Source organism: Streptomyces sp. NPDC047853, assembly GCF_043204535.1.
In the GTDB taxonomy this organism is placed as follows: Bacteria; Actinomycetota; Actinomycetes; order Streptomycetales; family Streptomycetaceae; genus Streptomyces.
Window position 1 is genome coordinate 74,359 of the sequence record NZ_JBIDCI010000002.1, and the last position, 224,325, is coordinate 298,683.

211 protein-coding genes and 3 tRNA genes (1 of these 214 only partly in view) are annotated in these 224,325 nt (G+C 72.7%); 84 read left to right on the forward strand and 130 right to left on the reverse strand.

Annotated features, from left to right (window positions below; translation table 11 throughout):
* Positions 1-122 precede the first annotated feature (122 nt).
* Positions 123-884 (reverse strand): MerR family transcriptional regulator, encoded by a 762-nt coding sequence (locus ACGF5T_RS04280; protein WP_356602138.1) that lies wholly within the window; start codon positions 882-884, stop codon positions 123-125.
* A gap of 99 nt (positions 885-983) precedes the next feature.
* Here ACGF5T_RS04280 and ACGF5T_RS04285 point away from each other — a divergent pair, with 99 nt between their 5' ends.
* Positions 984-2,411 (forward strand): glutamate decarboxylase, encoded by a 1,428-nt coding sequence (locus tag ACGF5T_RS04285; protein WP_366766436.1) that lies wholly within the window; start codon positions 984-986, stop codon positions 2,409-2,411.
* A 7-nt stretch (positions 2,412-2,418) separates the two neighbouring features.
* On the opposite strand, the gene ACGF5T_RS04290 is transcribed toward ACGF5T_RS04285, so the two are convergent.
* The 6 genes from ACGF5T_RS04290 to ACGF5T_RS04315 all read right to left on the reverse strand — a co-directional run bounded on the left by ACGF5T_RS04290 (position 2,419) and on the right by ACGF5T_RS04315 (position 7,955).
* Positions 2,419-3,147: an ABC transporter permease gene (locus ACGF5T_RS04290; RefSeq protein WP_361012141.1), complete on the reverse strand. Its 729-nt coding sequence runs from the start codon at positions 3,145-3,147 to the stop codon at positions 2,419-2,421.
* A 65-nt stretch (positions 3,148-3,212) separates the two neighbouring features.
* The gene (locus tag ACGF5T_RS04295) at positions 3,213-4,184 is read right to left on the reverse strand and encodes an ATP-binding cassette domain-containing protein (RefSeq protein WP_361011800.1); all 972 of its coding nucleotides are present in this window, start codon (positions 4,182-4,184) and stop codon (positions 3,213-3,215) included.
* A 76-nt stretch (positions 4,185-4,260) separates the two neighbouring features.
* A complete protein-coding gene (locus ACGF5T_RS04300; protein WP_356602144.1) occupies positions 4,261-4,902 on the reverse strand; it encodes a PadR family transcriptional regulator in 642 nt (213 codons plus the stop codon).
* A 10-nt stretch (positions 4,903-4,912) separates the two neighbouring features.
* Entirely contained in the window at positions 4,913-5,458 is a 546-nt protein-coding gene (locus ACGF5T_RS04305) for a DinB family protein (RefSeq protein ID WP_356602146.1), read from the reverse strand.
* 105 nt (positions 5,459-5,563) lie between these two features.
* The gene (locus ACGF5T_RS04310; protein ID WP_361011805.1) at positions 5,564-7,024 is read right to left on the reverse strand and encodes an aldehyde dehydrogenase family protein; all 1,461 of its coding nucleotides are present in this window, start codon (positions 7,022-7,024) and stop codon (positions 5,564-5,566) included.
* Between the two features lie 106 nt (positions 7,025-7,130).
* Entirely contained in the window at positions 7,131-7,955 is an 825-nt protein-coding gene (locus ACGF5T_RS04315; RefSeq protein ID WP_356602977.1) for a helix-turn-helix transcriptional regulator, read from the reverse strand.
* Positions 7,956-8,311: 356 nt separating this feature from the next.
* Between ACGF5T_RS04315 and ACGF5T_RS04320 the strand changes: the two genes are divergently transcribed.
* Positions 8,312-8,833: an ATP-binding protein gene (locus ACGF5T_RS04320; protein WP_392886832.1), complete on the forward strand. Its 522-nt coding sequence runs from the start codon at positions 8,312-8,314 to the stop codon at positions 8,831-8,833.
* 116 nt (positions 8,834-8,949) lie between these two features.
* On the opposite strand, the gene ACGF5T_RS04325 is transcribed toward ACGF5T_RS04320, so the two are convergent.
* The 5 genes from ACGF5T_RS04325 to rpmG form a co-directional block, all read right to left on the reverse strand.
* A complete protein-coding gene (locus tag ACGF5T_RS04325) occupies positions 8,950-9,219 on the reverse strand; it encodes a DUF397 domain-containing protein (RefSeq protein WP_356602151.1) in 270 nt (89 codons plus the stop codon).
* 303 nt (positions 9,220-9,522) lie between these two features.
* Positions 9,523-9,756 (reverse strand): 30S ribosomal protein S18, encoded by a 234-nt coding sequence (gene rpsR / locus ACGF5T_RS04330; RefSeq protein ID WP_356602153.1) that lies wholly within the window; start codon positions 9,754-9,756, stop codon positions 9,523-9,525.
* A gap of 4 nt (positions 9,757-9,760) precedes the next feature.
* A complete protein-coding gene (locus tag ACGF5T_RS04335) occupies positions 9,761-10,966 on the reverse strand; it encodes a GTP-binding protein (protein WP_366766438.1) in 1,206 nt (401 codons plus the stop codon).
* A complete protein-coding gene (locus tag ACGF5T_RS04340) occupies positions 10,963-11,217 on the reverse strand; it encodes a type B 50S ribosomal protein L31 (protein ID WP_366766439.1) in 255 nt (84 codons plus the stop codon). The genes ACGF5T_RS04335 and ACGF5T_RS04340 overlap by 4 nt, the downstream gene beginning before the upstream one ends.
* Before the next feature lie 6 nt (positions 11,218-11,223).
* Positions 11,224-11,388, reverse strand: a complete 165-nt coding sequence (rpmG, locus tag ACGF5T_RS04345) for a 50S ribosomal protein L33 (protein ID WP_063482661.1) — start codon at positions 11,386-11,388, stop codon at positions 11,224-11,226.
* A gap of 72 nt (positions 11,389-11,460) precedes the next feature.
* Here rpmG and rpmB point away from each other — a divergent pair, with 72 nt between their 5' ends.
* From rpmB to ACGF5T_RS04365, 4 genes are all read left to right on the forward strand, one after another.
* The gene (rpmB, locus tag ACGF5T_RS04350) at positions 11,461-11,697 is read left to right on the forward strand and encodes a 50S ribosomal protein L28 (protein ID WP_356602159.1); all 237 of its coding nucleotides are present in this window, start codon (positions 11,461-11,463) and stop codon (positions 11,695-11,697) included.
* Positions 11,697-12,002, forward strand: a complete 306-nt coding sequence (gene rpsN, locus ACGF5T_RS04355) for a 30S ribosomal protein S14 (RefSeq protein WP_356602161.1) — start codon at positions 11,697-11,699, stop codon at positions 12,000-12,002. Before rpmB ends, rpsN begins: the two co-directional genes overlap by 1 nt.
* Positions 12,003-12,187: 185 nt before the next feature.
* Complete coding sequence (locus tag ACGF5T_RS04360) at positions 12,188-12,718, forward strand: hypothetical protein (RefSeq protein WP_366766523.1); 531 nt, start codon at positions 12,188-12,190, stop codon at positions 12,716-12,718.
* 34 nt (positions 12,719-12,752) lie between these two features.
* Positions 12,753-13,343, forward strand: coding sequence for a DUF4232 domain-containing protein (locus ACGF5T_RS04365; RefSeq protein ID WP_366766440.1), 591 nt, complete (start codon positions 12,753-12,755; stop codon positions 13,341-13,343).
* 150 nt (positions 13,344-13,493) lie between these two features.
* On the opposite strand, the gene ACGF5T_RS04370 is transcribed toward ACGF5T_RS04365, so the two are convergent.
* Positions 13,494-14,633, reverse strand: a complete 1,140-nt coding sequence (locus ACGF5T_RS04370; protein WP_366766441.1) for a DUF2786 domain-containing protein — start codon at positions 14,631-14,633, stop codon at positions 13,494-13,496.
* Positions 14,634-14,730: 97 nt separating this feature from the next.
* Between ACGF5T_RS04370 and ACGF5T_RS04375 the strand changes: the two genes are divergently transcribed.
* Positions 14,731-15,483: a Clp protease N-terminal domain-containing protein gene (locus ACGF5T_RS04375; RefSeq protein ID WP_366766442.1), complete on the forward strand. Its 753-nt coding sequence runs from the start codon at positions 14,731-14,733 to the stop codon at positions 15,481-15,483.
* Positions 15,484-15,644: 161 nt separating this feature from the next.
* Positions 15,645-17,336, forward strand: a complete 1,692-nt coding sequence (locus tag ACGF5T_RS04380) for a bifunctional 3'-5' exonuclease/DNA polymerase (protein WP_366766443.1) — start codon at positions 15,645-15,647, stop codon at positions 17,334-17,336.
* A 57-nt stretch (positions 17,337-17,393) separates the two neighbouring features.
* Here ACGF5T_RS04380 and ACGF5T_RS04385 read toward each other — a convergent pair whose 3' ends face one another.
* Positions 17,394-18,299, reverse strand: a complete 906-nt coding sequence (locus ACGF5T_RS04385) for a glycosyltransferase (protein ID WP_361011828.1) — start codon at positions 18,297-18,299, stop codon at positions 17,394-17,396.
* Positions 18,300-18,562: 263 nt separating this feature from the next.
* Here ACGF5T_RS04385 and ACGF5T_RS04390 point away from each other — a divergent pair, with 263 nt between their 5' ends.
* Positions 18,563-19,153 carry a hypothetical protein gene (locus ACGF5T_RS04390; RefSeq protein WP_366766444.1) on the forward strand — a complete coding sequence of 197 codons (591 nt, stop codon included), beginning with the start codon at positions 18,563-18,565 and terminating at the stop codon, positions 19,151-19,153.
* 16 nt (positions 19,154-19,169) lie between these two features.
* Here the strand turns inward: ACGF5T_RS04390 and ACGF5T_RS04395 are convergent.
* The 11 genes from ACGF5T_RS04395 to bldG form a co-directional block, all read right to left on the reverse strand.
* Positions 19,170-19,243: transfer RNA gene (locus tag ACGF5T_RS04395), tRNA-Thr, on the reverse strand.
* 105 nt (positions 19,244-19,348) lie between these two features.
* Positions 19,349-20,968: an alpha/beta hydrolase gene (locus ACGF5T_RS04400; protein ID WP_366766445.1), complete on the reverse strand. Its 1,620-nt coding sequence runs from the start codon at positions 20,966-20,968 to the stop codon at positions 19,349-19,351.
* Between the two features lie 106 nt (positions 20,969-21,074).
* Positions 21,075-22,280, reverse strand: a complete 1,206-nt coding sequence (locus ACGF5T_RS04405; RefSeq protein ID WP_366766446.1) for a DNA polymerase III subunit delta' — start codon at positions 22,278-22,280, stop codon at positions 21,075-21,077.
* Between the two features lie 210 nt (positions 22,281-22,490).
* The gene (gene tmk, locus ACGF5T_RS04410) at positions 22,491-25,802 is read right to left on the reverse strand and encodes a dTMP kinase (protein ID WP_366766447.1); all 3,312 of its coding nucleotides are present in this window, start codon (positions 25,800-25,802) and stop codon (positions 22,491-22,493) included.
* Positions 25,803-25,914: 112 nt separating this feature from the next.
* Entirely contained in the window at positions 25,915-28,764 is a 2,850-nt protein-coding gene (gene topA, locus ACGF5T_RS04415) for a type I DNA topoisomerase (RefSeq protein ID WP_356602181.1), read from the reverse strand.
* Positions 28,765-29,034: 270 nt separating this feature from the next.
* Positions 29,035-29,232, reverse strand: a complete 198-nt coding sequence (locus tag ACGF5T_RS04420; RefSeq protein WP_356602183.1) for a hypothetical protein — start codon at positions 29,230-29,232, stop codon at positions 29,035-29,037.
* Between the two features lie 361 nt (positions 29,233-29,593).
* On the reverse strand, positions 29,594-31,111 hold the full coding sequence (locus ACGF5T_RS04425) for a methyltransferase (protein WP_366766448.1): 1,518 nt from the start codon (positions 31,109-31,111) through the stop codon (positions 29,594-29,596).
* 49 nt (positions 31,112-31,160) lie between these two features.
* Entirely contained in the window at positions 31,161-31,772 is a 612-nt protein-coding gene (locus ACGF5T_RS04430) for a small secreted protein (protein WP_366766449.1), read from the reverse strand.
* Between the two features lie 184 nt (positions 31,773-31,956).
* Positions 31,957-34,362 carry a sodium-translocating pyrophosphatase gene (locus ACGF5T_RS04435; RefSeq protein ID WP_361011843.1) on the reverse strand — a complete coding sequence of 802 codons (2,406 nt, stop codon included), beginning with the start codon at positions 34,360-34,362 and terminating at the stop codon, positions 31,957-31,959.
* A gap of 338 nt (positions 34,363-34,700) precedes the next feature.
* The gene (locus ACGF5T_RS04440; RefSeq protein ID WP_356602191.1) at positions 34,701-35,132 is read right to left on the reverse strand and encodes an ATP-binding protein; all 432 of its coding nucleotides are present in this window, start codon (positions 35,130-35,132) and stop codon (positions 34,701-34,703) included.
* Positions 35,133-35,237: 105 nt separating this feature from the next.
* Positions 35,238-35,579, reverse strand: coding sequence for an anti-sigma factor antagonist BldG (gene bldG, locus ACGF5T_RS04445; protein ID WP_003975386.1), 342 nt, complete (start codon positions 35,577-35,579; stop codon positions 35,238-35,240).
* 81 nt (positions 35,580-35,660) lie between these two features.
* On the opposite strand from bldG, the gene ACGF5T_RS04450 reads away from it, so the two are divergent.
* Together ACGF5T_RS04450 and ACGF5T_RS04455 are read left to right on the forward strand one after the other, a co-directional pair.
* The gene (locus ACGF5T_RS04450; RefSeq protein WP_366766450.1) at positions 35,661-38,135 is read left to right on the forward strand and encodes a DEAD/DEAH box helicase; all 2,475 of its coding nucleotides are present in this window, start codon (positions 35,661-35,663) and stop codon (positions 38,133-38,135) included.
* 91 nt (positions 38,136-38,226) lie between these two features.
* A complete protein-coding gene (locus ACGF5T_RS04455) occupies positions 38,227-38,406 on the forward strand; it encodes a hypothetical protein (RefSeq protein WP_366766451.1) in 180 nt (59 codons plus the stop codon).
* A gap of 15 nt (positions 38,407-38,421) precedes the next feature.
* On the opposite strand, the gene ACGF5T_RS04460 is transcribed toward ACGF5T_RS04455, so the two are convergent.
* From ACGF5T_RS04460 to ssd, 7 genes are all read right to left on the reverse strand, one after another.
* A complete protein-coding gene (locus tag ACGF5T_RS04460) occupies positions 38,422-38,988 on the reverse strand; it encodes an Rv3654c family TadE-like protein (protein WP_392887100.1) in 567 nt (188 codons plus the stop codon).
* Positions 38,989-39,011: 23 nt separating this feature from the next.
* Positions 39,012-39,449 carry a TadE family type IV pilus minor pilin gene (locus tag ACGF5T_RS04465; protein WP_392886850.1) on the reverse strand — a complete coding sequence of 146 codons (438 nt, stop codon included), beginning with the start codon at positions 39,447-39,449 and terminating at the stop codon, positions 39,012-39,014.
* Entirely contained in the window at positions 39,436-39,663 is a 228-nt protein-coding gene (locus ACGF5T_RS04470) for a DUF4244 domain-containing protein (RefSeq protein WP_356602199.1), read from the reverse strand. The genes ACGF5T_RS04465 and ACGF5T_RS04470 overlap by 14 nt, the downstream gene beginning before the upstream one ends.
* Before the next feature lie 157 nt (positions 39,664-39,820).
* Positions 39,821-40,621: a type II secretion system F family protein gene (locus ACGF5T_RS04475; RefSeq protein WP_366766453.1), complete on the reverse strand. Its 801-nt coding sequence runs from the start codon at positions 40,619-40,621 to the stop codon at positions 39,821-39,823.
* Positions 40,618-41,508 (reverse strand): type II secretion system F family protein, encoded by an 891-nt coding sequence (locus ACGF5T_RS04480; RefSeq protein ID WP_356602203.1) that lies wholly within the window; start codon positions 41,506-41,508, stop codon positions 40,618-40,620. Before ACGF5T_RS04480 ends, ACGF5T_RS04475 begins: the two co-directional genes overlap by 4 nt.
* On the reverse strand, positions 41,505-42,674 hold the full coding sequence (locus ACGF5T_RS04485) for a TadA family conjugal transfer-associated ATPase (RefSeq protein ID WP_366766454.1): 1,170 nt from the start codon (positions 42,672-42,674) through the stop codon (positions 41,505-41,507). The genes ACGF5T_RS04480 and ACGF5T_RS04485 overlap by 4 nt, the downstream gene beginning before the upstream one ends.
* 656 nt (positions 42,675-43,330) lie before the next feature.
* Positions 43,331-44,467, reverse strand: a complete 1,137-nt coding sequence (ssd, locus tag ACGF5T_RS04490) for a septum site-determining protein Ssd (RefSeq protein WP_366766455.1) — start codon at positions 44,465-44,467, stop codon at positions 43,331-43,333.
* 707 nt (positions 44,468-45,174) lie between these two features.
* On the opposite strand from ssd, the gene ACGF5T_RS04495 reads away from it, so the two are divergent.
* Positions 45,175-46,020 (forward strand): HAD-IB family hydrolase, encoded by an 846-nt coding sequence (locus ACGF5T_RS04495; RefSeq protein ID WP_356602209.1) that lies wholly within the window; start codon positions 45,175-45,177, stop codon positions 46,018-46,020.
* 429 nt (positions 46,021-46,449) lie between these two features.
* Here the strand turns inward: ACGF5T_RS04495 and ACGF5T_RS04500 are convergent, their stop codons facing one another.
* Positions 46,450-47,274, reverse strand: a complete 825-nt coding sequence (locus tag ACGF5T_RS04500; RefSeq protein ID WP_361011860.1) for an oxidoreductase — start codon at positions 47,272-47,274, stop codon at positions 46,450-46,452.
* A gap of 111 nt (positions 47,275-47,385) precedes the next feature.
* On the opposite strand from ACGF5T_RS04500, the gene ACGF5T_RS04505 reads away from it, so the two are divergent.
* Positions 47,386-48,366 carry an ATP-binding protein gene (locus ACGF5T_RS04505; protein ID WP_356602213.1) on the forward strand — a complete coding sequence of 327 codons (981 nt, stop codon included), beginning with the start codon at positions 47,386-47,388 and terminating at the stop codon, positions 48,364-48,366.
* Positions 48,367-48,466: 100 nt separating this feature from the next.
* Here the strand turns inward: ACGF5T_RS04505 and ACGF5T_RS04510 are convergent, their stop codons facing one another.
* Positions 48,467-49,750: a hypothetical protein gene (locus tag ACGF5T_RS04510; protein ID WP_366766456.1), complete on the reverse strand. Its 1,284-nt coding sequence runs from the start codon at positions 49,748-49,750 to the stop codon at positions 48,467-48,469.
* Between the two features lie 377 nt (positions 49,751-50,127).
* On the opposite strand from ACGF5T_RS04510, the gene ACGF5T_RS04515 reads away from it, so the two are divergent.
* The 6 genes from ACGF5T_RS04515 (at position 50,128) to ACGF5T_RS04540 (ending at position 58,468) form a co-directional block, all read left to right on the forward strand.
* Positions 50,128-52,692 carry a SulP family inorganic anion transporter gene (locus ACGF5T_RS04515; protein WP_366766457.1) on the forward strand — a complete coding sequence of 855 codons (2,565 nt, stop codon included), beginning with the start codon at positions 50,128-50,130 and terminating at the stop codon, positions 52,690-52,692.
* Between the two features lie 263 nt (positions 52,693-52,955).
* Positions 52,956-54,911: an acetate--CoA ligase gene (acs, locus tag ACGF5T_RS04520; RefSeq protein WP_356602219.1), complete on the forward strand. Its 1,956-nt coding sequence runs from the start codon at positions 52,956-52,958 to the stop codon at positions 54,909-54,911.
* 244 nt (positions 54,912-55,155) lie between these two features.
* The gene (gene nhaA, locus ACGF5T_RS04525) at positions 55,156-56,580 is read left to right on the forward strand and encodes a Na+/H+ antiporter NhaA (RefSeq protein ID WP_366766458.1); all 1,425 of its coding nucleotides are present in this window, start codon (positions 55,156-55,158) and stop codon (positions 56,578-56,580) included.
* A 136-nt stretch (positions 56,581-56,716) separates the two neighbouring features.
* Positions 56,717-57,205, forward strand: coding sequence for a phage holin family protein (locus ACGF5T_RS04530; protein ID WP_356602981.1), 489 nt, complete (start codon positions 56,717-56,719; stop codon positions 57,203-57,205).
* Entirely contained in the window at positions 57,202-58,155 is a 954-nt protein-coding gene (locus ACGF5T_RS04535) for an alpha/beta hydrolase (protein WP_356602223.1), read from the forward strand. Before ACGF5T_RS04530 ends, ACGF5T_RS04535 begins: the two co-directional genes overlap by 4 nt.
* A gap of 127 nt (positions 58,156-58,282) precedes the next feature.
* Entirely contained in the window at positions 58,283-58,468 is a 186-nt protein-coding gene (locus ACGF5T_RS04540; RefSeq protein ID WP_356602224.1) for a hypothetical protein, read from the forward strand.
* Positions 58,469-58,544: 76 nt separating this feature from the next.
* On the opposite strand, the gene ACGF5T_RS04545 is transcribed toward ACGF5T_RS04540, so the two are convergent.
* The 3 genes from ACGF5T_RS04545 to nth are packed head-to-tail and all read right to left on the reverse strand — an operon-like array spanning position 58,545 to position 61,772.
* A complete protein-coding gene (locus ACGF5T_RS04545) occupies positions 58,545-59,744 on the reverse strand; it encodes a MarP family serine protease (RefSeq protein WP_361011872.1) in 1,200 nt (399 codons plus the stop codon).
* A gap of 47 nt (positions 59,745-59,791) precedes the next feature.
* A complete protein-coding gene (locus ACGF5T_RS04550) occupies positions 59,792-60,550 on the reverse strand; it encodes a CoA pyrophosphatase (RefSeq protein WP_361012146.1) in 759 nt (252 codons plus the stop codon).
* A gap of 58 nt (positions 60,551-60,608) precedes the next feature.
* On the reverse strand, positions 60,609-61,772 hold the full coding sequence (nth, locus tag ACGF5T_RS04555) for an endonuclease III (RefSeq protein ID WP_366766459.1): 1,164 nt from the start codon (positions 61,770-61,772) through the stop codon (positions 60,609-60,611).
* Between the two features lie 369 nt (positions 61,773-62,141).
* On the opposite strand from nth, the gene ACGF5T_RS04560 reads away from it, so the two are divergent.
* Positions 62,142-62,816 carry a Crp/Fnr family transcriptional regulator gene (locus tag ACGF5T_RS04560; RefSeq protein WP_003975365.1) on the forward strand — a complete coding sequence of 225 codons (675 nt, stop codon included), beginning with the start codon at positions 62,142-62,144 and terminating at the stop codon, positions 62,814-62,816.
* A gap of 9 nt (positions 62,817-62,825) precedes the next feature.
* On the opposite strand, the gene ACGF5T_RS04565 is transcribed toward ACGF5T_RS04560, so the two are convergent.
* The 5 genes from ACGF5T_RS04565 to ACGF5T_RS04585 all read right to left on the reverse strand — a co-directional run bounded on the left by ACGF5T_RS04565 (position 62,826) and on the right by ACGF5T_RS04585 (position 66,600).
* Positions 62,826-63,668 carry an MBL fold metallo-hydrolase gene (locus ACGF5T_RS04565; RefSeq protein WP_356602228.1) on the reverse strand — a complete coding sequence of 281 codons (843 nt, stop codon included), beginning with the start codon at positions 63,666-63,668 and terminating at the stop codon, positions 62,826-62,828.
* Positions 63,665-64,627 carry an NUDIX hydrolase gene (locus ACGF5T_RS04570; protein WP_356602230.1) on the reverse strand — a complete coding sequence of 321 codons (963 nt, stop codon included), beginning with the start codon at positions 64,625-64,627 and terminating at the stop codon, positions 63,665-63,667. The genes ACGF5T_RS04565 and ACGF5T_RS04570 overlap by 4 nt, the downstream gene beginning before the upstream one ends.
* A gap of 69 nt (positions 64,628-64,696) precedes the next feature.
* Positions 64,697-65,725, reverse strand: coding sequence for an alpha/beta hydrolase (locus ACGF5T_RS04575; protein ID WP_366766460.1), 1,029 nt, complete (start codon positions 65,723-65,725; stop codon positions 64,697-64,699).
* A 249-nt stretch (positions 65,726-65,974) separates the two neighbouring features.
* Complete coding sequence (locus ACGF5T_RS04580; protein WP_356602234.1) at positions 65,975-66,442, reverse strand: RidA family protein; 468 nt, start codon at positions 66,440-66,442, stop codon at positions 65,975-65,977.
* A complete protein-coding gene (locus ACGF5T_RS04585; protein ID WP_003975360.1) occupies positions 66,439-66,600 on the reverse strand; it encodes a DUF4177 domain-containing protein in 162 nt (53 codons plus the stop codon). The genes ACGF5T_RS04580 and ACGF5T_RS04585 overlap by 4 nt, the downstream gene beginning before the upstream one ends.
* A gap of 106 nt (positions 66,601-66,706) precedes the next feature.
* Between ACGF5T_RS04585 and ACGF5T_RS04590 the strand changes: the two genes are divergently transcribed.
* Both ACGF5T_RS04590 and ACGF5T_RS04595 read left to right on the forward strand, forming a co-directional pair.
* A complete protein-coding gene (locus tag ACGF5T_RS04590; protein ID WP_356602236.1) occupies positions 66,707-67,684 on the forward strand; it encodes an ArsA-related P-loop ATPase in 978 nt (325 codons plus the stop codon).
* Complete coding sequence (locus ACGF5T_RS04595) at positions 67,681-69,105, forward strand: ArsA family ATPase (RefSeq protein ID WP_366766461.1); 1,425 nt, start codon at positions 67,681-67,683, stop codon at positions 69,103-69,105. Before ACGF5T_RS04590 ends, ACGF5T_RS04595 begins: the two co-directional genes overlap by 4 nt.
* 181 nt (positions 69,106-69,286) lie before the next feature.
* On the opposite strand, the gene wblA is transcribed toward ACGF5T_RS04595, so the two are convergent.
* On the reverse strand, positions 69,287-69,625 hold the full coding sequence (gene wblA / locus ACGF5T_RS04600; protein WP_356602240.1) for a transcriptional regulator WblA: 339 nt from the start codon (positions 69,623-69,625) through the stop codon (positions 69,287-69,289).
* A gap of 460 nt (positions 69,626-70,085) precedes the next feature.
* Between wblA and ACGF5T_RS04605 the strand changes: the two genes are divergently transcribed.
* Positions 70,086-72,386: a transglycosylase domain-containing protein gene (locus ACGF5T_RS04605; RefSeq protein WP_366766462.1), complete on the forward strand. Its 2,301-nt coding sequence runs from the start codon at positions 70,086-70,088 to the stop codon at positions 72,384-72,386.
* A gap of 102 nt (positions 72,387-72,488) precedes the next feature.
* On the opposite strand, the gene ACGF5T_RS04610 is transcribed toward ACGF5T_RS04605, so the two are convergent.
* Entirely contained in the window at positions 72,489-72,953 is a 465-nt protein-coding gene (locus ACGF5T_RS04610) for a GatB/YqeY domain-containing protein (RefSeq protein ID WP_356602244.1), read from the reverse strand.
* Between the two features lie 342 nt (positions 72,954-73,295).
* Between ACGF5T_RS04610 and ACGF5T_RS04615 the strand changes: the two genes are divergently transcribed.
* The 3 genes from ACGF5T_RS04615 to ACGF5T_RS04625 all read left to right on the forward strand — a co-directional run bounded on the left by ACGF5T_RS04615 (position 73,296) and on the right by ACGF5T_RS04625 (position 75,251).
* Positions 73,296-74,225, forward strand: a complete 930-nt coding sequence (locus ACGF5T_RS04615) for a metallophosphoesterase (RefSeq protein ID WP_356602246.1) — start codon at positions 73,296-73,298, stop codon at positions 74,223-74,225.
* A 132-nt stretch (positions 74,226-74,357) separates the two neighbouring features.
* Positions 74,358-75,110, forward strand: coding sequence for a Pr6Pr family membrane protein (locus ACGF5T_RS04620; RefSeq protein ID WP_366766463.1), 753 nt, complete (start codon positions 74,358-74,360; stop codon positions 75,108-75,110).
* Between the two features lie 67 nt (positions 75,111-75,177).
* Positions 75,178-75,251, forward strand: a tRNA-Pro gene (locus tag ACGF5T_RS04625).
* A gap of 180 nt (positions 75,252-75,431) precedes the next feature.
* On the opposite strand, the gene arsM is transcribed toward ACGF5T_RS04625, so the two are convergent.
* Positions 75,432-76,256 carry an arsenite methyltransferase gene (arsM, locus tag ACGF5T_RS04630; RefSeq protein ID WP_366766464.1) on the reverse strand — a complete coding sequence of 275 codons (825 nt, stop codon included), beginning with the start codon at positions 76,254-76,256 and terminating at the stop codon, positions 75,432-75,434.
* 96 nt (positions 76,257-76,352) lie between these two features.
* Between arsM and ACGF5T_RS04635 the strand changes: the two genes are divergently transcribed.
* The 7 genes from ACGF5T_RS04635 to ACGF5T_RS04665 all read left to right on the forward strand — a co-directional run bounded on the left by ACGF5T_RS04635 (position 76,353) and on the right by ACGF5T_RS04665 (position 80,748).
* Complete coding sequence (locus ACGF5T_RS04635) at positions 76,353-76,742, forward strand: metalloregulator ArsR/SmtB family transcription factor (protein WP_356602252.1); 390 nt, start codon at positions 76,353-76,355, stop codon at positions 76,740-76,742.
* Complete coding sequence (gene arsB / locus ACGF5T_RS04640) at positions 76,739-77,848, forward strand: ACR3 family arsenite efflux transporter (protein WP_361011899.1); 1,110 nt, start codon at positions 76,739-76,741, stop codon at positions 77,846-77,848. The genes ACGF5T_RS04635 and arsB overlap by 4 nt, the downstream gene beginning before the upstream one ends.
* Positions 77,841-78,251, forward strand: coding sequence for an arsenate reductase ArsC (locus ACGF5T_RS04645; protein ID WP_356602256.1), 411 nt, complete (start codon positions 77,841-77,843; stop codon positions 78,249-78,251). The genes arsB and ACGF5T_RS04645 overlap by 8 nt, the downstream gene beginning before the upstream one ends.
* A gap of 219 nt (positions 78,252-78,470) precedes the next feature.
* On the forward strand, positions 78,471-78,968 hold the full coding sequence (locus ACGF5T_RS04650; protein ID WP_366766465.1) for a DUF2975 domain-containing protein: 498 nt from the start codon (positions 78,471-78,473) through the stop codon (positions 78,966-78,968).
* Positions 78,968-79,189 carry a helix-turn-helix transcriptional regulator gene (locus ACGF5T_RS04655; protein WP_063482628.1) on the forward strand — a complete coding sequence of 74 codons (222 nt, stop codon included), beginning with the start codon at positions 78,968-78,970 and terminating at the stop codon, positions 79,187-79,189. The genes ACGF5T_RS04650 and ACGF5T_RS04655 overlap by 1 nt, the downstream gene beginning before the upstream one ends.
* A gap of 112 nt (positions 79,190-79,301) precedes the next feature.
* Positions 79,302-79,595 (forward strand): zinc-ribbon domain-containing protein, encoded by a 294-nt coding sequence (locus ACGF5T_RS04660; RefSeq protein WP_356602261.1) that lies wholly within the window; start codon positions 79,302-79,304, stop codon positions 79,593-79,595.
* A 31-nt stretch (positions 79,596-79,626) separates the two neighbouring features.
* Positions 79,627-80,748, forward strand: a complete 1,122-nt coding sequence (locus tag ACGF5T_RS04665) for a helix-turn-helix domain-containing protein (protein WP_366766466.1) — start codon at positions 79,627-79,629, stop codon at positions 80,746-80,748.
* Positions 80,749-80,776: 28 nt separating this feature from the next.
* Here ACGF5T_RS04665 and ACGF5T_RS04670 read toward each other — a convergent pair whose 3' ends face one another.
* Together ACGF5T_RS04670 and ACGF5T_RS04675 are read right to left on the reverse strand one after the other, a co-directional pair.
* Positions 80,777-82,354 carry an SPFH domain-containing protein gene (locus ACGF5T_RS04670; RefSeq protein ID WP_356602265.1) on the reverse strand — a complete coding sequence of 526 codons (1,578 nt, stop codon included), beginning with the start codon at positions 82,352-82,354 and terminating at the stop codon, positions 80,777-80,779.
* Positions 82,355-82,449: 95 nt separating this feature from the next.
* Positions 82,450-82,959 carry an NfeD family protein gene (locus tag ACGF5T_RS04675; protein WP_356602267.1) on the reverse strand — a complete coding sequence of 170 codons (510 nt, stop codon included), beginning with the start codon at positions 82,957-82,959 and terminating at the stop codon, positions 82,450-82,452.
* Positions 82,960-83,203: 244 nt separating this feature from the next.
* Between ACGF5T_RS04675 and ACGF5T_RS04680 the strand changes: the two genes are divergently transcribed.
* A complete protein-coding gene (locus ACGF5T_RS04680; RefSeq protein ID WP_366766524.1) occupies positions 83,204-85,108 on the forward strand; it encodes an NAD-binding protein in 1,905 nt (634 codons plus the stop codon).
* A 104-nt stretch (positions 85,109-85,212) separates the two neighbouring features.
* Here the strand turns inward: ACGF5T_RS04680 and ACGF5T_RS04685 are convergent, their stop codons facing one another.
* On the reverse strand, positions 85,213-87,060 hold the full coding sequence (locus tag ACGF5T_RS04685) for a prolyl oligopeptidase family serine peptidase (RefSeq protein WP_356602269.1): 1,848 nt from the start codon (positions 87,058-87,060) through the stop codon (positions 85,213-85,215).
* 142 nt (positions 87,061-87,202) lie between these two features.
* Here ACGF5T_RS04685 and ACGF5T_RS04690 point away from each other — a divergent pair, with 142 nt between their 5' ends.
* Complete coding sequence (locus ACGF5T_RS04690) at positions 87,203-87,997, forward strand: SURF1 family protein (RefSeq protein ID WP_366766467.1); 795 nt, start codon at positions 87,203-87,205, stop codon at positions 87,995-87,997.
* 107 nt (positions 87,998-88,104) lie between these two features.
* Here the strand turns inward: ACGF5T_RS04690 and ACGF5T_RS04695 are convergent, their stop codons facing one another.
* The 7 genes from ACGF5T_RS04695 to ACGF5T_RS04725 all read right to left on the reverse strand — a co-directional run bounded on the left by ACGF5T_RS04695 (position 88,105) and on the right by ACGF5T_RS04725 (position 95,442).
* Positions 88,105-89,532: a hypothetical protein gene (locus ACGF5T_RS04695; protein ID WP_366766468.1), complete on the reverse strand. Its 1,428-nt coding sequence runs from the start codon at positions 89,530-89,532 to the stop codon at positions 88,105-88,107.
* Positions 89,529-90,104, reverse strand: a complete 576-nt coding sequence (locus tag ACGF5T_RS04700; RefSeq protein WP_053142636.1) for a SigE family RNA polymerase sigma factor — start codon at positions 90,102-90,104, stop codon at positions 89,529-89,531. The genes ACGF5T_RS04695 and ACGF5T_RS04700 overlap by 4 nt, the downstream gene beginning before the upstream one ends.
* A 486-nt stretch (positions 90,105-90,590) precedes the next feature.
* Positions 90,591-91,667 (reverse strand): aspartate-semialdehyde dehydrogenase, encoded by a 1,077-nt coding sequence (locus ACGF5T_RS04705; RefSeq protein WP_356602275.1) that lies wholly within the window; start codon positions 91,665-91,667, stop codon positions 90,591-90,593.
* Positions 91,667-92,959 (reverse strand): aspartate kinase, encoded by a 1,293-nt coding sequence (locus ACGF5T_RS04710; RefSeq protein ID WP_356602277.1) that lies wholly within the window; start codon positions 92,957-92,959, stop codon positions 91,667-91,669. Before ACGF5T_RS04710 ends, ACGF5T_RS04705 begins: the two co-directional genes overlap by 1 nt.
* Positions 92,960-93,213: 254 nt before the next feature.
* A complete protein-coding gene (locus ACGF5T_RS04715; RefSeq protein WP_366766469.1) occupies positions 93,214-94,221 on the reverse strand; it encodes a hypothetical protein in 1,008 nt (335 codons plus the stop codon).
* A gap of 287 nt (positions 94,222-94,508) precedes the next feature.
* Positions 94,509-94,694, reverse strand: coding sequence for a DUF397 domain-containing protein (locus ACGF5T_RS04720; protein WP_366766470.1), 186 nt, complete (start codon positions 94,692-94,694; stop codon positions 94,509-94,511).
* Positions 94,687-95,442: a helix-turn-helix transcriptional regulator gene (locus ACGF5T_RS04725; RefSeq protein WP_366766525.1), complete on the reverse strand. Its 756-nt coding sequence runs from the start codon at positions 95,440-95,442 to the stop codon at positions 94,687-94,689. The genes ACGF5T_RS04720 and ACGF5T_RS04725 overlap by 8 nt, the downstream gene beginning before the upstream one ends.
* A 126-nt stretch (positions 95,443-95,568) precedes the next feature.
* Here ACGF5T_RS04725 and ACGF5T_RS04730 point away from each other — a divergent pair, with 126 nt between their 5' ends.
* Both ACGF5T_RS04730 and ACGF5T_RS04735 read left to right on the forward strand, forming a co-directional pair.
* Positions 95,569-95,970: a hypothetical protein gene (locus tag ACGF5T_RS04730; protein WP_392886880.1), complete on the forward strand. Its 402-nt coding sequence runs from the start codon at positions 95,569-95,571 to the stop codon at positions 95,968-95,970.
* A 7-nt stretch (positions 95,971-95,977) separates the two neighbouring features.
* Positions 95,978-96,610 (forward strand): ankyrin repeat domain-containing protein, encoded by a 633-nt coding sequence (locus ACGF5T_RS04735; RefSeq protein WP_361011928.1) that lies wholly within the window; start codon positions 95,978-95,980, stop codon positions 96,608-96,610.
* Positions 96,611-96,750: 140 nt separating this feature from the next.
* On the opposite strand, the gene ACGF5T_RS04740 is transcribed toward ACGF5T_RS04735, so the two are convergent.
* From ACGF5T_RS04740 to ACGF5T_RS04750, 3 genes are all read right to left on the reverse strand, one after another.
* Complete coding sequence (locus tag ACGF5T_RS04740; RefSeq protein ID WP_356602291.1) at positions 96,751-97,410, reverse strand: DUF5063 domain-containing protein; 660 nt, start codon at positions 97,408-97,410, stop codon at positions 96,751-96,753.
* Positions 97,403-98,002, reverse strand: a complete 600-nt coding sequence (gene recR / locus ACGF5T_RS04745; protein WP_087808111.1) for a recombination mediator RecR — start codon at positions 98,000-98,002, stop codon at positions 97,403-97,405. The genes ACGF5T_RS04740 and recR overlap by 8 nt, the downstream gene beginning before the upstream one ends.
* A 98-nt stretch (positions 98,003-98,100) precedes the next feature.
* Complete coding sequence (locus ACGF5T_RS04750; protein ID WP_356602293.1) at positions 98,101-98,445, reverse strand: YbaB/EbfC family nucleoid-associated protein; 345 nt, start codon at positions 98,443-98,445, stop codon at positions 98,101-98,103.
* Positions 98,446-98,698: 253 nt separating this feature from the next.
* Between ACGF5T_RS04750 and ACGF5T_RS04755 the strand changes: the two genes are divergently transcribed.
* Complete coding sequence (locus tag ACGF5T_RS04755) at positions 98,699-99,457, forward strand: SLATT domain-containing protein (RefSeq protein ID WP_356602295.1); 759 nt, start codon at positions 98,699-98,701, stop codon at positions 99,455-99,457.
* A gap of 164 nt (positions 99,458-99,621) precedes the next feature.
* Here ACGF5T_RS04755 and ACGF5T_RS04760 read toward each other — a convergent pair whose 3' ends face one another.
* The 3 genes from ACGF5T_RS04760 to ACGF5T_RS04770 form a co-directional block, all read right to left on the reverse strand.
* On the reverse strand, positions 99,622-101,541 hold the full coding sequence (locus ACGF5T_RS04760) for a serine/threonine-protein kinase (RefSeq protein WP_356602297.1): 1,920 nt from the start codon (positions 101,539-101,541) through the stop codon (positions 99,622-99,624).
* A gap of 89 nt (positions 101,542-101,630) precedes the next feature.
* Positions 101,631-102,098, reverse strand: coding sequence for a helix-turn-helix domain-containing protein (locus ACGF5T_RS04765; RefSeq protein ID WP_356602299.1), 468 nt, complete (start codon positions 102,096-102,098; stop codon positions 101,631-101,633).
* The gene (locus ACGF5T_RS04770; RefSeq protein ID WP_361011937.1) at positions 102,095-102,706 is read right to left on the reverse strand and encodes a DJ-1/PfpI family protein; all 612 of its coding nucleotides are present in this window, start codon (positions 102,704-102,706) and stop codon (positions 102,095-102,097) included. Before ACGF5T_RS04770 ends, ACGF5T_RS04765 begins: the two co-directional genes overlap by 4 nt.
* Before the next feature lie 166 nt (positions 102,707-102,872).
* Here ACGF5T_RS04770 and ACGF5T_RS04775 point away from each other — a divergent pair, with 166 nt between their 5' ends.
* The 3 genes from ACGF5T_RS04775 to ACGF5T_RS04785 all read left to right on the forward strand — a co-directional run bounded on the left by ACGF5T_RS04775 (position 102,873) and on the right by ACGF5T_RS04785 (position 106,002).
* Positions 102,873-104,228: an aspartate aminotransferase family protein gene (locus ACGF5T_RS04775; protein ID WP_356602303.1), complete on the forward strand. Its 1,356-nt coding sequence runs from the start codon at positions 102,873-102,875 to the stop codon at positions 104,226-104,228.
* Positions 104,229-104,432: 204 nt separating this feature from the next.
* On the forward strand, positions 104,433-105,134 hold the full coding sequence (locus ACGF5T_RS04780; RefSeq protein WP_356602305.1) for a GntR family transcriptional regulator: 702 nt from the start codon (positions 104,433-104,435) through the stop codon (positions 105,132-105,134).
* A gap of 217 nt (positions 105,135-105,351) precedes the next feature.
* On the forward strand, positions 105,352-106,002 hold the full coding sequence (locus ACGF5T_RS04785) for a hypothetical protein (protein ID WP_356602307.1): 651 nt from the start codon (positions 105,352-105,354) through the stop codon (positions 106,000-106,002).
* A gap of 14 nt (positions 106,003-106,016) precedes the next feature.
* On the opposite strand, the gene ACGF5T_RS04790 is transcribed toward ACGF5T_RS04785, so the two are convergent.
* The 5 genes from ACGF5T_RS04790 to ACGF5T_RS04810 form a co-directional block, all read right to left on the reverse strand.
* Positions 106,017-106,307 (reverse strand): hypothetical protein, encoded by a 291-nt coding sequence (locus tag ACGF5T_RS04790; RefSeq protein ID WP_356602309.1) that lies wholly within the window; start codon positions 106,305-106,307, stop codon positions 106,017-106,019.
* Positions 106,308-106,345: 38 nt separating this feature from the next.
* On the reverse strand, positions 106,346-107,218 hold the full coding sequence (locus tag ACGF5T_RS04795) for a sigma-70 family RNA polymerase sigma factor (protein WP_366766472.1): 873 nt from the start codon (positions 107,216-107,218) through the stop codon (positions 106,346-106,348).
* Between the two features lie 195 nt (positions 107,219-107,413).
* Complete coding sequence (locus ACGF5T_RS04800; RefSeq protein ID WP_356602313.1) at positions 107,414-107,614, reverse strand: hypothetical protein; 201 nt, start codon at positions 107,612-107,614, stop codon at positions 107,414-107,416.
* Between the two features lie 78 nt (positions 107,615-107,692).
* On the reverse strand, positions 107,693-108,214 hold the full coding sequence (locus ACGF5T_RS04805) for a DUF3515 family protein (RefSeq protein WP_356602315.1): 522 nt from the start codon (positions 108,212-108,214) through the stop codon (positions 107,693-107,695).
* A 139-nt stretch (positions 108,215-108,353) separates the two neighbouring features.
* Positions 108,354-109,637: an adenylosuccinate synthase gene (locus tag ACGF5T_RS04810; protein WP_356602317.1), complete on the reverse strand. Its 1,284-nt coding sequence runs from the start codon at positions 109,635-109,637 to the stop codon at positions 108,354-108,356.
* Between the two features lie 185 nt (positions 109,638-109,822).
* On the opposite strand from ACGF5T_RS04810, the gene ACGF5T_RS04815 reads away from it, so the two are divergent.
* Positions 109,823-110,743: a diacylglycerol kinase gene (locus ACGF5T_RS04815; RefSeq protein ID WP_356602319.1), complete on the forward strand. Its 921-nt coding sequence runs from the start codon at positions 109,823-109,825 to the stop codon at positions 110,741-110,743.
* A gap of 105 nt (positions 110,744-110,848) precedes the next feature.
* Here the strand turns inward: ACGF5T_RS04815 and ACGF5T_RS04820 are convergent, their stop codons facing one another.
* Entirely contained in the window at positions 110,849-111,400 is a 552-nt protein-coding gene (locus ACGF5T_RS04820; RefSeq protein WP_361011955.1) for a MarR family transcriptional regulator, read from the reverse strand.
* Positions 111,401-111,473: 73 nt separating this feature from the next.
* Between ACGF5T_RS04820 and ACGF5T_RS04825 the strand changes: the two genes are divergently transcribed.
* Together ACGF5T_RS04825 and ACGF5T_RS04830 are read left to right on the forward strand one after the other, a co-directional pair.
* Positions 111,474-112,376: an ABC transporter ATP-binding protein gene (locus ACGF5T_RS04825; protein WP_361011958.1), complete on the forward strand. Its 903-nt coding sequence runs from the start codon at positions 111,474-111,476 to the stop codon at positions 112,374-112,376.
* Complete coding sequence (locus ACGF5T_RS04830) at positions 112,373-114,040, forward strand: ABC transporter permease (protein WP_366766473.1); 1,668 nt, start codon at positions 112,373-112,375, stop codon at positions 114,038-114,040. The genes ACGF5T_RS04825 and ACGF5T_RS04830 overlap by 4 nt, the downstream gene beginning before the upstream one ends.
* Before the next feature lie 40 nt (positions 114,041-114,080).
* Here ACGF5T_RS04830 and ACGF5T_RS04835 read toward each other — a convergent pair whose 3' ends face one another.
* From ACGF5T_RS04835 to ACGF5T_RS04920, 18 genes are all read right to left on the reverse strand, one after another.
* On the reverse strand, positions 114,081-115,298 hold the full coding sequence (locus ACGF5T_RS04835) for a cytochrome P450 (RefSeq protein ID WP_366766474.1): 1,218 nt from the start codon (positions 115,296-115,298) through the stop codon (positions 114,081-114,083).
* Positions 115,299-115,408: 110 nt separating this feature from the next.
* Positions 115,409-116,083: a response regulator transcription factor gene (locus ACGF5T_RS04840; RefSeq protein WP_361011967.1), complete on the reverse strand. Its 675-nt coding sequence runs from the start codon at positions 116,081-116,083 to the stop codon at positions 115,409-115,411.
* On the reverse strand, positions 116,080-117,468 hold the full coding sequence (locus ACGF5T_RS04845; protein ID WP_392887106.1) for a sensor histidine kinase: 1,389 nt from the start codon (positions 117,466-117,468) through the stop codon (positions 116,080-116,082). The genes ACGF5T_RS04840 and ACGF5T_RS04845 overlap by 4 nt, the downstream gene beginning before the upstream one ends.
* A gap of 72 nt (positions 117,469-117,540) precedes the next feature.
* Positions 117,541-118,227 carry a response regulator transcription factor gene (locus tag ACGF5T_RS04850; protein ID WP_356602333.1) on the reverse strand — a complete coding sequence of 229 codons (687 nt, stop codon included), beginning with the start codon at positions 118,225-118,227 and terminating at the stop codon, positions 117,541-117,543.
* Complete coding sequence (locus ACGF5T_RS04855; RefSeq protein WP_356602335.1) at positions 118,224-119,648, reverse strand: sensor histidine kinase; 1,425 nt, start codon at positions 119,646-119,648, stop codon at positions 118,224-118,226. Before ACGF5T_RS04855 ends, ACGF5T_RS04850 begins: the two co-directional genes overlap by 4 nt.
* Positions 119,641-121,080, reverse strand: coding sequence for an acyltransferase (locus ACGF5T_RS04860; protein WP_392886894.1), 1,440 nt, complete (start codon positions 121,078-121,080; stop codon positions 119,641-119,643). The genes ACGF5T_RS04855 and ACGF5T_RS04860 overlap by 8 nt, the downstream gene beginning before the upstream one ends.
* Complete coding sequence (locus tag ACGF5T_RS04865) at positions 121,077-122,063, reverse strand: alpha/beta hydrolase (protein WP_366766475.1); 987 nt, start codon at positions 122,061-122,063, stop codon at positions 121,077-121,079. Before ACGF5T_RS04865 ends, ACGF5T_RS04860 begins: the two co-directional genes overlap by 4 nt.
* Before the next feature lie 253 nt (positions 122,064-122,316).
* Positions 122,317-123,237, reverse strand: coding sequence for an alpha/beta hydrolase (locus ACGF5T_RS04870; RefSeq protein ID WP_361011978.1), 921 nt, complete (start codon positions 123,235-123,237; stop codon positions 122,317-122,319).
* 251 nt (positions 123,238-123,488) lie between these two features.
* Positions 123,489-124,682: a kynureninase gene (gene kynU, locus ACGF5T_RS04875; protein WP_366766476.1), complete on the reverse strand. Its 1,194-nt coding sequence runs from the start codon at positions 124,680-124,682 to the stop codon at positions 123,489-123,491.
* Positions 124,683-124,779: 97 nt separating this feature from the next.
* Entirely contained in the window at positions 124,780-125,595 is an 816-nt protein-coding gene (locus tag ACGF5T_RS04880; RefSeq protein WP_356602343.1) for a tryptophan 2,3-dioxygenase family protein, read from the reverse strand.
* A gap of 166 nt (positions 125,596-125,761) precedes the next feature.
* Positions 125,762-126,175 carry a DUF3151 domain-containing protein gene (locus ACGF5T_RS04885; protein WP_356602345.1) on the reverse strand — a complete coding sequence of 138 codons (414 nt, stop codon included), beginning with the start codon at positions 126,173-126,175 and terminating at the stop codon, positions 125,762-125,764.
* Positions 126,176-126,378: 203 nt separating this feature from the next.
* The gene (locus ACGF5T_RS04890) at positions 126,379-127,842 is read right to left on the reverse strand and encodes an MFS transporter (RefSeq protein ID WP_356602347.1); all 1,464 of its coding nucleotides are present in this window, start codon (positions 127,840-127,842) and stop codon (positions 126,379-126,381) included.
* 73 nt (positions 127,843-127,915) lie between these two features.
* Positions 127,916-128,947, reverse strand: coding sequence for a class II fructose-bisphosphate aldolase (gene fbaA / locus ACGF5T_RS04895; protein WP_366766477.1), 1,032 nt, complete (start codon positions 128,945-128,947; stop codon positions 127,916-127,918).
* Positions 128,948-129,101: 154 nt separating this feature from the next.
* Positions 129,102-129,650 carry an orotate phosphoribosyltransferase gene (gene pyrE, locus ACGF5T_RS04900; RefSeq protein WP_356602351.1) on the reverse strand — a complete coding sequence of 183 codons (549 nt, stop codon included), beginning with the start codon at positions 129,648-129,650 and terminating at the stop codon, positions 129,102-129,104.
* 10 nt (positions 129,651-129,660) lie between these two features.
* The gene (locus ACGF5T_RS04905) at positions 129,661-130,449 is read right to left on the reverse strand and encodes an aldose 1-epimerase (protein ID WP_361011985.1); all 789 of its coding nucleotides are present in this window, start codon (positions 130,447-130,449) and stop codon (positions 129,661-129,663) included.
* Between the two features lie 65 nt (positions 130,450-130,514).
* Positions 130,515-131,600 (reverse strand): SRPBCC family protein, encoded by a 1,086-nt coding sequence (locus ACGF5T_RS04910; RefSeq protein ID WP_366766478.1) that lies wholly within the window; start codon positions 131,598-131,600, stop codon positions 130,515-130,517.
* A 104-nt stretch (positions 131,601-131,704) separates the two neighbouring features.
* Positions 131,705-133,447: a polyamine aminopropyltransferase gene (locus ACGF5T_RS04915; RefSeq protein WP_366766479.1), complete on the reverse strand. Its 1,743-nt coding sequence runs from the start codon at positions 133,445-133,447 to the stop codon at positions 131,705-131,707.
* A 155-nt stretch (positions 133,448-133,602) separates the two neighbouring features.
* Positions 133,603-134,139, reverse strand: a complete 537-nt coding sequence (locus ACGF5T_RS04920; RefSeq protein WP_356602359.1) for a DUF2617 family protein — start codon at positions 134,137-134,139, stop codon at positions 133,603-133,605.
* Between the two features lie 898 nt (positions 134,140-135,037).
* On the opposite strand from ACGF5T_RS04920, the gene ACGF5T_RS04925 reads away from it, so the two are divergent.
* Positions 135,038-136,243 carry a pyridoxal phosphate-dependent aminotransferase gene (locus ACGF5T_RS04925; RefSeq protein ID WP_366766480.1) on the forward strand — a complete coding sequence of 402 codons (1,206 nt, stop codon included), beginning with the start codon at positions 135,038-135,040 and terminating at the stop codon, positions 136,241-136,243.
* 63 nt (positions 136,244-136,306) lie between these two features.
* Here the strand turns inward: ACGF5T_RS04925 and ACGF5T_RS04930 are convergent, their stop codons facing one another.
* The gene (locus tag ACGF5T_RS04930) at positions 136,307-136,840 is read right to left on the reverse strand and encodes a YbjN domain-containing protein (RefSeq protein WP_356602363.1); all 534 of its coding nucleotides are present in this window, start codon (positions 136,838-136,840) and stop codon (positions 136,307-136,309) included.
* 185 nt (positions 136,841-137,025) lie between these two features.
* Between ACGF5T_RS04930 and ACGF5T_RS04935 the strand changes: the two genes are divergently transcribed.
* A complete protein-coding gene (locus ACGF5T_RS04935) occupies positions 137,026-137,502 on the forward strand; it encodes a hypothetical protein (protein WP_356602365.1) in 477 nt (158 codons plus the stop codon).
* A 62-nt stretch (positions 137,503-137,564) separates the two neighbouring features.
* Here the strand turns inward: ACGF5T_RS04935 and clpB are convergent, their stop codons facing one another.
* Together clpB and ACGF5T_RS04945 are read right to left on the reverse strand one after the other, a co-directional pair.
* Complete coding sequence (gene clpB, locus ACGF5T_RS04940; RefSeq protein ID WP_356602367.1) at positions 137,565-140,162, reverse strand: ATP-dependent chaperone ClpB; 2,598 nt, start codon at positions 140,160-140,162, stop codon at positions 137,565-137,567.
* A 312-nt stretch (positions 140,163-140,474) separates the two neighbouring features.
* Positions 140,475-140,810 (reverse strand): hypothetical protein, encoded by a 336-nt coding sequence (locus ACGF5T_RS04945; protein ID WP_356602369.1) that lies wholly within the window; start codon positions 140,808-140,810, stop codon positions 140,475-140,477.
* Between the two features lie 322 nt (positions 140,811-141,132).
* On the opposite strand from ACGF5T_RS04945, the gene ACGF5T_RS04950 reads away from it, so the two are divergent.
* Both ACGF5T_RS04950 and ACGF5T_RS04955 read left to right on the forward strand, forming a co-directional pair.
* Complete coding sequence (locus ACGF5T_RS04950) at positions 141,133-142,146, forward strand: helix-turn-helix transcriptional regulator (RefSeq protein WP_356602371.1); 1,014 nt, start codon at positions 141,133-141,135, stop codon at positions 142,144-142,146.
* The gene (locus tag ACGF5T_RS04955) at positions 142,143-143,138 is read left to right on the forward strand and encodes a LuxR C-terminal-related transcriptional regulator (protein WP_356602373.1); all 996 of its coding nucleotides are present in this window, start codon (positions 142,143-142,145) and stop codon (positions 143,136-143,138) included. The genes ACGF5T_RS04950 and ACGF5T_RS04955 overlap by 4 nt, the downstream gene beginning before the upstream one ends.
* On the opposite strand, the gene ACGF5T_RS04960 is transcribed toward ACGF5T_RS04955, so the two are convergent.
* Positions 143,089-144,135: a helix-turn-helix transcriptional regulator gene (locus tag ACGF5T_RS04960; protein WP_356602375.1), complete on the reverse strand. Its 1,047-nt coding sequence runs from the start codon at positions 144,133-144,135 to the stop codon at positions 143,089-143,091. The genes ACGF5T_RS04955 and ACGF5T_RS04960 overlap by 50 nt on opposite strands.
* A 339-nt stretch (positions 144,136-144,474) precedes the next feature.
* Here ACGF5T_RS04960 and ACGF5T_RS04965 point away from each other — a divergent pair, with 339 nt between their 5' ends.
* Entirely contained in the window at positions 144,475-145,128 is a 654-nt protein-coding gene (locus ACGF5T_RS04965) for a response regulator transcription factor (RefSeq protein WP_392886908.1), read from the forward strand.
* Positions 145,129-145,270: 142 nt separating this feature from the next.
* Here the strand turns inward: ACGF5T_RS04965 and ACGF5T_RS04970 are convergent, their stop codons facing one another.
* The 9 genes from ACGF5T_RS04970 to ACGF5T_RS05010 form a co-directional block, all read right to left on the reverse strand.
* Positions 145,271-147,436 carry a hypothetical protein gene (locus ACGF5T_RS04970; protein WP_366766482.1) on the reverse strand — a complete coding sequence of 722 codons (2,166 nt, stop codon included), beginning with the start codon at positions 147,434-147,436 and terminating at the stop codon, positions 145,271-145,273.
* Positions 147,433-148,119 carry an ABC transporter ATP-binding protein gene (locus ACGF5T_RS04975; RefSeq protein WP_366766483.1) on the reverse strand — a complete coding sequence of 229 codons (687 nt, stop codon included), beginning with the start codon at positions 148,117-148,119 and terminating at the stop codon, positions 147,433-147,435. The genes ACGF5T_RS04970 and ACGF5T_RS04975 overlap by 4 nt, the downstream gene beginning before the upstream one ends.
* 118 nt (positions 148,120-148,237) lie before the next feature.
* Positions 148,238-148,618, reverse strand: coding sequence for a hypothetical protein (locus ACGF5T_RS04980; protein ID WP_356602383.1), 381 nt, complete (start codon positions 148,616-148,618; stop codon positions 148,238-148,240).
* A gap of 178 nt (positions 148,619-148,796) precedes the next feature.
* Positions 148,797-149,915: a substrate-binding domain-containing protein gene (locus ACGF5T_RS04985; RefSeq protein WP_366766484.1), complete on the reverse strand. Its 1,119-nt coding sequence runs from the start codon at positions 149,913-149,915 to the stop codon at positions 148,797-148,799.
* Positions 149,916-150,078: 163 nt separating this feature from the next.
* On the reverse strand, positions 150,079-150,534 hold the full coding sequence (locus ACGF5T_RS04990) for a heat shock protein transcriptional repressor HspR (protein WP_356602387.1): 456 nt from the start codon (positions 150,532-150,534) through the stop codon (positions 150,079-150,081).
* Between the two features lie 5 nt (positions 150,535-150,539).
* Entirely contained in the window at positions 150,540-151,736 is a 1,197-nt protein-coding gene (dnaJ, locus tag ACGF5T_RS04995; protein WP_356602389.1) for a molecular chaperone DnaJ, read from the reverse strand.
* 33 nt (positions 151,737-151,769) lie between these two features.
* Positions 151,770-152,447 carry a nucleotide exchange factor GrpE gene (grpE, locus tag ACGF5T_RS05000; RefSeq protein WP_356602391.1) on the reverse strand — a complete coding sequence of 226 codons (678 nt, stop codon included), beginning with the start codon at positions 152,445-152,447 and terminating at the stop codon, positions 151,770-151,772.
* Positions 152,444-154,300 (reverse strand): molecular chaperone DnaK, encoded by a 1,857-nt coding sequence (gene dnaK / locus ACGF5T_RS05005; RefSeq protein ID WP_356602393.1) that lies wholly within the window; start codon positions 154,298-154,300, stop codon positions 152,444-152,446. The genes grpE and dnaK overlap by 4 nt, the downstream gene beginning before the upstream one ends.
* A 94-nt stretch (positions 154,301-154,394) precedes the next feature.
* A complete protein-coding gene (locus tag ACGF5T_RS05010) occupies positions 154,395-155,645 on the reverse strand; it encodes an MraY family glycosyltransferase (RefSeq protein ID WP_356602395.1) in 1,251 nt (416 codons plus the stop codon).
* 255 nt (positions 155,646-155,900) lie between these two features.
* On the opposite strand from ACGF5T_RS05010, the gene ACGF5T_RS05015 reads away from it, so the two are divergent.
* The 3 genes from ACGF5T_RS05015 (at position 155,901) to ACGF5T_RS05025 (ending at position 160,819) form a co-directional block, all read left to right on the forward strand.
* Entirely contained in the window at positions 155,901-158,183 is a 2,283-nt protein-coding gene (locus ACGF5T_RS05015) for a heterodisulfide reductase-related iron-sulfur binding cluster (RefSeq protein ID WP_356602397.1), read from the forward strand.
* Between the two features lie 185 nt (positions 158,184-158,368).
* A complete protein-coding gene (locus ACGF5T_RS05020; RefSeq protein ID WP_366766527.1) occupies positions 158,369-159,703 on the forward strand; it encodes a VCBS repeat-containing protein in 1,335 nt (444 codons plus the stop codon).
* Positions 159,704-159,808: 105 nt separating this feature from the next.
* Entirely contained in the window at positions 159,809-160,819 is a 1,011-nt protein-coding gene (locus ACGF5T_RS05025; protein ID WP_356602399.1) for a Yip1 family protein, read from the forward strand.
* An 83-nt stretch (positions 160,820-160,902) separates the two neighbouring features.
* Here ACGF5T_RS05025 and ACGF5T_RS05030 read toward each other — a convergent pair whose 3' ends face one another.
* A complete protein-coding gene (locus ACGF5T_RS05030) occupies positions 160,903-161,400 on the reverse strand; it encodes a phosphoribosyltransferase (protein WP_356602401.1) in 498 nt (165 codons plus the stop codon).
* Between the two features lie 13 nt (positions 161,401-161,413).
* Complete coding sequence (gene dcd / locus ACGF5T_RS05035; RefSeq protein ID WP_356602403.1) at positions 161,414-161,989, reverse strand: dCTP deaminase; 576 nt, start codon at positions 161,987-161,989, stop codon at positions 161,414-161,416.
* 513 nt (positions 161,990-162,502) lie between these two features.
* Here dcd and ACGF5T_RS05040 point away from each other — a divergent pair.
* From ACGF5T_RS05040 to ACGF5T_RS05050, 3 genes are all read left to right on the forward strand, one after another.
* Positions 162,503-162,576, forward strand: a tRNA-Gly gene (locus tag ACGF5T_RS05040).
* Positions 162,577-162,810: 234 nt separating this feature from the next.
* Positions 162,811-163,026 (forward strand): type II toxin-antitoxin system VapB family antitoxin, encoded by a 216-nt coding sequence (locus tag ACGF5T_RS05045; protein WP_046249112.1) that lies wholly within the window; start codon positions 162,811-162,813, stop codon positions 163,024-163,026.
* A complete protein-coding gene (locus ACGF5T_RS05050; protein WP_366766485.1) occupies positions 163,023-163,445 on the forward strand; it encodes a PIN domain nuclease in 423 nt (140 codons plus the stop codon). The genes ACGF5T_RS05045 and ACGF5T_RS05050 overlap by 4 nt, the downstream gene beginning before the upstream one ends.
* Before the next feature lie 157 nt (positions 163,446-163,602).
* Here the strand turns inward: ACGF5T_RS05050 and ACGF5T_RS05055 are convergent, their stop codons facing one another.
* Together ACGF5T_RS05055 and ACGF5T_RS05060 are read right to left on the reverse strand one after the other, a co-directional pair.
* A complete protein-coding gene (locus ACGF5T_RS05055) occupies positions 163,603-164,340 on the reverse strand; it encodes an SUMF1/EgtB/PvdO family nonheme iron enzyme (RefSeq protein WP_366766486.1) in 738 nt (245 codons plus the stop codon).
* A gap of 109 nt (positions 164,341-164,449) precedes the next feature.
* Positions 164,450-165,097 (reverse strand): DUF5994 family protein, encoded by a 648-nt coding sequence (locus ACGF5T_RS05060; protein ID WP_366766487.1) that lies wholly within the window; start codon positions 165,095-165,097, stop codon positions 164,450-164,452.
* A gap of 287 nt (positions 165,098-165,384) precedes the next feature.
* Here ACGF5T_RS05060 and ACGF5T_RS05065 point away from each other — a divergent pair, with 287 nt between their 5' ends.
* From ACGF5T_RS05065 to ACGF5T_RS05080, 4 genes are all read left to right on the forward strand, one after another.
* The gene (locus ACGF5T_RS05065) at positions 165,385-165,891 is read left to right on the forward strand and encodes a DUF5994 family protein (protein WP_366766488.1); all 507 of its coding nucleotides are present in this window, start codon (positions 165,385-165,387) and stop codon (positions 165,889-165,891) included.
* Between the two features lie 145 nt (positions 165,892-166,036).
* Entirely contained in the window at positions 166,037-167,074 is a 1,038-nt protein-coding gene (locus ACGF5T_RS05070) for an acyl-CoA desaturase (RefSeq protein WP_366766489.1), read from the forward strand.
* 348 nt (positions 167,075-167,422) lie between these two features.
* Positions 167,423-167,686 (forward strand): hypothetical protein, encoded by a 264-nt coding sequence (locus tag ACGF5T_RS05075; protein WP_356602993.1) that lies wholly within the window; start codon positions 167,423-167,425, stop codon positions 167,684-167,686.
* A 570-nt stretch (positions 167,687-168,256) separates the two neighbouring features.
* Positions 168,257-169,090, forward strand: a complete 834-nt coding sequence (locus ACGF5T_RS05080; RefSeq protein WP_361012095.1) for a PIG-L family deacetylase — start codon at positions 168,257-168,259, stop codon at positions 169,088-169,090.
* Positions 169,091-169,097: 7 nt separating this feature from the next.
* On the opposite strand, the gene ACGF5T_RS05085 is transcribed toward ACGF5T_RS05080, so the two are convergent.
* The gene (locus ACGF5T_RS05085; RefSeq protein WP_366766490.1) at positions 169,098-169,682 is read right to left on the reverse strand and encodes a hypothetical protein; all 585 of its coding nucleotides are present in this window, start codon (positions 169,680-169,682) and stop codon (positions 169,098-169,100) included.
* Between the two features lie 184 nt (positions 169,683-169,866).
* On the opposite strand from ACGF5T_RS05085, the gene ACGF5T_RS05090 reads away from it, so the two are divergent.
* Positions 169,867-170,640 (forward strand): polysaccharide deacetylase family protein, encoded by a 774-nt coding sequence (locus ACGF5T_RS05090; protein ID WP_366766491.1) that lies wholly within the window; start codon positions 169,867-169,869, stop codon positions 170,638-170,640.
* Between the two features lie 46 nt (positions 170,641-170,686).
* Here the strand turns inward: ACGF5T_RS05090 and ACGF5T_RS05095 are convergent, their stop codons facing one another.
* Both ACGF5T_RS05095 and ACGF5T_RS05100 read right to left on the reverse strand, forming a co-directional pair.
* Positions 170,687-172,021, reverse strand: a complete 1,335-nt coding sequence (locus ACGF5T_RS05095) for a phosphatase PAP2 family protein (protein ID WP_356602415.1) — start codon at positions 172,019-172,021, stop codon at positions 170,687-170,689.
* 237 nt (positions 172,022-172,258) lie between these two features.
* A complete protein-coding gene (locus tag ACGF5T_RS05100) occupies positions 172,259-172,891 on the reverse strand; it encodes a glyoxalase (RefSeq protein ID WP_356602417.1) in 633 nt (210 codons plus the stop codon).
* Between the two features lie 453 nt (positions 172,892-173,344).
* On the opposite strand from ACGF5T_RS05100, the gene ACGF5T_RS05105 reads away from it, so the two are divergent.
* From ACGF5T_RS05105 to ACGF5T_RS05115, 3 genes are all read left to right on the forward strand, one after another.
* The gene (locus ACGF5T_RS05105; protein WP_003975209.1) at positions 173,345-173,548 is read left to right on the forward strand and encodes a cold-shock protein; all 204 of its coding nucleotides are present in this window, start codon (positions 173,345-173,347) and stop codon (positions 173,546-173,548) included.
* A 277-nt stretch (positions 173,549-173,825) separates the two neighbouring features.
* Positions 173,826-175,358: a DEAD/DEAH box helicase gene (locus ACGF5T_RS05110; protein WP_356602420.1), complete on the forward strand. Its 1,533-nt coding sequence runs from the start codon at positions 173,826-173,828 to the stop codon at positions 175,356-175,358.
* A gap of 47 nt (positions 175,359-175,405) precedes the next feature.
* Positions 175,406-175,720 carry an SCO5918 family protein gene (locus ACGF5T_RS05115; RefSeq protein ID WP_356602422.1) on the forward strand — a complete coding sequence of 105 codons (315 nt, stop codon included), beginning with the start codon at positions 175,406-175,408 and terminating at the stop codon, positions 175,718-175,720.
* A gap of 119 nt (positions 175,721-175,839) precedes the next feature.
* Here ACGF5T_RS05115 and ACGF5T_RS05120 read toward each other — a convergent pair whose 3' ends face one another.
* From ACGF5T_RS05120 to ACGF5T_RS05165, 10 genes are all read right to left on the reverse strand, one after another.
* Positions 175,840-176,193: a DUF952 domain-containing protein gene (locus ACGF5T_RS05120; RefSeq protein ID WP_366766492.1), complete on the reverse strand. Its 354-nt coding sequence runs from the start codon at positions 176,191-176,193 to the stop codon at positions 175,840-175,842.
* Positions 176,190-176,678 (reverse strand): hypothetical protein, encoded by a 489-nt coding sequence (locus tag ACGF5T_RS05125; protein WP_361012112.1) that lies wholly within the window; start codon positions 176,676-176,678, stop codon positions 176,190-176,192. Before ACGF5T_RS05125 ends, ACGF5T_RS05120 begins: the two co-directional genes overlap by 4 nt.
* Positions 176,662-177,153, reverse strand: coding sequence for an RNA polymerase sigma factor (locus ACGF5T_RS05130; protein WP_053134308.1), 492 nt, complete (start codon positions 177,151-177,153; stop codon positions 176,662-176,664). The genes ACGF5T_RS05125 and ACGF5T_RS05130 overlap by 17 nt, the downstream gene beginning before the upstream one ends.
* A 41-nt stretch (positions 177,154-177,194) precedes the next feature.
* The gene (locus ACGF5T_RS05135; protein WP_361012115.1) at positions 177,195-177,818 is read right to left on the reverse strand and encodes a class F sortase; all 624 of its coding nucleotides are present in this window, start codon (positions 177,816-177,818) and stop codon (positions 177,195-177,197) included.
* Positions 177,815-178,189, reverse strand: coding sequence for a sortase-dependent protein (locus ACGF5T_RS05140; protein ID WP_361012117.1), 375 nt, complete (start codon positions 178,187-178,189; stop codon positions 177,815-177,817). Before ACGF5T_RS05140 ends, ACGF5T_RS05135 begins: the two co-directional genes overlap by 4 nt.
* A gap of 290 nt (positions 178,190-178,479) precedes the next feature.
* On the reverse strand, positions 178,480-178,683 hold the full coding sequence (locus ACGF5T_RS05145; RefSeq protein WP_003975194.1) for a cold-shock protein: 204 nt from the start codon (positions 178,681-178,683) through the stop codon (positions 178,480-178,482).
* Between the two features lie 226 nt (positions 178,684-178,909).
* Positions 178,910-179,263, reverse strand: coding sequence for a MerR family transcriptional regulator (locus ACGF5T_RS05150; RefSeq protein WP_356602432.1), 354 nt, complete (start codon positions 179,261-179,263; stop codon positions 178,910-178,912).
* 151 nt (positions 179,264-179,414) lie between these two features.
* Positions 179,415-179,927, reverse strand: a complete 513-nt coding sequence (locus ACGF5T_RS05155) for a hypothetical protein (RefSeq protein WP_366766493.1) — start codon at positions 179,925-179,927, stop codon at positions 179,415-179,417.
* 89 nt (positions 179,928-180,016) lie between these two features.
* Entirely contained in the window at positions 180,017-181,039 is a 1,023-nt protein-coding gene (locus ACGF5T_RS05160) for a hemolysin family protein (protein ID WP_356602436.1), read from the reverse strand.
* A complete protein-coding gene (locus tag ACGF5T_RS05165; protein WP_361012124.1) occupies positions 181,036-182,376 on the reverse strand; it encodes a hemolysin family protein in 1,341 nt (446 codons plus the stop codon). The genes ACGF5T_RS05160 and ACGF5T_RS05165 overlap by 4 nt, the downstream gene beginning before the upstream one ends.
* Positions 182,377-182,661: 285 nt before the next feature.
* Here ACGF5T_RS05165 and ACGF5T_RS05170 point away from each other — a divergent pair, with 285 nt between their 5' ends.
* The 3 genes from ACGF5T_RS05170 to ACGF5T_RS05180 all read left to right on the forward strand — a co-directional run bounded on the left by ACGF5T_RS05170 (position 182,662) and on the right by ACGF5T_RS05180 (position 184,429).
* A complete protein-coding gene (locus tag ACGF5T_RS05170) occupies positions 182,662-183,522 on the forward strand; it encodes a sporulation protein (RefSeq protein WP_361012127.1) in 861 nt (286 codons plus the stop codon).
* An 88-nt stretch (positions 183,523-183,610) separates the two neighbouring features.
* Positions 183,611-184,066, forward strand: a complete 456-nt coding sequence (locus ACGF5T_RS05175; RefSeq protein ID WP_356602442.1) for a tellurite resistance TerB family protein — start codon at positions 183,611-183,613, stop codon at positions 184,064-184,066.
* 75 nt (positions 184,067-184,141) lie between these two features.
* Complete coding sequence (locus tag ACGF5T_RS05180) at positions 184,142-184,429, forward strand: twin-arginine translocase TatA/TatE family subunit (RefSeq protein WP_356602444.1); 288 nt, start codon at positions 184,142-184,144, stop codon at positions 184,427-184,429.
* A 65-nt stretch (positions 184,430-184,494) separates the two neighbouring features.
* On the opposite strand, the gene ACGF5T_RS05185 is transcribed toward ACGF5T_RS05180, so the two are convergent.
* Complete coding sequence (locus ACGF5T_RS05185; RefSeq protein WP_356602446.1) at positions 184,495-185,190, reverse strand: helix-turn-helix domain-containing protein; 696 nt, start codon at positions 185,188-185,190, stop codon at positions 184,495-184,497.
* Positions 185,191-185,313: 123 nt separating this feature from the next.
* Between ACGF5T_RS05185 and ACGF5T_RS05190 the strand changes: the two genes are divergently transcribed.
* On the forward strand, positions 185,314-186,498 hold the full coding sequence (locus ACGF5T_RS05190) for a cytochrome P450 (protein ID WP_356602448.1): 1,185 nt from the start codon (positions 185,314-185,316) through the stop codon (positions 186,496-186,498).
* 18 nt (positions 186,499-186,516) lie between these two features.
* On the opposite strand, the gene ACGF5T_RS05195 is transcribed toward ACGF5T_RS05190, so the two are convergent.
* A complete protein-coding gene (locus ACGF5T_RS05195; protein ID WP_356602450.1) occupies positions 186,517-188,151 on the reverse strand; it encodes a penicillin-binding transpeptidase domain-containing protein in 1,635 nt (544 codons plus the stop codon).
* 364 nt (positions 188,152-188,515) lie between these two features.
* Positions 188,516-189,523 (reverse strand): dienelactone hydrolase family protein, encoded by a 1,008-nt coding sequence (locus ACGF5T_RS05200; RefSeq protein WP_361016079.1) that lies wholly within the window; start codon positions 189,521-189,523, stop codon positions 188,516-188,518.
* A gap of 115 nt (positions 189,524-189,638) precedes the next feature.
* Here ACGF5T_RS05200 and ACGF5T_RS05205 point away from each other — a divergent pair, with 115 nt between their 5' ends.
* From ACGF5T_RS05205 to ACGF5T_RS05230, 6 genes are all read left to right on the forward strand, one after another.
* Positions 189,639-190,571 (forward strand): LysR family transcriptional regulator, encoded by a 933-nt coding sequence (locus ACGF5T_RS05205; RefSeq protein WP_366766494.1) that lies wholly within the window; start codon positions 189,639-189,641, stop codon positions 190,569-190,571.
* A 61-nt stretch (positions 190,572-190,632) separates the two neighbouring features.
* Positions 190,633-191,511, forward strand: coding sequence for a serine hydrolase (locus tag ACGF5T_RS05210; protein WP_356602456.1), 879 nt, complete (start codon positions 190,633-190,635; stop codon positions 191,509-191,511).
* Between the two features lie 117 nt (positions 191,512-191,628).
* Positions 191,629-192,000 (forward strand): DUF6479 family protein, encoded by a 372-nt coding sequence (locus ACGF5T_RS05215; RefSeq protein WP_356602458.1) that lies wholly within the window; start codon positions 191,629-191,631, stop codon positions 191,998-192,000.
* A 98-nt stretch (positions 192,001-192,098) separates the two neighbouring features.
* Complete coding sequence (locus tag ACGF5T_RS05220) at positions 192,099-193,076, forward strand: nucleoside hydrolase (protein WP_366766495.1); 978 nt, start codon at positions 192,099-192,101, stop codon at positions 193,074-193,076.
* Positions 193,077-193,191: 115 nt separating this feature from the next.
* Entirely contained in the window at positions 193,192-194,862 is a 1,671-nt protein-coding gene (locus ACGF5T_RS05225) for a glycoside hydrolase family 13 protein (protein WP_366766496.1), read from the forward strand.
* Positions 194,863-194,998: 136 nt separating this feature from the next.
* Positions 194,999-195,799, forward strand: coding sequence for a hypothetical protein (locus ACGF5T_RS05230; RefSeq protein WP_366766497.1), 801 nt, complete (start codon positions 194,999-195,001; stop codon positions 195,797-195,799).
* A gap of 83 nt (positions 195,800-195,882) precedes the next feature.
* Here the strand turns inward: ACGF5T_RS05230 and ACGF5T_RS05235 are convergent, their stop codons facing one another.
* Both ACGF5T_RS05235 and ACGF5T_RS05240 read right to left on the reverse strand, forming a co-directional pair.
* A complete protein-coding gene (locus ACGF5T_RS05235) occupies positions 195,883-196,608 on the reverse strand; it encodes a GAF and ANTAR domain-containing protein (protein ID WP_392886939.1) in 726 nt (241 codons plus the stop codon).
* Between the two features lie 75 nt (positions 196,609-196,683).
* A complete protein-coding gene (locus ACGF5T_RS05240; RefSeq protein ID WP_356602468.1) occupies positions 196,684-198,033 on the reverse strand; it encodes a helix-turn-helix transcriptional regulator in 1,350 nt (449 codons plus the stop codon).
* A gap of 114 nt (positions 198,034-198,147) precedes the next feature.
* Between ACGF5T_RS05240 and ACGF5T_RS05245 the strand changes: the two genes are divergently transcribed.
* Complete coding sequence (locus ACGF5T_RS05245) at positions 198,148-198,330, forward strand: hypothetical protein (RefSeq protein WP_366766498.1); 183 nt, start codon at positions 198,148-198,150, stop codon at positions 198,328-198,330.
* 65 nt (positions 198,331-198,395) lie between these two features.
* On the opposite strand, the gene ACGF5T_RS05250 is transcribed toward ACGF5T_RS05245, so the two are convergent.
* The 5 genes from ACGF5T_RS05250 to ACGF5T_RS05270 form a co-directional block, all read right to left on the reverse strand.
* Positions 198,396-199,808, reverse strand: a complete 1,413-nt coding sequence (locus tag ACGF5T_RS05250) for an extracellular solute-binding protein (RefSeq protein WP_366766499.1) — start codon at positions 199,806-199,808, stop codon at positions 198,396-198,398.
* Entirely contained in the window at positions 199,808-202,606 is a 2,799-nt protein-coding gene (locus ACGF5T_RS05255; protein WP_366766500.1) for a substrate-binding domain-containing protein, read from the reverse strand. Before ACGF5T_RS05255 ends, ACGF5T_RS05250 begins: the two co-directional genes overlap by 1 nt.
* A gap of 7 nt (positions 202,607-202,613) precedes the next feature.
* Positions 202,614-202,976 carry a hypothetical protein gene (locus ACGF5T_RS05260; RefSeq protein WP_356602476.1) on the reverse strand — a complete coding sequence of 121 codons (363 nt, stop codon included), beginning with the start codon at positions 202,974-202,976 and terminating at the stop codon, positions 202,614-202,616.
* 140 nt (positions 202,977-203,116) lie between these two features.
* Complete coding sequence (locus ACGF5T_RS05265; protein ID WP_356602478.1) at positions 203,117-204,196, reverse strand: hypothetical protein; 1,080 nt, start codon at positions 204,194-204,196, stop codon at positions 203,117-203,119.
* Between the two features lie 63 nt (positions 204,197-204,259).
* The gene (locus ACGF5T_RS05270; protein WP_356602480.1) at positions 204,260-205,501 is read right to left on the reverse strand and encodes a PP2C family protein-serine/threonine phosphatase; all 1,242 of its coding nucleotides are present in this window, start codon (positions 205,499-205,501) and stop codon (positions 204,260-204,262) included.
* A 68-nt stretch (positions 205,502-205,569) separates the two neighbouring features.
* On the opposite strand from ACGF5T_RS05270, the gene ACGF5T_RS05275 reads away from it, so the two are divergent.
* The 4 genes from ACGF5T_RS05275 to ACGF5T_RS05290 all read left to right on the forward strand — a co-directional run bounded on the left by ACGF5T_RS05275 (position 205,570) and on the right by ACGF5T_RS05290 (position 208,814).
* Complete coding sequence (locus ACGF5T_RS05275) at positions 205,570-206,061, forward strand: hypothetical protein (protein WP_356602482.1); 492 nt, start codon at positions 205,570-205,572, stop codon at positions 206,059-206,061.
* A gap of 273 nt (positions 206,062-206,334) precedes the next feature.
* The gene (locus ACGF5T_RS05280) at positions 206,335-207,246 is read left to right on the forward strand and encodes a hypothetical protein (RefSeq protein WP_366766501.1); all 912 of its coding nucleotides are present in this window, start codon (positions 206,335-206,337) and stop codon (positions 207,244-207,246) included.
* A 98-nt stretch (positions 207,247-207,344) separates the two neighbouring features.
* The gene (locus ACGF5T_RS05285; RefSeq protein ID WP_366766502.1) at positions 207,345-207,698 is read left to right on the forward strand and encodes an ADP-ribosylation/crystallin J1; all 354 of its coding nucleotides are present in this window, start codon (positions 207,345-207,347) and stop codon (positions 207,696-207,698) included.
* Between the two features lie 108 nt (positions 207,699-207,806).
* Entirely contained in the window at positions 207,807-208,814 is a 1,008-nt protein-coding gene (locus ACGF5T_RS05290; RefSeq protein ID WP_366766503.1) for an endonuclease/exonuclease/phosphatase family protein, read from the forward strand.
* A gap of 29 nt (positions 208,815-208,843) precedes the next feature.
* Here ACGF5T_RS05290 and ACGF5T_RS05295 read toward each other — a convergent pair whose 3' ends face one another.
* On the reverse strand, positions 208,844-210,916 hold the full coding sequence (locus ACGF5T_RS05295) for a PhoX family protein (RefSeq protein ID WP_356602490.1): 2,073 nt from the start codon (positions 210,914-210,916) through the stop codon (positions 208,844-208,846).
* 265 nt (positions 210,917-211,181) lie between these two features.
* Here ACGF5T_RS05295 and ACGF5T_RS05300 point away from each other — a divergent pair, with 265 nt between their 5' ends.
* From ACGF5T_RS05300 to ACGF5T_RS05310, 3 genes are all read left to right on the forward strand, one after another.
* The gene (locus ACGF5T_RS05300) at positions 211,182-212,858 is read left to right on the forward strand and encodes a VWA domain-containing protein (RefSeq protein WP_366766504.1); all 1,677 of its coding nucleotides are present in this window, start codon (positions 211,182-211,184) and stop codon (positions 212,856-212,858) included.
* Positions 212,859-212,968: 110 nt separating this feature from the next.
* Complete coding sequence (gene metG / locus ACGF5T_RS05305) at positions 212,969-214,585, forward strand: methionine--tRNA ligase (RefSeq protein ID WP_356602494.1); 1,617 nt, start codon at positions 212,969-212,971, stop codon at positions 214,583-214,585.
* Positions 214,586-214,685: 100 nt separating this feature from the next.
* On the forward strand, positions 214,686-215,051 hold the full coding sequence (locus ACGF5T_RS05310) for a PH domain-containing protein (protein WP_356602496.1): 366 nt from the start codon (positions 214,686-214,688) through the stop codon (positions 215,049-215,051).
* Between the two features lie 67 nt (positions 215,052-215,118).
* Here the strand turns inward: ACGF5T_RS05310 and aspS are convergent, their stop codons facing one another.
* Positions 215,119-216,882 carry an aspartate--tRNA ligase gene (gene aspS / locus ACGF5T_RS05315; protein ID WP_356602498.1) on the reverse strand — a complete coding sequence of 588 codons (1,764 nt, stop codon included), beginning with the start codon at positions 216,880-216,882 and terminating at the stop codon, positions 215,119-215,121.
* Between the two features lie 177 nt (positions 216,883-217,059).
* Here aspS and ACGF5T_RS05320 point away from each other — a divergent pair, with 177 nt between their 5' ends.
* Positions 217,060-219,243 (forward strand): SpoIIE family protein phosphatase, encoded by a 2,184-nt coding sequence (locus ACGF5T_RS05320; protein WP_356602500.1) that lies wholly within the window; start codon positions 217,060-217,062, stop codon positions 219,241-219,243.
* Here the strand turns inward: ACGF5T_RS05320 and ACGF5T_RS05325 are convergent.
* The 3 genes from ACGF5T_RS05325 to ACGF5T_RS05335 all read right to left on the reverse strand — a co-directional run bounded on the left by ACGF5T_RS05325 (position 219,153) and on the right by ACGF5T_RS05335 (position 221,945).
* Positions 219,153-220,259, reverse strand: coding sequence for an AI-2E family transporter (locus ACGF5T_RS05325; RefSeq protein WP_356602502.1), 1,107 nt, complete (start codon positions 220,257-220,259; stop codon positions 219,153-219,155). The two genes, ACGF5T_RS05320 and ACGF5T_RS05325, sit on opposite strands and share 91 nt — an antisense overlap.
* 98 nt (positions 220,260-220,357) lie before the next feature.
* Positions 220,358-221,335 (reverse strand): pirin family protein, encoded by a 978-nt coding sequence (locus ACGF5T_RS05330; protein ID WP_356602504.1) that lies wholly within the window; start codon positions 221,333-221,335, stop codon positions 220,358-220,360.
* Positions 221,336-221,477: 142 nt separating this feature from the next.
* A complete protein-coding gene (locus tag ACGF5T_RS05335) occupies positions 221,478-221,945 on the reverse strand; it encodes an SseB family protein (protein WP_053134171.1) in 468 nt (155 codons plus the stop codon).
* A gap of 162 nt (positions 221,946-222,107) precedes the next feature.
* Here ACGF5T_RS05335 and ACGF5T_RS05340 point away from each other — a divergent pair, with 162 nt between their 5' ends.
* Both ACGF5T_RS05340 and ACGF5T_RS05345 read left to right on the forward strand, forming a co-directional pair.
* Positions 222,108-223,934 (forward strand): acyl-CoA dehydrogenase, encoded by a 1,827-nt coding sequence (locus tag ACGF5T_RS05340; RefSeq protein ID WP_361016048.1) that lies wholly within the window; start codon positions 222,108-222,110, stop codon positions 223,932-223,934.
* A gap of 97 nt (positions 223,935-224,031) precedes the next feature.
* Positions 224,032-224,325: the 5' portion of a M18 family aminopeptidase gene (locus ACGF5T_RS05345; RefSeq protein ID WP_361016046.1), read on the forward strand. The gene runs 1,005 nt beyond the window's last position; 294 of the gene's 1,299 nt are visible here — the first part of the coding sequence; the start codon lies at positions 224,032-224,034; its stop codon lies beyond the right edge, outside the window.

Consider the following 224,325-nt stretch of genomic DNA (forward strand, 5'->3'; position numbering starts at 1 on the left):
GTACGGGGGGGGGGGGGGGGGGGGGGGGGGGGGGGGGGGGGGGGGGGGGGGCGGGGGGGGCGGGGGGGGGGGGGGGGGGGGGGGGGGGGCGGGGGCCCCCCCCCCCCCCCCCCCCCCACCGCTCAGGAGGTGTGCCGGACGGCGTTGGCCAGGATCGCGTCGCGCATGTAGGCGGCGAGGCCCTGCTTGGCGGCGTCGATGTTTCGCGTGAAACGTTCGTCCGAGACGTACATGTCGCCCAGGCAGGTGTGCATCTCGTACCCGCAGTCGTAGTGGTTGCGGGCGATTCCCAGCCGGTGGTCCTCGGCGGCGTCCATCGCCCCCTCGGAGTCGGCGGGCTCACCGGCGTCCATCAGGGCGACGAAGCGCCGGGTGAGTTCGTCGGCCTCGTCCTGGATGCGCTGCCAGTCCTCCTTGGTGTACGAGGCGGTCTTCTGCTGCGACTGGCGGTAGGCGTCGGTGTCGCCCCAGCGCTCGCGCACCTCCTCCTGGTGCTCGTCGGGATCGAAGTCGCCGAAGACCTCGAACTTCTCCTCGGGCGTGAGGTTGATGCCCATGCTGCGTGCCTCCAAGGCGTGCTCCACGGCCGCCGCCATCTTCTGCAGCTTCTCGATCCGGGCGGACAGCAGCTCGTGCTGGCGGCGCAGGTGTGCGCGCGGGTCCGCGGCCGGGTCGTCCAGCAGGGCGGCGACCTCGTCGAGCGGGAAGCCCAGCTCCCGGTAGAACAGGATCTGCTGCAGCCGGTCGAGGTCGCCGTCGCCGTAGCGCCGGTGGCCCGCGTGGCTGCGCTCGCTGGGTACGAGCAGGCCGATGTCGTCGTAGTGGTGCAGGGTGCGCACCGTCACTCCGGCGAAGCCGGCGACCTGTCCCACGGAGTAGCTCACTTCCGCTCCTTTCTCTGACGCCCTCCACGCTGCCTCCTCACGTGACGTGAGGTGCAAGCCCGCATGCGGGGGCCGGGCCCCGGACCTACCGTCGACTGCATGCCATTGCACCAGGTGCCCCCCACGCCCCACGACGGCGACCGTGACCGGCGCCGGCTCGCCGTCAACCCGTTCCACGGGGCGACGAACCCGCTCGGCGGCATGACCGAGGCCCCGCCGGCCCACCGGCTGCCCGACTCCCCGCTGCCCCCGGAGACGGCGTACCGGCTCGTCCACGACGAGCTGATGCTGGACGGCAACGCACGCCTCAACCTGGCCACCTTCGTCACCACCTGGATGGAGCCGCAGGCCGGGGTGCTGATGGGCGAGTGCCGGGACAAGAACATGATCGACAAGGACGAGTACCCGCGCACCGCCGAGCTGGAGCGGCGCTGCGTGGCGATGCTCGCCGACCTGTGGCACGCGCCCGACCCCGCGGCGGTGGTGGGCTGCTCCACGACCGGGTCGAGCGAGGCCTGCATGCTGGCCGGGATGGCCCTGAAGCGGCGGTGGGCGCTGCGCAACGCCGACCGGTACCCGGCGAGGGACGTGCGGCCCAACCTGGTCATGGGCGTGAACGTCCAGGTCTGCTGGGAGAAGTTCTGCACCTTCTGGGAGGTGGAGGCCCGGCAGGTCCCCATGGAGGGCGACCGCTTCCACCTGGACCCGCAGGCCGCCGCCGCACTCTGCGACGAGAACACCATCGGGGTCGTCGGCATCCTCGGCTCCACCTTCGACGGCTCCTACGAGCCGGTCGCCGATCTCTGCGCGGCCCTGGACGCCCTCCAGGAGCGCACCGGGCTCGACATCCCGGTGCACGTCGACGGCGCGTCCGGGGCCATGGTCGCGCCCTTCCTGGACGAGGACCTGGTGTGGGACTTCCGGCTGCCGCGGGTCGCCTCCATCAACACCTCGGGGCACAAGTACGGCCTGGTCTACCCCGGTGTCGGCTGGGCGCTGTGGCGGGACGCGAACGCGCTGCCCGAGGAGCTGGTCTTCCGGGTCAACTACCTGGGCGGCGACATGCCGACCTTCGCGCTGAACTTCTCCCGGCCCGGCGCGCAGGTGGTCGCGCAGTACTACACGTTCCTGCGGCTGGGCCGGGAGGGCTACCGGGCGGTGCAGCAGGCCTCGCGCGACATCGCGCGCGGGATCGCCGAGCGCGTGGAGGCGCTCGGCGACTTCCGGCTGCTGACGCGCGGCGACGAGTTGCCGGTGTTCGCCTTCACGACGGCCGACGACGTGACGGCGTACGACGTGTTCGACGTCTCGCGGCGGCTGCGGGAGGGCGGCTGGCTGGTGCCGGCGTACACCTTCCCGCCGCACCGCGAGGACCTGTCGGTGCTGCGCGTGGTGTGCCGCAACGGCTTCTCGGCCGACATGGCCGACCTGCTGGTGGAGGAGCTGGAGCGGCTGCTGCCGGAGCTGCGGCGGCAGCCGCACCCGCTGACCCGGGACAAGGGGGCGGCGACCGGGTTCCACCACTGAGCCCTGCCTAGCGGCTGAGTCGCGCGAACCTCCGTACCGCCAGGGGGAAGAAGACCGCGAGCAGGGCCAGCGGCCAGGCGAGGGCCGCCCACACGTGGCCGGGCTCCCCGCCGGGGCCACCGAACAGGTCGCGTACGGCGGTGGCGGTCTGGGACATCGGGTTCCACTGGACGACCGTGCCCAGCCAGCCCGGCATGGACTGAGGGGTGGCGAAGGCGTTGGAGAGGAAGCCGACCGGCCAGACCAGGATCTGCACCGCCGTCACCAGCTCCGGTTTCCCGGCCACCAGGGCCAGGAAGATGCCGATCCACAGCATCGCGAACCGGAAGAGGAGCAGCAGGCCGACCGCGCCCAGGAAGGCGCCGGGGCCGCCGTGGGTCCGCCAGCCGAGCGCGTGGCCGACCCCGACGAGCACCGTGAGCCCGAGCGCCGACTGGAGCATGTCGGCGGCCGACCGGCCCACCAGGACCGCGCCGTTGGTCATGGGGAGGGAGCGGAAGCGGTCGACGACCCCCTTGTTGAGGTCCTGGGTGACGGCGATCATCGTGCCCTCCAGGCCGAAGGCCATGGTGAGCGCCAGCATCCCGGGGACCAGGTAGTCGACGTAGTCGCCGCTCACCCCGCGGCCGCCGCCGACGAGGTAGCCGAACATCAGCAGCAGCATGACCGGGAAGACCAGGTTGACGACGACGGCGACCGGCTGCCGTCCCCAGCGGGCCAGCTCGCGCCGCGTCATGGTCCACGAGTCGGTGAGGGCGTACGCCAGGGGGCCGGCGCCGGTGGTCGTGACGGTGCCCGTGCTCACGCTGTCTCCTTCGTGCGGTCGGTGAGGTGCAGGAACACCTCGTCCAGGGTCGGGCGGCGCAGGGCGATGTCCTCCGCCTCGATGCCGGCCTCCTCCAACGCCCGTACGACGCCGGAGAGCGCCGCCATGCGGTCGGTGACCGGGGCGCTGACCAGCCGGCGGTCGGTGTCGACGCGGACACCGGTGAGCGGCAGCAGGGCGACGGCCGCGCCCAGGTGTCCGGCGTCGCGCAGGACCACGTCGACGCGGTCGCCGCCGGTGGCCGCCTTCAGTTCGTCCGCCGTGCCGTCGGCGACGACCCGGCCGGCGTCGACGACCGAGATGCGGTCGGCGAGCTGGTCGGCCTCCTCCAGGTACTGGGTGGTGAGCAGGACCGTCGTGCCGCCCCCGACCAGGGAGCGGACGGAGGCCCACACCTCGGCGCGGCCCCGCGGGTCGAGGCCCGTGGTGGGTTCGTCCAGGAAGAGGACCTCCGGTTCGGTGATGAGGGACGCGGCGAGGTCCAGGCGGCGCCGCATGCCGCCGCTGTAGGCGCTGACCGGTTTGCGTCCGGTGTCGCCGAGGTCGAAACGGGCGAGCAGTTCGTCGGCACGCGCGCGTGCCCGCCGGGCGCCCAGGTGGTGGAGGCGGCCGAACATCTCCAGGTTCTGCCGGCCGCCCAGCTCCTCGTCCAGCGCCGCGTGCTGCCCGAGCAGGCCGATGCGCAGCCGTACGGCGTACGCGTCGGTGACCACGTCGTGTCCGGCCACCTCGACCCGGCCGGCATCGGGGCGCAGCAGGGTGGAGAGGATCCGGACCAGCGTCGTCTTGCCCGCGCCGTTGGGCCCCAGCACCCCGTGCACCGTGCCGCGGGCGACCGTCAGGTCGAGCCCGTCCAGCGCCTTCTTGCCGCCGTCCTTCTTGCCGCCGTCCTTGGTGCCGCCGTACTTCTTGCGTGCCCCTTCGACGGTGATCGCCGCGTCGGCCACTGACACTCCTCGTTTAGTCAAACTTGACTACTGACCCGCGGAGCGTATGCCCGCCTCCCGGCTTAGTCAAACTTGATTAGTCGCGGTCTCCCGGATGCGGTTCCGGCGTCGCGAACGGGTTCTCCTCGCCCTCGCCGAGGACGCCGACGAACGGCTCGCCCTCACCGGCGAACGTGTACGCACCGCCTCGGATGCGCTCGATCAGCGCGCGGGTCCACTCGGCGCCGGTGTCGGCGGAGTGCACCCACAGGTTCATGATCTCGCCGATGTGGCCGAGCTGCCCGGGGCCGTCCTCGGGGGTGTAGTACTCGGTGACGGACGTGCGCCAGGTCTGGATGGCCCGGACCCGTTCCTCCAGCAGCTCCAACACCTCCTCGCGTGCCAGGTCGACCATCAGGCCGAGTCCGGCGGCGAGCACGTCCGGCTTCTGGTCGTAGGCGGTGAGGGACGCGCGCAGGAGGCCGAAGAACTCCTCGGTGCCCTTCTCCGTGATCTCGTACTCCGTGCGGGGCGGCCCGCCGGCGGTCGACGGGGCGATCTCGTGCGCGTGCAGCAGGCCCTGCTTGGCCATCTGCTTCAGCGCGTGGTAGATCGAGCCGGGCTTGGCGTTGGACCACTCGTGCGCGCCCCAGAACTCCAGGTCGTTGCGGACCTGGTAGCCGTGGGCCCGCCCGTGCTGGCGGACCGCGCCCAGCACCAGGAGACGGATCACTGACATACGGTCCAGGTTAGGCGGGCGCGTCCTGCTCCCTCGCCACCAGGTCCCAGGCCGAGGCGCCGTCCAACGACTCGCGGACGATGTCGGCGTGGCCGGCGTGCCGGGCCGTCTCGCGGATCAGCGTCAGGCACAGCCACCGCATGGAGACGCGCTCGTCCGGCGGGAACCAGGGAGCCTTCGGCAGCGGGAAGGTGTCGTCGAGGCTGGGCACCTCCCGGATGAAGGCCTCCGTCTCGGCGGCGACCCTCTCCCAGTACGCCAGCTGCGAGGCCACCGTCTCGTCCCCCACCAGGACGAAGCACTCGTGCCAGTTCGACTCGTCCCGCTCGACGGCCGGCGGCACCTGCCGGGCGCGGGCGACCCACCCCTGCTCGACCTCGGCGACGTGCTTGATCAGCCCGGCCAGGGACAGTTCACTGGCGCTCGGCCGGGACGACGCCTGCTCGTCGGTCAGCCCCAGCACCGACCGGCGGATACCGCCGCGCTGCTCCGCCAGGAAGGACAGCAGCGCTCCGCGCTCGTCGCCCTGCGCTTCGGGTCGCACGTGAGTGACCATGACCGGCCGCCTTTCGTCGGACGGGGGCTTCCCCCCTGACACCGAGAAAGCTACGGGCCCTTGCGGTCAGCCTCTGTCCGCAAGGGCCCGACACGGGTGCCGGAACTAGAACGGGAAGCCGCTCCGCCCGTGCTGCACCGAGATCCACTTCTGGGTGGTGAAGGCGTCCAGCATGGTGTCGCCGTTCAGGCGGCCGAGACCGGAGTGCTTCTCCCCGCCGAAGGGCACGATCGGCTCGTCGTGCACGGTCCCGTCGTTCACGTGGAACATGCCGGCGTCGATCCGCCTGGCGAAGGCGACGCCGCGCTCGATGTCACCGGTGTGCACGGCGCCGCTCAGCCCGTACGGCGTGTCGTTGACGAGGCGGACGGCCTCCTCCTCGCCGTCGAACGGGACGAGGAAGGCGACCGGGCCGAAGACCTCCTGCCGCAGGAGCGCCGAGTCGGCGGGCAGGTCGGTGAGGACCGACGGGGTGACGAGGTTGTCGGTGGTGGTGCCGCGCAGCAGGGCGGTGGCGCCCTCGGCGAGGGCCTGCTCGACGATGCCCGACAGGGCGTCCGCCTGCGAGGAGTTGATCACGGGGCCGATGACGGTCGACGGATCGCGCGGGTCACCGGCCTTGAGGGTCTGGACCTTGGCGACGAACTTCTCGGTGAACTCCTCGGCCACCGACCGGTCGACCAGGACGCGGTTCGCGGCCATGCAGACCTGGCCCTGGTGCACGTAGCGGCTGAAGACGGCGGCGTCGACGGCGTAGTCGAGGTCGGCGTCGTCGAGGACGACGAGGGCGCTGTTGCCGCCGAGTTCCAGGATGGAGCGCTTGAAGTGCGCGGCGCAGACGGTCGCGACGTGGCGGCCGACCTTGTCCGAGCCGGTGAAGGAGATCACCTTCGGGACCGGGTGCTCCAGGAAGGCGTCGCCGATCTCCGCGATGTCGGTGACCACGACGTTGAGCAGCCCGCCCGGCAGGCCGGCCTCCTCGAAGAGCTTCGCGACCAGCGTGCCGCCGACGATCGGCGTGTTCTGGTGCGGCTTGAGGACGACGGCGTTGCCGAGGGCGAGGGCCGGGGCGACCGATTTCAGGGAGAGGAGGAAGGGGAAGTTGAAGGGGCTGATGACGCCCACGACGCCCACCGGCACCCGGTAGACGCGGTTCTCCTTGCCGTCGACCGGCGAGGGGATGATCCGGCCCTCGGGGCGCAGCGCCAGGTGGATCGCCTCGCGCAGGAACTCCTTGGCGAGGTGCAGCTCGAAGGCGGCCTTCAGGCGGGTGCCGCCCAGCTCGGCGATGATCGCCTCGCTGATCTCCGCCTCGTGGTCCTCGACGAGCCGCAGCACCTTCTCGAACACCGCGCGGCGCGCGTACGGGTTCGTCGCGGCCCACTGCTTCTGCGCCCGCTCGGCCGCCCGGTACGCCGTGTCGACCTCGTCGACCGTGGCTATGGTGATCGAGGCCAGCTTCTCGTTGTCGTACGGGTTGAAGTCGATGATGTCCCAGGAGCCGGTGCCCGGGCGCCACTCGCCGTCGATGTACTGCTGGGCGAGGTCGGTGAAGTACGACGACATGTGTACCCTCAATCCCCTAGCTGCCGCAGCCTCCGCGGCCTCGCGACCACCGCGGGCCGGCCGCCTCTGATGAGGCGTCATCGTACTTGTGTTTCAGGGGAGTTGTTCAGATGAGCTGAAGCAGTCCCCGGAGAAGGTCACGGCTCTCGTCGGGCCCCGGACTGTCCTGCTGGAGCTCCTTCAGCGCCGTCTCGTACTGGGTGACGTCCTCGCGCTTGTCGAGGTACAGCGCGCTGGTGAGCTGCTCCAGGTAGACGACGTCCGAGAGGTCGGACTCGGGGAAGCTGAGGATCGTGAACGCGCCACTTTCACCGGAGTGGCCGCCGAAGCCGAACGGCATGACCTGAAGCCGCACATTCGGGCGTTCGGACATCTCGATCAGGTGCTGGAGCTGCCCGCGCATCACCCCGCGGTCCCCGTACGGACGGCGCAGCGCGGCCTCGTCGAGGACGATGTGGAACTCGGGCGCGCTCTCGGCGACGAGGTGCTTCTGCCGCTCCAGGCGCAGCGCGACGCGCCGCTCGACGTCCGCCTCGCTCGCGCCCTTCATCCCGCGCCGGACGACCGCGCGGGCGTACTCCTCGGTCTGCAGCAGACCGTGCACGAACTGCACCTCGTAGACCCGGATCAGCGAGGCGGCGCCCTCCAGGCCGACATAGGTGGGGAACCAGCTGGGCAGCACGTCGGAGTAACTGTGCCACCAGCCCGCGACGTTGGCCTCCTTGGCCAGGGAGAGCAGGGAGGCGCGCTCGTGCTCGTCCGTGATGCCGTACAACGTCAGCAGGTCCTCGACGTCCCTCGTCTTGAAGCTCACCCGGCCCAACTCCATCCGGCTGATCTTCGACTCCGAGGCGCGGATCGAGTAGCCCGCCGCCTCTCGCGTGATCCCCCGCGTCTCACGCAGTCGCCTGAGTTGTGATCCGAGCAGCATGCGCCGCACCACCGATCCGGGCTCTCCCGCGCTCACGTTCGCCAGCCTCCCCAACCGTCTTCAGGGGCCGAAGTCTGCCACTAAAACACTTCGAGCAGTACTCGTCCGGTTACGGAAACGGAATCGAGCCGAAGGAAAAGATCAGGATCATGCAGGGAGTGGTCCGAAAGCAGCCACCGAACGCGGTGAAGGAGAGGCGAAGATGACGGAAAATTTGACCAACAAGCGGTACGGGCAGGTCCATTTCGGTCACGTGCACGTGCATCTGCCCTTGCATCTGCGGTACGCATCCGAAACCATGGTCCCGCACCACCGCGCCGCATCGCTATGACCGCGAACTCCCGGGAGTGCCTCGCATGGGGACGAATGGATCGACCATGCTCGAGCCGTTACGGCAGGGCCTTCCGCCACTCGACCCCGCAGCCGTCTCCAACGCCGCCTCCTGTTCCCTGCCGCCCCGCTACGACGCGGTGCGCGAGGCACGGGGATTCACCCGCAGGACGCTCGACGGCTGGGACACGGGCGACCGCTTCGACGACGTCTGCCTGGTGGTCTCCGAACTCGTCACCAACGCCCTGCGCCATGCGCTGCCGGCCGACACCCCGCGACACGGGGAGCAGAACGGACCCGTCCGGCTGCACCTGATGCGCTGGTCCGACCGGCTCGTGTGCGCGGTGCGCGACCCCAGTCACGACAGCCCGGTGGCCCGTGCGACGGACGACTTCTCGGCGGAGTCGGGCCGCGGCCTGTTCCTCGTCGACTCCTTCAGCGACAGCTGGGGCTGGCACCCGCTCGCGGGGACGCTCAACGGCAAGGTGGTGTGGGCCCTGTTCCGGCTCCAGCGCCCGGGCGACCACACGGACCGGTGCTACGGGTGACGCGTGCCCCAAGGGTTTGACGTGCCACGGGTCTACGCGCGTCGGTGGCGCCGGGGCGGGTGCCGCGCCCGCCGCGGGCGCACCCCGTGGTCGCGCGTGCGCCGGTACCGCGCGGGTCAGCTCACGACGAGGTGGTCGAACTCGCCGTCCTTGACGCCCAGCAGCATGGCCTCGATCTCGGCGCGCGTGTAGACCAGCGCGGGCCCGTCGGGGAAGCGGCTGTTGCGCATGGCCACGCCACCGTCGGGCAGCCGCGCGAACTCCACGCAGGAGCCCTGCGAGTTGCTGTGGCGACTCTTCTGCCAGGCCACGTCGTGCAGCTGCGTGGCGGCCATGCCGTTGTACACGCCGGACGCGTCGTCAACGTCGTACACGTCGTGGTCCACAGGTCGCTCCCCGGTGGTGCACTGGCTGATGTGGCCATAGATGCAGTGGTAACTGATCCGGATCATAACCCCGTTCACGTGCAGATGCATGAGCAAATGCACGTGCACGCGCGGTGTTCCTGCGGTTACAGCTTTGACGGGTGCTTTACCGAAAGCCCTTGCCCTCTTGGACGCCTGCCCCGGCAAAGACGTTCCCGCGTATGCCCACGGATTCGAAGAAAATGCACCTACATGCAACAACACCGGGGGCCGCTCGGCGGAGCGACCCCCCGGTACGAGGTGGGTGAGCGGCGTGCGGGACGGTCAGCGCGCGGCGTACGGCAGCAGGGCCATCTCGCGCGCGTTCCTGATCGCCCTGGCCAGCTGCCGCTGCTGCCGGGCCGTCACGCGGGTGACGCGCCGGCCGCGGATCCTGCCGCGGTCGGAGACGAACTTCCGCAGCAGGTCGGTGTCCTTGTAGTCGATGTACGTCACTCCTGCCTGGTCGAGCGGGTTGGGCCGCTGCGCGGCGGGCTTCCGGTCGCTCTTGCGGGGCACGGGGTCAGACCTCCAGGAGGGTGTCGAAGGCCGACGGCAGGCGCCGCCAGGCGGCCTGGCCGGCCGCGTACTCGGCGTCGGTCAGCAGACAGCTCTCCAGAAGCCGTTCCAGGCCGTCGCGGTCGAGGCCGGGGGACGTGAAGACCAGGTGCTGGCAGCGGTCCCCGTGCTCGGGGTGCCAGTCGATCGCGGCGGCCGCGCGACGCACGGGCGGGACCAGGTCCCAGGCGGCGTCCGGGAGCGACGCGAGCCAGGGTCCCGCGCCCTCCACGCACAGGGCACCGCCGGCGGCGTCCCAGTGCAGCAGCGTGTCCGCCTTGTCGGCGAGCCAGAACCGGCCCCGGCTGCGGGCGGCGGCGCACGTCAGGTCCTCCAGCGCCGCGTACAGCCGTTCCGGGTGGAAGGGGCGGCGCCGGTCCCACACGAGAGTGGTGACGCCGTGCGCGTCGGCCTCGGCGGGCAGCAGGGCACAGGCCGGGTGCTGGGCGGCCGCCGCGGCCTCCACGTCGAAGCCGGCGAGCGCCGCTCGGGCCAGCGGGGAGGAGGCGGGGGGTGCCGGGTGCGGGGACCGCGCCGGGGCGGCAGGGGGCGTACGCGCCGGGTCGTCGGGGCCGATGGGCACGCGGTGGGCCGTCGGGTGCAGTTGGGCCAGCAGCTCACGGTCCTCGTCGTCGGCCTCCGGGGAGTCGGCGAGGGCCAGGACGGGCGCGTACTCCAGCTGCCGCGCGAAGGTGTCCGCGACGGTGCGCCGGTCGGTGGCCGCGGCGGCGAGGCCACCCCCGGCCAGGTCGTCGCCGTTGCCCAGGTACGGCAGCACCAGGGCCGGGTCGACAGCGGTGATCACGCCGGTGACGGTGAAGCCGCCGGCCGTCACCACCTCCGCCATCGCCTTGGGCTCGACGGAGTCCCACAGCTCGACGACCGCCAGCGGGGTACCTCCGGCGTCCGCGAGTCGCTCCAGCTCGGGGACGAGGTCCTCGCGCAGGGCGCAGCAGGCGCAGTCGTTGACCAGGGGCGCCTCGCCGGCGGAGCGGACGCCGGTGGCGTCCCGCACGGTCCGTACGACCGTTCCCGCGGTGGCCGTCGCCAGGTCGTGGTGGAGGGCGAGGCTGCCGGGCACGTCGGCCAGCAGCCGGGCCACGGCCGCCCTGCGCGCGTCGGCGTGCAGGCCGCCGACGACGACCACCGGCAGCCGCACCGACGGGCTCATGCCCCGCCCCGCTTCCCGTACCGCCGCTCGAAGCGCTCCACGCGGCCCGCGGTGTCCAGCACGCGTGCGGTGCCGGTGTAGAAGGGGTGGCTGACGTCGGAGATCTCGACGTCGACCACGGGGTGGGTGTGGCCGTCCTCCCACTCGACGGTGCGCTCACTCGTCATGGTGGACCGGGTGAGGAAGGCGTGGCCGGCGGCGCGGTCGCGGAAGACGACCGGGCGGTACTCGGGGTGGATTCCCTTGCGCACGGCGGATCAGCGCTCCTCTCGGAAGTCGACGTGGCGACCGGCGACCGGGTCGTACTTGCGCAGGGTCAGCCGGTCCGGGTCGTTGCGGCGGTTCTTGCGGGTGACGTAGGTGAAACCGGTCCCGGCGGTGGACCGGAGTCTGATGACCGGACGGAGTTCGTTGCGTGCCATGCTGCTACCTTACTGAAAATGACTTCCATTAGCATCTAGGACCGTCCCGGTCCGAAGGAGAGGTACGTCACCGTGTCCGCCCACTGCATGCTGACCGGCACCCGGCCGGGTTTCGGCAACCGCATCTCCCACTCCCACCGGCGGACCTCCCGCCGTTTCGACCCCAACATCCAGACCAAGCGCTACTGGCTGGAGAGCGAGAGCCGGCACGTGCGGCTGCGGCTGAGCACGAAGGCGATCAGGACCGTCGACGCGATCGGCGTCGAGGCGGCCGTGGCACGTATCCGCGCGCGGGGGGTCAGGGTCTGATGGCGAAGAAGAGCAAGATCGTGAAGAACCGGCAGCGGCAGGAGACCGTCGAGCGGTACGCCGCGCGCCGGGCCGAGCTGAAGGAGATCGTCCGCCGGCCGTCCACCACGGAGGCCGAACGGCTGGCCGCCCAACGGGAACTGCGCGGCCAACCCCGCGACGCCGGCCGCACGCGCGTGCGCAACCGCGACCAGGTCGACGGGCGCCCGCGCGGGTACTTCCGCGTCTTCGGGCTGTCCCGGGTGAACCTGCGCGAGCAGGCACACGCCGGGCATCTCCCGGGAGTGCGCAAGTCGTCCTGGTAGCTTGCGGCTGTCTTGGGCCGAACCGGCCGTCCGGCTACAGCTTGGAGCTTCCGGTGACACTGGCTACTGCGGAGAGCACGGCGAACGCGAGGGACGCGGCGAACACGGCCGGCGCGGCCGTGAGTCCGGCCGTGAGTCCATCGGAGGGGCACGGGTGGGGGCCGCGGGCGCGGCGCCGGGGGTCCGTGCGGGCCGCGGTCGTGGCCCTCGGCCTGGTGGGCACGCTGGCGCTGACGGCGTGCACCGGCGGTGGCGAGGACGGCGACGGTGGCAGCTCGGCCACCGGTGGCCCGGGGGGCGGCGGTGGCGGCGAGGGCGGCGACAAGTCCTCTTCCGCGGCCAGCGGTTCCGCGAGTGCGGACCCGGGCGGCGGCACCGGTGGCGGGTCGCCGTCCGCCGCCGGTGAACTGGAGGGCAGTTGGCTCGCCACCACCGACGGTCAGGCGGTCGCGCTGATGGTCACCGGTGACAAGGCCGCCCTCTTCGCCACCGGCGGGACCGTGTGCAGCGGCACCACCGGTGAGGACGCCGGGACCCGGACGATCCGCCTCAAGTGCGCCCCCGGCGGCGACGACCGGGCGACCGGCACGGTCGAGTCGGTCGACGGGACCTCGCTCAAGGTCGTCTGGCAGGGCGGGGTCGGCGCGGAGACGTACACCAAATCCGAGGGCGGAACAGTGCCTCCGGGGCTGCCGACGGCCGCTCTCGGCTCCTGAACGCCCGCCCAACTCCAGCGAAGGAACGTCACCCGTGCGCACCACCCGGCCCGTCGAGTCCACCGGCCCCGCCCAGCCCATCAGGTCCACCACCACCGCCGCCGCCGTCCTCGCCGCGGCGCTCCTCCTGACCGCCTGCGACGACGGCGGGAGCGGTGGTGACGCCGGCGGCAGCGGCAGCGGTACGGACGACCGCGCCGGCGCCGCCTGCCGCATCGCCGAGGTGGGTGTGGGGATCGAACCGAGCCCCGCGCCGGCCGCGGGGGACACGGGCACCGTCGCGGTGACCCTCACCAACCGCGGCCCGGCCTGCGTCCTGCACGGCTTCCCCACCGTGCGCCTGGACGCGGGCGACACGTCGGTGCCGGTCCCGCGGGACGAGGCGGCCACCCCCCAGCGGCTGACCCTCGACGAGCAGGGCACGGCGTCCTTCACGGTCTCCTACGTACGGGGAGGGACCGACGGCACCGACGGTACCGATGGCCTCACCGTGCGCGCGGCGGAGTTCGCCCTGCCGGACGACGCCTCCCCCCACCGTTTCCCCTGGTCGTACGGCACCGTCGCGACGAGGGGCGAGGGTCAGCCGAACGCCACGGTGGGGGCGTTCCAGCGCGCCGGCGACTGAGCAGGACCGCGCACGCGGCCCCCGCCGGGCGGCGCAGCTCGCCGGCCTGCCTGAGCAGGGCCGCGCCCCCGCCCGCCGGGCGACGACACCACGGCCCGACCCGCCAGGACCCGCCCGGACCCGCCAGGACCCGCCCGGGCCCGGCGACGCCTAGGACAGCGGGCGTCGGCGGTCGACCCGGGCGTGGTCGGCCGCGCGGGTGCCCTCCGTCCAGCCCGCCGCGTCGGCGGCGCCGCGCAGACGGGTCGTGGTCGTCTCCGGGAACATGCGCTCCAGACGGTCGGTGACCGCGACCTCGCGGGAGGCGAGGACCGGCAGGAGGTCCACGTCCGTCGCCGTACCGGCCCCTGCGGTGGCCGCCTCCGCCGCGGCCCGCAGCCGGGTGCCCGCGCGGTGGGCGTAGGCGGCGAGGAACGACTGCCGGAAGGTCTTGGTCCGCTTGCGCCCGCCCGCACGCTGGGCAGCCTCCGCCTTCGCCATCGCGCCCTCGGCCTGTACGAGCAGCGAGGTGTAGAGGAGTTCGACCACCTCCAGGTCGGCCTCGAAGCCGACGACGGTGGAGAAGCCGAGGGGTTCGTTCCACACCGCCCGGCAGTGGTTGGCGTCGGCCACCGCGTCCAGCAGCACCGCCTTGGCCTGCTCGTACGGAGGCTCCACCCCGATCCGGCAGGCGCCCGGCGCGTCGGGTGCCTGCGCGTGGGCCGCCAGCAGGGCCTCGTCGACGCTGTGCCGGGCCATCAGCTCCTGCGCCTTGGCGCTGAGCGCCTCCGCCTCCTCCGGGTACCCGGTCGCCTCCGCCTTGGCGAGCAGTGCCCGGATGCGGGCGAGGGCACGGGACTCCGGCCGGTGCTCCCTGTGGGGCGCCTTCCCCGGCAGCCCGGCCTCCAGCGGCTCCAGCGCGGGCAGCCGCAGCAGCAGGCGGTACAGCTCCAGTACGGCGGTGGCGTGCGCGAAGCGGTCGGTGCGGGCCGGCACCTCCTCAGGCAGGGCGGCGAGCTGCGCCGCCCAGCGGGGGCCGCGTGCGCGGTCGTGCGGCGCCTGGGCGCGGATCAGGGCGGCGACCAGGCGTACGTGGACGTCCTCCCGTTCGCGCCGCACGATGCGTACGAGGTCGGCGGGCTGCCAGCCGCGCCGCCAGGCCGTGGCCACGAACTCCGCACCGCGCCGGCCCAGTTCCGCGTCGGCTCCCGGGTCGGCCGCGAGCAGCGAGGCGGCGGCGTCGAGGGTGTCGGCGGTGTCGTCGTACAGGGCGGTCTCGAAGGCACGGTCGACGGTGCTGGGCGTACTCACCCGGCGATGGTGCCATGGGCAGACACCCGGGAGGGCACCCGGGAACCACTGTCAACCGCGGGTTGACACCCTTAGGTGCGCAACCTACGGTTGACACATGGCGACGAACCCGAGCATCACGTCATCCGTACGTCTCGACGAACTCATCACCGCGATCAAGAAGGCGCACGCGGAGCCCTTGGAACAGCTCCAGGACGCCGTCATCGCCGGAGACCACCTCGGCGAGGTGGCCGATCACCTCATCGGCCACTTCGTGGACCAGGCCCGGCGTTCGGGCGCGTCCTGGACGGAGATCGGCAAGAGCATGGGCGTGACCCGGCAGGCGGCGCAGAAGCGCTTCGTGCCGAAGGAGTCGGCCGACCTGGACCCGAGCCAGGGCTTCGAGCGCTACACCCCCCGCGCCCGCAACGCGGTCATGGCCGCCCACACCGCGGCCAAGGCGGCCGGCGCCACCGAGGGCCTGCCGGAGCACCTCGTCCTCGGCCTGATCACCGAGCGGGAGAGCCTCTCCGCCAAGGCGATCGCCGCGCAGGGCGTGACCCTCGACGCGGTCCGCGAGGCGGCGTCCGCGGCGCTGCCGCCCGCCTCCGCCGAGGTCCCGGAGCTGGTGCCCTACGGCCCCGCGGCGAAGAAGGTCCTCGAACTCACCTTCCGCGAGGCCCTGCGCCTCGGCCACAACTACGTCGGCACCGAGCACATCCTGCTGGCCCTGCTGGAGCACGAGCACGGCGAGGGGGTGCTCAGCGGCCTCGGCCTCGACAAGGAGGCCGCGGAACGGTACATCACCGAGGTGCTGGCGCAGTTCCTGGCCGCGAACGAGGAGCAGGAGCCCGACGGGGACCGGGCCTGACCCACCTCGGGGCCCGACCCACCTCGACCCCGGCACCCGTGCCGGTCCCCTCACGCAGGCCACGACACCGGCACGGGCGGGGCACCGGCACCCAAGCTGGGACAACCGGGTCGCCCGCCGCACCCGGGGCCGATGTCAGTCCCTGCTGCGACACTCGCGACATGGCCGACCGGTGGGCACTCGCCGTGGCCGAGGACGGCGGCGTGGACGTCGCCCCCCTCGGCCCCGACGGGCTGCCCGCCGGACCGGCGCGGCGCGAGCCCGGCCCGGCGCAGGCCGTCCGAGCCCGGCCGGACGTCAGTCGCTGGGTGTGGCGTGCCACCGCCGAGGTCTACCCGCACCTGCTCGCCGCGGGAGTGCGGGCCGAGCGGTGCTACGACGTGGAGGCCGCCGAGAACCTCCTGCTCGGCCACGAGGGGCGGTACGGGGAGCCGCGTTCGGCCGCGGCGGCCCTGGCCCGGCTGCGCGGCGGCCCGGTACCGCCCGATCCGCCGCAGCGGTCCGCCGAGCCGGGCGCCCAGTCCCCGCTCTTCGAACCGCGGGGCGCCCACCTCCCCCTCGACGACCTGCTGGCGGTCTACGCCGAGCAGCAGCACCGCCACGACCGGTCCGCCCACCCCGACCGCCTCCGGCTGCTGACCGCGGCCGAGTCCGCGGGAATGCTGGTGGCCGCCGAGATGAACCGCGCGGGGCTGCCCTGGCGGACCGACGTGCACCGCGAGGTCCTGCACGACCTCCTCGGCGAGCGGTACGCGGGCGGGGGCGAGCCGCGCCGCCTGGCCGAGCTGGCCGACGAGGTGTCCGCGGCGTTCGGCCGCCGGGTTCGGCCGGACCTGCCCGCGGACGTCGTCAAGGCGTTCGCGCAGGCCGGGATCAAGGTCGGTTCCACCCGCCGGTGGGAGATCGAGTCGGTCGACCATCCGGCCGTGAAGCCACTGGTCGAGTACAAGAAGCTGTACCGCATCTGGGTCGCCCACGGCTGGTCCTGGCTGCAGGACTGGGTGCGCGACGGACGGTTCCGCCCCGAGTTCCTGGCCGGCGGCACCGTCACCGGACGCTGGGTGACCAACGGCGGCGGCGGTCTGCAGATCCCCAAGGTCATCCGGCGGGCCGTCGTCGCCGACCCGGGCTGGCGGCTGGTCGTCGCCGACGCCGACCAGATGGAACCGCGCGTACTGGCGGCGATCTCCCGGGACCCCGGCCTGATGGAGGTGGCCGGCCGCGAGAGCGACCTCTACCAGTCGGTGTCCGACCGCGCCTTCTCCGGCGACCGTGCCCAGGCCAAACTCGCCGTGCTCGGCGCGGTCTACGGCCAGACCTCCGGCGACGGCCTGAAGAACCTCGCCGCGCTCAGACGCCGCTTCCCCCGAGCCGTGGCGTACGTCGACGACGCGGCCCGTGCGGGCGAGGAGGGGCGCCTCGTACGGACCTGGCTGGGCCGCACCTGCCCGCCGGCCGCCGGAGCGGCCGACGGCACCGAGGAGGGGGGCATGCCGCAGGACGACCCCTCCGACACCCCGGTCCCCGCGCGGGAGTGGGCGCCCGGCTACGCCTCGACCGACGCCCGCGCGCGGGGCCGCTTCGCCCGCAACTTCGTCGTCCAGGGCAGCGCCGCCGACTGGGCCCTCCTCCTGCTCGCCGCGCTGCGGCAGGCCTGCGCCGACAAGGCCGCGGAGCTGGTGTTCTTCCAGCACGACGAGGTGATCGTGCACTGTCCGCGGGAAGAGGCCGACGACATCGTCGCGGCGATCCGTGACGCGGCGGAGCTGGCGGGCCGCCTGACCTTCGGTCCGACGCCGGTACGGTTCCCGTTCACCACGGCGGTGGTGGAGTGCTACGCGGACGCGAAGTGAGCGGGGCCGCCGCAGAAGGAGTGTGCAGGACCACCGGCGCGCGTCCTTCCGGGCCGCTCAGAGGACGGGCGGCCGCCCCAGCCGGGTGAGCCGCACCACGGTGCGCCAGCTCATCGGCCGCCGCTCCCCCGCCGGTTTGCGCAGCCCCTCCACGAACCCGCCGAACCAGGCCCGCAGCCCGCCGAGCGACCGGTTCCGCGCCAACGTCAGCAGCATCCACACGCCGAGATGGACCGGGATGAGCGGCAGCGGCAGCCGACGCCGGGCCAGCCACACCCGGTTGCGGGCGTTGACCCGGAAGTAGATGGCGTGCCGCGCGGGCGAGGTCTTCGGGTGCTGGAGCAGCAGCTCGGGGGCGTACAGGATCCGCCAGCCGGCGTCGGCAGCCCGCCAGGCCAGGTCGGTCTCCTCGTGCGCGAAGAAGAACTCGGCGGGCCAGTCCCCGACCTCGTCGAGCATCGCCGTCCGCAGCGCGTGCCCGCCGCCCAGGAAACCGGTGACGTACCCGCCCCGCAGGGGGTCGGAGGCGCCGACCCGGGGGACGTGCCGCTGCTGGGTCTCCCCGTTCTCGTCGGCGATCCGGAAACCGACGATGCCGAGCCGGTCGTCGGCGGCGAACAACTCCCCGACCCGGCGCAGCACATCGGCGTCGACGAGCAGACCGTCGTCGTCCAGCTCCACGACCACGTCGATGTCACCGAACTCCCGCAGCCGTGCCAGCGCCACGTTCCGCCCGCCGGGGCAGCCGAGGTTCTCGTCCACCTCGATCGACGTGACCTCACCGGGCAGCGACAGCCTCGCGGCGAACTCGGGCAGGGGGCAGCCGTTGCCGACGATCACGATCCGCGCGGGCGGGGCGTCCTGCTTGGCGACGGACTCCAACAGCGCGTCGACCTCGGCGGGCCGATTCCCCATGGTCACCACGGCAACGGCGACCCTCGGTGCTCCCGCGTCCTCGCCCATGCCCTCACCTCGTCCCGGCCGACAACCGTGTCCGCGATGCTAGCCGTACACCACGCCGATCCACGGCGTACGACCATCGGCGCTCCGGCGGTTTCGCCGCACTGGCCGTGTCCGACGACGCGGTGGCCGCCTGGATGCCGGCCGGGCCCAGGGGTAGAAGAAATACCCCAAGAGGCGGACCACAGGGGGTAGTTCGGGTGGCAAAAGCGCCAGAGCACGGACCTCACGGCAGTCACGGGCACGGGCACGGGCACGGGATGATCATGCGCACGTCCGGACTGCTCCTCCTGACGGCGGGCGTGGGCTTCGCCATCGGCGTCCTCACCGTCGGCGGTGAGCGCCGGTGGTGGTCCGGGACCGCCGTCGCGGTGATCGCATCCGTCGTCGTGGCGGTCGCGATCGCCGTGATGTGGCGAGGCGAGGGCAACCGGACTCGCCGCTTCGGCCTGAGCGCCGGTCAGCTCCTCCACCTCGCCCGACAGGTACGACGTGGGACACCCCCCACCGACCCCGCCGCACGGCCGGCGGTACTGGAGATCCTCGGACGGCAGCGCCGGGCCCTGACCTTCCAGCGACGGAAGGGCTACCGCCACTTGCGAGGATGCCTGCTCGTCCTGTTCTCACTGCTGGCCGTCGTCCAGCTCACGTCCGGCTCGTACGGCTCCGGAGCCCTGACACTGCTCTGGCTCCTGCTCGTCCTCCTGGGCCCCCTCATGCTCCGCAGGCAGGAGCGCCGACTCGACGCCGCGGAACGGTCACTCGGTCTCACCCCGGACGCACCCACGCACCGACCGACGCTCCCGCGCCCCCGAGGACCCCGAACATCAGAAAACCCCGAGTCAGCGGAGAACTGACCCGGGGTCCAAGAAGAGCCGCCTTCGGGATTCGAACCCGAGACCTACGCATTACGAGTGCGTTGCTCTGGCCATCTGAGCTAAGGCGGCGCGCTGTGCACCCATGGTGCGATCAGCAACGTCGGTAAGTCTACACAGTTTCCCGGGGTGCTTCGTACCCGCCCCGGAGGCGCCGGGGATCCGGGGCGGGTGGGGTCAGGAGCAGCGTCGGCCGTCCTTGGGCGGGGTGCCGCGCAGGAGGTAGGTGTTGATCGCGGAGTCGATGCAGGTGCTGCCTCGGCCGTAGGCGGTGTGGCCGTCGCCCTCGTAGGTGAGGAGGCGGCCGGAGGAGAGCTGGTCGGCCAGGGCCTCGGCCCAGCGGTAGGGGGTGGCGGGGTCGCGGGTGGTGCCGACCACGACGATCGGGGTGGCGCCGGCGGCCTCGATGCGGTGCGGTTCGCCGGTGGGCTGCACCGGCCAGTACGCGCAGTTCAGGGAGGACCAGGCAAGGCCCTCGCCGAAGACCGGGGACGCCTTCTCGAAGTCGGGGAGCGCCGCGCGCACCTCGTCCGGGGAGGAGAAGGCCGCGGGGAGGTCCAGGCAGTTCACGCTGGCGTTGGCGAACATCAGGTTGCTGTAGCTGCCGTCGGCTTCGCGTTCGTAGTAGCTGTCGGCGAGGACCAGGAGGCCGGCGCCGTCCTTCTCCTTCATCGCCGAGGACAGCGACTCGCGCAGCTGCTGCCAGGCGCCCTCGTCGTACATCGCCGCGATCACACCGGTGGTGGCCAGGGACTCGGTGAGCTTGCGGCCGTCGGCGTCACCTGCGGGGACCGGCTCGGCGTCCAGGTCGTCGAAGAAGGCCTTGAGGTTCTTGCCGACCTGGGCGGGAGGGGTCCCCTTGCCGCCCAGAGGGCAGTCCGGCTGCGTCACGCAGTCCTTCGCGAAGGACTGGAAGGCCGTCTCGAAGCCCGCGGTCTGCTCCAGGTTCAGACGGCGCGCGGGCAGCGACGGGTCCATCGCGCCGTCCAGGACGAGGCGGCCCGCCCGGTCGGGGAACAGGCCGGCGTAGGTCGCCCCGAGGAACGTGCCGTACGAGGCGCCGACGTAGGTCAGCTTCTCGTCGCCCAGCACCGCCCGCAGCACGTCCATGTCCCGGGCCGCCTCGACCGTCGAGACGTGGCGCAGCAGTTTCGGCGCGTCCGCTCCGCAGCCCTCGGCGAACTTCTGGTAGGCGTCGACCAGCCCGTCCGTCTCCGCCTGGTCGTCGGGCGTGACGTCCGTCTGCGTGTACGTGTCCATCTCGCGGCCGTCGAGGCACTCGACGGGCTCACTGCGGGCCACGCCCCTCGGGTCCACCGCCACCATGTCGTACCGGGCGCGGACCTCGGCCGGGTAGCCGATGCCCGCGTACTGCTGGAGGTAGCCGATCGCCGAGCCGCCCGGCCCGCCCGGGTTCACCAGCAGGGAACCGAGGCGTTCGCCCGGACCGGTGGCCTTCTTGCGGGACACCGCGAGCCGGACGTCCCCCTGGGTCGGTTTCGCGTAGTCGAGCGGGGCCTTCATGGTGGCGCACTGGAATCCCGGGACACCGCAGTCGCGCCAGCTCAGCTTCTGCCCGTAGTACGGCGCCAGCGCGGAGGGCGTGGCCCGGGGCAGTGCGGCCAGCACCGCCTTAGCCGCCTCCGTCGATCCGGCGGCCTCCGCCGCCGACGAGCCGGCGGAGGTCGACGCGCCCCCGGCCGAGCAGGCGGTGGCGAGCAGCGCCGCGGCCAGGATCGTGGCTCCGGTGCGGGTCCTGCCGTTGCTGGTCCTGCGGTGAGTGCGCCTTGTGTGCATTCAGCGAGCGTAACTCTCCGCGACGACAGTGATGCTGTGCGTACCCGGCATGCCTCGTACGAGTTACCCCGTCAACCGTCGGCGCGGCGGCCGGCCTCGCGGTGGGTCAGCCCGCTCTCAGCGCCATCGTCATCGCCTCCACCGCGAGCAGCGGCGGCACATTGCGGTCCAGGGCGTCACCGCAGGCGGCGATCGCCTCGATACGGCGGAGCGTGGACTCGGGGGAGCTGTCGCCGGCGACGCGCTCCAGGGCGTCCTCGGCGTCGGCGCTGGCGATCGCCACACGGGAGCCCAGCTGGAGGGCGAGCACATCGCGGTAGAAGGCGGTGAGGTCGGACAGGGCGAGGTCGAGGGTGTTGCGCTGGGTGCGGGTGCGGCGGCGCTTCTGGTTGTCCTCCAGGTCCTTCATCACGCCGGCCGTGCCGCGCGGCATCCGGCCGCCCTGGGCCGCGCCCAGGGCCGTCTTCAGTTCCTCGGTCTCCTTGGCGTCCGTCTCCTCGGCGAGCTGCTTGGCGTCCGCCGCCGCCGCGTCGACCAGCTCCTGGGCCGCCCTGAGCGCGCCGCCGACGTCCCCGATGCGCAGCGGCAGCTTCAGTACGGCGGCGCGGCGCTCGCGAGCCGCCGGGTCGGTGGCCAGGCGACGGGCCCGGTCGACGTGGCCCTGCGTGGCGCGGGCCGCCGCGGCCGCGACGGCCGGGTCGATGCCCTCGCGGCGCACGAGCATGTCGGCGACCGCCTCCACCGAGGGCGTGCGCAGGTTCAGGTGGCGGCAGCGGGAGCGGATGGTGGGCAGGACGTCCTCGACGGACGGGGCGCACAGCATCCAGACCGTCCGGGGAGCGGGCTCCTCGACCGCCTTGAGGACGGCGTTGGCGGACTTCTCGTTCAATCGCTCGGCGTCCTCGACGAGGATGATCTGCCAGCGGCCGTTGGCCGGCGAGGTGAAGGACTTGCGGACCGTGTCCCGCATGTCGCCGACGCGGATCTCCGCGCCGACGGCGGTCACCGTGCTGACGTCCGCGTGGGTGCCGATGAGCGCCGTGTGGCATCCGTCGCAGAACCCGCACCCGGGGATGCCGCCCAGGGCCCGGTCCGGGCTCACGCACTGCAGGGCGGCGGCGAAGGCCCGCGCCGTCTGCGTCACTCCCGCGCCGGGCGGGCCGGTGAACAGCCAGGCGTGCGTCATGCTCGACGCCTCGGGGAGGGGGCCGTCGGCCGCGGCGGCGGTGACGAAGGCGTCGGCGTCCCGGGCAGCCGCGGCGAGCTGCTCGCTCACCTTCTCCTGCCCGACGAGGTCGTCCCACACGGTCATGGGTCACGCCGTCCTTCCGTCACACTCCGCCGCACCGCTCCGCGACGCGCTCCGCACCCCGCGTCGCGCCTCCCATTGTGCGGGGCGGCACTGACAACGCGGCGAGACGCCTGGCGCCGGGGCCGTACCCCACCCGTCACGGACGTCGTCGGCCCCGCCGCCGTCCTCCCTGCCGCCCGCCTCCGGTCGTGCCCCGGGGGCTCCGGCGGGTCAGCGCCGGCCCCGCCCCTTGCCCCGGCGGCCCTCGTCGCCGTCACTGCCGTCGGCGCGGCCGTCTCCGTCCCGGTCGCCGTCGTGTGGTCCGAGCAGCTCGTCCGCCAGGGTCGGCAGGTCGTCCAGCGGGGTCTCCTCCGCCCAGTCGGAGCGTCGCCTGCGGGGCGGCGCCTGGTCGGGGTCGATCCGGGGCAGCTCGCGGGTGCGGTCCGGCGCCTCCTCGGGCCGGTCGGCACGGGCGGCCGGGTCCTCCTCCCGGAAGTAGCCCTGCGGAACCCGGTCGGCCGGGTCCCCCCCGCCCGCCGGTGGCAGCACCGCCGTCTCGTCCGCCGCACCCGGCATCACGGGCGGCAGGACCGCCGTCTCGTCCGCCGCACCCGGCTTCACCGCGGGGTGAACCGCCGTCTCGTCCGCCGCGCCCGGTGTCACGGGCGGTACCGGCGGCATGGGCAGCTCGGTCGTCACCTCGGACTCCGAGACAGCGGACGCCCCGGCGTCCTCCTCGCCGTCCCCGCGGGCGTCGTCCCGCGGGTCCCGCACCGGCCGCAGCACCGCCGTGTCCTCCACCGGCCCGCCGGAGGCGTTCGTCGGGGTGACGACCGGCGTCGCCACGGTCGCCGCGTCCGGGGCAGCCGGACCGGCCGGCGCCGGACGGGGCTCGTCCGCCGCGGGAGGCGCCGTCGGCTTCGGGCCCGCCGCGGCCGCAGCCGCCGCCTGCTCCGCCGCCCTACGCGCCTCCTCGGCCCGCATCAGGGCCTCCTCGGCCTTGCGCTGCTTCTCCAGGCGCCGGGCCTCGGCCTCGGCCCGCAGCCGCTCCTCCTCCTCGGCCTGCTTGCGCCGCCGCTCCTCCTCTGCCCGGCGGCGCGCCTCCTCCTCGGCCCGTGCCTTCTCCTCGGCGAGGAGCCGTGCCCGCTCCTCCTCGGCCTTGCGGCGTGCCTCCTCGGCACGCTGCCTGGCCTCCTCCGCCTGCCGCTCGGCCTCGCGGCGCTGCGCCTCCTCCAGCTCGCGCCGCTTACGCTCCTCCTCCTCGGCGCGCAGCCGCTCCAGCTGCTCGAGGCGTTCGCGCTCCAGGCGCTCCTCCTCGGCCTTGCGCGCGGCCTCCTCCTCGGCCTTGCGGCGCGCTTCCTCCTCGGCCTTGCGACGAGCCTCTTCCCGGGCCTGGATCTCGGCCTCGGACAGCGGCAGCACCTGGTCGAGCCGGTGGCGTACGACGGTGGTGACGGCCTCGGGCTCCTGGGCGGCGTCGACGACGAGGTAGCGGCCGGGGTCGGCCGCGGCCAGGGTCAGGAAGCCGGAGCGTACGCGCGCGTGGAACTCGGCGGGCTCCGACTCCAGCCGGTCCGGCGCCTCGGTGAACCGCTCGCGCGCGGCCTCCGGCGAGACGTCCAGCAGGACGGTCAGGTGCGGTACGAGCCCGTTGGTCGCCCAGCGGTTGATGCGGGCGATCTCGGTCGGTGACAGGTCGCGGCCGGCGCCCTGATACGCCACCGAGGAGTCGATGTACCGGTCGGAGATGACCACGGCGCCCCGCTCCAGGGCGGGCCGCACCACGGTGTCCACGTGCTCCGCGCGGTCGGCGGCGTACAGCAGCGCCTCCGCGCGGTGCGACAGGCCGGCGCTCGACACGTCGAGCAGGATGGACCGCAGGCGCTTGCCCACCGGGGTCGCCCCCGGCTCGCGCGTCAGCACGACCTCGTGTCCCTTGTTCCTGATCCACTCGGCGAGCGCCTCGGCCTGGGTGGACTTCCCGGCGCCGTCGCCGCCCTCCAGGGCGATGAAGAAGCCGCCCGTCGCGGGCGCGGGCACCGGGTCGTCGCCGCCGAGCAGCGCGTCCCGCAGGTCCTGCCGCAGCGGCACCCCGGAGCGGTCGTCGACCTTGGCCAGCACCAGCGCGGCCACCGGCAGCAGCAGCGCGCCGGCCAGCATCAGCGTGAACGCGGCGCCGCCGTGCGCGAAGACGAACTTGCCGTTCTCCAGGCGGTGCGGGCCGATCGCCGCGGCCACCACGGGCGCGACGACCGCGCCGAGCGCCACGTAGACCCGGACGACCGCGTGCAGGTGCTCGGTCGTGCGCGCCCGGCGGTGGTCCTCGGTCTCCTGGTCGAGCAGCGCGTGCCCGGTGTTGGCGGCCACGCCCGCGCCGATGCCGGCCAGGGCGAGGAGCAGGAGCACGGTGGTGGCGTCCGGGACGAGTCCCGCGGCCAGCAGGGCGACGCCGACGAAGGCGATCGCCAGGGCCAGCAGGCGTCGGCGCGACAGGGAGGGGAGCAGGGCGGGGGCCGTGCGGATGCCGACGACGACGCCGCCGGTCAGCGCGCCCACCGTCAGCCCGTACAGCACGGGCCCGCCGCCGAGGTCCTTGGCGTGCAGCACCGCGACGGCGACGGTCGCGGCCACCACGGCGGCGACCGCCGCGCAGGCGAACACCAGCAGGGGAAGGACCCCGGTGCGGCCCTTGTCGACGCCGGTGCCGCTCTTGGGGCGGCGCAGGCCCTCCAGCGGCGACCGCGCGCGGGGGGTGCGCGCTCCGGGCAGCTCCAGGAAGGTCACCACGGACAGGGACGCGGCGAACAGTCCCGCCGCGACGTAGGAACCGAGCGCCGCCTGGTGCTCGGCGAACCAGTCGATGCCGGCGCCCAGCAGGTTGTTCAGCAGCCCCGCGACGACGAGCGCGGCAGCGGCCAGCGGGATCGCCACGAAACCCGTGCGCAGCGAGAGGCGGCGCAGCGCGTCCATGTGGTCGGGCAGCGGTCGTACCGTCGCGCCCTCCGGGGGCGGCGCGGGCAGCAGCGCGGGGGCCGCGCTCTCCCGGCAGACCGTCCAGAAGCGCTCGGCGACGCCGGTGACGAAGACGGTCACCAGGAGGACGGCCAGCGCGTCGTCGGGCGTCCAGTCGATCCACAGCGGCGCGACGATCAGCAGGGCGGCCCGCAGCCCGTCCGCGCCGACCATGGTCCAGCGCCGGTCCAGCGGACCGTCCGGTGAGGTGAGCGAGGTGAGCGGGCCGAGCAGGACCGCGCCGAAGAGCAGCGTCGCCAGGATGCGTACGCCGAAGACGGTCGCCACTGCGAACGCCACGCCCCGGTAGCCCCCGCCGAAGGAGCCCGCGCCGATCGCGGCCTGGACGGCGAGGAGGACCAGCACCAGCAGGGCGAGAAGATCGCCGACACCCCCCACGAGCTGTGCGCTCCACAACCGCCTCAGCTGCGGTCGCCGCAGCAGGGCGCGGACGGCGCGCTCGCGGGAGTCCGCGACCAGGGCGTCGTCCGGGGCGGGGTGAGGGGCCGTTGGCTGCTCGGCTCGCGTCATGCGTTCAGCCTATCGGTCGCCGCCGACACTCCGGCGTACCCGGCCGAACGTACGCACGCCCCGACACCGAAATGATGCCGGGGCGTTCGATCCGCGCAGGGCGCGGGGAGGTTCAGTCCTCGGTCGAAGTGGAGGCGGTGGCCGTCCTGGTTGCCGTCTTCTTCGCCGTGGTCTTCGCCGCGGTCTTGGCCGTGGTCTTCTTCGCGGCCGTCGTCTTGGCCGCCGCCGTCTTCTTGGTGGCCGCCGCCTTCTTGGCCGGGGCCTTCTTGGCGGGCGCCTTCTTGGTGGCCTTCTTCGCCGTCTTCTTGGCGGGCCCCTTGGCACGCTTCTCGGCGAGCAGCTCGTAGCCGCGCTCCGGCGTGATCTCCTCGACGCTGTCGCCGGAGCGCAGGGTCGCGTTGGTCTCGCCGTCGGTGACGTACGGGCCGAAGCGGCCGTCCTTGACCACGACCGGCTTCTCGCTGACCGGGTCGGTGCCCAGCTCCTTCAGCGGCGGCTTGGCCGCGGCCCGGCCGCGCTGCTTCGGCTGGGCGTAGATCGCCAGCGCCTCGTCCAGCGTGATGGTGAAGAGCTGGTCCTCGGACGTCAGTGACCGCGAGTCCGTGCCCTTCTTCAGGTACGGGCCGTAGCGGCCGTTCTGCGCGGTGATCTCGACGCCCTCGGCGTCGGTGCCTACGACGCGCGGCAGCGACATGAGCTTGAGGGCGTCGTCCAGGGTGACCGTGTCCAGCGCCATCGTCTTGAACAGCGAGGCGGTACGCGGCTTCACGGCGTTCTTGCCGGTCTTCGGGGTGCCCTCGGGGAGCACCTCGGTGACGTAGGGGCCGTAGCGGCCGTCCTTGGCGACGATGGTGTGGCCGGTGGCCGGGTCGGTGCCCAGTTCGAAGTCGCCGCTCGGCTTGGCGAGCAGTTCCTCCGCCAGCTCGACGGAGAGCTCGTCCGGCGCGAGGTCCTCGGGGACGTCGGCGCGCTGGTGGTTCTCGGAGTCCTTCTCGCCGCGCTCGATGTACGGGCCGTAGCGCCCGACGCGCAGCACGATGTCGTTGCCGACGGGGAAGGAGGACACCTCGCGCGCGTCGATCGCGCCGAGGTCGGTGACGAGTTCCTTGAGGCCGCCGAGGTGGTCCCCGTCGCCGTTGCCGGCGTCGGCGGCGCCGCCGCCCGCGCCCTCGCCGAAGTAGAAGCGGCGCAGCCACGGCACCGCCTGGGCCTCGCCGCGCGCGATGGCGTCGAGGTCGTCCTCCATCTTGGCGGTGAAGTCGTAGTCGACGAGCCGCCCGAAGTGCTTCTCCAGGAGGTTGACCACGGCGAAGGAGAGGAAGGACGGGACGAGGGCCGTGCCCTTCTTGAAGACGTAGCCGCGGTCCAGGATGGTGCCGATGATCGACGCGTAGGTCGACGGGCGGCCGATCTCGCGCTCTTCCAGCTCCTTGACCAGCGACGCCTCGGTGTAGCGGGCCGGGGGCTTGGTGGCGTGGCCGTCGACCGTGATCTCCTCGGCCGTCAGCGCGTCGCCCTGGGAGACCTGCGGCAGCCTGCGCTCGCGGTCGTCCAGCTCGGCGTTCGGGTCGTCGGCGCCCTCGACGTAGGCCTTGAGGAAGCCGTGGAAGGTGATCGTCTTGCCGGACGCGCTGAACTCGACGTCCCGGCCGTCGGAGGCGGCACCGCCGATCTTCACGGTGACGCTGTTGCCGGTCGCGTCCTTCATCTGGGAGGCGACGGTCCGCTTCCAGATCAGCTCGTAGAGCTTGAACTGGTCGCCGGTGAGACCGGTCTCGGCGGGCGTGCGGAAACGGTCGCCCGAGGGGCGGATCGCCTCGTGCGCCTCCTGCGCGTTCTTCACCTTGCCGGCGTACGTCCGCGGCTGCGCGGGCAGGTAGTCGGCGCCGTACAGCTGCGTGACCTGGGCGCGGGCGGCCTTGACCGCCGTGTCGCTCAGGGTCGTCGAGTCCGTACGCATGTAGGTGATGTAGCCGTTCTCGTACAGCTTCTGGGCGATCTGCATCGTCGGCTTGGCGCCGAAGCCGAGCTTGCGGCTCGCCTCCTGCTGGAGCGTCGTCGTACGGAACGGGGCGTACGGCGAGCGGCGGTACGGCTTGGACTCGACCGAGCGGACGGCGAAGCGCGTGTTCTCCAGAGCGGCGGCGAGCGCGCGGGCGTTCGCCTCGTCGAGGTGGAGGGTGTTCGCGCTCTTGATCTGCCCCAGGGAGTCGAAGTCGCGGCCCTGGGCGACCCGCCTGCCATCGACCGTCTGGAGGCGGGCGACCAGCGACGACGGGTCGGAGGCGTCTCCCGCGCGGCCGGTGGCGAAGGTGCCCGTGAGGTCCCAGTACTCGGCGGAGCGGAAGGCGATGCGCTCGCGCTCCCGCTCGACGACCAGGCGCGTGGCGACGGACTGGACGCGGCCCGCCGACAGCTTCGGCATGACCTTCTTCCACAGGACCGGCGAGACCTCGTAGCCGTAGAGGCGGTCGAGGATGCGGCGGGTCTCCTGGGCGTCGACGAGCTTCTGGTTGAGCTCGCGCGGGTTGGCGACGGCCGCCCGGATCGCGTCCTTGGTGATCTCGTGGAACACCATGCGCTTGACCGGGATCTTCGGCTTGAGGACTTCCTGGAGGTGCCACGCGATGGCCTCGCCCTCGCGGTCCTCATCGGTGGCGAGGAAGAGTTCGTCGGAGTCCTTCAGCAGGTCCTTGAGCTTCTTGACCTGCGCCTTCTTATCCGCGTTGACCACATAGACGGGCTGGAAATCGTGTTCCACGTCCACACCGAGGCGGCGGACCTCGCCGGTGTACTTCTCCGGCACCTCCGCGGCGCCGCTGGGAAGGTCGCGGATGTGCCCGACGCTCGCCTCGACGACGTAACCAGGGCCGAGATAGCCCTTGATCGTCTTCGCCTTGGCAGGCGACTCGACGATGACGAGTCGGCGGCCGCCGTTCGCGGTCTCGCTGGTCGGGGACAACTTCGCTCTTCTCTCCGGTCGACTCTGGGGCCTCCCCAGGCAGTGCTCCCGGGGTCGGGTCGTGCTGCGTTTCGGTCGTGACGCTGCGGAGTGTGACGGTACCTCCCGCCCCCGTGTCAAACGGGAAAAGCCCGCAACGGCCACTCGAACGGTAACCCGACGAACCCTGTTCCTGCCGCCCGGAGTGAGTACCGGCCCTGACGCGTGTATCCGGAGCGCGACCCGCCGATTACCTGGGCGGGGGTGCGGCCGGGGTCCGGAACCGGCCTCTCAGGCGCGTGTCAGGCACCATGCCCCGAGGGCCAGCGCGACGACTCCGGCGACGCTCGCGAGGGCCGCCGATGCGACGGGGCTCACACCGTGCGCGACGGGCCGGCCGTGCCGTACCCGGGTCGCCGTCCACGTCAGCAGAGCTGCTCCGAACAGGGCGAACACCATTCCCGCGAAGATCGCCGGCCCGCTCTCCATGGTCCCCGTGCCTCTTTTCTCCAGCCCGCGCGTGTCCAGCCTCGTGGAGGCTGTCACGCGCGGGCGGCGCAGAGGCGAACCCGAGGTGAACGAGGAGCCGACGGGTCGGCGGTGCGACCGCCCGTGGCTCGTTTCTCCCGTACGACGCCGAAGACGGCCGGTGGCCCGTTACCGCCGCCCGCCCGGACCGGTTCCGCTGGACGCGGAGCCCGCTCGACGCCGGTTTCCCGCGACCGCGAGGCCCACAGGACCTGGATTCCGGCGGCCGAGAGGCCCACTGGACGCCGGTTCCGGCGACCGCCGCCCACCGCCCGGCGCCCGTCGCCCACCGTCGGCGAGGTCCGCCGGGCGCCCGTCCCGCCTACGCCGGCTCGAGGAAGCCCTGCTCCACCAGCAGGCGGATCTGGGCGGGCGTGCGGTCGCGCAGCGCCACCGGGTCCTCGCCGACCAGCTGGGCGATGGCGTCCAGGATGCGGCCGGCGCTCATGGAGCCGTCGCAGACGCCCGCGAAACCGGCGCCGACGGTGTCGACGCGGGTGGCGCGGCGCATGCCGCGGTTCTGGCGCAGGACGACGTGCTCCGGGTCCTCGGCGCCGGGCAGCCCGACCTGCTCCTGCACCACCTCGCCGGCCAGCGTGAAGTGCGCCTCCAGCAGGGCGGCGTCGTCGTGGGCGCGCAGGTAGTCGACGCGGTCGAAGTGCGCGCGCACCGTCTCGCCGAGCGGCTGCTCGATCGGGTGCGGCCATTCCTCGACGGTGATCGAGGGCTCCGCGGATCCGGACCGGCGCAGCGAGATCCACCCGAAGCCGACCGCCTTGACCTTGCGCGCCTCGAACTCGTCCAGCCACGCGTCGTAGCGCGCCTGGTACTCGGCCGCGTCGGCACGGTGATCCCCCGCGTCCCTGAGCCACAGTTCGGCGTACTGCGTGACGTCCTGCACCTCGCGCTGCACGATCCACGCGTCGCAGCCGCGCGGCACCCAGGAGCGCAGCCGGTCCGTCCAGTCCTCCCCCTCCTCGTGCTGCCAGTTGGCGAGGAAGTGCGCGAACCCGTTCTCGTTCAGACGCTCCCCGGTCTGCTGAACGAGCGAGCGGCACAGATCGTCCCCGCCCATCCCGCCGTCGCGGTAGGTGAGCCGGGCGCCCGGTGAGATCACAAAGGGCGGGTTGGAGACGATCAGGTCGTACGTGTCGCCGTCGTCGACCGGCTCGTAGAGCGAGCCCTCCCGCAGGTCGGCGGCCGGGGCCCCGGACAGGGCGAGCGTGAGCGCGGTGATGTGCAGCGCACGCGGGTTGACGTCGGTCGCCGTCACGCGCGTGGCGTGCCGGGAGGCGTGCAGCGCCTGGATGCCGGAGCCGGTACCGAGGTCCAGGGCGGCGGAGACGGGCGTGCGGACCGTCAGGCCGGCCAGCGTCATCGACGCGCCGCCGACGCCGAGGACGACGCCCTCCGCGCGGTTGCCGATGCCGCCGGCGCCGCCGACCGCGCAGCCGAGGTCGGAGACGATGAACCAGTCCTCGCCGCCGGGCCCTCCGTACGGGCGTACGTCCACGGTGGCCGCCACCTCGTCGTCGCCCACGCGGACGAGCCACCCGCTCTCCAGGCAGTCGTCCACGGGCAGCACGTCCGCCACGCGCGCGTAGGGCACGGGTTGCTGGAGCAGGAACAGCCGTACGAGGCGTTCCAGCGGCGTGTCGCCGCGGGTGGCCCGGAGCGCGGGCACGGTCTCGCTGCGCGACAGCGCGGCGTAGGCCGGGGCACCGAGCAGCTCCAGCAGTCCGTCGGCGGTGAAGGAGGCGCCGAGCAGGGCGTCCCGCAGCCGGGCGGTGACGTCGGGGCGGTCGGCGGAGGGCAGGGGGGACAGGCTGGCGTTACTCACACCCCCATTGTGGCCCTGCGGCCCCCGCCCCGCGCCCGTGCGGCGGAGGTCAGCCGGCGGCGGCCGACGGCGTCACCGAGGCCGACTTGCAGCTCTCCTGCTTGGCCATCGCCTGGCCGACCTCACCCTCCTCCAGGGTCTTGAGCGCGTTGCTGCCGCTCTTGCTGAGCTTGTTCAGCTCGGTGGCGATGTCCTTGAGGCCGTCGGCGAAGTTCGCCTGGTCCTTGGTGTCGAGTTCCTCCACCTGCTTGCGCAGGGAGGCGTACGAGGAGGAGAGGCCGTTCAGCTCGGTGACGGCGTCCTTCTGCTTCTTCTCGCCGTCCTCGACGTCGGGCGCCCCGGCCTTCTGGACGGCGCCACCCATCGCCTTGTAGGCGTCGGACATGTCCTGGAACGCCTTGGCGTCGGTCTTCTGGACCTCCGCCGGCGTGCTGTTGTCCGAGGTCTCCTTCTGGATCGCGGCGTTGGCCGACTCGATCTTCTTGGCCTGCGGTTGCACGGCGTCGCAGACGTCCTTCGCCCAGGCGTCCAGCTTGTCGTTGTCGTCGCCGCCGCCGCATCCCGTCAACGCCACTACCAGTACCGCACCGCCGGACAGTGCGGCCGCGAGCTTCTTGTTCACCGGATTGGTCCCTTCCCATGGCTCTCGGCCCCGGAACATACACGCCGGATGGGGGACATCCGCAGGACGAACATCCGTTATGACGGTATTGCAGCCATTTGCACCAAGAGAGATAAGGCTCACGGTTACAGGGGCGCGGAGCACGTCACGGGCGGACGACGCGTCACCACGCGCCGTCCGCCCGTCTCTTGACCTGCGCCCCCTGCGGGGCTCCGCGCCGGGACTACGAAACCACCGCCGGATCGGCCGACTTGGGATCCGGGTCGGGGTCGTCCTCGTCCCCCATGGCGATGCCGCGCCGTTTGGAGACGTAGACCGCCGTCGCGATCACGGCGAAGGCGACGACCGCGATCAGCACCCTCACGGTCATGTTCTCGTCGGCGCCGTAGGAGAACTTGATGACCGCCGGCGCGATGAGCAGCGCCACCAGGTTCATGACCTTGAGCAGCGGGTTGATGGCGGGTCCCGCGGTGTCCTTGAAGGGGTCGCCGACCGTGTCGCCGATGACGGTGGCGGCGTGGGCCTCGCTGCCCTTGCCGCCGTGGTGGCCGTCCTCGACGAGCTTCTTGGCGTTGTCCCAGGCGCCACCGGAGTTGGCGAGGAACACCGCCATCAGCGTGCCGGCGCCGATCGCGCCCGCCAGGAACGCGCCGAGCGGGCCCACGCCGAGGGTGAACCCGATGAAGATGGGCGCCATCACGGCGAGCAACCCGGGCGTGGCGAGTTCCCGCAGGGCGTCCCTGGTGCAAATGTCGACGACCTTGCCGTACTCGGGTTTCTCGCTGTAGTCCATGATCCCGGGCCGCTCCCGGAACTGCCGCCGCACCTCGTGGACCACGGCGCCCGCCGACCGCGACACCGCGTTGATCGCCAGCCCGGAGAAGAGGAAGACGACCGCCGCGCCCGCAATGAGCCCGACGAGGTTGTTGGGCTGCGAGATGTCCATCATCAGGCTCATCGGCGCGCCCTCGCCGCTGAGTTTCTCGCCCACGTCCGCGGCGCCGGTGGTGATGGCGTCGCGGTACGACCCGAAGAGGGCCGCCGCCGCGAGGACCGCGGTGGCGATGGCGATGCCCTTGGTGATGGCCTTGGTGGTGTTGCCGACCGCGTCCAGGTCGGTGAGCACCTGGGCGCCGGCACCCTCGACGTCACCGGACATCTCGGCGATGCCCTGCGCGTTGTCGGAGACCGGCCCGAAGGTGTCCATGGCGACGATCACACCGACCGTGGTGAGCAGACCGGTGCCGGCCAGCGCCACCGCGAACAGCGCCAGCATGATCGAGGCACCGCCGAGCAGGAACGCCCCGTACACCCCGAGGCCGATCAGCAGGGCCGTGTAGACGGCGGATTCGAGACCGAGCGAGATACCGGCGAGGACGACGGTGGCGGGCCCCGTGAGCGAGGTCTTGCCGATGTCCCTGACGGGGCGTCGGGTGGTCTCGGTGAAGTAGCCGGTCAGCTGCTGGATCAGGGCGGCGAGCACGATGCCGATCGCCACCGCGACGAGCGCGAGGATCCGCGGGTCGCCGCCCCGGCTCGCGATCGCGGCGTCCGTGACACCGTCCAGTTCCGAGTACGTCCCGGGCAGGTAGACGAAGACGGCCACCGCCACCAGTACCAGCGAGATCACCGCGGAGATGAAGAAGCCCCGGTTGATCGCGCTCATGCCGCTGCGGTCGGACCGCCGGGGCGCCACCGCGAAGATGCCGATCATGGCGGTGAGCACGCCGATCGCCGGCACCAGCAGTGGGAAGGCCAGCCCCGCGTCGCCGAAGGCCACCTTGCCGAGGATCAGCGCGGCCACCAGGGTCACGGCGTACGACTCGAAGAGGTCGGCCGCCATGCCCGCGCAGTCGCCGACGTTGTCGCCCACGTTGTCGGCGATGGTCGCGGCGTTGCGCGGATCGTCCTCCGGAATGCCCTGCTCGACCTTGCCGACCAGGTCGGCGCCGACGTCGGCGGCCTTGGTGAAGATGCCGCCGCCGACCCGCATGAACATCGCGATCAGGGCCGCGCCGAGGCCGAACCCTTCCAGGACCTTCGGCGCGTCGCCCGCGTACACCAGCACCACGCAGCAGGCACCCAGAAGACCGAGTCCCACCGTGAACATGCCGACCACACCACCCGTGCGAAACGCGATCTTCGTCGCCTTGTGCGAGACGAGAGTGAGATCTTTTTCCGGTTCGCCCGGGGCCGGCGTCGCTTCCCGTGCCGCCGCCGCGACACGCACATTGCTGCGTACGGCGAGCCACATGCCGATATAGCCGGTGGCGGCGGAGAACGCCGCGCCGATCAGGAAGAAGATCGACCGTCCGGCACGTTGATTCCAGTCGTCCGCGGGCAGCAGCATGAGCAGAAAGAACACGACGACGGCGAATACGCCGAGCGTGCGCAGCTGTCGTGCCAGGTAGGCGTTCGCGCCTTCCTGGACGGCCGCCGCGATCTTCTTCATGCTGTCGGTGCCCTCGCCCGCCGCGAGCACCTGGCGCACCAGGACCGCCGCGAGGACCAGCGCCGCCAGTGCCACGACCGCGATCACCGCGACCAGCACGCGGTTCCCGTCGGTCAGTACGGCGGCGGCGAGGGTCGAGGTTTCGCCCAACTGATGAGAGGTGGAAAGCTCCGCCATTCGTCCTCCTTGACGCTTGGGCTGAGCTCAAGATGTGGACGGGATTGTAGGTACCGGAACCTGATCAAAACAGTGCACGACAAAAGGAAATATCTTGTCAACCACAAGGACCACGGAAGTAGTAATGCCCTTCCGGCATTAAATCCGTGATCCTTTCCCGTGGGATTGATCGCGCGGGATTGATCGCGGATTGCCGTGCTATTGATCGTGAACGAATTCACTCAGCGCGCGCTCGGCACCACTGTAAGCGCGGACATCTGCGCCCGCACATGACGAAGGGCCCTACGGGGTAGGGCCCTTCGGGTGAACTCACCGGGCCACGGGGGGCCGCGGCGGGGTCAGACCGGCGGCAGCACCGCGGGCGCGGTCGGCCAGGTCATGCGGATCAGGCCGCCGTCCTCGCCTGCCGTCACCTCGACGTCGTCGACGAGCCCGCTGATCACCGCGAGCCCCATCTCGTCCTCCTCGGCCTCCGGGTCGCCCCCGGCGGCGCCCGGCTTTCCGGCCCCGGACACGGCGTGCGGCGCCTCGTCGCCGACCTCGATGGAGAACTGCTTCTCCTCCTCGATCAACGACACCTTGACCGGCGCCGTGATGCCGACGTGCTGATGCAGGCCCACGGCCCGGGTGCACGCCTCGCCGACGGCGAGCCTGACCTCGTCGAGGACGGCCTCGTCCACTCCGGCCCTGCGTGCCACCGCGGCCGCCACCAGACGGGCGGTGCGGACATGCTCGGGCAGCGCGCTGAAACGGAGTTCAACGGTGGCCATGCATCCCCCTCGGAACTACGGGCGTGCTGTCGAGGGCCCGGACCGTTGCCGGCCCGGACCCCCTTGTACTCAGTCGCCCCGGGCCGACCGGCCCGGGACAGGTCGTCAGTCGGTGGCCGCCACCGCTTCCTCGACCGAGGTGTGAATGGGGAACACCTTGGTGAGGCCGGTGATACGGAAGATCTTGAGAATGCGCTCCTGGTTGCAGACCAGGCGCAGCGAGCCCTCATGGGCGCGCACCCGCTTCAGTCCGCCGACCAGCACGCCGAGCCCGGTGGAGTCGAGGAAGTCCACGCCCTCCATGTCGACGACGAGGTGGAAACTCCCGTCGTTCACGAGCTCGACCAGCTGCTCACGCAGCTTGGGCGCGGTGTATACGTCAATTTCGCCACCGACCTCGACGACCGTACGATCGCCGACGGTACGAGTCGACAGGGACAGGTCCACGGATCCTCCAGCACCTTGCTATCGAGCGGTCGCCCTTCGGGACACCTCGGCTTGAAGCCCCCAGGACATTCGCCAGCCGCGATGGCATTCAATCACTTACCGGCAGGCGTGCACGACGCCTTGGTCCCATTGTCCGTCACGCCAGTGACAGACTCGGTGCCGATGGCCAAGAATCTCCGATCCGATCGATCCCCGGCCGGGCCCGGCTCCCGGCCCGAACCAGGCACGATCCTGGCCCGGCTCGCCGCGGGACCGAGCCGGGCTGCGCGCATCACTCATACGGAGCACTTGCCCCCGCGTGCGGGGCGTCATGCAGTCTGGCCGGACCGGATTCGGCCCGAGGTCGTCGCCGCGGTGCAGGCCGCGGGCATCGAACACCCCTGGGCCCACCAGGCGACGGCGGCCGAGCACGCCCTGGACGGCGACTCGGTGGTCGTGGCCACCGGTACCGCCTCCGGCAAGTCCCTGGCGTATCTGGTGCCGGTGCTGTCCGCGCTGCTGGACGGATCGGAAGCCCCGAACGGGCGTGGCGCCACCGCCCTGTACCTGGCCCCGACCAAGGCGCTGGCCGCCGACCAGTGCCGGTCCGTGAAGGAACTTTCACAACCTCTGGGCACATCCGTTCGAGCCGCCGTGTACGACGGCGACACCCCGTTCGAGGAACGCGAGTGGATCCGGCAGTACGGCACGTACGTGCTGACCAACCCGGACATGCTGCACCGCGGCATCCTGCCGTCCCACCCACGCTGGTCCTCCTTCCTGAAGTCGCTGAAGTACGTCGTCATCGACGAGTGCCACACCTATCGCGGTGTCTTCGGCTCGCATGTCGCCCAGGTGCTGCGCAGACTGCGCCGACTGTGCGCCCGGTACGGCGCGTCGCCGGTGTTCCTGCTCGCCTCCGCCACCGCGGCGGAGCCCTCGGTGGCGGCCCGCCGGCTCACCGGGCTCCCGGTGGTCGAGGTCGCCGACGACGCCTCACCGCGCGGTGAACTGGTGTTCGCCCTGTGGGAGCCGCCGCTCACCGAGATGGAGGGCGAGAAGGGCGCGCCGGTCCGCCGCACCGCCACCGCCGAGGCCGCCGACCTGCTCACCGACCTCACCGTGCAGGGCCTGCGGTCGATCACCTTCGTACGTTCCCGGCGCGGCGCCGAGCTGATCTCGGTGATCGCCCAGGAACGCCTCGCCGAGGTCGACCGCTCACTGACCCATCGGGTGGCCGCGTACCGCGGTGGCTATCTCCCGGAGGAGCGCCGCGCCCTGGAACGCGCCCTGCACTCGGGTGACCTCCTCGGCCTCGCGGCGACGAACGCCCTCGAACTGGGCCTGGACATCTCCGGACTGGACGCGGTGGTGATCGCCGGCTACCCGGGCACCCGGGCGTCGCTGTGGCAGCAGGCGGGCCGCGCGGGCCGTTCCGGGCAGGGAGCCCTCGCGGTGCTGGTCGCCCGCGACGACCCGCTGGACACCTTCCTCGTCCACCACCCGGAAGCCCTGTTCGACCAGCCCGTGGAGTCCACGGTCCTCGACCCCGACAACCCGTACGTCCTCGCCCCCCATCTGTGCGCGGCGGCGGCCGAGCTCCCCCTGACCGAGGAGGACCTGCCCCTTTTCGGCCCCGCCTGCGAGGAGCTGCTCCCCCAGCTGGAGGAGGCCAGGCTGCTGCGCCGCCGGACCCGGGCCTGGCACTGGACGCGCCGGGAACGCGCCGCCGACCTCACCGACATCCGCGGAGAGGGCGGCCGCCCGGTCCAGGTCGTCGAGGCCGGGACGGGCCGCCTGCTGGGCACGGTCGACGCCGGCGCCGCCCACACGACGGTCCACGAGGGCGCCGTCCACCTCCATCAGGGCCGCACGTACCTCGTCCGCACCCTCGACCTGGAGGACTCCGTCGCCCTGGTCGAACAGGCCACGCCGACGTACTCCACGGTCGCCCGCGACACGACGGCGATCTCCGTCCTGGAGACCGACACCGAGGTCCCGTGGGGTGACGGTCGCCTGTGCTACGGCTCCGTCGAGGTCACCAACCAAGTGGTCTCCTTCCTGCGCCGGCGCCTGATCACCGGCGAAGTGCTGGGCGAGACGAAGCTCGACCTCCCTCCCCGGACCCTGCGCACGCGCGCGGTGTGGTGGACGGTCACCGAGGACCAGCTGGACGCTGCCCGGATCAACCCGGAGATCCTCGGCGGGGCGCTGCACGCCGCCGAGCACGCCTCGATCGGCATGCTGCCCCTGTTCGCGACCTGCGACCGCTGGGACATCGGCGGCGTGTCGGTCCCCCTGCACCCGGACACCCTGCTTCCCACGGTCTTCGTGTACGACGGTCATCCCGGCGGCGCGGGCTTCGCCGAGCGCGCCTTCCACACGGCTCGCGAGTGGCTCACGGCCACCCGGGAGGCCATCGCCTCCTGCGAGTGCGACGCCGGCTGCCCCTCCTGCATCCAGTCCCCCAAGTGCGGCAACGGCAACGATCCACTGCACAAGCGCGGGGCCGTACGGCTGCTCACGGTGCTGCTGCGGGGTGCGGAGCGGGCGGAGACGGCGGAGGCGGGGCCCTGAGAACCTGCCGGTGGGGGCCGCGGGGCCCCACCGTCGCCCCGCCGAAGCCGACGCCCTCGCTGCCGCCCTCGCCCTCGCCACGGTCGTCACCATGGCTACCGCCACCGCCACCGCCACCACCCTCGCCCTCGCCCTCGCCCTCGCCCTCGCCCTCGCCCTCGCCACGGTCGTCACCATGGCTACCGCCGCCGCCACCGCCCTCGCCACGGCCATCGCTGTCTCCTTGGCGTTCGAGCTCAGGCGGTACCGTCGCCGGGCTACACGCCTCTGACCTCCCTGCCCGTAGTCACTCCGTAGGCGAATCCTCCTTAGGCGAATCCCCCGACGCCGGGTCATCCGTCGGCGCGTCCTTCGTCGGCGGGTTGTCCACCGCAGGGTCATCCGTCAGCAGGTCATCCGTCGCCGGGGCTCTCGAAACGGGGGCAGCCGGCTCTGACGCCGGGCCGGCCCTGGCCCGGACCTCCGCCGTGAACGGTCCCCGGCCCGACGCCGCCGTCACGTCCGAGACCTGACCGGTGAGCACGCACCGCACCAGCCGCGTGGCCTGGGCCCGTGCGACCCGTTCCGCCCGGGCACAGGCCGCGGCTCCGCCCTGAGCCCAGTGGTCCGCCGCCGCGAGCGCGGCCATGTCGGCGCCGCCGGCCGCGCGATGCCGGGCCACGACGGCTTGCCCCAGGGCCAGCACGATGCCGAACACCAGGCACAGAACGGCGATGGCGCCGACGCTCCACACCGTGGCGGACCCCCGGTCGGTCCCGGTGGCCCCGGCCCAGGACCCACCGGAACCCCGAGCTGAGCCGAGGCGGAGGCCGGCATCAGGGGCCCGGTCCGAGCATGGCCTCCGGGTCGTCATCCGCCGGAACGCGGCGGTGGTCCTCACCGCTCCGCTCCCACCGTCTGCTCCACCGATGCCACCGCTTCCTCCCGCACTTCGAAGGGCAGGCCGTGCAAGGCCGGCGGTTCGGCGACGACGGTCACGCGCACCCGGCCCGCCTCCCGGCTGACGGTGACCCGCGCCCCGCGCGGAGCCGCCTCTCTGGTGACCTCCACGACAGCGTCGGCCGAGTCCTGACGAGCGGCCGCGCGGGCGCCCGTGCGGGCGGCGTCCACGCACTGGATCTGCGCGGCCACCACGAGCAGCCCCCACACCAGCGCCATCGCGAACACCACCAGCACTGGAAGCACCACTGCCGTCTCGGCCGTGACGAACCCCCTGTCGGAACCCGGGACCGGACCGCTCCCCCACCGGCTGCCGGGATCGCCGCGCGTGCCGCCGTGTGATTCCGTTCTCACCGCCCGGTCACATCCGCGCATCGAGAGCCTGCTTCACGATGCCCTGCAGCTCCGCGCTGACCGCACCGCTCGTGACCACCTTGTAGAGCACCACGGCGAAGGCGACCGCCGCGACGATCCCCATGGCGTACTCGGAGGTGACCATCCCGGCGTCCCTTCGCCCGGCCCGCCGAAGCCACGTCGTCCGTACCGCGCACATCAGGACACTCAGCCGTGCCCGTACCACCTGATACATCGCAACCCCCGTAAGGTTCTGATCCGTTGTTTCTCTTCGCCGGTCAGTTGTTCTCTTCGTCGATCCGGTCGTTCCGTAGGTGTCTTCGCGAGTTCGCCCGTCCCGAGGGCCGACTCCTCACCGACGGCCCCGCCGCGGCCCGTCCCGTCCCGCTCCGTCAGCCACCACCCCCTCCCCCGTCGCCCAGCGCCCCGCCCGCGAGCCCGATCACCACCGGCAGTACACCCACCGCGATGAAGGCGGGCAGGAAGCACAGCCCCACCGGCGCGGTCACCAGGACGGCCGCGCGGCGGGCCCGGGTCGTCATGGCACGGGCCTGGTCGGCGCGTGCCTGGGCGGCGAGCCGGGCGACCGGGCGGGCCGCGGGCAGACCGGACACGTCGGCCCGTTCGAGCAACCGCGCCAGGGCACCGGAGCCCGGCAGCGCGGCCAACGCACGCCAGGCGAATTCCGGTTCACCGCCCAGCCGCACCTCAGCGGCGCCGCGCCCCAAGGCTTCTCCGACGGGCCCACCGAGGGCGTCGCCCACCGCCTGGGCCGCGGCCACCGGTCCGGCACCCGCCGCGATGCAGGCGGCCAGGAGGTCGGCCGCCAGAGGCAGTTGCCCGGCGGCCTCAGCGGCAACGGTCTCCGCCTCGGCCCTACCGCCGGCCGACCGTCGGATACGCCAGCGCCACAGCCCCGCCGCACCGGCCACGCCCACCGCGACGCCGGCGACGCCCCCGACCAGGGCCCAACCGGCGCCCACCGTGCCCATCATCGGGAGCCAGTCGCGAACGGCGCCCAGTACCGCGGCGCCTCGTGGGGCGGCGCGGGCCGGCTGGGTGGCCGACAGCCCGGCCAGTCGCCTGCGTACCGCTCGCTCCCGTCGGCCGGTCGCGCACCCGCGCGCGAGCCACCCGGCGGCCAGCACCGTCCCCGCCACTGCCCCCAGCCCGTGGACGACGTCCCCGTTCACGACGTCGCCTCCGCACCCCGTACGATCCGCGCCACCCACCAGACGCCCACGCACTCCAGGACTCCGCCGGCCAGCAGGCAGCCCAGCCCGGGTCCCGTGTGCAGCAGGACGTGCAGCGGGTCGGAACCGAGGGCCACACCGAGCAGCAGACCGAGGACCGGCAGGCCCGCGAGCATCACCGCCGTGGCGCGGGCACCGGCCAACTGGGCGCGCAGGTCGGAGCGCTGGTCCCGTTCGGCGCGCAGGGCGCCTTCCAGCCGGTCGAGGCCGGCCGCGAGTCCGGCGCCCTGGTCGACCGCGACCCGCCAGCACGCCGCGAGCCCTCGCAGACCTTCGGCGCCCGGTTGCCGCGCCGCCGCCGCGAGCGCCCCCGGGACGTCCCCGCCGAAGCGGGCCGCCGCCAGCACCGCCGGCCGGGCCTCACCGAGTCCTCCGGAGTCGTGTGCGGCGCACAGCAGCGCCTCACCCGGCTGCCGCCCCGTACGGACCTCCCCGGCGAGCGCTCCGCACAGCGCGATCACCGCGTCCTGGCGGTCCTCCCTGGCCCGCCTCGCCCTTGCCGCCCGCCGTGTCCGCCGCAGTACCGGCACTCCGGCCGCCCCCGCGACGACCGGCAGCACGGAGTCGCCCAGCGCCGCCAGCACCAACCCGGCCGCCAGCGACCACCACTCGGGCCTCAACCGGCCGCGAAGGCGCCACAACCCGTCCGTCATCCGCCGCAGCGGCGGTGGTCCGGCCCCGACCGCCCCGCCGTCGGCGGCGAGCACCAGCCGCGCCCGCCGCGCCCCGGCGTGCCATCGGCTGCCCGCCAGCGCGGCCGCCGCGGCCAGACAGACCAGGGCCACGCCGGTCGACAGTCCACCCGTTCCCATCCCCGTGCCCGTCATCCTCGGGCCTCCTCACCCTGAGCTCGCGTCTCGAGTCCGCCACCCCGCAGCAGCTCCCGCAGCCGCTCCCAGCCGCGCTCGGCCACGAAGGCCTCCGCGCCCCACCGCAGCGCCGGAACCGTCCGCACCAACCCCGAGGGGTCGCGCTCCAGTACGTGGACCTCGGCGATCCGGCGCCGTCCCGTCCGGTCCCGTACCAGGTGCAGGACCACCGACAGGGCGGCCGCGAGCTGGCTGTGCAGGGCCGCCCGGTCGAGGCCCACGGCGGTGCCGAGCGCCTCCAGCCGGGCGGGTACGTCGGCGGCGGCGTTGGCGTGCACCGTCCCGCAACCGCTGTGACCTGTGTTCAGCGCCGCCAGCAGATGGACCACCTCGGGGCCGCGGACCTCGCCGACCACCAGCCGGTCCGGCCGCATGCGCAGCGCCTGCCGCACCAGGTCCTCCAGGGTGACCAGGCCCGCGGCCTCCTGGTTGGCGGGTCTGGTCTCCAGACCGACGACGTGTGGATGGTCGGGCCTCAGCTCCGCCGAGTCCTCGGCGAGCACGATGCGTTCGTCCGGGCCGACGAGGCCGAGCAGCGCGCTCAGCAGCGTCGTCTTGCCGCTGCCGGTGCCGCCGCTGACCAGGAAGGACAGCCGGGCCCGCAGCAGCGCGCGCAGGACGCGGTCACCGTCGGGCGGTACGGTGCCCGCCGCCGCCAGTTCGTCGAGCGTGAACGCGCGCGGCCGTACGACGCGCAGCGACAGGCACGTGCAGCCGACGGCGACCGGGGGCAGCACCGCGTGCAGCCGGGTGCCGTCGGGCAGCCGGGCGTCCACCCAGGGGCGGGCGTCGTCGAGCCGGCGACCGGCGACCGTGGCGAGGCGCTGCGCGAGCCGTCGCACCGCACCGGCGTCCGGGAAGGCGACCGTTGTCAGTTGGAGTCCGCCGCCCCGGTCCACCCACACCCGGTCCGGTGCGGAGACGAGGACGTCGGTCACCGACGGGTCGGCGAGCAGCGGCTCCAGCGGCCCGCTGCCGACGAGTTCCGACCTCAGTCGTTCGGCGGCACCCAGGATCTCCGCGTCCCCGAGCACCCGCCCCTGTTCACGCAGGGCCTGCGCCACCCGTGCGGGCGTCGGGTCCGCCCCGCTCTCGGCCAGCCACCGCCGCACGCCGTCGAGCATCCCCGGGGCAGGCCCGGGGCCGCTCGCGAAGGCCTCCGCCGCGGACCGCCCGGACGCCGACGTCCGAGCCCGCGGGAAGACCGATCCCACCGCCCGCCCGCCGTCCGTCCCCGCGCCAGCGCCCGCGTCCGCACCTGCACCTACACCCGCACCCGCACCCGCACCCGCACCCGGCCCGACAACCGATACAAGGCCTCGATCCGCGCCCCGCCCAGCATCCGCTCCCGAGCCGCCCCGCCGGACAACCGACCCGGACACCGCCCCCGCGGCCCGCCCGGGCCCCGTTCCGGCGGACACCGCCCCCACAGCCCGCACAGGCCCCGTTCCGGCGGACGCCGGCCCTGAGACCCACCGCGGGACCGCGCGCGCCGTCGGCCGGTCCTCGGGCGGTTCGGCAGCCGGACCGCCCGGGCCTCCGCCCGCCGTCCGGTCCCCGGAGCTCGCCGGACCCCCGCCCGACGGCCGCAAGCCACCAGGCCCCAGCTCCGTCACCCCGCGCGCCCCTGGGCCGATCCCGCCAGCCTCCCGCCCGAAGCCGCACTTCCCTGGGCCGATCCCGCCGGCCTCCCGCCCGACCCCGCACTCCCCTCCACCGCTCCCGCCGGCCTTCCGCCCAACCCCGCGCTGCCCTCCACCGTGCATCTCCGCCGACCCCCTCATGCCGTCCCACCACCCGTCTCCACCAGCGCCCGCTCCCAGAACTCCCGGCAGAAACGCGCCAGCGGTCCGCGCGCGGACGCGCCCGGAGGACGCCTGTGGTCGGTGGCGCGCAGGAGACCGGGTTCGACCGGGACCTCGCCGGCCAGGGGCAGTCCGAGCAGGTCGGCCACCTCGCGGTCGTCCAGTCCGGAGTCGTACGGTCCGCGCACCGCGACGCGGAGGTCGGGCAGGACCATCCCGACCGTGGCGGCCACCCGGCCGGCCGCGGCCACGGCCCGCAGTTCGGCCGGGACGACCAGGAGCCCGACGTCGAGCTGGGCGAGGACCTCGGCGACCGTGTCGTCGACGCGACGCGGCAGGTCGACGACGACGGTGCCGCCCCTGCGCCGGGCAGCGGCCAGCACCGCCCGTACGGCCTGGGGAGGCACCGTCACGCAGTCCCCCCGGTCCCAGCTCAGCACCCGCAGCGAGTGCAGCTCGGGCAGCGACTCCTCCAGGGCGCCACCGCCGACCCGCCCGCGTGAGGACGCGAACGCGGGCCACCTCAGCCCCTCGGCCGTCTCGCCGCCGAGAAGGACGTCCAGGCCGCCGCCCAGCGGATCGGCGTCCACCAGGAGGCTGCGCAGCCCCTCCCTGGCCGCGGTGACGGCGAGCGCGCAGGCCAGCGTGGACGCCCCGGCGCCGCCCCGGCCGCCGATGACGCCGATGGTGAGAGCGGGCCGTCCGACGCCCTCGGCGACGTCGGCGATGCGGTCGACCAGCCACTGCTCACCGTCGGGCAGCATCAGGACGTGGTCGGCGCCGATCTCGACGGCCCGCTGCCAGACTCCCGAGTCGTCCTGGTCGCGGCCCACGAGGACCACTCCCCGCCTCCGCACCGCTCCGCGTACGCGCCGTGCGGCGTCGTCGCCGACGAGGACCAGTGGCGCGGCCTCCCAGCTGCCCCACGGTCCGGACGCCGAGGGGGTCGCGGGCGTCGTCGGCACCGAGTGGTGCACCTCCGGCGTGGCGCCCGCCGCCGCGCACAGGCGCAGCAGGTCGTCGAGGAGCGCGGTGTCCTCGGTGACGATCAGTGGCCCGCTCTGCCGCCCTCCGGCGGGGTGCGGCGGGTCGTGGGTGATGGTTCCGGTCATGGTGTGCGTCCCCCGTCGTCGCGACTTCCGCGGTCGCGTCCGACATCTCGTGGTCTCTCGTGCGGCCCCTGCGGCCCCGCGGTCCCAGCCGGGTGGAAACCGGTGATCGGCCCCTCCCGAACGGCCGATGCGACGCCCGACTTCAACGCCCCACTTGAACGCCCGACTTGAACAATCCACTCGAACGTCGACATGGACGTCGACTTGAACGTCGGTCGAACCCGGCCATACACGTCCGGCAAACGGAACCGGCCGTGGAACTCGGCGCGGCCCGGACGCATGGGAATCACGGTGCAGTGATCCGGGAAATCGTGTGGATCTTGGTCAAAAACTGTGGACAACCCGACTGTTGTGAATATCGCCATCACTCAAACCAGTGAGCCCGACCACTCCCACTCGACCCCCTGCGCGACTTCCGCAGAGCAGTCCATCGACTACCCAGCGTCACCCTTCATGCTCATGACAACACACCTGATGATCTCGTCATCACGTGGCGCCAGAAGCAGAAGGAGGACGGGAAAACGCGTCCGGACATGCGACGACCCCCGCCGGGGGGGAGAGCGGGGGTCGTCTCCACGGCCGACTCGGGGGGGGAGGAGTCGGGCCGGGTTAGCACGGTCGCGAACGATCCGTGACTTCCATGGTATACCCGAGAGGCTTCTCAGGCAAACCCACGCGCCCCACCTTACGCCGAATGGGCTGCGCCTATGCTCAGGGTCGTGGAAAACCACTCCTTGCCCCACTCCATGCCTCGCACAGCGGCCTTCTTTGACCTGGACAAGACGGTCATTGCGAAGTCGAGCGCACTCACGTTCAGCAAGTCCTTCTACCAAGGCGGGCTGATCAACCGCAGGGCCGTCCTGCGTACCGCATATGCCCAGTTCGTCTTCCTCGCCGGCGGAGCCGACCACGACCAGATGGAGCGGATGCGCGAGTACCTCTCCGCACTGTGCCGCGGCTGGAACGTCCAACTGGTCAAGGAACTCGTCGCCGAGACCCTGCACGACCTGATCGACCCGATCATCTACGACGAGGCCGCCTCGCTGATCGAGGAGCACCACGCCGCCGGCCGCGACGTCGTGATCGTCTCCACCTCGGGTGCCGAGGTGGTCGAGCCGATCGGTGAGCTGCTCGGCGCGGACCGCGTGGTGGCGACCCGCATGATCGTGGGGCACGACGGTTGTTTCACCGGCGAGGTGGAGTACTACGCGTACGGCCCCACCAAGGCGGAGGCGATCCGGGAGCTGGCCGAGTCCGAGGGCTACGACCTGAAGCGCTGCTACGCGTACAGCGACTCGGCGACGGACCTGCCGATGCTGGAGTCCGTCGGCCACCCCCACGCGGTGAACCCGGACCGGACGCTGCGCCGTGAGGCTCTCGCGCGCGAGTGGCCGATTCTCGACTTCCATCGTCCGGTACGGCTCAAGCAGCGGGTCCGGGGCTTCTCCGTGCCGCCGCGTCCGGCGCTCGTCGTCGCCGCCGCGATCGGGGCAGCGGCGGCCACCGCGGGGCTCGTCTGGTACGCGAGCCGACGGCGGTCCCCTGCGGCCTGACCTGTTCCCGGCAGCCCGTCCCGTGACCTGACCCACCCCCGGCGGACCACCCCGCCCCTGGCGGCCTCACCCGTGGGCCACTTCCCCGCGCACGAGCAGTCCCGCCTCTTTCACCCGCGTATGAGCGCAAAAGTAAAGAAGTGCGGGCACCACTTCCGCCTGCTCCCGCTCAGGAGTAGAAAGGACTCAACGGCCCGCGAGACCAAGGACATCCGAAAGGATCACCTTAAGAACGCATTTGGCCCCACGGACCGAGCATGGACATTGGGCACCCACGCGACGTCGACCCGTCGATTACGGGCCAGCCGCACCAGGGCACGGGCGAAGTACCCGACCTGATGGGCACATATCGAGGACGCTTGGTAACCCGGTGGACATGCCAGCGGCGGTACGAATCCTCGTACCGCCGCATTTCTGTGCCTCCCGAGGTCACGCCGCCCCGCGCTGGAGCGCCTCGCAGACCGCCGTCGACTCACGCGCCCCCAGTTCGACCGCCCGGCCGCAGTGGGCGATCCAGGCGGCCATACCGTCCGGGGCGCCGGAGACGTAGCCGTCCAGCGCCGCCAGGTAGGCCGCGCGGCCCAGTTCCGCATGACCGACCTCGGCCGGGCAGACCGATTTCGGGTCCAGCCCGCTGTTGATCAGCACGATGCGCTCGGCCGCGCGCGCGACCAGGCCGTTGTTGGTCGTGAAGGGACGCAGCGCCATCAGCTCACCGTGCACGACGGCGGCCGTCACCAGCGCCGGCGCGGAACCGCCCGCCCTGACCAGCCCGGCGAGCCCCTCCAGACGGCCGTGCGTCTCCTCGGCGTCCGGCAGCGGCAGCTCGACGAGCGGCTCGTCCACCGGCTCGCCCGCCTGCCGGGGCCGCCCCACCTGGTCGCCGTGGTCCGCGGACGCCACCAGGTGCAGCCGGGCCAGCACCCGCAGCGGCGACTGACGCCAGATGGACAGCAACTGCCCGGCCTCGGCGGTCAGCCGTAGGGCCGCACCCACCGCGCGCGCCTCCTCGTCGCCGCTGAAGTCGGAGCGCCTGCGGACCTCCTCCAGGGCCCAGTCCGCCCCCGACAGCGCCGCCGAGCCCCGGGCACCGCGCAGGGCCGCTTCGGAGGTGACGGCATGGCTGCGGCGCCGCATGATCCGGTGACCGTAGACCCGGTCCACGGCCTTGCGCACGGACTCCACGGACTCGGCCACGCCGGGCAGTGCGCCCAGGGCCGCGAGCGGATCGGCGGTCGCGCCTGTCGTACTCATGGGTACGACCCTACGCACCCCGGCGCCGCGCCCCACGAATGAGTGGTCTTCTTCACGCGGGGGCAGGCTCTCGTGCCACGTACAGCTATCGCTCCACTACCCTTGGTGAACATGAAAATTGCTTTCGTCGGGAAGGGCGGCAGCGGCAAGACGACCCTGTCCTCCCTGTTCATCCGCCACCTCGCCGCCACCGGTGCGCCCGTCGTCGCGATCGACGCCGACATCAACCAGCACCTGGGCGCCGCGCTGGGCCTCGACGAGTCGGCCGCGGCCGGACTGCCCACGATGGGCGAGCACCTGCCGCTGATCAAGGACTACCTGCGCGGCACGAACCCGCGCATCGCCTCGTCCGAGAAGATGATCAAGACGACGCCCCCCGGAGAGGGCTCGCGCCTGCTGCGGGTGCGCGAGGACAACCCGGTCTACGACACCTGCGCCCGGCCGGTGGAACTCGACGGCGGGGCCGTCCGTCTGATGGTCACCGGGTCCTTCACGGACGCCGACCTGGGAGTTGCCTGCTACCACTCCAAGACCGGAGCGGTGGAGCTGTGCCTGAACCACCTGATCGACGGACCCGACGAGTTCGTCGTGGTCGACATGACCGCCGGCTCGGACTCCTTCGCCTCCGGCATGTTCACCCGCTTCGACATCACGTTCCTGGTCGCCGAGCCGACCCGGAAGGGGGTCTCCGTCCATCGCCAGTACAAGGAGTACGCCCGCGACTTCGGCGTCGCCCTGAAGGTCGTCGGCAACAAGGTCCAGGGGCCCGACGACCTCGACTTCCTGCACGAGCAGGTCGGAGAGGACCTGCTGACGACCGTCGGGCACTCGGACTGGGTGCGTGCGACGGAGAAGGGCCGGCCGCCCCGGTTCGAGCTCCTGGAGGACGCCAACCGGCGGGCGCTGCGCACCCTGCACTCGGCGGTGGAGGCGACGTACGGGCTGCGGGACCGGGAGCGCTACACGCAGCAGATGATCCACTTCCACCTGAAGAACGCCCGGAGCTGGGGCAACGAGCGGACCGGGGCCGACCTGGCGGCGCAGGTCGATCCCGGGTTCGTCCTCGGCGAGGGGGTCGTCGCCCCCGCGTGACGACGTCCTCGGCGAGGGGGCGTCGCTCCCGCGTGACGACGTCCTCGGCGAGGGGGCGTCGCTCCCGCGTGACGACTCCCTCGCCGGGTCCGCCGGTCGGCTATCGCCGGTCGGCCGGTGCCCCGGGCACGCCCTTCGGCGCCGGCGCGGGACCGGCCGACAGGAAGGAGGCCCAGCCCTTCTCGGGAGCCTCACCGACGCCCAGGGTGCGCAGCTTCTTCAGGACCTTCGGGTCCTGGGCGTCGAGCCAGTCCACGAGCTGCCGGAAGGAGACGCAGCGGACCTCGTCCTTCGTGCACACCCCTTCGATGACCTCCTCGATGGCGCGCATGTAGGTGCCGCCGTTCCACGACTCGAAGTGGTTTCCGATGATCAGGGGTGCGCGGTTGCCGTCGTAGGCCCGCTGGAAGCCCTGGAGCAGGCCGTCGCGCATCTGGTCGCCCCAGAACTCGTGCTTGGCGGGATCGCCCTGGGTGGTGGTGCCCGACTGGTTGACCATGAAGTTGTAGTCCATGGTGAGCTGCTCGAAGGTGTGCCCGGGGAACGGCACGAGCTGCATCGACACGTCCCACAGGCCCTGCTTCTTCTTCGGCCAGACCTGGTTGTTGACGCCGCTGCTGTCGTAGCGGAAGCCCATCTCGCCCGCGGCCTTCACGAAGTTCTCCTGGCCCTCCAGACAGGGGGTCCGGGCGCCGATCAGCTCCTTGTCGTAGTCGAAGGGGAGGGGCGCGGCGTTCTTCATGCCCGTGTTGGTCTTCCAGGACTTGACGAACTGCTTGGCCTGGCCGATCTCGTCCTTCCACTCCTCGACGGACCACTCGCCGACCCCGCCGCCGCTGCCGCAGAAGTGCCCGTTGAAGTGGGTGCCGATCTCGTTGCCCTCCTGCCAGGCGAGCCGTAGCTGCTTGACGGTGTCGGCGATGCCCTGCTCGTCGTTGAAGCCGATGTCGGAGCGGCCCGGAGAGTGCTGCGGCGGCCGGTAGAGGTCCCGCTCCTCCTGGGGCAGCAGGTACACGCCGCTCAGGAAGTAGGTCATCGTCGCGTTGTTCTCCTTGGCCACTTCGCGGAAGTGGGAGAACAGCCGCTGGCTGTCCTCGCCCGCGCCGTCCCAGGAGAACACCACGAACTGCGGGGGCTTCTGACCGGGCTTGAGGCGTTCGGGCCGCGGCAGGTGCGGCTGGGCTCCGGTGTACGCGGTGGAGCCGTCGCCGATCAGCCGGACCACGTTCTTCGGCGCGGGCGCCGGCTCTCCCTTCTCCTTGTGCGGACCGTTCGTCCCTTCACCGGAACCGGTGCCGCTGCCGATCGCGCAACCGGCGAGCGACGCGGCGCAGACCGCGGCCGCGATCGCGGTGCGCGCGGCGATCCTGTGGGTGGCGGCCATGTTCCGCCCACCTTCTTCCTTCTCTCGGGCCCACGCCGACGAGGGCGATGTCGGGTGCTGAGCCGGGACGTGCCGTCAGCGCCGTCAAGGTGGCACGAGACCGAGAAGGAATTAATACGACAAGCCGATGAAATACGTGATTCACCCGGTAGAGCGACCTAATACTCCATTTGCGCGAAAAGTCTATGCCTCCTCTTTACTCTGAATTACGATCTGTTTACTGAGCGCTATCACAGGTGCTCATCGACACCCGCCGAGTACTCACCGAGCGCCCGGCATCCCGCCGCTGTACGCCGTGACAAACGGCCGCGACCCGCCCCCGTCCGCGGGGGACCGTCCATGACCGCGACCGCGCAGCCCCGGAGGAGACGGGAAACATGTCAGCCTGCGTCCCCGCCCGAGCCGATTCGGCCCGGACCGAACACGTCCACCCACCGCACAGCCCGCCACCCGGCGGACCCCGGCGCTTTCGCGTCGCGGGCGCCGACGTGTCGGCCTCGATCGCGGTCTTCCTGATCGCCCTGCCCCTCTCCCTGGGCATCGCCCTCGCCACCGGCACCCCCCTCCAGGCCGGCCTCGTCGCGGCCGCGGTGGGCGGGATCGTCGCCGGGTGGCTCGGCGGATGCCCCTTGCAGGTCAGCGGCCCCGCCGCCGGCCTCACCGTGGTCACCGCCGACCTCATCCAGCGCTACGGATGGCGTACGACCTGCGCCATCACGGTGCTCGCCGGGCTCGCCCAGCTCGGCCTCGGCTGCCTGCGCGTGGCCCGCTCCGCGCTGGCCGTCAGCCCCGCCATCGTGCACGGCATGCTCGCCGGCATCGGCGTCACCATCGCCGTCGCCCAGGTGCACATCGTCCTCGGCGGCACCCCGCAGAGCTCCGTCCCCGACAACCTGGTCGCCCTGCCCGCCCAGTTGGCGAACCTGCGCCCCGCCGACCTCGCGGTGAGCGCACTGACGCTGAGCCTGCTGCTGCTCTGGCCGCGGGTGCCCGGCCGCGCCGGCCGGCTCCTGGGCAGACTCCCCGCCGCCCTGATCGCCGTCGCGGGGGCCACCGCGGTAGCGGCCTTCGCGGGGCTGCGCCTGCCCAAGGTCGACCTGCCGTCCTGGAGCAGCCACGCCCTGGCCACGCTGCCCGAGGGGCCGGTGCTGGGCCTGCTCGCCGCCGTCCTCACCACCACGCTGGTGTGCAGTGTGCAGTCCCTGCTCGGCGCGGTCGCCGTGGACAAGCTGGTCGCCGCCCGACCGGGCCTGACCGGCCGCGTCAGGCGCTCCGACCTCGACCGGGAGCTGCTCGGGCAGGGCGCCGCCAACATCGTCTCCGGGTCGCTCGGCGGGCTGCCCATCGCCGGTGTGGCCGTCCGGAGTTCCGCGAACGTGGCGGCGGGTGCCGTCAGCCGGAACTCCACGATGCTGCACGGCGTTCTCGTTGTGATCGCCACACTGCTCCTGGTCCCGGCCCTGGAGCTCATCCCGCTCGCCGCGCTCGCCTCCCTGGTCATGGCCGTCGGCCTCAAGATGGTGTCGCTGAACCACATCCGCACGGTGACCCGCCACCGTGAGGTGCTGGTCTACGCCGTCACCACCGGCGGCGTGGTGTTCCTCGGCGTCCTGGAGGGTGTCGCGCTGGGCATCGCCGTCGCCGTCGGCGTCGCCCTGCACCGCCTGACCCGCACGCGGATCACACACGACGAGACGGAGGGAGTCCACCACGTACACGTCCGGGGCCAGTTGACGTTCCTCGCGGTGCCTCGGCTCACCCGCGTTCTGCACCAGGTGCCCCACGGGGCGAGTGCCGTGGTGGAGCTGGACGGTTCCTTCATGGACCACGCGGCGTTCGAGACCTTGCAGGACTGGCAGAAGACGCACACCGCCCAGGGGGGAGCGGTCGACATCACCGGCCGTCGGCCCGGCACCCGCATCTCGGAACCGGCCGATGCCGAGGGCTGCCGTTGCCGCCCCTGGACGCCTTGGCGCAACCACCAGTGCGAGCGCCCCCAGCGGGTGACGTCGCCCGACGGCTCCGGCCGACAGGGCACCGCCGCCGGCACCACCGGCACCATCGGCACCACCGACACGGCGAACGGACCGGATGGACTGAACAGACCGAAGGGGGTGAGTGGCCCGAACGGCCCGAACGGCCCGAACGGACCGGACGGCCCGAACGGCCCCAACAAACCGAACGGTTCCGACGCTCCGGGTGGACCGGACGGCCGACCCGAGGCACCCGCCAGGCCCGACGGGTCCGGCAGACCCAGTGGCCCGAGCGGCCCCAGCGGACGCGAACTGGCCCGTGGCATCAGCGCCTTCCAGCGGAACACCGCCCCCTTGATGCGCCCGGAGCTGGCCCGACTGGCCCGTGAGGGGCAGCAGCCCTCCCAGCTCTTCCTGACCTGCGCCGACTCACGGGTGGTCACCTCGATGATCACCTCCAGTGGCCCCGGTGACCTCTTCGTCGTGCGCAATGTGGGCAACCTCGTGCCGATGCCCGGTGAGGAGAGCGGCGACGACTCGGTGGCCGCCGCGATCGAGTACGCGGTGGACATGCTGAAGGTGCGGTCCATCACGGTGTGCGGGCACTCCGGGTGCGGGGCCATGCAGGCGCTGCTCAGCGCCGAGCCGGGAGGCGCGCAGACCCCGCTCAAGCGGTGGCTGCGGCACGGGCTGCCGAGCCTGGAGCGCATCCCCGAGGACGAGAACGCCCGGCCCCGGCTGGCCGGCCGCCGTCCCGCCGACGCGGCCGAGCAGCTCTGCCTGGCCAACGTGGTCCAGCAGTTGGAGCACCTGCGTGCCCACGACACGGTCGCCCGGGCGCTGGGCGCGGGAGACCTGGAACTGCACGGCATGTACTTCCACGTGGGCGAGGCCCAGGCGTACCTGCTCGCCGAGGAGGCCGGGAACGGCATGTTCGAGCGGGTGCTGGAGACCGATCTGACCGCCTGACGAATGCCGGCCTGGCCGCCTTGCGGGTGCGGACCTGACCGCCTTGCGGGTACGGGCCGCCGAGGCGCGGGAGTGTGAGCGTCGTTACAGACGCTGAACCCCGCGCCGTCGGCGTCCGTGGGTACGAATGACCACTGGTCACGAAGACGGGTGATCACCAGACAGGTCTAAACCAATTGCCCGTCGACCCTTGTCATCGGCCCCCCGGGTCTGATGAGGTGTGGCCTGGGACACAACGGACAACCCTGCGAACGGGAGATGTCGTGAGCAACGAAAGCCTGGCCAACCTCTTGAAGGAGGAGCGACGCTTCGCGCCGCCCGCTGACCTGGCCGCGAACGCCAACGTCACGGCTGAGGCGTACGAACAGGCCAAGGCTGACAGGCTCGGCTTCTGGGCCGAGCAGGCCCGCCGGCTGACCTGGGCGCAGGAGCCGACCGAGACGCTGGACTGGTCGAACCCGCCGTTCGCCAAGTGGTTCCAGGACGGCCGGCTCAACGTCGCGTACAACTGCGTCGACCGGCACGTGGAGGCCGGTCACGGCGACCGTGTGGCCATCCACTTCGAGGGCGAGCCCGGCGACAGCCGCGCCGTCACCTACGCCGAGTTGAAGGACGAGGTCTCCAAGGCCGCCAACGCCCTGCTGGAGTTGGGCGTCCGCAAGGGCGACCGGGTCGCCGTCTACATGCCGATGATCCCGGAGACGGCGATCGCGATGCTGGCCTGCGCCCGGATCGGCGCCGCCCACTCGGTGGTCTTCGGCGGCTTCTCCGCGGACGCGCTCGCGACCCGCATCCAGGACGCCGACGCCCGCGTCGTCATCACCTCCGACGGCGGCTACCGGCGCGGCAAGCCGTCCGCGCTGAAGCCCGCCGTCGACGAGGCCGTCGAGCGCGCCGGCACCGTCGAGCACGTCCTCGTCGTGCGCCGCACCGGTCAGGACGTCGCCTGGGACGACGCGCGCGACAAGTGGTGGCACGAGACCGTCGACCGCCAGTCCGCGGAGCACACGCCCGAGGCGTTCGACGCCGAGAACCCGTTGTTCATCCTCTACACCTCCGGCACCACGGGCAAGCCCAAGGGCATCCTGCACACCTCCGGCGGCTACCTCACGCAGGCGGCGTACACGCACTGGGCCGTCTTCGACCTCAAGCCGGAGACGGACGTCTACTGGTGCACCGCCGACGTCGGCTGGGTCACCGGGCACTCGTACATCGTCTACGGCCCGCTCGCCAACGGCGCCACCCAGGTCATGTACGAGGGCACCCCGGACACCCCGCACCAGGGCCGCTTCTGGGAGATCGTCCAGAAGTACGGCGTGACGATCCTCTACACGGCGCCCACCGCGATCCGCACGTTCATGAAGTGGGGCGACGACATCCCCGCGAAGTTCGACCTGTCCTCGCTGCGGGTCCTCGGCTCGGTCGGCGAGCCGATCAACCCCGAGGCGTGGATCTGGTACCGCAAGAACATCGGCGCGGACGCCACCCCGGTCGTCGACACCTGGTGGCAGACCGAGACCGGCGCGATGATGATCACGCCGCTGCCGGGCGTCACCGAGGCCAAGCCCGGTTCCGCCCAGCGCGCGCTGCCCGGCATCTCCGCCACCGTCGTCGACGACGAGGCCAACGAGGTGCCCAACGGCGGGGGCGGCTACCTGGTCCTCACCGAGCCGTGGCCGTCCATGCTGCGCACCATCTGGGGCGACGACCAGCGGTTCATCGACACGTACTGGTCGCGTTTCGAGGGCAAGTACTTCGCCGGCGACGGCGCCAAGAAGGACGACGACGGCGACATCTGGCTGCTCGGCCGCGTGGACGACGTGATGCTGGTCTCCGGCCACAACATCTCCACCACCGAGGTCGAGTCGGCCCTCGTCTCCCACCCCTCGGTCGCCGAGGCGGCCGTGGTCGGCGCGGCGGACGAGACGACCGGCCAGGCCATCGTCGCCTTCGTGATCCTGCGCGGCACGGCCGCGGAGACCGAGGACCTCGTCGCCGACCTGCGCAACCACGTCGGCGCCACCCTCGGCCCCATCGCCAAGCCCAAGCGGGTCCTCCCGGTGGCCGAGCTGCCCAAGACCCGCTCCGGCAAGATCATGCGCCGCCTCCTGCGCGACGTCGCGGAGAACCGCCAGCTCGGGGACGTCACCACCCTGACCGACTCCACCGTCATGGACCTCATCCAGACGAAGCTCCCGGCGGCACCCAGCGAGGACTGAACCACCGACTGCCAGGGCACCCGGCGACTGATCCGCCGGGTGCCCTTCGCATGCCGTTCAGCCCCGTACCCACCGGCCCCGTGCTCTCCGGCCCCCGTACCACCGTCGCGGAGACCGCCCAGCACGCTCGCCACAGGTTAGGTAGGCTCAGGAAGACGTAAGAGAACAACGAGATCCTCAAGGTGCGCCGGGAAGTCTGGTCGGCAAGTGTTCCAGTGCTGCCCACAGACCGGAGATCCATCCCGTGACCGCGTCCCGCACCCCTCGCAAGGCCTTCGGACGGCTGTCCCTCCCCGAGCGGACCTACGTCACCGACGCGCTGCGCACCGAGACGGTCGGCGGTGTCCTGCTGCTCGTCGCGGCCGTCGCCGCGCTGGCCTGGGCGAACATACCGGCGCTCCAGGACAGCTACGCGAGCGTCAGCCACTTCCACTTCGGCCCCGAGACCCTCGGTCTGAACCTGTCGGTCGCGCACTGGGCCGCCGACGGACTGCTGGCGATCTTCTTCTTCGTCGCCGGCATCGAGCTGAAGCGCGAGCTGGTCGCCGGTGATCTCAAGGACCCGAAGGCCGCCGCGCTGCCGGTGGTGGCGGCCCTGTGCGGTATGGCCGTCCCCGCGCTGGTGTACACGATCACCAGCACCGCCGGCGGCGGCTCCCTGGCCGGCTGGGCCGTGCCCACCGCCACCGACATCGCCTTCGCGCTCGCCGTGCTCGCGGTCATCGGCACGTCCCTGCCGAGCGCCCTGCGCGCCTTCCTGCTGACGCTCGCCGTCGTCGACGACCTGTTCGCGATCCTGATCATCGCCGTCTTCTTCACCGAGGGCCTCGACTTCGCCGCGCTCGGCGGCGCGGTCGTCGGCCTCGCCGTCTTCTGGCTGCTGCTGCGCAAGGGCGTGCGCGGCTGGTACGTGTACGTCCCGCTCGGCCTGGTGGTCTGGGCGCTGATGTACAACAGCGGCGTCCACGCCACCATCGCCGGCGTCGCGATGGGCCTGATGCTGCGCTGCCACACCCGCGAGGGCGAGCGGCACTCCCCCGGCGAGCACATCGAGCACCTCGTGCGCCCCCTGTCGGCGGGCCTGGCGGTGCCGCTGTTCGCGCTGTTCAGCGCGGGTGTCTCGCTGTCGGGCGGTGCGCTGGCCGACGTGTTCACCCGGCCGGAGACCCTCGGCGTGGTGCTCGGGCTCGTGGTGGGCAAGACGCTCGGCATCTTCGGCGGCACCTGGCTGACGGCACGTTTCACCAGGGCCTCGCTCAGTGACGACCTCGCGTGGGCCGACGTGTTCGCGGTGGCGACCCTGGCCGGCATCGGGTTCACCGTCTCCCTGCTCATCGGGGAGCTGGCCTTCGAGGGCGACGCGGCACTGACCGCCGAGGTCAAGGCCGCGGTGCTGACCGGTTCCGTCGTCGCGGCGCTCCTGGCCACGGTGCTGCTGAAGGTACGGAACGCCAAGTACCGGCGCCTGACGGAGGCCGAGGAGCGTGACGAGGACGCCAGCGGCGTGCCGGACGTCTACGAGCAGGACGACCCCGCGTACCACCTGCGCGTGGCCGCGATCTACGAGCGGAAGGCCGCCGAGCACCGCCGGATCGCCGAGGAGATGGAGTCGGCGCGGCTTGCCGAAGTACCGGGCGGGGCAGGCGATGAGGGCAGCGGTCCGGCATGATCTGACGAGACGGTACAAAAGACGGACCGTACGCGGTCGTGCCGCAGTGGGCGGGGAGCGCACGCCGGGCCACGGAACCGTCCGCAGACAGCCGGCAGAACGTACGCAGATGAGTCAGCAGGAGAGGGAGACCGCGATGAGCGCACCCGACGGCAGCCCGGTCGGCACCGAACGCAGCATCGGCCAGCTGTTCGCCTCGGCGACCACCGACTTGTCGGCGCTCGTGCACGACGAGATCGCGCTGGCCAAGGCGCAGCTGAGGCAGGACGTCAAGCGCGGGGCGACGAGCGGCGGCGCGTTCTCGGCGGCCGGGGCGGTCCTCCTGTTCTCGCTGCCGATGCTGAGCTTCGCGCTCGCCTACGCCATCCGGACCTGGAGCGGCTGGAACATGGCGGTCTGCTTCCTGCTGTCCTTCGCGGCGAACGTCCTGGTCGCGGCGGCCCTCGCGCTGATCGGCATCGTCTTCGCCAAGAAGGCCAAGAAGGGCAAGGGCCCGCAGAAGGTCGCCGCGTCCGTGAAGCAGTCGGCGGGCGTCCTGCAGAACGCCAAGCCGCACCCGCGGCCGGAGCTGCCCGCGGACCGGTCCCCCGAAGCCATCGAGGCTGTGGCACGCTCGTCCTCATGACGGATCCCGCCACTCCACCGGCGCAGAACCCCACCTCGGTCGTACGCCTCGACATCCCCGGGGGTCACGAGGTGATCCACCGGGACGTCGCCGCCAACGGCGCCCGCTTCCACATCGCGGAGCTGGGCGACGGACCGCTGGTGCTGCTGCTGCACGGCTTCCCGCAGTTCTGGTGGACCTGGCGGCACCAGCTGGTGGCGCTGGCGGACGCGGGTTTCCGTGCCGTCGCCATGGACCTGCGCGGGGTCGGCGGCAGCGACCGCACCCCGCGCGGCTACGACCCGGCCGGCCTCGCCCTGGACATCACCGGCGTGGTGCGCTCGCTCGGCGAACCGGACGCCGCGCTGGTCGGGCACGACCTGGGCGGCTACCTGGCGTGGACGGCCGCCGCGATGCGGCCCAAGCTCGTGCGGCGACTCGCGGTCTCCTCGATGCCGCACCCCCGGCGCTGGCGCTCGGCCATGCTCGGGGACGTCCGGCAGACCCGGGCGGGCTCCTACATCTGGGGCTTCCAGCGCCCCTGGATCCCGGAGCGCCAACTCACCGCCGACGACGGCGCGCTGGTCGGGCGGCTGATCCACGACTGGTCGGGCCCGCGCCCGTTGGACGAGGACGCGGTCGACGCCTACCGGCGCGCCATGTGCATCCCCTCCACGGCGCACTGCTCCGTCGAGCCGTACCGCTGGATGGTGCGCTCCCTGGCGCGTCCCGACGGCATCCAGTTCTACCGCCGCATGAAGCGGCCGGTGCGGGTGCCGACGCTGCACCTGCACGGGTCGCTGGATCCCGTGATGCGGACGCGGAGCGCCGCAGGGTCCGGGCAGTACGTCGAAGCGCCCTACCGCTGGCGGCTGTTCGACGGGCTCGGGCACTTCCCCCACGAAGAGGACCCGGTCGCCTTCTCCACCGAACTGATCAATTGGCTGAAGGATCCCGAACCCGATCGGTGATCGAACGAACGCGCCCGGTACCCGGACGGGAACGCTTGTCGTATGAACGGCCACTTGCCCGGCGCATAGGCCAATTGGGCGCCCCGAGAACGGTTATCGACCTTGGGGCGGGGGCACACGTCGGTGTATGGGCTGGACGCACGACTACAGTGACGTAGCACGCGACGGCCGCTCCACGAGCGGCGTGAGCAGCACCCACCGACGAGGCGGCACCCCGCAACTGGCGGGTGCGGACCCACGGGTGGGCATTCCGCGCATCCTGCGCCGCCGGGCCCGCTGGGTCTCCGTACGACTTCGCCATCCACGCGGCTGAGCACCGGGCCGCTTCCCCTCCCGCGGGCTGAGCGCCCGGCCGCCGCACGGCGCCGGGCGGTACGGCTGACCGGCTTCTAGAGCGCGCAGCTGTCGCTGTCCACCTGCTGGTTGGCGGTGCGGCCCTGGGCGATGTCCTCGCGGATCTCGTCCACGGTGAGCGCGTACCCGGTCTCGGCGTCGTCCAGGGACTTGGCGAAGACCACTCCGTAGACCTCGCCCTCGGGGGTCAGCAGCGGGCCACCCGAGTTGCCCTGACGGACGGTCGCGAAGAGCGAGTAGACGTCGCGGCGGACGCTGTCGCGGTGGTAGATGTCCGGACCGCTGGCCGTGATGCGCCCGCGCACGCGTGCCGCGCGGACGTCGTACGCCCCGTTCTCCGGGAAGCCGGCGACGATCGCTCCGTCGTCACGGGCGGCGTCCTCGTCCGTGAACCGCAGGGCGGGCGCGCTCAGCTCCGGCACGTCCAGTACGGCGATGTCGCGCCGCCAGTCGTAGAGGACGACCGTCGCGTCGTACTTCCTGCCCTCGCCGCCTATCTGCACCGTGGGTTCGTCGACGCCGCCCACCACGTGCGCGTTGGTCATGACCCGGCGGTCGGCGAAGACGAAGCCGGTGCCCTCCAGGACCTTGCCGCAGTCGGGCGCGGTGCCCATGACCTTGACGATGGAGCGCTTGGCACGGGTGGCGACCGGGCTGTTCGCCAGGGCCGGGTCGGGCGGCTGGACCTCGGTGATCGGCTCGTTGGCGAACGGGCTGAAGACCTGCGGGAAGCCGTTCCTCGCGAGGACGGAGGTGAAGTCGTCGAACCACGTGTCGGCCTGCTCGGGCAGCGCCTCCTGCACGCCCAGCAGCACCTGCGACTGCCGCACCTCCTTGCCGATCGTCGGCATCGTCGTCTGCGCGAGCGCGGAGCCGATCAGCCAGGCGACCAGGAGCATCGCGACGACGTTGACCAGGGCGCCGCCGGTGGCGTCCAGGGCGCGGGCCGGGGACCAGGTGATGTAGCGGCGCAGCTTGTTGCCGAGGTGGGTGGTCAGGGCCTGGCCGACGGAGGCGCAGACGATCACCACGACGACCGCGACCACGGCGGCGGTCGTGCTCACCTCGGCGTTGTCCGTCAGGGCGTCCCAGACGACCGGCAACAGGGAGACGGCGACGAGACCACCGCCGAGGAAACCGACCACCGACAGGATGCCGACGACGAAGCCCTGGCGGTATCCGACGATCGCGAACCAGACGGCGGCCAGCAGCAACAGGATGTCCAGCACGTTCACCGATTCAGGCCCCGCCTCGTCGTCCTACGCTCACACGAGTCACCCTGTCATGACCGCCAGTCCAGCGGGACCTGCTTCTCCCTGTCCCAGGGCAGCTCCCAGCCCGCGAAGTGCAGCAGCCGGTCGATGACACCGGCGGTGAAGCCCCAGACGAGCGTCGATTCGACCAGGAATGCCGGGCCCCGGTGGCCGCTGGGGTGGACGGCGGTGACCCGGTTGGCGGGGTCCGTGAGATCCGCCACGGGGACGGTGAAGACCCGCGCCGTCTCGTTCGGATCGACGGCGCCGACCGGGGAGGGCTCGCGCCACCAGGCCAGGACCGGTGTGACGACGAAGCCGCTCACCGGGATGTACAGCCTCGGCAGGACGCCGAAGAGCTGCACGCCGGCCGGGTCGAGGCCGGTCTCCTCCTCGGCCTCGCGCAGGGCGGCCCGCAGCGGCCCCTCGCCCTGGGGATCACCGTCCTCGGGATCGAGCGCGCCGCCCGGGAAGGCCGGCTGGCCGGCGTGGGAGCGCAGCGTGCCCGCCCGCTCCATGAGCAGCAGCTCGGGCCCGCGGACCGCCCCGCCGCGCCCGTCCTGCGCGGCGCTCTCGCCGCCGCCCTCGCCCTGGCCCTCGCCCCCGCCGAACAGGATCAGCACGGCGGACTGACGGCCGGCGCCGTCCTCCGGCGGCAGGAAGCGGCTCAGCTGCCGGGGCCGCACCGTCTCGGCGGCCCGCGCCACCGGCTCCAGCCAGCCGGGCAGGCCCTCCTCGCTGAGCATCGAACTGCGAGTGTGGCCCTGTATGTCGCTCGCCCGTGTCATCTCCACCCCCGTCCTGCTCCTGCCGACTTCAACGCCCGACGCCCCCGCGATCGTTCCGTCACCCGGCCCCCAACGGGGGCGCCGGGGTGCCGCCCGCGTCCAGGTAGGCCTGCGGGGGGTTCAGGCGCTGGCCGGGGAAGCCACCCTTCTCGTACTTCAGCAGCTTCGTCGCCTTCTCCGGGTCGGTCTCGCCCTCGCCGTAGGCCGGGCAGAGCGGGGCGATGGGGCAGGCGCCGCAGGCGGGCTTGCGGGCGTGGCAGATCCGGCGGCCGTGCCAGATGACGTGGTGGGAGAGGTCGGTCCAGTCGCTCTTGGGGAAGAGCGCGCCGACCGCGGCCTCGATCTTGTCCGGGTCGGTCTCGTCGGTCCACTGCCAGCGGCGCACCAGGCGCTGGAAGTGGGTGTCCACGGTGATGCCCGGGCGGCCGAAGGCGTTGCCCAGCACGACGAAGGCGGTCTTGCGGCCGACACCGGGCAGTTTGACGAGGTCCGCGAGGCGGCCGGGGACCTCGCCGCCGAAGTCCTCCGCCAGGGCCTTGGAGAGCCCTATGACCGACCTGGTCTTGGCCCGGAAGAAGCCGGTCGGACGCAGGATCTCCTCGACCTCCTCGGGGTCGGCGGCGGCCAGGTCCTCGGGGGTGGGGTACTTCGCGAAGAGGGCGGGCGTCGTCTGGTTGACGCGCAGGTCGGTGGTCTGGGCGGACAGCACGGTGGCCACGACGAGCTGGAACGGGTTCTCGAAGTCCAGCTCCGGGTGGGCGTACGGGTAGACCTCCGCGAGTTCGCGGTCGATACGGCGGGCCCGGCGGACCAGGGCGGTGCGGGACTCCGCGCGCGGCGACTTCGCGGCGACGGTCTTCGCCGGGGCGACGCCCTTGACGGCGGCGGTGGCCTTCTTGGGGGCGACGTCGGGCTTCTTGACGGGGGCCTGCCGCTTGACGGCCGTCTGCTTCTTGGCGGGGGCCGACTTCTTGGCCGGGGCCGCCTCGGCGGGCGCTGCCTTCTCGGCGGGCGCTGCCTTCTTCGTGGGCGCTGCCTTCTCGGCGGGCGCTGCCTTCTTCGCGGAGGCCGCCTTCCTCGCGGAGGCCGCCTTCCTCGCGGAGGCCGCCTTCCTCGCGGAGGCCGCCTTCCTCGCGGGCGCTGCCTCCTTCGCGGAGGCCCTCTTCTTCGCGGAGGCCGTCTTCTCGGCGGGCACCGGGGCTTCGTCGGCGTTCTTCTTCACGGCACCCTTCTCCGCGGTCACCCTCTTGGCAGGCGCCGCCCTCTTCGTCGCTTTCGCCGTTTTCCTACCGCCATCGGGGCCCTGTTCGCCCACAGCGGAATCACGACGTACACCCACCCGCACAGCCCCCTCGGCCTGTGCTCTCACCGGCGTTTTGGACACCCGGCCAGCCTACGGCCCGGTACCGACATCCGCCCCGGACCCCGAAGATCGGCGCCCAATTGGACCCCTGCCGCGTACCCCAGGACACCAGTGCGGCATCCTTGTGACAGATCACACTGTTTGGACTGTCCGGCAAAATGGGCACCACGGACCCCTGGTACACCGGGGGAACAAGATCCTCTGAGCCGGTCGACAAGGAGAGAACTCGTGGACGACGTTCTGCGGCGCAACCCGCTCTTCGCGGCGCTCGACGACGAGCAATCCGCGGAGCTCCGCGCCTCCATGAGTGAGGTGACCCTCGCCCGCGGCGACACGCTGTTCCACGAGGGGGACCCCGGAGACCGCCTCTATGTGGTCACGGAGGGCAAGGTCAAGCTCCACCGCACCTCCCCCGACGGGCGCGAGAACATGCTGGCGGTCGTCGGTCCCAGCGAGCTGATCGGTGAGCTGTCGCTCTTCGACCCGGGTCCGCGCACGGCGACCGGCACCGCGCTGACCGAGGTCAAGCTGCTCGCCCTCGGCCACGGTGACCTCCAGCCCTGGCTGAACGTCCGTCCCGAGGTCGCCACCGCCCTGCTGCGTGCCGTCGCGCGCCGCCTGCGCAAGACCAACGACGCCATGTCCGACCTCGTCTTCTCGGACGTGCCCGGCCGTGTCGCCCGTGCCCTGCTGGACCTGTCCCGCCGTTTCGGCGTGCAGTCCGAGGAGGGCATCCACGTCGTGCACGACCTGACGCAGGAGGAGCTGGCCCAGCTGGTCGGCGCGTCCCGCGAGACGGTCAACAAGGCACTGGCGGACTTCGCCCAGCGCGGCTGGCTCCGGCTGGAGGCCCGCGCGGTGATCCTCCTGGACGTGGAGCGGCTCGCCAAGCGCTCCCGCTGAGGGACGACGTCAGTCCGGCAGCTGGATGAGACCGTGCTCGCCCAGGTACTCCAGCTGCGCCCGCACCGACAGCTCCGCCGCCGGCCACAGTGAGCGGTCGACGTCCGCGTACACGCGGGCGACGACCTCGCCCGGCGTCCGGTAGCCGTCCTCCACTGCCGTCTCGACCTGGGCGAGGCGGTGGGCACGGTGCGCGAGGTAGTACTCGACGGCGCCCTGGGCGTCGTCCAGGACCGGGCCGTGACCCGGGAGCACCGTGTGCACCCCGTCGTCGGCGGTGAGCGACCTGAGCCTGCGCAGTGAGTCCAGGTAGTCGCCGAGACGCCCGTCGGGATGGGCCACCACCGTCGTCCCGCGGCCCAGGATCGTGTCGCCCGTCAGGACCGCCCCGTCGGCCGGGAGATGGAAGCACAGCGAGTCGGCCGTGTGGCCGGGGGTCGGTACGACCCTCAGCTCCAGGCCGCCGACCTCGATCACGTCACCGGCGGCCAGCCCCTCCTCGCCCAGCCGCAGCGCCGGGTCCAGGGCCCGTACGTTCGTCCGCGTCAGCTCGGCGAAGCGCGCGGCGCCCTCCGCGTGGTCCGGGTGACCGTGCGTCAGCAGGGTGAGGGCGACCCGCTTGCCCGCCCGCTCGGCCGTGTCGACGACGTGCCGCAGGTGGGTGTCGTCCAGCGGGCCCGGGTCGACCACGACGGCCAGGTCGGAGTCGGGCTCGGCGAGGATCCAGGTGTTCGTCCCGTCCAGGGTCATCGCGGAGGCGTTGGGCGCCAGGACGTTGACCGCGCGCGGGGTGGCGGGTCCCGAGAGGACACCGCCCCTGGGCTGGCCGGGCAGTGCTGCTGCGTCCGTCATGCGGGGGCTCCCCCGGTCGGGTCGGAAGGTGTGGCCGGTGCCGGGCGGCCCTGTGCAGCGGGGCCGCCCGGAGCCCCTGACGGCAGCGGGCCGGCGGGCGACGCCGTCGGCGGGACGTGCTTGGTGAACTCGTCGTGCCCCGGCCAGGAGAGCACGATCTCGTCACCGGCCAGCCGCGCCTCGGCCAGGACCGGCGTCATGTCGCGGCCCGGAGCGGACGCGAGCGCCTCGGCCGCCGTACCGCACGCCGACACCGCGCGCAGTGTCGCGACGGTCGGCGGCATCATCAGCAGCTCGCCCTTGTCGTACCCGGCGGTCGCCTCCGCCGGGGTGATCCACACCGTGCGGTCGGCCTCCGTGGAGGCGTTGCGGGTGCGCTGCCCCTCGGGGAGGACGGCCACGAAGAACCACGTGTCGTAGCGCCGGGACTCGAACTCCGGGGTGATCCAGCGCGCCCAGGCGCCCAGCAGGTCGGAGCGCAGGACGAGGCCCCGGCGGTCCAGGAACTCCGCGAAGGACAGCTCGCGGGCGACCAGGGCGGCCCGGTCGGCCTCCCAGTCCGCGCCCGTGGTGTCCCCGACCACCGCCTCACCGGTCGGTCCGGCCAGCAGGACGCCCGCCTCCTCGTACGTCTCCCGTACGGCCGCGCAGACGATCGCCTGGGCCGCCGCCTCGTCGACGCCGAGCCGGTTCGCCCACCACGCGCGCGTGGGGCCCGCCCAGCCGATGGCGCGGTCGTCGTCGCGCGGGTCGACCCCGCCGCCCGGATAGGCGTACGCGCCCCCGGCGAACGCCATGGACGTGCTGCGGCGCAGCATGTGGACGGCGGGGCCGGCCCCGGTGTCCTTCAGGAGCATGACGGTGGCCGCGCGTTTCGGCGTGACCGGCGTGAGGGTGCCGGCCGCCAGCGCGCGGATGCGGTCCGGCCACTCCGGGGGATACCACTGACCATTCGCCATGGCCGGAGGCTATCCGGTGACGGGCGGATGTTCGAGTGGCCCCCGGGTCGGACGGGGCCCGCGGCGCGGTCAGCCGGGGAGGGCAGCCAGCCAGTCGGTGAGCAGCCGGTTCGTCTCCTCGGGCCGCTCCTGCTGGAGCCAGTGCCCGCAGCCGTCGAGGAGGTGCGAGGCGGTCAGGCCGGGCAGGGTGGCGGGGTAGGCCTCGATCGCGTCGGACAGCCAGGTGGTGGAGGCGTCCCGGCCGCCGCCGAGGAACAGCGACGGCTGGGTGATCGGGGCACCGCGGTGGGCGGCCAGGTCGGCCCAGTCGCGGTCCATGTTCCGGTAGCGGTTCAGGGCGCCGGTCAGGCCGGTCCGCTCGAACTCCCCGGCGTAGACGTCCAGCTCCTCCTCGGTGAGCCAGGAGGGCAGCCGCCCGTCGGCCGGGAAGCGGTCGCGCAGCCTGCCGCCGGCGGCGACGAAGTGCGGGTCCGGTGCCTCGGGCGGGGGCATCGTGTCGGCGGACAGGGCGCCGTAGAAACCGGCGAGCCAGCCGCGTACGTCCGGCTCGATCTCCGCCTCGGCCCGACCGGGCTCCTGGAAGTAGGAGACGTAGAACTCCTGGCCGGCGAAGGGACCGGCGGGGTCGCTCATCGCGGCGAAGGCCTCGCTGGGCCTCGGGCCGCCGGGCGGGGTGTACGGCACGCTCAGCAGGCCCACCGCGCGGAAGACGTCGGGCCGCAGGAGCGCCGAGTGCGCGGCGACGGTCGCGCCCCAGTCGTGCCCGACGATCACGGCCGAGCGTTCGCCCAGGGCCTCCACCACGGCGACGTTGTCCGCCACGAGGTCGAGCATCCGGTACGCCTCGACGGCGTCGGGCCGGGAGGAGCGTCCGTAGCCGCGCACGTCGATCGCGGCGGCGCGGAAGCCGGCGGAGGCCAGCGCGGGCAGCTGGCGGCGCCAGGAGTACCAGGACTCGGGGAAGCCGTGGACGAGCAGGACCAGGGGCCCGCTGCCCTGCTCCACCAGGTGGATCCGGCCGGCCGGCGAGGGCACGAGGCGGTGGACGGGGCGGTGGTGGTCGGGGCGGTGGTGGTCGGTCGCGGGCGGCTGCGGCATGGCTCCTCCTGGCACGTGCGGTCGGACCGGTGCCGGGGGCGCACGCGCCGGGGGCCGGGACCCGCCTAGGGCCGGCCTCCGCTCCGTGCGGGGCACCGACAGCGATCCTGCGGCGGCCCCGCGGCGCAGGCCAGCTCTGTTGCCGGCCCGGCAACGACCACGCGTCGGGCGACGCGGCAGGCGGCCCGACGGGGCCGCACGTCACCCGGCCGTACGTACGGCCCCGCACGCGTTCGCAGGGCCGTGGCGCTACGCCTGGACGAGCTCCACCTGGACCTCGACCTCCACCGGCGCGTCCAGCGGCAGCACCGCCACGCCGACCGCGCTGCGGGCGTGGACGCCCTTGTCGCCCAGGACCTCGCCGAGCAGCTCGCTGGCGCCGTTGATCACGCCGGGCTGGCCGGTGAAGTCGGGCGCGGACGCGACGAAGCCGACGACCTTCACCACGCGCGCGACGCGGTCGAGGTCACCGGCGACGGACTTCACGGCGGCCAGGGCGTTCAGCGCGCAGGTGCGGGCGAGTTCCTTCGCCTCCTCCGGCGTGACCTCGCCGCCCACCTTGCCGGTGACCGGAAGCTTGCCCTCCACCATCGGCAGCTGCCCGGAGGTGTAGACGTACGGACCGGACTGCACGGCCGGCTGGTAGGCGGCCAGCGGCGGGACGACCTCGGGCAGCGTCAGCCCGAGCTCGGCCAGCTTCGCCTCGACGGCGCTCACGCCTGCTTCTCGCGCTTCAGGTAGGCCACGAGCTGCTCGGGGTTGTTCGGCCCGGGCACGACCTGGACGAGCTCCCAGCCGTCCTCGCCCCAGGTGTCCAGAATCTGCTTCGTGGCGTGGACGAGCAGCGGCACGGTTGCGTATTCCCACTTGGTCATGTGGCCGACTCTAGCCGCTGCCCGACGCGCCTCCGGAGGCCGACCGGGACGACGTTGTCCACAGCCTCCCGCGTACTCGGCGCGCGAACTGGTTACGCTCGAATACGTGAGCAGGCTCCAGGTCGTCAGCGGCAAGGGCGGAACCGGCAAGACCACGGTGGCCGCGGCCCTCGCGCTGGCCCTGGCCACCGAGGGGAAGCGCGCGCTTCTCGTCGAGGTCGAGGGTCGCCAGGGCATCGCGCAGCTCTTCGAAACCGAAGCGCTGCCTTATGAGGAGCGGAAGATCGCCGTCGCTCCCGGGGGCGGGGAGGTGTACGCCCTCGCCATCGATGCCGAACGGGCCCTTCTCGACTACCTCCAGATGTTCTACAAACTGGGGAGCGCGGGACGGGCCCTGAAGAAGCTCGGCGCGATCGACTTCGCGACCACGATCGCGCCCGGTGTCCGGGACGTCCTGCTGACCGGCAAGGCGTGCGAGGCGGTGCGACGCAAGGACAAGAGCGGACGTTTCACCTACGACTACGTCGTGATGGACGCCCCGCCGACCGGCCGCATCGCGCGCTTCCTCAACGTGAACGACGAGGTGGCCGGCCTCGCGAGGGTCGGCCCGATACACAATCAGGCGCAGGCGGTGATGCGGGTGCTGAAGTCGCGCGAGACGGCCGTGCACCTGGTGACGCTGCTGGAGGAGATGCCCGTCCAGGAGACCGCGGACGGCATCGCGGAGCTGCGGTCGGCGCGGCTCCCGGTGGGGCGGATCATCGTCAACATGGTCCGGCCCGCGGTGCTGGACGCGGCCGATCTGGACCTCGTACGGAGCACACCGCGTACAGCGCTCGCGCGGTCCCTCTCCGGGGCCGGGCTCGGCGGGGCGCGGCGGGGCGGGCACGCCGAGCGGCTGGTGGACCCGCTGCTGGGGCAGGCCGAGGAGTACGCCGAGCGGCACGCGCTGGAGCAGGATCAGCGGGCCGTCCTGGGCGACCTGGACCTGCCCCTGCTGGAACTCCCGCTGCTGGCCGAGGGCATGGACCTGGCGGGGCTGTACGAACTGGCCACCGAGCTGCGGAAGCAGGGGATCGCATGAGTCCGGACCCGGCCCGGCCCCAGGAGGGCGCGCGGCGGCTGAGCCCCGCGCGCGTGCTGGACGTCGACCCGTTGCTGGAGGACCCGAAGACCCGCATCGTGGTGTGCTGCGGCTCGGGCGGTGTCGGCAAGACGACGACCGCGGCGGCTCTCGGCCTGCGCGCGGCCGAGCGGGGCCGCAAGGTGGTCGTCCTCACCATCGACCCGGCCCGGCGGCTCGCCCAGTCCATGGGCATCGACTCCCTCGACAACACCCCCCGCCGGGTGAAGGGGGTCGACGACTCGGCGGGCGGCGAGCTGCACGCCATGATGCTGGACATGAAGCGCACCTTCGACGAGATCGTCGAGGCGCACGCGGAACCCGGCCGGGCGGCGGCGATCCTGGGCAACCCCTTCTACCAGTCGCTCTCGGCGGGCTTCGCGGGCACGCAGGAGTACATGGCCATGGAGAAGCTGGGGCAGCTCCGCGCGAGGGACGAGTGGGACCTCATCGTCGTCGACACGCCGCCGTCCCGCTCGGCACTGGACTTCCTGGACGCCCCCAAGCGCCTCGGGTCCTTCCTGGACGGCAAGCTGATCCGCGTCCTGCTGGCCCCGGCGAAGGTCGGCGGCCGGGCCGGCATGAAGTTCCTGAACGTCGGGATGTCGATGATGACGGGCGTCCTGGGAAAGGTGCTGGGCGGGCAGTTCCTGAAGGACGTGCAGACCTTCGTGGCCGCGATGGACTCGATGTTCGGCGGCTTCCGCACCCGCGCGGACGCGACTTACAAGCTGCTCCAGGCGCCCGGGACGGCGTTCCTGGTGGTCGCGGCCCCGGAGCGGGACGCACTGCGCGAGGCCGCCTACTTCGTGGAGCGGCTGGCGGCCGAGGACATGCCGCTGGCCGGTCTGGTGCTCAACCGGGTGCACGGCAGCGGCGCCGACCGGCTGTCGGCCGAGCGGGCGCTCGCCGCCGCGGAAAATCTTGAGGACCGTCGCATTGTGGATCAGGACGGCGGGAAAGCTGGAGTTCGTAACTCCCCCGACACGCACGGCAGTTCAGACGCCTCCGAGACCGCCCCCTCACCCGAGACCGACCTCGTACCCGAGACCGAGTACGACTCCGAGACCGGCCCCGCCTCCGAGCCCCGCTCTTCTGCCCACGACCCTTCCGAGGCCTCCGAGACCTCCGACGCGGCTTCGGACACGCCGGAGCGGTCCGTCGACCAGCTCACGGCGGGCCTGCTGAGGCTGCACGCCGACCGGATGCACCTGCTCGCCCGTGAGCAGCGCACGCGCGACCGCTTCACCGCGCGTCATCCCGAGGTGGCGGTCACCGAAGTGGCCGCGCTGCCCGGCGACGTGCACGACCTCGCGGGGTTGCGGGCCATCGGGGACCGTCTCGCGACGAGCCGCCCCGAGCTTCCCGAGCCCGGCGCCTGACCGGCCCGAGGGGTACGCGTCCCAAGGCTCACTCGCCGCGACGGGGGCGCGCCACGGCGGCGCGCCGCGAGGTGTCCGTGCCGGGGAAGCCCCCGGCCGCGCCGGACCACGGCCGCCTCACCCCAAGGCCGCCTACGACCACGACCTCCTCAGGCCACGGCCGTCTCAGACCACGGCCGTCTCAGACCACGGCCGCGAAGTTCTCGTAGACCTCGTCGTCGTCGAGAGGCACGATGCCGGCCCCTCGTTCGTACTCCGTCCGCGCCGTCTCCAGCAGTCGGCGCCAGGAGGTCACGGTGGGTCGCCGGCGCAGCAGTGCGCGGCGCTCCCGTTCCGTCATGCCTCCCCACACGCCGAACTCGACGCGGTTGTCGAGCGCGTCGGCCAGGCACTCGGTCCGCACCGGACATCCGGTGCACACCGCCTTGGCCCTGTTCTGCGCTGCTCCCTGAACGAACAGTTCGTCCGGATCGGTAGTGCGGCAGGCAGCCTGCGCACTCCAGTCGGTTACCCAGCCCATACCGGCGCCGTCCTCTCCCGAATCGAGGCTCCCCCACGGCGGCAGCGGCATATTCACCGCCGCCAGTTGAGGACGTTACGGAAGGTGGGCACAGCGCAACACCCCCTTCGGGCCCAATCTTGAATGGCCCGAACGGACTATGGGTAAGCGGCAGATCACCCGGGGGAGTGAGCTGGCGACATACGCGACGATCCCGGCATTCGGGTCGTTTCAGTTGCGCCACAACGGACACCAATTGACACACAAGGCGGTTTCGGACACGCATCCCACACGCTGTGGCACGCGCCCGTACACACCAACACGCCCCCCAGGGGGGCCTCTCGGAAAAAACTCGAGCAGATCCGGAACGATTCGGGGTCGCCGGACGTATTGATACGTGGCCTCACTGCTGTGACAGTTGAGTGCAGCTTAGGCCAAGGCATATACGCGTGTCCGGCGAATGAGAACGTAGGCTGCCTCCATGCCAAAGAAGCGCTCGGGCGGTGGTCTGTCGCCAACGCAGCAGGCCGCCAAGTTCCTCGGTGTCAGTGTGCTCGCGGGAGCAGTGCTGGCCGGCATCGCGTTGCCCGCCGTGGGCGCGCTGGGGCTGGCGGCCAAGGGGTCGGTGGAGAGCTTCGACGCTCTCCCGGCCAACCTGAAGACTCCCCCGCTGAGCCAGCGCACCGCCATCCTCGACGCCGAGGGCGGCACCATCGCCACGGTCTACTCGCGCGACCGCACGGTGGTCGCCCTGAAGGACATCTCGCCGTACATGCAGAAGGCGATCGTCGCGATCGAGGACTCGCGCTTCTACCAGCACGGCGCGATCGACCTCAAGGGCGTCCTGCGCGCGCTGAACAAGAACGCGCGCAGCGGCGAGGTCTCCGAGGGCGCGTCCACCCTCACGCAGCAGTACGTCAAGAACGTCTTCGTGGAGGAGGCCGGCGACGACCCGACGAAGGTCGCCCAGGCCACCCAGCAGACCCTCGGCCGCAAGATCCAGGAGCTGAAGCTCGCGATCCAGGTCGAGGAGGAGCTGGGCAAGAAGAAGATCCTCGAGAACTACCTGAACATCACGTTCTTCGGCCAGCAGGCCTACGGCATCGAGGCGGCCGCCCAGCGGTACTTCTCCAAGTCCGCCAAGGACCTCAACGTCCAGGAGTCCGCCCTCCTGGCCGGCATCGTCCAGTCGCCCAGCCGGTACGACCCGGTCAACGACGAGGCCGAGGCCGTCAAGCGGCGCAATGTGGTGCTGACCCGCATGGCGCAGGTCGGTGACATCTCCGAGGCGGAGGCCGCCAAGGCGAAGGAGGCGCCGCTCGGGCTGAAGGTCAGCCGGCCCAAGAACGGCTGCATCACGGCCGTCAAGGGCGCGGGCTTCTTCTGCGACTACGTCCGCGCGGTGTTCCTGAGCGACCCGGTCTTCGGCAAGACCAAGGAGGACCGGGCCAGGATCTGGAACCAGGGCGGTCTGACGATCCGCACGACCATGAGCCCGCAGGCGCAGGAGTCGGTGCAGCAGTCGGTCAAGGACCACGTCTACAAGAAGGACGACGTGGCGACCGCGGCCACCATCGTCGAGCCCGGCACCGGCAAGATCGTCGCGATGGGCCAGTCCCGCCCGTACGGCGTCGACATCAAGAACGGCGAGACGACCCTCAACCTGTCGGTCAACAACGCCATGGGCGGCGGCGCGGGCTACCAGCCCGGTTCGACGTTCAAGCCGATCGTGGCCGCCGCCGCCATCGAGGGCGGTATGCCGGCGACGAAGTCGTACTCCTCGCCGTACGAGATGGAGTACCCGAGCCCGGTCGCGGCCTGCGACGGCAAGAACTGGGTGAACAACGAGGGCGCCGAGCTCGCCAACGAGAACGAGTCCGAGGTCGGCCCGTACGACATGCGGGAGGCGACCGCCAAGTCGGTCAACACCTACTACGTGCAGATGATCAGCGACATCGGCATCTGCCCGGTGACGCAGATGGCCCAGAAGATGGGCGTCGAGCGGGCCAACGGCAACAAGCTGGAGCAGACCCCGTCCATCGCCCTCGGTGTCACCGAGGTGTCCCCGCTGACCATGGCGAGCGCCTACGCGACCTTCGCCTCGCGCGGCATGTACTGCACCCCGGTCGCCATCGAGTCGATCAGCCAGCGCATCGGCAACAAGAGCAAGTCGCTCGAGGTGCCGAAGTCCACGTGCTCACGGGCCATGTCGGAGACCACGGCCGACACCATCAGCACGCTCCTCAAGGGCGTCGTCGAGGACGGCACGGGTACGCAGGCCGGTCTCGACAGCCGCCCCAGCGCGGGCAAGACCGGTACGACCGACGAGCGCTACGCGGCCTGGTTCGTGGGCTACACCCCCAACCTGGCCGGTGCCGTGTGGGTCGGTGACCCGAAGCACGAGCGGAAGATGGTCAACATCACCATCGGGGGTGTCCCGCACGACAAGGTCTTCGGTGGCGCGGTCCCCGGACCGATCTGGCGGGACATGATGTCGGGCGCGCTGGAGGGCGAGCCGGTGGAGCAGTTCAACACCGTAGACATCCCCGACTCCGTCGACAAGGACAAGGGCCGCGGCAACGACGGCGGTGGCGGCGGTGGCCGGGACGACGGCGGCAACGGTGACGACGGCGGCAACGGCGGCGGGGGCGGCGACGCCGGCGGTGTCATCGGCGGCCTGATCGACGGCGGCACGGGCAACGGCGGCAATGACGGCGGCGGCTTCCCCGGCAACATCTTCCAGGGACAGGGCAACGGCGGCATCGGCGGGCGGCGCGACTGAGTCGTCCCCGCCCCGCCGTACGCGTACGGACGCAGGAAGGCCGGTGGCCCGCACCTCTCGGTGCGGGCCACCGGCCTTATCCGCTCGTACCCGGCTACCGGGTCAGCCGGCCAGCAGCTTCTTCACCGCGGCGGCGACCCGGCCGCCCTCGGCCTGCCCGGCCACCTTCGGGTTCACGATCTTCATGACGGCGCCCATCGCCCGCGGGCCTTCCGCACCGGCCGCCTTCGCCTCCTCGACGGCCTGCGCGACGATCGCGTTCAGCTCGTCGTCCGACAGCTGCTTCGGCAGGTAGGCGGCGAGCACCTCGCCCTCCGCCTTCTCCCGCTCGGCGCTCTCGGGCCGGCCGCCCTGCGCGAAGGCGTCCGCGGCCTCGCGCCGCTTCTTCGCCTCGCGGGTGATCACCTTCTGCACCTCGTCGTCGGAGAGCTCGCGCTTCTCCTTGCCGGCGACCTCCTCCTTGGTGATCGCGGCGAGCGTCAGCCGGAGCGTCGAGGAGCGCAGCTCGTCCCGCTCCTTGATCGCGGCATTGAGGTCGTCGTGCAGCTTCGACTTGAGCGTGGTCATGCAGGTGATTGTCGCAGGTGCGGGAGGAGGGACGCCTGCCCATTTCGGCGCCGCTCGAAGCCGGGCCGGGATACGCGGTATCCCGGCCCGGCTTCGGTGAACCCGTCGCCGCCCGGTGGCTTCCGTGCGGTCGGCGTCCGCTCGCTTCAGGAGGGTCACGGCTGCTCGCATCGGGACGGTCACGGCCACTCACTTCAGGACGGTCGCGGCCACTCACGTCAGGACGCTCGCGGCCACTCGCATCGGGAGGGTCACGGCCACTCACTTCAGGACGGTCGCGGCCACTCGCATCGGGACGCTCGCGGCCGCTCGCATCGGGGCGGCTTCTGACACGATGGACGTATGCGTGCGCGATACGGAGTACCCCTGGGAATCACGGCGGTTGGCGCCGCCGGTCTGGTCTACGCGGCGGGATTCGAGGCCCGCTCGTTCCGCCTGCGACGGGTGACGATCCCCGTCCTGCCCTCCGGGATGCGCCCGCTGCGCGTGCTCCAGGTCTCCGACATCCACATGGTCGGCGGCCAGCGCAAGAAGCAGCGCTGGCTGCGCTCGCTGGCCGGCCTGCGCCCCGACTTCGTGATCAACACCGGCGACAACCTGTCCGACCCGGACGGGGTCCCCGAGGTCCTGGACTCCCTGGGCCCCCTGATGGAGTTCCCGGGCGCCTACGTCTTCGGCTCCAACGACTACTACGGCCCCAAGCTGCGCAACCCCGCCCGGTACCTGCTGGAGAAGGCCCAGGGCCGGCACGGCCTGAACGGCAACGCGCCCGCCCAGAACGTCGTCCACAACCCGTGGGAGGACCTCCGCGACGGCTTCGACGCCGCCGGCTGGCAGAACCTCACCAACACGCGCGGCACGCTCAAGATCGAGGGCGTGTCCGTCGAGCTGACGGGACTGGACGACCCGCACATCAAGCGGGACCGGTACACGGAGGTGGCCGGCGGCCCCTCCGGCGCGGCGGACTTCTCGATGGGCGTGGTCCACGCGCCGTACCTTCGCGTCCTCGACTCCTACACGGCCGACGGCTACCCCCTGGTCCTCGCCGGCCACACCCACGGCGGCCAGCTGTGCATCCCCTTCTACGGCGCCCTGGTCACCAACTGTGACCTGGACACGGACCGAGTGAAGGGTCTGTCCACGCACACGGCGGAGGGCCGTACGGCCTACCTCCACGTCTCGGCGGGCTGCGGCACCAACCGCTACACCCCGGTCCGCTTCGCCTGCCCCCCGGAGGCGACGCTGCTGACGCTGGTGGGCCGGGAGCGGTGATCGGTGGCGGAGCCGAGGGGCCGGGTAGCCGGCGCCTCGGCACGGGACGGCCGACGTCCGCACGCAGGGCCGGGTAACCCACACGGCCCACCCCGCATCGCCCGCGATGTCCGGTATGCCTAGCTTGAGGCCATGACAGCCTCGATACCCAGGGACATCCCGGACCTCCCCGCGGTCCCGGGCCCGCCCAAGCTGCTGCCCTCCCCCGTCCCGGCGACGGCCGTCGTGACCCCCGTACGCCGACCGCTGGTCGCCGCCTTCCGCCTCGTCACCGCGGCGCTCGCGCTGGCGGGCGTGACGGCCCAGCTCCTCCTGGGCGGCCCGGTGACCCGGACCCTGAGCCACTTCACGGTGCAGAGCAGCATCCTGCTGGCCCTGGTCATGCTCGCCTCCGCCCGCCGCGCCTGGTCCGCCCGCCGCCCCCTGCCGGGCGCCCTCACCGGCGCGGCACTGCTCTACGTCACCGCCGCCGGCCTGGTCCACCACCTGCTCCTGGCCAACGCGGCGAGCCCCTTCGCCGCGCCGGACAGCACGGGCGCCGGCGGCTGGCACACGGTCGCCGCCCACCTCCTGAACACGGCCGTCCCCGTCGCCGCGGCCCTGGACTGGCTGCTTCTCAGCACCCCCGGCCGCCTGCACCTGCGCCAGGCCGCCGCGTGGATCCTCTACCCCCTGGCCTACCTGGCCTTCTCCCTGGCCCGCGGCGAGCTCCTGCTCCCCGGCACCGAGGGGCATTACCTCTACCCCTTCCTCGACGTCGACCAGCACGGCTACAAGGGCGTCCTCGGCAACGCCCTCCTCCTCGGCCTCGCCCTCTACGCCCTGGGCGTCCTCCTCGTGGCCCTGGACCACATCCGCCCGAACCCCCTCCGTCGCCGCTGGTAATCCGGATTTCGCCTCCGGCCCCCGGTGGGCTAAAGTAAACGACGTCGCCGCGACGAGCAGCGACAATCGGGGTGTGGCGCAGCTTGGTAGCGCGCTTCGTTCGGGACGAAGAGGTCGTGGGTTCAAATCCCGCCACCCCGACAGTGAAACACCAGTTTAGGGGCCTGATCCGCGCAGCGGGTCGGGCCCCTGACGGGTTTCCGGGGGTTGTTTGAAGGAGATCCGGGAGAAGAGCTGGGTCGGCGGCTTCTCCCGGGAGCAGTCCCCCAGTGCCGCGGGACGTGTGGAGCGCACGTACCAGCGGTCCGCGGGGTCCTCGGTTCAGCGACCGCTCGCACCGCAGCAGGAGCCGGTCTTGCTCTCGCTGGAGGGCTTCTGGGGGGCGGGACTCGGTACTTGGGCAGGCTTGACGGCTCGGACGATGGCCGAGTGCATGCCGTCGGCGACGGCGTGGGACGGGGTGAGTTCGATGCCCGTGAAGCCGGCCGCCGTCAGGCCCTCGCGGTACTCGGTGAAGGAGAGGGCTCCCGCGATGCAGCCCACGTAGTCGCCCCGCTCCGCCCGCTGGGCCGGGGCGAGTTCGTCATCGGCGACGACGTCGGAGATGCCGATGCGGCCGCCGGGGGCCAGGACGCGGAACATCTCGGCGAAGACCGCGGGCTTGTCGACGGACAGGTTGATCACGCAGTTGGAGATCACGACGTCGATCGTGCCGGCGGGCAGCGGGATCGCCTCGATGGTGCCCTTGAGGAACTCGACGTTGCGGGCACCCGCCTTCTTCTGGTTGGCCAGCGCGAGCGCGAGCATCTCCTCGGTCATGTCCAAGCCGTACGCCTTGCCGGTCGCGCCGACCCTCCGGGCGGAGAGCAGGACGTCGATGCCGCCGCCCGAGCCGAGGTCCAGGACCCGCTCGCCCTCGTGGAGGTCGGCGACGGCGGTGGGGTTGCCGCAGCCGAGGGAGGCGGCGACGGCCTCGGCGGGCAGGGCGTCGCGTTCGTCGGCCGCGTACAGGGTCGAGCCGAAGTTGTCGTCGATCTCGACGGCCTGCGGGCCGCAACAGGCGGTGCCGCCCTCGGTGACCTGGACGGCGGCGGCGGCATAGCGCTCGCGGACGGTTTCGCGCAGGTCAGTGGAGTGATCACTCATGGCATACCCCTGGGGAGAGACGGGCGTCGGACGGTCTGATTCGAAGTTCCTCGATGCAAGCTTGCGCCTTGGATCGAAGTTCGTCAACATAGAGGCATGTCGAAACAAGAGCTGGTCGTGCTCGGCCAGGACGAGAGCGGCTGCTGCCCCACTCTGCTGACCGCACCCCTCGACGAGGGCCGGGCCGTCGAGCTGGCCAAGGTCTTCAAGGCGCTCGGTGATCCCGTCCGGCTCCGCCTGCTGTCGATGATCGCCTCGCGTGAGGGCGGCGAGATCTGCGTCTGCGACCTCACCCCGGCGTTCGACCTGTCGCAACCGACGATCTCCCACCATCTCAAGCTCCTGCGGCAGGCCGGACTCATCGACTGCGAACGACGCGGCACCTGGGTCTACTACTGGCTCCTGCCGGAGACGACCGACCAGCTCGCCGGCATCCTCACCCGCCCCGGCCGGCCGGCCGTCGCGTCCACCGAGGTGTCCTCGTGAGCGACAGCAGCACGGCGCCGGTCGCCGGGCGGCTCTCCTTCGTGGACCGCTACCTCGCGGTGTGGATCCTGGCCGCGATGGCCGCCGGTCTGGGCCTCGGACGCCTCGTGCCCGGCCTCGGTGACGCACTGGCGAAGGTCACCGTCACCGGCGTCTCGCTGCCGATCGCCCTCGGTCTGCTCGTGATGATGTACCCGGTCCTCGCCAAGGTCCGCTACGACCGGCTCGACACCGTCACCCGGAACCGCCGCCTGCTCATCCCCTCGCTGGTGTTGAACTGGGTCCTGGGCCCGGCGCTGATGTTCGCGCTGGCCTGGCTCTTCCTGCCGGACCTGCCCGCGTACCGCACCGGCCTGATCATCGTCGGGCTCGCCCGCTGCATCGCCATGGTCATCATCTGGAACGACCTCGCCTGCGGCGACCGCGAAGCCGCCGCCGTCCTGGTCGCCCTCAACTCCGTCTTCCAGGTGGCCGCGTTCAGCCTGCTCGGCTGGTTCTACCTCTCCGTACTGCCCGGCTGGCTCGGACTGGAGCAGACCACCCTGGACGTGTCGGTGTGGGAGATCACCCGCAGCGTCCTGATCTTCCTCGGCATCCCGCTGCTCGCCGGGTTCCTCACCCGCCGCCTGGGCGAGAGGGCCAAGGGCCGCGCCTGGTACGAGACGAAACTGATCCCGCGCATCGGGCCGTTCGCCCTGTACGGGCTGCTGTTCACCATCGTCGTGTTGTTCGCGCTCCAGGGCGAGGCCATCACCTCCCGGCCGCTCGACGTCGCCCGGATCGCGCTGCCGCTGCTGGTGTACTTCGCGGTGATGTGGGCCGGATCCATGGCTCTGGGCAGGGCAGTCGGTCTCGACCACCCGAAGGCCACGACGCTGGCGTTCACGGCCGCGGGCAACAACTTCGAGCTGGCCATCGCGGTCGCCATCGCCACCTTCGGCGCGACCAGCGGCCAGGCCCTGGCCGGAGTCGTCGGCCCGCTCATCGAGGTCCCCGTCCTCATCGGCCTGGTGTACGTGGCACTCGCCGCCCGCCGCTACTTCCCCGACTCCCCAGCTCCGGCAGCCGCACCGGCCGCCGAACCAGAAGGCTCCGCCCGTGTCTGACGCCGCCAAGCCCTCGGTCCTGTTCGTCTGCGTCCACAACGCCGGACGCTCCCAGATGGCCGCCGGATATCTCACCCACCTCGCGGGCGACCGCGTCGAGGTCCGCTCCGCCGGGTCCCTGCCCGCCGACCAGGTCAACCCGGCCGCCGTCGAAGCCATGGCCGAAGCCGGCATCGACCTCACGGACGCCACCCCCAAGGTGCTCACCCCTGAGGCCGTCCAGGCGTCCGACTACGTCATCACCATGGGCTGCGGCGATGCCTGCCCGGTCTTCCCCGGCAAGACGTACCTCGACTGGCAGCTCGACGACCCCGCGGGCCAAGGCGTCGAGGCCGTCCGCCCGATCCGTGACGAGATCCGGCAGCGCGTGGAAGCCCTGATCAACGAGATCGCGCCTCGATAGCTCGGTAGCTCGGTAGCTCGGTAGGGAAGCACCCGAGGGCCGGCAGCTTGGGCGCGTCGGCCGGTGCGCACGGATCTCCCAGGAGGACAGGCCGTCGGGAGTCGGCGCCCGTCACCGCGCGCGTCAACGCCCGTCAGCACGTGTGAGGTGGTGCGGGGACGTTGCGGGAGCTATCGAAAAACGATAGATTTCCATCGTGGATCGATTGAAGGAGGGGCGATGGGACAACTGACAGTCCTCGCGCTGCGCGGTGTCATCGGGGCGCTGCTGGCCGGCTCGGTGTTCGTTCAGGTGGTGCTGCTCTGGCTGTTGGTGGCCGGGAACGGTGACCCGGACGCCGATCTGGCGCATGTGCGCACGCCGGTCTTCGTGATCGTCGCGCTGGGAGCGCTGGCCGCCGAGACCGTGCTCGTCTGCGTCTGGCGGCTGGTGACCATGGTGCGGCGCGGGACCGTGTTCTCCCTCGGGGCCTTCCGGTACGTCCATGTCGTGATCGGTGCCTTCGTCGCGGCCGCGCTCCTGGTCTTCACCCTCGGCGCCCTCCTGGCGCCCGGTGAGGCCGTGGCGCCCGGCATCGTCCTCCTGCTGGGCGGGGTCGGGGTGGCGGTCCTGGGCGTCGCGCTGGTGGTGCTCGTCCTGCGGATGCTGCTCGCCCAGGCGGTCGCGCGGGACATCGAGGCGGCACGGATGCGGGCCGAGCTGGCCGAGGTGATCTGATGCCGATCGTCGTCGACATCGACGTGATGCTGGCGAAGCGCAAGATGTCCGTGGGCGACCTCGCGGAGCGCGTCGGCATCACCCCCGCCAACCTCGCGGTGCTGAAGAACGGACGCGCCAAGGCGGTGCGCTTCACGACCCTCGCCGCCCTGTGCGACGTGCTCGAATGCCAGCCGGGTGACCTGCTGCGCTGGGAGGCCGGAGGGGTGGACGCGGGCTGACGCCCGGCCGGTGTCGTTCGCGGGTGGCCTCCGGGGCCCGTCCGGGCGCAATCTGGGAGAAGATCTGCGTGCCCCGCGCGCTCGGGGGCACCGACCCGGGAAGGACCACTCAGTGATCATCTTCGGCACCAAGGGATACCTCTACCAGCTCGCGATACTGACGCTGGTGTGCGGCGGATGCGGCAACCCCTCCGCGCACACCCTCAGGAAGCGCGTCTCGAAGTTCACGCTGTTCTTCGTGCCGCTGTTCCCGTACTCCACGAAGTACCTGACGCAGTGCACCTTCTGCGGCGTCGAGCAGCGGGTGACCAAGGAACAGGCCGAGCACCTCCAGGCGCAGGCCGTGAGCGGCCAGGCCGGTCAGGCGTACGGGCAGCCGCAGCAGCAGCCGTACCAGAGGCCGTGACACCGGCGGGGGAGGCGTGGGGAGGGACGGGGTGGCGGAGCAGCGGGAGCCGCACGGGCCGTATGTGTCGGGGTACGCCGAGATCCTCGCGGGCGTCGCGGCCACGGGGCGCCGGCTGACCCGCGACGAGCTGGAGGAACGCCGGCTCCTCGGGGAGCGGGCCGCGGAGGCGGGGCACAGCCTGCGCAGCCTCGTACGGCTGCATCTGGACGCCACGCGCGCCTCCTGGCCCGACGGCGCGACCGGTGGTTCCGGTTACGGGCCCGGTTCGGGCTCCCGCTCAGGCGTCGGGGCCGGGGCCGGGGTCATGGACAGTGTGCTCGCGGCCGTCGCCCAGGCCGTCGACGCCTTCGCCGAGGGGTACGAGCGCGCCCAGCGCCTCGCCGTACGGCAGGAGGAGGCGGCGCGTCGGGAGTTCATCGACGACCTGCTCTACGGGCGCAGCGACCTGGGCCGGCTCGCCGAACGGGCCGTGCGCTTCGGCCTGGTCCTCTCCCGCGCCCACGCCGTCGCGGTGGCCGAGGGTCCGGAGACGTACGACGACACCGCGCCGGTGACCCGGCTCGTGGAGACCGCGCTCATCTCCCGTTTCGGCGACCGGAGCATCCTGATCACCACCAAGAACGGGCAGTTGATCTGCATCGCGCCCGGTGACCAGGACGAGGTCCTCGCCTTCTTCGCCAAGCAGGCGTACGCCGCCGCGGAGGGCAGCCGGGTGGCCATCGGGCGGCCCCGCTCCGGCGCGGGCGGCGTGGTGCACAGCTACGAGGAGGCGCTGAGCACCCTCGAACTCGCCGAACGGCTCGAACTCGACGAGCCCGTGCTGCGCGCCGCCGACCTGCTCGTCTACCCGGTGCTCACCCGCGACCGGCAGGCCATGGCCGACCTGGTGCTGAGCGTGCTGGGTCCGTTGCGCGGCGCCCGTGGTGGTGCCGGGCCGCTGCTGCGGACGCTGGAGGCCTACTTCGACGCCGGCTGCACCTCGGCCGAGGCCGCCCGGCGGCTGGCGCTCAGCGTGCGGGCCCTCACCTACCGGCTGGACCGCATCCACCAGCTGACCGGCGCCAACCCCGCCGACCCCGTGCACCGCTACACCCTGCAGACCGCGGTCATCGGGGCCCGACTGCTGGGCTGGCCCGCCCAGGAGATCTGAGCGGGCCGTGCCGGGCGGGCGGGCGAGGTCAGCCGCTGATCTCCACCTTGCCGTTGCGCGGGTCCGGGCCGTCCGAGCGGTCGGGGCGGCCGAGGTGCTCGGGACGGTCCGGTCCGTGCGCGGTGGCCGTCCCGGTGGTGTCCTTCGCGGTGATGTTCCTCAGCAGGGACACCAGGTCGACGCCCGTGGTCGAGTTGAGCAGTTCCACGCCCTGCGCCACGTTGTCGGCGACCGTGCGCGACAGCCGGCTCGCGCCGTCCGTCGAGATCACCGTCATCTTGTCCACGGCCGCGAGGGGCTCGGACGCCTTGGCCACCACCTGCGGCAGCACCTCGACCAGCATCTGGAGCACGGCCGCCTCGCCGTACTGCCCGAAGGCGTCGGCCTTCTGCCGCATCGCCTCGGCCTCGGCCGAGCCCTTGGCGCCGATCGCGGCGGCCTCCGCCTCGCCCTCCAGCCGTACGGCCTCGGCGATCGCCGCGCGCCGGGAACGCTCGGCCTCACCCTGCTTGAGGCCTTCGATGGCCTCCGCCTCGGCCAGCGCGCCACGGCGCTGCTTCTCGCCCTCACCGGTGAGCCGGGCCCGCTCGGCCTCGGCCTGGGCCGCGGCGATCTCCGCCGCCCGCTCGGCCTCCGCCTGCTTGACCCGCGCCACCCGGCGGGCCTCCGCCTCCTGTTCGGCCGCGTAGCGCTGCGCGTCGGCGGGCTTGCGGACCTCGGTGTCGAGCTGGCGGTCCTTCAGCGCCGCCTGCCGCTCGGCGACCTTCTCCTGCTCGGCGAGGATGTCCTGCTGCCGGGCCGCCTCGGCGAGCGGACCGGAGGCGTTGGCGCGGGCCGCCGCCTGGTCGGTCTCCGCCTTGATCTCGGCCTGCTTGAGGTAGAGGGTCCGCTGCGCGACCGCGATCTCCTCCTCCGCCTTCAGCCGTGCCTGCTCGGCGGCCCGCCGGGCCACGGCCTCGGCGATGTCGGCCTCCTGCTTGGCGCGGGCCGCCTCGGGGCGGCCGAGGTCCTCCAGGTAGGAGCCTTCGGTGGTGATGTCCTGGATCTGGAAGGCGTCCAGCACCAGGCCCTGCCCGGACAGGCTCGCCTCCGCCTCCTCGGCGACCTGCCCGGCGAACGCGGCCCGGTCCCGGATGACGTCCTCCACGGACATCCGGCCGACGATCGCGCGCAGCGCGCCGGACAGTACCTCCTGGGTGAAGCCGACGATGCCGTCCTGCTGCATCAGGAACCGCTGCGCGGCGGCACGGATCGCGTCCTCGGTGCCGCCGACCTTGACGATCGCGACGCCCTCCAGGTTGGCCTTCACCCCGCGCAGGGTCACCGCGCCGCGCACGGCGACCGGGATGTGCCGCGAGGAGAGGTCGAGCGTGAACCGCTGCTGCACGAACGGCACGACGAACACACCGCCGCCGACCACGACCTTCTGGCCGCTGTTGTCGGTGAAGACGCGGCCGGTCTCCGGATCGGTGGACTTCTTGCCGCGCCGTCCCGTGACGATGAACGCCTCGCTCGGCCCGGCCACCTTGTAGCGGCTGACCACCACCAGCGCGAGCAGCACCACGAGTACGACGACTCCCAGCACCGCGATGACGACAGGACTCATGGCAACGCCCCCGAATCGCAGAGAACAGAGAACAGAGAACAGAGAAGACGGAGAAGGAAACAGGCACCCGGTACAGGAGCGCGGGAAGGAAGGGCTCAGCGGTCGACCGGGCGGACGACGACCGACGTGCCCGTCGGTACCGCCTCGACCCACACCTCGGTGCCCCGCGCCACCGGCTGGGCGCTGCGCGCCGCGCACTTCAGGGGCTGGCCGGCGAGCCGGAGCAGCACCTCACCGAAGCCCTCCGCCGGAATGGCGGTCACCACCCTTCCGGACGTGCCGATCAGGTCGTCCGTGCGGGGGGTGGTGGCGGTCTGGTCCCGCATCAGCGCGCGGCTGAAGCGGTACGTCAGCCAGCCGGTCCCCGCCCCGGCGACCGCGCCGGCCCCGGCGGCGCCCGCCGGGCCGGTCCAGCCGGTGCCGAGGGCGAGGGCGCCGGCGAAGCCGGTCATCGCCAGGAACCCGGCGACGACCGGCAGCGACAGCCACCCCTCCAGGACGCCGTCCAGCGCTCCGTCGAACGCGCCTTCCAGCAGTCCGTCGAAGATCAGCGACAGGGCGAGCAGCACGACCCCCGTGATACCCAGCCCGAGAAACCAGGCCATGCGTGCCGTCCCCCTCCCGCCCGTCGCTGAGCTCCGGTGAAACGCATCGTCACACGTGGGCAGGGGGCCCGTCATTGCCGTGTTCCGGCAATGTTTACGCGTCTTTTATGCCGGTCGCCGTGCGGCCGGAAGCAGCCCTCCGCGCCCGGGAACCGGACCGTGCGCCGGTACCGTCCTCTCTCCAATGGGGACTCGAACGGGGAGCGTTCCGCGCCAGGTTCCGCACGGCGGCGGTTATGCGCACATGGTGGTGTGCGGCGACGACGGGCTGGCGCACCGTCTCGCCGCCGAACTGCGCGGCGTCTACCGGGAACAGGTCACACTCGTCGTGCCGCCCTCCGGGCACCGGGCTTCCCAGCCGGTCGTCGGGCGGGCCCGCGCGGCCTCCGTGGCGTTGCTGGGCATGGTCAACGCGGCCGTCAACCGCTCGGGCGGCGGCCCCGAACCGGACGACGGCGGGCGCCCGGCGGAACTGGAGGCCGCCGAGCCGACCGAGGAGGTGCTCGCGGAGGCCGGCGTGGACCGGGCCGCCGCACTGGCCCTCGTGTACGACGACGACGAGACCAACATCCGCGCCGCCCTGACCGCCCGCCGGCTCAACCCCCGGCTGCGCCTGGTCCTGCGCCTGTACAACCGGCGGCTCGGCCGGCACATCGAGGAACTCCTCGACCAGAGCACCGCGCTGGCCCTCGGCGACGCGCGTGACCCGGGGCTGGACGGCGCCGGTACCTCCACGACCGTGCTCTCCGACGCCGACACGGCCGCGCCCGCGCTGGCCGCGACCGCCCTCGTCGGCACCAGCAAGGTGCTGGAGACGGACGGACTGCTGCTGCGCGCGGTGGAACGGCAGCCACCACGCCCCGGCGAGGTGGCCGACCCCGGTCTGTGCACGCTCGCCTTGCTCTCCGCGACGAGCAACGACCCGGCCGGTACGGACGGTTCGGAGGGCAGCGACGAGGGGCCGCAGCTGCTGCCCGACGCGGCGGCCGTGGAGGCGGCCACCGGGCGCGGCACGGTCGTCCTGGAGCAGGTGTCGTACTCCGGTCCGCCGCTGCCCGCCGCCCGGGCCGGTGTGCCGCCGTTCGGCGAGCTGTTCTCGCGGCGGCTGCGGTGGTCGCTGGCGGGCCTGGGGGCCTGCGTGGTGGCCCTCGCCGTGGCCCTCATGGTGGTCACCGGGGATCATCCGCTGCACGCCACCTACGTGACGCTGCTGGATCTGTTCGCCATCAACGAGCCCGCCCACCAGGAGGACTCCGGGCGCCAGATCCTGCAACTGCTCTCCGGCTTCGTCGGGCTGCTCCTGCTGCCCGTGCTGCTGGCGGCCGTCCTGGAGGCGCTCGGCACGTTCCGCAACGCGTCGACGCTGCGCAAGCCGCCGCGCGGGCTCGGCGGGCACGTCGTCCTGCTCGGTCTCGGCAAGATCGGCACCCGCGTGCTGACCCGGCTGCGGGAGATGGACATCCCCGTGGTGTGCGTGGAGGCCGATCCCGAGGCGCGCGGCATGGCGACCGCGCGGCGGCTGCGGGTGCCGGTCGTGCTCGGGGACGTCACCCAGGAGGGCGTCCTGGAAGCCGCCAAGATCCACCGGGCACACTCGCTGCTCGCCCTGACCAGCGTGGACACCACCAACCTGGAGGCGGTGCTGTACGCCCGCTCCGTGCGGTCCGGGCTACGGGTGGTGCTGCGCCTGTACGACGACGACTTCGCGACCGCCGTGTACCGGACCCTGCGCGCCGCGCACCCCGGCGCGCTCACCCGGAGCCGCAGTGTGACGCACCTGTCCGCGCCCGCCTTCGCCGGGGCGATGATGGGCCGCCAGATCCTGGGCGCGATCCCCGTCGAGCGGCGGGTGCTGCTGTTCGCGGCCGTCGAGGTGGCCGGACATCCGGAACTGGAGGGGAGGACGGTCGGCGAGGCCTTCCGGGCGGGGGCGTGGCGGGTGCTCGCGCTGACGGTCCCCGACGAGTCGCGGGACGCCGATGCCGCCGACACCGGGGCCGATGCCGAGGGCGTGCGGGAGTCCCGGTTGGTGTGGGAGCTGCCGGACACGTACGTCCTGCGGGGTGAGGACCGGGTGGTGCTGGCGGCCACCCGGCGAGGGCTGGCGGAGCTGCTGGGGCGGCGGGCGCGGCGCCGGACGGACGGGTAGGGGCGCTCACCGCCCACCGGCCCACCGGCCGCCACCCGCCGCACACCGCCCGCAGCCCGCCACCCGGTTTCCGGCCCCGGCCCGGGGACGGCTCCGCCCCGCGCCTACGGGGCCGTCGGCAGGTGCCGTGCCGCGAAGTCCAGTTCCAGCCGGATCTGCTTGATCCGCTCGTCCACCACCAGGGACCCGTGCCCCGCGTCATAGCGGTACACCTCGTGGACCGCGCCCCTCGCCGCCAGGCGGTCGACGTAGTTCTCGACCTGGCGGATCGGGCAGCGCGGGTCGTTGACGCCGGCGGAGATGTAGACCGGGGCCTTGACGTCGTCGACGTAGGTCAGCGGGGAGGACGCCTCGAAGCGGTCGGGGACCTCCTCCGGGGTGCCGCCGAGGAGGGTGCGGTCGAGGGCCTTCAGGGCCTCCATCTCGTCGTGGTACGCGGTGACGTAGTCGGCGACCGGGACCGCGGCGATGCCCAGCGTCCACGCCTCGGGCTGGATGCCGATCCCGAGCAGGGTGAGGTACCCGCCCCAGGAACCGCCGGTGAGGATCAGCCGCTCGGGGTCCGCGAGGCCGGAGGCGACCGCCCAGTCGCGCACCGCCGCGATGTCCTCCAGCTCGATGAGGCCGACCCGGTGCTTGAGCGCGTCGGTCCAGGCGCGGCCGTACCCGGTGGAGCCGCGGTAGTTGACGCGGATCACCGCGTATCCGTGGTCGACCCAGGCCGCGGGCCCGGCGGCGAAGGCGTCGCTGTCGTGCCAGGTCGGGCCGCCGTGGATGTCGAAGACCGTCGGCAGCGGGCCGGTGGTGCCGGCCGGCTTCTGGACCAGGGCGTGGATGCGGCCGCCCGGGCCGTCCACCCACACGTCCTCCACGGGGACCGAGCCCGGCGACTTCATGCCGGGCGGGTCCAGGACGACCCGGCCGGTCGTCGAGCGCACCGCCGACGGTTCGGCGGCCGAGGACCACAGGTACTCCACGCTGCCGTCGGGGCGGGCCGTCGCCCCCGAGACGGTGCCGGCCGGGGTCTCGATCTCCACCAGCTCGCGGGTCGCGAAGTCGTACCGGAACAGCTCGCTGCGAGCCTCGAAGCCGTGCACGATCAGCAGGCCGCCGCCGTCCGGATACCACTCGGCGCTGACGTCGCCGGGCAGCTCCAGGGCGAGGTCGGTCTGCTCGCCCGTCGCCACGTCCCACACCAGGGGCTCCCAGCGGCCCCGGCGCTGGTGGCCGATGAGCAGGCGGGTGTCACCGTCGACCGGCGCGAAGCCGAGGACCTCCAGGCCCAGCTCCTCCTCGCCGCCCTGCGTGTCGTCCAGCTCGGCGACCGTGGTGCCGTCGGGGCGCAGGACGCGCAGCGCCGAGTGCATGGCGTCGCCGTGCTCCGTGTGCTCGACGGCGATCAGTGTGCCGTCGTGGGAGAGGTCGCCGACGCCCGCGGACTCGCGGTGCCGGTAGATCTGCGCCGGGGGCCCGCCCGCGTACGCGAGGTGGATCGTCGTACCGTCCTCGTCGGTCGAGCGGCCGATCACCGCCGTGCGCCCGTCCCGGCCGAGGGCCAGGCCCGCCGGGTAGGAGGGGTCGAGGCCCGGCACCGCGAGCTCGTCCTCGCCGCCCGCGAAAGGCTGACGGCGCCAGACGCCGAACTCGTCGCCGTCCTTGTCGTCGAACCACCAGATCCAGTCGCCGTCCGGCGAGAGCACGCCGTCCGTCGTGCCGTTGGGCCGGTCGGTGACCTGGCGCTGCTCACCGGTCACCCGGTCCCAGGCGTACAGCTCGTACGTCCCCGTGGCGTTCGACACGAACAGGGAGCGGTCCGGTGCGTCCTCGGCCCAGTCGGGCAGCGACACCCGCGGTGCCCGGAACCTCTTCTCCCAGTCGGGCATCTCCTCGCCACGTCGGGCGTCCTGTCCCCACCGCTGGCCCGACGACACGGACCCGTTGCTCTCAGTCATGGCCCCATACTGCCTCCACCGGGGGACAACGCGCAGATCAGATCCCCAGCCTGTGGAAAACTCCGCCCGTCCGCGACCCCGCCCCCGCTTATCCACAGCCCCGCGGGCAGGCCGCGAGGCCGCGCCCCGTACCGTGGAGGGCGTGTACCGGTTTCTGCTGACGCCCCGCTGGTGGGGGATCAACGTCTTCGTCGTCCTGGCCATCCCCTTCTGCATCTTCATGGGTTCGTGGCAGCTGGGCCGGTTCGAGGACCGGGTGCAGGACCACGAGACCACGACCACACAGGACGAGTCGGCCGGCCGGGGGGCGGCCCGCCCGCTCGCGGAGCTGCTGCCCGTGGACAAGTCGACGGTCGGCGAGCAGACCACGGTGACCGGCCGGTACGCCGAGCAGCTGCTGGTCCCGGAGCGGAAGCTGGACGACCGCGACGGTTACTACGTGCTCACGCTGCTGCGCACCGACACCGGTGAGGCGCTGCCGGTGGTGCGCGGCTGGCTGCCCGGCACCCCCGACCCGGCGAAGGCCCCCGCCCCGCCCACCGGCGAGGTCACCGTCACCGGTGCGCTCCAGGCCGCCGAGTCGCCGGGCAGCAACGGTGTCAGCGGCCGCTCCGGATGGCCCGAGGGGCAGACCGGGGCGATCAGCGCGGCCACCCTGCTGAACCTGGTGCCGTACGACGTGTACGACGCGTGGGTCACGCTCAACGAGGGCGACTCGGGGATGCGGGCCGTCCCCGTGAGCGCGCCGCAGAACACGGGCCTGGACCTGAAGGCGTTCCAGAACCTCGGCTACACCGCCGAGTGGTTCGCCTTCGTGGGCTTCGTGATCTTCATGTGGTTCCGGCTGCTGCGCCGCGAGGTCGAGCTGGCCCGGGACGCCGAGCTGGGCCTGGCCGCCCCGGAGGACGACCGGGAACCGCAGCCGACCGGAGTCTGACACCGGGCGCCGGCAACCGACCGGAGCCCGACGCAGGGCGCCGACGCCGACCGGGTTCTCCGCGGGCGCCGGACGGCCGAGCGGGTTCTCCGCGGGTGCCGGGCGTCCTACGCCGTACCCGCCAGTACGCCCGTCCAGTACACGGTCCCCGCGCACGCGTCGGACACCGTGGCCGTCGCCGAGCCCTCGCCGCCCTCCGGGGTGTAGGTGACCGACACGCTCCCGCCGGCCGGGCCGTCCTCGGTGACCAGCTGGGTGGTGGTCCCGGTGTCGCCGCCGCCCGTGGAGGTGCCGCCCGCGGTGGTCGGGACCTCGGTGGGCGAGGGGGCGGGCGAGGGGCCTCCGGTGCCGCCGCCGGTGGTGTCACCGGGGGCGGGGCAGGTCTCCGAGGGCACCCAGGCGAACTGCACCTCGTAGGCGGAGCCCGGTGCCAGGGCCAGCGAGGCGGCCTCCAGGGACGGGTCGGGCAGTCCGGCCGCGGCGTCCCCGGCCGCGTGCCGTGCGGTGCCGATCCTGGTGGCTTCCGCCGCACCCTGCGGAGTGGCGACCACGCTGCCGGGACCGACGACGGTGCAGCCGTCCGAGGAGACGTTGGTGACCCGGAAGGAGCCGTAGACCACACCCGTGGAGTCGGGCGCGGCGCTGCTCGCGACGGCCGGTCCGAGCTGCTGGGCGGTGCACGCGGGGGCCCCGCCCTCGACGGCGGTGCTGGCGGAAGGATCGGCTCCGGGTGCCGAACCCGTCGCCGCGCCGCTCTCCTCGTTCCGGGGCGTCTCCCCCTCGGGGTCGGCCTTGTCCTTGTCCTCGGCCGTGCCGGCGGAGCCGGCGACGCCGCTCTGGCCACCGGCCGGGTCCTTGCCCTGGGAGGCACCGCCCTGCGCCTGGGAGGCGTGTCCGGCGACGGACGGATCGGCGCCGGGGCCGGTGGTGTTGGAGACGTGCACCAGGGCCGGGATCGCCGTGCCGACGAAGAGGACGGCCGCGGCCACGCCGACGACGGCCTGGCGCTTGCGGGCCCGCCGGGCGGGCACCGCGCGGCGCAGGTGCTCCAGGGTTCCGTCGCTCGGCTCCACGTCCTGGACGGCGTGGTGCAGCATCGTGCGCAGGGCCAGCTCGTCGGAGCCGAGCCCTTCGGGCCCTCGGGTGTCGGGGCCCTGGTCGGCGGGGCCGTGGTTCACAGTTCGGTTCCCTGCGTGCGTGTGCTTCGCTTGCTCTTTCCCGTTCAGCCCGGCCGGGCCGCTCGCCCGCACCGGACCTCTGACCGCGAGCGGACCGATCTCGTCGACCGGACCGATCTCCTCGATCAGGCCGATCTCCTCGACCGGGCTAGTCCCCTCAGCCCGCTCAACCGGCTCGTCCCGCCCAGCCGGCTCGTCCTGCCCAGCCGGTTCGTCCTGTCCAACCGGTTCGTCCTGCTCAACCGGTTCGTCCTGCTCGGCCGACCCGTCCCGTTCGGCGCCCTCCCGGGTGCCGGGCTCGTCCGCGGCCCCGGGCTCCGGGCCCGCGTCGTGCCGCGGTTCCTTGCCGTCGCTCATACCGGTGCCTCCATGGCCACCCTGAGCGCCGCGATGCCCCGCGAACCGTACGCCTTGACCGAGCCGAGGGATATGCCGAGCGTCTCGGCGACCTGCGCTTCGGTCATGTCGGCGAAGTAGCGCAGGACCAGGACCTCGCGCTGGCGGCGCTGGAGCCCCTTCATCGCCTTGATCAGGGAGTCCCGCTCCAGCTGGTCGTAGGCGCCCTCCTCCGCGCTCGCCATGTCCGGCATGGGCTTGGAGAGCAGCTTGAGCCCGAGGATGCGGCGGCGCAGCGCGGAGCGCGAGAGGTTGACGACCGTCTGACGCAGGTACGCCAGGGTCTTCTCCGGGTCGCGGACGCGTTTGCGCGCCGAGTGGACGCGGATGAACGCCTCCTGGACGACGTCCTCGCAGGAGGCGGTGTCGTCGAGGAGGAGGGCGGCGAGGCCGAGCAGCGAGCGGTAGTGCGCCCGGTACGTCTCGGTGAGGTGGTCGACGGTGGTACCCGCCGCCACCACGTCCTCCGCGCCGTCGCGCTGGTTGGATATGCGGGCCGGCCGCGCTGCGGGCATGGGCGCGATCACCGGCATGCCACCGGCCGGACCGGCCCTACGGGGACGGACGGACCGGACGGGCGGCCGCACTGCGGGGCCACGCGTCGCCGCGGGGAAATCGAGAACCTCTGCCACGCCAGTTGGACACGCCCACCCCCGTGAGGGTTGTACGCGTCGGGCGTCACGTTCCCGTGTCTGTCGGACTGCCGCCCGACTGACGGTGCGTCATAGGCACTCATCGTCCCGCTCTTCCCCTATGTCCCATGTGAACGAGCGTCCCCACGCCCGTCCTCGGCGTCCCCACGCCGACTCACGCGCCTTGGCGCCCTGAATGGGTGACCGCAAAGACGCTCCCCGCCCTCCGCACGGTTGCGGAGGGCGGGGAGGAAATCCTCTGATGCCACGGGTGCCGGGTACAAGTAGTCCGGACCAACTTCCGGATCACATCTCGTTCATGAATCCTACAAAGCAAACCCACAGCGGCCAGGACTTTTCCGTCCCCGAGGACGCGGACGGCGCCGGTCAGCCGAACTCGGCCGCCACCACTTCCGCGATCTGCGCGGTGTTCAGCGCGGCCCCCTTGCGCAGGTTGTCCCCGCAGACGAAGAGTTCGAGCGCCGTCGGGTCGTCCAGCGCGCGGCGCACCCGGCCGACCCAGGTCGGGTCGGTGCCGACCACGTCGGCGGGGGTGGGGAACTCGCCCGCGGCCGGGTTGTCGAAGAGGACGACGCCGGGTGCGGTGGCCAGGATCTCCCGGGCCCGGTCCACCGTGACCTCGCCCTCGAAGCGGGCGTGGACGGTCAGGGAGTGCGTGGTGACCACGGGGACGCGGACGCAGGTCACGGCCACCGGCAGGTGCGGCAGCCCGAGGATCTTGCGGGACTCGTCCCGTACCTTCATCTCCTCCGAGGACCAGCCGTCCTCGCGCAGCGACCCGGCCCACGGTACGACGTTCAGCGCGACCGGCTCCGGGAACGGTCCGGTGTCGTCGCCGACGGCCCGCCGCACGTCGCCCGGGTGGGTCCCCAGTTCGGTGCCGGCGACCAGGGACAGTTGCCGCCGCAGCGTCTCGACGCCGTCCCGTCCCGCCCCGCTCACCGCCTGGTACGACGAGACGACCAGCTCGCGCAGCCCGAACTCGGCGTGCAGCGCGCCCAGCGCCACGATCATGGACAGCGTGGTGCAGTTGGGGTTGGCGACGATCCCGCGGGGCCGCATCCGCACCGCGTGCCGATTGACCTCGGGCACGACCAGCGGAACGTCCGGGTCCATCCGGAAGGCGCCGGAGTTGTCGACCACCACCACGCCCTTGGCCGCGGCGATCGGCGCCCACTGGGCGGAGACCTCGTCGGGCACGTCGAACATGGCGACGTCGACCCCGTCGAAGGCCTCCTCGGTGAGCGCGACGACCTCGACCTCCTCACCGCGCACGGTCAGCTTGCGGCCGGCGGAGCGCGGTGAGGCGATCAGGCGGATGTCGCCCCAGATGTCCGCGTGCTGGGACAGGATCTGGAGCATGACAGCACCGACGGCGCCGGTCGCTCCGACGACGGCCAGGGTGGGCCGCCCGGTGCGCCCGGCGCCTTGGATGTCGGACATCAGCGCCCGGTGCCCCCGTAGACGACGGCCTCGTCGCTGTCGGAGTCGAGCCCGAAGGCGGTGTGCACGGCGCGGACGGCCTCGTTCACGTCGTCCTTGCGGGTGACGACCGAGATGCGGATCTCGGAGGTCGAGATCAGCTCGATGTTCACGCCGGCGTCGGACAGCGCGGTGAAGAAGTCGGCGGTGACGCCCGGGTTGCTCTTCATACCCGCGCCGACCAGGGAGATCTTGCCGATCTGGTCGTCATAGCGCAGCGAGTCGAAGCCGATGCCGGCCCGGCTCTTCTCCAGCGCGTCGATGGCCTTGCGGCCCTCGGTCTTCGGCAGGGTGAAGGAGATGTCCGTGAGGCCGGTGGAGGCCGCGGACACGTTCTGCACGACCATGTCGATGTTGACCTGGGCGTCGGCGATCGCGCGGAAGATCGCGGCCGCCTCTCCCGGCTTGTCCGGCACACCGACGACCGTGACCTTGGCCTCCGAGGTGTCGTGCGCGACACCGGAGATGAGGGCCTGCTCCACCTGCTTCTCCCCTTGCTGCTGTGACGATCGAACGCGCGGCTCGCTGCTGACCCAGGTGCCCTGGAGGCCGCTGAAGCTGGACCGGACGTGGATCGGGATGTCGTACCGGCGGGCGTACTCCACACAACGGTGGAGCAGGACCTTGGAGCCGGAGGCCGCGAGCTCCAGCATGTCCTCGAAGGAGATCCAGTCGATCTTCTTCGCCTTCTTCACCACGCGCGGGTCGGCGGTGAACACGCCGTCGACGTCGGTGTAGATCTCGCAGACGTCCGCGTCGAGCGCGGCGGCGAGGGCGACGGCCGTGGTGTCGGACCCGCCGCGGCCCAGCGTGGTGATGTCCTTGCTGTCCTGGCTGACGCCCTGGAAGCCGGCCACGATGGCGACGTTGCCCTCGTCCACCGAGGTGCGGATGCGGCCCGGCGTGACGTCGATGATCCGGGCCTTGTTGTGGACCGAGTCGGTGATGACTCCGGCCTGGCTGCCGGTGAACGACTGGGCCTCGTGGCCCAGGTTTTTGATCGCCATGGCCAGCAGCGCCATGGAGATACGCTCCCCGGCGGTCAGCAGCATGTCGAGTTCGCGCCCGGCAGGGATCGGGGATACCTGCTCGGCGAGATCGATCAGCTCGTCCGTCGTGTCGCCCATCGCGGAAACGACGGCGACCACCTGGTTGCCGTTCTTCTTCGCTTCCACGATCCGCTTGGCGACGCGCTTGATGCCCTCGGCATCGGCTACGGAGGAGCCTCCGTACTTCTGCACGACAAGGCCCACGTGCGCTCCTCGCTCAGTCCGTCTCTTTCCGCACGTACGTATATGTACTGCGGTCGGCTCATTTTACCGAGCGTCCGGATTCCACCACTGCGGTATCGCATGATGAGACCCGGGTACTCGCTCAGGCTGGCTCATGCCCAGGTGGGGACGGGTCACTCGGGAAAGTGCGGTGAGTCACACGTTCACAAAGCTCTGTGCGCTGTGTAAAAGCCGAAGTCGGACGCGGGGCAACCCGTCTCCTGACCGGGCCGGGCTCAGTCCGTCGGCGCCCGTTCCGTCCTCGGTCGCAGGCCGCCCGCCGCGCGTACCTCCGCCGCGCGGCGGGGGACGTCCACCCACGTGTACACGGCGTCCGCGTCGGGGACGGCCAGGAACGTGTCCGGCACGTACCCGGGCTCCACGGCCCCTGCCGCCTCGGCGGCCTCGGCCGCCTCGAACTCGGCGTAGCAGTCCGGGCACATGCCGCCCTTGATCGTCGTCGTCAGCTCGTCCGCGTCGCAGGACATGCAGCAGATCACCGCGCGGGTCACGCGGGCCCGGCGCGGGGCGGCCTTCTGGCGGATCTTCAGCTTCTTGGGGGGCATCCTGTTCTCCAGTCGGTTGCGGGCGAGACCGCCCGGGTTGTTCACGGTCGCGGGGAGGCCCTCGGTGACCGCGCGGGTGATGTCCTGCGGCGTCGCCCCGCGCGACAGCCACTCCTCCGCCAGCGCGGCGAGGGACCGGCAGTCGGCTTCGGACAGGGACATACGGGGGTCCGCCTCGCGCAGTGCGGCGAGGGCGAGGTACGGGGTCCCGCCCTCGGAGGCGGACTCGGGGTCGGGATCGGGGTCGGGCTGCGCGGCGGCCTGCGGTTCCGGCAGCGCGGGCTCCTCCGTGCGGGCCAGGCCGGGGTGGTGGTCGGCCGACACGATCCGTCCGTTGCGCTCCCGCGCGAACTCCTCCCACCACGCCTCCGACCTGCGCGTACGCGACCAGTACGTCCGCGTGACCCACCGCATGGTGTGGTCCTCGACGGTGATGTGCTCCCTGATCCAGCGCAGGTGGCCGGCCACGGCGAGGCGGTTGAGGGAGGTACGCATCGCCTGCTGGCCGTAGCGGGGGTGCTGCGCCGCGAGCACCTTGTGGCCCATCGCGTGTCCGTCGTCGAGGTGGTCGACGAAGACGGCGATCTCGGCCTCTCGCGGGGGCAGGTGTGCGAAGTCCGGGTCGGCGTGCGGGTCCTCGTCACCTGCGGGGCGTTTTCCGTAGCCCGGATTGGCCATCGGGTGGGACGGGGACGGCAGGGCGGGACTAGGGTTGGCGGAAGCCACCATCGAAAGGTCTCGATTCGATGCGTCGGTGAGGCCCCGGAGTTGGTGTTCGAGCACCCCCGGGGCCGACATATTCATTGGGCACTTGCCGCGAACCTAGAGCGGCTTCACTCAGCGACGCAAGCCGATCACGCAACGTCACTCTTACGAGGTACGGCGCCTCAACTCACCTTCAGACTTGGTCGGTTGGGTATGTCAACCAGACCAGAAAACCAGGGGAAGAGCTCGAATCCCGAGGCTCAAGCTCCGGGCCGAACTGCGGCGATGAACGCCGACCACGCCCGGACGGAGACGTGGAGTTCGGGGGCGCCGGGGGGCGTCTTGGAGTCGCGGACGTGGATGGTGGGGGCGAGGGCGACTTCGACGCAGGCGGCTCCTTCGTCGTCGCTGTAGCTGGACTTGATCCATATGGACCGGTCAGTCATGGGGGTCCGCCATCTCTTCGATGAACCGGGCCGACTCAGCGGGGCTGAGGGCGTGAGCACGCAGCATGCTAAGTCGCTCGGTCACCACCCGGAGCGGCTCCGGATCGGCCGACAGCACACTGGCGAACTGGCTCTCCGTATAGGCGAACCGTTCGTGGTCGCGGGTCTCCAGCAAGATCATGGGACCCATACCCGCGCTGAAGGGGGCGCGCTCGAAGGGCAGCACCTGCAACTCGACGTTCCGAAGCCGCGACACCTCCAGCAACCGGTGCAGTTGTTCGCCGTCCACGTGAGGGACGCGCAGAGCGGCCTCGTAGACGGTGAACGCGAAAGCCACCGGCGGCTTGCGTTCCGTGAGCATCACCTGCCGCTCCGCCCTGCCCGTGATCCGCTCCTCCACCGTCTCCTCGTCGACGGGGGGAACTCGGCTCTCGATGAGAGACCGCATGTATCCCGGAGTCTGCAAGAGGCCGGGAATCAGCCCGGACTCGTACGACCAGTAGGTGATCGCCTCCCTCTCCCTCTCCACGAACTCCTGTGCCCGCCGGGGGAACTTCTCCCTCTGGAGATAGTCCTTCGCCGAACTCAGCAAGCCTTCCGCGCGGCACAGCTCATCGGCCACGTCCAACACCCGCGACGTCGGCATCCGTACGCCCTGCTCCATGGATTTGATGGTGTCCGGCGAGTAGTTCGCGGCCTCCGCCAACTGCTCCCTGCTCACGTTGGCCTTGGTGCGCCAGCGTTTCATCTGGTTGCCGCCGTAGCGCCAGGCAGCGGGCGGTTGGGACACAGCGCGCACCTCCGACCGATACACCCCGGCGTGTATCACCCCGGTCGCTACCGAGCGTAGGCCCGGCGGCGCCAGCGTGTGACCATGAACGAGACAATTCACCGCCCCTCCTGGGTCCCGGCAGCCGGACACCGACTGCACCTCGCGGGCGTCCACTTCGACGCCGTACGGATCGACGGCGTCCGGGGGGAGCTGGTCGCCGACTGGCTCGTCGAGGCGACGGACGAGGACGCGGGGCCCATCGTGTGCGAGGGGAGCGGTGGGCGGTGGGTGTACGTCCTGCTCGCGCCCGGGGCGGTCGCGGCGTACGACTGGCCGCTCGGCGTGCAGCGGCACAGCGGCGGGACCCGGACCGTCACCTACATCGGCATCCCGGCGCTGGAGGGCAACACCTGGCCCCTGCGCTGGTACAGCGTGCCGACGGCGACCGCGCCGTACGTGTGCGCGGCGAAACTGCGGGCGGCGCTGGCGTCCGGCGCCGCATGATCGACGTATGACGAGACCCGCGCAGAAGCCGCCCGCGCCGCGTTCCGACGAGCTGCCGCAGGCGGCCCGGGACGGGGACGCGGCGGCAGTGATCCGGCTGCTGGACGCCGGTGTTCCCGTGGACGCCCTCGACGCTGACGCACGGTCCGCCCTGGACCTGGCGGCCCAGGAGAACCACGCCGACGTCGTACGGCTACTGCTCGCGGCCGGGGCCGACACGGCGGCGCACGCCGGGCCGTACCACGACCTCACCCCGCTGACCTGCGCGGCGATGGTCGGGAGCACGGACGCCGTCGCGGCGCTGCTGGACGCCGGGGTGTCCATGGGAGCGCAGGACAGGATTCCGTACACACCCCTGGTCGTCGCGGCGAGCGGCAACCACGTCGGAACCGTGGCTCTGCTGCTGGACCGCGGGGCGGACCCCGAGGACCGGGCCATGAAGAACCGGACGGCTCTCGAATGGGCCGCCTGTTTCGGCCGCGTCGAGTCGGTGCTGCTGCTGCTCGACCGGGGCGCGTCGGCCACCGATACGGCCCTGCGCTGCGCGGAGCGCCACGCGCGGCGGGGCGAGGAGGAGCGGGGCCGCTACGGACGGACAGCCGAGGCCCTGCGCGCGGTGCTCAAACGCGATGCCGCATGAGCACCTGCCGGGGCGCTGCCGGAACCCCTCCGCCTCAGCAGCGTGAACACTCCACCCCCCGCTGTCCCTACAGCGCTCATCCGAGCATCGAAGTGACACCAGGCGTCCATCTGCTCACGCGCCCGCGGAAGCGGCCCGCGTCACGTGACCGGGCGCAGGCCCAGCGGGCCGGCGATCTCCTCCACCATGACCCGGCCGGCCTCCCGCTCCAGGGCGTCGTCGCCGAGGTCCTGGTCGGTGTCGAGGCCGTCCAGTTCCTCCAGGGGCTGGTTGAGGCGGACGTGGGCCACCACGGACTGGAGTGCCCGCAGGGTCGCGGAGGCCGTGGAGCCCCAGTTGGAGAAGTAGGAGAACTGCCACCACCACAGGGCCTCGGTGGTGCGGCCCGCCTTGTAGTGGGCCATGCCGTGGCGGAGGTCGGTGATGACGTCGGTGAGGTCGTCGGAGATACGGGCCGGGACCGGGGCCTTGCGCGGCTCGTAGGGGTCGAAGACCTCGGAGTAGACGTCGATCGGTTCGAGGAGGCGGGCGAGGTTCTCGCGGAGGTCGTCCACGTCCAGCTCCGGGCCCGGATCGGGCTCGTAGCGATCGTCGGGGACGATGTCCTCGTGGGCGCCGAGACGGCCTCCGGCCAGCATCAGCTGGGAGACCTCCAGGAGGAGGAAGGGGACCGCCGAGTCCGGCTCGTCGCCCTTGGCGACCTCGGTGACGGCGACCAGGAAACTCTCGATCTGGTCGGCGATCTGGACGGCGAAGTCGTCGGGGTTCTGGTTCGTCGCGTGCAGCGTGGCGTCAGACATCTAGGAGTCGTCTCCCCTCGAAGGCGCGGCCGAGGGTCACCTCGTCCGCGTATTCCAGGTCGCCGCCCACCGGGAGGCCGCTGGCCAGGCGGGTGACCTTGAGGCCCATGGGCTTGATCATGCGGGCGAGGTACGTGGCCGTGGCCTCGCCCTCCAGATTCGGGTCCGTGGCCAGGATCAGTTCCGTCACGGTGCCGTCCGCGAGGCGGGCCAGCAGCTCACGGATGCGGAGGTCGTCGGGGCCGACTCCGTCGATCGGGCTGATCGCGCCGCCGAGCACGTGGTAGCGGCCGCGGAACTCGCGGGTGCGCTCGATGGCGACGACGTCCTTCGGCTCCTCCACCACGCAGATGACGGACGGGTCGCGACGCGGGTCGCGGCAGATGTTGCACTGCTCCTCCTGCGCGACGTTCCCGCAGGTGGCGCAGAAGCGGACCTTGGCCTTCACTTCCATGAGGGCCTGGGCGAGCCGCCGTACGTCGGTCGGTTCCGCCTGGAGGATGTGGAAGGCGATCCGCTGCGCGCTCTTGGGACCGACGCCGGGCAGCCGCCCCAGTTCGTCGATGAGGTCCTGGACCACGCCTTCGTACAACGGACTGCCGTCCTTCCTGAGATACCTGCACTACGTACGGTAGAGGGCTTTGCCCGGTCTGAGAAAGGCGGGCGGGTGCGTGGGCGGGGGCGGCGGGCCTAGAAGGGCAGGCCCGGGATGCCGCTTCCGCCGCCCAGGCCCTGGGCGAGGGGGCCGAGCTTCTGCTGCTGGAGGTTCTGCGCGTTCTCGTTGGCCGCCTGGACGGCGGCGACGACCAGGTCGGCGAGGGTCTCGGTGTCCTCCGGGTCCACCGCCTTCGGGTCGATCACGAGGCCGCGCAGCTCGCCGGAGCCGGTGACGGTGGCCTTGACCAGACCGCCGCCCGCCTGCCCGTCGACCTCGGTCCTCGCCAGTTCCTCCTGGGCCTGGGCGAGGTCCTGCTGCATCTTCTGGGCCTGCTGAAGCAGCTGCTGCATGTTGGGCTGGCCACCACCGGGGATCACGTTCAGCTCCTGTCGCCGCTGTTGCCGCGGGGTCGCCGCGGGTTTTGCCGTTCGGCACGAGCCTACGTGGTCCGGGCGGCCCTCGCCCCAGCACTCTTTCGAGTGATATCGAGCGCTCCCCCTACCTGATCAAGGCCCTCTTCCGGGCGGAAAAGCGGCTGAACCCGGGGCTCGGCCACCCGTTGGGCGGTAGGAAGGTTCCGGCGCATGAGGTCTTCAGGTCCTCACGGACGGTGATCAGTAGGGAGTGCGGGTGGGTCAGCCGGAGATGCAGCCCGAGGGGCCGCCGCACGACGGGCGGGGCGGCGAGGGGGCGGCCGGGCTGCGGCCGGGCGACCTGACCGGTCGGGCGTTCCCCCTGGGGGACTGGGCACTGCCCGCGGAGCGGCTGGACGAGCTGTACCGGTGGGTCGAGCGGGGCGCGCTGGACACGGCCGCCTGGTACCTGGCGGACCGGCTGTGGAAGCGGCGGAGCGCCGTGGCGCTGCGCGGCGGGGCCGCCACCGGGGCGGTCGCCGGGGCCGCGCTGCCCCTGCTGGACATGTCGGGGCTGGTGGGCGGGGCCGCGCCCTGGGGGTATCTGGCGCTGTTGTTCGGGGTGGCGTGCGTGGCCGCGGACCGGTACTTCGGGGTCACGTCCGGGTGGATGCGGGACGTGGCGACGGCACAGGCGGTGCAGCGGCGGCTCCAGGTGCTCCAGTTCGACTGGGCGTCGGAGAGCGTGCGCGAGGTGCTGGGACCCGCGGACGGGACGGCGAGCGAGGCGGCCGAGCGGTGCCTGCTGGTGCTGCGCCGCTTCTCGGAGGACATGACGGACCTGGTGCGGGCGGAGACCGCGGACTGGATGGTCGACTTCCGGACGGGCGCGGCGCCCCTGGGTCTCCAGTCGGGGGTGGCCGGCGGGGCGGGCCGCGCGGAGGCGGGCGGCTTCGCCGGGCCGGGCCGGTTCTCGGTGGCGCCGAACGGCGCCCGGCCGAACATGCCCAGGCAGCGGCCGCCGGAGCCGCGCTGAGGTGAGGCGCGGCGGCGACCTGCCCGCCGCCCGCGCGCGGAGCGGCGCTGCACGGCCCCGGCAGCGGCGCCCAGCGCGAGCGTCCGGAGCTGGACATGGCGCGGGACACGCGTCCCTGCCCGTCCGGCTGAGGCGTCCGGGACGCGCCGCCCGCGCGGGGCCGCTCAGTCCCGGCGGTAGGTCAGCTTCTCGTCGGTGCCCGTGTTGGTGCGCTCCAGGGTGCCGTCGGGCAGGAGTCTGACCCGGGAGGGGTCGCCCGGGGTGCAGGTGGTGGCGGGGCCCACCGTCACCGTGGAGGGGCCGATGTCCAGGGGGCCGTCGGAGTCCGGGGCGTCGCTGAGCTCGGCCTCGAAGACGCAGTGGTAGGTGCCGTTGCCCGCGGGGCCGTCGGCGACGAGGGACAGGACCGTGTCGCCCACGTCGCCCTGCTGGATGGTCAGGTGCCGGGTGTGGACACCGGAGGCGTTGTCGATGGTGGTGGACCACGTGCCCAGGTACGCGGTCGGGATCGTGCCGTCCTGGGTCGTCGGCGTGGTCGGGTCGGTCGTCGGCCGGTCGGCTTCCGTCGTCGGAGCGGAGCCGTCCGTGCTGGGGCCCGGGTCCACCGAGGCGCCGACCGTGGAGCCGCCCGTGCTGCCGCCGTCGGTCCGGTCGCCGGCGTCGTCACCGCTCATCAGCGCGTAGACCGAGCCGCCGGCCCCCAGCGCGACGACGAGGGCGACCGCGACCAGCACCGCTGTGGAGCGGCCCCTGCGGGACGGCTCGTGCGGGGGGCCGTACGCGGGCGGAGGGCCGTAGGGCGGGGTCGAGCCGAGGCCGCCGCCGTACGGGTGGTGGCCGGGTGGGGGTGTCCCGGGGTAGCCGTAGGCCGGGGCGTAACCGTGGGCGGGCGGCTGGGGCAGGGGGTGGCCGTGGGCGGGCGGCAGGTGGTGGCCGTGGGCGGGCGGGGGCGTCGGCGGGCTCTGGCCCGCGACCAGGGTGGGGAGGTGGTTCAGCGGGGTGCCGGCGCTGCCCGGCTCGCGGGGTGGCGGCGGGCCGTCCGGCGTCGCGGCCGGTTCCCGCTGCGGGGGCGGGGGCGCGGCCGGGTTCGCGCCCGGGCCGTCCGGCGCCGGGCCGGCCGTCGGGGCGGCGCCCGGGCCGCCTGCTCCTGGTGCCCCCGGTGCCTCCGGGTCCTCGGTGTCCAGCAGCCGTACCGCGTGCCGGCCGAGCTGGGCCACCAGCGCGCCGGGCAGCCACGGGTCGCGGGAGCGGCCGTCGGCGACCGTGTCCTGCGCGCCCGTACGCGCCAGGACCTCGGCGAGGCCGGGGCGCGCGGCGGGGTCCTTCTTCAGGCAGTCACGGACGAGGTCGGCGATGCCCTCCGGCACGGCCGCCAGGTCGGGCTCCTCCTGCGCGATGCGGAACATCAGGGCGTGCACACCGCTGTCGGTGGTGCCGAAGGGCAGCCGGCCGGTGGCGGCGTAGGCGAGGACGGAACCGAGGCAGAAGACGTCGCAGGCGGGCGTGATCCGGTCGCCGCGCACCTGCTCGGGTGCCATGAAGCCGGGTGAGCCGACGAGCGCGCCGGTGCGGGTGAGCCCGCCGTCGGTCACCGTCTGCAGGGCCCGCGCGATGCCGAAGTCGATGACGCGGGGTCCGTCGATGGTGACGAGGACGTTGGACGGCTTGAGGTCGCGGTGGATGATCCCGGCGGCGTGGATGTCCTGGAGGGCGTGGGCGAGCCCGGCCGCCAGGGTCCGCACCGAGCGCTCCGGCAGGGCGCCGTGGTCGTGGCCCACGACCTGCTGGAGGCTGGGCCCGGCGACGTACCCGGTGGCGACCCAGGGCACGGCCGCCTCGGTGTCGGCGTCCAGGACGGGCGCCGTCCAGTACCCGCCGACCCGGCGCGCGGACTCGACCTCCTGCCGGAAGCGCTCCCGGAACTCCTCCTGCGCGGCGAGTTCCGTGCGCACCAGCTTCACGGCGACCGTGCGTCCGCGGTCCGAGCGCGCCAGGTAGACGTGGCCCATGCCGCCCGCGCCGAGCCGCCCCAGCAGCCGGTAGGCACCGATGTGCCGCGGGTCCCCGCCCCCGAGTTTCTGCATGTTGCGCCGCCTTCCCCCCGAACGTGAGCAACAGACCGAGGATAGTGCGGGGCGGCGCCCCCGGTGAGCCGGTCTTCTCGACCTCTTGTCTACGGTTCCGTAACGGGCGGGCCGCTCATCTCGTCCAGCGCCTTCGACAGCCGTTCCACGGCCTCGACCGCCGCCGCCAGCTCCGCCACGGAGCCGTAGGCCCCGGCCAGCCGGCCGGCGAGGGCGGCGTGCCCGGGGTCGATGCGGGCGACGGCCGCGTAGCCGGCCCCGGTCGGCGCGAGGAGTTTGGCGCGACGGTGGGCCGGGTTGGGCCGGTACTCGGCGAGTCCGCCCTCCACCAGCAGGTCGGCGACGCGCTGCACGCTCTGCCGGGTGATGCCCATCGCGCGCGCGACACCGGAGACGGGCAGCGGCTCGCGCAGCACCGCGCCGAGCACCTGCCAGCGGGCGGCGGTGAGCCCGGCGGGGCGGGCCAGTTCCTCGGCGACCGCGAGGAACTGGCCGTTGAGCCTGAAGGCGCCGAGCGCGGCGCGGCTGAGCAGGTCCTGCGTCTCCCGGTCGCTCACGCGGCGCCCGCCTCCGCCAGCACGGCGTAGGCCTCCGGGTCGGAGTCGTGGAACAGCCGGTACCAGGCGTCCAGCAGCTCGCCCTGGTACGCCCCGAGCAGGCCGAGGACCTCGCGGGCGAAGGCGACCGGTTCGGTGGGCCCCGCGGTGATCAGGCCGCCGTCGGTGACCGCGTCGGCCTCCACGTACCGCGCGCCGCCCGCGTATCCGGTGGCCGCCAGGTAGAAGGAGACGGCGCTGGTGTGCGCGCGGTCGTCGAGCAGGCCCTCGCGGGCCAGTCCGGCGGTGGCGCCGCAGATGGCGGCGACGGGCACCCCGGCGTCCAGGAAGGCGCGGGCGGTGCGGGCGAAGGGGGCGAGGTCGCTCGACGTGTCCCACAGGTCGGCGCCCGGGAGGATCAGCAGGGAGCTGTCCTCGGGGCGCAGGTCGGTCAGGGCGAGGTCGGGCCGGACGCGCAGGCCGCCGATGCTCGTGACGGGCGAGGTGGAGAGGGCGACGGTTCGGACCGGGAAGCCGGCCCGGGCCAGGTGGGCCGTCGCGTGACCGGTCTCCCAGTCGGCCAGGGTGTCGTACACGGCGAGGTGGACGGGCTTGCGGGTGCCGTTCATGTCTCCTCCTGGGAGCACGGTGTCCATATGACAGAAGACTGTCATTACGGCAGCATGCTGTCAATGGACTCCGGCCCGGCTCGTCGACAACCTGTCGTGGAAAGCGCGCGACCACAGACAGGACGCCGATTCCGTTTCCGCATCGCGGACATCTACGCTCGGCCGCATGACCCCTCAGCCCGACCCCCGGACCGGCGCCGCCGTGAAGGCCGCGGACCGCGCGCACGTCTTCCACTCCTGGTCCGCGCAGCAGCTCATCGACCCGCTCGCCGTCGCCGGCGCCGAGGGGTCGTACTTCTGGGACTACGAAGGGAAGCGGTACCTCGACCTCGCCAGCGGTCTCGTCTACACCAACATCGGCTACCAGCACCCCAAGGTCGTCGCCGCGATCCAGGAGCAGGCCGCGCGGATGACGACCTTCGCGCCCGCGTTCGCCGTCGAGGCGCGCTCGGAGGCGGCACGGCTGATCGCCGAGCGGACGCCGGGCGACCTGGACAAGATCTTCTTCACCAACGGCGGCGCGGACGCCGTGGAGCACGCCGTGCGCATGGCCCGGCTGCACACCGGCCGGCCCAAGGTGCTGTCGGCGTACCGCTCGTACCACGGCGGCACCCAGCAGGCGGTCAACCTCACCGGCGACCCGCGCCGCTGGGCCTCGGACAGCGGCACGGCCGGTGTCGTGCACTTCTGGGCGCCCTTCCTGTACCGCTCGCGCTTCTACGCCGAGACCGAGGAGCAGGAGTGCGCGCGGGCGCTGGAGCACCTGGAGACGACGATCGCCTTCGAGGGCCCGGCCTCCGTCGCCGCGATCATCCTGGAGACGGTGCCGGGCACCGCCGGGATCATGCTGCCGCCCGCCGGTTACCTCGCCGGGGTGCGCGAGATCTGCGACAAGTACGGGATCGTGTTCGTGCTCGACGAGGTCATGGCCGGCTTCGGGCGCACCGGCACGTGGTTCGCCGCCGACCTGTACGACGTGGTGCCCGACCTGATGACCTTCGCCAAGGGCGTGAACTCGGGCTACGTCCCGCTGGGCGGCGTCGCGATCTCCGCGCGGATCGCCGAGACCTTCGCCGAGCGGCCCTACCCGGGCGGACTGACCTACTCCGGGCACCCGCTGGCCTGCGCCGCCGCCGTCGCCACGATCAACGTGATGGAGGAGGAGGGCATCGTCGCGCACGCCGCCCGGCTCGGCGCCGAGGTCCTCGGGCCGGCGCTGCGGGAGCTGGCCGAGCGCCACCCGAGCGTGGGCGAGGTGCGCGGGGTCGGGATGTTCTGGGCGCTGGAACTGGTGAAGAACCGGGACACCCGGGAGCCGCTGGTCCCCTACAACGCGACCGGGCAGGCCGCCACCCCGATGAACGCCTTCGCCGCCTCCGCCAAGGCGCACGGCGTGTGGCCCTTCGTGAACATGAACCGCACCCATGTCGTACCGCCGTGCAACGTCTCCGAGGCGGAGCTGAAGGAGGGCCTGGTGGCCCTGGACACGGCACTGTCCGTGGCGGACGAGTACACGGAGTAGAGCGCCTGCCCGCAGGCGGGCAGGAACGGGAGCCGAACGCGTAAGGTGGCGTGCTCGTACACGGTAGACATGTGTGCGAGTACGCCACCGTCCTGTGTGCGGGCACGCCACGGCCTCGCGCGCGAGTGCGCCGCAGGCACGTGTGCGCCCCCACGGCCGCGTGCGCGAGTACGCCCCCGGACGCGACGAGGAGACCGCCCGACCATGCCCGGCCCCAGCGGCGGCGCCGCCGTCACCCGCAGCACCCTGCGGCAGCAGATCGCCGACGCGCTCCGCGACGAGGTGCTCGCCGGGCGGCTCCGGCCGGGACAGGAGTTCACGGTCAAGGAGATCGCCGACCAGTACGGGGTGTCCGCGACGCCCGTGCGCGAGGCGCTGGTCGACCTGTCGGCACAGGGGCTGCTCGACGCCGACCACCACCGCGGGTTCCGCGTCCACGAGTACTCGGTCGACGACTTCCGGAGCATGATCGAGGCCCGCAGCCTCGTCACCGACGGGATGTTCCTCGCCCTCCTCGCCGACCGGCCGGACGGGCCGAGTCCGGACGACCCGCGGATCGCCGCCGCGCTCGCCGGTGTCCGCCGCCGCGGCGAGGAGGCCCAGCGCGCCGCCGCGGCCGGGGAACTGACCGTCCTCATCGGCTACGACCTGCGCTACTGGCGCGAGCTGGCCCTCCTGTTCGGCAACCGCCACCTCGCCGACTTCCTGCACCGGCTGCGGGTGCAGAGCTGGGTGTGCACGGTGCAGCACCTGCGCCGGCTCAGCGACCTGCGGGGCGCCCTGTGGTCCGGGCACACCGAACTGGTCGACGCCCTCGCCCGCCTCGACGCCCCGGCCGCCCGCTCCCTCGTCGACGCGTACAACGCCCACTCGCTCGCCCTCATCGAGCGGCTCGCCGACGGCTGACGCGGGGCCCGCCGGCGGATGACCACCGCCCGACGTGTCGTGGTCCGGCCCCAGATGGGTATGGGACCTGCACGCACCGCGCACCGACTACGCTTCCTGACCACCGCGCCCGATCACCGCGCCCGATCCCCGTGCCCGTGCCCGTGCCCGATCACCGTGTCCGATCCCCGTGCCCGACCGTCGCCCTTGACCACCATGCTGTGTGAGGAGCTCTCTTTTGGCCTGTGACCTGTGGCTGGTACCGCTCGTCGACGTCTTGTGCCACACGCCGGACAACCCGTTCGCCGAGGAACTCGCGCAGTACGACAAGGTGCTCGCCGAGGCCGGGCTGCCGCCGGTGCCGGTGTACCAGTACATGCCGGGACTGACCGGTGAGGTCGCCCCGGTGGCCGGTTTCGACTACGACGCGCTGCACTTCCTGCGCCGGGCGTACCTGCTCCGACTGTGCGGGCTGCCGGTGACGCCGGTGGACGAACTCGGCGGTGACTACGAGCAGTTGCTGGAGATGTTCGAGTCGACGGCCCAGCGCTCGCACCTGGTCTGGCACTACGACCACGCGGGCGCCTACGTGCCCGTCGACTTCCCGCACCCGCTCGCCAGCGACGAACTCCTCGCCGGGGGCGGCCCCCTGGGCTCCTCGCACACCCTGCTGCGGGAACTGGAGGCCGTCGCCCCGGCCCTCGGCATCGACCCGGCCAACCCGCCCGCGCCGCCGAGCCCGCCGCTCGCCCCGACGGAACTGGAGGAACCGGCCGTGCCCGCACCGCACGACTCCAGCCCCTTCGCCCGGGAGCGCCACGTGTGGCTGGGCCTGCACGCGGCGGCCACGCGGAGCCTGGCCCAGGGGTCGATGATCGTCTTCAGCTGACCGGTCGCCTCCGGTCAGCCGAGCCGGGACAGGCCCGTCGCCAGGTCGTCGGCGTTCATGATCGGACAGACCTCGACGTCGGCGTTCATCTCCATGAGGAACGGTTCGCCGATCGGAGGCAACTGGGAGCTCTCCTGCATGTCGAGGACGAGCAGGGCCGTGCGGCGGCCGCCGAGGGTGCCGAAGTAGGCGGCCTCCGGCCCGATGTGGTCGAGCATCTCCTTCATCATCCCCGGCATCCTGCCGCTGCGGATCAGCTCGTTCGACTTCTCCGTGTCCAGCGTCGCCTTGAGCAGCACGCGCATCGCACTCACCTTCTTCTGCCGACGCGCCGTGTACATCCTCAGCCTATGCCCGAGATGTGCAGCTCGCTCAGGCGGTCGGGCTCCGCGACGACGTCTATGCCGGTGATGAGCCCGTCGTCCGCGAAGGTGAAGCGGAGCACCACGCGCAGCCTGCCGTTCTCGGCCATCGCCAGGCCCAGCCGGCCGTCCACGAGGAGTACGCCGGTGAACCGGGCGCGGGCCATCGAGGCCATCGCGCCCCGGGCGACCGGCTCCACGCCGGTGATCTCGACGGGTGCGGGCGTCGGCACGACCGCCGCGTCCGCGCGCAGCACGACGTCCGGGTGGAGCAGGGCGACCAGCGCGTCGAAGTCGCCGCCGCGGGTGGCCGCCAGGTAGGCGTCGACCGCGCGGCGGCGGCGGGGCGCGTCGGCGTCGGGCGCGGGCACGCCCCGCACCCGGCGGCGGGCGCGGCTCGCCAGCTGCCGGGTGGCCGCGGGGGTCTTGCCGACCATCACGGCGATGTCGTCGAAGGGCACGTCGAACATGTCGTGCAGGACGAAGGCCAGTCGCTCGGCCGGTCCCAGGGTGTCCAGGACGATCAGCAGGGCGATGCCCACCTCGTCGGCGAGCTGCACCTCCTCCGCGGGATCCGCGGTGCGCGCGCCGGGCGGGGCGGTGGCGGGCCGGCGGTCCGTGCCGTCGTCCAGGGGGTCCTCGCGGCGGGTGGCGCGGGCGCGCAGCATGTTGAGGCAGACCCGGGCGACGACGGTGGTGAGCCAGGCGGAAGGGTTCTCCACCCCGGAGGTGTCCGCGCGGTCGGCGCGCAGCCAGGCGTCCTGGAGGGCGTCGTCGGCCTCGCCGAGGGAACCGAGGATGCGGTACGCGACGGCGCGCAACCGGGGGCGGTCCTGCTCGAAACGCTCTGCCATCGCATCGGATCGTCCGGGCACCGTACGGCTTCCTTCCGCGTCCTCGGGGCCGGGCGGGTCCGACGGGTCCGGTGCGGTCCGGTGCGGTCCGGTGCGGTCCGGCGGGTCCGGCGAGTCCGACGGGTCCGGCGGGTCCGGCGGGTCCGGCGGGTCCGGCTGGGGCACCCCAGTGAACCACTCCGGGGGCCCGCTCCCTCAGCGGATCAAGGAGATTCCGGGCGGCCACAGCACCCCGTCCGCCAGCAGCAGCGCCGGCCCCAGATGGACGGGGCACACCCGCAGCGGCACCCTCCGGTGCCGGGCCACCTCGAAACGGACGGGGTCGCCGCAGTCCCCCGGGTCGGCCTCGACGCCGTACGGGCCCTGACAGGAAGCGGCGCGGTCACGGTCGGTCATGCCCCGATCCGACACCACGCGTGGCGGCGGCGCCCGGCGGAGGGGGCCGAACGGCAGGCGGCACCTGTCCGACGGGCCCTAGACGACGTCGGCGTCCTGCAGACCGACGCACTTGCGCTTCTGCGGGAGCCACTTCACGGCGGGGTCCAGCGCGGTGAGGATGCCGCCGACCTCCTCGCGCGGCCCGGTGTACGTGAACTCCACGGCCGGTGAGCGGCCGTAGGTGCGCAGGACGCTCACGCCGTCGCGCTTGAGCCGCTCCTCGTCCAGCACCCAGTCGACGCCGTCGACGGTGACGCAGAGGTTGATGTTGGGCGGCAGTTCCTCGGCGCCGCAGCGGAAGACCGCCTCCTGCCCGCCCCAGGCCGCGACCCCTTCCCCGAGGGTCCAGTCGCGCGAGGCGCCGGGTATGTCGTCGGGCAGGCGGGAGACGACCTCGTCGCACTGGGCGTGGTCCGCGTGCGGGGCGGCGGAGACGCGGTGGCTGTCGACGTAGAGGAGTCCGCCGGTGACGGCGACGACCGCGACGGTCAGCCAGATCCACATCCGGACGGAGGGCTTCCCGCGCAGGCCGACGGGCAGGGGGTTACCGATCCGCATGTTCCGCTCGCTCCGCGCCGTTCCGTCCACTGCTGGTACCGGCCAGCGTAGCCGCCGCCCGGATGCCGACGGCCGGGGCCCCGTGCGGGGTCCCGGCCGTCGGTACGCGTCGGTACGCGTCGGTACGCGTCCGTGGTGCCTACAGGAACGAGTTGATCTCGATCGTCTCGTCCCGGCCCGGGCCCACGCCGATCGCGGAGATCGGGGCGCCGGACATCTCCTCCAGCGCCTTCACGTACGCCTGGGCGTTCTTCGGCAGCTCGGAGAAGGACTTCGCCTTGCTGATGTCCTCGCTCCAGCCCGGCAGCATCTCGTAGACCGGCTTCGCGTGGTGGAAGTCGGACTGCGAGTACGGCAGCTCCTCGACGCGCTTGCCGTCGATCTCGTAGGCCACGCAGACCGGGATCTGCTCCCAGCCGGTGAGGACGTCGAGCTTGGTGAGGAAGAAGTCGGTGAGGCCGTTGACACGCGTCGCGTAGCGGGCGATGACCGCGTCGAACCAGCCGCAGCGACGGTCGCGGCCGGTGGTGACACCGCGCTCGCCGCCGATCCGGCGCAGGGCCTCGCCGTCCTCGTCGAACAGCTCCGTCGGGAACGGGCCGGCGCCGACGCGCGTCGTGTACGCCTTGAGGATGCCGATGACCCGGCTGATCTTCGTCGGTCCCACGCCGGCGCCGGTGCAGGCTCCGCCCGCGGTCGGGTTCGACGAGGTCACGAAGGGATACGTGCCGTGGTCGATGTCCAGGAGCGTGCCCTGGCCGCCCTCGAAGAGGACCACCTTGTCGTCGTCGAGGGCCTGGTTGAGGACCAGGACGGTGTCGGCGACGTACGGGCGGAGCTTGTCCGCGTAGCCCAGCAGCTCCCCGACCACCTGCTCGACGGCGATCGCGCGCCGGTTGTAGAGCTTGGTGAGCATCTGGTTCTTGGCGTCGAGCGCCGCCTCGACCTTCTGGGTGAGGATCGACTCGTCGTAGAGGTCCTGGACGCGGATGCCGACACGGTTGATCTTGTCGGCGTAGGTCGGACCGATGCCGCGGCCGGTGGTGCCGATCTTGCGCTTGCCGAGGAAGCGTTCCGTCACCTTGTCGACGGTCACGTTGTACGGCGTGATGATGTGCGCGTTTCCGCTGATCAGGAGCTTGGACGTGTCGACGCCGCGCTCGTTCAGCCCGCTCAGCTCGGAGAACAGGACCGACGGGTCGACAACGACACCGTTACCGATGACCGGCGTACAGCCGGGAGACAGGATTCCGGAAGGGAGCAGGTGGAGGGCGTACTTTTGATCGCCCACGACTACCGTGTGGCCGGCGTTGTTGCCGCCCTGGTAGCGCACCACATAGTCGACGGAACCACCGAGCAGGTCCGTCGCCTTTCCCTTGCCTTCGTCACCCCACTGAGCACCGAGCAGCACAAGTGCGGGCACGCGCGTACACCCCTTCCGGGCGGGGCATGTCCATGGTCGAGGGCGTACGCGGTGGATTTCCGCCACGTACACCGCGACCGTCGTTGGCCGCCAACCGTCGGACCGGATGCCCCGGAATAGACGAAGCCCCTGGCGCAATAGCGCAAGGGGCTCTTGCACAAAGATGCTACCCGAGGAAGCGAGGCATGGCCGAGGTGGCGACTTCCGCGAACTCTTCCGCGACATCCTCAGCGAGGCCCGATCAGCTTCTGGTGGTCGTCGATCCGGTCGCCCGGCGCACCGACGGGGAGTCCGTCCGGATCGCGAAAGACGTGCTCAGCGCGGGTGCGGCGAGCACGAAGGTGTGTCTGCCGGAGAGCCCGGAGGAGTTCGCCCGGGCGTTGCGGCGGCGGGGTTCGCGACGGCCCGTCGTGGTCGGTGACGACCGCGCGCTGCTGCGCGCCGTGGCCCTGCTGCACCGGCACCGGGAGCTGGCGGGGTGCGCGCTGTCCGTGGTGCCGGTGGGGCCGGTGCTGGGCCTCACCCGGTCGCTCGGGCTGCCGTCGGGCGCGGTGGCGGCGGCCCGGTCGGTGCTGGAGGGGGCGGAACGGCGCCTGGACCTGCTCGTCGACGACAGCGACGGGGTGGTGCTGGGGGCGGTGGGGATCCCCCCGGTCTCAGTCGCCGGGCAGCGGGACGCGGGGGCGGCGCGGCCGGGCGCCGGGACGGGCGCGTCCGCCTCGACCGGGGGGCACCACTGGCTGCGGACCTGCCAGTCCCTCGTACGGACGCTGGCGCCCTCGCGTCCGGCCCGGGGCACCGTGACCGTGGGAACGGCCGGTCCGGCCCGGCTGCGGGTGGAGGTCGACGGGGTGACGCTGGTGGATCTGGACCAGCCGGTGGAGGCGGTCTCGGTGGTGCCGGGCGCCGGCGGGGTGGCCGTCGTGGAGGTGCGGCCGTCGTCGGTGGACGCGGAGGCGCCGGCGCTGACGGCGACCGGCCTGACGGTGACCGTGTCGGGAGCGCACTTCCGCTACCGGGCCGACGCGGTCGTCTCGGGGCCGGTACGGACGCGCACCTGGACGGTGCGGGAGGGGGCGTGGGGGCTGACGCTGCCGGTGGGGTGAGGGTGGGGTCGTGGGGCGTGGGGTCGTGGGGCGTGGGGTCGTGGGGCGTGGGTCATGAGGGGGGTGGGGGTGGGGCCTGCGGGCCCGTGGTGGGGCCCGGGGCTCTCAGTCCCGTCCGAACCGCTCTTCCCGGTGCACCCGCCAGCGCTCCATCATCGCCGCGACCTCGCCGTCGACGAACTCGAAGAACGCCAGCGTCTCGGCCATCCGGCGGCCCGCCGGGGTCCCGGCGCCGAGGCTGGCGACACCCTCACGCAGCGCGCTTCCCCACCGCTTCACGATGGCCTCGCGGTTGGTGAGGGCCTCGTACCACTGGTTGCTGTGCACCCGGTACCGCTCGCGCCGTGAGCCGGGTTCGCGCTCGCGCGAGACCATGTGCTGCTGCGCGAGGTAGCGGACGGCACCCGAGACGGCGGCCGGGCTGACCTGAAGCCGTTCGCCGAGTTCGGCCGAGGTCAGCGAACCCGAGTCGGAGGCGAGCAGGGCCGCGAAGACACGGGCCGGCATCCGCTGCATACCGGCCTCGACGAGCTGTGCGGCGAAGCTCTCCACGAACTTCGACACCGCCTCGGGGTCGCGCTCCCGTTCCGCGGCCGGTGCCGCCCCCCTCGCCCTCGTCGTCTCCGTCAGCTCCGTCAGCTCCTTCGCTTCCCTCATCCTTCGATCATCCCTCACTTCCTGACACTTTCTTAACTTCACAAATTTCTGAAAGTAGCGTACCTTCCGAAACATGACCAAGGCAATCAGCGTCTCCGGACTCCACAAGTCCTTCGGCCGGACGCGCGCGCTGGACGGACTCGACCTCGCCGTAGAAGCAGGCGAGGTCCACGGCTTCCTCGGCCCCAACGGCGCCGGCAAGTCCACCACCGTCCGCGTCCTGCTCGGCCTGCTGCGCCCCGACTCGGGCGCCGCTCAGGTGCTCGGCCGCGATCCCTGGTCGGACGCCGTCGACCTGCACCGCCGGCTCGCCTACGTTCCCGGCGACGTCGAACTGTGGCCCCAGCTCACCGGCGGCGAGGCCATCGACCTGCTGGCGCGGCTACGGGGCGGGCTGGACAAGCGGCGCCGCGCCGAACTCGTCGAACGGTTCGCACTGGACCCCAGCAAGAAGGGCCGCGCCTACTCCAAGGGCAACCGGCAGAAGGTCGCGATCGTCGCCGCGCTCGCCTCGGACGCCGAGCTGCTGCTCCTCGACGAACCCACCGCGGGCCTCGACCCGCTCATGGAGGTCGTCTTCCAGGACGTCATCACCGAGGCCAAGGCCGCCGGCAGGACCGTACTGCTCTCCAGCCACATCCTGGCCCAGGTGGAGAAGCTCGCCGACCGGGTGAGCATCATCCGGCTCGGCCGGACCGTCCAGTCCGGCACGCTCGCCGAACTGCGGCACCTGACCCGCACCACCATCGAGGCGGAGACCGAGCGCCCGGCCACCGGCCTGGACGCGCTGCCCGGCGTCCACGACCTGCGGACCACCGACGGCAGGGTCCACTTCGCCGTGGACGGCACCGAGGTCGACGGCGCGGTGCGCAAGCTCACCGAGTTCGGCATCCGCAGCCTCGTCAGCCATCCGCCGACCCTGGAGGAGCTGATGCTGCGCCACTACGACGACGGCGTACGGGGAGCCCTGCGATGACCGCCACCTCGACGGCCCCCGCCGGCTCCGCGGCACGCCCCCGGCCCGGCACGGGCCGCACGGACGCCCTGGCCGGCACCGGCACGCTGATCCGCTTCGCCCTGCGCCGCGACCGCGTCCGGCTCCCGGTGTGGATCGCGGCGCTGGTCCTCGGCACCCTGTCGACGGCCGACAGCTTCGCCGAGCTGTACAGCGGGCCCGAGGACCGGGCCAACGCCGTGGAGACGATGAGCAGCCCGGCCGGCCTCGCCATGACGGGCCCGCGCCACTACCTGGACGACTACACCTTCGGCGCCATGCTCGGCCACCAGATGCTCGGCTTCACGGCCGTCCTCGTCGGCCTGATGAGCGTCCTGGTCGTCACCCGGCACACCCGTGCCGAGGAGGAGACCGGACGGGCCGAACTGCTGCGCTCGACGGTCGTCGGCCGGCACGCCCACCTCGCCACCGCCCTCGCCGTCGCCCTGCTGGCCGACCTGGTCCTCGCCCTGCTGCTGGCCCTCGGCCTGACCGGCCTCGGCATCGAGGGCATCGACGCCTCCGGCTCGCTGCTGTACGGCGCCTGCCACGCCGCCATCGGCCTCGTCCTCGCCGCCGTCGCCGCCGTCACGGTCCAGGTCACCGCCCACGCCCGCGGTGCCACCGGCATGGCCCTCGTGGTCATCGGCGCCGCCTACGTCCTGCGGGCCGCCGGCGACAGCGGCCCGGCCGGCGCCCTGTCCTGGCTCTCCCCGATCGGCTGGACCCAACGCACCTACGTCTACGTCGACGACGACTGGTGGCCGCTGCTGCTCTGCCTCGCCCTCGCCGTGGCCTGCGCGGCGGCGGGGTTCGCGCTCTCCACCCGGCGGGACGTGGGCGCGGGCCTGCGGGCCGAGCGGCTCGGCAGTGCGCACGCCTCCGCCGCCCTGGGCACGGCCCTCGGCTCCGCCCTGCGGCTGCACCGCGGGATGTTCGCCGGTTTCGGCCCCGGCCTGTTCCTGATGGGTGCGATGTACGGCTCGCTCCTCGGGCAAGCCGACGACATGCTGAAGGACGTCGACCAGGTCCAGGAGGCCCTGGAACGCCTCGGCGGTGCCGACATGGCGGAGTCGTTCGCCGCGATGGTCATGGTGGTCGTCACGGCGGTCGCCGCCGTGTACGTGGTGATGACGGCGCTGCGGCCCCGGACGGAGGAGACCGCGGGCCGGGCCGAACCGCTGCTCGCCACCGCCCTGTCCCGCGGGCGCTGGGTCGGCGGCCACCTGGCCGTCGCCATGGGCTGCGGCACGCTCGTCCTGCTGCTGGCCGGAGCGGGCATGGGCCTCGCGGGCGCCGCCTCCACCGGCGACGCCGCGCTGCTGCCCGAGCTGATCGGCGCGGCCCTCGCGTACGCGCCCGCCCTGTGGGTGACGGCCGGGGTGGCGACGGTGCTCTTCGGCTGGTTCCCGCGGGCGAGCGCGGCGGCCTGGGCCGTGCCCGCGTACGTCTTCGTCGTCGGCTACCTCGGGCCGATCCTGCGCTTCCCCGACTGGCTGAACAACCTCTCCCCCTTCGGCCATGTGCCCCGGCTCCCGGCCGCGGACATGGAGTGGACCCCGCTGCTGGTGCTGACGCTCGTCGCCGCCGGTCTGGTGTGGCTGGGTCTGGCGGGCTTCGGGCGGCGGGACCTGGAGACGAAGTAGGCGGGATGGGCGAGGTGGACGAAGCCGGCGGGCGGACGCCTCACGTCTCGACGGTCAGCCCTTCCAGCCCCCGCATGACGAAGTGGGGCCTGCGCCGCGGCTCCGCGGCGAGCCTCAGCCCGGGTGCCCGTGCGAGCAGGGACGTCATGGACGCCGCCAGCTCGATGCGGGCCAGCGGGGCGCCGATGCAGTAGTGGATGCCGGCGCTGAAGGAGATGTGCGGGTTGTCCCGGCGGGCGAGATCGAGACGGTCCGGGGCGGTGAAGACCGCCGGGTCGTGGTTGGCGGAGCCGAACAGCAGCGCCACCTCGGCGCCCCTCGGCAGGACCGTGCCGTCGATCTCGATCTCGTCCAGCACCCAGCGTTCGAAGAGCTGGAGCGGGGTGTCGTAACGCATCAGCTCCTCGACGGCCGAGGGGACGAGGGAGTGGTCGGCGCGCAGGGCCGCCAACTGGTCCGGGTTGCGGAAGAGGGCCAGCCAGCCATTGGTCGTCGCGTTCACCGTGGCCTCGTGACCGGCGTTCAGCAGCAGGACGCAGGTCGAGATCATCTCCTGTTCGGTGAGACGGTCGTCCTCGTCGTGGGCCGCGATCAGGCCCGAGATCAGGTCGTCGCCGGGCTCCTTGCGACGGGCCGCGATCAGACCGCGCAGGTACTCCGAGAAGGCGAGCGACGCGCGGACCGCCTTCGCCGCCGTCTCCTCCGACGGGTTCAGCTCGTACATCCCGCAGATCTCCGCCGACCAGGGGCGCAGCGGGCCCCGGTCGGACTCGGGAATGCCCAGCATCTCGGCGATCACGGCCACCGGGAGCGGTTCGGCCACGTCCCGCAGCAGGTCGCCGCCGCCCGCCTCCACCAGCCGGGACACCAGGTCGTCCGCGAGGGCGCACACGTACGGCTTCAGCCGCTCCACGGTCCGCGGCGTGAACGCCTTCGACACCAGCCGCCGGATGCGGGTGTGGTCCGGCGGCTCCAGGTCGAGCATCCCGTGGTCGTTGAGCGTGTGGAAGGGCTCCTGCTCCGGCGGGTGCGGGGCCCGGCCGAAGTCCTCGTCGGTGAAACGGTGCCGGTAGGTCCGGCCCAGGCGTCGGTCGCGCAGCAGCGCCGACACGTCCGCGTGGTGCGGGACGAGCCACTGGTCGCTGGGCTCGTAGTAGTGCACCCGGCCCCGGGTCCGCAGCTCGGCGAAGGCGGGGTACGGGTCGGCGACGAACGCCGGGTCCCACGGGTCGAACGCGAGGTCGGATTGAGCCGTCATGGACGGACGATAGGACGCCGACCGGGCCCCTGCCCAGAGGTCCCGGACCGCCGGCCGCGACCGGCGCGCCCCGGCCCGGTACCGACACCGGGCCCGTCGGGGCCCCCTGGTCACCCCGGCGTGACCAGCCTGGCCTCGTAGGCGAAGACCGCCGCCTGGGTGCGGTCCCTCAGCCCCAGCTTCACCAGGACGCGGCTGACGTGCGTCTTGATCGTCGACTCGGCGACCACCAGGTGCCCGGCGATCTCCGCGTTCGACAGCCCCTGCGCGATCAGCACCAGGACCTCCGTCTCCCGGTCGGTCAGCTCCCCGTACGCCGCCTGCGCCTGGGGCATCAGACGCGGGCCGTCGGACAGCTTCGAGAACTCGGTGATCAGCCGCTTGGTGATCGAAGGGGCCAGCAGCGCCTCCCCGGCGGCCACCACCCGCACCCCGTCGGCCAGTTGCCTCGCCGAGGCGTCCTTCAGCAGGAAGCCGGAAGCGCCCGCGCGCAGCGCCTGGTACACGTACTCGTCGAGGTCGAAGGTGGTCAGCACCAGCACCTTCGACGTGCCGTCCGCCGCGATGATCTCCCTCGTGGCCTCGATGCCGTTCAGCTCCGGCATGCGGATGTCCATGAGGACGACGTCGGGGGCGAGTTCGCGGACCTTGCCGACGGCCTCGCGGCCGTTGACCGCCTCGCCGACGACCTCGATGTCCGGCATCGCGTTCAACAGAACCGAGAAGCCCTCGCGCACCATCATCTGGTCGTCCGCGATCAGGACGCGGATCGTGCCGTCGGTCATGCGTCCCCCTCGTTCACCACGGTGACCGGCAGGTACACCGCCACCTCGTAGCCGCCGTCGTCGGTGGGGGCGGCGGTCATCTCGCCGTTCAGCATCGACACCCGTTCCCGCATGCCGGTGATGCCGTGCCCCGCGCCGGGTGAGGGCTTCACGAGGCTGGTCTCGGGGAGCGGACCGTTGACCACGCGCAGGCCCAGGCCGCCCAAGACGTAGGAGACCTCGACGCGGGCGGTGGCACCGGGCGCGTGCCGCAGGGTGTTGCTCAGCGCCTCCTGCACGATCCGGTACGCCGACAGCTCCACGCCGGGCGGCAGCTCGCGCACCGCGCCGGTCACCGCCTTCTCCACGCTCAGGCCGGCGTCGCGGACATTGGCGAGCAGGCCGTCCAGGTCGGCCAGGGTGGGCTGCGGGGCGTCCGGGACCTCGTAGTCCTCGGCCCGGACGACCCCGAGGACGCGGCGCAGCTCGGTGAGCGCGGCCACCGCGTTCTCCCGGATGGTGGCGAAGGCGCGCTCCAGCTCCTCCGGCGGGTTCTCCACCCGGTAGGGCGCGGCCTCCGCCTGGATGGCGACCACCGACATGTGGTGGGCGACCACGTCGTGCAGCTCCCGGGCGATGGTGGTGCGCTCCTCCAGCAGCGTGCGCCGGGACCGCTCGTGCGCGGTCACCGTCTCCTGCGCGGTCACCTGCCGCCGGGCGTCGCGACGGATGTGCCAGAGGGAGACCACGAGCAGGGCGAAGGCGGTGAGGACCAGCATCGGGGAACTGTTGCCGCCGTAGTGGCCGGCGCCCCAGAAGGACTCGTTGGCGAAGCCGTACGCGGCGGTCAGACCCCACATCCACACGGCCGTCCGGGGCCGGGTGCGTATCGCCACGATCACCAGCACCGCCAGGTGGCAGATGAACGCGCCGGGCAGCCACGGCCAGTCGCCCCAGCTGCTGCCGAGCAGTGCGACCACGGGGGTCGCCGCCATCGACATCCAGAACGCGCCGACCGGCCGGACCAGCGTCGCCAGCACCGGGGCCGCGCACACCAGGCCGCTCAACAAGGCCAGTGGGCCGTCGTTCATCCCGCCGGCCCAGCCGCCGTAGAAGGCCAGCAGCGCTGCGGCTGCGACCACGGCGTACGGAACGCGCGCCGCGTACGGCCGCAGCCGGGCGGGGAGGTGGCGACCCCACGGGCCGGCGGCGGCCGGGCGGGGCAGTGGGCGGTAGGCGAAGGCGTCGTGGAACAGGTCCTCGCGCAGTCCGCTCAAGGCGTCCATCGCCAGCCGGTACTCGGGGCTGCGGGACCCGCTCCCGTCTCCGGGATGCGTGGTCCGCGTCTGGGTCGTCTCGGTCACATCAGCAACGGTAGGGGCCCCGTGGTCCGCGGTCGTCACCAGTGAGAGGGGTCCTTCGGTGTCCGCCTCAGGTACTACGGCGATGACGCGGGGCCCGCGACAGCCACCGCGGAATCAGTACCCGGCTGGCCTGACCAGGCCCGACTCGTACGCGAAGACCGCCGCCTGCGTCCGGTCCCGCAGGCCGAGCTTCACCAGGATGCGGCCCACATGCGTCTTCACCGTCTGCTCGGCGACCACCAGGCGCTGGGCGATCTCCGCGTTCGACAGGCCCTGTGCGATCAGGGCGAGCACCTCGGTCTCCCGCTCGGTCAGGTCACCCACGCGCTCCTTCAGTGGGGCGCGCGGCCGGTCGTCCAACCGGGAGAACTCGGTGATCAGCCGCCGGGTGATGCCCGGCGCGAGCATCGCGTCCCCGTCCGCCACCACCCGGACCGCCTCGGCCAACTGGTCGGCGGAGGCGTCCTTCAACAGGAACCCGGCCGCGCCGGCCCGCAGCGCCTCGTACACGTACTCGTCGAGGTCGAAGGTGGTGAGCACCAGCACCCGTATGCCGGGGTTCGCCCCGGTGACGCGCCGGGTGGCCTCGATGCCGCCCAGCTCGGGCATGCGGATGTCCATCAGGACGACGTCCGGAGCGAGCTCGGCGACCTTGGCCACGGCGTCCAGACCGTCCACCGCCTGTCCGATCACCTCGATGTCCGGCTGGGTATTCAGCAGCACGGTGAAGCCCTGCCGGACCATCTGCTGGTCGTCGGCGATCAGCACGCGGATCACCCGGCCGTTGTCACTGGTCGTCATGGGGTGCCGTCCTCGGTGAAGGGGTCGGGGGCGGGGTCGGTGAAGGGGGCGGGGGCCGGGCCGGGGGCGGGGTCGGTGGGCCGGTCGGCGTCGGTGGGCCCGGCGACGTCGACCGGGAGGAACGCCGCCACCCGGTAGCCGCCGTCCGGCATGGGGTGCGCCGTCAGACTGCCGTCGAGCATCGCCACCCGCTCCCGCATGCCCATCAGTCCGTGCCCCGCTCCCTGGGAGGGCGCCGGGTCGCGTTTCGGCCGGGTGTTGGAGACGTCCACCCGCAGGCCGTTCGGGAGGTGGGTGAGGTGCACCTGGGCGGTGGCGCCGGGCGCGTGGCGCAGGACGTTGCTCAGCGCTTCCTGCACGATCCGGTAGGCCGACAGCTCGACCCCGGACGGCAGGGGTCTGCGCACCCCGCTCGACCCGGTGTGGACGGTCAGGCCCGCGGCCCGGGTGTTCTCCACCAGCGCGTCGAGCCGGTCGAGATCGGGCTGCGGAGCGTGCGGGACGGCGGCGTCGGCGCCCCCGGGTACATCCGGTGCGTCGGGGTGCTCGGCACGCAGGACGCCCAGCACGCGCCGCAGTTCGGTGAGGGCCTCCAGCGCGTTCTGCCGGATGCCCGCGAGGTTCTCCTTCAGCTCGTCCGGCGGGTTCTCGACGAGGAGGGGGGCGACCTGGGCCTGGATGGAGATCACCGACATGTGGTGGGCGACCACGTCGTGCAGCTCCCGGGCGATGCGCCCGCGCTCCTCCAACAGCGTGCGCCGGGCCCGCTCCTCGGCGGTCAGCGAGGTCTGCTGCACCAGTTCGGCGCGGGCCTCGCGACGCCCGCGCAGGGCCGTCCCGAGCACCACGGCCACGGCGAAGAGGACGACGGCGAGTTGACCGGTCGGCTGGTAGGCCACGCCGCCCACCAGGCCCTGCACGACGTAGGTGGCCAGCGCGGTCAGGGCCAGCGCCTCCACGGAGACCCGGGTACGGACCCGCAGGGCGAGGAGGAGCAGGACGAACAGGTGCCCGATGAGCCCGGCCGCGGGCCAGGGCCAGGGGAACCGGTCGCCGTCGACGGCCATCTCGGCCCGCACGGCGAACGCGCCCACCAGCACGGCGGCCATGGACAGCCACCACCCCGCGATCGGCCGCCACAGCGCCAGCACCATCGCGCCGCCCTGGGCGAGGCCGATCAGGAAGGCGAACCCCGGATCGACCCCGCCGTGGTCACCGAGCTGGGCCGCGTCACCGAGCAGCACACCGAGGGCGGCCAGCCAGACGACCCCGTGCGGGAACCAGCGCAGCCACACGGACGGCGGCAGCGGGTCCGCCCGCCAGGTCCACAGATCCTCGTGCAGCACCCGCAGCACCCGCTGGGCTCTGCCGCCCGGCAGGTGCCGGCTCCCCCTTGGCTTCACCCGCCCCACCCTAGACATGACGGACTCCCTCCGTGTTCTCGGTCGTTCCCGCGGTCGCGGTCACACTGGTCGCCCCTGCCGCGTCGCTCCTACAGGTCGTCTTCGTCGTCTCCGTCGGGTTTATCGTTTCCATCAGGTCCGTCGGGTCCGTCGGGTCCGTCGGGTCCGTTGTTTTCCTCGTCTCCCTTGTCTCCGGCTCCGGCTCCGGCTCCGGTGGGCGGTGGGTGCGGATGATTCTGGAACGCCGGCTGCCGCCGTCCCGTTCGAAGGAGCGAAAGGCCACCCAGCAGGCCGCAAGACCCAGCGCGAAGGCCGGGAGCCAGACCAGCCTCGCGGCGACCCAGTCCAGCCCCTCGGGGGCCGTGTGCAGGCCGGGCAGGCGGCCCGCGAGGAGGCCGGTGGCCGTGGTCGCCATCAACGCGGTCTGGTGCCACAGGAAGATCGTCATCGCGGACAGGTTGACCAGCGCGACCACCGCCCAGACCACGGGCCGCCGCAGCGCGGCGCGCAACCGGTCCCGCAGCAGCAACGCGAGACCGCACTGCGCCAGACCGAAGGTGACGGCGGCCAGCGTCGGCGGGTCGAGGTTGGACACCTCGGCGCCGGGGACGCCGACCATCGACGCCGGGTAGCCCGCCCAGGCGACGAGCGCCGCCGTCGCCGCCGTACCGCCCGTGAGCAGGAACCAGCCCGCACGGCGGCGCTCCAACTCGCCCCGGGTCCAGGCGGCCCCGAGGGTGTAAGGCACCAGCCACCCGGCGGCGAGGTTGATCCAGCCGAGCCAGGACGGGGCGCCGAAGCCGAAACGCAGCAGGTCGACGTGGAGCACGACGACCAGCGGCCACAGCGGGTGCAACCGGGTCAGCAGTGGTGTCGCCGCCGTCAGCGCGGCGAAGACCAGGAGGAACCACAGCGGGGACAGCGCGAGCTTCACCAGGGTGCGGACCGTCACGAACTCCGCGCCCGTCAGCAGCAGCAGAGCCGCCGTCACCGTCCACAGGGCGAGGACGGCCGCGACCGGCCGGAACAGCCGCGACAACCGGGCGGACAGCCACCTGCCGTAGGACATGCCGCGGGCGCGGGCCGACGCGTAACCCAGCGTGGCGACATGGCCGCCCACCAGGAAGAAGACGGCGAGGGTCTGGAAGGCCCAGGAGACCGGGGCCAGCCACGGCATGGCGTGCAGCGGGCTGGCCGCACGCAGGCCGGCGCCGTCGGCGACCAGAGCCGTCACCAGCCAGTGACCGAGGACCACACCGAGGATGGCGAAGGCGCGCAGGGCGTCGACGGCCCGGTCCCGCGACGCGGGCGTGGCGGCGTCGATCCGCTCGGCGGCCCGGCGCCAGGAGGAGGCACCGGCAGGGGCGGTGCGGAGTACCGGAGCGGTCTGGGGTGGCGGAGCGGTGCGGGGTGCCGGAGCGGTACCGGGGGTCGGCGTCACGTGGGTCACCGGGTCACCTCCGTGATGTCGCCGAGGGTGATCCGGGCCAGGTTCCGCAGGGAGACGGAACCTGGGGCGAAGTAGTCGCTGTGGCCGCCGTCGCCGGCCGCGAAGACCCGGGCGCCGAAGCCCGGGGAGACGGGGTCGGTGCCGAAGCCGACGGTGGTGCCGAAGAGGTCGGCGCTGAGGTGCGGCACGTGTTCCACCCAGTCGTCCGCACCCCGGGCCGCCCAGACCCGGGCGCCGGTGCGCAGCTCCGAGGCGGAGTCGGCGCCGGTGCCGGGACTGCCCACCAGGGCTATGTCGGCGACGTCCGCACCCTCGGCGGCGCGGGCACAGACGACCGAACCGTAGGAGTGGCAGAGCAGGGAGAATCGGGCGGTGGGGCCGGTGATCTTCCGCAGGACGTCGAGCAGGGCGCGGAGCTTCGGAGCGGCCCGGTCGGCGCGGCCGGTCGTGGCGACCGTGGTGCTGACGGTGCCCGGTGTCTCGTAGCCCAGCCAGGCCACAACCGCCGTGCGGATGCCTTCGGGGGCGTCCGCGGCCAGCCGGGCGTACAGGGCGAGGGCCGCGGCACGGAACCGGCCGTACGTGTCGAGGCTGGTGTCGGAGCCCGGGACCAGGACGGCGACTCTGTCGGCGCGGGTCAGGTCACCGAGAACCTCCGTGGCCAGTCCGGCGCCCCGCCCGTCGAAGGCGAGGAGGTGCCGGGACGGGTCGGCCATCGCGCGGTCGGCGGCCGCGCGCCGGCGGTCTCCATGGGCGGCGGCCACCCGGGACGCCTCGGCGGCGTCGGCCCGGTGCGCGGCGTACGCCTCGCCCAGCGTGCCGGCCGTCGGGGCCGCCGACACGGAGGGGGCCGGGGCCGGGGTCTCGGGGCGTGCGGCGCCGGCGAGGGGAAGGACCACGGCACCACAGATGAGCGCGGCGAGGACGGTACGACGCGCTGTGCTCACGCGCCGCCGCCAACCTGCCGCCGAACGGGACCCCATGGCCTCTCCCCTCCGACACGCCCGCCCATCGGGCCTGCCTGTAGGGGAAGTTATGAATCGGACCGGGTAACTCGCGTCCCGCCAGGGAGCTCACCTGCGGAGTAGCTCTCAGGTATTACGGGTACGACCGGGACCGCACCGTCACGGCACCCGGCACCGGCACGGGCACCGGCACCGGCACCGGCACCGCACTGCACCCCACCGGCACCGGCACCGGCACCGCACCGACACCCGCACCGGCCCCGCAACCGCCTCACCAAGCCAACTGCGCGATCTCCTCCGCCACCACCGCGCACGCGTCCGCCGCCGGATCGATCAACGGATAGTGGCCGACATCCTCCAGCAGCGTCACGCCCACCACCTCCCCGGCCCGCGCCGCCGCGTCGGCGTACGCCTCGGCGACCGCCTGCGGGACGTCCACGTCGGCGCGGCCCTGGACGAGGGTCGTCGCGATGCCGGTGGGCAGCAGCAGGGCGGGATCGGCGTACGGCCGGCGCTCCTCGAAGCTCTCGTCACCGCCCAGGAACTGGCGCGCCGCACCACCGCACACGTCCAGCGCCCCCGCGGCCTCGAAGTCGGCGATCGGCGCGAGGGCGACCACGCCACGCAAGGGCGCCGGGCGGTCCAGGTACCAGGGGGCGTCGGCGGGCAGCACGTGCCGGGCCGCCGCCCACAGGGCGAGATGACCACCGGCGGAGTGGCCGGTCACCACGACGCGGCCGGCGTCGGCCCGCGGGAGGTGCTGCCGCACCAGCGCGGGCAGCGCGTCCAGCGCGGCGGCCACGTCGTCGAGGGTGTCGGGCCAGCGACCCGCCACGGGGTCGCCCCCGGCCGCGTCCCCTCCCGCCGCGCCGCGCCGGTACTCGACGCTGCCGACGGCGAAGCCCCGGCGGGCCAGGAAGGCGGCGAACGGGCTGACATGGCGCCGGTCGTGCGGTGCCCGCCACGAGCCTCCGTGCAGGAGCACCACGACGGGCGCGGCGCCGCCCGGCCCGGCCGCACCGCGCGGGGCGTAGAAGTCGATCACCTGATCGGGGTGGTCGCCGTAGGAGGCGGTGGAGTCGGGATCGACCGCCGGGTGCGAGAAGGCCGATTTCTGCTCCGCGGCCTCCGCGGCGTCCCTCGCGGCGTCCCTCGCGGCATCGGTGCCCGGTCCTGCGGCGGCGTCCGGCATGCTCAACCTCTCAGCGGCGAAACGGTGTTGGCGGACCCGGGGGAAGGGAATCGGCCGTTGGCGGGACCGTATCAGGCCGGTGACGTGCGCGAACATGGGGATGTCACGCAGGGTGAAGGGGAACGGTTCGGCCCCGACCCTTGAAAGCGGGCTCCTCGTACGGCGTCCACCACGCGGTCAGCGAAGGCATCCGGCGCAGGTGCGGGACGACACGGACCGCCCCCGGAGGGAGCGGCCCGCAGGCCCCGCCGCTACCGGAGCGTCTGCGCCAGCACCGCCGCCGCCCGCTCCACGTCCGCGAAACCGACGTACAGCGGTGTGAAACCGAAACGCAGGACGTCCGGCGCGCGGAAGTCGCCGACGACCCCGCGCTCGATCAGCCGCTTCATGACCTCACCCGCGTCGTCACAGCGCAGCGCCACCTGACTGCCCCGCTCCGCGTGCGCGACCGGCGTCACGGACTCCACCCGGCCGCCGGGGACGTACTCCCCGACACAGCGCAGGAAGAAGTCCGTCAGCGCCAGGGACTTGGCCCGCACCGCCTCGACCGACACCCCGTCCCACACCTCCAGGGCCGCCTCCAGGGCGAGCATGGAGAGGATGTCCGGCGTCCCGACCCGGCCGCGCACCGCACCGGAGGCCGGCGCGTAGGCGGGCGTCATGCCGAAGGGCTCGGCGTGCGAGTTCCAGCCCGGGAGGGGGGAGTCGAACCGGCCCTGGAGGTCGCGGCGCACGTACAGGAACGCGGGCGAACCGGGGCCGCCGTTGAGGTACTTGTAGGTGCAGCCGACGGCCAGGTCCACGCCGTGCTCGTCGAGCCCGACCGGCAGCGCGCCCGCGCTGTGGCACAGGTCCCAGACCGCGTACGCCCCCGCCGCGTGCACGGCGGCGGTCAGCACGGGCAGGTCGTGCAGCCGGCCCGTGCGGTAGTCGACGTGGTTGAGCAGGACGGCGGCGGTGCGCTCCCCCAGCGCCGACGGCACCTCGGCCGGGGCGACCGGACGCAGGGCGCAGCCCGTCATCCGGGCCGCGGACTCGGCGATGTACCCGTCGGTGGGGAAGGTGGTGGCGTCGACGAGGATCTCGTCACGCCCCTCGCCCGCCATGCGTACGGCCGCCACGAGGGCCTTGAAGACGTTGACGCTCGTGGAGTCGCCCACCACGACCTGCCCGACCGCCGCGCCGACCAGCGGGGCGATCCGGTCGCCGATCCGCTCGGGCGCGGTCCACCAGCCGCTCTCCTCCCAGGACCGGATGCGCAGCTCGCCCCACTGGCGCCGTACGACGTCCGCCACGCGCGCGGGGACGTGCGCCGGGAGGACGCCCAGCGAGTTCCCGTCCAGGTACACGACGTCGTCGAGGACGAACCGCTCGCGCAGTGCCGCCAGCTCGTCGGCGGCGTCCAGCCGGCCGGCCTCACCGGCCAGGTCCCGCGGCTCGGACATACAGTCCTGCGGCTCGGACGTACGGTCCTGCGGCTCGGACATACGGTCCCGCGGCTCGGACGTACGGTCCCGGGGCTCAGACATACGGTCCCGCGGCTCAGACATACGACCGCGCCGTCCACAGCTCGGGGAAGACGTTGCCACGGGCCCGCTTCTCCAGCCAGGCCACCCCGGCGGAGCCGCCGGTGCCGGTCTTGGAGCCCATCGCGCGGCGGGTGGCGACCAGGTGGTCGTTGCGCCAGCGCCACACCAGCTCGGCGACGTCGGTGAGCGCCTCGCCGAGACGCGCCAGCTCGCCGTTCTGGTCGCCGGAGTAGACGGCCGTCCAGGCGGCCTCCACCTCGGGCGCCGCCTCGTACTTACGGGTGACGTCGCGCCGCAGCACGGCCTCCGGGATGTCGTACCCGCGCCGGGCGAGCAGCCGGACCACCTCGTCGTACAGGCACGGCTCGTGCAGCGCCTTCTCCAGCTCCGCGTGGACGCGGGGGGTGCCGCGGTGCGGGACGAGCATGGACGCGGACTTGTCGCCGAGCAGGAACTCCAGGCGGCGGTACATCGCCGACTGGAAACCCGAGCCCTCGCCGAGGGCGCTCCGGTAGGAGTTGAACTGGGCGGGCGTGAGGCCCGCGAGCGGCGTCCAGGAGGCGTTGAGCGCCTCCAGTTCCCGCACCGAACGCTTCAGCGCGTCGGTCGCCACCTGGATCCGGTCCTCGCGCAGGGCGCCGGCCGCGGTCTCCCACTCGTGGACGATGACGGTGAACCACAGCTCCATGACCTGGGTCGTGACCAGGAAGACCATCTCTCCGGGATCGTCGGAGAGGGTGTGCTGGAGGTGGGTGAGCACGTCCGCCTTGACGTAGTCCTCGTACGGCGTGCTGCCCTCGAAGTCGAGATTCGGGGCTTCGTGGGACATTGCTGTCTCCTGATGGCACTACGGGTAGCGGTCCGCCCTGCCGTTACCGGCACGGGGCCCCGGTCCCCAACGGCATCCTCCGCAATCGTGCCAGGAAACCGCAAGGCCCGCCCGCTCGCGGCGGGCGGGCCTTGGACGCGCCGGACCTCGACGCGGGAGGCGGGGCCTAGCCGAGCACCTCGGCCGCGGCGGGCGAGGAGTCCTTCAGGAACTGGCTGCAGCGCTCGTACTCCTCCTTCTCGCCGATCGCCTGGGCGGCGCGGGCGAGGGCGTGCAGGGCGCGCAGGAAGCCGCGGTTCGGCTCGTGCTCCCAGGGCACCGGGCCGTGGCCCTTCCAGCCGCTGCGGCGCAGGGAGTCCAGACCGCGGTGGTAGCCGGTACGGGCGTACGCGTACGACTCCACGACGCTGCCGCGCTCGAACGCCTCGTCGGCCAGCCGGGCCCAGGCCAGCGAGGACGTCGGGTACTTCGCCGCGACGTCGGCGGGCGAGGTCCCGCCCGCCAGCAGCTCACGCGGTCCCGGGTCGTCGGGGAGGTGGGTCGGGGGCGGTCCCCCGAGGAGGTTCTCGTGAATGGCCATGGCACAAGTCTGCGGCATGCGCGCCGCTCCCCCGCACGGGTCACCCGGACCTCGTCACGCCGCCCCTCCGCACGGATCGTCCGCCCCCGCCACGCCACCCCTCCCCCCACATCACCCTGTCCCACGACGCCACGCCACCCCTCCGCACGGATCACCCGCCCCCGCCACGCCACCCCTCCCCCCACACCACCCCTCCGCCCACGTCACGCCTCGTCGCGAACCCGCTCCCCCTCCAGCGGTGGCACCATGACCGAGCCGTGGGTACGGCACTCGGGCCGGCGGCAGTCCGGGCCCGGGCGGCGCACCGTCGCGAAGGCGGTCACGGAGCCCGCCACGAGGACGCCCGCGCAGATCAGCATGGCCGGTCCGAACGCGTCGTCGAAGGCCCGGGGCGACCGGTATGCCTCCTCGCCCATCCCCGTGAGCAGCGGCAGCGCGGCGACCGCGACGAGGCCCGCCGCACGGGCCGCCGCGTTGTTGACGCCGCTGGCCAGCCCGGCCCGCGCGGTGTCCACGGCGGCCAGCACGGTCGCCGTCAGCGGGGCGACCAGCGTGACCATGCCGAGGCCGAGCACCAGCAGGGCGGGCAGCACGTCGGCGGTGTACGAGGCGCCCGGCCCGACCCGCAGCATCAGCACCATCCCGGCCGCGCACAGCAACGGGCCCACACCGAGCTGGAGCCGGGGGCCCAGACGCTCCGCCAGCTCACCCGAGCGGGCGGAGAACAGCAGCATCAGGACCGTCGTCGGCAGCAGGGCCGTACCGGCGGCCAGCGCGGACCAGCCCACGACGACCTGGAGCTGGAGCGCCGCGAGGAAGAAGAAACCGCCGAAGGCCGCGTACACGCACAGCGTGACCACGTTGACCGCCACGAACTGACGGGAGGCGAAGACGTCCAGCGGCATCATCGGGTCCCTGCCGCGCCGCTCGACGACGACGAAGGCCACCGCCGCCGCCGCTCCCGCCACCGCGCTGAGCGTCACCGCCCAGGTCCCCGTACGCGCCTCGATCAGCGCGAAGGTGAGCAGTGCGAGGGCCGCCGCGCCGAGGGCCGCGCCGAGCACGTCGAAACGGGAGTGGGCGCGCTCGTCCGAGGACTCCGGCACGTGCCGCAGGGCGATCGGCGCGCACAGCAGCGCCAGCGGGACGTTGAGCAGGAACACCCAGCGCCAGCCCGGGCCGTCCACCAGCCAGCCCCCGAGGAACGGCCCCACCGCCGCGCCGACACCCCCGAAGCCCGACCAGAGGCCCACCGCGCGGCCCCGGTCGTCGGGGTGGAAGGAGGCCTGGATGAGGGCGAGGGAGCCGGGTGTGAGCAGCGCACCGCCGACGCCCTGGAGGGCGCGGGCGGCGATCAGGGTCCCCGCGTTCGGCGCGAGGCCGCACAGCAGGGAGGCGGCGGCGAACCACAGCACGCCGACGACGAAGATCCGGCGGCGGCCGAAACGGTCGCCGAGGGCGCCGCCGAGGAGGATCAGCCCGGCCAGCGTGACCATGTAGGCGTTGACCGTCCACTGGAGCGCGGCGAGGTCGGCGTCGAGGTCGCGGCCGATCCGGGGCAGCGCGACGTTGACGACGGTCGAGTCCAGCAGGGCCATGCCGGACCCGAGGACGGTGGTCAGCAGGATCCACTTGCCCTGCGGTGAGGCCAGCCGGACGTCGGGCATGCCCCAGGTATACAGCGAGCCCGGCGCGCGGGGGCGCCGGGCTCGTGCGAACGGTCGACGAAAACGACCGGTGTTACTTGATCCGCTGACCCGCCGAACGCAGGTGACCGCAGGCCTCGACGACCCGGGCGGCCATGCCGGCCTCGGCGAGCTTGCCCCAGGTGCGCGGGTCGTAGGTCTTCTTGTTGCCGACCTCGCCGTCGACCTTCAGGACGCCGTCGTAGTTGCGGAACATGTGGTCGACGACCGGACGCGTGAAGGCGTACTGGGTGTCGGTGTCGATGTTCATCTTGACCACGCCGTTCTCCAGCGCGGTCGCGATCTCCTCGGCGGTGGAGCCGGAGCCGCCGTGGAAGACGAAGTCGAACGGCTTGCTGCCGGCCGGCTGCCCGTGCTTCGCGGCGATGCCCTCGTTCAGCTCCTTGAGCAGCTCGGGGCGGAGCACGACGTTGCCCGGCTTGTACACGCCGTGGACGTTGCCGAAGGACGCGGCGAGCAGGTAGCGGCCCTTCTCGCCCAGGCCCAGGGCCTCGACGGTGCGGACCGCGTCGTCGACCGTCGTGTAGAGGGAGTCGTTGATCTCGTGGGAGACGCCGTCCTCCTCGCCGCCGGTCGGGGTGATCTCGACCTCGAGGATGATCTTCGCGGCGCGGGCGCGCTCCAGCAGCTCGGTGGCGATGGAGAGGTTGTCGGCGAGGGTCTCGGCGGAGCCGTCCCACATGTGCGACTGGAACAGCGGGTTGCGGCCGGCCTGGACGCGCTCCTCGGAGACCGCCAGCAGCGGACGGACGTACCCGTCGAGCTTGTCCTTGGGGCAGTGGTCCGTGTGCAGGGCGACGGTGACGTCGTACTTCTCGGCCACGATGTGCGCGAACTCGGCGAGGGCGACGGCGCCGGTCACCATGTCCTTGTTGTGCTGGCCGCCCAGGAACTCGGCGCCGCCGGTGGAGATCTGGACGATGCCGTCGCTCTCCGCCTCCGCGAAACCGCGCAGGGCCGCGTGCAGCGTCTGGGAGGAGGTCACGTTGATGGCCGGGTAGGCGAACTTTCCTGCCTTCGCCCGGTCCAGCATCTCGTTGTAGACCTCGGGAGTTGCGATGGGCATGTCCGCTCCTTGTATGTGCGGGTGGGCGTGATACGTGCTTGGGCCCTGACCTAGACCATGGGGGGCGACGTCATCGTCGGCCCCATCCTTCCAGACGGACCGGGATACTCCGAGTGGACGTCCGCCCGCTGGGCGGTACCGTCCCGGGCGGGCCTCAGTCCAGGCCCAGCTCGTCCTTGTCGAACGCGTACCGGTACGGCACCCCCGCGCCCTGCTCGATCTTCTCCGCGGCACCCGTCGCCCGGTCGACGATGGTCGCGACGGCCACGACCTCGGCACCGGCCTCGCGCACGGCCTCGACGGCGGTGAGCGGGGAGCCGCCGGTGGTGGAGGTGTCCTCGACGACCAGGACGCGGCGGCCCTTGATGTCCGGGCCCTCGACGCGTCGCTGCAGACCGTGCGCCTTGGCGGCCTTGCGGACGACGAAGGCGTCCAGGTGCCTGCCGCGCGCGGCGGCGGCGTGCAGCATGCTCGCGGCGACCGGGTCGGCGCCCATGGTCAGCCCGCCGACCGCGTCGAAGTCCAGGTCGTCGGTCAGGTCCAGCAGCACCTGCCCGACCAGCGGCGCGGCCTCGCCGTCCAGGGTGATGCGGCGCAGGTCGACGTAGTAGTCGGCCTCCAGACCCGAGGAGAGGGTCACCTTGCCGTGCACCACGGCCTTGTCCTTGATCTGCTGCAGCAGCGCCGCGCGTACATCCGTCATGCGCACCAGCTTAGAGCCGGGTCCAGCTCCAGGTCGTCGTGGCCTCCAGCGGCTCCAGGGGCGTGACCAGGCGCGGGAGGGTGTTCAGGCCGTCGGGCGGCCCGGTCTGCGGCTCCACGCAGACGGCCGCCTCCTGCTCGTCGTAGACCACGACCCACTGCTCGGGGCTGGTCACCCGCAGCTCCAGCCGGCCGGGCCAGGTCAGGGTGACGTCGACACCGTCGGGCATGCCGAAGCAGTCGTCCCAGGGGCCGGGCTTCGGGTCGACGCGGTGACCGGTGGGGAGGTGGTCGTCGCCGCGCTCCTCCTGCCAGGCGGGGTCGAAGGCGACCGCCACGTCCGCGCCGTCGAGGGTGCGGTGGAACCACGGGTGCCAGCCGAGCTGCGCCGGGAAGGACGACTCGTACGTCTCCACCGACATGGTCAGCGTCAGCGCGTCCTCGCCGAGCGCGATCACCTGGGTGACACGGCCCGGGTAGGGCCAGGGGTCGGCCAGGTCGTACGTGAGGACGGCCTCGTCGGCGGTGACGCGGGAGGTGTGCCAGGCGGCGTCGCGGGCGGTGCCGTGGATGGCGTGCGGCGGTGAGTTGAGCGGCATGTGGTGGACCGCGGCGCCGTCCCGGAAGCGGCCCTCCCGGATACGGCCGCACCAGGGGACCATCGGGAAGCAGCCGTAGCGCTCGCCCTGCCGGAGCAGTTCCGTGCCGCCGACGCGCAGCCCGCCGATCCGGCCGCCGTTGCCCGGCAGCACGGTCGCCTCCGCGTCACCCGCGGTCAGCGTGATGGGTTCGTTGCTCACGCCTCGACCCTACTGGGGCGATCAAGAGGGCCCCAGCCGGTCGCCGCGGCGGCGCCCGCCGGCGTTCAGCGGCGCTTGCGCAGCGCGCGGCCCACGACGATCGCCGACGCCACGACCAGCGCCGCCGCCGGGGCGGCCCAGCGCAGGGGCGCACCGGCCACGCCGGCCTGCGGCGCGGGGACGGGGGCGTACCGGCCGCGCGGCGGAGCGTGGTCCACCTCCTCGGCGCTGCGGCCGATCATCGTCCGCCGCGCGTGCGCGGCCTCGGCGGGGGGTTCGGGGGCGGCGGGGGGTCCGGGGGCCGCAGGGGGTCCGGAGGCGGCTGGAGGCTCGGGGACCGCAGGAGGCTCAGGAGCCGCAGGGGGTCCGGAGGCGGCTGGAGGCTCGGGGACCGCAGGAGGCTCAGGAGCCGCAGGGGGTCCGAAGGCGGCTGAAGGCTCAGGAGTCGCAGGAGCCCCAGGGACCTCGGGGGCGCCCGGCTCATCCCGATCACCGTGTCCGTCGCGCTCCTCCTCGGCGGGCTCAGCCCCTGCGGGCTCACCCCCGGCAGGCTCACCCCCGGCAGGCTCACCCCCGGCAGGCTCACCCCCGGCGGGCTCACCCCCGGCGGGCTCACCCCCGGCGGGCTCGTCCCCGGCGGGCTCCTCCGGGTCCGGGAGGGAGGGCGGGCGGCTCCCGGCGCCCGCGGCGGTGGGCGGCTCCGCCCGCGTCGTCCCCGGCCGTTCCGCTTCCACGGCCGCGCCCAGGTTCTCCGCGAAACGGGTCAGCAGCCGGCCGGCGGCCGACGTCACCACGTCCGCCGGCAGCTCCGTGACCCGTCCGTCGGCGGCGGCCGTACCGGTGACCGCCAGGGTGCACCCGCCGTCGGCGTCCGCCACCCGGAGCGTGAGCGCGAGCGTGACCGTGCCGGTGCCGCGCGACTCGGTGGCGACGCCCTCGACGGCGTAGGCGCCGTCCGAGCGCCCGGACAGCCGCAGGGAACCCCGGTAGGTGATGGAGTGACTGCCGAAGCGCACCTTCAGCCGTCCCGTGACGGGTGCGGCGCCGGCGTCCTGCTGGAGCCCCGGCACCGCCCGGGCGACCCGGACCGGGTCGGCCAGCACGTCCCTGAGCCGCTCGGCCGGAACCGGAACGAACACCTCATGCTCCATGTCAGCGCAGCCTACCCAGCGGGCGCCCACCGCACCCCCCGACGGCACAAACTCACCCACCGCACGCCGGTACCGGAAACGCGCCCCGGCACCGGGAGCGCGCCTCAGTACCGCGGATGCACCAGCGTGGACGGCGGCAGCCCGGTGAGCCGCGTGCGGGAGGCCGCGCGGGCGTCCCGGAGCAGGGACGCGGAGGTGAGGGTGCGCGGGCGCGGGGCCGCCGGGTCGAGGCGCAGGGCGGGGGGCGTGCGGGCGGCCAGCAGGAAGCCCCGGTCGCGGGCGGTGCGGGGATGCCCCCCGGCCCCCTGGTGAGGGCCCGGCGCGCGGCGCCCCGCCCGCTCGGCGACGCGGTAGGCGACGGTCCGCAGGCCGGCCGCGCGGAGCGTGGCGTCCACCGTCCAGAAGGTCCGGGGACGGGCGGCCACCGGTCCGGCGTGCACGGCCAGCCGCCCGTCGGGGGCGAGCACCCGCCGCAGCAGCCCGTAGAACTCCTGCGAGTACAGCTTCGTGCCGGCCGTGAACCCCGGGTCGGGCAGGTCCGAGACGACCACGTCGTACGTCGCGGTGGGCGTCGAGCGCAGCCTGCGGAAGGCGTCGGATCCGACGACGCGGAGGCGCGGATCGGCGTAGGAGTGCTCGTTCAGGGTGGACAGGCCGGGGTCGTGCCGGGCCAGCCGGACCAGCCCGGGGTCGAGTTCGACGACGTCGACGCGGCGCACGCCCGGATGGCGCAGCACCTCCCGCGCGGCGAATCCGTCGCCGCCGCCGAGGATGAGCACGCGCGCGTGCGGACCGCTCATGGCGGGATGCACCAGGGCCTCGTGCCCGCGCCGCCCGTCGTCGGCGCTGAGCCACAGCCGCCCGTCGAGGAACAGGTCCAGGGGCCGCCCGTCGGTGTCGCCGGTGAGGACGACCTCCTGCACGCCGGTCCGGACGGCCACGCGGACGTCCTGCCCGTACACGGCGTGCCGGGCGGCGCGTTCGAAGTCGTCGGCGAGGACGGTCGCCGTGGCGAGCAGGCTCAGCACCACGGCGTTGGCGGTCAGCAGCAGCCAGCGGGCCCGGCCGGTCATGTCGTGCCGGAACAGGCCGAGGACCAGCGCGGCGCCGACGAGCACGTTGACGGTGCCGGTGACCAGCGCGCCGGTCAGCTGGCCGAGGAAGGGCAGCAGCACGAAGGGGAAGGCGAGGCCGCCGACGAGCGCGCCGACGTAGTCCGCGGCGAACAGGTCCGCGACGGCGCCGCCCGCGTCCTGGCGGCGGACGCGCTGGATCAGCTCCATCAGGAGCGGCACCTCCGCGCCGATCAGCACGCCGATCGTGAGCGAGAAGGCGACCAGGAGGACGTGCGGGGCGTAGGCCCACGGGCCGCCCCAGCCTCCGGTCCAGGCGAAGACGGCGTAGAGCACCATCGCGCTGAGTCCGCCGACGAGGGCGAGGACCGCCTCGACGGCGCCGAAGCCGGCCGCGGCGAACCGGCGCAGCCGTTTGGCGGCGAGCGAGCCGATGCCCATGGCGAAGACCATGACGGACAGCACGACGGAGGCCTGGGTGACCGAGTCGCCGATCAGGTACGAGGCGAGGGCGACCAGTTCGAGTTCGTAGACGAGCCCGCAGGCCGCGCAGACGAAGACGCCCGCCAGCACCAGGAACCGCCCCGTGGCCGGCCGGACGGGAAGCCGCGCCGCCACTCCGGCGCGGGAGCCACCGTCCCCGCGGGAGACGTGCCCGGCGCGCGGGTGGCCGCGACTGCCGGGAGGTCGCCTGCCGGGGCCGTCCGGGGAGCCGCCGGGGCCGGCCCAGGACGGCGGAGAGCCGGGCGGAGCGGGCGCGTGCGGATCGATCACGGGGTGACGTTACGTCACTCCAGCATCGCCCTTCGTCACCCACACGTGTGAAACTGACGTTCCCTCGGGCACCGCAGGTTTATCCGCCACCCGCCCAGGCCGCCCCCGGCCGTTCCCCCGCCCCTCGTCCCACGCACCCGGCCACACCCCCGCGCTCACACCCCCGACGGACTGAGCTGCGACGTCGGCACCCGGACGCCCACCCTCGTCCGGGTCGCGACCAGATGGCCGTCCTGCGGATAGGCGTGCCAGGTCCGCCAGTGCACCTGGCCCTCGTGGCGCTGGACCAGCAGCGCGGTGAAGGCGTGCGGGCTGCCGGGGAAGACGCCGGCCAGCCCGTGCGGGTGGTCGGCGACCAGGGCCAGCAGCTCCTGCGCGCGGCCGGCGAAGGAGCCCGGCGTCAGCACCTCCACGCGGGCGGCGAACTCGTACTCCCAGTCGCCCTTTCGCTTGGCGACGCCCAGCGGCAGGGGCGTGCTGGAGCCGGGGATGCACGCCACGGTCTCCGAGCAGCTGCCCCGCTCCTCCTCCAGCAGCACCTGGTGGGAGGCCCCCAGGAGACGCAACTGGAGCTTGGCGCCCTCCAGTTCGAGGTCGAGGCTGGCGAGCGCGGGCAGTGGCTCGCGCCCCAGGGCCCAGGCGAGGTCCGCGGCGCGCGTGTCGGTGTAGGCGGTGTTCAGGGTCGTGAGCATGGATCGGCTCCGCAAGCACACAAGGAGAGGAAGGTGTGGGGCCTGCGCATCCCGGTCACTGCCGGGGATGCGGCCCGCTCAGCCCAGTCGGCCGGTCAGGAGGGGGGTCAACAGGTCGTCCGAGGAGCTGCGTTGGTGAGGGAGAGGGAATCATGAACTGTGGCGCCACCACAGCGTTTTTACCCAACATCGTGGGGTTTCCATCCCTCAGGGGGCTCCACAGCTCAATTGTTCAACCAGGGCGCACACCCCGCCCGCGCGGCGCGCGCCGGTGTGTGGGAGCGCCCACCGGGTGTGTTTCCCGGCGGGCGCTCGTGGTGGGGACGCGGGGCCCGGCCCAGGCACGGGCCCCGTGGTGCGGATGCGGTCCCCCGTGGAGCTCAGTTGCCCCGTGTCAGCTGCCTCCGCCGCATCCGCCGCCGCCCCCTCCTCCGCAGGACGACGACCCGCCTCCGCAGGACGAACCGCCGCCGCAGGAGGAACTCCCGCCCCCGCCGCAGGACGAGCCACCGGCGGAACTCGAGTGGTGCCCGCCCGAGGACGAGCCGTCGGCCCACCAGCTGCTGCGGCCACGCCGCCCGTAGCGGCCGCGACCGCTGTGGCCGGTGCGCCCGCCTCCGCTGCGTACACCGGCTACGAGCGCTGCCACCAGCACGACTCCGAACACGACCAGGATGATGCTCATGATCATGGCGCCACCCTCCTTCCGCTTCCCGGGCTCGCGCCCGGACGTCCCCCGAAGCAGCCCCCCGTCGGGCGCCCCGCTCTCTGAGTGAAGCCCGGCGATCCGCTCGACCGTCGGCCGGTGGAGCTCGTCGCGTGAACGGGAGATGCCCTCCGCCGCCACGCGCCAAAGCAGAGTTGAGGAACTCCAGAGCTTCGGCGCAGGATGACCGCCATGACCCCCAAGAGCTCCAGCGCACGCCCCCTCCTCAACCGCCGGCTCGCCGAGTTCGGGACGACGATCTTCGCCGAGATGTCCGCCCTGGCCCAGACGACCGGGGCGATCAACCTGGGCCAGGGCTTCCCGGACACCGACGGCCCCGAAGCGGTCCGGGAGGCCGCCGTACGGGCACTGCGCGACGGGCGCGGCAACCAGTACCCGCCGGGTCCGGGCGTCCCCGAGCTGCGCGCCGCCGTCACCGCCCACCAGCACCGCCACTACGGCCTGTCCTACGACCCCGACACCGAGGTCCTGGTCACCGCCGGCGCCACCGAGGCCATCGCCGCCTCGCTGCTCGCCCTGCTGGAGCCCGGCGACGAGGTCGTCGCGCTGGAGCCGTACTACGACTCGTACGCGGCCTGCATCGCGATGGCAGGCGGCACGCGCGTACCGGTCACCCTGCGTCCGCATATGACGGCGGACGGGCAGGGCACCTTCCGCCTCGACCTCGACGAGCTGCGCGCCGCGGTCACCGACCGCACCCGCCTGCTGCTGCTGAACACCCCGCACAACCCGACCGGCACGGTCCTGACCCGCGAGGAACTGGCGGCGATCGCCGAGCTGGCGGTGGAGCGGGACCTGCTGGTGGTGACGGACGAGGTCTACGAGCACCTGGTCTTCGACACGGCCGAGCACATCCCGCTGGCGACCTTCCCGGGGATGCGCGAGCGCACGGTGACCATCGGTTCGGCCGACAAGACCTTCTCCTTCACCGGCTGGAAGGTCGGCTGGATCACCGCCGCGCCCGCCCTGGTCACGGCGGTCCGCTCGGCCAAGCAGTACCTGACGTACGTGGCCTCCGGCCCCTTCCAGTACGCGGTGGCCGAGGCGCTGGCGCTGCCCGACGCGTACTTCGACGCGTTCCGCGCCGACATGCTCGCCAAGCGGGACCTGCTGGCGGCGGGCCTGGCGGACGCGGGCTTCGGCGTGTACCGCCCCTCCGGGACGTACTTCGTCACCACCGACATCCGCCCCCTGGGCGAGAGCGACGGCTTCGCCTTCTGCCGCGCCCTGCCGGAACGCGCGGGCGTCGTCGCCGTCCCCAACGCGGTCTTCTACGACCACCGGGAGGAGGGCGCCCCCTTCGTCCGGTTCGCGTTCTGCAAGCGGGTCTCCGTGCTGGAGGAGGCGGTGGGCCGCCTGAAGACGCGGGCGCGCTGAGACGGCGGGAGCCCGGCCCCGCGGTCGGTACCGGGCCGGGCTCCGCTCACGTCGTGGGGCGGGCTACTCGCCGTCCTCGTCCTTCGGCTTCTCCGCCTCGTTGACCTCCTGCTCCAGGCCGAGCTGCTCCACGAGCCACCGGTCGAACTCGATGGCGGCGCGGACCCAGCTGACCGTCGAGGAGACGAAGTGCTCCAGGCTGACGCCCATGCCGATCAGCATCTGCGCCTCGCCGATCAGGCGGACCGTGCCGTCGTCGTGGGTGTGGGAGTACACCTTGGGCCACAGGGTGCGCCGGTTCCAGTCGTCGATCGACTCCAGCAGCTGGGGCTTCTCGTCGATCTGGTGGGACCGGTCGTAGAACGTGCGCACCGAGAAGACCTGCTGGTCGCCCTCGCCGCGGAACATGAAGTACGTACGGAACTGCTCCCACGGCGCCGCGAGGTCACCCTCGTCGTCGACGACGTACTTGAGCTCCATCTGTTCGAGGAGCTGCTTCACAAGATCCTGATCCGGGACGACGGGGCCCGCCGGTCCTTGGGGCTGCGGCTCGGGCTGGCCCCCGAAGTTCGGAATCGAGGACGGGTCGATGGTCACCGTGAATTTCCCTTCGTACGGATCTGGCCATCCTCCCCCATGCGGGGAGGGGCGTGGCAAGCCCGCCGGGGCCCTGTCAGCCCTGGGCTGACATGATCCGGCCGGTCGGGTGGACGCGGGACGGACGGGGGCGGGCGACGGTGCGGACACGGAACGCGACGACGGGCGACGGCGGCGGAGCGCGGGTGCCCCGGGGGCGAACCAGGTGGCGGCTGTTCGCGGGCCTCGCGACGCTTCCGGTGCTGGTCCTGCTGCCTCTCCTCGTCGCCCTCGTGGGGACCGTCCTCTCCGAGTCGGACGGCCGGGGCGAGGGCAGGGCGGCCGAGCACGTCCCCTGCTCCGAGGCCCTGCGGTTCGGTGGCGCAGCCCTGCCGGACGGCGCGCGCCCGGTCGGGGCGTGCACGTTGCAGGGCTTCCAGGACACTCACTACGGCGCCGCCTTCCGCATGCCCCGCACGGGTGTCCAGGACTGGCTCGCGCACACCTACCCGGACGCCCCCGCGGCCCGGAGGGACACCTGCGTGGGCGGCGGCGATCTGTGTCTGGATCTGGGTCCCGCGCGGGGGCTGCCGGACGGGGTGGACGCCCACGCGGTCCGGGTGCGGGTGGAGTACGAGGCGGCGGGGACGGCACTGGTGCGGTTCGCCGCGTTCACCCTGTGACCCACGGCGGCCCGCCACCCCCGGGGGGTGACGGGCCGCGCGGGGAGGACGGGACCGCGGGGTTACAGGGTCTTGCCGCTCGCCGGACCCACGATCAGCTCGTCGCCGAAGCGGTCGACGCGGACCGTGTCGCCGTCCTTGATCTCGCCGGAGAGGATCTCGCGGGCGAGCCGGTCGCCGATCGCCGTCTGCACCAGGCGGCGCAGCGGACGGGCACCGTACGCGGGGTCCATGCCCTCGACGGCCAGCCACTCCAGTGCCTCGTCGGTGACCTCCAGGGTGAGGCGGCGCTCGGCGAGCCGCCGGGCGAGCGCGCCGATCTGGAGGCGCGCGATGCGGCTCAGCTCGTCCTTGTTCAGCGCCGAGAAGACGACGAGGTCGTCGAGCCGGTTGAGGAACTCCGGCTTGAAGGAGGCGCGGACCACCTCCAGCACCTGCTCCTTCTTCTCCGTCTCGCTGCTCACCGGGTCGACCAGGTACTGGCTGCCCAGGTTGGAGGTGAGGACGAGGATGGTGTTGCGGAAGTCGACGGTGCGGCCCTGTCCGTCGGTGAGCCGCCCGTCGTCCAGCACCTGGAGCAGGATGTCGAAGACCTCGGGGTGCGCCTTCTCCACCTCGTCCAGCAGCACGACCGTGTACGGCCGCCGCCGGACCGCCTCGGTGAGCTGGCCGCCCTCCTCGTAGCCGACGTATCCGGGCGGGGCGCCCACCAGCCGGGCGACGCTGTGCTTCTCGCTGTACTCCGACATGTCGATGCGGACCATGGCCCGCTCGTCGTCGAAGAGGAAGTCCGCGAGCGCCTTGGCCAGCTCGGTCTTGCCGACACCGGTGGGCCCGAGGAAGAGGAACGACCCGGTGGGCCGGTCGGGGTCGGCGATGCCGGCCCTGCTGCGCCGTACGGCGTCGGAGACGGCCCGTACGGCCTCGCCCTGCCCGATGAGCCGCTTGCCCAGCTCGTCCTCCATCCGCAGCAGCTTCTGCGTCTCGCCCTCCAGCAGCCGCCCGGCGGGGATGCCGGTCCAGGAGGCGACGACGTCCGCGATGTCGTCGGCGCCGACCTCCTCCTTGACCATGGTGTCCTTGGCGACCTCCTCCTCGGCCTCGGAGGCGGCCTCCAGGTCGCGCTCCAGGGTGGGGATCTCGCCGTAGAGGAGCTTGGAGGCGGTGTCGAAGTCGCCGTCGCGCTGGGCGCGTTCGGCCTGCCCGCGCAGCTCGTCGAGCTTCTCCTTCAGCTCGCCGACCCGGTTGAGGGACTGCTTCTCCTTGTCCCAGCGGGCGTTGAGGCCGCGCAGCTCCTCCTCCTTGTCGGCGAGGTCGCGGCGCAGCTTCTCCAGCCGCTGGAGGGAGGCCGCGTCGGTCTCCCTGCCGATCGCCAGCTCCTCCATCTTCAGCCGGTCGACGGCGCGCTGGAGTTCGTCGATCTCGACGGGGGACGAGTCGATCTCCATGCGCAGCCGCGAGGCGGCCTCGTCGACGAGGTCGATGGCCTTGTCGGGCAGGAAGCGGGAGGTGATGTACCGGTCGGACAGGGTGGCGGCGGCGACCAGCGCGCTGTCCGCGATCTGCACCTTGTGGTGGGCCTCGTAGCGTCCCTTGAGTCCGCGCAGGATCGCGATCGAGTCCTCGACGGTCGGCTCGGCGACCAGCACCTGCTGGAAGCGGCGCTCCAGCGCCGGGTCCTTCTCGATCCGCTCCCGGTACTCGTCCAGCGTCGTCGCGCCGACCATGCGCAGCTCGCCCCGCGCCAGCATGGGCTTCAGCATGTTCCCGGCGTCCATGGCGGAGTCGCCGCCGGCCCCGGCCCCCACGACGGTGTGCAGCTCGTCGATGAAGGTGATGATCTGCCCGTCGGAGTCCTTGATCTCGGCGAGGACCGTCTTCAGCCGCTCCTCGAACTCACCGCGGTACTTGGCCCCGGCGACCATGGCCCCCAGGTCCAGCGCGACCAGCCGCTTGCCCTTCAGCGACTCGGGCACGTCCCCCTTGACGATCCGCTGGGCGAGCCCCTCGACCACGGCGGTCTTGCCGACGCCGGGCTCACCGATGAGGACGGGGTTGTTCTTGGTGCGCCGGCTGAGCACCTGCACCACCCGGCGGATCTCCTGATCCCGCCCGATGACCGGATCGAGCCTGCCCTCGCGGGCGGCTTCGGTGAAGTCCGTACCGAACTTCTCCAGGGCCTTGTACTGGCCCTCGGGGTCGGCGGTGGTCACGCGTCGCCCTCCCCTGGCCTTGCGGAAGGCCTCCTGCAGCTTCTTCGCACTGGCGCCCTGCCCCTCCAGTACCTCACCGGCCGCGCCGCCCTTCGCGGCGATGCCGAGGAGCAGGTGCTCGGTGGAGAGGTACTCGTCCCCGAGATCCTTGGCGCGGGCCTGGGCGTCGGCGACCACGGCGAGCATCTCACGGCTCGGCTGCGGCGGTGCGACGGTGGACCCGGTCACGCTGGGCAGCCCGGCGACGATGCGCTCGGCGCCGGAACGCACGGCCGCGAGGTCGGCCTCGACGGCGGCGAGCAGGTCGGTGATGTTCTCGTTGTCCTGCCCCTGGAGCAGAGCCAGGAGCAGGTGGGCGGGGGTGAGGTCGGCGTTCCCCTCGGTCACGGCGTGGTTGCTGGCCGCGTTGATCGCGTCCCGGCTCCGGTTGGTCAGCTCGGCGTCCACGTTCTGGCTTCCCTCCTTGCGTCGGCCGTCGGCGGTCCGGCCATGTCTCCCAGTGCTGACTCAGACAACGTACACAAAGTTGAGTCTATTCCACTCAAGGCAGAAGCGGCACCGGTCCCCTCCGGGGGATGACGCACGAGTTCCCCCTCCGCGGGCGTCCGTGCCGCGCGAGGGGTTTTCCGGCCAGGCCGGCGAGCGGGCGATACCCGGAGATATCACCGCATACGACAGCGGCGTCACCGTGTTCAGGTCACGGTGACGCCGCTGCCGGGGGGAAGCACCTGAGCGATTTGTTACGACGGGGGAATCGCGTCAGGCACTGCGGGGGGTGGCCGAGATGGTCCTCACTTCAGGGTCCTCCGGCTGCGCAAGCCGGTGGTCCCTCTGGTCCAGGTTCACAAAGATCATTCCGTACCGGATGGCACACCGCACGGGCTGCGGAGCACCTCGCGGCCGCCGCAGGCACCGGTACGCCCGCACGTCGCCGTCCTCGTCCAGCGTGACGACGACCGGCTCGCCGAAGACGGTCACCATCAGGGAGTCACCGGAGTGGGGGATCGCGGTGACCAGGTCGATGAAGTGCCAGCCGGAGCGGTAGGCGGTGGCCATTTCTCGGCGGAAGGAGCGGTCGTCTGGAGGATTGGTCATCGCGATCAGTCCCACGTACTGTCGGCCGGAACAGCCGCCGGCTCACCCTTGGGGCCCGTGACCGCCAAGAAGTGAACGCCACCCGCTTCGTGCTCGTCGCTCTTCGTACCGGAGAGGCCTGACAGCGCACCCATGGCCACAACGGCGGAGAAGGCGACAGCAAGCACCGAGCGAAGCATTCTGATACGCATAGTCGGCTTCGTCCTCACTTGATGGTCCCTCATTCCCCCGTCGGATAAGACGATGGCTCATTCGGGCACGTCATGGCCACACAATCGGTGCATCATGTTCCTGCACGTTCAGGACCCTGGGGGGTGGAGATTTGGTGACAAAGTGGACTAATTGGGATCATCCCCATACAGGAACCGAGCTGTGCCCGGAAGGAAGTCGCCTCTACGCGCACGCCCTGAGGACTGGGCGCATACCGAGAACAGACGTCGAGGCGACCCCGTGCCTGATGGAACTCGGCCTCCTCCACCCCGACCCGGACGATGCCGACTGGATGCGTCCGGTGCCGCCGTCGATCGCTCTGGCCCAACGGCTCAATCCCATCGAACGCGAAATCACCGAGCAGCGTCGGCTGTCCATAGCGATGGCTGAACTCTTCGAACCGTTCATGGACATCAGCACCCAACAGACGAGTCCCGCGCACTCCATCACGGTCCTGGAAGGCCTCGACCGGATCAACGCGGCACTCGACCTGGCAACCGCCCAGTGCCAGACCGAGATGCTCACCATTCAGCCGAGCGGCCACCGACGCCCCGAGAACCGGCTGCTGGAGGGACTGGAACGCGACAAGCCGTTGATCGAACGAGGTGTGCGTATCCGTACGCTCTACCAGCACACCGCACGGTTCAGCCCCGACCGGCTCGCCTACGCAGATCACTTCAGCGAGGGCAAGGTCGAATACCGCACCATCGACGAACTCGTGGAACGCCTCATCATCTGCGACGAGTCCGTGGCCTTCATCCCCGTCCGCGACGACCGACAGGTTGCTCTGGAACTCCGTCACCCGGGCCTCGTCCGGTACCTGATCAGGGTCTTCGAGTTCATCTGGAGCCGAGCCGTCCCGCTCACGGCGGGCGCTCCCTACGAGACGGCGCCCGACGGCATCACCGACATCCAGCACTCCATCGCGAAGCTCCTCGTCGAGGGCCACGTCGACGAGGCCATCGCCCGCCGCCTCGGCATGAACGTTCGCACCTGCCGGGCCCACATCGCCAAATTGGCCCTGGCCCTGGGCAGCGGCAGCCGTGCCCAACTCGGCTATCTCATAGCCCAGTCGGGGATCCTGGAGCAGGGGCCCCCGAGCGTGGGAGCGGAGCACCGCTCATGAGGGACGAGACGCACCAGCACGATGGTGAGGAGCTGTGCGGGGCAGGTCTCGAGCTCTACTCGCGGGCGCTGCGTGAGGGTCATGTGTCCAGTGTCGCGACCACAACGGCACCCTGCCTCATCGACATCGGGCTCCTGCACCCGGCCGTGGACGACCTGAACCGGCTGGAGCCCGTCTCACCGACGGTCGCCCTCCAGCGGCTGCTGCGCGCCTCGGAGGACCGCATTGCCGACGAGAGGCGACGCTGCCAGCGCATCGCCGACACCTTCGAGTCCCTCATGCGCGTCGGCGCACACAGCGCGGCGAACGAGGAGACCCCGACGCTGCGAATCCTCGGCAGCAAGGAGCGGACGGGTCGGGCCATCGAGGAGGCCATGGACGAGGGCCGGCAAGAGCTGCTCGCGATCCAGCCCCACGACCCGAGCGTCACCCAGCGCCCGCACATCCTCGAAGGGGCCATGAGACGGGACCAGGCCTTCCTCGACCAAGGCGCCCGCATCCGCGTGCTCTATCAGCACACCGTTCGTCACGCTCCATACACGCGCGCCCGCTACGAGCAACTGACCGGCGACGTGGAAGCCCGCAGCCTCGACGAGATCACCGAGCGCCTGATCGTCGTCGACCGCGCCGTCGCCTTCATCCCCGCCAGCGCCGACCGCGCCCTCGCCCTCGAAGTCCGCCACCCCGCCCTGATCGCCTACTTCGTCAACACCTTCGACCGCCTCTGGCGCCTCGCCACCCCCATGCACCCCCAGGCCGTGCAGCCACCGACGCTCAACGGCATCACCCCCCGCCAACGCGCCATAGCGACCCTCCTCGTCGAAGGCCACACCGACGCCGACATCGCCGACCGCCTCGGCATGAACGTCCGCACCGCACGCGTCCACATCGCCAAGCTCGCCGCGACCCTGGGCAGCGACAGCCGAGCCCAGCTCGGCTACCTCATCGGGCGGTCGGGGATCCTCGACCAGGAGCCTGATCAGGCAGGCTGATCACGGCCGGCAGGGGCGGGGAGCCGTCCAGGCCCGCCTGGGCGATGCGCACCCCCAACTGCGTGCGGCTGGTCGCGCCCAGGGTCTCCGACAGGCGGGCGATGTGGGCGCGGGCCGTGCGGACGCTTATGCCGAGCCGTTCCGCGATCACCGCGTCCTGGTGGCCCTCCGCCAGCAGGGCGGCGATGGACTGCTCGCGGTGGGAGATGCCCTCGATGCCGGTGTCGGGGAGCGGGGCGGTGAGGGGGATCGCGAGGCGCCACAGGCGCTCGAAGACCGTGACCAGGTAGGCGATCAGGGCCGGGTGGCGCAGTTCCAGGGCCACCGTGCGGTCGGTGTTGGCGGGGATGAAGGCGACCGTGCGGTCGAAGAGGATGAGCCGGTCGATGACCTCGTCCAGCGTGCGGGCCTCCACCGCGTCCCCCATCAGCTCCAGGTAGGTGAGCAGACCCTGTCCGTGCCGGGCGACGTGGGTGTACAGGTCCCGCATCCGCACCCCGCGCCCGCGCAGCGCCAGCGCCCGGTGCAGCCCCTCCGACAGCTCGTGTTCGCGCCGGATGCCACCGGGCTGGACGGTGAGCACCTCCGTCGTGCAGGCCTGCGTCGCCTCGTCCATGGCGGCCTGGATGCGGGACAGGCCGTCCAGGACGCGGATCGCCGTGCCCTCCGTGCCGGCCGGGGTCTGGAGCTGGCGGCCCAGCCCCGCGTACCACTCGAAGGCCTCCACCGCCGAACCCACCCGCCGCTGACTCGCGCTGACCTCGTCGTGGACCCCGCGCAGCAGCCGGGTCATGACCTCCTGCGGGGAGGTCGGCACCAGCCAGTCCATGTCGTCGGGGTCGGGGTGCAGCAGGGCCAGTTCGAGGAGGCAGGGGACCGGCTCGGCGTCCCGACGGGGCACCCTGCCGCGTCGTACGGCCCGGGAGTACAGGCGATCCCCGGCCGCGCACAGCCGGTCGGCACCGTGTGGATGCTCCTGAGCCCCGTGCCCGGCCATCGCCCATCCCACCCCCGGTTCCGGCACTTTCCGCAGCGCAACTATGCGCGGCCCGGACCGGGTCCGCAACACGGCTCCTCCACTACCGACAGCAGGAATGCACCGGATTCAGCGCTTACGCGCACCCCTCACTTCCCCTCGTTGCAACAAGCTGGAGGTGTCGGAGGGATGTACGCAGCGTGCATGCTGGGTAACGGCGGGACCTGACCGACCCGTCTGCTGCATTCAGGGCGGCAAGGGGGGACGAAGATCGTGATACGTGTGGGAATCCTCGGCCGTGAGCCGCTTGAACGGGCCGGTGTCAGGCGCGTGCTGGAGGACGACGGCAGGATCCGTATCGTGGACGAGGCCTCGGAGACGGCGTCACCCATGGTGCGGACGACCCGCCTGGATGTGCTGGTCAGCAGCCACCGCGACGCGGACGAGGCGCTCGAAGTCCTCCGGTTGGCGAATACGGCCGCGCCGACAGCGGCGGATGCCCCGAGGCCGACTCCGGTGCACGTCGTACTGGTCGACCACTTGTCGGAGCACGCCACGCGCACGCTGCTGTCCCACGGAGCCCGTGGGATCCTGCTGCGCGGCAACTCCGTGTGGCACCTGCCCTGGGCGGTACGGGCGGCAGCCGCAGGCACGATCGCGCTCGCGCCCGTAGCCGCCCGCTTCCTGGTCGATCAATACGTACGGCCGGGCCGTACGGCCGAAGCGGTGGCCACCGCGCGCACCCTGCTGGCGAAGCTCAGCTCTCGGGAGCGGGAGATCGTGCACCTACTGGCGGACGGAGCCTCGAACCCGGCCATGGCCGAGATGCTGGGAATCAGTGCTCACACGGTCAAGGACCACATCCGTGCGGTGTACTCCAAGCTCGGTGTCGACAACCGCGTCCAGGCTTCCCGGATCGTGTGGCAGGCACAGGTGCCCACACAGCCGACGAGCACACAGGCTCGGGGCCTCAGCGCGTACGACGGTGCGGGTGCGCCCACGGTGACACCTTGAGGCCTGTCAGGGACGGGGACCGTGCGTCGCGGAGAGGCCCGGGGTGCGGACCGTCACCTGTCCGCACCCCGGGCCCGGGCATGCCGTGGTCCCCGTCCCGAGCGGCGCCGTACTCCGGTCGGTGACCGCGGGACGCCTCGCGTCAGTCGTTGCGCGGACGCCACACCCGGCCGGCCGCGGACGCCGTACGCGCACCCCACCAGGCCATCACCGCGGCGCACGCCAGCCCGGCCGCGCCCACCGCCGACAGTGCGGACAGCCGGTCCGCGGAGTCGGCCATCAAGGGCGTCGTCACGTACCAGGTCACGGCGACGGCCGCGCACACCGCGAAGGCGGTGGGCGCCAGGAGGGACCAGACGGACACCGCGTAGTACACACGGCCGTTACCGCTCAGCACCGAGACCGGACCCAGTTCGCGGCCCGCCCGGACGAACTGGGCCACCGAGCCGATCCCGGCCACGACCACGATCACCAGCACGCCCGCCACCGACAGCAGTTCCAGCCACCGCTGAGCCGCTATGCCCTCGCCACTGCCACCGAAGGTGCCGGCCATCGCGAAGACCTGCACGGTCGTCGCCATCGCCACGTGCGCGTTGGCGGCTCGGTGCACCCGCGACAGCGCCAGTTGCCGCCCGTCGGCCGCCAGCACCACCAGGGCCGCTTCGTCGTCCCTGCGCACGGTCTCGGTGACGTTGCCCGTACGGGCGTACAAACGTGCCCCGACCGACCGCTCCAGTTCCACCGCCCGAGCCAGACCGGCATGCCGAGTGCGCAGTTCCACCGGACCCGCGTCCGGGCACTCCACGCCCAGGTCTCGCCATACCGGACAGCTCGCGACGAGGTCGGTGCGCCCCGACCGGGAGTCCTTCGTCACGGCCAGGGCGCGCACGCCCGCCCCGAGGTCCCGTTCGAAGGAGGCCACGTCGGCAGTGTCGGTCGACAGCGTCGTCGACACCCGCAGCACGCTGGTGCCGAGGTGTTCCTCCACGGCGTGCACCCGGTCGCTCATATCGGTGAACAGGCTGATCGCGATCTGTCCCTGAGCTGCCAGACCGACCGCGACGACCACCGCTGCCACCAGGCGCGCGACCGGGCGCGCCCCCACGGCCAGCCGTCGGCCCGCGACCAGCATGCCCACCCGGCCGCGCGCGGCTCCGCACCTGGCCAGCACGGGACCGGCCGCGGACACCACCGCCCCGGCCACACCGGGCAGCAGCGCGAGGGTGATCACGCTACCGACCGCCAGGACCGGCAGACGCAGGTCGTAGGGGGCCAGGTCGGTCCCCCGCACCGTGCCGAAGAGGGCGACCGGGAACAGCCACAGCATCCACTCACGGCGCCGTTTCGCGGCCACGGGCCGGGTCGAGGTGCCGGGCCGGGACCGCGGCTGGAGCAGCACGACAGCCGCCAGTACGGCGAGCGGCACGCCCAGCGCGGCGCCCATGAGGACGGGAAGGGCGGCCCGGGCGTCGGGGACGTACAGCACGAAGTCGACGACGGGCAAGGACACGTCGGTGAGGAGTACGGGTGCGACAGCCACGAGCGCCGTGGCCGCGCCGAGTGCAATGGGCAGGCACGCCTCGCCCACCGTGAACCAGGCCCGGGCCGTACCGGAGGCGCCCAGCGCGGTCAGGATCGCGGTCCGGCGGTCCCGGGCCGCGGCGCCGACCCGGGCGGCGATCACGACGAACAGACCGGCCGGAAGACCCACCAGCGCCAGGAAGGCCCAGTAGAACTCCTTCGAGCCGAAGTTGTACATGTGCTCCCCGAGCGAGGGTGTCCAGGAGACACCGAATCCGGACGCCCTGGTCATCGCGTCCGGATCCAGGCGCTCGGCCGTCGGCCGTACGTAGGCGAAGTATTCGCTCGGCGACTCCAGCCCCTCCGGCGCGATGGTCCCCACCGTCTGCCCGTACTCGGCCCGCATTTCAGGCCCGACGGCCTTCAGCGCAGGGGAGAGCACGGCCTCGCCGGGTTTCGGCCACCGGCTCAGGCCGGGCGGCAGGGGCGCGTCGGAGGTGAGGGGCTCGACGTAGACCACGTCGTACTGGCGGCCGTCGACGTTCGCCAGTGTCGCCCGCCACAGCAGGCTGGCGGACCCGGGGGCGGCGGCCTGCGGCCAGCGAGCCTGGCTGCGCTCCGCACGGCCGTCGAAGGAGGAGGCCGCGAGGAGGAATCCGCAGACGGCGAGGACCGACACGGTGGTCGCCGCGAACAGGGCGAAGTACCGGATACGGCCTGCCTCGGCCGCCCGGGACGCCGCCCGCCCCATGCGCAGCAGCCGCCATCGCAGGCCGCCGCCGTTCACCGCGACTCCTCGGCCTGGACCAGTCGTCCCTCATGTAAATGCAGCCGCACGTCGGCGCGCCCGGCCACCATCGGATCGTGGGTCACCACCACCAGGGCGCACCCGTGTTCCCGAGGGGTGCTGAACAGCAGGTCGGCCACGGCTTCCCGTTGCTCGCCGTCCAACGCTCCGGTCGGCTCGTCCGCCAGCAGCAGTTCGGGGGTGTTCACCAGAGCACGGCCCACGGCGACACGCTGCCGCTCCCCACCCGACAGGTCCTGTGTGGCCGTGGCCCCGGGCACCCCGAGGCGGGTGAGCAGCGACTCGGCGCGGAGACGGGCCTCGGTGACCGCCTCGCCGGCCAGCAGACTCGCGATCATCACATTCTCCACCGGGGTCAGTTCCGGGAGAAGCTCGCCGAACTGGAAGACCATGCCGACGTGCCGCCGCCGGTGGGCGGCGAGCGCCCTCGCGGACAGCCGGGTCACGTCCCGTCCGACGATCTCGACGCGCCCCGACTGAGGGCGGATCAGCCCCATGACACACATCAGCAGGGTGGACTTACCGCTTCCGGACGGACCCATCACGGAGACGGACCGGCCCGCCGGCACGGTGAGACCGGCGCCGGTGAGCAGGCTTCGGCCGGACACGCCGTAGACCACCTCGCTCAGCCGCAGAACGGGTGGGGCAGGGGTTGCGGACACGCGGAGCTCCCTTGGTCGGGGGATCACTCGATGGGGGCGGCACCGACAACGCAGGTCTGACCGAGAGGCCGGTCGGCCTCTCGGTCAGGCTGCGGTCGTACTGGGCGGGCGGAACCCGTCAGTTGGAGTACCAGTTGGTGTGCCAGTCCGGCAGGTTGTTGCGTGAGACCGTGCCGCGGGCCTTGAAGATCTCGGAGGCCCTACTGCTCTCGACGGTGCCCTTGTTGCCGTCGTTGTCGGACGGGCCGTTCGGCCCGCCCTTGTTCCAGAGGTTCAGTTTGGTGCCCGAGTGGGCCACGCGGTAGTACTCCGCCTTCACCCAGTGACTGGATCCCGTGTCCTTGATGTTCATGATCGAGCGGTTGCCCTCGGTCCAGAACAGGAGCTCGCCGCTGTAGGAGTGCGGGCCGATCTCGTACGCGAAGGCGGGCGTCGCCGTGCTCAGGGCCAGGGCGGCGATGGCCCCGACCCCCAGCCGTCGTGCGATTCTGACGTTCACCGAACAGGGTCCCCTCGTCCGACGGAGTCCCCGGACCGCAGTGGGCGGCCGGGACGGAACCGCACGAAGCGAGCGATGCGGTTCCTTGCGACTCCCAGCCTGCTTCGTGACGATCAGCGGGATAATCCACCTGTCGGGGGGGATTCGAGGGGGCCCACCCCGAAGGGGGGAAGCCGGACTACTTCAGCCCCATCTCCGCGCAAGCCGCCTCGTACTTGGCCGTGCAGATGTCGGAGACCTTGTAGAAGCCGTCCGCGATGATGGTCCCCTTGATGTTGGCCTGGGTGAGGGCGACGACGGGGACGAGCTGGGCGGGGATGCCCTTGTGGGTGGGGCTGTCGACCTTCTCGCGGGCGAGCGCGTCGAACTGGATGTCCCGGCCCTGGACCCGCGCCACGGCCATCTCCGCGGCGTTCTCCGCCTCCTGCGGGTAGGACTTGTACACGCTCATGTACTGCTCGCCGGTGACGATCCGCTGCACCGCGGCGAGTTCCGCGTCCTGGCCGGTGACCGGAGGCAGGTCGGTGACGCCCGCGGCCTCCAGGGACTTGATGATGCCGCCGGCCATGCCGTCGTTGGCGGAGTAGACGGCGGCGATGTTGTCCTTGCCGATCTTCTGGATCGCCTCGGTCATGTTCGCCTCGGCGTTCTCCGGCTTCCAGTCCGCGGTGTCGAAGGACTGGGCGATCGTCACCTTGCCGTTCAGCTCGGACATCGCGCCCGCCTTGAACTGCTTGGCGTTCGGGTCGGTGGGCGAGCCGTTCACCATGACGACCTTGGCGGAGCTGTCCGCGTTGTCGCCGAGCGCCTCCACGAGGGAGCGGCCCTGGACCTCGCCGACCAGCTCGTTGTCGAAGGAGATGTACGCGTCGATCGGGCCCTCGGCCAGGCGGTCGTAGGCGATGACCGGGATGCCGGCGTCCTTGGCCTTCTGGACGCCCTCCCCGGCGGCCTTCGCGTCGACCGCGTCCAGGACGATCACGTCGACCTGCTCGTCGATCATCTGCTGCATCTGGTCGGCCTGCTTCGACGCGCTCGCCTCGGCGTTGGCGTACTTGACGGTGCCCTGGTCGCGCGTGAGTTCGGCGACCTTCGCCTTGAAGTAGGGGTAGTCGAAGAGGTCGTAGCGCGTGTTCGCCTTCTCCGGGAGCAGCAGGCCCACGGTGATGTCGTCGCCCTTGGTCGGGCTCGCCTTGTCGCTGCTCTCCGACGCGCCCAGCACCCCGCAGGCGGCCATCGAGAGGGTCATCATGGACGCTGCCACGGATATGGCGATACGACGGGCACGGCTGTTCACTGCGCTTACCTTCCGACACACGGGTGTTGTGGTGACCCAGGTGAAGGAAGCCAACGCTGTCTTCACGAAATCGTCAAGAAGTACTGGACCAATGAGACAGCAACGTTGCGAACAGGCCCGGAGGCCGCTCGACCACCGGGCCCTCACCGCCTGCGCGAGCCGGTCAGTCCGGGGACTGTCCGTGCCGCTTGGGCCGCCACACCACCAGGGCGCTGGTCTGCTGGACCTCCTGGTAGGGGACCAGGTCACGGCGGTACGACGCGTGCACCGCCGCCTCGCGCTGGCGCATCGCCGTGGCCGCGCCCTCCAGGGCGTCCTGCATCTCGGCCATGCGGGCCTGGAGCGCGGCGACCTGGTTCTCCAGTTCGATGATGCGCTTGATTCCGGCCAGGTTGATGCCCTCGTCCTGCGACAACTGCTGCACCTGGCGGAGCAGTTCGATGTCGCGGGCCGAGTAGCGCCGCCCGCGCCCGGCCGTGCGGTCCGGGGAGACCAGGCCGAGGCGGTCGTACTGACGCAGGGTCTGCGGGTGCAGACCGGAGAGCTGGGCCGCCACCGAGATGACGTAGACCGGGGTGTCCTCGGTCAGTTCATACGGATTGCGTCGACGACCGTCCATTCCCGTCAAGCTCCCTTCGCGGCCTGGAACAGCTCCGCCCGCGGATCCTCCTCCGCGGTCGCCTCGCGATACGCCTCGAGCGCGTCACGAGCCTTCCCCGTCAGGTCCTTCGGAACACTCACCTCCACGGTGACCAGAAGGTCACCGCGGGTGCCGTCCTTGCGGACCGCGCCCTTGCCCCGGGCGCGCATGGTGCGCCCGTTGGGGGTGCCCTCCGGCAGCTTCAGCGTGACCGGCGGCCCGCCCAGGGTCGGGACGCGGACCTCACCGCCGAGGGCCGCCTCGGCGTACGTCACCGGGACGGTGACCGTGAGGTTGTCGCCCCTGCGGCCGAAGACGGGGTGGTCCTTGACGTGCACGACCACGTACAGGTCGCCCGCCGGTCCGCCCCGCTCACCCGGTGTGCCCTTGCCGCGCAGCCGGATGCGCTGCCCGTCGGAGACCCCGGCCGGGATGCGGACCTGCATGGTCCGGGAGGACTTGGCCCGCCCGGAGCCCTTGCAGACGTCGCAGGGGTCCTCCGCGATCAGGCCGCGGCCCTTGCAGTCGGGGCACGGGTCGGTCAGCGAGAAGCCGCCGCCCGAACCCCGGGCGACCTGCCCGGTGCCGACGCAGGTCGGGCACACGCGCGGTGTGCCGTTCTTGTCGCCGGTCCCCGAACAGGCCTTGCAGGGTGCCTGCGACGACATCCGCAGCGGGACCGTCGCGCCCTCGATGGCCTCGGTGAAGCTGAGGGTGACCTCGGACTCGATGTCCTGGCCGCGGCGCGGCTGGGTCCGCGTGCCGGTGCCGGGGCCGCCGGCACCGGTGCGGTTGAACAGCCCGCCGAAGACGTCGCCCAGGCCGCCGCCGAAGCCGCCGGCGCCCTGGCCCCCGCCCTGGGCGCCGCCTCCGAAGAGGTCGCCCAGGTCGAAGTTGAAGGTGCCGCCGCCGCCCGCGCCCGGCCCCGGGCGGAAACCGCCGTTGCCGAAGAGGGCGCGGGCCTCGTCATACTCCTTGCGCTTCTTGGGGTCACCGAGGATGTCGTTGGCCTCGGAGATCTCCTTGAAGCGCTCCTCCGCCTTGACGTTTCCCTTGTTGGCGTCCGGGTGGAACTCGCGGGCGAGCTTCCGGTACGCCTTCTTGATCTCGGCCTCGGTGGCGTCCTTGGGGACGCCGAGGACCTTGTAGTAGTCCTTCTCGATGAAGTCCTTGGTGCTCATCCCCGACGTCCCTCCTTCCTCGTCGTCTCAAGCTCAGCCCTCGTCCGGGCCACCGCTCTCCTTGTTCTCCACGGCGTCGGAGCCTTCCTTCGCCTCGGTGCTCTCCTCGGCCGGCTTGACCGTCTGCGCACCCGGCTGCGGCTCGGCCACGGCCACCCGCGCGGGGCGGATGGTGCGCTCGCCGATCCGGTACCCGGGCTGCAGGATCGCCACGCAGGTCGTCTCGGTGACGTCCGGTGCGTAGGAGTGCATCAGGGCTTCGTGGATCGTCGGGTCGAAGGGCTCGCCCTCCTTGCCGAACTGCTGGAGGCCGAGCTTGGCCACCGTGGTCTCCAGCGACTCCGCGACGGACTTGAAGCCGCCGACCAGTTCGCCGTGTTCCCGGGCGCGACCGATGTCGTCGAGCACGGGAAGCAGCTCGGACAGGAGGTTCGCGACGGCGACCTCCTTGACCGCGACGCGGTCCCGCTCCACCCGGCGGCGGTAGTTCTGGTACTCGGCCTGGAGGCGCTGGAGGTCCGCCGTGCGCTCGTTGAGCGCGGTGCGCACCTGGTCCAGCTGGGCCACCAGGCCCGCGTTCTCGCTCGCGTCCCCGGCCGGGGCCGCGGCCTCCTCCGAAGAGGGGGCGGCGGCCTTCGGCTCGGCGTCGTCAGGGCTGGCGCCGGAGGGGACGTCGGGCTTCTCCTCGAAGCCCGGGGTCTCCTCCGTCACGCGGCACCGTCCTTGCGCTCGTCGTCCACGATCTCGGCGTCGACGACGTCGTCGTCCCCGCCCTTGTCACCGGCCTGGGCGCCCTCGCCGGGAGCCTCGCCACCGGCGGCCTGCGCGCCCTGGGCGTCGGCGTACATCGCCTGGCCCAGCTTCTGCGAGACGGCGGCGACCTTCTCGGTGGCGGTGCGGATCTCGGCGGTGTCCTCGCCCTTGAGCTTCTCCTTCAGCTCGGCGACGGCGCCCTCGACCTCGGTCTTGATCTCGCCGGGGACCTTGTCCTCGTTGTCCTTGAGGAACTTCTCCGTCTGGTAGACGAGCTGCTCGCCCTGGTTGCGGGACTCGGCGGCCTCGCGGCGGGCGTGGTCCTCCTCCGCGTACTTCTCGGCCTCCTGGCGCATCCGGTCGACCTCGTCCTTCGGCAGCGAGGAGCCGCCGGTGACGGTCATCTTCTGCTCCTTGCCCGTGCCCAGGTCCTTCGCGGTCACGTGCATGATGCCGTTGGCGTCGATGTCGAAGGCGACCTCGATCTGCGGGACGCCGCGGGGCGCCGGGGGCAGACCGGTCAGCTCGAACATCCCGAGCTTCTTGTTGTACGCCGCGATCTCGCGCTCGCCCTGGTAGACCTGGATCTGCACGGAGGGCTGGTTGTCCTCGGCGGTGGTGAAGATCTCCGAACGCTTCGTCGGGATCGTCGTGTTCCGCTCGATCAGCTTGGTCATGATGCCGCCCTTGGTCTCGATGCCGAGGGACAGCGGGGTGACGTCGAGGAGCAGGACGTCCTTGACCTCGCCCTTGAGGACACCGGCCTGCAGGGCGGCGCCGATGGCGACGACCTCGTCCGGGTTGACGCCCTTGTTGGCGTCCTTGCCGCCGGTCAGCTCCTTGACGAGCTCGGCGACGGCGGGCATGCGGGTGGAGCCACCGACGAGAACGACGTGGTCGATCTCGGACAGCTGGATGCCGGCGTCCTTGATGACGTTGTGGAACGGCGTCTTGCAGCGCTCCAGCAGGTCGGCCGTCAGCTGCTGGAACTGAGCGCGCGTGAGCTTCTCGTCCAGGTGCAGCGGGCCCTCGGCGGACGCCGTGATGTAGGGGAGGTTGATCGAGGTCTCGGTGGACGAGGACAGCTCGATCTTCGCCTTCTCGGCGGCCTCGCGCAGGCGCTGGAGCGCCATCTTGTCCTTGGAGAGGTCCACGCCGTGGCCGGACTGGAACTGCTTGACCAGGTAGTCGACGACACGCTGGTCCCAGTCGTCACCACCGAGGTGGTTGTCACCGTTGGTGGCCTTCACCTCGACGACGCCGTCGCCGATCTCCAGCAGCGAGACGTCGAACGTACCGCCACCGAGGTCGAAGACCAGGATGATCTGCTCGTCCTTGTCGAGGCCGTACGCCAGCGCGGCGGCCGTCGGCTCGTTGACGATGCGCAGCACGTTGAGGCCCGCGATCTCACCGGCCTCCTTGGTGGCCTGGCGCTCGGCGTCGTTGAAGTACGCCGGGACGGTGATGACCGCGTCGGTCACCTTCTCGCCCAGGTAGGACTCGGCGTCCCGCTTCAGCTTCTGCAGCACGAAGGCGCTGATCTGCTGCGGGTTGAAGTCCTTGCCGTCCAGGTTGATCTTCCAGTCGGTGCCCATGTGGCGCTTGACCGACCGGATGGTCCTGTCGACGTTCGTGACCGCCTGACGCTTGGCCACCTCGCCGACCAGCACCTCACCGTTCTTGGCGAAGGCGACGACGGACGGCGTGGTCCTGGCGCCCTCGGCGTTGGTGATGACGGTGGGCTCGCCGCCCTCCAGAACGCTGACGACGGAGTTAGTCGTGCCCAGGTCGATGCCGACCGCACGTGCCATGGTGAATAACCTCCAGCGACTTGAGTGGAACAGGCTCAAGTGTGCAGGACGCATTTCGCTGCGTCAACAGAGGTGAGTCGAGCAGGCTCAACTCTTATCCGTTCCTTACACGCAATACCTCGCTGACCTGCGATTTCTCTGCCCGCCGGGACTGACGAACCGGAAAAATCGTCCCCCGGGAGGACGTCTCACCCGGGGCTCCGGTTGCGCCGGGAGGCGTCCGAGACCCCTGAGCCTGCGTCGGACGCCGCCGAGACGGCACGTCCGCGCCCGCCCGCCGGGACCCGCCCTCGCCCGCCCGCCGCGCGTCGTGCGCCTCCGCCCGCCGCTCCCCCGGCACCCGTCCCTCCCGTGACCCCCGCGCCCCCCGCACTCCCCGCGCCCCGTACACCCGTACCCGCAACAGGGCCGCCGTCCCGGCCACCGCCCCGCCCGCCATCCAGAGCACCGCCACCCGACCGGCCCAGCCGGTGTGCACGAGCACGCCCACGAGCACCCCGCAGAACGAGGCCACTGCGAGCACCACCACCGCGCCCTGCGGGGTGAGGCCCAGTCGGCGCAGCCGGTGGGCGAGATGGTCGGGCCCGCCGCGCAGCAGGGGCCGTCCGGCGAGGCGGCGGGAGAGGAGGACGAGGACGGCGTCCACCCCCGCGAGCGCCGTCAGGGCGAACGCCACCCCCACGCCGGCCAGGGGCTCGTGCCCCGCACGGGTGAACACGGTCGCCCCGGCGAGCAGGAAGCCCGCGAACAGCGACCCGCAGGCCCCGAGGGCGATCCGCGCGGGGTGCCAGTTGTGCAGCAGGAAGCCGGTCAGCGCGGCGGCCAGGGCGAGCAGCAGCACCGCCAGCCCGTCCATCAGCTCCGCCGCCGCGCAGGCGCCGACCCCGAAGGCGGTCACGACCCCCACGGTGCCGGCCACCCCGTCGGCGTGGTCGAGCCCCCGGAAGGCCACGGCGACCACCGCGATCCAGCCCACCGCGAGCCCTCCGGCCACCGGCCCGGTCTCGCCGTACGGCACCGCGCAGGCCGCCGCGACGGCCGTACCGGCGAGCAGCCACCGCCGCCGCAGCCGCCAGACGTCGGCGGCCAGACCGAGCGCGCCGACGGCGAGCCCGGCCGCGAGCAGCCGTCCGACGTCCGGACCGAGCGGCACGACACCCGTCCGGTCCCCCGTCCACGCGACCGCGCCGGTGACGAGGACGACGGCCGCGCCGCCCAGCAGGGGCACGGGCCGCTGCCGTCGCCGGTCGACGAGGGCGAGGCGCAGGGCGGGCGCCCTCAGCAGCGCGGCGAGGAGGGCGGCGAGAAGAAAGGAGGCGGTGGCTGCGGCGATCCCATAGAGCACGGGCCCAAGTTATGCCCGAACCAGGTCGAATATCATGATTTGCGACGAATGGCGCGTCCGCGCCCCGCGGCCCGTCCGGACGCCCCCGGGCCGCGCCGGACGCCGCCCCCGTGGTCAGGGTTGCCTCAGCGACGCAGATCACCGCACGTCCGACTACAGTGCGGCGCAGGATGGGGGTAGTCTCGAACGGACTGCCTAAGTTACCGCTTAGTAATACCGCCCCCTCGTCACCTCGCAGGCCCGAGGAGCCCCCAAATGCAACTCGCCGCGATCATCGTGTCGCTGGTCCTGATCGTGGTCGGCGTGGCACTGTTCGGCCGCGCCGTCCTACAGATCGTCAACTACATGCGGCTGGGCCAGCCGGTGCCGGCCGGACTGCGGACCAATGACCCCGTGGCCCGCACCGTCACCGTGCTCCGGGAGTTCCTCGGCCACACCCGGATGAACCGCTGGGGCATCGTCGGGGTGGCGCACTGGTTCGTGGCGGTGGGCTTCTTCTCGCTGCTGCTGACGATCGTCAACGCGGTCGGCCAGCTCTTCCAGGCCGACTGGATCCTGCCGGTCATCGGCGACTGGGCGCCGTACAACGTCTTCGTCGAGTTCATCGGCACCATGACCGTGCTCGGCATCCTGGTCCTGATCGCGATCCGCCAGCTGAGCAAGCCGAACAGGCCGGGCCGCAAGTCCCGCTTCGCCGGCTCCAACTTCGGCCAGGCGTACTTCGTCGAGGCCGTCATCCTCATCGTCGGCGTCTGCATCTTCATGCTGCACGCGCTGGAGGGCGCCCTCCACCACGTGGACGGCTACGAGGCCTCGTTCTTCATCTCGTACCCGGTGGTCTCCGCGCTCGGCGACCTGGACGTCTCCACGCTCCAGAACCTCGTCTACCTCTTCGCCGGTCTGAAGATCGCGACCTCGTTCATCTGGATGATCACGGTCGCCCTCAAGACCGACATGGGCGTGGCCTGGCACCGCTTCCTGGCCTTCCCGAACATCTGGTTCAAGCGCAACGCCGACGGCGACGTCTCGCTCGGCGCCCTGCTGCCGATGACGTCGGGCGGCAAGCCGATCGACTTCACCGACCCCGGTGACGACGACGTCTTCGGCGTCTCCCAGGTCGAGCAGTTCTCCTGGAAGGGCCTGCTGGACTTCTCCACCTGCACCGAGTGCGGCCGCTGCCAGTCGCAGTGCCCCGCCTGGAACACCGGCAAGCCGCTCTCCCCCAAGCTCCTGATCATGTCCCTGCGCGACCACGCGCACGCCAAGGCCCCCTACCTGCTGGCCGGCGGCGGCAAGACCATGGAGGGCGAGGAGAAGGCGTCCGAGGAGCAGCTGAAGGACGTCCCCGCGGCCGCCCTCGCCGAGGCCGAGCGCCCGTTGATCGGCACCCTCGAAGAGAACGGCGTCATCGACCCGGACGTCCTGTGGTCCTGCACCACCTGCGGCGCCTGCGTCGAGCAGTGCCCCGTCGACATCGAGCACGTCGACCACATCGTCGACATGCGCCGCTACCAGGTCATGATCGAGTCGGCGTTCCCGTCCGAGGCGGGCACGATGCTCAAGAACCTGGAGAAGAAGGGCAACCCCTGGGGCCTGGCCAAGAAGCAGCGCCTGGAGTGGCTCAAGGAGCTGGACTTCGAGGTCCCGGTCGTCGGCAAGGACATCGAGGACCTCACCGAGGTCGAGTACCTCTACTGGGTCGGCTGCGCCGGCGCCCTGGAGGACCGCGCCAAGAAGACCACCAAGGCCTTCGCCGAGCTGCTGCACATCGCGGGCGTCAAGTTCGCCATCATGGGCGGCGACGAGAAGTGCACCGGTGACTCGGCCCGGCGCCTGGGCAACGAGCCGTTGTTCCAGGAACTGGGCATGGAGAACGTCATGTCCCTCAACGCCGCCTTCGGCGAGGAGATGGACGACGACGGCAAGGTCACCGAGGAGTCGCGCAAGCCGAAGTCGGCCAAGAAGATCGTCGCGACCTGCCCGCACTGCCTCAACACCCTGGGCAACGAGTACCCGCAGCTCGGCGGCGACTACGAGGTCATCCACCACACCCAGCTGCTCCAGCACCTCGTGGACGAGGGCAGGCTGCTCCCGGTCACGCCGGTCGAGGGCATCATCACCTACCACGACCCGTGCTACCTGGGCCGGCACAACAAGATCTACACGCCGCCGCGCGAGATCATCGCCGCCGTCCCGGGCGTCCGCAACGAGGAGATGCACCGTCACAAGGAGCGCGGCTTCTGCTGCGGCGCCGGCGGCGCGCGGATGTGGATGGAGGAGCGGATCGGCAAGCGCATCAACAACGAGCGCGTCGACGAGGCCCTGTCGGTCAACCCCGACATCGTCTCCACCGCCTGCCCCTTCTGCCTCGTGATGCTCACCGACTCCGTCAACGGCAAGAAGAACGACGGCAAGGCCAAGGAGTCCATCCAGGTCGTCGACGTCGCCCAGCTCCTGCTGGACTCCGTCAGGACCCCGGCCGACCCGGCGGGCGAGCCGGAGCCGGAGAGCGAGCCGACGCCGGAACCGGTGAAGTAGCCGCCGGCCGCGCCTCCTCACGACCGACACCCCCAGGTTCCGTCCGGACCTGGGGGTGTCGCCGTATCTCGAACACGTGCATCATTAGCCGGTCGTTGCCGGAGCCGCGTATGACTACGACCGGGACGGCCGAGACGGGCGGGACGGCCGAGACGGCAAGACGGCAAGACGGCGAGACGGATGAGATGGTCGAGACGGACGAGGTGAACGGTACGGTGCGCGTGCGAAGAAGCACCCTGACCAGCACGACGGCCCTCGGTTGCCTGCTCCTGCTGGCCGCCTGCGGCCAGGGAGGGACGGCGCCCACCACCGAGGACACCGCCCCCACCCCCCTACGCGCCGCCCAGGCCCCCGCCCCCGCACCGCTCCCCGTCCCGCGCGGCGACGGCAGCGAGGTCCCCGACGACTTCAACGGCGACGGCCACCGCGACCTCGTCCTGGACGACCTCGTCAAGGCGCAGAGCCACGCGGACGACGCGGGCATCGGCATCGTCTACGGCTCCTCGCGCGGACCGGTCCCCGGCACCCGGCAGTTGCTCACCCCGAAGAAGTACGCGGCGCCCACCGACGGGCAGTTGCCGGCCGTCTTCGAGGCCGAGGCGAGCTGCGACCTCGACGGCGACGGCTTCACCGACCTGGTGGTCACCACCGACCCGCCCTACGACGGCCAGGGCCGCCCCCCGGTGCCCCTCCAGCTCCTCTTCGGCTCCCCGTCCGGCCCGGCAGACCGCGCGGTCCCGCTGACCGTCCCCGAGCGGGCCCGCTACGGCAACGACTGGCCCGAACGCCCGGTGTGCGGCGACTTCGACGGCGACGACGCCCAGGACCTGGTCCTGCACGCCTCGGCCGGCCGGCTCAGCTACCTGCGCGGCCCCTTCACCCGCAAAGGCGCCCCGCGCCAAGCAGGCGCGCCCCTCACCTCCCCCGGTGAGGCGCCGACCGGCCCCGCCGCCGACGTGGACCGCGACGGGTACGACGACCTGGTCGTCCGCGCCTCGACGGGCCCCGGCGAGGCATCCGTCGTCCTGGGCGGCCCGGACGGCCCGACCCGCACCGGCGTCACCCTCCCCGACGGGGTCGACATCGCCCTGGGCGCCTTCGGCAGGGGCAAGGCACTGGACGCGGCCGTGGGCGCCACGGGCGGCACCGCGATGCGCTACGACCTCCCCACCGCCGCCCGCAGCACCCTCGACCTCCCCGGCTCGACCCTCGACGCCGCCGACTTCGACGGCGACGGCCTGAGCGAGCTGGTCTCCAGCGGCAACGGGGTACGGGTCCTCCCCGGCCGCGCCACGGGGCCCACGACGGCGGGCGCGGTCACGGTGCGGCCCGCGGCGACCGGCACCACGCAGGTGCTGACGACCGGCGACTTCGACGGCGACGACCTGGCGGACCTGGTGGTGCGGACGTACCGGGGTGACACGCAGGACGCCGTCGCGGTGTACCGGGGCACGGAGAAGGGCCTGGTGGCGGCGGAGGCGGCGGTCACCTTCTCCACGTCGGCGTTCCTGACCCCGTAGGGAACGGACCGGCCGACCGTGCGCGGACGCCGCGGGAGGATCGGGGAGTCCTCGGGGGAGTCCTCAGGGAGTCCTCAGGGAGTCCTCGGGGCCGTCCCGTAGGGGATGTCACAGCTCGGCCGCAAAGGCCGTCCCGAAAGGCCGCGCCCCGCACGTCACTCTCCGGGACCAGGTACGTTCGAAGGCGTGGCTGGATTCAGGATCGGACGCGGCCGGGACAACGGCGCTCCGCACGCGCGACCGCAACGCCCACCGTACGGACAGCAGGCGCCCCAGGGACCGTCGTACGGCGGTCCCGCGACGCCTCGGCAGCCGTACCCGCAGCAGCCGTACGGGGGTGGCGCCCCCGGCGCGGGCGGCTCACCGTGGCCACAGCCGCACGGCGGCGGGCACGGTGAGCCGGAGTACTTCGGGGACGGCGGCCACCCCCAGGGCGGCCCCCACGGGGGACAGCCCCCGTACGACCCGTACGCCGCCAACAACCCGGGCCACACCCAGGCGTTCACCGTCGACGACCCCTACAACCAGGGCGAGACCTACCGCGCCGGCTCCGCGGCACCGCCCGGCCCGGTCGGCCCCCGCCTGCACTGGAAGGCGCTGCTGAAGGGCGTCGTCCTCGCCCCCAACCAGACCTTCCTCCAGATGCGGGACTACGCGATGTGGGCCCCGGCGCTCATCGTGACCTTCCTCTACGGCCTGCTGGCGGTCTTCGGCTTCGACGGCGCCCGCGAGGAGGCCATCAACGCCACCCTCTCGAACGCGGTCCCGATCGTCCTGATCACGGCCGTGGCGATGGTGCTGAGCGCGTTCGTCCTGGGCGTGGTCACCCACACCCTGGCCCGCCAGCTCGGCGGCGACGGCGCCTGGCAGCCCACGGTCGGCCTCTCCATGCTGATCATGTCCCTCACCGACGCCCCGCGCCTGGTCGTCGCGCTCTTCGCCGGCGGTGACGCGCCCTTCGTCCAGATCCTGGGCTGGGCCACCTGGGTCGCGGCCGGCGCCCTGCTGACCCTCATGGTCAGCCGCTCCCACGACCTGCCCTGGCCGAAGGCGCTGGGCGCGTCGGCGATCCAGCTGATCGCCCTGCTGTCGATCGTGAAGCTCGGCACGTTCTAACGGCCGTCACCGGCACGCAGGAGGGCCCCCGGCGCGACGCCGGGGGCCCTCTCCTGTGTCTCACGCACCACGCGTCCCGACGCTCAGGCGTCGAGCACCTGCCCGTCCCTGCGCACCACCGGCGGTTCGACGCTCCACGGGAAGTTGATCCACTCGTCGGTCCGCTTCCACACGTACTCGCACTGGACGAGCGAGTGGGACTTCTCATAGATCACGGCGCTGCGGACCTCGGCGACGGTGTCCAGGCAGAAGTCCCGCACCAGCTTCAGCGTCTTCCCGGTGTCCGCGACGTCGTCCGTGATGAGGACCTTCTTGCGGGAGAAGTCGATGACGTTGGGCACCGGCGCCAGCATGACCGGCATCTCCAGGGTGGTCCCGACCCCGGTGTAGAACTCCACGTTCACGAGGTGGATGTTCTTGCAGTCGAGCGCGTACGCCAAGCCGCCGGCGACGAAGACCCCGCCGCGGGCGATCGACAGCACTATGTCGGGCTCGTAGCCGTCGTCGGCGACGGCCTGAGCGAGCTCGCGCACCGCGACGCCGAACTGCTCGTAGGTCAGGTTCTCCCGTACTTCACTCATGCGCGCGTCCTGCTCATACCTGGGTCCGATGGAAGTTGATGAAGGACCGGGAGGCGGTCGGCCCCCGCTGCCCCTGGTAACGGGACCCGTACCGCTCGCTCCCGTACGGGTGCTCGGCCGGCGACGTGAGCCGGAACATGCACAGCTGCCCGATCTTCATCCCCGGCCACAGCTTGATCGGCAGGGTCGCGAGGTTGCTCAGCTCCAGCGTCACGTGCCCGGAGAACCCCGGGTCGATGAACCCGGCGGTGGAGTGCGTGACCAGCCCGAGCCGCCCCAGCGAGCTCTTCCCCTCCAGCCGGGAGGCGAGGTCGTCGGGCAGCGAGACGACCTCGTACGTGCTGGCCAGCACGAACTCGCCGGGATGCAGGATGAACGGCTCGTCCCCCTCCGGCTCCACGAGCCGGGTCAGATCCGTCTGCTCGACGGAGGGGTCGATGTGCGGGTACCGGTGGTTCTCGAACACCCGGAAATAGCGGTCGAGACGTACGTCGATGCTCGACGGCTGCACCATGGAGTCGTCGAAAGGATCGATACGCACCCGCCCGGAATCGATCTCGGCCCGGATGTCCTTGTCTGAGAGAAGCACGCACCGAGGATACGCAAGGCGCGCGGAGCTGCGACAACCGCCGCCGCGCCGCGCGCCCGAACCTCACCCGGGGTGTGTGCTACCGCTTCACCGCACCCACCACCGGCACGGCACTCCGCAGCCGCGCACACCGCGGACATCGGACGAGCCGACCGGGACCGAGTCGCTCGGCCTTCTGCATCGGGAACGAGGCGGCGGTGAACACGTGCCCATCGGCACAGCGGAGGACGGTGTGATCCATCAAGTCCTTCAAGTCCCTTCCCCAAGAGCCGCGTCCGGCTGACTACCCTGACGACAAAAGCCACAGTACGGGATCAAAGGAACGACTCTCCAGGCGGCACTCCGGCCCCTCCCGGCACCTTCGCGGGGGCCCACCGTACGCCCCAACTCCGTCTGCCCGCAGCCGCGTCCGACACTCCTCCACGCACGTCGGCCCCACGGCGCGAACACCGGGGGCCGACGATGGGGTAGAGTGACCGAGCGTCCAGGCACCGACCTCGGTCGGCGTCTTACGCGGGTGTAGTTTAATGGTAGAACATCAGCTTCCCAAGCTGAGAGCGCGAGTTCGATTCTCGTCACCCGCTCCACGCGAAACCCCCGGGTCTGAGACCTGGGGGTTCTTTGTTGTCGTCGAGCCCGGCGACCTTCCGTTCAGCGATTCCCGTGCCGGTCACGTACATGGTGATGAACGGGGCGGCAATGGCGGCCGCGCGCGGGAGCTGGGCATGGGAGCACTGGAACCCGGCCGCGATCACCATCCAGCAGGAGCGACATCTTTGTATATACTTGATGACACTCTATATATCTGCGGAGGTGTATCAATGACTCGCACCGTGATAGACCTCGATGATCAGCTGGTCGCCGACGTGGCCAAGGCCCTCGGCACCAGCACCAAGAAGGAGACGGTGAACACCGCCCTGCGCGAGGTGCTGGAGAACCGGCGGCGGGCTCTGGCCCTCACCCGCCTGCGTGCGGCGGCGGCCGAGGGCGCCTTCGATCTCGACCTCCTCGAGGACAAGGGCAACTACCGTCGGTGAACGCCGCTCAGTTCCTGATCGACACCAGTGCACTCGGCCGGCTGTTGCGCGGCGACGCCGAGCAGTACGGCTGGGACCAGGCGGCGGCAGCCGGGCTCATCGCCACGTGCCCCATCACCGAGCTGGAGTTCTTCTACAGCGCGCGTTCCGCCGCCGACCGTGCCCAAGGCATCGATGACCTGCGTCTGCTCTTCGGCTGGGTGCCGGTCGACGACCGCGCCTACGACCGCGCCTGGCAGGTCCAGAACACCCTCACCCAGCGTGGACAGCACCGCAGTGCCGGAGCCGTCGACCTCGTGGTGGCGGCCACGGCCGAGTTGCAGGGACTGACCCTCCTGCACCGCGACCGGGACTTCGAGTGCATCGCCGCCGTCACAGGCCAGGCGCTCCAGTGGTACGGGCCAGAACCCGGCAAATGAACCCAGGGGGCCGGGCGTTCGGCTGTTCCGAGGAAGCCTCGGCCACCGGCCTGTGGTGGCCGAGGGGCTGGGACCGGCAATCGGCGCATGCGCGAAGGTGCTCCCCGACTGGATGCCTGCCTCTCCCTCTCCCGCAGATGGGTCCGCTTCACCGCCGCTAACGGGTCGGCACGGATGCGACCGGGCGGACCGCGGTGAAGTCCTGGCCTTCATAGCGAGTGGCGGAGAGCAACAGCAGCCACTCGTCGCAGCCCTGCCACGGAGAGAGGTCGCCGCCGCCTCCGCGCACCACCCGCGGTCCGTCCCCGGTGCGAGGGCGTGCGTCCGCGGGCGCGTTGGTGAAATGGGGGATCCACACGTCGCTGCAGATTTCGTTCGCCGAACCCATCGCCGCCAGCCCGAAGGCGTTCTCGGCCGCGGCGGTGCGGTCCTCGTCGGCGAAGTCGTGGAGGACCTGGTCCTCGTCCGGCCTCCCGTCCCCCCGGAAGGTCAGAGTGGTCGTACCTGCCCGGGCGGCATACTCCCACTCCGCCTCACTGGGCAGCCGGAAGGGCAACGCCCCGAGTAGATCGTCCAGGTCGTCCTCGATCCGAGCCGTGCTCGAATCGGACTCGGTGAAGCTGTCCTCGTACCCGGGGAGCCAGTGCCGTACTTGCTCCACCGTGAGCGGATGCCGCGCTATCAGGAACGGCTCGACCCGCACTTCCCGCACCGGCCGGGCCTGGTCGGCGCCGGCGAAGAACGCGTCGAGGTCGTCATCGGCACCATCGACCCGCTCGATGACACGAACCGCTTCCAGTTCCGCGTCGGACAGGCCCATCCGGAACGTCCCACCGGGGACGGCCCGGAAGACCACTCCGGAGGGGGTGTGTCGCCAGGCCGGTCGGCCTGCCACGATTTCTTGAGCCCACATGGTGCCGGACGCTAGCAGCAGCCGGACATCTCGGCCCTCAGCCCGACAGCGAACGACCCCCGCCTTCGGGCGCCCACGACCGCGCTCCAGCTCACGCGGGCCGAGGACACGCGTACCCGACGGCGGCCCCTGGGCATGACACCCGCCCTTCATCGGTCTTCCGGTCCGGCGCGACCACACCGCCACGGCCGTGGTGAAAGGCGGCGCTCCTGTCCCCGTGCTGAGCGTTCAGCCGACGGATGAGGAACGCGCTGCCGCGATCACCGCCGGCAGCACGATCACCGTCACCAGGATGCCCACCGTCGTCAGTCCCTCTCCGGCCGTTCCGTCGGCGCCTCGGTGACCGCGCGGCCCCACGTGCGAAGGACCAGGGCACCGGCTCCGGGCCCCCTTCGGACTCCCCCACCGCTTCCCCCGGGCGGTCGGCCTCTGCGGTCACCGTCAGGCGCCCGGCATCCGCCACCAGGCTGCTCGCGGAGGCGGTCCGGCGCGGGTCGCCGGCCGCCGCCATCAGCCAGGTGGCCACGGCCGGAGGCGTCCGCGGGGGAACGACCAGCAGGTTCCAGCGGCCCACGCGGTAGGAGAGGAGCAGGAGTTCGTGTTCGTCCTGCTCGTAGCGGAACCAGCCCGCCTTCACCACATGCCCGGCGACAGGCACCTTGGGCGGGACGACGGGCCCCACACGCCGTCGGGCAGGGGCGAGGAAGACTTCGGCCGCCGACCCCCACGCCCACGGCATCGGTTACCAGCCGTCACGCCGCCTTTACGCACCGAGGAGTAGGCTCAGAGTACCGAGGGCATCAGGCACGCCGGTGGCGGACCGGCTCCACCCCCGGATTCACTGGCGTTCATCACGCGGGAAGGGCTCCCCCTTCGCCCCGCACACGCCCGCCGACTCCTTTCTCCCGAGCTCGGGAGACAGTCGGCGCCGTCCTCAGGCAAGAGCGGGCCGGCTCGTCCCCCTCACCGGGCGGAACCTCCGCCCTGCCGAACGGTCGGCCACCCACCTCGTCAGAGAGAATCCACGTGATCACCACAGCTCCCGTCGCACCGTCCGCCCGGCCCCTGTCTCCCGTCCGCCTGCGCCTCGCGCCGCACGGCGCGCTGCCGCGTCGTATCGACGGTGTGTGGTGGCCGCACTCGCGCGATCTCCTGACGCAGCTTCCCGAGATGCTCGCCGCGCTGCCGAGCGCGTGGGGCGACATCACCGGCGTCACCGTGGACGCCGCGGCCTGGTCGGCGGCACCGGGGCGCATGTTCGTCGCCAACCAGGTCGTACGCCTGCACAGAGCCCCTGCCCCGCCGCACGCCCCGGAGCGGGTCGTCCTGCTCTCCCCCGGGATCGGCCGCTGGGATCTGCTGGTGGTCCCGCCGGACACGACCGAGGGAGCCGCCACCGTCCTCATGGCCACCGCGCTGGACGACCGCATTCCCGACAACGGCGGAGAAGCCCGCACCCCGCGCCCGACGGCGGCGACGAGACCGCGCGGACGCGTGTGGCCCACCGGGCGAGGGACCCGTACCCGTCGGTGACAAGTGCCGCCACGGGCACGAACCCGTGCAAGGACGGGCGTACGTCCGCACTCCCCGGCGGCACCACCGTGTACGCGCCGGTCCCCGCGCCCCTGCTCGCACCGGCGCTCCGTGTCATCCGCCCACTGATGAGGAGTTCCGCCCCATGACCACGGCCACCACCTCCACACGTTCCGCGACCCCCGGCAGCGACTTCGCCCGGCTGTCGAAGAGGATCGCGGACGCCGGACTGCTGCGGCGCCGCCCTGGCTACTACACGTTGCGGATCACCGCGGTGACCGGGCTCTACGTCGCCGGGTGGGCCGCGTTCGTCCTGGTCGGACCCTCGTGGTGGACGCTGGCGATCGCAGCCTTCATGGCCGTCATGTACGGTCAAGTCGCCCTGGTCGCGCACGACATGGCGCACCGGCAGGTCTTTCGCCGCCGTCGGGCCAGCGAACTGTCCGGGCGGATCGCCGGAGCCTCGATCGGGATGGGCTACGGCTGGTGGCAGGACAAGCACACCCGCCATCACGCCAACCCCAACACCGAAAACCTCGACCCCGATGTCGCCCCCGACGTGCTCGTCTGGTCCCAGGACCAGGCCCGGGCCGCCACCGGGCTACCGCGCCTGCTCGGGCGCTGGCAGGCGTTCCTGTTCTTCCCGCTGCTCACGCTGGAGGGCTTCAACCTGCACGTGTCGAGCGGCAGGGCGATCACCAACGGCTCGCTCAAGCACCGGGTACTCGACGGGACGCTGCTGCTCGCGCACTGCGCGGTCTACCTGTCTGCTCTGTTCCTGGTGCTCCCGCCCGGTATGGCGTTCGCCTTCCTCGCCGTCCACCAGTGCCTGTTCGGCGTCTACCTCGGTTCCGCCTTCGCACCCAACCACAAGGGCATGCCGATCCTGAGGGCCGACGACCGCCCCGACTTCCTCCGCCGCCAGGTACTCACCTCGCGCAACGTCGACGGCGGCCGGTTCACGGACCTCGCGCTCGGCGGCCTCAACCACCAGATCGAGCACCATCTGTTCCCCAGCATGCCCAGCCCCAACCTGCGCGAGGCCCGCACCATCGTCCGGCAGTACTGCCGGGAACTGGGCGTCGACTATGCCGAGACGGGGCTGGTCGCCTCGTACCGGCTCGCGCTCGTCAGCCTCCACCAGGCCGGGGCACCGCTGCGGGGGACGCCTCTTCGGGGCTAACCGGACGGCTGCGGTGGGCGCGGAGACCGCCCCCCGGTTCCGACCTTCGGGGAGAGGTGGGCGCGCGGATGTGGGCAGAGGGCCGCCCGGAGCGCCGTACAGGCACTCGTCCCTCGGGACGACGGGACCGGCCCCGGCGCGCGGACCGCTCCGCAGGACGTCGTCCTGACCGTCACCGTTCACGCGCATCATCGGGGAGACACCTCCCCTCGCGCGGCGCGCCGGTCACGCGCCACGCTGACCCTCACCGGGGGCGAAGCCGGGGGCCGGCCGCCGAAACGCGGGGCAGGACGACGTGGTCGGAGTAAAGTGATCGCCGCTCCGGTCCCGCCGCACATCGAGGTCGCCATGGAATCGCCCGACGCCCCCTCGCGCGGTTACGCCGAGGTCCACGTCACCGCCGCCTCGCCCGACGCCGCCCGGCGTGTGGCGGAGGTCCTCCGTCATTGCTTCGCCGCCACCGAACAGCGCAGCTACCCGGCCGGCGACGGGGGCGGGACGCGCCTCGAACTCACCGTGGACACCACGCGCGCGGCGGAACCGGCCCGCTCGTGGCTGGAGTCCAGCCGCTGGACCGGGCACGCCGACAGGGAGCCCGAGCGGCGGGACTGAGGACCGACGAGGCCGCGCGGGGCTCCCACCGCCCCGACAGTGCCTCGCCTGCGACGGCCGTGTTGTGGAGCGGCCACGTCCGACGCTGAGCGAGCGACCGGACTCACCAGAACGAATCCGTCGCTTCCATGACGCGGATGTCACCGAGGTGCGGCGTCCACAAGCCCGGGTGTCCGCGAGCGGGCACCGGCCGGCTCAGGGGGCGCACCCTCGCGAACCTCCAGAGCCAGCCGTCACCCGATGAAGTCGCGTTGGCCCTGGAGCAGTCGACCAGGTGACCGACTCCGAAGACCAGACCGGAGTGGCGCGGCCAGGGTTGTCGGACGGTGACGGCGCGAAGGGCTGCTTCCCTCGCTCGGCGTTCTGTGCGACTGGGCATCGTGACGCCCTCCTGCCCTTCGAGAACCGTCGCGGACGGGAACAGCCGGTCCGGGCGCTGCTGTTGCACCGACCGGGGCACCGGCACCGCGGGGCACCACGTTGCCCGTCCCACCAGGAGCCGGGTCGCAGGGTCGCGGTGTGCCCGCCAGGCCAGTAGACCAAGACGTATCTCCTCAGGAGGACTGTTCCATGACCGACCGGCCCTTGACGCTCATGGCTGTGCACGCCCACCCCGACGACGAGGCCACCGGGACCGGAGGCGTCCTCGCGCGGTACGCGGCGGAAGGCATCCGCACGGTGCTCGTGACCTGTACCGACGGCGGTTGCGGGGACGGACCGGGGGGCGTCAAGCCGGGTGATCCCGGGCACGATCCGGCGGCGGTCGCCTCGATGCGCCGACGCGAACTCGAGGCGAGCTGCGAGGTGCTGAAGATCAGCGACCTGGAGACGCTGGACTACGCCGACTCCGGGATGATGGGCTGGCCCAGCAACGACGCCCCCGGGTCCTTCTGGCGGACCCCCGTCGAGGAGGGTGCCGCCCGGCTCGCGGAACTCATGCGGCACTACCGACCCGATGTGGTCGTCACCTACGACGAGAACGGCTTCTACGGTCATCCCGACCACATCCAGGCCCACCGCATCACGATGGCGGCGCTGGAGATGACCGGGCTGACACCGAAGGTGTACTGGACCACGATGCCCCGCTCGGAGATGCGGCGGTTCGGCGAGATCATGCGCGAGATCGATCCGGACATGCCCGAGCCGGATCCCGCCGAGGCCGCCGCGATGGCCGAGATCGGTCTCCCCGACGACGAGATCACCACGTGGGTGGACACCATCGCGTTCAGCGGGCAGAAGTTCGACGCGCTGGCCGCGCACGCCAGTCAGGGCGAGAACATCTTCTTCCTCAGGATGGGCAAGGAGAAGTTCGGCGAGCTGATGGGCACGGAGACCTTCGTACGGGTCCAGGACGCGACCGGTGCCGCCCTGCCCGAGAACGACCTCTTCGCCGGACTGCGCTGATCCGGACCTAGGGCAGTCGCCGCCGGGACCAGAGGGTGAGGTCGCTGCTGGTGGCGACGGCCAGGGTGAGGCCGGAGGGGGAGAACCCGGCGGCACGGAGCTCCGAGTACTCGGAGTGGAAGACGTGCCACCAGGTCTCGCCCGCCGGGCCTCCGCGGGTCCCGCCGGCCGCGGACAGGATGACGCGGTCGTGGGGCCATTCCGGGCTGACGACGTCCAGGGACCAGCCGTCGGGGGTGGTGCGGTGGAGGCCGCCGCCGAAGAGGCCGGCGATGCGGACCTGGGTGCCTTCGATCGGCCCGAGGCCGGGGCAGGAGAGCTCCGGGTGGGCGTCGGGGGTGCTGGTGTCGGGGTCGGGGTCCCGGTCGCGGGCGATCTTCTCGCCGGTGACCGCGTCGAAGAGCCCGTGGCCGTCGCTCGAGACGACCATGACGAGGTCGTGGCCGCGGTCGGGGTGGACGGCGAAGCCGATGCCGAGCAGGCCGCCGATGGGGGTTCGGCGGTCGAGTACCGTCCGCCACGGCTCCGGGGCCGGCATGACGGGGGCGGTGAGGTAGCGCTCGCGCAGCCGCTGCTGGTACTCGGTGATCAACTCGTCTCCTCGGGGTGACGTCGCGTCGAGGGTCGGTCGGGCAGCAGGTCGCCGCCCAGGGCCGACATGTTGTCCGGGTACTTCCCCCAGATCGTCCGTGATCGGTAACGGACGCATCCCCGGGGGGCCGTCCCTCGTCCTGCCAGGTGGATGGGACGACGGACCGGGTGAAGGCGGGGCGGACATGGCACGGCACGGCGGTGGGCGGGGCTGGTACGGCAAGGTGGTCGGGGCGGCGCTCGGGGTGACGGTGCTCGCCGTCGGCGCCTCGGTGTGGACGGCGCAGGCCGAGTCCGTGGGCGCCGCGTCCCCGGGGGCGACCGCGTCGGCCACGCCGGGCAGCGGCGTCCGGCCGGTCGACGTGACCATCGCACACGCCTCGGACGCGGGGGCGCGCGGCGTCAACATCACCATCGACGACGGCCCCGACCCCGCGTGGACGCCCCAGGTGCTCGACCTGCTGCGCGAGTACGGAGTGAAGGCCACCTTCTGCGTGACGGGGACGCAGGCGCAGGCCCACCCGCACCTCGTGAAGGACGTGGTGGCGGCCGGACACCGGCTGTGCGACCACACCGTGTCGCACGACACGGCCATGGACCGGAAGTCCGAGGCGTACCAGTCGCGGGAGATCCTCGACGCCGAACGCATGATCATCGAGGCGTCCGGGGGTGTGCGCCCGATGTACTACCGGGCTCCCGGCGGGGCCTTCACCCCGTACAGCCGCAAGCTGGCCGCCTCCCACGGGATGCGTCCGCTGGGCTGGAACGTGGACACCAAGGACTTCGAGCGGCCGGGTGCGGAAGCCATCGTCGCCACCGTCGAGCGGGAGTTGTCCAACGGGCCGACGCTCCTCTTCCACGACGCGGGCGGCGACCGCTCCCAGACGGTCGAGGCCCTGCGCCGCGTCCTCCCCTGGCTCCGGGACCAGGGCTACTCCTTCGGCTTCCCGGTGCGCTGAGCCCGGGGCGGCCCGAGTGGCTGGGGCGGCCGCCCCGCGCTCGGGGTCACCCGGGCTCGGCCACGGGTACCGCCTTCTCCGGCAGGTCGGCCTGGACCGGGGCGAGGGGCGGTAGCGAGCGCTGCGCCGGCACGACGGCCCGCGGCCGCCAGCCCCGGGTGGTCCGTACGTAGCCGTGGACCACCGAGGCCATCGCCAGCAGGAGCAGCGGCCCGAACAGCCACGGGCGCGCGGCCATCTCCGTCGACAGGTAGCGGGACGACAGCAGGAGCGCGGCGAAGACCACGGTCCCGTAGGACACCAGCCGGATCCCCGCGCGGTCCCAGCCCCGGTCGTACGTGCGCAGCGCCGCCTCGACGGTGACCGCGAAGACCACACCGGCGACGAGGTCGATGCCGTAGTGGTAGCCGAAGCCCAGCGTCGCCGCGAGCGTGGCCACCAGCCAGAACGTTCCTGCGTAACGGAGGATCCGCGGGCCCCCGCGGGAATGGATGAAGATCACGACGGCCCAGGCCGTGTGCAGGCTCGGCATGCAGTTCCGGGGGGTGATCTCGTCGTACGTCATCGACTGCGGGGGACCCGACGGCAGCGGCAGGTCCGGCCACAGGAGGGCCACCGCCCACTGCTCGCCGCCGGTGCCGAAGGCTCCGGTGCCGTAGGCGAAGACCGGTCCGACCACCGGGTAGATCATGTAGACGGCCGGTCCGAGGAGGCCGATCAGCAGGAAGGTGCGGACCAGGTGGTGCCTCGGGAAGCGGCGCTCGGCGGCCACCCGGCGCAACTGGTACAGGGCGACGACGACCGCGGCCACCGCGAGCTGGGTGTAGACCCAGTCGAGGACGTGGGCGCCGGCCGGGCCGGCGGCCTCGATGATCCGGCCCGCCAGCCAGGACGGGTCGCCCAGCGCGTGGTCCGCGGTCGCGACGTACTGGTCGAGCACCGCCGGGCGGGTCTTGGACGTGATCAGCAGCCAGGTGTCGCCCGTCTTGCGGCCGGCCACCAGCAGCAGGCCGAGACCGACGCCCTTGAGCAGCAGGAGGCGTTCCGGGCCGGTGCGCCGCGTGACGGCGAGGACCGCGCAGCCCAGCATCACCCACAGCGCGCCGTTGCCGAAGTGGGAGCCTTCGGTCACCTCGGCGTCGGCCGCCCAGCGCACCAGCGCGAAGACGACGTCGATGCCGATCGCGAGACCGGCCGCGACGAACCGTTGCCGCCAGGTCAGCACCACCATCATCAACGCCATGCTGGCGTAGAGGAGCGGCCCCGACTTGGGGGCGAAGACGACCTCTTTCGCCTGGGTGGTGATCGGTCCCGGCAGGCCGTAGCGACGGGCGGCGACCTCCAGCGCGACCAGGAAACCGAGGGTCACCACACCCGCCACGGCCCACAGTCCCGCCCGTGACCGAAGCTCAGCAGAAGGCTCGGTTCCGCTGGTTATTCGCGAAAACACCCGTGATGGCATGCGTCTCATTCTTTATTCGTTTTGCTCTTTTTGAGATGAATGATTCCAATTGCGGCTCATGCGTATTCTCCACCCACGGACCACTTCGGCGAAGAAGACGGAAGGATTACATATCGGGTTCCCGGCGCGTAAGTCGAGGTGAATACGGACTCCCCGTCAGCCGGCGGCCGGCGCCTGCGCCGCGGGCTCCCACACGAAGCCGTCCGGGTCGCTGAACGGGCCGTCGGCGCCGGACAGTACGAGCCGGTGGGAACCGGTGCCCTCGGGGGAGACGCCGGCCACCTTGGCGAGGCCGCGGCGCTTGTACAGGGACAGCTTGACGGCGCCCGTACCCGCGGCGAACTCGACGTACTTGCCGCCGAAGCTCTTCGCCACGGTGAGACCGCGCTCGACGTAGAACCGCTTGACGGCCTTCACGTCCTCGACCCCGAGGAGGAGCACGAGGTCGTCGACGTCCCGGGTGACCGGGCCGGTGTCCTTCTTCGCCGAGGTCGCGATCTGCCAGATGGTGCCGTCCGGGGCTCTCACGACGCCCCCGTAGCCCCACAGCGACCTCGAGGCGGGCTTGAGGGTGGTGGCACCGGCGTCCACGGCGGCGCCCATGAGCGCGTCGACGTTGCCGGGCTGGGACACCACGAGCGACAGCGTGAAGCCGCGGAACCCGGTCGAGGGGGCGTCGGAAGCCCGTACGCGCACCCGTGACGGGTCCAGCCCGAAGGCGTCGGAGTAGAAGCGGGCGGCGGCCTGGGGGTCGGCCACCTCGAGGACGACGGAGTCGATGGCGTTCATGTCCGCGACGTTAGGGGCGGTCGCGCCACCGGTGCTTCTCGAAAACCGACCGTCCGCGCGTCCGTACGGCCGACGTGGGCTTTGTCTCCCCAGGCCGGTACGCCGTCCGTGGCGCTCTCGACCTTCCCGGGGGGCGCCGACGGCCGCGCGGGAGGCCGTCCGGGGAGGTCATGGCGGTGCGGCGAGCCGGGGCGGGCGGCGATCCTGTGGTCGGTACGGAGCAATATCTGACGCCATCGCGTGAGAAACCAATGGCACGCCCGGGGAATATTCCTCATCCCGTCCGGTCGGTCCGTCCGGGGCAACTCTATTGCAAGCGACCGGGCGATCACGGCGTGCTAGTGTCGTGGGAAGTTGCAGTTGTGGTTGCCTGAAGGTGTTTTCCGACGGGGTGATCACGGCGACCCGGAGTCCACACAGGGTGAACTCCGAGCACCGTACCGAAGGAGAAACATGGCTTCCGGCACCGTAAAGTGGTTCAACGCGGAAAAGGGCTTCGGCTTCATCGAGCAGGACGGCGGCGGCCCCGACGTCTTCGCCCACTACTCGAACATCAACGCCCAGGGCTTCCGTGAGCTGCTCGAGGGCCAGAAGGTGACGTTCGACATCGCGCAGGGCCAGAAGGGCCCGACCGCCGAGAACATCACCCCGGCCTGACGCACACCACGCGCACGCGTACTTCGCAGCTGGGGCCCGCACCTTGGGGTGCGGGCCCCAGCTCGCCGCTTTTCCGGGCGCTGAGCGCCCCGCGGGGTTCTGATCTCCGTCCGGCGCATCGCCCCGCGCCTTTGAATTTCCCGTTCCCCTCGTTTCTCCCGGTCCGATCGGCACCTCACGCCGAGATCGACCGGGGCCGGCTCGTTCTTGCGATTCCCTGCGCTGCTCCTCCGCTGCGGGTCTCCCTTGATACGTGCCATATCAAGGAAGGTTCCGCATGAACCGCGTACGCACCAACGACCGCCGACGCTCGAGTGGCGGCGGCCCCCGCCGTTCCCAGACCTCGGGGCGCCGACCGGCCGCCCCGCAGGGCGAGTTCGCCCTGCCGAAGACGATCACCCCGGCGCTGCCCGCCGTCGAGTCCTTCGCCGAGCTCGACATGCCCGACCGGCTGCTGGCCGCCCTCGGCGCCGAGGGCGTGACCGCGCCGTTCCCGATCCAGGCGGCGACCCTGCCGAACTCCCTGGCCGGCCGCGACGTGCTCGGCCGCGGCCGCACCGGCTCGGGCAAGACGCTCGCCTTCGGCCTCGCCCTGCTGGCCCGTACGGCCGGCCGGCGCGCCGAGCCCAAGCGACCGCTCGCCCTCGTCCTGGTGCCCACCCGTGAGCTGGCCCAGCAGGTCACCGACGCGCTCGCCCCGTACGCCCGCTCCGTGGGCCTGCGGTCGGCCACCGTGGTCGGCGGCATGTCGATCGGCAGGCAGGCCGGCGCGCTGCGGGGCGGCGCCGAGGTCGTCGTCGCCACGCCCGGGCGGCTCAAGGACCTCATCGACCGCGGCGACTGCCGGCTGGACGACGTGACCATCACCGTCCTGGACGAGGCCGACCAGATGACCGACATGGGCTTCATGCCCCAGGTCACCGCGCTGCTCGACCAGGTCCAGGCCGACGGCCAGCGGATGCTGTTCTCGGCCACCCTGGACCGCAACGTCGACCGGCTGGTCCGCCGCTACCTGACGGACCCGGTGGTGCACTCCGTCGACCCGTCGGCCGGTGCCGTCACCACGATGGAGCACCACGTGCTGCACGTGCACGACGAGGACAAGCAGCGCGCGACGGTCGAGATCGCGGCCCGCGACGGCCGGGTGATCATGTTCCTGGACACCAAGCACCGGGTGGACCGGCTCGTGAAGCAGCTGCTGAAGAGCGGCGTGCGCGCGGCCGGCCTGCACGGCGGCAAGTCCCAGCCGCAGCGCACGCGGACGCTCGCCCAGTTCAAGGACGGGCACGTCACCGCGCTGGTGGCGACCAACGTCGCGGCACGCGGCATCCACGTCGACAACCTCGACCTGGTCGTCAACGTGGACCCGCCCAGCGACCACAAGGACTACCTGCACCGGGGCGGCCGCACCGCCCGCGCCGGCGAGTCCGGCAGCGTCGTCACGCTGGTGACGCCGGACCAGCGCCGCGACATGACGCGGCTGATGGCCTCGGCCGGCATCACCCCGCTGGTCACCCCGATCCGTTCGGGCGAGGGGGAGCTGGCCCGCATCACCGGGGCGCAGACCCCCTCCGGTGTCCCGGTCGTCATCACCGCACCGGTCGTGGAGCGCCCCCGGCGCGCCGCGTCCGGCGGGGGCTCCTCGTCCCGTGGCCGGCGCGGCCGCTCCGCGCAGGGCCGCACCGGTCAGGGCACCCCCACCCCCGCGCAGGGCCGCGGCGGCCAGGGCCGCAGCACCCAGGGCCGGCCCGCCGGCGAGGCCCCTCGCCGCAGGCCGCGGCACCAGTCCGCCGGTGGCTCGGCCGCCTGAACCCCAGCGAACAGCAACCCTCGTCCCCTCTCCCCTGTGGAGGCATCATGCGCTGTGTCATCGCCCGGTACCCGTTCGACCTCACCAAGGACGGGGTGCTGGACTCGATGAAGGGCATCACGCCCGAACCCGTCACGGGTGAGTCCGTGACCATCGGCCGCCGCCGCTACCCCGTCAAGCAGGTGGGCGAGGTCGTCACCCGGCAGGACCGCCGCGACTTCTCCGGCGGCGAGGTCACCCGGGCCATGGCGCGCCTCGGGTTCACCTGCCACGCGGCGCCCGACGCCACCCCGGCGCCCGCCGCCACGCCGGTGGAGACGGCGTCCGCGCTGCTCGGCGGCACGACGTCCCCGGACGCCTGAGAGACACCTGAGACACGCCTGAGAAGAGGGCGGGGCCACGAGCGCGAGCTGGTGACCCCGCCCTCTTTCCGTTCTCCGTCTTCCGTTCTCCGTCTTCCGTTCTCCGTTTCCGTTCTCCGTCAGGACAGTCCCGTGGCCCGGCCCTGGTCGTCCCACCGGACCTCCCGTTCGTGCCGGACGGCCTCGCGGTCGAGGGGCCCGAACACGTGCGGGAAGAGGGTGTCGCCGGGCACCCCCGGCGGTGGCGCGGGATCGGCCGCCTCCCAGACACACCTGGCGGTGAGCCGCCGCTCGTCGAGGGCCAGCGCCAGCAGCGGCCGGGGCGCGCCGCGGTAGAAGGCGTTGACCACGGCGAGCGTGGTCTCCTCGTCGGGCGAGCAGTGGACGAACCCGTCCTCGGCCAGGGAGGCGGGGGCGTACGGCCGGCCGGGGTCGGCGGCCCAGTCGGCGAGCGGCACCACGTGATAGATCATCGTTCCGTTGTAGCAGCGGTCGCGCCGCCGTCCCACGACGGCGTGGGCACGGTGCCCGGCGTGGCCGACCGCTCGGACGGAGCGGTGCTCGGCGCGGCCGTCGGCAGCGCCGGAGCCAAGGAGACGGACGCCTCCGGCGCCGGGCCGGGCGAGGAGTCGCGGGGCGGGGCCGGAGTCGGAGTCGGTGAGCCGGCCGGCGTGGGGGCGGCGGGGGCCGGGGCCAGCGGGACGGTGGGGCGGGCGGGTGCCGTCGGAGCCGCCCGGTACAGCGGAAGCGCGATGAGGGCGGCGGCAGCGGCGGTCGCGGCGGCACCGGCCGCGGTCCGCAGCAGGCGCCGGCGGGACGCCCCCCGGCGGATCGCCTCGTAGCGGCCGGGCGGCGGGCCCAGGCAGTCGGCGCCCGGACGCAGCACGACCAACAGCGGGTCGCCGTCGTCCCGTTCGAACCCCGGGTCGTCCGGGTCGTCGTCAAGGCGTGTGGTCAAGGCTTCTCCTCAAGTGGACGCGGAGCAGTTCGCGGGCCGCGTGCAGATCGGCCTTGACGGTCCCTTCCTTGCGCCCGGTCAGCACGGACACCTCCCGGATCGGCATGTCAGCGTAGTAGTGCAGGAGGATCGGCACGCGCAGCCGCTCGGGCAGGGACTGCACCAGCATCCGCACCGAGGGGTCGGACTGCTCGGGGTGAGGGCGCACGGCGACCTCCGCGGTGACCCGGCGCACCGCCCGCCGCTCGCGCTCCAGCTTGCGCCAGTGGTCGCGGACCAGGTTGGCGGCGGTGACGTAGAGGAAGCCGCGCGGTTCCTCCACGGACGTCCAGCGGGCCCAGAGCCGGGTGAACGCCTCGGAGGCGATCTCGTGGGCCGTCTCGTCGTCGTCGACGAGACGGCGGCACCAGCCGGCGAGGCGTGGGTACAGGGCGGCGAACAGTTCGGAAGCCGCCCTGTCACGGGACCGTTTCAACGCTCTCCAGGGTGGTGAGGGGCTGCGGTGCGCACGGACGGTCAGGAGCGCGCGCCGGAAGCCGGGTTGAGCTCGGCGAAGGCGATCACGTTGTCCCGGTACTCCTCGCCGACGCGCGGTCCGCCGCAGGTGATGAGGCGCAACTCCGGTCCGTCCACGTCCCCGTAGACGTCCCGCGTCGGGAAGTCGGCCTTCGGCACCGTCCGTACGGTGGTGACCGTGAACCGGGCCGTCGTGCCGTTCTCCAGGCGTGCCTCGATCCGATCGCCCCGGTGCAGACGCGCGAGGTGCCGGAAGACGCCGTCCCCGTGGGTGCCGACCGTGACGTGGCCGAGGACGACCGACGGCCCCACCTGACCCGGGGTCGGCGAATGCCGGTACCAGCCCGCGCGGTCGTCGGCCGTGACCGGCGGGACCTCCACCGTGCCGTCCGCCGCCAGACCCAGCCGCATCACCGGTGTGTCGACGCCGATGGCCGGGATGCGCAGGCCGACGGGGACCGAGCGCTCCAGGGGCCGCGCCGGCTCGCCGGCGGGACGCGCGGGCGGCGCCGTGGTCGCGGAACGGGCGGGCGCGGCCCCCTCGTCGCCCGGCCCGGCGGCGCAGCCCGCGAGGGCCACGGCCAGCACGGCGGTGGCGAGGGCGCGCCCGGGCCGGGTCGTCATGCCCGGGTCGCCGCCCGCCGACGGCGTACGACGAGGAGGGCGGCGCCGCCCGCGGCGAGCGCGGCACCGGCGCCCGCGGCGAGCGCCCCGTCGCCGGCTGCGGAGGGGGCCGGTGCGGCGACGCCGGTGTCGGGCGCGCCCTCGGGCACGGTGGAGACCTGGCCGTCGGCCGGTGCCTCGGTCGGCTCGGCCGCCGGAGCCGGTGAGCTGACGGAGGGCGACGGTGCCTCGCTCGGCTCGGTGCCGGGGCTCGGGGTGGCGGACGCGGGGGCGGCGGGGGCCGGGGTGGGGTCGTCGGCGAACGCGGGCGCGGTGCCGGCCAGGACGGCGGTGCACGCCAGGGCCACGGCGCTGAGGATGGTGCGGCGCATGGGGTCGCTCTCTCTCGTCGGATTCCGGGTGCGCGGAGTCGCGCGGGTGGTGGATCGGACGGAGAGACGAGGCGGCGGCGGGACGGGTTGCAAAGAGATGGCAAAGCCGTCCCCGCAGGGACGGATGCGGGGGGCCGTCCCGCGGGGGCGGGTGCGGGGCGGGGCTGTCCCGCAGGGGCGGGTGCGGGGCGGGGCACAGGAGCCCCGGGCGGGTGGCCGCCGCCTCATGACGAAGCAGGGCCCGCACCGTGCGGTGCGGGCCCTGCTCAGTGATGCGTGATGCGCGCGCGTTACGCGGGAACGATGTTCTCCGCCTGCGGGCCCTTCTGGCCCTGCGTGACGTCGAAGTTGACGCGCTGGCCCTCCTGGAGCTCACGGAAGCCCTGGGTGGCGATGTTCGAGTAGTGGGCGAAGACGTCGGCGCCGCCGCCGTCCTGCGCGATGAAACCGAAGCCCTTTTCGGCGTTGAACCACTTCACGGTACCGGAAGCCATGCTTTTACTCCTAGGCAGTGTTGAGGCCCGCACTTCGCGGGCCTTCACATCGCTGCGGCGATCACCTGCCCGGAAAACCGGTAACACAAATGGCAACCACAACTGCAACTGACGTCCAGCCTAGCACGTATTGAATCGCCACCGCCGGAAATGAAACGCCGGGAGATTTCGACACGGAATGTTTTTCCGGCGTCCGGCGAATATCTGTTTCATCGGGGTCAGTTTTTCACTCGTCGCGCCGCTCGGCCTCGCGGCGCAGCTCCTCGTTCATGCGCAGCGCCACCTCCAGGTCGTCCTCCAGGCGGACGATGCGGCAGGCGGCCTCGATGGGCGTTCCCTGGTCCACCAGTTCACGGGCGCGCGCCGCGCGGCGCAGTTGCCGACGCGAGTAACGGCGGTGCCCGCCCTGCGAACGCGTCGGACTGACCAGACCCGCCTCACCGAGAGCGCGGAGGAAACCGGGCGTGGCGCCGATCAGCTCGGCCGCCCGGCCCATGGTGTACGCCGGGTACTGGTCGTCGTCGAGCCGGTCGGCGGCCTGCGGCCGACCTGCGGCGTTCAGCCTGCTCTCCGGGGTCATGCATGCCTTCCCGCGGACCGCATCGGACACGGGCCGCCACGGGGGACCGGTATCCCCCACACCCGAACTCTAGTCGCGCCTGCCGGAAAGCTGCCGCGGCGAACGTACATCCGGGGGCACGTCGGGCCGACCCGGCCGTCCGGACCCAGCGTCAGGCGGGGGTGGTCGTCCAGCGGCGGAGCAGTGCCAGGCGCTCGTCGCCGGTCGGGGCGGCCGCGCCGAAGTGGTCACGACGCCAGGTGAGGAGGTCGTCCACGGGGGTGTCGCCGTCGACGAGCCGGGTCAGCAGGGTGCGGGAGAGCCGGTACTCCTCCGGGGTGTGGATGCCGCCGGTGGCGGCGGCCAGGGCGCTCGCCTCGACCGTGCCGTCGGTCTCGGTCACCACCTCGACGGTGAACGCCGGGGGCTGGTCGCCGTCGCCGCTGATCAGCACGAGGGCGGAGTCGAACGCCATGGAGAGCAGGCGGCGCGCGGCGGACCGCACGGCGACGTCCCGCACGTCGATCTCCCGGATCTCGTCCCAGCCCCAGCCGCGGCCGCCCTGTCCGCGTCCCAGGGTCTCGACCCCGTCCTTGGTCAGCCGCACGCCCGGCGCGGTGCCGGTGGGCTCGGCCCCCACGTACACGCAGTCCTCGGTGATCCAGAACAGGCCGACCATGGCCATGAGCGCCTCCCCCAGCGGTGTCACCGGGGGAGACGACCGCGGGCACCCGGGAGTTCCCGGGTGCCCGCGTGTCCTTGGCCCGGGTCAGGTCACGACGTGACCGCGGCCGGGCCCACCAGCTCGGTCAGGACGTCCTCCATCGTCACGAAGCCCAGCACGGCGCCCGTCTCGCCGGTGACCGCGGCCAGGTGGCTGTCCTCGGCGCGCAGGGCGGTGAGGGTGTCGTCCAGCGGGGTGTCGATGCGGACCTGCGTGACGCGGTGCAGCGCCGCGCGCGGGAAGGGCGCCTCCCGGTCGGTGCGGCCCAGCGTGTCCTTGATGTGCAGGTAGCCGAGGACGGCGTTGCCCGGGCCGGTCACCGGGAAGCGGGAGAAGCCCGCCTCGGCGGCCAGGCGCTCCAGCTCGGCCGGGGTGACCGTGTGGGTGACCGTGCGCATCTTCTGGGCCGGGACCAGGATCTCGCCGACCGGGCGGGTGCCCAGCTCCAGCGCGTCGCGCAGCCGCTCGCCGTCGGCCGGGGTGAGCAGTCCGGCCTCGCTGGCGTCCACCACCATGCGGGCGAGCTGGTCGTCGGTGAAGACGGCGTCGACCTCGTCCTTCGGCTCCACCCGGAGCAGCTTGAGCAGGGTGTTGGCGAAGGCGTTGATGCCGAAGACGAACGGCTTGAGCGCGCGGGTCAGGGCGACCAGCGGCGGACCGAGGACCATCGCCGTGGTCGCCGGGGCGGCCAGCGCGATGTTCTTCGGGATCATCTCGCCGATCAGCATGTGCAGGTACGTCGCCAGGGCCAGCGCGATCGCGAAGGCGATCGGGTGGACCAGCGCGTGCGGCATGTGCACCGCCTCGAACACCGGCTCCATCAGGTGCGCGATGGCCGGTTCCGCGACCGCGCCGAGCACCAGCGAGGAGACGGTGATGCCCAGCTGGGCGGTGGCCATCATCGCGGAGATGTGTTCCAGGCCCCACAGGGTCATCCGGGCGCGCTTGTCGCCCGTCTTCGCGCGCGGCTCGATCTGGCTGCGGCGTACGGAGATCATGGCGAACTCGGCGCCGACGAAGAACGCGTTGGTGATCAGGGTCAGCGCGCCGATGAAGAGCTGTACGGCGGTCATCGGGCCACCTCCGGCTCACGGTCGGCCGACGGGACCGACGCGGGCGCGGTGACCCGCAGGCGGTCGGCGCGGTGGTGCTCGACGTCGAGGACGTCCAGGCGCCAGCCGTCCAGGTCGATGACGTCGCCCTTGGCCGGGATGCGCGCCAGGTGGGTGGCGACCAGGCCGGCCAGGGTCTCGTACGGCCCGTCCGGGGCGGTGAGGCCGATCCGGGCGAGCCGGTCCAGGCGGAGCGAGCCGTCGGCCTCCCAGGCCGCGCGGCCGTCGGACTCCGCGGGAGCGGGCAGCAGGTCCGGTATCTCGACCGGGTCGTGCTCGTCGCGGACCTCGCCGACGACCTCCTCCACGATGTCCTCGACGGTCGCCACGCCCGCGGTGCCGCCGTACTCGTCGATGACGACGGCCATGGTGCGGGTGGAGCGCATGCGCTCCAGGAGGCGGTCGGCGGGCAGGCTGTCCGGCACCAGCAGCGGCGCGGTGGCCAGCTCGGTGACGGGGGTGGCGGCACGCCGGTCCGGCTCCAGGGCCAGCACGTCGCGGATGTGCACGGTGCCGACGACCTCGTCGAGGCTGTCCCGGTAGACCGGGAAGCGGGAGAGGCCGGTGGCGTGCGAGAGGTTCGCGGCGTCGGCGGCGGTGGCGTGGGTCTCCAGCGCCTTGACGTCCACGCGCGGGGTCATGACGTTCTCCGCGGTCAGCTCGCTCAGGTGCAGGGTGCGCACGAACAGCTCGGCGGAGTCCGCCTCCAGGGCGCCCTCGGCGGCCGAGTGCTGGGCGAGGGCGACGAGTTCCTCGGGGCTGCGGGCGGACGCCAGCTCCTCGGCCGGTTCCAGGCCGAAGCGGCGTACGAAGCGGTTCGCCGTGTTGTTCAGGTGCCGGATGAAGGGGCCGAAGGCGGTGGTGAAGCCGCGCTGCGGGCCCGCGACGACCTTCGCGACGGCCAGCGGGCGGGAGATCGCCCAGTTCTTCGGGACCAGCTCGCCGACGACCATCAGCACGACGGTGGACAGGACCACGCCGAGCACGGTCGCCACCGTCGAGGCGGCACCGCCCAGGCCGATGTCCGTCAGCGGGCCGCGCAGCAGCACGGCGATCGACGGTTCGGCCAGCATGCCGATGACCAGGGAGGTCACGGTGATGCCGAGCTGGGCGCCGGAGAGCTGGAGGGTCAGGGACCGGACGGCCTTCAGGGCGCCGTCGGCACCGCGCTCGCCCGACTCCGCCGCACGCTCCAGGTCACCGCGCTCGACGGTGGTGAGGGAGAACTCGGCGGCGACGAAGACGGCGCAGGCCAGGGTGAGCAGGAGGGCCAGCAGGAGCAGCAGGACCTCGGTCACCGTGCCACCCCGCTTCCCTCACGCGTGTACCGGGGGAACTGCGGGCCGGCCGTGGCACGGCCGGTACTGGGAGGCTCCATTACGGAACGGGACTCCTTAACGGGGTCGGCGGGCGCCGGTACCTGCCGGGCGCCCGAGGGTTCTTTCTCATGGTAAAGGACGAGCAAAACGACAGGGAGTCCTCGGACCCCTAAGCTTCTACTCGCCTGTAGAGAACAGTCGGATGCCTCCGGTTGTTCCCCGCATGGACGTTCCCCACACCGACGTGAAGGAGTGCACGCCTCGATGGTGTTCAAGCGGCCGCCCGGTCCCCTCGGCGTGGGCGGGCCCACGGCCGTCCCGGTCCTCGATCCGGGCACCGTCCGGCCGGGGGGCGTGCTGTCGGGCCGGGTCGACCTCGTCGGCGGCACCGCCGGCCAGGACGTCGAGCACGTCGCGCTGGAGCTGGTGGCCCACGTCGGGGACGGGCCCGCCGAGGCCGGCGACGAGGACGGGGGCCGGGGCCCCGGGGGTGCGGTCGTGTTCGAGCACCGCGTCGTCGGCGGGCCCTTCCGGGCAGCCGCGGGCGAGCGGTGCGGCGTGCCCTTCTCGCTGCCGCTGCCCTGGGAGACGCCGGTCACCGGGTCGCACGGCCGGCACCCGGGCGCGGCGCTCGGCGTGCGCGCCGAGCTGGTGGTCGCCGGTGCCGCGGACACGGGTGACCCGGTCCCGCTGGCCGTGGCGCCCCTGCCGGCCCAGGAGGCCGTCCTGGAGGCCCTCGGGCGGCTCGGCTTCGACGTGCGCTCCGCCGGCCTGGAGCACGGCCGCGTCGGCGGCACCGGGCAGCGGCTGCCCTTCCGCCACAAGATCGAGCTGGCCGCGCCCCGGGGCCACGCCGAGATCGAGGAGGTCGAGCTGACCTTCCTCGCGGTGCCCGGCGCCCTGGAGGTGGTGCTGGAGGCGGACAAGCGCGGCGGCGCGCGCTCCGGCGGCCACGACGCCCTCAGCCGGTTCACCGTCCCGCACGACGGGCCGGCCGGGTCGCGGAGCTGGACCACCCTGGTCGACGGCTGGATCCGGGAGCTGGTCGAGCACCGGGCGTCGTACGAATTCCAGGCCGTGTACGGCCATGGACCCGGGCAGCCGTCCGCGGCGCGGACCCGGTGACCCGGCGGGCTGGTAACTTCTACAGATGTGTAGAGGGACTGGATCCCTCCTCCCGCTGATCCCTCCTCCCGACCCGTACGGAGTGCTCATGGCCCTGTGGGACCGCTTCAAGGAGTCCGCGTCGCAGATGCAGACGCAGCTCGTGGCGAAGAAGAACGACCTCAAGAGCGGCGCCTTCCGCGACGCGAGCATGGCGATGTGCGCGCTGGTCGCCGCGGCCGACGGCAGCGTCGACGCGTCGGAGCGGCGGCGGGTGGCCCAGCTGATCTCGACCAACGAAGTGCTGGGGAACTTCCCCGCCGACGATCTGCGCCGCCGCTTCGAGGACTGCCTGGACCAGCTCACCGCCGACTTCGCCTTCGGGAAGGTCGGCATCCTCCAGGAGATCGCCAAGGCGAGGAAGAAGCCCGCCGAGGCACGGGCGGTGGTGCAGATCGGGATCGTGATCGGCGGCGCCGACGGCGACTTCGACAAGGACGAGCGGGCCGTCGTCCGCGAGGCCTGCTTCGCGCTGGGGCTGCCGCCGCACGAGTTCGACCTCTGACGTGCGCCGGCCGTGCCGTAGATTCCGTGGGGGCCCGTGCCGCGGGCCCGACCGTACGTCCACCAGGGAAGTGCCGTGTTCGGACTGAGCGAGCTCGCGATCATCCTCATCGTCGTCATAGCCGTCCTCGCCGCCAGGAAGCTCCCCGAGCTGACGCGCTCGGCGGGCAAGTCGGCCCGCATCCTCAAGGCCGAGGCCAGGGAGATGAAGGACGCGGAGCGGGCACCGGAGCGGGACGGTGAGGGCCCCCGGGTCATCCGGGGCGAGGCGGTGCGGCGCGAGGACACCGGGGGCGGCCGGGACGGCCGGGCCACCGGGGACGGCGGTCCGGCGGCCGGAGAGCGGGGCGGCCCGCGGGCGTGACGGCATCCGTCCGCCCGTCAGCCCGCTAGCCCCCGTCAGCCCGTCAGCCCGTCAGCGCACGAACCTCACGCGTCGGTCTCCCCGTCGCCGCCCCGGGTGCGGTGCGGGCCCAGCTCGCGCAGGGCGTCGCCGAGTGCGGCGGCGGTGAGCGCCGGTGCGGGCAGGGGCTGTGCGGCCGGTGCGGTGCGCAGCCCGGCGAGGAGCAGGGCGAGGGGGCGGCGCCAGGCGTCCGGGGCCGTCGCGGCGGTCAGGGCGGGGACGGCACGACCGAGGGCCGCGAGCGCGAACAGCGCGTCCTCGGTGGTGACGTCGGGGCGGACGGTCCCCTCGTCGCGGCAGCGGGACAGCAGTGAGTCCACGGTCCGGCGGTTGTGCTCGTGCACGGCCTCCAGGCTGTCGACGCCCCGCAGTCGCGTGGTCATGAGGTCGTTGGTGCCGCGGTCGGCGGCCAGGGTGGCGAAGACGACCTCCAGGTAGGCGGTGAGGCCCGCCCACGCGTCCGACGCCTTCCTGGCCCGCTCACCGGCGTCCATCGTGCCCGTCAGCGAGTCCCGGAACACGGCGTCCACGAGCGCGGCGCGGGTGGGGAAGTGGCGGTAGAGCGTCGCGTTGCCGACCCCCGCCCGGCGGGCGATCACGTCCAGCGGCGCGTCCAGCCCCTGCTCGGTGAACACCTCGTGGGCCGCCCCCAGCAGAAGCTCCCGGTTGCGCCGCGCGTCGCGTCGCTGCCGGGGAGCTCCGTCGTGTGCGCCGCCGGTCATCCTCACGCTCCTGATCCCACGGGTCCGGTGAACCGGGGACTGCTCCCCGCGCTCCGGGTGCCGATGCTATCGTCGGGGCCACAAACGGGGAGTACTCCCCGTTTGACAGGACCGGGAGGCCCCATGACCGCGCCGCCCCTCGACGAACCGGCACCCGCGGGACACGACCCGGAGGCCGACCCGTACGCCGTCCTCGCCGCCCTGCGGGCCGAGGGCGCCGTGCACCGGGTCCTGGTACCGGGGAGCGGGGAGAGCTGGCTGGTCGTGACGCGCGACGCGGCACGGGCCGCGCTCACCGATCCGCGCCTGCGCAACGACATCCGGCACTCCGCTTCCTGGCACACCGACGGCGGGCACGCCATCGGCCGCAACATGGTGCAGAGCGACCCTCCGCAGCACACCCGGCTGCGCCGGCTCGTGGCGGGCCACTTCACGCCGGGCCGGATCGCCGCCCTGCGCCCCCGCGTCGAGCGCGTCGCGGACGCGCTGCTGGACGCGCTGCCGCGACGGGGCACGGCGGACCTGGTCGCCCGGTACGCGCTGCCACTGCCCGTCACGGTGATCTGCGACCTGCTGGGCGTCCCGGAGGCCGACCGGGGAGGCTTCCACGCCTGGTCGCACGAGCTGGTCGTGCCCAGCTCCGCGGAGGCGGCGTCGGCGGCGGCCGGCGAACTGACCGGCTACCTCACCGATCTGACCGGCCGCAAGCGCCGCACCCCGGACGACACGCTGCTCGGCGATCTGGTCGTCGCCGCGGACAGCGGTGGCCTCACGGCCGAGGAACTGCTCGGCATGGCCTTCCTCATCCTCGTCGCCGGACACGAGACGACCGTCGACCTGGTCTCCGCCACCGTCCACAGCCTCCTCACCCACCCCGACCAGCTCGACCGGCTGCGGGCCGACCCGGGCCTGACGGAGGGCGCCGTCGAGGAGTCGCTGCGGTTCAACTCCCCGGTCCACTCGGCCGCGTTCCGGTTCGCCGCCGAGCCCCTGGAGCTGGCGGGCACCCGGATCGCGGCCGGCGACTCGGTGCTCGTCTCCCTCGCCGCCGCCTCCCGCGACCCCGGCCACTTCCCCGACCCCGACCGCTTCGACATCGGCCGCCGGGCCGCGGGCCACCTCGGTTTCGGGCACGGCCTCCACCACTGCCTCGGCGCCCCGCTGGCCCGCGTCGAAGCCGCCGTCGCCGTACGGCTGCTCCTGCGGCGGCACCCCTCGCTCGCCCTGGCCACCGACCCGGCGACGCTCACCTGGCGCACCGGCACCCTGCTGCGGGGCCTGGCGGAACTGCCGGTGCGCCTCGGCTGAGACACGCGGCGGCCGGGCTCAGGACGGGTCCCCCGGTACGGCGGAGAGCAGGCTGCGCATGACCGGGCCCGCCGAGCCGCCACCGGTGACGCCCTCCTCGACGACGACGGCCACCGCCACGTTGCCGCGGTGGGCGACGAGCCAGCCGTTGTTGTCCTGGTCGTCGGAGACCTCGGCGGTGCCGGTCTTCGCGCCGACCTCGCCGGGCAGGTCGGCCAGAACGCGCGCGGTGCCGTCGGTCACGGTGGCGCGCATCAGCTCGCGCACCCGGGTGACGACCTCGTCGGGGAGCGGTTCGGTGCGGGTCACGTCCTCGTTCCCGGCGGTGACGGACGGCTGGTGGAACTCGCCGGAGACCGCGGTGGCCGTCACCGACGCCATGATCAGCGGGTTGGCCTGGACCCGGCCCTGCCCGATCATCGACGCGGCCTTCTCCGTCTCGTCCTTCGGCACCGGCACGGAGCCGTCGTACGTCGGGATGCCGATGTGCCACTCCTGGCCGACACCGAAGTGGGTACGGGCCACCTCGCCCAGCTCCCCGTCGTCGAGTTCGCCGCGCAGGCTGATGAAGGCGGTGTTGCAGGACTCCGTGAAGTCCTTGCGGAACGTGGCGCCCGGGTGCTCGGACGTCTCCACGTTGTGGAACTCCTTGCCGACCGTCAGGTACTTGGGGCAGTCCACGACGTCGTCGGGCGCGACGGCCCCCTTGAGGAGCAGGGCGGTGCTGGTGACGATCTTCCAGGTGGAGCCGGGCGCGTAGGTGCCGGAGGCGGCGCGGTTGAAGCCGCCGGCGGGGGAGTTGGCGAGGGCGAGGACCTCGCCGTTGTCGACGCGCAGGGCGACGAGGGAGGCGTTCTTGCCGCCGGCCTCGCCGAGGGCCCGTTCGGCGGCGGACTGCCAGGTGGCGTCCAGGGTGGTGCGGACGGGCCGGCCGGCCGTCGCCGGGTCGGGCTTCTCGCCGAAGGACGCCTCGGTGCGCACGGTCTCACCGGTGGCCCGGTCGATCAGCTCGACCGCGCCGCGCGGTCCGCCGTCGGCGCCGCCCGCCAGCGGGCCCAGGAGCGGGGCCAGCGAGGGGTACCCGCCGCCCGAGAGGGAGGTGCCCTTCCGGTCGGTGACCTCGGGCGGGGTCGTCTCCTCGCGCTCCAGCCGGAACTTCTCCGTCTCGCTCAGCCGCGGGTGGACCAGGGACAGCCGCCAGTCCACCTTCCAGCTGCCGTCGTCCTGCTCGCGCAGCGGCAGCCGCGACTCGTACGTCCAGGTGCCCAGGCCGGTGATCGGCATCCGGGCGGTGAAGGGGATGCCGAGGGTGCCGTCCTCGGCCTCCCTCGCCTCCCCGGACGCCGTCAGCCGCGGCTTGCCGATGTCGAGGCCCGCGGTGAAGCTCCGCAGCACCTCCTGTGCGGTGTCGGGTCTGGTGGTGCGGGCGGCCGCGCTCGGCAGACGTCCGGCGGCCCAGTCGGCGAGGAAGGCACGGGCCTGCTTCGTCGCGGCGGGGTCGGGGCCGTCGTCGCCGGGTGCGAAGGGGCCGAGGCCGGTCGCGTACGAACCGCCGGCGGCGAGCGCGAGCACGACCCCCACGGCGGCGACGGCTCGTACACCGTTGCGCGGCCCACGACGGCGGGGGGAGGTGAGGTGAGGGGTGTCCGGCATGGCGGGTCCTTGTCTGTGGGCGGGCGGGGTCCGGGGAGCCGGGCGCTCGGGGCGGGCGGGGTCCGGGGAGCCGGGCGCTCGGGACGGGCGGGGTCCGGGGAGCGGAGGGCTCGGGGCGGGCGGGGTCCGGGAGCGGAGGGCTCGGGGCGGGCGGGGTCCGGGGGAGGGCTCGGGGCGGGCGGGTTTCGCGTGCGCTCGGGGGCGGGCGGTTTCGGCCGCCCGGTTCGAGGGAGCGCGGCGCCGGGCCCGCGCCCTGCCCGAGCCGGGCCGGGCCGGTGGCGACAGCGGTGGAGGAACCGGTGGCCGTGGGCCGGTGCCGGTGGCCGTGGGCCGGTGCCGGTGGGCCGTGGGCCGGTGGAGCGCTTCAGGGGGCGGTGGTGAAGAAGTCGAGGATCGTGTCGGTGGCGTCCAGGGCCTGGCTGGTCGGGCCGAAGCCCCGGGGCGGGGTGACGTCCGAGCCCGGCCAGGTGTGGCCGGCGTCGTGGACGACGAGGAGCTGCACGGTGGCCGCCGCACGCCCGGAGCGCGGGGCCGCGTCGAGGGGCCACACCGTACGGTCGTAGCCCCTCCTCTCCTGCGTGGCGGGCTCGCCGGCACCCCCCGCGGCGGCGAACGCCTCCGCGCTGTCCCGGGCCGACAGGCTGGGAAGGATCGGCTCCTCGGGGTCCGGCGGAGGGGAGGGCCACCCCGCGAGCGGGCGCACCGGGTCGTCGGCGCCGTAGACGACCATGACGGGGACGCGCCCCGTGGGTTCGATCCCGGCGGCGCCCGCGGGGAGCTGGCCGGAGACCGAGGCCGCCGCGGCCACCAGGCCGGGCCGCTGGGCGGCCACGCGCAGCGCCATCGAGCCGCCGTTGGAGAAGCCGGTGACGTAGACGCGCTCGGGGTCGGCCCGCTCGGCGCGGACCAGCTGCTCGACCAGTGCCTCGGTGAACCGCACGTCGAGGTCCGGGTCCGGACGGCGTTCGGTGGCCCGCGTGCCCGCGCCCCAGCCCCGGTCGAGGCCCTCGGGGTAGGCGACCAGCATGCCGCGCGCCCCGGCGGCCTTCTCCAGCCTGCTCTTCTCGCGCAGCTCGGCCGCGTCGGCGCCGCGCCCGTGGAAGGCGATGACGAGCGGCCTCGGGCCGCCGCCGGCACCGTCGGCGGGCCGGTGCAGGAGGTACTCGCGGGTGTCGCCGCCGACCTTCAGCCGGGCGCGGACGTCCGGCACGGAGCCCGCCGTCGCGCCGGACCGGGACGGGCCGCTCGCCGGTGGCGCCGGATCCGGGCGTCCGGCGTCCCCGGCACAGCCGGCCAGCGGGAGGGCGAGGACGAGGGCGAGCGCGCCGGGCCACCGGCGGGGGCGGAGCGCGAGGTCGCGGAGGGAGCGCATGCCCCGAGGAGAGCAACCCCGGCACGCCCTTGTCCAAGATTCATATGGATGTCGGATCGATCAATGCTCGATATGATTACTGGTCGTGGACCTGGTGCGGCACCTGGAGTGCTTCGTGGCTGTTGCAGAAGAGTCACACTTCGGGCGTGCCGCGGCCCGTCTCGGCATGGCCCAGCCACCGCTGTCGCAGCGCATCCGGCGGCTGGAGGAGGAGCTGGGCGTCCGGCTCTTCGAGCGCACCAGCCGGCAGGTGACGATCACCGAGGCGGGCACCCTGCTGCTCGCCGAGGCCCGTGCGCTGCTCGACCGCTCCGAGTCCTTCCTGACCGCCGCGCGCCGCATCCGGGACGGCGAGACCGGCCTGCTGCGCGCCGCCCTGTCCCCCGACCTGTCGGGCGAGACCGTCGCCGCGCTGCTGGCGGACTTCCGGCGCCTGCACGCCGGCCTGCACCTGGAACTGCACGAGCTGTCCACCGCCGAGCAGCTGACCGCCTTCGCCGCCCGTGAGCTGGACGTCGGCATCGTCCACCACCCGTGCGACGTCACCGGTCTCGAACTCGGCCCGGTCCTGCGCCGCGACCTCGGGGTGGTACTGCCGCGCGGCGCCCCCGAGGCGGAGCTGGACGAGGTGCCGCTCGCCGCCCTCGACGGCTACGACCTGGTCCTCTTCCCGCGCGCCCACGCCCCCGCGGTCTACGACGACCTGCTCACCGCCTGCGCGCGGGGCGGCTGGACCCCCGCCGCCGTACGGCACGGCCAGGGCGCCAGCTTCGTCCGCGGCCTGGTGCTGTCGGCCGGCGCCGTCGCCCTCGGTCCCCGCGACACCCACCTCGCGACGGCCGCCGAGGGGGATCTGGTCTGGCGTCCGCTGGCGGGGGCCGCGCCGGCCTGGCGGCACTCCGTGGCGTGGCCCAAGGGGCGCGGCGACACCGCCGTCGGCGCCTTCGCGGACGCGGCCACGCACGCCCTGCGCGCCACGGCCGACGCCCGCGCCGAGGCGCCCGCCCGGCCACTGCACCTTCGCCCGGCATCGGAGTTCTGGCTGTGAACGACACCGCCTCCCCGGGCCGTCGGCCCGCGCGTCCCCGCCCGGCACCGGAGGACCGGCCATGACCGACACCGCCGCCCTCGGCCGGCTGCACGCGGCCTTCGCCGATGCCGGGGTCACCGGCTGGCTGCACGCCGTGGACATCGACTCCGGGGCTCAGGTCGGGGCCGGGTCGGACCAGCCGGTGTGCACGGCCAGCGTCCACAAGGTGTGCGTCCTGGTGACGCTGCACGAGCTGGCGGCGGCCGGGGCACTGGAGCTGACCGAGCGGGTGGAGTGCCCGCCGGCCGGGCGCACTCCGGGGCCCACCGGGCTCGCGGCCATGCTCGACCCGGTCCGGCTGTCGCTGCGCGACGCGGCGTTCCTGATGATGTCCGTCAGCGACAACACCGCCGCCGACCTGCTGCTGGACCGGGTGGGGCTGGACGCCGTCAACGCCACCGCGGCCCGGCTCGGCCTCACCCGTACCCGGGCGGTGCACGGCTTCGGCGCGATGCTGGGCACCATGCGCGAGGACGCCGGGCCGGCGGGTGCCCGGGGGCTGACCGACCCGCACGTCATCAGCCGACTGCGCGCCCTGGACCCGGCCCGCACCAACCGCAGCACCCCCCGCGACATGACCCGCCTGCTCCGCGCCCTCTGGCGGGACGAGGCCTGCCCGCCCGAGTACGGCGCCGCCATGCGCCGCATCATGGGCCTCCAGGTGTGGCCGCACCGCCTGGCCTCGGGCTTCCCCTTCGACGACGTCCACGTGGCCGGCAAGACCGGCACCCTGCCGACCCTGCGCAACGAGGTCGGCGTCGTCGAGTACCCCGACGGCGGCCGCTACGCCGTGGCCGTCTTCACCCGCACCGCGCAGACGGCGGCCACGCTCCCGGCGGCGGACGCGGTGATCGGCACGGCGGCCCGGATCGCGGTCGACGCACTGCGAGCCCCCTGAGGCGGCGGGCCGGGCGGCGGGGCCTCGGGCACGGCGGGCCCCGGGCACGGCGGCCGACCCGGGGAGCAATCGGGCATTCCTGGCGCTTTATCTCATTTGGGGGTACATAATCAGAACATGAGTACGGCAACGTATGAACTGCTGGCCGCGTCCTCGCACGCGGTGAACATGACGGTGGCCTTCATCGGCGGGCTGGTGATCGTGGGAGCGCTGATCTGGGCCGTACGCATGGGTCTTGGCGTCATGGAGCGGGAACCCGAACGCCCCCACGCCGACGAGCACGGCAAGCTCCCCGAGACCGGCGCCGTCCACGAGGAACGGGAGATGCGGGAGCCGGACGAGATCCCGCTCGCGGCCGACGGGAGCCCACGGCTCATGCCGTACGAGCTCCACCACTCGGGCAGCCGCCGGGGCGAGGACCAGAACCGCCGACGCTGGCTGCCGGGATCCAGCGGCGCCTTCGGCAGCGGCGGATCGGGGCACGTGTGACCCGGGCCGGCGGCGCGGGCCCGGACCGGGGGAAGGCGGGGGAGCCCGCGTAGGGTCGCGGGGACCCTCGTCCCCGCCGACCCCGAGGAGCTCCCACCGTGACGACCGACCCCGGCCGGCCGCCCATCCCGGTGATCGTCGACTGCGACACCGGCATCGACGACGCCCTGGCCCTGCTGCTGGCGGTCCGCCACCCGGGGCTCGACCTGCGCGCCGTCACCTGCGTGGCCGGCAACACGGACGTGGAGGGGGTCGTCCGGAACACCCTGACCGTGCTGGAGCAGGCCGGAGCCCCCGACGTCCCCGTCGCCCGGGGCGCCGAGCGGCCGCTGATCGAGGGCGTGCGCACCGCCCGTCACGTGCACGGGCGGGACGGCATGGGCGACCTCGGACTGCCCGCGCCGACCCGCGCCCCGGTCGACCTGGACGCGGTGAGCCTGCTGCGCCGGGAGATCCTCGCCTCCCCCCGGCCGGTGACGCTGATCCCCACCGCCCCGGCGACCAACATCGCGCTGCTGCTGCGCACCCACCCGGAGGTGACCGGCAACATCGAGCGGATCGTGTTCATGGGCGGGGCGGTGGCCACCGGGAACGCCACACCGGTCGCCGAGTTCAACGTCTGGCACGATCCGGAGGCCGCCGCGATCCTGCTCACCGCCGGGGTGCCGATCACGATGTACGGCCTGGACGTGTTCCAGCGGGTGATCGTCCCGGGGCCGGACGTGCGCCGCCTGCGCGCGAGCGCCGAGCCCGGCACCCGGCTCGCCGGCGAGCTGCTCGCCCACCGCGGTCCGGCCATCGACGAGACGGACCCCGGGGGCGGGCTCGGCGACGCCGGCGCGGTCTGCGCCGTGATCGATCCGGAGGGACTGACCACCCACCGGCTGCCCGTCGAGGTGTGCCTCGCGCCGGGTCCGGCCCGCGGGCAGACCCTCGTCGACCGCCGCGTCCGCCCCGGCGAGTCCGAACTGCACGAGGGCACACGCGAACAGCCCCTGGTGGACGTGGCGTTGGACGTGGATGTGGCGCGGTACGTGGAGCTGTACCTGAGCACGGTCGAGCGCAAGGACCGGTAGGGACGAGCAGGGAGGCGCGCGGGAGACGGCGCGTCGCTCCTTCGCGCGGGTTCACTTTTCGGGTGATGTGGACAGACCTGTTCCTGTCGCCCGCACGCACCGCGAAGGAGACCGCGTGACCGTCCGCCCCACCACCAGCACGCCCGACCTGTCGTCCAAGGACCCCAACTGGTGGCGGCAGGCCGTCATCTACCAGGTCTACCCCCGCAGCTTCGCCGACGCCGACGGAGACGGGCTCGGCGACCTGCGCGGCATCACCCAGCGCCTGACCCACCTGGCCACCCTGGGCGTCGACGCCCTGTGGCTCAGCCCGTTCTACCCCTCCGAACTCGCCGACGGTGGCTACGACGTCGACGACTACCGCGACGTCGACCCGCGCCTGGGCACCCTGGACGACTTCGACGCGATGGCCGCCGAGGCCCACCGGCTGGGCCTCAAGGTCATCGTCGACCTCGTCCCCAACCACACCTCGCACCGGCACGCCTGGTTCCGCGAGGCCCTGGACGCGGGCCCCGGATCCGCCGCCCGCGACCGGTACGTCTTCCGCGACGGCCGCGGTGAGCACGGGGAGCTGCCGCCCACCGACTGGCAGTCCGTCTTCGGCGGCAGCGCCTGGCGGCGGGTGCACGACGGGCAGTGGTACCTGCACCTGTTCACCCCCGAGCAGCCCGACCTGAACTGGGACAACGAGCAGGTCCGCGCCGACTTCCGCACCACGCTGAAGTTCTGGTGCGACCGGGGGGTGGACGGCTTCCGCGTCGACGTGGCGCACGCGCTGGTCAAGGACCTGACCGAGCCGCTGCGCGACCTCGGCTCCCCCGAGCTGAGCAGCGAGGCCGCGCTCGCGGAGTTCGCCCCGGGCACCCACCCGTTCTACGACCGCGACGACGTGCACGAGGTGTACCGGGACTGGCGCAAGATCCTGGACGCCTACTCCCCGCCCCGGATGGCGGTGGCCGAGGCCTGGGTGCCGGGTGCCCGGCGCGCGCTGTACGCCCGCCCGGACGAGCTGGGGCAGGCCTTCAACTTCGAGTACCTCCAGGGCGGCTGGGACGCGACCGAGCTGCGCGAGATCATCACCGGCTCGCTGGCCGACGCCCGCGCCGCCGGCGCCTCGGCGACCTGGGTGCTCTCCAACCACGACGTGGTGCGGCACGCCACCCGCCTGGTCCTGCCGCCCGGTACCGACACCGACGCCTGGCTGCTGTCCGGCGGCCACGCACCGGAGGCCGACCGGCGGGCCGGGCTGCGCCGGGGCCGCGCCGCGACGCTGCTGATGCTGGCGCTGCCCGGATCGGCGTACGTCTACCAGGGCGAGGAGCTGGGGCTGCCCGAGGTGGCCGACCTGCCCACCGAGGTGCTCCAGGACCCGATCTGGGAGCAGACCGGGCACGTCCGCAAGGGCCGCGACGGCTGCCGGGTGCCGCTGCCGTGGACGACCGGCGGACCGTCGTACGGCTTCGGCTCGGGCGGGGCGTGGCTGCCGCAGCCCCCGGACTTCGCCTCGTACGCCGTCCAGGCCCAGGACGGGGTGGAGGGCTCGACCCTGGAGCTGTACCGCACGGCCCTGCGCCTGCGCCGCAAGCTGCTCGACGGCGAGGAGCTGACCTGGGCGGACGACGTTCCGGCGGGGGTGCTGCAGTTCGACCGCACCGACACCTGGCGCTGCGTCACCAATCTCTCCGGTACGACGGTCGACCTGCCGGCCGGAGAGGTCCTGCTGAGCAGCGCGCCCCTGGACGACGGCCGCCTGGGCCCGGACACGACGGTGTGGCTGGGACGCTAGACGCTCCCCCGGGCCCGCCCGTCCCCGCCTCACCCGGACGGCCCCGCACGCTGGTGGCGGGGCGGGGGCGGTGGTGCCGTGGAGGGTGCGACCGGTCCTGGAGGGCCGCTCGCCCGGCCCTCCAGGAGGCACGCCCATGCAGCACGCCGTCCGGCCCCCGCTCGCGTGCGCGCTCTCGGCGGCGCTGGCGCTGACGGCGGCCGCCTGCGCCGGCGGCGGGCGGCACGGGGACCGGCCGGCCCGCACCGCGCCGGCGGCCACCCGGTCCCCGGCCGCGCTCCCGTCGCCCGCCGTGCCGCCCGTGCTCACCCGGGGGCAGGCCCGGGAGGCCCTGATCACGGAGGCCGACCTGGGGGAGGCCTGGGAGCCGACGCGGGGCGCCGCGACCTGGCGGGACGGGGTCCTCAAGGCCACCACCGAGCGGGCCGACTGCCGGCGGCTGCTGGACGTCCTCTACACCGAGGAACTGTTCGGCTCCGCCACCGCCCCGCGGGCCGCGGCCGCCCTGGACGACACGGCGGGCGGGGCCCAGCTGCACTACCGGGTCACCTCGCACCGCGCGGCCGACATCGACCGTGCGCTGGCCTGGCTCGGGACGCTGCCGGACGCCTGCGGGCACTTCACGGCACGGCCCGCGCGGGGTGCCGCCCGGGACGTGCGGGTCACCTCCGTGCCCCTGCCGGAGCCGGGGGACGCCCGGCAGGGCCTGCGGGTGACGGTGAGCGTCCCGGCGGCGGACACCGGGAGCGCGGACGCCGTGGGCGCCGGGGGTGGCGTGCTCACCGTGGACCTCGCCGCCGTGCGCGTCGGCGACGACGCGATCAGCCTCACCAACGGCACCCTCGGCGAACCCGACGACGACGCCACGTGGACGGCCGCGGAGGCCGGGGTCCGGCGGCTGACGGAGGTCCGGCGGCAGGGGCGGGCGCAGGTCTGAGCGCTACCGGTGCCGGTGCCGGTGCCGGGCAGCGGGTGACGGGGCCGGGCGCCGGCCATCGGCGGCGATGCGGCGTCGGGGCCCTAGTCGTCGGGGTCGAAGCGGTGTCGGTGGGTGGTGATGTCGCGGGCCGCCTCGTAGGCGCTGCGGCCCCGGGCGAACGCGTCGGCGCGCAACCGGGCCAGGGCCTCGTCGGCGCCGACGCCCAACCGGGCCATGATCATGCCGACGGCCCGGTACACCTCGTCGTGGTCGCCCGCCAGCTCGTCCAGCCAGGCACCCTCCCCGCGCGGCAGCGCCATCAGCGCCACCGTCATGGCGCCGGCCACCAGGCGTGCCGTGGCCAGCTGCGGGCCGGTCAGCCCGCCGGGGGAGTCGCGGTACAGGTCGAGGGTGCCCAGGCACGCCGAGTCGTTGCCCAGCGGCAGCGCGTAGACCGCCCGGACGCCGGCCGCCGTGGCCTGCTGGGCGTAGACGGGCCACCGGCCGGCGTCGGCGCCGGCCGTCAGGTCACGGGCCAGCACCGGCGCGCCCGACTCGGCCGCGCTCACACACGGTCCGTCCCCCAGCGTGGCCTGGATCTCCGCCAGGTACGACGCCCGGTCACCCGTGGCACACAGCCGCACCGGTACGCCCGCGCTGCGCAACGACGCGCTGGCGCCGCTCACCGGCAGCAACCCCAGCACCGCCTCGCACAGCCGGCCCGGCACCTCGCCGGGCGGGGCACCCCGCACGCGGGCGGCGATCACCTCGGCGGCGCGTGAACCGTCCGAGGGCCACCAGGCTCCGTCGCTGGGCCGCACACGCACCGCCTCCTTCGCTCAAGAGCGGCCGCAGACCCGGTTACCCCTGCCCGACCGGGCAAAACCGAGCCCCCGGCCCCGCTACAGGGGCGGCTGGGCGGGGGCCGGGCCGAGGGTGGTCGTGCCGGGTGCCGTGCGGTGCCCGAGGCCGGTGCGGTAGGCGTCGAGGGCCGCCTCCACCCGGCCGGTGCGCCGCAGCAGATCCCCCAGCAGCCGGCACAGGTCGGCCAGGTCACCGGCGGCGCCCGCGCGCTCCAGCAGGCTGAGGGCGCGGACGTAGTGCTCCTCGGCCGCCTCGGTGTCCCGGGCGTCCTCGGCGATGATGCCGAGCAGCCGGTGCGCGCCCGCGGCGTGCACGGCACCGCGCTCGGAGGAGAGGTCGTCCAGCACCCCGTGCAGCAGGGCGGCGGCCTCCTCGGACTTGCCGCGCCGGTGCAGTACGTCGGCCAGTTCGACGGCGACCTGGCTGCTGTAGAGGGCGGCGCGGGTGGCGGAGAGCATGCCGAGGGCCTCCCGCATCTCCTCCTCGGCCCGCGGGAGTTCGCCGTTCTGCGCGCAGACGTAGCCGCGCATCCAGTGGCAGTTGGCCAGCTCGGTGCTCAGTTGCAGCGTGCGGTACAGCTCGGCGGCCTTGGCCAGCGAGGCGTCGGCCTCCTCCAGCCGGCCCTCGGCGAGCAGGGTGCGGGCGACGGAGCGGTGCATGCGGGCCACCAGCGCCGGGTCGCCGGCCCGCGGCGCGAGGGCGAGGGCCAGCTCGGCGGCCTGGGCGGCGCGCGCGTGCGCGCCCATGTCCATGTACGGGCCGATGGCACTGGCGTAGAGCAGCAGCAGCGCGTCGGGGTCGTGCAGGCCGCCGCGGTTCAGCGCGTCGAGGGTGGACTCCAGCAGGTAGACGGCGTACCGGAGTTCACCGGCGAGGTAGTGGGCGAGGGCCCGTCCGCGCAGGGCGGGGACCCGGGCGGGCAGGGGGGCGCCCGCGTCGGTGAGGCACTCCTCGGCCCGTTCGAAGTACTGCCGGGCGCCGACCAGCTCGCCGGTCTCCACCGCGCACTCGCCCAGTCCGAGCAGCGCGTCGGCCCGCTCCTCGGGCAACGCGTACGCCTCGGCCTCGGCGAGCAGCTCGGCGTACTGCCCGGCCGCCTGCTCGGCGCCCCCGGTGGCGAGCGTGCGCCGCGCCTCGGTGAGCCTGAGCCGCAGCCCGGTGACGAGCCGCGCCGGGCGCCCGGTGGCCAGTTCCTCGTAGCCGACGCCGAGCCGTTCGGCGAGGTGGCGCAGCGCGTCGTCCGAGGGGCGGACGCGGCCGGCTTCCAGGGTGGAGATGTACGCGGGTGTGTACGCCGGTTCCGCGAGCTGGCGCTGGGTCATCCCCCGCTCGGCCCGCAGCCGCTGCACGCGGCGTCCTATGGTCTCCCGGTCGTCGCGGTCCCCCACTGCCAACTCCCCCTGCGGCTCTTGCCGTTCGACTCCGCCGGCTCTAGGTTAAACCGCGGATTAAGCGCGCTTGACCGCGCTCAACAACATCCCGTACCACCCGCAGAGGACACCGTGCCCGTACGCACACGCACCGCCGGACCCTACGGCAGAGCCCTCGCCGCCGCCGTGGCCGCCATGGCCTGCCTGCTGCTGGCCGCGAACGCCGGGCCGGGGGACACCGCGCGCCCGCCGGCCCCCGCGACGGAGCCGGGCACGGTCCCGGTCACGGACTCGCTGGTCACCGTCACCCGCTGAAGCGGACGTGCCGTCCGGGCCGACCGGGCCCTGCGAGCCGACCGGGCCGGTCTCCCGGCCGGGGGTCAGTCCGGCAGGGCGCGCCGCAGGGCCTTGGCCAGGCGCCGGGCCAGTTCCGCGTCGCCCGGCGGGTCGTCGGCGAAGAGGTCGTCCAGCGCGGTGGTGAAGGTCTGGGTGAAGGCGCCGTACAGCGGGGTGCGGGGGCGGTGGACCGCCTCCTCGAGCGCCGGGAGCAGGACCTCGGACGCGTACTCGGGCCGTCCGGCCGCGTCCCGGGGGACGGTGTCGGCGCCCTCCCCGGTGGGGGCCGGCGAGGGGGTCGCGGCGCCCACCGCGCAGGTCACCGCGTCGTCCGTGTACGCCGAGACGCGCGTCGCCGCGAAACCGGCGTCCAGCAGGCAGCGTTCACTCTCCTTGCCGGTCAGGAACCTGATCAGCTCGGTCGCCTTGTCCGCCCGCCGGGAGGCGGCGGTCACCGCGAGGTTCTGGCCGCCGAGCACGGCCCGGCCCGGCAGCGCGGTCACGCCGAGCCGTTCGCCGTGCCGGTCCTTCGGGAAGGTCTGGTGCAGGGCGGGGTACACGTACGGCCAGTGCCGCAGGAAGGCGGTACGGCCGGCGGCGAAGGCGCCGAGGGAGGCCGCCTCGTCGGAGCGGAAGGCGTCCGGCAGGACGGAGGCCGCCTCGGTACGGCGGCGCAGCTCGGTGATGCCCTCGGTCAGCTCCTCGACGGTCGCGTCGTAGTGGCCGTCCTCGTCGGTGAGCGTGAAGTCGGGCACCGCCGACGCGAACGCCTCCACGGCGTTGACGGTGCGTCCCTCGTAGGCGGCGAGCTGGGTGGTCCAGCCCTTCTCGTAGCCGTCGGGCCGGCGCTCGTCGAGCGTGGTGATCAGCTTCTTCAGTTCCGGCCAGGTCAGACCGGCTCCCAGGTCGGGGCGTTCGACGCCCGCCTGTCGCAGGTGGTCGCGCCGGTAGTAGAGCAGGCCGACGTCGCTGTTGAAGGGCGCGGCGTACACCTCGCCGTCCCAGCGGGCCGTACTGGCCACGGGCGCGATCACGTCGTCGTCGAGCAGCGTCCCGGGCAGCGGGCTGATCAGACGCGCCTCGGCGAACTCCGGGACCCAGGTGACGTCGAGGTTGACCACGTCGTAGGCGGCGCTGCCGGACTGGAGGGCGCCGAGCAGCTGGCTGCGCTGCTCGTCGGCGTTGCCGGGGAGTTCGACCAGCCGGGCGCGGTAACCGGTGCCGGCCTTGTCCTGCCCGGCGTTCCACACGTCGATGAGGCGCTGGCGGATGCCGTTCTTGCCGGTGACGTCCCGCCCGCTGGCGACCACGATGTCGCCGGGCACGTCGGCGGTGGGCGTGGCCGCGGGACCGTCCCCGCCGCCCCCGACGCAGGCGGTCGGCAGGAGCAGGAGCAGCGGGGCCGCCAGGACCGCGAGGCGTCGTCCCGGTGCCCCCGGCAGCCGTCGTCGGAGCATCACGTCTCCCCCGTTCCGATGCGTGCCACCTCGTCGTGCAGGGCCGCGCCGAGGTCGTCGGCGGCGTCCACGCACCGCCCGCCGCTCGCCTTGGAGATGAGGGCGTCCGGCTTCCCCTCGTCGCAGGCACCGCCCTTGAGGGAGACCATCGCGACCGGCGTCTCCCCCGCGCCGGCGAGGGCGAGGAGGCGCGCGAAGCGGTCGCCGGAGGGGCTGCCCGCGTCCTCGTCGTCGGTGACGAAGACGATCAGGCCGGGCCGCTCGTCGTCGGCGCCCCACCGCTCCATGGCGCCGAGCGCGTCCTCCAGCGCCCCCACCGGGTCGGCCGCGGCGTCCCGGACCCGGGCCTCGCGGTCGACGGCGCGTTCGGCGTCCTTGCGGGTGTGCCGGTCGAGGGGCAGCAGCGGGTCGTAGGTGTCCTCGCCCGTGCCCGAGACCGCCCACACGCCGTACTCGTCCCGGTCGCCGAGTCCGCCGAGGGACTGCTTCAGCAGTCCGGGGCCGCCGCTGGCGCCCTCCCACTGGCCGGTCATCGAGCCGGAGCTGTCGAGCAGGAACAGCACGCGGCCGGGACCGTTGGCGCCCCGGTAGCCCGCCAGGGACGCCTCCATCGCGTTCCGTCCGGCGGACTCGGTCAGCGGCGACGGTGCCCGCAGCACGGCGGCGGCCACCTCCTGGGTGTCCAGCAGGGCCCGGTCGCCGGTGGGCGCCCGGAAACCGTCCCGGGCGAGGGCGTCCCGGCCGCCCTCGCCGGTGAGCCACCGCCGGAAACCGTCCGCCGCCCGGTCCCGTGCGGCCTCGTCCCGGTCGGCGCCCTGCCAGCGGACGCGGACGAAGAGCGGCTCCAGGCCGGGCACGTCACCGGGGTACTGCGCCATGCGCGGGGTGCGGCGGGCGCTGTCGCAGCCGACGCCGCTGCGCAGCAGGAACTCGGGGACGAGGGCCGCGGTGCGGTTGTCGACGGCGTCGTCGTCGGGCAGCGCGCACAGCAGCTCGGCGGCGGTCGGGGAGGGCGGTCCGGGCTGGGCCACCCGGGCCTCGGCGCGGCGGGCGTCGGGGGTGCCGGCGTCGCCGGCGCCCCGGTGCAGGCCGATCGTGGCGAGCAGCCCGGTGTCCGTGAACTCGGGGTCGGGACGGCGCACCTCGGCGTCGCCGCGCCGGTCGCGCAGGTCGTCGATCATCCGGGTGAGGGGGAGTCCGGTGCGCTCCCCGAGTCGGTCGGCGGCGATGTCCTGCGGGACGGCAAGCACGATCGGGGAGTACGCGAAGGGCTCCTCGTCGGGGTCCAGGGCCGCCACGGCGTCGGTGTCCTGCCCCTCGGTGACCCGGGCGGCGTCGGCCGGGGAGCCGGGTATCCACACGTCGGGCTGCGGGCCGACGTCGCGCTGCGGGTTGGTGTCGTCGTCGGAGGGTTCGTGCCAGGCGCGGGTCTGCTTGAGCAGGGCGGTGACCGCGTCGGCGGCGCCCGCGCTGTAGACGGTGATGCCGCTGGAGCGGCAGCCGTCGACGGTGTTCTCCTCCGAGGTCAGGTACGCGTCGGCGGCGGCCCGGACGGTCGGCTCCAGGTCCGGGTCGGTGAGCACGCGCAGCTCCAGGGGCGGGCGGCAGGTCGACGGGTCACCGTCCATGGCGGCGAGCCGGTACGAGCCGATGCCGACGACGACCATGAAGAGCAGCACCGCGGCCCCCGCGACCAACCGCCGCGCCAGGACCCCGGAGTGCGGTCCGGCGCCGCCGAGACGCCGGAGCAGCCCGCCCACGGCCCCGGCCGCGGCCTCGCCCCCCACCCGCGGCAGCCTCGTCAGGCCGGCCCAGGTCCGGCGGGCGGCCACCGCCCACCACCGCGGCTCGGACTCGGCGGTCCCGCCGCCGCCCGACGCATCCGGGTCCCCCGGACCGCCCGGACCGCCCGGACCGCCCGGACCGCCCGGACCGCCTGAGTCACCCGGGACCGTCTCCGCAGTCGCCGCAGTCGCCGCAGTCGCCGCAGTCGCCGCGGTCTCCGCGGTCTCCGCGGTCGCGCCACCCGATGGCCCCGCGTCGGAAGGGCCGCCCCACGGCGAGCGGGCCCCGAGGAGCACGTCCTCCCCCGGCTCGGTACGGCTCTGGGGCTCCCAGGGATCGCCGCGCAGCGTCCGCCGGCCGCTCGCGGACATCCTTGCCCGCAGCCCGTCCACGAGATCGCCGAACCACACCTCGCCGTCGCGCTCCAGCAGCTCCGCCAGCTCGGCGGTGAACGGCGTCGGACTCCCCGGATCGCCCGCGTCGATGCGGTGGTTGGCCTGCACGCTCATCAGCAGCAGCAGGCGCCGCTTGTCGCGGGGGTCCGGGCGGATCCAGGCGGCGTTGCCGGCGAAGCAGCAGTCCAGGACGATGACGATCCGCTGGGCGGGACTGGCGGCCAGCATCGCCTGCGCGACGCTGAACAGCACCGCGCCCGGGAAGACCGCGTGCCCTCCCGCGACCACGCGCGCCTTGCGCATCTGGAGGAACAGCTCGTCGCCCGCGTTGGGGATCGCCCCGTGCCCGGCGAAGTACAGCAGCAGGACGCCGTCGGCCTCCGTGGCGGCCTTCCACAGCTCCTGGTCGAAGGTGCCCTGGTCGGGGGAGCGGCACACCGTGATCCCGCGCTCGCCGAACACGCCGCCGTGCCGCAGCGCCTCCTCCAGCCGGTTCAGGCTGTGCTTGACCGCGGGGAGGTCGCCGGGCACGCCGTCCGGCTCCGCCGTGTTGTCGTACTCGGACACTCCGACCAGCAGCGCCCGGTTCGCCTTCCCCCGCGGGTCGTAACCGGTCACCGGCGGCCTACCTGCCGTCGGGTCGCACCGGCTCGACGCTCGCCTCGGGCGGCTCGCCGTCCTCCACCTCGCGGCGGTTGGCCCGCCAGGCCTCCACGGACCGCCTGACCTGGTCCACCACCGACTGGAAGATCGCGCCCGCCGCGCCCCCCAGCACCGCCACGACGATGTCCATGCCGGTGCCCATCGGGGCGCCCGCCTCGTCGATCCGGCTCCGTTCGTCGATGCGGAGCTGGTCGGTGCGGGCCAGGTCGGCGAGCGGTTTCTCGCGCTCCAGCCACTTGTGCAGTGCGCCGATGTCGCTCTCGCTCGCGGTCCCGTCCAGCCGGACGCGGATACCGTGCGTCGCCACTCCGTCCCCCTCAGCCATAACTCACCATCATGGCACCGCGGTTGCGCGCAGGGGAGGGTCTGTGCGCCGCTCTCGCGATGCGCACGCGGGCGTGCACACGGACCGGGACGTCCGGAGCCGCCGCGACGCCGGGCCCGCGCACGGCGCCCGGGGCCGCCTCAGCCCTGTGTCTGCAGGCGGCTCAGCTCGCGCTGCACGTGGTCCAGGGCCCCTTCGCGCCGGCCGGGCACCCGGCCCCGCAGCACGGCGAGCGCCGCGCCCAGTTCCCGGGCGGGCCCGGCGTCGTGGATCTTCCCCCACTGGTGGTGGGCCCGGTCCACGGCCGCCTCCACCGCGGGCGCCCCGGGCGGCTGTCCGGCGCCCAGCCGGGCCTCGGCCACCCTCAGCCAGGCTCGGCAGCTGCGCACCGGGTCGCCCGCGAACATCGCCAGGTCCGCCCGGACCTCCGCCCAGTGCAGCGCGTCCGCGGAGGCGGGCCCGTGCGCGAGGGCGGCGGCGTGCTCGTGCCGGGCGGCGAGCGCGTCGGCGTCCGCGTGCCGCCCCGACCGCACGGCGTCGGCGATGACGGCGTGCGGATCGCCCGCCACCGGCCCCGGCGCCGTCAGCACCAGGTCCGCACCGGTCGCCGCCCCGCCGGCCGCGCTCTCGGCGGCCGTCCGGGCCAGTGCCTGCTGGTGCAACTGGTCCGGCGGCGGCCGGTGCCCGCTGCGCAGGATCGTCGCGACCGCACGCATGTACGAGGGCGTGCCCACCGTCCGCCGCGAGGGCGGCGGCGCGACCCGACCGTAGACGGCGTTGTTGCGTCCGCAGTCCAGCGGGCTGGCCCGCAGCCACTGCCAGGTCTCGTGGTCGGCGTGCAGGTCGAGCAGGAGCGTCGTCGCGCCGTTCGGCCGCAGCCGCAGTTCCTCGCGGATCCAGTGCCAGGGCAGGGCGGTGTAGCGGACGGTCGCCGGCGTCGTACGGGCCAGCGCCAGGTGCGGCAGGCGCTGGCGCCGGTCCAGCTGGAGCTGACCGGCGACGTAGACCGTCAGCGGGCCGGGGGCCGCCGCCGCGGCGCGCAGCCGGGTGAGGACGGCCTGCGGCTCCAGCGGGTCGGCGAGTTCGACGACGTTCGCGGTGTCGGTGCCGGAGAGCACCGCGGGCGGCACGGCCGCGAGCACGGGGAGCACGGAGGCGGCGTCCACCAGGCATCCCCTGCCCACGGGCGAGGCCGCGAGCAGCAGCACGGTTCCGGGCATGTCCCTCCCCCTGTCGATCACGTACGGCAGCACCGTAACCGTTGCGGCCGCACAGTGGGGCACCTACCAGTCCGGCGGCCGTCCCCATCGCCGTACCGCGAAGACCGTCGTGTCGTCGGCCAGCCGCCCCCGGCAGTGCCGCAGGGTGCCGTCCCGCACCAGCGCCACCAGCCGTCCCGGTGCGGCGCCCGACGGGTCGGCGGCCACAGCCCGGGCGACGGCGTCGGCGTGCCGGTAGAAGCAGCCCTCGGGGTCGCGCGCCTCGGTCACCCCGTCGGTGACCAGCAGCAGCGTCTCCTCCCGGGCGAGGGCGGAGCGGTGCACCGGCGGCACCGGCGGGCCCGCGACGAGGTCGTTCATGCCGAGCGGCAGCCCTCCGGCGACCGCCAGGGTCCGTACGCCCCGCGGACCGACCGCCAGCGGGGGGTCGTGACCGAAGACGACGGCGTCCACGGCGTCCGGCAGGTTCTCCGAGAAGCCGATCAGGACGGCGGTCGCGAACCGGTCGCCGTCCGACCGGCCGAGCGCCGCGGTGTGCGCGCGGTGACGGCGCATCCGGATCTCCAGCCGCTCGGCGACCGTCGCGAGGTCCGGCTCGTGGTAGGCGGCCTCACGGAAGGTGCCGAGCAGCGCGGCCGCCGCCTCCACCGCGCCCAGCCCCTTGCCCTGCACGTCACCGACGAGGACGCGGGTGCCGTGCGGGCCGGGCTGGATGTCGTAGAAGTCGCCGCCGACGCGGGCCTCGGTGTCCGCGGAGAGGTAGACGGCGGCGTGCTCCAGGCCGCCGAAGCCCACCGGCAGGGGCCGCAGCACGGTGCGGCGGGTGGTCTCGGCGATGTCCCGCATGTGCACCATGCGCTCCTCGCCGCCCACCCTGAGCGCGGCGGCCACCACGGCGATCGCTCCGCCGAGGGCGACCAGGACCAGCCCGGGCAGCCCGGTCTCGGCACGGTGCTGCCAGACGGTGTCGGCCATGACGTAGACGGCGACGGCGACCGCCGCGTACACGGCCGTGGACCACACCCCGCAGATCGCGGCGGCGACACCCGGCACGAGCACCGTCCAGGAGATGATCTCGAAGGCGCCGGTCGAGGTGTCGGCCGCGGTGATGGCGACGAGCAGGAGCAGCGGGAACATCCAGGCGACGCTGTGACCGCGGACGCTGAGCAGTTCGTGCCGCGACACGGCGTCGCCCCGGCCGGCGGCCTGCACGAGCCGGCCGACCAGCCGCCACCGGCCGCGCACCGGACTGCGGTAGCGAGCCTCCACGGGCCTCAGCGAAGCACGGTCCCCGGCGGCCCGCATCCTGACTTGCCGACGGGCCCGCCCAGGTGTGCGCTGGTAGACGGGGGCGAGGTGAGAGGAGTGCGCTCATGGCTCATGCGGTACCGGCACGCGGCACGTCCGCCCAGGCGCCCACCGGAGCGCCCACCGGAGCGCCCGGCGGTCCGGGCACCCGTGGCCGTACGACGACACCCGACGTCTTCGGCGCGCGGACGCACAGGATGGCGAAGTGGGCGGTGCCCGTCGGGATCGGGCTGGTCTACGGCTACTGGGCCGCGTCCATCAGCCGCCGCGGCGGCCCCGTCACCGGCTGGAACGTCCTGTTCGGCTTCCTGACCGTGCTCGCGTTCGTGGTCCTCTTCGCCGTGGTCCGGGCGGTGGCCGCCCGGCTGCCGCGCGAAGGACACGCGGCGCTGTGGGCGGCGTTCGCGGGCAGCGCGCTGGGGTTCCTGTACTCCCGCAGCGGCGTGGCCGTCTTCACCTGCGTCGTCGTGTCCCTGCTGCTCGCGGCGGCGGTGTTCGCCTCCCTCTTCTACCGCTACTACACGCACGAGGACGCACAGGGGCACCGCGCCGCCTGAGGTCGGCCGGCCGGCTGCTCCTGCGGTCGGCCGCCGTCCGCCCGTACGCCCTTGCTCCCGCGTCCACCCGGGCTCCCGTGCTCGCGGGCCCACGTGCTCCCGGGCTCCCGTGCTCGCGGGCCCACGTGCTCCCGGGCTCCCGTGCTCCCGCATGGGCGGGTGTCGGTCCTCCCGGCCGTGCCGTCCTGCCGCACCGCCCGATCGGCTCGTCATCGGCGTCCGAATGCAGTCACGCCGGTCGCCCCGGTCGCCGCCGGGACCTTGCCTGGAAGGGTGTCCCCACGACTCCGGACCGCCCTGTCCACCGCCCTGATCGCCCTCGCCTGCCTGCTCGCGCCGTGCGGCACGCTGGCGGCCTGGGCGGTGCACGGACCGGCCGACACCGGGCGGTACGTCGCCGCCGTGGCGCCGCTCGCGGACGATGCCGACGTGCGCGAAGCGGTCGCCGCCGCGGTGGGCGACCGCTTCTCGGACCAGGTCGCGGCCGGCCCCCTGCACGACAGCGTGCGGCTGTTCGCGCGGGACGCGACCCGGTCGTTCACCCGCACCGAGGCCTTCCGCGAGGGCTGGGAGACGGCCAACCGAACCGTCCACGAGGCCGTCCTGCGCGCGCTGCGGGACCGAGGGGCGCACGGCCGCCCGGTCACCGTCGACCTGGCCCCGGTCACCAGACGCGTCAAGGAGCGGCTCACCGAGGACGTGCCGTTCGCGCGGCGCATCCCGGTGCGGCCCACCGCCGTCACCGTGCTCCCGGCCCACGAGGTGGACCGGCTCAGGAAGGGCTACCACGTGCTCGACGTCGCCGCCTTCTGGCTGCCGCTCGCGGCCGTCGTCTTCGCGGTCACCGGCATCGTCGTCGCCGCGTGCCGCCGGCGCGCCGTCACCGCCGCCGGGGTCGGCACCGCTCTCGGCGGGGCGCTGCTCGCCCTCGCCGTCGTGCTCGGCCGCCGGCTCACCGTCGCCGAGCTCCCCGGCGCCGTGGACGGCGCGGTGGACGGACCGGCCGCGGGCGCCGTCTACGACGCCCTCACCGAGACCCTGCGCACGGCCTCCTGGCTGCTGGTCGGCCTCGGCCTCGCGGTCGCCCTGGCCTCCTGGCTCACGGGCCGCTACGGACGTCCGCGCCGCCGCCGGGCACCCGCCGCCACCACCGTCGACCCCGCCCCGCCCCGGGCCCGTCTCTGAGCCGCCCGGTACCGGCGAACCCTTGGCCCGTCTCTGAGCCGCCCGGTACCGGCAAACCCTTGGCCCACCTGCCGCAGCGGTCGGTAGGGTCACCGGCCATGTCCGAGACGACGACCCTGTGGCGCCCCACCGGCCCCGAGGAGCTTGCCCTGGTGGCGGCCTCCGGCTGGACGGCCTGGCCGCCACGCCTGCCCGAGCAGCCGATCTTCTACCCGGTCCTCGACGAGGACTACGCCGTCCGCATCGCCCGCGACTGGAACGTCCCCGCCTCCGGCTCGGGCTACGTCACGCGCTTCGAGGTCGACGCGGACCACGTGGAGCGCTACCCGGTGCGCCAGGCCGGCGGCGAGACGATCCTGGAGCTGTGGGTCCCGGCGGACGAGCTGGCCGAGTTCAACCGGCACATCGTGGGGCGGATCGAGGTGGTCCGGGAGTTCCACGCCGGGGCCTGAGGCCGCACGGGCCGCGCGGGGCAACTTTCCGGCCGCCGTTCCCGTCTTCGAGGGAGGATTCGGGCATCGCAGAGGCAGGCAGCGCACCCGCGAGGGAGAGGCCGGGACGTGAACACCGACACGGCGACCGACCAGGGGACCGACTCCGGCGGGCGTCCGGCGCCCCGCCGCGCCGGACGGCGGTTCGCGGGCTGGTGCGCGGGGCTGCTGTTCGCCGGGGTGAGCGTGGTCGTCGGCTGCCGTCTCGCCGACAGCGACGGGATCACGCCCGTGCCGCAGCTGCTCGCATTCCTGCCCTGGCTGCTCGTGCCGGCCGGGGCGGGGCTGCTCCTGACGCTGCTCGCCCGGTGGTGGACCGGGGCGGTGTGGGGCGTCGCGCTGCTCGGGCTGCTCGCGTGGTTCATCGAGCCGTACGGCAGGACCGGCGAACCCGCCGGGCCGCCCGTCGCCGAGCTGCGGGTGCTGACCTCGAACGTCGAGTTCGGGCAGGGCACCGACGAGCTGGTCGCCGCCGTGCGGCGGACCGAGCCCGACCTCGTGTTCGTACAGGAGTGCGAATATACATGCGACGCGACCCTGCGGCGCGAACTCGCCGCGGGCCTTCCCCACCGGCAGGCCGTCGAGGGCGGCGGCTCCGAGGGGTCGGTCATCCTGAGCGCCTTCCCGCTGGAGCCCGCCCCCGCCGTCCCCGGCACCATGGGCATGCCGGGCGCCGTCGCCGACGTGCGCGGCCACTCCGTACGGCTCCAGCTCGCCCACCCGATGCCACCACTGCCGGACCAGGTCGGCCTCTGGCGCGAGGAGCTGGACGCCCTGCGCGACGCCGCCGCCGAGGACGGCGAGACCCCCACCGTCCTCGCCGGCGACTTCAACGCCTCCCAGGACCACGCCGCCTTCCGCCGCATCCTCGACACGGGGCTGAGCGACGCGGCCCGGCTGGCCGGGGCCGACCGCACGGCCACCTGGCCCGCCCGGACCGCCCCGACGTTCGGCGTGCAGATCGACCACGTCCTGGTGTCGGACGACTTCACCGCGCACCGGGCCCGGTTCCTGGACCTGGCGGACACCGACCACCGCGCGCTGGTCGTCGACCTCACGCTGCACAAGGCCGGCTGACGCCGGCCCCGTACGGAGCGGCGGCGGGCTCAGACGCCGATGTCGCGGCCGTCCGCGCGCCACACCGCCACGACCGCCGGGCGCACGATCTTCCCCGGTCCGTCGGGCCAGGTGCTGGCCGGCTTCTCGACCGAGGCACCGTCGACCTCGCCCGGGTGCTGCACGGCGACCAGGACGCGCCGGTCCTGGATGAGCGGACCGCAGGTCTCCGCGCCGGTCGGCACGGTCAGGAACTGCTTCAGCTCACCGCGCCGGTCGCCCTTGGTCGCGACTCCGAAGAGGCCGTCGTGACTGCCCAGCGCGTTGCCGTCGGTGGACAGCCACAGGTTGCCGTGGTCGTCGAAGGCGACGTTGTCCGGGCAGGAGATCGGGCTGACCCGGTCCTTCGGGAAGCCCGCGAAGTAGGTCGCCGGGTCCTCCGGGTCGCCGGCGACGAGGAACAGCGACCACGCGAAGGACGTCGCGTCGGCCCGGTTCCAGCGCTCGGTCAGCTCCAGGACGTGGCCGTGCTTGTTGGCGTTGCGCGGGTTGGCCTCGTCCGCCTTGGCGTTGGAGCCGACCCCGCGGTTGGAGTTGTTGGTGAGGGCGACGTACACCTTGCCGGTGGTCGGGGACGGCTCGATGTCCTCGGGGCGGTCCATCTTCGTGGCGCCGACCTTGTCACCGGCCAGCCGCGTGAAGACGCACACCTCCTCGGCGGTCATTCCCTCGACGTGCGAGACGGCACCGCGCTCGGTGGCGGTGACCAGCGGGATCCAGTGACCGCTGCCGTCGAACTCGCCGTCGCGGGGCAGCGTGCCCGTGCCGTCGATCTCGATCGCCGGGGAGTCGCCGCTGAGCTTGGCGACGTAGAGGGTGCCCTCGTCCAGCAGCGACAGGTTGTGCTCGCGCGCCCAGCGGCTGTCGCCGTGCCGCATCCGCTTGCTGCCGACGAACTTGTAGAAGTAGTCGAACCGCTCGTCGTCGCCGGTGTAGACGACGGGACGCCCGTCGTGGGTCAGCCGCACGGTCGCCGCCTCGTGCTTGAAGCGGCCGAGGAGGGTGTGCTTGCGGGGGGTGGACTCGGGGTCGTAGGGGTCGAGTTCGACGACGTAGCCGAAGCGGTGCACCTCGTTCGGCTCCTGGGCGACGTCGAAGCGCTTGTCGAACCGCTCCCACTTGCGCTCGGTGGCGCCGGTGACGATGCCGTAGCGCTTGTCGGTCGCGCGGCTGCTGTTGGCGAAGTACTGGTTGAAGTTCTCCTCGCCGTGCAGCGTCGTGCCCCACGGGGTGGTGCCGCCGGAGCAGTTGTTGAGGGTGCCGAGCACCTTGCGGCCGCTGCGGTCGGCGGAGGTTTTCACCAGGTCGGAGCCGGCGGCGGGTCCGGTCAGCCGGAACTCGGTGGTCGCGGTGACCCGGCGGTTGAGGCGGTGCCGGGAGACGGGCGTCAGGCTCCCGGTCCCGCGCTCCTCCTGCACGGCGACGACGGACAGCCCGTGCGCGGCCCAGGCGATCTCGACCTGCTCGCGCGTCGGGTTCTCGGGGTCGTAGTCGCGGAACATGAGCACCTCGTCGGTGTACTCGTGGTTGGCGACGAGGACCTGCCGGCCGTGCTCACCACGCAGGGGCAGCAGCGCGAGGAAGTCGTTGTTGTACCCGAACTGCCCGGCCTGCGCCCTGGCGGTCTGCTTCTCCGGGTCGAAGGCGGGCGCCCCGCGCAGGATGGGCTCGCCCCAGCGGATCACGACGTCCTGCCGGTACCCCTGCGGGACGGTGACCTTGTCGTCCTTGTTGGGTGCGACGGGCGCGAACCGCAGCCCGCGCGCACCCTGCGGTTTCGACCCGTGGCCGTGGCCGGTCGCCGGCGCGGCCTGCGCCGACGGCGCCCCGGCCACGCCCACCGCCCCGGCGCCCGCGGCCGCCACGGTGACGACGGCGGCGGCGCGCATCATGGAACGACGGCTGAGCGCGCCGGCGATGACGTCGCCGACGTACTCGTTGGAGCTGGTGTTGGGCACCTCGTGGAAGCAGGCGTCACCACACCGGAAACGACAGGTCATGGCGGACCGGCCGCCGGAATGCGAACCGGACGGCGTTCCGATCAACGGCAGTAGCTTGCGCACTGTGTTCTCCCCTGAGAAGCCCTTGGATGCCCTTGGTGTCAGCGCGACCGTAGGTGCACATACGTGCGGGAGACGGGCGCCGCGGTGAACGACGGGTGAACCCGCGGAAGCGGGCAGGGAATTGTCGCGGCGTCTCGATCCCACCTTGACGCGCCCAGGGTTTCATGGCAGACCCTGCACAAGATCACAATCCAGGGCCGCTAACCTTACGTGTCCGTCCTGGCCAGGGATTGACGGGCATCAACTCACGCGAAGGGTTGCGCACATGGGCATTCTCACCTCTCTGCGGAACGTGTTCGGCCGGTCACGCAAAGACCGGACCGCCCAGGCGGAGGGTGCGACGCAGGAGACGGCACCGCCGGCCACCGCGCCGGAGCCGAAGCTCCCGTCCCAGCCCACCGCACCCCCGGAGCCGGCCGAGGCCCCGGAGCAGGCGGAGACCGCGCAGGTCCCCGAGCCGCGCACGGCGGACCTCTCCCCCGACGAGCACGAACTCGTCAAGGCCGCCTTCGCCAACGTCACGGTCCCGAGGCCCACGGAGTCCCCGGACCCGACGGCCGACACCACCCCGGACACCGAGCCGAAGCCGAAGCCCGAGGCAAAGCCGGAGGCCGAGCCGAAGCCCGAGCCCGAGGCGAAGCCGGAACCGGAGCCGACGCCGGAGACCGAGGCGAAGCCCGGGGCCAAGGCAGAGCCGGGGACCGAGACCAAGGTGAAGCCCGAGCCCGAGCCCGAGCCCGAAGCGAAGCCGGAGGCCGAGGCGAAGCCGGAGGCCAAGGCCAGGGCGAAGGACGAACCGAAGGCCGAGGCCAAGCCGGAGCCGGAGGCCAAGCCCGAGCCCGAGCCGACGCCGGAGACCAAGGCAAAGCCCGAGGCTGAGGCGAAGCCTGAGGCCAAGGCGAAGCCGGAGCCCGAGGCGAAGCCCGAGCCGGAACCGAAGGCCAAGCCCGAGCCGGAGGCCAAGGCCAAGGCTCAGCCGAAGGCCAAGGCGCAGCCGGAGGCCGAGGCACAGCCCGAGCCGGAACCGAAGCCGGAACCGGAGGACGAACCGCAGCCCGAGCCGAAGTCCGAGCCGAAGGCCAAGGCGAAGCCGAAGGCCGAGCCCGCTCCGGCCTCCACCCCCGACCCGGCCCCCGCGGCCGCAGCCGAAGCCACCCCCGAACCCGCGGCCGCCGACGGCGAGGAAGCCCCGCAGGGGCCACCCGCACCCGACGACGAAAGCAGCACGGGTGGTGCGGGTGGGACCACGGACGCCGAAGGCGAAGCCGAGGCCGCCCCCGAACCCGCCACCCCCGCCACCCGCATCCGCTCGAACGCCCCCGGCCTCACCACCGCCTACAAGGCCGCCGCCACCGCCCTCAAGAAGCACGACCTCACCGGCGCCCGCGCCAAGGTCCACCTCGTCCTCGACCGCTCCGCCTCCATGCGCCCGTACTACAAGGACGGCTCCGCCCAGGCCCTCGCCGAGCAGACCCTCGCCCTCGCCGCGCACCTGGACCCCGAGGCCACGGTCCACGTGACCTTCTTCTCCACGGAGCTGGACGGCACCGGTGAGCTCACCCTCACCGACCACGAGAACAAGATCGACGAGCTGCACGCGGCACTCGGCCGGATGGGCCGCACCAGCTACCACGCCGCCGTCGAGGCCGTCCTCGCGCACCACGTGAAGGCAGCCCCCGGCACCCCCGCCCTGGTGGTCTTCCAGACCGACGGCGCCCCCGACGCCAAGACCCCGGCCACCCAGGCCCTGACGGACGCCGCGGCGAACCACCCGCACGTCCACTTCTCCTTCGTCGCGTTCGGCGACCCGGAGAACAAGGCCTTCGACTACCTCCGCAAGCTCAAGACGGGCAACGCCTCGCACTTCCTGGCCGGCGAGACCCCGCGGGAGCTGACGGACAAGGAGCTGTACGAGGGCGTACTGGCCGCCTGGCGGCCGTAACCGCACCGCGCCACCACGCACATCCTTTCGGGGGGTGGGCCGGGGAACCCCCCGTCCACCCCCCGAAACGCGTGTGAACCGATCTCCGACGGACCAGTAGGATTTCGCCCATGGCGGCCACTGGAAACGAGAAGCAGGGGGCGAAGGCGTTCTACGTCTCGACCCCCATCTACTACGTCAACGACGCTCCTCACCTGGGCCACGCCTATACGACCGTCGCAGGCGACGTGCTCACCCGCTGGCACCGCCAGCGCGGCGAGAAGGTGTGGTACCTCACCGGCACGGACGAGCACGGTCAGAAGATCATGCGCACGGCCGAGGCGAACGGGGTCACCCCGCAGGCCTGGGCCGACAAGCTCGTCACCGAGGCCTGGAAGCCCCTGTGGGAGCACCTGGAGATCGCGAACGACGACTTCATCCGCACCACGCAGAAGCGGCACACCGACCGCGTCCAGGAGTTCGTGCAGGACCTGTACGACAAGGACGAGATCTACAAGGGCGGCTACGAGGGCCCGTACTGCGTGGGCTGCGAGGAGTACAAGCTCCCCGGCGAGCTGCTCGACGGCGAGGGCGAGTACGCGGGCCAGAAGCTCTGCCCGATCCACAAGAAGCCGGTGGAGATCCTCAGCGAGGAGAACTACTTCTTCAAGCTGAGCGCGTACAGCGAGAAGCTGCTCGCCCACTACGAGGCCAACCCGGGCTTCATCCAGCCCGAGTCCGCGCGCAACGAGGTCGTGAACTTCGTCCGCCAGGGCCTCCAGGACCTCTCGATCTCCCGCTCGACCTTCGACTGGGGCGTGCCCGTCCCGTGGGACGACAAGCACGTCATCTACGTGTGGGTCGACGCCCTGCTGAACTACGCCACCGCGGTCGGCTACAACGAGAACCCGGAGAAGTTCGAGGCCACCTTCCCCGCCGACGTGCACCTGGTCGGCAAGGACATCCTCCGCTTCCACGCGATCATCTGGCCGGCGATGCTGATGGCGCAGGGCCTCCCGCTGCCCGGGAAGATCGCCGCGAACGGCTGGCTGATGGTCGGCGGCGAGAAGATGAGCAAGTCCAACCTGACCGGCATCAAGCCGCAGGACCTGACCTCGCACTTCGGCGTGGACGCGTACCGCTGGTACTTCCTGCGCGCGATCGCGTTCGGCCAGGACGGCTCCTTCTCCTGGGAGGACTTCTCCGCCCGCTACACCAGCGAGCTGGCCAACGACTACGGCAACCTCGCCTCCCGCGTCGCCGCCATGGTCGGCAAGTACTTCGGCGGCGAGCTGCCGGCCGCCACGGCCGACGGGGACGCCGAGAAGGCGATCCACGACGGCCTGACCAAGGCCGTCACGGAGGCCGACCGGAAGATCGGCGAGGAGCTGGACTTCCAGGGCGGCATCCTGGCCGTCTTCGACTTCGTGAAGCAGGTCAACGGCTACATCACCGAGCAGGAACCCTGGAAGGTCGCCAAGGACGACTCGCCGGAGGGCAGGGCCCGCCTGGCGACCATCCTCTACACGGCCGCCGAGTCGCTCCGCGCCGTCGCCGTCCTGCTGAACCCGATCATGCCGGACACCTCCCAGAAGCTCTGGGACTCCCTCGGCGCCGAGGCCTCCCTCGGCGGCCTCGCGGACCAGAGGGTCCAGGACGCGGCGGACTGGGGCCGGCTGCCCGCCGGTTCCACGGTCACCAAGGGCGCGGTGCTCTTCCCCCGTCTCGAGGAGAAGCCGACCGCGTAACGCGCTCGCCACAGCTCGGGGCCCGGGAGGGGCGGACCTTCTCCCGGGCCTCCCGCTTTTGCGAGGATCGGACCCACGACACGCTCACGTGGGGGGAACCATGGCACTGTTCGGCAACGCGCACAGCATCGACCCGGCCCAGGCGCAGCACGAGTACGCCCGCCTGCTCGGCCACGGCGAGCAGATCCACGCCGCCTACCTGCTGATCCGCGACACCATCCTGTTCACCGACCGGCGGCTGATCCTGGTCGACAAGCAGGGCATCACCGGCAAGAAGACCGAGTACCACTCGATCCCGTACCGCAGCATCACGCACTTCGCGGTCGAGACGGCCGGCACCTTCGACCTCGACGCCGAGCTGAAGATCTGGCTCTCCGGCTCCCCGGCCCCCATCCAGAAGACCTTCACCAAGGGCGTCGACATCTACGAGGTCCAGGCGATCCTGACCCAGTTCGTGGCACGGTAGGCCCACGACCGAACGCGCGCGGGGCCCGGCATCGGTGTCGATGCCGGGCCCCGCGCGCGTCTACCGCCTACTTCGGCTGCGGCTTGCGCACCGAAAGGTGCAGCTCCCGCAGCCGGGACTCGTCCAGCTCGGTCGGCGCGCCCATCATCAGGTCCTGGGCGTTGCCGTTGAGCGGGAAGGCGATGGTCTCGCGGATGTTGGGCTCGTCGGCCAGCAGCATCACGATGCGGTCGACGCCCGGGGCGATGCCGCCGTGCGGCGGGGCGCCGAAGCGGAACGCGCGCAGCATGCCGGCGAACTCGCGCTCGACGGTCTCTGCGTCGTAGCCCGCGATCTCGAAGGCCTTGAGCATGATGTCCGGCTCGTGGTTCCGGATGGCGCCGGAGGACAGCTCGACACCGTTGCAGACGATGTCGTACTGCCACGCCAGGATGTCCAGCGGGTCCTGGTTCTCCAGGGCGTCCATGCCGCCCTGCGGCATCGAGAAGGGGTTGTGGGAGAAGTCGATCTTCCCCGTGTCCTCGTCCTTCTCGTACATCGGGAAGTCGACGATCCAGCAGAAGCGGAAGACGTTCTCCTCGAAGTGCCCGGCACGCTTGGCGGCCTCGACCCGCACCGCGCCCATGATCTTCGAGACCTCGTCGAACTCGCCCGCACCGAAGAACACCGCGTGACCGGCGGCCAGGGACAGGCGCTTGGTCAGCTCGGCGACGTTCTCCTCGGTGAGGAACTTCGCGATCGGCCCGCTCAGCGTGCCGTCCTCACCGACGCGGACCCAGGCCAGGCCCTTGGCGCCCTGCGAGACGGCGTAGTCACCGAGCTGGTCGAAGAACTTGCGCGGCTGGCCCGAGACGTCCGGGACGGCCAGCGCGCGGACGTGCTTGCCGGCGAAGGCCTTGAACTCCGAGCCCTCGAAGACGTCGCTGATGTCGACCAGCTCCAGCTTGGCCCGCAGGTCCGGCTTGTCGGAGCCGTACTTCAGCATCGCCTCGCGGAACGGGATGCGCGGGAAGGGGGAGGTCACCTCGCGGCCGCCGCCGAACTCGGTGAACAGCTCGGTCATCAGCCGCTCGACCGGCTGGAAGACGTCCTCCTGCTCGACGAAGCTCATCTCGACGTCGAGCTGGTAGAACTCGCCCGGCGAGCGGTCGGCGCGGGCGTCCTCGTCGCGGAAGCAGGGCGCGATCTGGAAGTACCGGTCGAAGCCGGAGATCATCAGCAACTGCTTGAACTGCTGCGGGGCCTGGGGCAGGGCGTAGAAGCGGCCCGCGTGCAGGCGCGAGGGCACGACGAAGTCGCGGGCGCCCTCGGGGGAGGTGGCGGTGAGGATGGGCGTCGCCATCTCGTTGAAGCCGAGCGCCACCATCTTGTGGCGGATGGCGGAGATGACCGCCGTGCGCAGCATGATGTTGCGGTGCATGCGCTCGCGGCGCAGGTCCAGGAAGCGGTACTCCAGCCGCCGCTCCTCGTTCACCCCGTCCTCGGTGTTGATGGTGAAGGGCAGCGGCTGGGCGGCGCCCAGCAGCTCGACCTCGCCCACCTCGACCTCGACCTCACCGGTCGGCAGCTCGGCGTTGATGTTGTCGGCGCCGCGGGAGACGACCTTGCCGTCGACCCGGACGGTCGACTCCTTGGTCAGCTTGTCCAGCGCCTCGTAGGCCTCGGTGCCCGGACGGGCGACGAGCTGCGTGATGCCGTAGTGATCGCGCAGATCGATGAAGAGGATGCCGCCCAGGTCGCGCCGATTGTGCAGCCAGCCACTCAGTCGGACGTCGGTGCCGACGTCAGAGGAGCGGAGCTCGCCGCAGGTGTGGGACCTGTACCGATGCATCGTCGTTCATCCAGCCTTCGTGGATCGGGGATGGTGTTTCGCGTTTCACGTGAAACAACCCCAGCGTACCGGGGACCCACCGCTGCGTTCCTCCCCATAGGTGGTGGGAGGGCGGCGGGAGGGCGCCGGGACGGCGACCGGTGGCAGTCTGCGATCACCTGTTCTTACAGTGGGGCAATGCGCACTGGTGACCCCCTGCCCGAGGTGGGGGACCTCCTTGCCGCTCTCGCGACCGGTCTGTGGCAGTGGGACACCGCCACGGGGGAGGTCACGGTGGATGCGGAGGCCGCCCGGCTGCTCGGGCTGCCCACGCGGCGCGCCGTGCACACCGAGGCCCGGGTACGGTCCCGGCTGCATCCGGTGGACTGGAACGAGATCACCGGGGTCATCGCGCTGGCCGCCACCGAGGGCACCCTCGCCGAGGTACGGATCCGCATCATGGACGAGCAGGGCCACGTCGTCCGCATGGTGCGCAGCCGCTCCAGGCCGTCGTTCGACCCCGTGAGCAAGGCCTACAAGCTGATCGGCACCCTCCAGGAGGTCGCCGAGCCCGCCCCGGGCACCCCCGCGGGACGCCGCGCGGTCACCGGCGACTGGCGCCGTTCCCGGGAGGCCTTCCTGCTGGACGCGGGCCGGGCGCTGGCCGAGGCGCGGTCCACCGAGGAGGTGCTGCGGGTCGCGGCGGGCCTGTCGATGCCGGGGTTCTCGCCGGACGGACTCGCGGTCTTCGGCGTCTCGGGCGACCGCCTGACGGTCATCGGCCACCACGGGCAGCCCGAGAACGACATGAACCCGTTCGTGAACATGCCCCTGGAGACGGACTACCCGGCCGCCGAGGTGGTCCGCGCCGGGCGCGCCGTGTACCTCTCCTCCCCCGAGCAGTACCGCTCCCGCTACCCGCTCACCTGGCCGCTCGCCGAACGCTTCGGCCGCCGTTCCTGGGCCTTCCTGCCGCTGACCGTCGCGGGACGCACCATGGGGGCGTGGATGGCGGCCTTCGCCTACCCGGTCGCGTTCACACCGGACGAGCGGTCGGTGCTCACCACGGTGGCGCGGATGCTGGCGCAGGCGCTCTCCCGGGCGGGTGCCGCCGAGACCCAGCGGGAGCTGACGGACGGGTTGCAGCGCTCCATGCTGCCGGTGCTCGCCCCGGAGATCCCCGGCATGACGGTCGCGGCCCGTTACGTCCCCACCGGTGGTGGCCTCCAGGTGGGCGGCGACTGGTACGACATGATCCCGCTGCCCGGCGGCCGCTTCGCCCTGGTCATCGGCGACGTCCAGGGCCACGACGTACGCGCGGCCGGACTGATGGGCCAGTTGCGCATCGCCCTGCGCGCCTACGCCGCCGAGGGGCACCGACCCGACGCGGTGCTCTCCCGCGCCTCCCATTTCCTCCACGGCCTCACCCAGGCCGGCGACCCCGGCGACCTGCGCTTCGCCACCTGCTACTACGCCGAGGTGGACCCGGCCACCGGCACCCTGGAGAGCGCCCGCGCCGGGCATCTGGACCCGGTGGTGCGCATGGCGGACGGGACGGCGCTGATCCGGGCCACGGCGGGCGGGCTGCCGCTCGGTATCGACCCGGACTCCGACTACCCGACCACGCGGCTCGCCCTGGAGCCCGGGGACACCCTGATGCTGTGCACGGACGGCCTGGTCGAGACCGGCGGCCACGACCTGCACTCCGGCTGGGACCGGCTCCGCGTCATCCTGGAAGAGCACGAGGGGGCCCTGGAGGAACTGGCCGACGCGCTGGTCCAGGCCGTGCACGGACCCTCCTCGCACCACACCACGGGCCCGCTCGCCGACCGGCGGGAGGACGACATCGCCCTGCTGCTGCTGTGCCGGGAGGGCGGCGGCTGCGGATGCGGGGACAGCCCCGTGCTCCGGACGCCCCTGCGCCGCACCATGCTCACGGTCGCGCAGGCCGAGCCGGAGCGGATCGCCACCGCCCGCCAGCACCTGCGGGACCTGCTGCACGACTGGCCCTGCGAGGAACAGCGGGACGCGGCGGTGCTCCTGCTCTCCGAGATGCTGACGAACGTGCTGGTGCACACGGACGCCGACGCCCTGCTGGTCGCCGAGGTCACCGGGGCACCGGGGGAACGGCGTATCCGGGTGGAGGTGACCGACAGCGGCGACGACCTGCCGCACAAACGCCGGCCGGGGGAGATGGCCTCCTCCGGGCGCGGCCTGATGCTGATCGAGCTGCTCGCCGACGAGTGGGGCGTCGCCCCGCGCGGCGAGGGCAAGAGCATCTGGTACGAGGTCTACGAGTCCACGGACCCGGAGGACGGCTTCGGCCCGGACCCCGGTGACGGCTTCGGCCCGGAGGCGGAGGACGGCCCCGAGGCCGCGTAGAGCCCCTGGAGCTCGTGCACGACGCCGAACGCGGCCGCGGTGAGCGGCACGGCGAGCAGCATCCCCAGGATGCCCGCCACCGACGCCCCCGCGGTGAGCGCCAGCAGCACGATCGCGGGATGCATCTGCACGGTCCGGCTCTGGACCATCGGCTGGAGCACGTGCCCCTCCAGCACCTGCACGGCCAGCACCACGCCGAGCGCCCACAGCGCGATGACGAACCCGCGGTCGGCCAGCGCGACCAGGATCGCCACGGTCCCGGAGATGAAGGCGCCGAGGTAGGGGATGTAGGCGCCGACGAAGACCAGCGCGCCGAGCCCGACGGCGCCGGGGACGCGCAGGACGAGCAGCCCGACGGTGATGCAGAGCGCGTCGATGAGGGCGATGAGGGTGGTGCCCCGCATGAAGCCCTCGACGGCGCCGAAGGCCCGCCGTGCCATGGCCTCCACCGTGTCGGCGGTGTGCGGCGGCGAGAGGGCCCGCACCGTGCCGACGGCCCGGTCGGAGTCGCGCAGGAAGAAGAAGACGAGCAGCAGCGCCAGCACGGCCATGGCGATCATCTCGCCGACGACGCTGATGCCGGTCACCACGCCGGAGGCGGCGGTACCGCCGAACTTCCCGAGCAGCTCCCGCGCGTTGGACGCCATGTCGTCCAGCGAGGTCCCGGCCGCCCCGAAGTGGTCGGCGATGTCCCGGGCCGCGCTGCGCACCGAGGCGACGATCTGGTCCCCGGTCTCGATGAGCGCGGAGACGACGATGTACACGGCCCCGCCGACCACCGCGACGACGGCGACGCAGGTGAGCCCGGCGGCCAGCGACCGCTGGACGTGCGCCTTCACCATCCGCCGGTGCAGCGGCCGGAGCAGGGCGGTGCCGAGCAGCGCGAGCAGCGCCGGTGTCACGGCGGTGCGCAGCTCCACACAGAGCCGGATCGCGACGTAGCCGACGCCGGCGGCGAGCAGGATGACGGCGCACCAGGCGGCGAACCGACGTACCGGACCGGGAAGCAGCTGCACCCCACCAGCCGATCACGCACCGGGCGGGCTGTCCTGTGCGGACCGCCCGCCCGGGTGACGCGGTGTCAGCGTGACGTGCTGTCAGCCGGGGACCGGTGTCAGGCGTCCGGCCCCGCCGCGGACATGCCGTGCACGGCCGGGACCGTGCCGAGCCGGCCCTTCTGGAAGTCCTCGAAGGCCTGCATCAGCTCGTCCTTGGTGTTCATGACGAACGGACCGTAGTGCGCCATCGGCTCCCGGATCGGCTGTCCGCCGAGGAGCACGACCTCCAGGTCGGGGGTGTGCCCGTCCTGCTTCTCGTCCGCGCGGACGGTCAGCGAGCCCCCGGCGCCGAAGACCGCGGTCTGCCCCAGGTGGATCGGCCGCCGCTCGGCGCCCACCGACCCGCGGCCGGCCATGACGTACGCCAGCCCGTTGAACTCCTCCCGCCACGGCAGGGTGATCTCGGCGCCCGGGGCGAGGGTCGCGTGGACCATCGTGATCGGGGTGTGCGTGATGCCGGGACCCTCGTGGCCGTCCAGCTCGCCCGCGATGACGCGCAGCAGCGCGCCGCCGTCGGGGGAGGTGAGCAGCTGGACGCTGCCGCTGCGGATGTCCTGGTACCTCGGGGCCATCATCTTGTCCCTGGCCGGGAGGTTCACCCACAACTGGAGGCCGTGGAAGAGCCCGCCGGACATGACCAGCTGCTCCGGCGGCGCCTCGATGTGCAGCAGGCCGGAGCCCGCCGTCATCCACTGGGTGTCGCCGTTGGTGATGGTGCCGCCACCGCCGTTGGAGTCCTGGTGGTCGAAGATCCCGTCGATGATGTAGGTGACGGTCTCGAAGCCGCGGTGCGGGTGCCAGGGCGTGCCCTTGGGCTCCCCGGGCGCGTACTCCACCTCACCCATCTGGTCCATCATGATGAACGGGTCGAGGTGGCGGTAGTTGATCCCGGCGAACGCGCGGCGCACCGGGAAGCCCTCGCCCTCGAAACCGCTGGGCGCGGTCGTGACGGTGAGCACGGGACGTGCGACGGCGTCGGCCGGCGCGGATACGCGGGGCAGCGTCAACGGGTTCTCGACGGTCACGGCAGGCATGTCGACCTCCTCGGGCGGTGTGCGCCCCACTTTAGTTGAGCGTTGAACTTCTTGTCACCTCGAACCACGAAAGCCCGGAGGGCATTCCCTCCGGGCTCACGGTGTCGGCGGTCACATCCGACCGCCTGCGAGGTGATGGCACCTAGCCGTACATCCGGCGCATGGCGAAATCGACCATCTGTTCGACAGCCTTGGCGTCGAACACCATCCGGTGCTCCCCCTCCATGTCCAGCACGAAGCCGTAGCCGGTGGGCAGCAGGTCGATCACCTCCGCGCCGGTGATCACGAAGTACTTGGACTCCTTGCCGGCGTAGCGGCGCAGTTCCTTGAGGCCGGTGAACATCGGGATCACGGGCTGCTGGGTGTTGTGCAGCGCGAGGAAGCCCGGGTTGTCGCCGCGCGGGCAGTAGACCTTCGAGGTGGCGAAGATCTGCTGGAAGTCCTCGGCGGACATCTGGCCGGTGGTGAAGGCGCGCACCGCGTCCGCGAGCGAGGGCGGGGACGGCTCGGGGTACAGCGGCGGCTGCTGCCCGTACCCGCCGGACATCGGCTGCTGCGGCGGCGCGTACTGCTGCTGCTGAGGACCCGCGGTCTGGTCGTAGCCGTACATGCCGCAAAGACTAACGAGTAACGAGTCACAGATGACCGCCTCGGGGTTGCTTCTTATTACCGACGGGTAGCATCATCGTAGCTACTGCTTGGTACGCGCAGTCGGTATGTGTACAGATGCGAGGAGTCAGTGCCTCGCCCCTCTCTCAACGGAGCCGTCGCCATGGGGCACTACAAGCCGAATCTCCGGGACATCGAGTTCAACCTCTTCGAGGTGCTCGGCCGCGACAAGGTCTACGGCACCGGCCCGTTCGCGGAGATGGACACGGACACCGCCAAGAGCGTTCTGGAGGAGCTGACCCGCCTCTCCGAGAACGAGCTGGCCGAGTCCTTCGCCGACGCGGACCGCAACCCGCCGGTCTTCGACCCGGAGACCAACACCGCGCCGGTCCCGGCGTCCTTCAAGAAGAGCTACCAGGCCTTCATGGACTCCGAGTACTGGCGCCTGGGCCTGCCCGAGGAGATCGGCGGCACCACGTCGCCGCGCTCCCTGATCTGGGCCTACGCGGAGCTGATCCTCGGCGCCAACCCGGCCGTGTGGATGTACTCCTCCGGCCCGGCGTTCGCGGGCATCCTCTTCGAGGAGGGCAACGAGGTCCAGAAGCACATCGCCTCGCTCGCCGTCGAGAAGCAGTGGGGCTCCACGATGGTCCTCACCGAGCCCGACGCGGGCTCGGACGTGGGCGCCGGCCGCACCAAGGCCGTGCAGCAGGAGGACGGCTCCTGGCACATCGAGGGCGTCAAGCGCTTCATCACGTCCGGCGAGCACGACATGTCGGAGAACATCCTCCACTACGTCCTCGCCCGCCCCGAGGGCGCCGGCCCCGGCACCAAGGGCCTGTCCCTCTTCCTCGTCCCGAAGTACGAGTTCGACTTCGAGACCGGCGAGCTGGGCGAGCGCAACGGCGTCTACGCCACCAACGTCGAGCACAAGATGGGCCTGAAGGCCTCCAACACCTGCGAGATGACCTTCGGCGACCGCCACCCCGCCAAGGGCTGGCTGATCGGCGACAAGCACGACGGCATCCGCCAGATGTTCCGCATCATCGAGTTCGCCCGCATGATGGTCGGCACGAAGGCGATCTCCACCCTCTCCACGGGCTACCTCAACGCCCTGGAGTACGCCAAGGAGCGCGTCCAGGGCCCCGACCTGGCCAACTTCATGGACAAGTCGGCCCCCAAGGTCACCATCACGCACCACCCGGACGTCCGCCGCTCGCTGATGACGCAGAAGGCGTACGCCGAGGGCATGCGCGCGCTCGTCATGTACACCGCCTCCATCCAGGACGAGATCCAGGTCAAGGAGGCGAACGGCGAGGACGCGACCACCGAGCACGCCCTCAACGACCTGCTCCTGCCGATCGTCAAGGGCTACGGCTCGGAGAAGGCCTACGAGCAGCTCGCCCAGTCGCTCCAGACCTTCGGCGGCTCCGGCTTCCTGCAGGAGTACCCGATCGAGCAGTACATCCGCGACGCCAAGATCGACACCCTGTACGAGGGCACCACGGCGATCCAGGGCCAGGACTACTTCTTCCGGAAGATCGTCCGCAACCAGGGCGCCGCGCTGAACTCGCTCGCCGAGGACATCAAGAAGTTCCTGGCCCTCGCCACCGGCGGCGAGGAGCTGGCCGGTGCCCGCGAGCACCTGGCCAAGGCCGCCGTCGAGCTGGAGGCCATCGTCGGCGTCATGCTCACCGACCTGGCCGCCACCGAGCAGGACGTCAAGAACATCTACAAGGTGGGCCTCAACACCACCCGCCTGCTGCTCGCCTCCGGCGACGTGATCGTCGGCTACCTGCTCCTCAAGGGCGCCGCCATCGCCGCCGAGAAGCTGCCGACGGCGAGCGCGAAGGACAAGGCCTTCTACACCGGCAAGATCGCGGCGGCGAAGTTCTTCGCGGCCAACGTCCTGCCCGGCCTGACGCTGGCCCGCAAGGTCGCCCAGGGTGTCGAACTGGACCTGATGGAGCTGGACGAGGCGGCCTTCTAGCCCCCCGCCAGGCCCCTCCACCATTCCCACACACCCTCACGAGGGCCCGCTCCCGCCAACCCGGGAGCGGGCCCTCGTACGTCGTTAAGGTGAACCCATGAGCGCACCGTCCCGCTTCCACCGCGGCCACACCGACGACCTGATGACCTTCCTGGCGGCCAGTCCGACGCCGTACCACGCCGTCGCGAACGCCGCCGAGCGGCTGGAGAAGGCAGGCTTCCGCCAGGTCGCCGAGACGGACGCCTGGGACGGGACCACCGGCGGCAGGTACGTGCTGCGCGGCGGCGCGATCGTGGCCTGGTACGTCCCCGAGGGCGCCGCGCCGCACACCCCGTTCCGCATCGTCGGCGCGCACACCGACTCCCCCAACCTGCGGGTGAAGCCGCGCCCC

Excerpts from the sequence above, each read along its gene's own strand:
- ACGF5T_RS04285 (WP_366766436.1), top strand. The coding sequence starts at position 984 with ATGCCATTGCACCAGGTGCCCCCCACGCCCCACGACGGCGACCGTGAC.
- ACGF5T_RS04290 (WP_361012141.1), bottom strand. The coding sequence starts at position 3,147 with ATGACGCGGCGCGAGCTGGCCCGCTGGGGACGGCAGCCGGTCGCCGTC.
- ACGF5T_RS04300 (WP_356602144.1), bottom strand. The coding sequence starts at position 4,902 with ATGTCAGTGATCCGTCTCCTGGTGCTGGGCGCGGTCCGCCAGCACGGG.
- ACGF5T_RS04305 (WP_356602146.1), bottom strand. The coding sequence starts at position 5,458 with ATGGTCACTCACGTGCGACCCGAAGCGCAGGGCGACGAGCGCGGAGCG.
- ACGF5T_RS04310 (WP_361011805.1), bottom strand. The coding sequence starts at position 7,024 with ATGTCGTCGTACTTCACCGACCTCGCCCAGCAGTACATCGACGGCGAG.
- ACGF5T_RS04315 (WP_356602977.1), bottom strand. The coding sequence starts at position 7,955 with ATGCTGCTCGGATCACAACTCAGGCGACTGCGTGAGACGCGGGGGATC.
- ACGF5T_RS04320 (WP_392886832.1), top strand. The coding sequence starts at position 8,312 with ATGGGGACGAATGGATCGACCATGCTCGAGCCGTTACGGCAGGGCCTT.
- ACGF5T_RS04335 (WP_366766438.1), bottom strand. The coding sequence starts at position 10,966 with ATGAGCCCGTCGGTGCGGCTGCCGGTGGTCGTCGTCGGCGGCCTGCAC.
- rpmG (WP_063482661.1), bottom strand. The coding sequence starts at position 11,388 with ATGGCACGCAACGAACTCCGTCCGGTCATCAGACTCCGGTCCACCGCC.
- rpsN (WP_356602161.1), top strand. The coding sequence starts at position 11,697 with ATGGCGAAGAAGAGCAAGATCGTGAAGAACCGGCAGCGGCAGGAGACC.
- ACGF5T_RS04375 (WP_366766442.1), top strand. The coding sequence starts at position 14,731 with ATGGCGACGAACCCGAGCATCACGTCATCCGTACGTCTCGACGAACTC.
- ACGF5T_RS04380 (WP_366766443.1), top strand. The coding sequence starts at position 15,645 with ATGGCCGACCGGTGGGCACTCGCCGTGGCCGAGGACGGCGGCGTGGAC.
- ACGF5T_RS04385 (WP_361011828.1), bottom strand. The coding sequence starts at position 18,299 with ATGGGCGAGGACGCGGGAGCACCGAGGGTCGCCGTTGCCGTGGTGACC.
- ACGF5T_RS04390 (WP_366766444.1), top strand. The coding sequence starts at position 18,563 with ATGCGCACGTCCGGACTGCTCCTCCTGACGGCGGGCGTGGGCTTCGCC.
- ACGF5T_RS04400 (WP_366766445.1), bottom strand. The coding sequence starts at position 20,968 with ATGCACACAAGGCGCACTCACCGCAGGACCAGCAACGGCAGGACCCGC.
- ACGF5T_RS04405 (WP_366766446.1), bottom strand. The coding sequence starts at position 22,280 with ATGACCGTGTGGGACGACCTCGTCGGGCAGGAGAAGGTGAGCGAGCAG.
- tmk (WP_366766447.1), bottom strand. The coding sequence starts at position 25,802 with ATGACGCGAGCCGAGCAGCCAACGGCCCCTCACCCCGCCCCGGACGAC.
- ACGF5T_RS04420 (WP_356602183.1), bottom strand. The coding sequence starts at position 29,232 with ATGGAGAGCGGGCCGGCGATCTTCGCGGGAATGGTGTTCGCCCTGTTC.
- ACGF5T_RS04430 (WP_366766449.1), bottom strand. The coding sequence starts at position 31,772 with ATGTTCCGGGGCCGAGAGCCATGGGAAGGGACCAATCCGGTGAACAAG.
- ACGF5T_RS04435 (WP_361011843.1), bottom strand. The coding sequence starts at position 34,362 with ATGGCGGAGCTTTCCACCTCTCATCAGTTGGGCGAAACCTCGACCCTC.
- ACGF5T_RS04440 (WP_356602191.1), bottom strand. The coding sequence starts at position 35,132 with ATGGCCACCGTTGAACTCCGTTTCAGCGCGCTGCCCGAGCATGTCCGC.
- ACGF5T_RS04450 (WP_366766450.1), top strand. The coding sequence starts at position 35,661 with ATGGCATTCAATCACTTACCGGCAGGCGTGCACGACGCCTTGGTCCCA.
- ACGF5T_RS04455 (WP_366766451.1), top strand. The coding sequence starts at position 38,227 with ATGGCTACCGCCACCGCCACCGCCACCACCCTCGCCCTCGCCCTCGCC.
- ACGF5T_RS04460 (WP_392887100.1), bottom strand. The coding sequence starts at position 38,988 with ATGACGACCCGGAGGCCATGCTCGGACCGGGCCCCTGATGCCGGCCTC.
- ACGF5T_RS04465 (WP_392886850.1), bottom strand. The coding sequence starts at position 39,449 with ATGCGCGGATGTGACCGGGCGGTGAGAACGGAATCACACGGCGGCACG.
- ACGF5T_RS04470 (WP_356602199.1), bottom strand. The coding sequence starts at position 39,663 with ATGTATCAGGTGGTACGGGCACGGCTGAGTGTCCTGATGTGCGCGGTA.
- ACGF5T_RS04480 (WP_356602203.1), bottom strand. The coding sequence starts at position 41,508 with ATGACGGGCACGGGGATGGGAACGGGTGGACTGTCGACCGGCGTGGCC.
- ACGF5T_RS04485 (WP_366766454.1), bottom strand. The coding sequence starts at position 42,674 with ATGCTCGACGGCGTGCGGCGGTGGCTGGCCGAGAGCGGGGCGGACCCG.
- ssd (WP_366766455.1), bottom strand. The coding sequence starts at position 44,467 with ATGACCGGAACCATCACCCACGACCCGCCGCACCCCGCCGGAGGGCGG.
- ACGF5T_RS04495 (WP_356602209.1), top strand. The coding sequence starts at position 45,175 with ATGCTCAGGGTCGTGGAAAACCACTCCTTGCCCCACTCCATGCCTCGC.
- ACGF5T_RS04500 (WP_361011860.1), bottom strand. The coding sequence starts at position 47,274 with ATGAGTACGACAGGCGCGACCGCCGATCCGCTCGCGGCCCTGGGCGCA.
- ACGF5T_RS04505 (WP_356602213.1), top strand. The coding sequence starts at position 47,386 with ATGAAAATTGCTTTCGTCGGGAAGGGCGGCAGCGGCAAGACGACCCTG.
- ACGF5T_RS04510 (WP_366766456.1), bottom strand. The coding sequence starts at position 49,750 with ATGGCCGCCACCCACAGGATCGCCGCGCGCACCGCGATCGCGGCCGCG.
- ACGF5T_RS04515 (WP_366766457.1), top strand. The coding sequence starts at position 50,128 with ATGTCAGCCTGCGTCCCCGCCCGAGCCGATTCGGCCCGGACCGAACAC.
- ACGF5T_RS04530 (WP_356602981.1), top strand. The coding sequence starts at position 56,717 with ATGAGCGCACCCGACGGCAGCCCGGTCGGCACCGAACGCAGCATCGGC.
- ACGF5T_RS04535 (WP_356602223.1), top strand. The coding sequence starts at position 57,202 with ATGACGGATCCCGCCACTCCACCGGCGCAGAACCCCACCTCGGTCGTA.
- ACGF5T_RS04540 (WP_356602224.1), top strand. The coding sequence starts at position 58,283 with ATGGGCTGGACGCACGACTACAGTGACGTAGCACGCGACGGCCGCTCC.
- ACGF5T_RS04550 (WP_361012146.1), bottom strand. The coding sequence starts at position 60,550 with ATGACACGGGCGAGCGACATACAGGGCCACACTCGCAGTTCGATGCTC.
- ACGF5T_RS04565 (WP_356602228.1), bottom strand. The coding sequence starts at position 63,668 with ATGACGGACGCAGCAGCACTGCCCGGCCAGCCCAGGGGCGGTGTCCTC.
- ACGF5T_RS04570 (WP_356602230.1), bottom strand. The coding sequence starts at position 64,627 with ATGGCGAATGGTCAGTGGTATCCCCCGGAGTGGCCGGACCGCATCCGC.
- ACGF5T_RS04575 (WP_366766460.1), bottom strand. The coding sequence starts at position 65,725 with ATGCCGCAGCCGCCCGCGACCGACCACCACCGCCCCGACCACCACCGC.
- ACGF5T_RS04585 (WP_003975360.1), bottom strand. The coding sequence starts at position 66,600 with ATGACCAAGTGGGAATACGCAACCGTGCCGCTGCTCGTCCACGCCACG.
- ACGF5T_RS04595 (WP_366766461.1), top strand. The coding sequence starts at position 67,681 with ATGAGTCCGGACCCGGCCCGGCCCCAGGAGGGCGCGCGGCGGCTGAGC.
- wblA (WP_356602240.1), bottom strand. The coding sequence starts at position 69,625 with ATGGGCTGGGTAACCGACTGGAGTGCGCAGGCTGCCTGCCGCACTACC.
- ACGF5T_RS04605 (WP_366766462.1), top strand. The coding sequence starts at position 70,086 with ATGCCAAAGAAGCGCTCGGGCGGTGGTCTGTCGCCAACGCAGCAGGCC.
- ACGF5T_RS04610 (WP_356602244.1), bottom strand. The coding sequence starts at position 72,953 with ATGACCACGCTCAAGTCGAAGCTGCACGACGACCTCAATGCCGCGATC.
- ACGF5T_RS04615 (WP_356602246.1), top strand. The coding sequence starts at position 73,296 with ATGCGTGCGCGATACGGAGTACCCCTGGGAATCACGGCGGTTGGCGCC.
- ACGF5T_RS04620 (WP_366766463.1), top strand. The coding sequence starts at position 74,358 with ATGACAGCCTCGATACCCAGGGACATCCCGGACCTCCCCGCGGTCCCG.
- arsM (WP_366766464.1), bottom strand. The coding sequence starts at position 76,256 with ATGAGTGATCACTCCACTGACCTGCGCGAAACCGTCCGCGAGCGCTAT.
- ACGF5T_RS04635 (WP_356602252.1), top strand. The coding sequence starts at position 76,353 with ATGTCGAAACAAGAGCTGGTCGTGCTCGGCCAGGACGAGAGCGGCTGC.
- ACGF5T_RS04650 (WP_366766465.1), top strand. The coding sequence starts at position 78,471 with ATGGGACAACTGACAGTCCTCGCGCTGCGCGGTGTCATCGGGGCGCTG.
- ACGF5T_RS04655 (WP_063482628.1), top strand. The coding sequence starts at position 78,968 with ATGCCGATCGTCGTCGACATCGACGTGATGCTGGCGAAGCGCAAGATG.
- ACGF5T_RS04670 (WP_356602265.1), bottom strand. The coding sequence starts at position 82,354 with ATGAGTCCTGTCGTCATCGCGGTGCTGGGAGTCGTCGTACTCGTGGTG.
- ACGF5T_RS04675 (WP_356602267.1), bottom strand. The coding sequence starts at position 82,959 with ATGGCCTGGTTTCTCGGGCTGGGTATCACGGGGGTCGTGCTGCTCGCC.
- ACGF5T_RS04680 (WP_366766524.1), top strand. The coding sequence starts at position 83,204 with ATGGTGGTGTGCGGCGACGACGGGCTGGCGCACCGTCTCGCCGCCGAA.
- ACGF5T_RS04685 (WP_356602269.1), bottom strand. The coding sequence starts at position 87,060 with ATGACTGAGAGCAACGGGTCCGTGTCGTCGGGCCAGCGGTGGGGACAG.
- ACGF5T_RS04695 (WP_366766468.1), bottom strand. The coding sequence starts at position 89,532 with ATGAGCGACGGCAAGGAACCGCGGCACGACGCGGGCCCGGAGCCCGGG.
- ACGF5T_RS04700 (WP_053142636.1), bottom strand. The coding sequence starts at position 90,104 with ATGCCGGTGATCGCGCCCATGCCCGCAGCGCGGCCGGCCCGCATATCC.
- ACGF5T_RS04705 (WP_356602275.1), bottom strand. The coding sequence starts at position 91,667 with ATGTCCGACATCCAAGGCGCCGGGCGCACCGGGCGGCCCACCCTGGCC.
- ACGF5T_RS04715 (WP_366766469.1), bottom strand. The coding sequence starts at position 94,221 with ATGGCCAATCCGGGCTACGGAAAACGCCCCGCAGGTGACGAGGACCCG.
- ACGF5T_RS04720 (WP_366766470.1), bottom strand. The coding sequence starts at position 94,694 with ATGACTGACCGGTCCATATGGATCAAGTCCAGCTACAGCGACGACGAA.
- ACGF5T_RS04725 (WP_366766525.1), bottom strand. The coding sequence starts at position 95,442 with ATGAAACGCTGGCGCACCAAGGCCAACGTGAGCAGGGAGCAGTTGGCG.
- ACGF5T_RS04730 (WP_392886880.1), top strand. The coding sequence starts at position 95,569 with ATGAACGAGACAATTCACCGCCCCTCCTGGGTCCCGGCAGCCGGACAC.
- ACGF5T_RS04735 (WP_361011928.1), top strand. The coding sequence starts at position 95,978 with ATGACGAGACCCGCGCAGAAGCCGCCCGCGCCGCGTTCCGACGAGCTG.
- ACGF5T_RS04740 (WP_356602291.1), bottom strand. The coding sequence starts at position 97,410 with ATGTCTGACGCCACGCTGCACGCGACGAACCAGAACCCCGACGACTTC.
- ACGF5T_RS04760 (WP_356602297.1), bottom strand. The coding sequence starts at position 101,541 with ATGCAGAAACTCGGGGGCGGGGACCCGCGGCACATCGGTGCCTACCGG.
- ACGF5T_RS04770 (WP_361011937.1), bottom strand. The coding sequence starts at position 102,706 with ATGAACGGCACCCGCAAGCCCGTCCACCTCGCCGTGTACGACACCCTG.
- ACGF5T_RS04775 (WP_356602303.1), top strand. The coding sequence starts at position 102,873 with ATGACCCCTCAGCCCGACCCCCGGACCGGCGCCGCCGTGAAGGCCGCG.
- ACGF5T_RS04780 (WP_356602305.1), top strand. The coding sequence starts at position 104,433 with ATGCCCGGCCCCAGCGGCGGCGCCGCCGTCACCCGCAGCACCCTGCGG.
- ACGF5T_RS04790 (WP_356602309.1), bottom strand. The coding sequence starts at position 106,307 with ATGCGCGTGCTGCTCAAGGCGACGCTGGACACGGAGAAGTCGAACGAG.
- ACGF5T_RS04795 (WP_366766472.1), bottom strand. The coding sequence starts at position 107,218 with ATGGCAGAGCGTTTCGAGCAGGACCGCCCCCGGTTGCGCGCCGTCGCG.
- ACGF5T_RS04800 (WP_356602313.1), bottom strand. The coding sequence starts at position 107,614 with ATGACCGACCGTGACCGCGCCGCTTCCTGTCAGGGCCCGTACGGCGTC.
- ACGF5T_RS04805 (WP_356602315.1), bottom strand. The coding sequence starts at position 108,214 with ATGCGGATCGGTAACCCCCTGCCCGTCGGCCTGCGCGGGAAGCCCTCC.
- ACGF5T_RS04815 (WP_356602319.1), top strand. The coding sequence starts at position 109,823 with ATGGCCGAGGTGGCGACTTCCGCGAACTCTTCCGCGACATCCTCAGCG.
- ACGF5T_RS04820 (WP_361011955.1), bottom strand. The coding sequence starts at position 111,400 with ATGAGGGAAGCGAAGGAGCTGACGGAGCTGACGGAGACGACGAGGGCG.
- ACGF5T_RS04825 (WP_361011958.1), top strand. The coding sequence starts at position 111,474 with ATGACCAAGGCAATCAGCGTCTCCGGACTCCACAAGTCCTTCGGCCGG.
- ACGF5T_RS04830 (WP_366766473.1), top strand. The coding sequence starts at position 112,373 with ATGACCGCCACCTCGACGGCCCCCGCCGGCTCCGCGGCACGCCCCCGG.
- ACGF5T_RS04835 (WP_366766474.1), bottom strand. The coding sequence starts at position 115,298 with ATGACGGCTCAATCCGACCTCGCGTTCGACCCGTGGGACCCGGCGTTC.
- ACGF5T_RS04840 (WP_361011967.1), bottom strand. The coding sequence starts at position 116,083 with ATGACCGACGGCACGATCCGCGTCCTGATCGCGGACGACCAGATGATG.
- ACGF5T_RS04850 (WP_356602333.1), bottom strand. The coding sequence starts at position 118,227 with ATGACGACCAGTGACAACGGCCGGGTGATCCGCGTGCTGATCGCCGAC.
- ACGF5T_RS04855 (WP_356602335.1), bottom strand. The coding sequence starts at position 119,648 with ATGTCTAGGGTGGGGCGGGTGAAGCCAAGGGGGAGCCGGCACCTGCCG.
- ACGF5T_RS04865 (WP_366766475.1), bottom strand. The coding sequence starts at position 122,063 with ATGGGGTCCCGTTCGGCGGCAGGTTGGCGGCGGCGCGTGAGCACAGCG.
- ACGF5T_RS04870 (WP_361011978.1), bottom strand. The coding sequence starts at position 123,237 with ATGCCGGACGCCGCCGCAGGACCGGGCACCGATGCCGCGAGGGACGCC.
- kynU (WP_366766476.1), bottom strand. The coding sequence starts at position 124,682 with ATGTCCGAGCCGCGGGACCTGGCCGGTGAGGCCGGCCGGCTGGACGCC.
- ACGF5T_RS04880 (WP_356602343.1), bottom strand. The coding sequence starts at position 125,595 with ATGTCCCACGAAGCCCCGAATCTCGACTTCGAGGGCAGCACGCCGTAC.
- ACGF5T_RS04885 (WP_356602345.1), bottom strand. The coding sequence starts at position 126,175 with ATGGCCATTCACGAGAACCTCCTCGGGGGACCGCCCCCGACCCACCTC.
- ACGF5T_RS04890 (WP_356602347.1), bottom strand. The coding sequence starts at position 127,842 with ATGCCCGACGTCCGGCTGGCCTCACCGCAGGGCAAGTGGATCCTGCTG.
- fbaA (WP_366766477.1), bottom strand. The coding sequence starts at position 128,947 with ATGCCCATCGCAACTCCCGAGGTCTACAACGAGATGCTGGACCGGGCG.
- pyrE (WP_356602351.1), bottom strand. The coding sequence starts at position 129,650 with ATGACGGATGTACGCGCGGCGCTGCTGCAGCAGATCAAGGACAAGGCC.
- ACGF5T_RS04910 (WP_366766478.1), bottom strand. The coding sequence starts at position 131,600 with ATGGAGCATGAGGTGTTCGTTCCGGTTCCGGCCGAGCGGCTCAGGGAC.
- ACGF5T_RS04920 (WP_356602359.1), bottom strand. The coding sequence starts at position 134,139 with ATGCTCACGACCCTGAACACCGCCTACACCGACACGCGCGCCGCGGAC.
- ACGF5T_RS04925 (WP_366766480.1), top strand. The coding sequence starts at position 135,038 with ATGACCCCCAAGAGCTCCAGCGCACGCCCCCTCCTCAACCGCCGGCTC.
- ACGF5T_RS04945 (WP_356602369.1), bottom strand. The coding sequence starts at position 140,810 with ATGACCAATCCTCCAGACGACCGCTCCTTCCGCCGAGAAATGGCCACC.
- ACGF5T_RS04955 (WP_356602373.1), top strand. The coding sequence starts at position 142,143 with ATGAGGGACGAGACGCACCAGCACGATGGTGAGGAGCTGTGCGGGGCA.
- ACGF5T_RS04960 (WP_356602375.1), bottom strand. The coding sequence starts at position 144,135 with ATGGCCGGGCACGGGGCTCAGGAGCATCCACACGGTGCCGACCGGCTG.
- ACGF5T_RS04990 (WP_356602387.1), bottom strand. The coding sequence starts at position 150,534 with ATGGACGGTCGTCGACGCAATCCGTATGAACTGACCGAGGACACCCCG.
- dnaJ (WP_356602389.1), bottom strand. The coding sequence starts at position 151,736 with ATGAGCACCAAGGACTTCATCGAGAAGGACTACTACAAGGTCCTCGGC.
- dnaK (WP_356602393.1), bottom strand. The coding sequence starts at position 154,300 with ATGGCACGTGCGGTCGGCATCGACCTGGGCACGACTAACTCCGTCGTC.
- ACGF5T_RS05015 (WP_356602397.1), top strand. The coding sequence starts at position 155,901 with ATGCAACTCGCCGCGATCATCGTGTCGCTGGTCCTGATCGTGGTCGGC.
- ACGF5T_RS05020 (WP_366766527.1), top strand. The coding sequence starts at position 158,369 with ATGGTCGAGACGGACGAGGTGAACGGTACGGTGCGCGTGCGAAGAAGC.
- ACGF5T_RS05025 (WP_356602399.1), top strand. The coding sequence starts at position 159,809 with ATGTCACAGCTCGGCCGCAAAGGCCGTCCCGAAAGGCCGCGCCCCGCA.
- ACGF5T_RS05030 (WP_356602401.1), bottom strand. The coding sequence starts at position 161,400 with ATGAGTGAAGTACGGGAGAACCTGACCTACGAGCAGTTCGGCGTCGCG.
- ACGF5T_RS05045 (WP_046249112.1), top strand. The coding sequence starts at position 162,811 with ATGACTCGCACCGTGATAGACCTCGATGATCAGCTGGTCGCCGACGTG.
- ACGF5T_RS05060 (WP_366766487.1), bottom strand. The coding sequence starts at position 165,097 with ATGCCGTGGGCGTGGGGGTCGGCGGCCGAAGTCTTCCTCGCCCCTGCC.
- ACGF5T_RS05070 (WP_366766489.1), top strand. The coding sequence starts at position 166,037 with ATGACCACGGCCACCACCTCCACACGTTCCGCGACCCCCGGCAGCGAC.
- ACGF5T_RS05075 (WP_356602993.1), top strand. The coding sequence starts at position 167,423 with ATGGAATCGCCCGACGCCCCCTCGCGCGGTTACGCCGAGGTCCACGTC.
- ACGF5T_RS05080 (WP_361012095.1), top strand. The coding sequence starts at position 168,257 with ATGACCGACCGGCCCTTGACGCTCATGGCTGTGCACGCCCACCCCGAC.
- ACGF5T_RS05090 (WP_366766491.1), top strand. The coding sequence starts at position 169,867 with ATGGCACGGCACGGCGGTGGGCGGGGCTGGTACGGCAAGGTGGTCGGG.
- ACGF5T_RS05100 (WP_356602417.1), bottom strand. The coding sequence starts at position 172,891 with ATGAACGCCATCGACTCCGTCGTCCTCGAGGTGGCCGACCCCCAGGCC.
- ACGF5T_RS05105 (WP_003975209.1), top strand. The coding sequence starts at position 173,345 with ATGGCTTCCGGCACCGTAAAGTGGTTCAACGCGGAAAAGGGCTTCGGC.
- ACGF5T_RS05110 (WP_356602420.1), top strand. The coding sequence starts at position 173,826 with ATGAACCGCGTACGCACCAACGACCGCCGACGCTCGAGTGGCGGCGGC.
- ACGF5T_RS05115 (WP_356602422.1), top strand. The coding sequence starts at position 175,406 with ATGCGCTGTGTCATCGCCCGGTACCCGTTCGACCTCACCAAGGACGGG.
- ACGF5T_RS05120 (WP_366766492.1), bottom strand. The coding sequence starts at position 176,193 with ATGATCTATCACGTGGTGCCGCTCGCCGACTGGGCCGCCGACCCCGGC.
- ACGF5T_RS05135 (WP_361012115.1), bottom strand. The coding sequence starts at position 177,818 with ATGACGACCCGGCCCGGGCGCGCCCTCGCCACCGCCGTGCTGGCCGTG.
- ACGF5T_RS05140 (WP_361012117.1), bottom strand. The coding sequence starts at position 178,189 with ATGCGCCGCACCATCCTCAGCGCCGTGGCCCTGGCGTGCACCGCCGTC.
- ACGF5T_RS05145 (WP_003975194.1), bottom strand. The coding sequence starts at position 178,683 with ATGGCTTCCGGTACCGTGAAGTGGTTCAACGCCGAAAAGGGCTTCGGT.
- ACGF5T_RS05150 (WP_356602432.1), bottom strand. The coding sequence starts at position 179,263 with ATGACCCCGGAGAGCAGGCTGAACGCCGCAGGTCGGCCGCAGGCCGCC.
- ACGF5T_RS05155 (WP_366766493.1), bottom strand. The coding sequence starts at position 179,927 with ATGGCCATGGTCGGCCTGTTCTGGATCACCGAGGACTGCGTGTACGTG.
- ACGF5T_RS05160 (WP_356602436.1), bottom strand. The coding sequence starts at position 181,039 with ATGACCGCCGTACAGCTCTTCATCGGCGCGCTGACCCTGATCACCAAC.
- ACGF5T_RS05170 (WP_361012127.1), top strand. The coding sequence starts at position 182,662 with ATGGTGTTCAAGCGGCCGCCCGGTCCCCTCGGCGTGGGCGGGCCCACG.
- ACGF5T_RS05175 (WP_356602442.1), top strand. The coding sequence starts at position 183,611 with ATGGCCCTGTGGGACCGCTTCAAGGAGTCCGCGTCGCAGATGCAGACG.
- ACGF5T_RS05185 (WP_356602446.1), bottom strand. The coding sequence starts at position 185,190 with ATGACCGGCGGCGCACACGACGGAGCTCCCCGGCAGCGACGCGACGCG.
- ACGF5T_RS05190 (WP_356602448.1), top strand. The coding sequence starts at position 185,314 with ATGACCGCGCCGCCCCTCGACGAACCGGCACCCGCGGGACACGACCCG.
- ACGF5T_RS05195 (WP_356602450.1), bottom strand. The coding sequence starts at position 188,151 with ATGCCGGACACCCCTCACCTCACCTCCCCCCGCCGTCGTGGGCCGCGC.
- ACGF5T_RS05200 (WP_361016079.1), bottom strand. The coding sequence starts at position 189,523 with ATGCGCTCCCTCCGCGACCTCGCGCTCCGCCCCCGCCGGTGGCCCGGC.
- ACGF5T_RS05210 (WP_356602456.1), top strand. The coding sequence starts at position 190,633 with ATGACCGACACCGCCGCCCTCGGCCGGCTGCACGCGGCCTTCGCCGAT.
- ACGF5T_RS05215 (WP_356602458.1), top strand. The coding sequence starts at position 191,629 with ATGAGTACGGCAACGTATGAACTGCTGGCCGCGTCCTCGCACGCGGTG.
- ACGF5T_RS05230 (WP_366766497.1), top strand. The coding sequence starts at position 194,999 with ATGCAGCACGCCGTCCGGCCCCCGCTCGCGTGCGCGCTCTCGGCGGCG.
- ACGF5T_RS05250 (WP_366766499.1), bottom strand. The coding sequence starts at position 199,808 with ATGCTCCGACGACGGCTGCCGGGGGCACCGGGACGACGCCTCGCGGTC.
- ACGF5T_RS05260 (WP_356602476.1), bottom strand. The coding sequence starts at position 202,976 with ATGGCTGAGGGGGACGGAGTGGCGACGCACGGTATCCGCGTCCGGCTG.
- ACGF5T_RS05265 (WP_356602478.1), bottom strand. The coding sequence starts at position 204,196 with ATGCCCGGAACCGTGCTGCTGCTCGCGGCCTCGCCCGTGGGCAGGGGA.
- ACGF5T_RS05270 (WP_356602480.1), bottom strand. The coding sequence starts at position 205,501 with ATGCGGGCCGCCGGGGACCGTGCTTCGCTGAGGCCCGTGGAGGCTCGC.
- ACGF5T_RS05275 (WP_356602482.1), top strand. The coding sequence starts at position 205,570 with ATGGCTCATGCGGTACCGGCACGCGGCACGTCCGCCCAGGCGCCCACC.
- ACGF5T_RS05285 (WP_366766502.1), top strand. The coding sequence starts at position 207,345 with ATGTCCGAGACGACGACCCTGTGGCGCCCCACCGGCCCCGAGGAGCTT.
- ACGF5T_RS05300 (WP_366766504.1), top strand. The coding sequence starts at position 211,182 with ATGGGCATTCTCACCTCTCTGCGGAACGTGTTCGGCCGGTCACGCAAA.
- metG (WP_356602494.1), top strand. The coding sequence starts at position 212,969 with ATGGCGGCCACTGGAAACGAGAAGCAGGGGGCGAAGGCGTTCTACGTC.
- ACGF5T_RS05310 (WP_356602496.1), top strand. The coding sequence starts at position 214,686 with ATGGCACTGTTCGGCAACGCGCACAGCATCGACCCGGCCCAGGCGCAG.
- aspS (WP_356602498.1), bottom strand. The coding sequence starts at position 216,882 with ATGCATCGGTACAGGTCCCACACCTGCGGCGAGCTCCGCTCCTCTGAC.
- ACGF5T_RS05320 (WP_356602500.1), top strand. The coding sequence starts at position 217,060 with ATGCGCACTGGTGACCCCCTGCCCGAGGTGGGGGACCTCCTTGCCGCT.
- ACGF5T_RS05330 (WP_356602504.1), bottom strand. The coding sequence starts at position 221,335 with ATGCCTGCCGTGACCGTCGAGAACCCGTTGACGCTGCCCCGCGTATCC.
- ACGF5T_RS05335 (WP_053134171.1), bottom strand. The coding sequence starts at position 221,945 with ATGTACGGCTACGACCAGACCGCGGGTCCTCAGCAGCAGCAGTACGCG.
- ACGF5T_RS05340 (WP_361016048.1), top strand. The coding sequence starts at position 222,108 with ATGGGGCACTACAAGCCGAATCTCCGGGACATCGAGTTCAACCTCTTC.